The 230686-nt window shown below is 60.7% G+C and carries 205 protein-coding genes, 2 tRNA genes and 9 pseudogenes (1 of these 216 only partly in view); 83 read left to right on the top strand and 133 right to left on the bottom strand.

Annotated features, from left to right (window positions below; translation table 11 throughout):
- Nucleotides 1-48: 48 nt before the first annotated feature.
- The 6 genes from ACVWYP_RS13305 (at nt 49) to ACVWYP_RS13280 (ending at nt 5029) form a co-directional block, all read left to right on the top strand.
- Nucleotides 49-282, top strand: a complete 234-nt coding sequence (locus ACVWYP_RS13305) for a hypothetical protein (RefSeq protein ID WP_075968406.1) — start codon at nt 49-51, stop codon at nt 280-282.
- Nucleotides 283-398: 116 nt separating this feature from the next.
- The gene (locus tag ACVWYP_RS13300; RefSeq protein ID WP_026192316.1) at nt 399-1289 is read left to right on the top strand and encodes a SctD/MshK family protein; all 891 of its coding nucleotides are present in this window, start codon (nt 399-401) and stop codon (nt 1287-1289) included.
- Between the two features lie 33 nt (nt 1290-1322).
- Nucleotides 1323-1859 (top strand): hypothetical protein, encoded by a 537-nt coding sequence (locus ACVWYP_RS13295; RefSeq protein WP_016847917.1) that lies wholly within the window; start codon nt 1323-1325, stop codon nt 1857-1859.
- A 2-nt stretch (nt 1860-1861) separates the two neighbouring features.
- Nucleotides 1862-2287 (top strand): type III secretion apparatus assembly chaperone SctY, encoded by a 426-nt coding sequence (gene sctY / locus ACVWYP_RS13290; RefSeq protein ID WP_050994308.1) that lies wholly within the window; start codon nt 1862-1864, stop codon nt 2285-2287.
- An 8-nt stretch (nt 2288-2295) separates the two neighbouring features.
- Nucleotides 2296-4419 carry a type III secretion system export apparatus subunit SctV gene (sctV, locus tag ACVWYP_RS13285; RefSeq protein ID WP_028343136.1) on the top strand — a complete coding sequence of 708 codons (2124 nt, stop codon included), beginning with the start codon at nt 2296-2298 and terminating at the stop codon, nt 4417-4419.
- 208 nt (nt 4420-4627) lie between these two features.
- Complete coding sequence (locus ACVWYP_RS13280) at nt 4628-5029, top strand: tetratricopeptide repeat protein (RefSeq protein WP_225161263.1); 402 nt, start codon at nt 4628-4630, stop codon at nt 5027-5029.
- A gap of 200 nt (nt 5030-5229) precedes the next feature.
- On the opposite strand, the gene ACVWYP_RS13275 is transcribed toward ACVWYP_RS13280, so the two are convergent.
- Nucleotides 5230-5550, bottom strand: a complete 321-nt coding sequence (locus ACVWYP_RS13275; protein WP_018269940.1) for a hypothetical protein — start codon at nt 5548-5550, stop codon at nt 5230-5232.
- A gap of 746 nt (nt 5551-6296) precedes the next feature.
- Here ACVWYP_RS13275 and ACVWYP_RS13270 point away from each other — a divergent pair.
- Nucleotides 6297-7007, top strand: coding sequence for a hypothetical protein (locus ACVWYP_RS13270; RefSeq protein ID WP_240537185.1), 711 nt, complete (start codon nt 6297-6299; stop codon nt 7005-7007).
- Nucleotides 7008-7066: 59 nt separating this feature from the next.
- Here the strand turns inward: ACVWYP_RS13270 and ACVWYP_RS13265 are convergent, their stop codons facing one another.
- Nucleotides 7067-7231 (bottom strand): hypothetical protein, encoded by a 165-nt coding sequence (locus ACVWYP_RS13265; RefSeq protein WP_016847912.1) that lies wholly within the window; start codon nt 7229-7231, stop codon nt 7067-7069.
- Nucleotides 7232-7519: 288 nt separating this feature from the next.
- Between ACVWYP_RS13265 and ACVWYP_RS13260 the strand changes: the two genes are divergently transcribed.
- The 4 genes from ACVWYP_RS13260 to ACVWYP_RS13245 all read left to right on the top strand — a co-directional run bounded on the left by ACVWYP_RS13260 (nt 7520) and on the right by ACVWYP_RS13245 (nt 13154).
- Complete coding sequence (locus ACVWYP_RS13260; protein WP_018269939.1) at nt 7520-8788, top strand: M16 family metallopeptidase; 1269 nt, start codon at nt 7520-7522, stop codon at nt 8786-8788.
- Nucleotides 8785-10230 (top strand): M16 family metallopeptidase, encoded by a 1446-nt coding sequence (locus ACVWYP_RS13255; RefSeq protein WP_050994307.1) that lies wholly within the window; start codon nt 8785-8787, stop codon nt 10228-10230. Before ACVWYP_RS13260 ends, ACVWYP_RS13255 begins: the two co-directional genes overlap by 4 nt.
- 1358 nt (nt 10231-11588) lie before the next feature.
- A complete protein-coding gene (locus tag ACVWYP_RS13250; RefSeq protein WP_018269936.1) occupies nt 11589-12338 on the top strand; it encodes a P-loop NTPase family protein in 750 nt (249 codons plus the stop codon).
- Between the two features lie 60 nt (nt 12339-12398).
- Entirely contained in the window at nt 12399-13154 is a 756-nt protein-coding gene (locus tag ACVWYP_RS13245; RefSeq protein WP_018269935.1) for a hypothetical protein, read from the top strand.
- Nucleotides 13155-13357: 203 nt separating this feature from the next.
- Here the strand turns inward: ACVWYP_RS13245 and ACVWYP_RS13240 are convergent.
- The 5 genes and pseudogenes from ACVWYP_RS13240 to ACVWYP_RS13220 all read right to left on the bottom strand — a co-directional run.
- A pseudogene (locus ACVWYP_RS13240) lies at nt 13358-14359 on the bottom strand (NEL-type E3 ubiquitin ligase domain-containing protein); the annotation flags it as partial.
- Nucleotides 14360-14363: 4 nt separating this feature from the next.
- Complete coding sequence (locus tag ACVWYP_RS13235) at nt 14364-15446, bottom strand: hypothetical protein (RefSeq protein ID WP_456684109.1); 1083 nt, start codon at nt 15444-15446, stop codon at nt 14364-14366.
- 830 nt (nt 15447-16276) lie between these two features.
- A complete protein-coding gene (locus tag ACVWYP_RS13230) occupies nt 16277-16522 on the bottom strand; it encodes a hypothetical protein (RefSeq protein ID WP_225161260.1) in 246 nt (81 codons plus the stop codon).
- A gap of 124 nt (nt 16523-16646) precedes the next feature.
- Entirely contained in the window at nt 16647-18308 is a 1662-nt protein-coding gene (locus ACVWYP_RS13225) for a hypothetical protein (protein ID WP_018269934.1), read from the bottom strand.
- An 867-nt stretch (nt 18309-19175) separates the two neighbouring features.
- Nucleotides 19176-19598, bottom strand: a complete 423-nt coding sequence (locus tag ACVWYP_RS13220; RefSeq protein ID WP_155258682.1) for a hypothetical protein — start codon at nt 19596-19598, stop codon at nt 19176-19178.
- Nucleotides 19599-20699: 1101 nt separating this feature from the next.
- On the opposite strand from ACVWYP_RS13220, the gene ACVWYP_RS13215 reads away from it, so the two are divergent.
- The 3 genes from ACVWYP_RS13215 to ACVWYP_RS13205 all read left to right on the top strand — a co-directional run bounded on the left by ACVWYP_RS13215 (nt 20700) and on the right by ACVWYP_RS13205 (nt 23589).
- The gene (locus ACVWYP_RS13215) at nt 20700-21788 is read left to right on the top strand and encodes an IS5 family transposase (protein WP_026192311.1); all 1089 of its coding nucleotides are present in this window, start codon (nt 20700-20702) and stop codon (nt 21786-21788) included.
- Nucleotides 21788-22132 carry a hypothetical protein gene (locus ACVWYP_RS13210; protein WP_016848197.1) on the top strand — a complete coding sequence of 115 codons (345 nt, stop codon included), beginning with the start codon at nt 21788-21790 and terminating at the stop codon, nt 22130-22132. Before ACVWYP_RS13215 ends, ACVWYP_RS13210 begins: the two co-directional genes overlap by 1 nt.
- A 314-nt stretch (nt 22133-22446) precedes the next feature.
- On the top strand, nt 22447-23589 hold the full coding sequence (locus ACVWYP_RS13205) for a cytochrome-c peroxidase (RefSeq protein WP_016848196.1): 1143 nt from the start codon (nt 22447-22449) through the stop codon (nt 23587-23589).
- A gap of 432 nt (nt 23590-24021) precedes the next feature.
- On the opposite strand, the gene ACVWYP_RS13200 is transcribed toward ACVWYP_RS13205, so the two are convergent.
- The gene (locus ACVWYP_RS13200) at nt 24022-26358 is read right to left on the bottom strand and encodes a S9 family peptidase (RefSeq protein WP_038386971.1); all 2337 of its coding nucleotides are present in this window, start codon (nt 26356-26358) and stop codon (nt 24022-24024) included.
- A gap of 1821 nt (nt 26359-28179) precedes the next feature.
- On the opposite strand from ACVWYP_RS13200, the gene ACVWYP_RS13195 reads away from it, so the two are divergent.
- The 5 genes from ACVWYP_RS13195 to ACVWYP_RS13175 all read left to right on the top strand — a co-directional run bounded on the left by ACVWYP_RS13195 (nt 28180) and on the right by ACVWYP_RS13175 (nt 32028).
- Complete coding sequence (locus tag ACVWYP_RS13195; protein WP_244435924.1) at nt 28180-28662, top strand: hypothetical protein; 483 nt, start codon at nt 28180-28182, stop codon at nt 28660-28662.
- 28 nt (nt 28663-28690) lie between these two features.
- Nucleotides 28691-29887, top strand: coding sequence for a molybdenum ABC transporter ATP-binding protein (modC, locus tag ACVWYP_RS13190; protein ID WP_080583487.1), 1197 nt, complete (start codon nt 28691-28693; stop codon nt 29885-29887).
- Nucleotides 29871-30548, top strand: coding sequence for a DUF2478 domain-containing protein (locus ACVWYP_RS13185; protein WP_063607112.1), 678 nt, complete (start codon nt 29871-29873; stop codon nt 30546-30548). The genes modC and ACVWYP_RS13185 overlap by 17 nt, the downstream gene beginning before the upstream one ends.
- Nucleotides 30549-30918: 370 nt before the next feature.
- Nucleotides 30919-31473 (top strand): peroxiredoxin, encoded by a 555-nt coding sequence (locus ACVWYP_RS13180; protein ID WP_026192308.1) that lies wholly within the window; start codon nt 30919-30921, stop codon nt 31471-31473.
- A 6-nt stretch (nt 31474-31479) separates the two neighbouring features.
- Nucleotides 31480-32028 carry a carboxymuconolactone decarboxylase family protein gene (locus tag ACVWYP_RS13175; protein ID WP_016848189.1) on the top strand — a complete coding sequence of 183 codons (549 nt, stop codon included), beginning with the start codon at nt 31480-31482 and terminating at the stop codon, nt 32026-32028.
- Nucleotides 32029-32261: 233 nt separating this feature from the next.
- On the opposite strand, the gene ACVWYP_RS13170 is transcribed toward ACVWYP_RS13175, so the two are convergent.
- The 7 genes from ACVWYP_RS13170 to nifH form a co-directional block, all read right to left on the bottom strand.
- Nucleotides 32262-32558 carry a ferredoxin family protein gene (locus ACVWYP_RS13170; protein WP_016848188.1) on the bottom strand — a complete coding sequence of 99 codons (297 nt, stop codon included), beginning with the start codon at nt 32556-32558 and terminating at the stop codon, nt 32262-32264.
- Between the two features lie 39 nt (nt 32559-32597).
- Nucleotides 32598-33905, bottom strand: coding sequence for an FAD-dependent oxidoreductase (locus tag ACVWYP_RS13165; RefSeq protein ID WP_028343133.1), 1308 nt, complete (start codon nt 33903-33905; stop codon nt 32598-32600).
- 13 nt (nt 33906-33918) lie between these two features.
- Nucleotides 33919-35025, bottom strand: coding sequence for an electron transfer flavoprotein subunit alpha/FixB family protein (locus ACVWYP_RS13160; protein WP_016848186.1), 1107 nt, complete (start codon nt 35023-35025; stop codon nt 33919-33921).
- 986 nt (nt 35026-36011) lie between these two features.
- Nucleotides 36012-36353, bottom strand: coding sequence for a nitrogenase stabilizing/protective protein NifW (nifW, locus tag ACVWYP_RS13155; RefSeq protein ID WP_016848185.1), 342 nt, complete (start codon nt 36351-36353; stop codon nt 36012-36014).
- A 191-nt stretch (nt 36354-36544) separates the two neighbouring features.
- On the bottom strand, nt 36545-37732 hold the full coding sequence (gene nifV / locus ACVWYP_RS13150; protein ID WP_016848184.1) for a homocitrate synthase: 1188 nt from the start codon (nt 37730-37732) through the stop codon (nt 36545-36547).
- 377 nt (nt 37733-38109) lie between these two features.
- Nucleotides 38110-38823, bottom strand: coding sequence for a nitrogen fixation protein NifQ (locus tag ACVWYP_RS13145; protein WP_244435925.1), 714 nt, complete (start codon nt 38821-38823; stop codon nt 38110-38112).
- A 136-nt stretch (nt 38824-38959) separates the two neighbouring features.
- The gene (nifH, locus tag ACVWYP_RS13140; RefSeq protein WP_026192307.1) at nt 38960-39844 is read right to left on the bottom strand and encodes a nitrogenase iron protein; all 885 of its coding nucleotides are present in this window, start codon (nt 39842-39844) and stop codon (nt 38960-38962) included.
- Between the two features lie 798 nt (nt 39845-40642).
- Here nifH and ACVWYP_RS13135 point away from each other — a divergent pair.
- Entirely contained in the window at nt 40643-41065 is a 423-nt protein-coding gene (locus tag ACVWYP_RS13135) for an ArsC/Spx/MgsR family protein (RefSeq protein WP_304498896.1), read from the top strand.
- 8 nt (nt 41066-41073) lie between these two features.
- Here the strand turns inward: ACVWYP_RS13135 and ACVWYP_RS13130 are convergent, their stop codons facing one another.
- Complete coding sequence (locus ACVWYP_RS13130; protein ID WP_304498895.1) at nt 41074-41388, bottom strand: hypothetical protein; 315 nt, start codon at nt 41386-41388, stop codon at nt 41074-41076.
- 151 nt (nt 41389-41539) lie between these two features.
- Here ACVWYP_RS13130 and ACVWYP_RS13125 point away from each other — a divergent pair, with 151 nt between their 5' ends.
- Nucleotides 41540-42271 carry an OmpW/AlkL family protein gene (locus ACVWYP_RS13125; RefSeq protein ID WP_304498894.1) on the top strand — a complete coding sequence of 244 codons (732 nt, stop codon included), beginning with the start codon at nt 41540-41542 and terminating at the stop codon, nt 42269-42271.
- A gap of 550 nt (nt 42272-42821) precedes the next feature.
- Here the strand turns inward: ACVWYP_RS13125 and ACVWYP_RS13120 are convergent.
- From ACVWYP_RS13120 to ACVWYP_RS13050, 15 genes are all read right to left on the bottom strand, one after another.
- Nucleotides 42822-43169: a (2Fe-2S) ferredoxin domain-containing protein gene (locus tag ACVWYP_RS13120; protein WP_304498893.1), complete on the bottom strand. Its 348-nt coding sequence runs from the start codon at nt 43167-43169 to the stop codon at nt 42822-42824.
- 957 nt (nt 43170-44126) lie between these two features.
- Complete coding sequence (locus ACVWYP_RS13115) at nt 44127-44585, bottom strand: Rieske (2Fe-2S) protein (RefSeq protein WP_016848177.1); 459 nt, start codon at nt 44583-44585, stop codon at nt 44127-44129.
- 475 nt (nt 44586-45060) lie between these two features.
- Nucleotides 45061-46215, bottom strand: coding sequence for a DegT/DnrJ/EryC1/StrS family aminotransferase (locus tag ACVWYP_RS13110; RefSeq protein ID WP_016848175.1), 1155 nt, complete (start codon nt 46213-46215; stop codon nt 45061-45063).
- A 44-nt stretch (nt 46216-46259) separates the two neighbouring features.
- Complete coding sequence (locus ACVWYP_RS13105; protein ID WP_016848174.1) at nt 46260-46529, bottom strand: hypothetical protein; 270 nt, start codon at nt 46527-46529, stop codon at nt 46260-46262.
- 35 nt (nt 46530-46564) lie between these two features.
- Nucleotides 46565-46924 carry a DUF3024 domain-containing protein gene (locus ACVWYP_RS13100; protein WP_016848173.1) on the bottom strand — a complete coding sequence of 120 codons (360 nt, stop codon included), beginning with the start codon at nt 46922-46924 and terminating at the stop codon, nt 46565-46567.
- Nucleotides 46925-46939: 15 nt separating this feature from the next.
- Entirely contained in the window at nt 46940-47179 is a 240-nt protein-coding gene (locus tag ACVWYP_RS13095; protein WP_016848172.1) for a nitrogen fixation protein NifZ, read from the bottom strand.
- The gene (locus ACVWYP_RS13090; RefSeq protein ID WP_016848171.1) at nt 47176-47496 is read right to left on the bottom strand and encodes a nitrogen fixation protein NifZ; all 321 of its coding nucleotides are present in this window, start codon (nt 47494-47496) and stop codon (nt 47176-47178) included. Before ACVWYP_RS13090 ends, ACVWYP_RS13095 begins: the two co-directional genes overlap by 4 nt.
- On the bottom strand, nt 47493-47846 hold the full coding sequence (locus ACVWYP_RS13085; protein WP_028343130.1) for a hypothetical protein: 354 nt from the start codon (nt 47844-47846) through the stop codon (nt 47493-47495). The genes ACVWYP_RS13090 and ACVWYP_RS13085 overlap by 4 nt, the downstream gene beginning before the upstream one ends.
- 166 nt (nt 47847-48012) lie before the next feature.
- Entirely contained in the window at nt 48013-48237 is a 225-nt protein-coding gene (locus ACVWYP_RS13080) for a 4Fe-4S binding protein (protein WP_075968411.1), read from the bottom strand.
- An 8-nt stretch (nt 48238-48245) separates the two neighbouring features.
- The gene (gene nifB, locus ACVWYP_RS13075; protein ID WP_016848169.1) at nt 48246-49802 is read right to left on the bottom strand and encodes a nitrogenase cofactor biosynthesis protein NifB; all 1557 of its coding nucleotides are present in this window, start codon (nt 49800-49802) and stop codon (nt 48246-48248) included.
- Between the two features lie 340 nt (nt 49803-50142).
- Nucleotides 50143-51006, bottom strand: a complete 864-nt coding sequence (locus ACVWYP_RS13070; protein ID WP_038386972.1) for an SIR2 family NAD-dependent protein deacylase — start codon at nt 51004-51006, stop codon at nt 50143-50145.
- Nucleotides 51003-51227 (bottom strand): putative nitrogen fixation protein NifT, encoded by a 225-nt coding sequence (gene nifT, locus ACVWYP_RS13065; RefSeq protein ID WP_016848167.1) that lies wholly within the window; start codon nt 51225-51227, stop codon nt 51003-51005. The genes ACVWYP_RS13070 and nifT overlap by 4 nt, the downstream gene beginning before the upstream one ends.
- Nucleotides 51224-52417 carry a cysteine desulfurase NifS gene (nifS, locus tag ACVWYP_RS13060; RefSeq protein ID WP_028343128.1) on the bottom strand — a complete coding sequence of 398 codons (1194 nt, stop codon included), beginning with the start codon at nt 52415-52417 and terminating at the stop codon, nt 51224-51226. Before nifS ends, nifT begins: the two co-directional genes overlap by 4 nt.
- An 18-nt stretch (nt 52418-52435) precedes the next feature.
- The gene (locus ACVWYP_RS13055; protein ID WP_016848165.1) at nt 52436-52714 is read right to left on the bottom strand and encodes a hypothetical protein; all 279 of its coding nucleotides are present in this window, start codon (nt 52712-52714) and stop codon (nt 52436-52438) included.
- Between the two features lie 19 nt (nt 52715-52733).
- A complete protein-coding gene (locus ACVWYP_RS13050; protein ID WP_028343127.1) occupies nt 52734-53054 on the bottom strand; it encodes a HesB/IscA family protein in 321 nt (106 codons plus the stop codon).
- A gap of 276 nt (nt 53055-53330) precedes the next feature.
- Between ACVWYP_RS13050 and ACVWYP_RS13045 the strand changes: the two genes are divergently transcribed.
- On the top strand, nt 53331-53921 hold the full coding sequence (locus ACVWYP_RS13045; protein ID WP_016848163.1) for a hypothetical protein: 591 nt from the start codon (nt 53331-53333) through the stop codon (nt 53919-53921).
- Between the two features lie 9 nt (nt 53922-53930).
- On the opposite strand, the gene ACVWYP_RS13040 is transcribed toward ACVWYP_RS13045, so the two are convergent.
- The 31 genes from ACVWYP_RS13040 to ACVWYP_RS12890 form a co-directional block, all read right to left on the bottom strand.
- Nucleotides 53931-54311, bottom strand: a complete 381-nt coding sequence (locus ACVWYP_RS13040; protein ID WP_028343126.1) for a Rieske (2Fe-2S) protein — start codon at nt 54309-54311, stop codon at nt 53931-53933.
- A gap of 664 nt (nt 54312-54975) precedes the next feature.
- Nucleotides 54976-55827, bottom strand: a complete 852-nt coding sequence (locus tag ACVWYP_RS13035; RefSeq protein WP_016848161.1) for a hypothetical protein — start codon at nt 55825-55827, stop codon at nt 54976-54978.
- 595 nt (nt 55828-56422) lie between these two features.
- Entirely contained in the window at nt 56423-56728 is a 306-nt protein-coding gene (gene fdxB / locus ACVWYP_RS13030) for a ferredoxin III, nif-specific (protein ID WP_016848160.1), read from the bottom strand.
- 13 nt (nt 56729-56741) lie between these two features.
- Nucleotides 56742-56942: a CCE_0567 family metalloprotein gene (locus tag ACVWYP_RS13025; protein WP_016848159.1), complete on the bottom strand. Its 201-nt coding sequence runs from the start codon at nt 56940-56942 to the stop codon at nt 56742-56744.
- Between the two features lie 8 nt (nt 56943-56950).
- On the bottom strand, nt 56951-57421 hold the full coding sequence (locus tag ACVWYP_RS13020; RefSeq protein ID WP_016848158.1) for a NifX-associated nitrogen fixation protein: 471 nt from the start codon (nt 57419-57421) through the stop codon (nt 56951-56953).
- A 6-nt stretch (nt 57422-57427) separates the two neighbouring features.
- A complete protein-coding gene (gene nifX / locus ACVWYP_RS13015; protein ID WP_016848157.1) occupies nt 57428-57823 on the bottom strand; it encodes a nitrogen fixation protein NifX in 396 nt (131 codons plus the stop codon).
- Complete coding sequence (nifN, locus tag ACVWYP_RS13010; protein ID WP_026192299.1) at nt 57820-59220, bottom strand: nitrogenase iron-molybdenum cofactor biosynthesis protein NifN; 1401 nt, start codon at nt 59218-59220, stop codon at nt 57820-57822. The genes nifX and nifN overlap by 4 nt, the downstream gene beginning before the upstream one ends.
- Nucleotides 59221-59229: 9 nt before the next feature.
- Nucleotides 59230-60876: a nitrogenase iron-molybdenum cofactor biosynthesis protein NifE gene (nifE, locus tag ACVWYP_RS13005; RefSeq protein ID WP_028343125.1), complete on the bottom strand. Its 1647-nt coding sequence runs from the start codon at nt 60874-60876 to the stop codon at nt 59230-59232.
- 96 nt (nt 60877-60972) lie between these two features.
- Nucleotides 60973-62529, bottom strand: coding sequence for a nitrogenase molybdenum-iron protein subunit beta (gene nifK / locus ACVWYP_RS13000; RefSeq protein ID WP_253592555.1), 1557 nt, complete (start codon nt 62527-62529; stop codon nt 60973-60975).
- Nucleotides 62530-62616: 87 nt separating this feature from the next.
- Nucleotides 62617-64119, bottom strand: coding sequence for a nitrogenase molybdenum-iron protein alpha chain (gene nifD / locus ACVWYP_RS12995; RefSeq protein ID WP_026192298.1), 1503 nt, complete (start codon nt 64117-64119; stop codon nt 62617-62619).
- A gap of 476 nt (nt 64120-64595) precedes the next feature.
- A complete protein-coding gene (locus ACVWYP_RS12990; protein ID WP_016848150.1) occupies nt 64596-65843 on the bottom strand; it encodes a cysteine desulfurase in 1248 nt (415 codons plus the stop codon).
- Entirely contained in the window at nt 65840-67159 is a 1320-nt protein-coding gene (gene sufD, locus ACVWYP_RS12985) for a Fe-S cluster assembly protein SufD (protein ID WP_016848149.1), read from the bottom strand. Before sufD ends, ACVWYP_RS12990 begins: the two co-directional genes overlap by 4 nt.
- A 19-nt stretch (nt 67160-67178) precedes the next feature.
- On the bottom strand, nt 67179-67931 hold the full coding sequence (gene sufC / locus ACVWYP_RS12980; RefSeq protein WP_028343124.1) for a Fe-S cluster assembly ATPase SufC: 753 nt from the start codon (nt 67929-67931) through the stop codon (nt 67179-67181).
- A 69-nt stretch (nt 67932-68000) separates the two neighbouring features.
- Complete coding sequence (gene sufB / locus ACVWYP_RS12975; protein WP_194483392.1) at nt 68001-69497, bottom strand: Fe-S cluster assembly protein SufB; 1497 nt, start codon at nt 69495-69497, stop codon at nt 68001-68003.
- A 187-nt stretch (nt 69498-69684) separates the two neighbouring features.
- Entirely contained in the window at nt 69685-69879 is a 195-nt protein-coding gene (locus tag ACVWYP_RS12970; protein ID WP_075968854.1) for a 4Fe-4S binding protein, read from the bottom strand.
- 558 nt (nt 69880-70437) lie between these two features.
- A complete protein-coding gene (ald, locus tag ACVWYP_RS12965) occupies nt 70438-71550 on the bottom strand; it encodes an alanine dehydrogenase (protein WP_028344285.1) in 1113 nt (370 codons plus the stop codon).
- A gap of 205 nt (nt 71551-71755) precedes the next feature.
- Nucleotides 71756-72802, bottom strand: a complete 1047-nt coding sequence (gene hypE, locus ACVWYP_RS12960; RefSeq protein ID WP_016846853.1) for a hydrogenase expression/formation protein HypE — start codon at nt 72800-72802, stop codon at nt 71756-71758.
- A complete protein-coding gene (hypD, locus tag ACVWYP_RS12955; RefSeq protein ID WP_016846852.1) occupies nt 72799-73941 on the bottom strand; it encodes a hydrogenase formation protein HypD in 1143 nt (380 codons plus the stop codon). Before hypD ends, hypE begins: the two co-directional genes overlap by 4 nt.
- Nucleotides 73938-74174, bottom strand: coding sequence for a HypC/HybG/HupF family hydrogenase formation chaperone (locus ACVWYP_RS12950; protein WP_075968855.1), 237 nt, complete (start codon nt 74172-74174; stop codon nt 73938-73940). The genes hypD and ACVWYP_RS12950 overlap by 4 nt, the downstream gene beginning before the upstream one ends.
- Before the next feature lies 1 nt (nt 74175).
- Nucleotides 74176-76434 carry a carbamoyltransferase HypF gene (gene hypF / locus ACVWYP_RS12945; protein ID WP_253592556.1) on the bottom strand — a complete coding sequence of 753 codons (2259 nt, stop codon included), beginning with the start codon at nt 76432-76434 and terminating at the stop codon, nt 74176-74178.
- Entirely contained in the window at nt 76431-77390 is a 960-nt protein-coding gene (gene hypB, locus ACVWYP_RS12940; protein WP_038376412.1) for a hydrogenase nickel incorporation protein HypB, read from the bottom strand. The genes hypF and hypB overlap by 4 nt, the downstream gene beginning before the upstream one ends.
- Nucleotides 77390-77731 (bottom strand): hydrogenase maturation nickel metallochaperone HypA, encoded by a 342-nt coding sequence (gene hypA, locus ACVWYP_RS12935; protein WP_016846846.1) that lies wholly within the window; start codon nt 77729-77731, stop codon nt 77390-77392. The genes hypB and hypA overlap by 1 nt, the downstream gene beginning before the upstream one ends.
- Nucleotides 77724-78815, bottom strand: coding sequence for a nickel-dependent hydrogenase large subunit (locus tag ACVWYP_RS12930; protein WP_016846845.1), 1092 nt, complete (start codon nt 78813-78815; stop codon nt 77724-77726). Before ACVWYP_RS12930 ends, hypA begins: the two co-directional genes overlap by 8 nt.
- Nucleotides 78812-79207: a [NiFe]-hydrogenase assembly chaperone HybE gene (gene hybE, locus ACVWYP_RS12925; RefSeq protein ID WP_075968856.1), complete on the bottom strand. Its 396-nt coding sequence runs from the start codon at nt 79205-79207 to the stop codon at nt 78812-78814. The genes ACVWYP_RS12930 and hybE overlap by 4 nt, the downstream gene beginning before the upstream one ends.
- Before the next feature lie 328 nt (nt 79208-79535).
- The gene (locus tag ACVWYP_RS12920; protein ID WP_016846843.1) at nt 79536-80399 is read right to left on the bottom strand and encodes a hydrogenase expression/formation protein; all 864 of its coding nucleotides are present in this window, start codon (nt 80397-80399) and stop codon (nt 79536-79538) included.
- Nucleotides 80396-80842 carry a hypothetical protein gene (locus ACVWYP_RS12915; RefSeq protein WP_016846842.1) on the bottom strand — a complete coding sequence of 149 codons (447 nt, stop codon included), beginning with the start codon at nt 80840-80842 and terminating at the stop codon, nt 80396-80398. The genes ACVWYP_RS12920 and ACVWYP_RS12915 overlap by 4 nt, the downstream gene beginning before the upstream one ends.
- 199 nt (nt 80843-81041) lie before the next feature.
- On the bottom strand, nt 81042-81332 hold the full coding sequence (locus ACVWYP_RS12910) for a HypC/HybG/HupF family hydrogenase formation chaperone (protein ID WP_026192295.1): 291 nt from the start codon (nt 81330-81332) through the stop codon (nt 81042-81044).
- A 16-nt stretch (nt 81333-81348) separates the two neighbouring features.
- Nucleotides 81349-81930, bottom strand: coding sequence for a HyaD/HybD family hydrogenase maturation endopeptidase (locus ACVWYP_RS12905; RefSeq protein ID WP_016846840.1), 582 nt, complete (start codon nt 81928-81930; stop codon nt 81349-81351).
- Nucleotides 81931-81941: 11 nt separating this feature from the next.
- On the bottom strand, nt 81942-82661 hold the full coding sequence (cybH, locus tag ACVWYP_RS12900; protein ID WP_016846839.1) for a Ni/Fe-hydrogenase, b-type cytochrome subunit: 720 nt from the start codon (nt 82659-82661) through the stop codon (nt 81942-81944).
- 4 nt (nt 82662-82665) lie between these two features.
- Nucleotides 82666-84456 carry a nickel-dependent hydrogenase large subunit gene (locus tag ACVWYP_RS12895; protein WP_028344288.1) on the bottom strand — a complete coding sequence of 597 codons (1791 nt, stop codon included), beginning with the start codon at nt 84454-84456 and terminating at the stop codon, nt 82666-82668.
- An 11-nt stretch (nt 84457-84467) separates the two neighbouring features.
- Nucleotides 84468-85568, bottom strand: a complete 1101-nt coding sequence (locus tag ACVWYP_RS12890) for a hydrogenase small subunit (RefSeq protein ID WP_028344289.1) — start codon at nt 85566-85568, stop codon at nt 84468-84470.
- Between the two features lie 793 nt (nt 85569-86361).
- Here ACVWYP_RS12890 and istA point away from each other — a divergent pair.
- Nucleotides 86362-87615, top strand: a pseudogene (gene istA / locus ACVWYP_RS12885) (IS21-like element ISBj11 family transposase); the annotation flags it as partial.
- An 11-nt stretch (nt 87616-87626) separates the two neighbouring features.
- Here the strand turns inward: istA and ACVWYP_RS12880 are convergent.
- Nucleotides 87627-89060 carry an IS4 family transposase gene (locus tag ACVWYP_RS12880; RefSeq protein ID WP_304497169.1) on the bottom strand — a complete coding sequence of 478 codons (1434 nt, stop codon included), beginning with the start codon at nt 89058-89060 and terminating at the stop codon, nt 87627-87629.
- 120 nt (nt 89061-89180) lie between these two features.
- Between ACVWYP_RS12880 and ACVWYP_RS12875 the strand changes: the two are divergent.
- Nucleotides 89181-89441: pseudogene (locus ACVWYP_RS12875) on the top strand (IS21 family transposase); the annotation flags it as partial.
- Complete coding sequence (istB, locus tag ACVWYP_RS12870; protein ID WP_016842034.1) at nt 89438-90247, top strand: IS21-like element ISBj11 family helper ATPase IstB; 810 nt, start codon at nt 89438-89440, stop codon at nt 90245-90247. The pseudogene ACVWYP_RS12875 and the gene istB, both read left to right, overlap by 4 nt.
- A 387-nt stretch (nt 90248-90634) precedes the next feature.
- Here the strand turns inward: istB and ACVWYP_RS12865 are convergent.
- From ACVWYP_RS12865 to ACVWYP_RS12840, 6 genes and pseudogenes are all read right to left on the bottom strand, one after another.
- Nucleotides 90635-91896: pseudogene (locus tag ACVWYP_RS12865) on the bottom strand (serine hydrolase domain-containing protein).
- A 114-nt stretch (nt 91897-92010) separates the two neighbouring features.
- A complete protein-coding gene (locus ACVWYP_RS12860; RefSeq protein ID WP_016846835.1) occupies nt 92011-92697 on the bottom strand; it encodes a molybdate ABC transporter permease subunit in 687 nt (228 codons plus the stop codon).
- A gap of 646 nt (nt 92698-93343) precedes the next feature.
- Nucleotides 93344-94324, bottom strand: coding sequence for a PDR/VanB family oxidoreductase (locus tag ACVWYP_RS12855; RefSeq protein ID WP_028344265.1), 981 nt, complete (start codon nt 94322-94324; stop codon nt 93344-93346).
- Between the two features lie 11 nt (nt 94325-94335).
- Nucleotides 94336-95088, bottom strand: coding sequence for a GntR family transcriptional regulator (locus tag ACVWYP_RS12850; protein ID WP_253592557.1), 753 nt, complete (start codon nt 95086-95088; stop codon nt 94336-94338).
- Between the two features lie 3 nt (nt 95089-95091).
- Nucleotides 95092-96141 (bottom strand): aromatic ring-hydroxylating dioxygenase subunit alpha, encoded by a 1050-nt coding sequence (locus ACVWYP_RS12845; protein WP_016839802.1) that lies wholly within the window; start codon nt 96139-96141, stop codon nt 95092-95094.
- Nucleotides 96142-96379: 238 nt separating this feature from the next.
- Nucleotides 96380-96651: pseudogene (locus tag ACVWYP_RS12840) on the bottom strand (helix-turn-helix transcriptional regulator).
- A 955-nt stretch (nt 96652-97606) separates the two neighbouring features.
- Between ACVWYP_RS12840 and ACVWYP_RS12835 the strand changes: the two are divergent.
- Entirely contained in the window at nt 97607-98923 is a 1317-nt protein-coding gene (locus tag ACVWYP_RS12835; protein WP_016839801.1) for a dicarboxylate/amino acid:cation symporter, read from the top strand.
- 195 nt (nt 98924-99118) lie between these two features.
- Here the strand turns inward: ACVWYP_RS12835 and ACVWYP_RS12830 are convergent, their stop codons facing one another.
- The gene (locus tag ACVWYP_RS12830; RefSeq protein WP_125459344.1) at nt 99119-99364 is read right to left on the bottom strand and encodes a hypothetical protein; all 246 of its coding nucleotides are present in this window, start codon (nt 99362-99364) and stop codon (nt 99119-99121) included.
- A 346-nt stretch (nt 99365-99710) separates the two neighbouring features.
- Here ACVWYP_RS12830 and ACVWYP_RS12825 point away from each other — a divergent pair, with 346 nt between their 5' ends.
- The 3 genes from ACVWYP_RS12825 to ACVWYP_RS12815 are packed head-to-tail and all read left to right on the top strand — an operon-like array spanning nt 99711 to nt 103538.
- Nucleotides 99711-102383, top strand: a complete 2673-nt coding sequence (locus tag ACVWYP_RS12825; protein WP_016839799.1) for a PAS domain S-box protein — start codon at nt 99711-99713, stop codon at nt 102381-102383.
- Nucleotides 102380-103057, top strand: coding sequence for a response regulator transcription factor (locus ACVWYP_RS12820; protein ID WP_018269894.1), 678 nt, complete (start codon nt 102380-102382; stop codon nt 103055-103057). The genes ACVWYP_RS12825 and ACVWYP_RS12820 overlap by 4 nt, the downstream gene beginning before the upstream one ends.
- A 46-nt stretch (nt 103058-103103) precedes the next feature.
- A complete protein-coding gene (locus ACVWYP_RS12815; RefSeq protein ID WP_050999497.1) occupies nt 103104-103538 on the top strand; it encodes a response regulator transcription factor in 435 nt (144 codons plus the stop codon).
- A gap of 150 nt (nt 103539-103688) precedes the next feature.
- On the opposite strand, the gene glmS is transcribed toward ACVWYP_RS12815, so the two are convergent.
- On the bottom strand, nt 103689-105515 hold the full coding sequence (glmS, locus tag ACVWYP_RS12810) for a glutamine--fructose-6-phosphate transaminase (isomerizing) (protein ID WP_028344267.1): 1827 nt from the start codon (nt 105513-105515) through the stop codon (nt 103689-103691).
- Between the two features lie 1424 nt (nt 105516-106939).
- Here glmS and gmd point away from each other — a divergent pair.
- Entirely contained in the window at nt 106940-108025 is a 1086-nt protein-coding gene (gene gmd / locus ACVWYP_RS12805; protein WP_038380137.1) for a GDP-mannose 4,6-dehydratase, read from the top strand.
- On the top strand, nt 108006-109049 hold the full coding sequence (gene fcl, locus ACVWYP_RS12800; RefSeq protein ID WP_129964833.1) for a GDP-L-fucose synthase: 1044 nt from the start codon (nt 108006-108008) through the stop codon (nt 109047-109049). Before gmd ends, fcl begins: the two co-directional genes overlap by 20 nt.
- A gap of 250 nt (nt 109050-109299) precedes the next feature.
- Here the strand turns inward: fcl and ACVWYP_RS12795 are convergent, their stop codons facing one another.
- Complete coding sequence (locus tag ACVWYP_RS12795; protein ID WP_028343461.1) at nt 109300-110439, bottom strand: MFS transporter; 1140 nt, start codon at nt 110437-110439, stop codon at nt 109300-109302.
- A gap of 280 nt (nt 110440-110719) precedes the next feature.
- Between ACVWYP_RS12795 and ACVWYP_RS12790 the strand changes: the two genes are divergently transcribed.
- Nucleotides 110720-111784 (top strand): IS630 family transposase, encoded by a 1065-nt coding sequence (locus ACVWYP_RS12790; protein ID WP_038380919.1) that lies wholly within the window; start codon nt 110720-110722, stop codon nt 111782-111784.
- Between the two features lie 511 nt (nt 111785-112295).
- Here the strand turns inward: ACVWYP_RS12790 and ACVWYP_RS12785 are convergent.
- The 4 genes from ACVWYP_RS12785 to ACVWYP_RS12770 form a co-directional block, all read right to left on the bottom strand.
- Nucleotides 112296-113249: a sulfite exporter TauE/SafE family protein gene (locus ACVWYP_RS12785; protein WP_456684108.1), complete on the bottom strand. Its 954-nt coding sequence runs from the start codon at nt 113247-113249 to the stop codon at nt 112296-112298.
- 722 nt (nt 113250-113971) lie between these two features.
- Nucleotides 113972-117076 carry an efflux RND transporter permease subunit gene (locus ACVWYP_RS12780; protein ID WP_304498889.1) on the bottom strand — a complete coding sequence of 1035 codons (3105 nt, stop codon included), beginning with the start codon at nt 117074-117076 and terminating at the stop codon, nt 113972-113974.
- 641 nt (nt 117077-117717) lie between these two features.
- Nucleotides 117718-118062, bottom strand: coding sequence for a hypothetical protein (locus ACVWYP_RS12775; RefSeq protein ID WP_018268887.1), 345 nt, complete (start codon nt 118060-118062; stop codon nt 117718-117720).
- Nucleotides 118062-119153: an IS5 family transposase gene (locus ACVWYP_RS12770; RefSeq protein WP_038387925.1), complete on the bottom strand. Its 1092-nt coding sequence runs from the start codon at nt 119151-119153 to the stop codon at nt 118062-118064. Before ACVWYP_RS12770 ends, ACVWYP_RS12775 begins: the two co-directional genes overlap by 1 nt.
- Before the next feature lie 215 nt (nt 119154-119368).
- Here ACVWYP_RS12770 and ACVWYP_RS12765 point away from each other — a divergent pair, with 215 nt between their 5' ends.
- The 4 genes and pseudogenes from ACVWYP_RS12765 to ACVWYP_RS12750 form a co-directional block, all read left to right on the top strand.
- On the top strand, nt 119369-119590 hold the full coding sequence (locus tag ACVWYP_RS12765; RefSeq protein ID WP_304498888.1) for an ATP dependent DNA ligase: 222 nt from the start codon (nt 119369-119371) through the stop codon (nt 119588-119590).
- A 924-nt stretch (nt 119591-120514) separates the two neighbouring features.
- Nucleotides 120515-121069: a hypothetical protein gene (locus ACVWYP_RS12760; protein WP_137482155.1), complete on the top strand. Its 555-nt coding sequence runs from the start codon at nt 120515-120517 to the stop codon at nt 121067-121069.
- Between the two features lie 1029 nt (nt 121070-122098).
- Nucleotides 122099-122473: an NUDIX hydrolase gene (locus ACVWYP_RS12755; protein ID WP_304498887.1), complete on the top strand. Its 375-nt coding sequence runs from the start codon at nt 122099-122101 to the stop codon at nt 122471-122473.
- Nucleotides 122474-123506: 1033 nt separating this feature from the next.
- Nucleotides 123507-124100, top strand: a pseudogene (locus ACVWYP_RS12750) (reverse transcriptase domain-containing protein); the annotation flags it as partial.
- On the opposite strand, the gene ACVWYP_RS12745 reads toward ACVWYP_RS12750, so the two are convergent.
- On the bottom strand, nt 124032-125810 hold the full coding sequence (locus ACVWYP_RS12745; protein ID WP_304498886.1) for a recombinase family protein: 1779 nt from the start codon (nt 125808-125810) through the stop codon (nt 124032-124034). The pseudogene ACVWYP_RS12750 and the gene ACVWYP_RS12745 overlap by 69 nt on opposite strands.
- 140 nt (nt 125811-125950) lie before the next feature.
- Entirely contained in the window at nt 125951-126226 is a 276-nt protein-coding gene (locus ACVWYP_RS12740) for a ribbon-helix-helix protein, CopG family (protein ID WP_304498885.1), read from the bottom strand.
- A gap of 62 nt (nt 126227-126288) precedes the next feature.
- On the opposite strand from ACVWYP_RS12740, the gene ACVWYP_RS12735 reads away from it, so the two are divergent.
- Nucleotides 126289-127605: a group II intron reverse transcriptase/maturase gene (locus ACVWYP_RS12735; RefSeq protein ID WP_453946154.1), complete on the top strand. Its 1317-nt coding sequence runs from the start codon at nt 126289-126291 to the stop codon at nt 127603-127605.
- A gap of 303 nt (nt 127606-127908) precedes the next feature.
- Nucleotides 127909-128187: a hypothetical protein gene (locus ACVWYP_RS12730; RefSeq protein ID WP_304498883.1), complete on the top strand. Its 279-nt coding sequence runs from the start codon at nt 127909-127911 to the stop codon at nt 128185-128187.
- Nucleotides 128188-128213: 26 nt separating this feature from the next.
- On the opposite strand, the gene ACVWYP_RS12725 is transcribed toward ACVWYP_RS12730, so the two are convergent.
- Entirely contained in the window at nt 128214-128402 is a 189-nt protein-coding gene (locus tag ACVWYP_RS12725) for a DUF3606 domain-containing protein (protein ID WP_304498882.1), read from the bottom strand.
- Nucleotides 128403-128507: 105 nt separating this feature from the next.
- On the opposite strand from ACVWYP_RS12725, the pseudogene ligD (ACVWYP_RS12720) reads away from it, so the two are divergent.
- Nucleotides 128508-129427 (top strand): annotated as a pseudogene (gene ligD / locus ACVWYP_RS12720) (non-homologous end-joining DNA ligase).
- On the top strand, nt 129427-129594 hold the full coding sequence (locus tag ACVWYP_RS12715; RefSeq protein WP_304498881.1) for a hypothetical protein: 168 nt from the start codon (nt 129427-129429) through the stop codon (nt 129592-129594). Before ligD (ACVWYP_RS12720) ends, ACVWYP_RS12715 begins: the two are co-directional and overlap by 1 nt.
- A 48-nt stretch (nt 129595-129642) precedes the next feature.
- Here the strand turns inward: ACVWYP_RS12715 and ACVWYP_RS12710 are convergent, their stop codons facing one another.
- Nucleotides 129643-130260 (bottom strand): cell envelope biogenesis protein TolA, encoded by a 618-nt coding sequence (locus ACVWYP_RS12710; protein ID WP_304498880.1) that lies wholly within the window; start codon nt 130258-130260, stop codon nt 129643-129645.
- A gap of 140 nt (nt 130261-130400) precedes the next feature.
- Between ACVWYP_RS12710 and ligD (ACVWYP_RS12705) the strand changes: the two genes are divergently transcribed.
- Entirely contained in the window at nt 130401-131348 is a 948-nt protein-coding gene (gene ligD, locus ACVWYP_RS12705; RefSeq protein ID WP_304498879.1) for a non-homologous end-joining DNA ligase, read from the top strand.
- Between the two features lie 30 nt (nt 131349-131378).
- On the opposite strand, the gene ACVWYP_RS12700 is transcribed toward ligD (ACVWYP_RS12705), so the two are convergent.
- The 4 genes from ACVWYP_RS12700 to ku form a co-directional block, all read right to left on the bottom strand.
- Nucleotides 131379-132203: a ribonuclease HII gene (locus ACVWYP_RS12700; protein ID WP_304498878.1), complete on the bottom strand. Its 825-nt coding sequence runs from the start codon at nt 132201-132203 to the stop codon at nt 131379-131381.
- Nucleotides 132204-132540: 337 nt separating this feature from the next.
- Nucleotides 132541-132957 carry a hypothetical protein gene (locus ACVWYP_RS12695; protein ID WP_304498877.1) on the bottom strand — a complete coding sequence of 139 codons (417 nt, stop codon included), beginning with the start codon at nt 132955-132957 and terminating at the stop codon, nt 132541-132543.
- Between the two features lie 15 nt (nt 132958-132972).
- Entirely contained in the window at nt 132973-133173 is a 201-nt protein-coding gene (locus ACVWYP_RS12690; protein WP_304498876.1) for a hypothetical protein, read from the bottom strand.
- A 452-nt stretch (nt 133174-133625) separates the two neighbouring features.
- Complete coding sequence (gene ku, locus ACVWYP_RS12685; RefSeq protein WP_304498875.1) at nt 133626-134558, bottom strand: non-homologous end joining protein Ku; 933 nt, start codon at nt 134556-134558, stop codon at nt 133626-133628.
- Between the two features lie 146 nt (nt 134559-134704).
- On the opposite strand from ku, the gene ACVWYP_RS12680 reads away from it, so the two are divergent.
- The 3 genes from ACVWYP_RS12680 to ACVWYP_RS12670 are packed head-to-tail and all read left to right on the top strand — an operon-like array spanning nt 134705 to nt 136325.
- Nucleotides 134705-135100, top strand: coding sequence for a hypothetical protein (locus tag ACVWYP_RS12680; protein ID WP_304498874.1), 396 nt, complete (start codon nt 134705-134707; stop codon nt 135098-135100).
- A gap of 46 nt (nt 135101-135146) precedes the next feature.
- Nucleotides 135147-135596 (top strand): hypothetical protein, encoded by a 450-nt coding sequence (locus ACVWYP_RS12675; protein WP_304498873.1) that lies wholly within the window; start codon nt 135147-135149, stop codon nt 135594-135596.
- Nucleotides 135597-135599: 3 nt separating this feature from the next.
- Nucleotides 135600-136325: an SOS response-associated peptidase gene (locus ACVWYP_RS12670; RefSeq protein ID WP_304498872.1), complete on the top strand. Its 726-nt coding sequence runs from the start codon at nt 135600-135602 to the stop codon at nt 136323-136325.
- 251 nt (nt 136326-136576) lie between these two features.
- On the opposite strand, the gene ACVWYP_RS12665 is transcribed toward ACVWYP_RS12670, so the two are convergent.
- The 3 genes from ACVWYP_RS12665 to ACVWYP_RS12655 form a co-directional block, all read right to left on the bottom strand.
- Complete coding sequence (locus ACVWYP_RS12665; RefSeq protein ID WP_304498871.1) at nt 136577-136969, bottom strand: hypothetical protein; 393 nt, start codon at nt 136967-136969, stop codon at nt 136577-136579.
- 109 nt (nt 136970-137078) lie between these two features.
- Nucleotides 137079-137738: a Fic family protein gene (locus tag ACVWYP_RS12660; RefSeq protein ID WP_369525558.1), complete on the bottom strand. Its 660-nt coding sequence runs from the start codon at nt 137736-137738 to the stop codon at nt 137079-137081.
- Nucleotides 137720-138283, bottom strand: a complete 564-nt coding sequence (locus ACVWYP_RS12655; RefSeq protein ID WP_369525557.1) for a Fic family protein — start codon at nt 138281-138283, stop codon at nt 137720-137722. The genes ACVWYP_RS12660 and ACVWYP_RS12655 overlap by 19 nt, the downstream gene beginning before the upstream one ends.
- Before the next feature lie 268 nt (nt 138284-138551).
- On the opposite strand from ACVWYP_RS12655, the gene ACVWYP_RS12650 reads away from it, so the two are divergent.
- From ACVWYP_RS12650 to ACVWYP_RS12615, 8 genes are all read left to right on the top strand, one after another.
- Entirely contained in the window at nt 138552-139115 is a 564-nt protein-coding gene (locus tag ACVWYP_RS12650) for a hypothetical protein (RefSeq protein WP_304498870.1), read from the top strand.
- Nucleotides 139115-139462: a hypothetical protein gene (locus tag ACVWYP_RS12645; protein ID WP_304498869.1), complete on the top strand. Its 348-nt coding sequence runs from the start codon at nt 139115-139117 to the stop codon at nt 139460-139462. The genes ACVWYP_RS12650 and ACVWYP_RS12645 overlap by 1 nt, the downstream gene beginning before the upstream one ends.
- Nucleotides 139459-140595: a hypothetical protein gene (locus ACVWYP_RS12640; RefSeq protein ID WP_304498868.1), complete on the top strand. Its 1137-nt coding sequence runs from the start codon at nt 139459-139461 to the stop codon at nt 140593-140595. The genes ACVWYP_RS12645 and ACVWYP_RS12640 overlap by 4 nt, the downstream gene beginning before the upstream one ends.
- A 6-nt stretch (nt 140596-140601) precedes the next feature.
- A complete protein-coding gene (locus ACVWYP_RS12635) occupies nt 140602-141411 on the top strand; it encodes a hypothetical protein (protein ID WP_304498867.1) in 810 nt (269 codons plus the stop codon).
- A gap of 246 nt (nt 141412-141657) precedes the next feature.
- Nucleotides 141658-142458 (top strand): hypothetical protein, encoded by an 801-nt coding sequence (locus ACVWYP_RS12630; RefSeq protein ID WP_304498866.1) that lies wholly within the window; start codon nt 141658-141660, stop codon nt 142456-142458.
- Nucleotides 142451-145222: a DEAD/DEAH box helicase gene (locus ACVWYP_RS12625; protein ID WP_304498865.1), complete on the top strand. Its 2772-nt coding sequence runs from the start codon at nt 142451-142453 to the stop codon at nt 145220-145222. The genes ACVWYP_RS12630 and ACVWYP_RS12625 overlap by 8 nt, the downstream gene beginning before the upstream one ends.
- Before the next feature lie 32 nt (nt 145223-145254).
- Nucleotides 145255-146444 (top strand): IS3 family transposase gene (locus ACVWYP_RS12620; protein ID WP_168859417.1). Its coding sequence is split into 2 segments (ribosomal slippage): nt 145255-145504 and nt 145504-146444, totalling 1191 coding nucleotides; the frame shifts between segments, so codons are not numbered across the junction.
- Nucleotides 146445-146471: 27 nt separating this feature from the next.
- Nucleotides 146472-147014, top strand: coding sequence for a hypothetical protein (locus tag ACVWYP_RS12615; protein ID WP_456684107.1), 543 nt, complete (start codon nt 146472-146474; stop codon nt 147012-147014).
- Between the two features lie 77 nt (nt 147015-147091).
- On the opposite strand, the gene ACVWYP_RS12610 is transcribed toward ACVWYP_RS12615, so the two are convergent.
- From ACVWYP_RS12610 to ACVWYP_RS12600, 3 genes are all read right to left on the bottom strand, one after another.
- Nucleotides 147092-147631, bottom strand: coding sequence for a hypothetical protein (locus ACVWYP_RS12610; RefSeq protein WP_304498863.1), 540 nt, complete (start codon nt 147629-147631; stop codon nt 147092-147094).
- 57 nt (nt 147632-147688) lie between these two features.
- A complete protein-coding gene (locus tag ACVWYP_RS12605; protein ID WP_304498862.1) occupies nt 147689-148183 on the bottom strand; it encodes a hypothetical protein in 495 nt (164 codons plus the stop codon).
- A 48-nt stretch (nt 148184-148231) separates the two neighbouring features.
- Nucleotides 148232-148306 (bottom strand) — tRNA-Glu (locus tag ACVWYP_RS12600).
- A gap of 599 nt (nt 148307-148905) precedes the next feature.
- Between ACVWYP_RS12600 and ACVWYP_RS12595 the strand changes: the two genes are divergently transcribed.
- The 3 genes from ACVWYP_RS12595 to ACVWYP_RS12585 all read left to right on the top strand — a co-directional run bounded on the left by ACVWYP_RS12595 (nt 148906) and on the right by ACVWYP_RS12585 (nt 152009).
- A complete protein-coding gene (locus tag ACVWYP_RS12595) occupies nt 148906-149358 on the top strand; it encodes a (2Fe-2S)-binding protein (RefSeq protein ID WP_028333166.1) in 453 nt (150 codons plus the stop codon).
- 1 nt (nt 149359) lies between these two features.
- On the top strand, nt 149360-151675 hold the full coding sequence (locus ACVWYP_RS12590) for a xanthine dehydrogenase family protein molybdopterin-binding subunit (protein WP_304498861.1): 2316 nt from the start codon (nt 149360-149362) through the stop codon (nt 151673-151675).
- Nucleotides 151676-151736: 61 nt separating this feature from the next.
- On the top strand, nt 151737-152009 hold the full coding sequence (locus ACVWYP_RS12585) for a hypothetical protein (protein WP_304498860.1): 273 nt from the start codon (nt 151737-151739) through the stop codon (nt 152007-152009).
- A 131-nt stretch (nt 152010-152140) separates the two neighbouring features.
- Here ACVWYP_RS12585 and ACVWYP_RS12580 read toward each other — a convergent pair whose 3' ends face one another.
- The 3 genes from ACVWYP_RS12580 to ACVWYP_RS12570 form a co-directional block, all read right to left on the bottom strand.
- The gene (locus tag ACVWYP_RS12580) at nt 152141-153871 is read right to left on the bottom strand and encodes a methanol/ethanol family PQQ-dependent dehydrogenase (RefSeq protein WP_028343438.1); all 1731 of its coding nucleotides are present in this window, start codon (nt 153869-153871) and stop codon (nt 152141-152143) included.
- Nucleotides 153872-153938: 67 nt separating this feature from the next.
- Nucleotides 153939-154586, bottom strand: a complete 648-nt coding sequence (locus ACVWYP_RS12575; RefSeq protein ID WP_304498859.1) for a QcrA and Rieske domain-containing protein — start codon at nt 154584-154586, stop codon at nt 153939-153941.
- A gap of 126 nt (nt 154587-154712) precedes the next feature.
- Nucleotides 154713-155048, bottom strand: a complete 336-nt coding sequence (locus ACVWYP_RS12570; RefSeq protein WP_018269854.1) for a hypothetical protein — start codon at nt 155046-155048, stop codon at nt 154713-154715.
- Between the two features lie 21 nt (nt 155049-155069).
- Here ACVWYP_RS12570 and ACVWYP_RS12565 point away from each other — a divergent pair, with 21 nt between their 5' ends.
- Both ACVWYP_RS12565 and rpoH read left to right on the top strand, forming a co-directional pair.
- The gene (locus tag ACVWYP_RS12565) at nt 155070-156089 is read left to right on the top strand and encodes an RluA family pseudouridine synthase (protein WP_304498858.1); all 1020 of its coding nucleotides are present in this window, start codon (nt 155070-155072) and stop codon (nt 156087-156089) included.
- Nucleotides 156090-156305: 216 nt separating this feature from the next.
- A complete protein-coding gene (gene rpoH / locus ACVWYP_RS12560) occupies nt 156306-157205 on the top strand; it encodes an RNA polymerase sigma factor RpoH (RefSeq protein ID WP_304498857.1) in 900 nt (299 codons plus the stop codon).
- A gap of 220 nt (nt 157206-157425) precedes the next feature.
- Here the strand turns inward: rpoH and ACVWYP_RS12555 are convergent, their stop codons facing one another.
- The 4 genes from ACVWYP_RS12555 to ACVWYP_RS12540 form a co-directional block, all read right to left on the bottom strand.
- Entirely contained in the window at nt 157426-158457 is a 1032-nt protein-coding gene (locus ACVWYP_RS12555) for an HAD family hydrolase (RefSeq protein WP_304498856.1), read from the bottom strand.
- 163 nt (nt 158458-158620) lie between these two features.
- Nucleotides 158621-160252, bottom strand: coding sequence for an arylsulfatase (locus ACVWYP_RS12550; RefSeq protein ID WP_304498855.1), 1632 nt, complete (start codon nt 160250-160252; stop codon nt 158621-158623).
- Nucleotides 160253-160268: 16 nt separating this feature from the next.
- Complete coding sequence (locus ACVWYP_RS12545) at nt 160269-161945, bottom strand: arylsulfatase (protein ID WP_370143915.1); 1677 nt, start codon at nt 161943-161945, stop codon at nt 160269-160271.
- Nucleotides 161946-162069: 124 nt separating this feature from the next.
- Nucleotides 162070-162996 (bottom strand): formylglycine-generating enzyme family protein, encoded by a 927-nt coding sequence (locus tag ACVWYP_RS12540; protein ID WP_304500226.1) that lies wholly within the window; start codon nt 162994-162996, stop codon nt 162070-162072.
- A 644-nt stretch (nt 162997-163640) separates the two neighbouring features.
- Here ACVWYP_RS12540 and ACVWYP_RS12535 point away from each other — a divergent pair.
- Nucleotides 163641-164048: a hypothetical protein gene (locus ACVWYP_RS12535; RefSeq protein WP_304498854.1), complete on the top strand. Its 408-nt coding sequence runs from the start codon at nt 163641-163643 to the stop codon at nt 164046-164048.
- A 306-nt stretch (nt 164049-164354) separates the two neighbouring features.
- On the opposite strand, the gene ACVWYP_RS12530 is transcribed toward ACVWYP_RS12535, so the two are convergent.
- From ACVWYP_RS12530 to ACVWYP_RS12510, 5 genes are all read right to left on the bottom strand, one after another.
- Nucleotides 164355-164768 (bottom strand): GFA family protein, encoded by a 414-nt coding sequence (locus ACVWYP_RS12530; RefSeq protein WP_369525580.1) that lies wholly within the window; start codon nt 164766-164768, stop codon nt 164355-164357.
- Nucleotides 164769-166093: 1325 nt separating this feature from the next.
- Nucleotides 166094-166288 (bottom strand): hypothetical protein, encoded by a 195-nt coding sequence (locus ACVWYP_RS12525; RefSeq protein WP_304498852.1) that lies wholly within the window; start codon nt 166286-166288, stop codon nt 166094-166096.
- A 98-nt stretch (nt 166289-166386) separates the two neighbouring features.
- Entirely contained in the window at nt 166387-166557 is a 171-nt protein-coding gene (locus ACVWYP_RS12520; protein WP_304498851.1) for a hypothetical protein, read from the bottom strand.
- Nucleotides 166558-167266: 709 nt separating this feature from the next.
- Nucleotides 167267-168142 carry a L,D-transpeptidase gene (locus ACVWYP_RS12515; protein ID WP_304498850.1) on the bottom strand — a complete coding sequence of 292 codons (876 nt, stop codon included), beginning with the start codon at nt 168140-168142 and terminating at the stop codon, nt 167267-167269.
- A 210-nt stretch (nt 168143-168352) separates the two neighbouring features.
- Nucleotides 168353-169906 (bottom strand): winged helix-turn-helix domain-containing tetratricopeptide repeat protein, encoded by a 1554-nt coding sequence (locus tag ACVWYP_RS12510; RefSeq protein WP_304498849.1) that lies wholly within the window; start codon nt 169904-169906, stop codon nt 168353-168355.
- A 234-nt stretch (nt 169907-170140) separates the two neighbouring features.
- On the opposite strand from ACVWYP_RS12510, the gene ACVWYP_RS12505 reads away from it, so the two are divergent.
- Nucleotides 170141-170392 carry a DUF1127 domain-containing protein gene (locus ACVWYP_RS12505; protein ID WP_304498848.1) on the top strand — a complete coding sequence of 84 codons (252 nt, stop codon included), beginning with the start codon at nt 170141-170143 and terminating at the stop codon, nt 170390-170392.
- A 132-nt stretch (nt 170393-170524) separates the two neighbouring features.
- On the opposite strand, the gene ACVWYP_RS12500 is transcribed toward ACVWYP_RS12505, so the two are convergent.
- The 4 genes from ACVWYP_RS12500 to ACVWYP_RS12485 all read right to left on the bottom strand — a co-directional run bounded on the left by ACVWYP_RS12500 (nt 170525) and on the right by ACVWYP_RS12485 (nt 174213).
- Nucleotides 170525-171145 carry a peptidoglycan recognition protein family protein gene (locus ACVWYP_RS12500; protein ID WP_304498847.1) on the bottom strand — a complete coding sequence of 207 codons (621 nt, stop codon included), beginning with the start codon at nt 171143-171145 and terminating at the stop codon, nt 170525-170527.
- A gap of 40 nt (nt 171146-171185) precedes the next feature.
- Nucleotides 171186-172400 carry a GGDEF domain-containing protein gene (locus ACVWYP_RS12495; protein ID WP_304498846.1) on the bottom strand — a complete coding sequence of 405 codons (1215 nt, stop codon included), beginning with the start codon at nt 172398-172400 and terminating at the stop codon, nt 171186-171188.
- 680 nt (nt 172401-173080) lie between these two features.
- Entirely contained in the window at nt 173081-173692 is a 612-nt protein-coding gene (locus ACVWYP_RS12490; protein ID WP_304498845.1) for a LysE family translocator, read from the bottom strand.
- Between the two features lie 116 nt (nt 173693-173808).
- Entirely contained in the window at nt 173809-174213 is a 405-nt protein-coding gene (locus tag ACVWYP_RS12485; RefSeq protein ID WP_304498844.1) for a response regulator, read from the bottom strand.
- A gap of 158 nt (nt 174214-174371) precedes the next feature.
- Here ACVWYP_RS12485 and ACVWYP_RS12480 point away from each other — a divergent pair, with 158 nt between their 5' ends.
- Together ACVWYP_RS12480 and ACVWYP_RS12475 are read left to right on the top strand one after the other, a co-directional pair.
- Nucleotides 174372-175241: an SDR family NAD(P)-dependent oxidoreductase gene (locus ACVWYP_RS12480; RefSeq protein WP_304498843.1), complete on the top strand. Its 870-nt coding sequence runs from the start codon at nt 174372-174374 to the stop codon at nt 175239-175241.
- A gap of 299 nt (nt 175242-175540) precedes the next feature.
- A complete protein-coding gene (locus tag ACVWYP_RS12475) occupies nt 175541-176482 on the top strand; it encodes an IS110 family RNA-guided transposase (RefSeq protein WP_304498443.1) in 942 nt (313 codons plus the stop codon).
- Nucleotides 176483-176787: 305 nt separating this feature from the next.
- On the opposite strand, the gene ACVWYP_RS12470 is transcribed toward ACVWYP_RS12475, so the two are convergent.
- Nucleotides 176788-177636 (bottom strand): FRG domain-containing protein, encoded by an 849-nt coding sequence (locus ACVWYP_RS12470; protein WP_304498842.1) that lies wholly within the window; start codon nt 177634-177636, stop codon nt 176788-176790.
- 226 nt (nt 177637-177862) lie between these two features.
- Nucleotides 177863-178684, bottom strand: a complete 822-nt coding sequence (locus ACVWYP_RS12465) for a lytic murein transglycosylase (RefSeq protein ID WP_304498841.1) — start codon at nt 178682-178684, stop codon at nt 177863-177865.
- 692 nt (nt 178685-179376) lie between these two features.
- Between ACVWYP_RS12465 and ACVWYP_RS12460 the strand changes: the two genes are divergently transcribed.
- Both ACVWYP_RS12460 and ACVWYP_RS12455 read left to right on the top strand, forming a co-directional pair.
- Entirely contained in the window at nt 179377-182181 is a 2805-nt protein-coding gene (locus ACVWYP_RS12460) for a CHAT domain-containing protein (protein ID WP_304498840.1), read from the top strand.
- A gap of 170 nt (nt 182182-182351) precedes the next feature.
- Nucleotides 182352-182588 (top strand): hypothetical protein, encoded by a 237-nt coding sequence (locus ACVWYP_RS12455; protein WP_028343418.1) that lies wholly within the window; start codon nt 182352-182354, stop codon nt 182586-182588.
- A gap of 334 nt (nt 182589-182922) precedes the next feature.
- Here the strand turns inward: ACVWYP_RS12455 and ACVWYP_RS12450 are convergent, their stop codons facing one another.
- From ACVWYP_RS12450 to dnaG, 3 genes are all read right to left on the bottom strand, one after another.
- Nucleotides 182923-183300: a VOC family protein gene (locus tag ACVWYP_RS12450; protein ID WP_304498839.1), complete on the bottom strand. Its 378-nt coding sequence runs from the start codon at nt 183298-183300 to the stop codon at nt 182923-182925.
- Between the two features lie 133 nt (nt 183301-183433).
- Nucleotides 183434-185566: an RNA polymerase sigma factor RpoD gene (gene rpoD, locus ACVWYP_RS12445; RefSeq protein ID WP_304498838.1), complete on the bottom strand. Its 2133-nt coding sequence runs from the start codon at nt 185564-185566 to the stop codon at nt 183434-183436.
- A 366-nt stretch (nt 185567-185932) separates the two neighbouring features.
- A complete protein-coding gene (gene dnaG, locus ACVWYP_RS12440) occupies nt 185933-187966 on the bottom strand; it encodes a DNA primase (RefSeq protein WP_453946164.1) in 2034 nt (677 codons plus the stop codon).
- Between the two features lie 210 nt (nt 187967-188176).
- Between dnaG and ACVWYP_RS12435 the strand changes: the two genes are divergently transcribed.
- On the top strand, nt 188177-188731 hold the full coding sequence (locus ACVWYP_RS12435; protein ID WP_304498837.1) for a chlorite dismutase family protein: 555 nt from the start codon (nt 188177-188179) through the stop codon (nt 188729-188731).
- A gap of 5 nt (nt 188732-188736) precedes the next feature.
- On the opposite strand, the gene ACVWYP_RS12430 is transcribed toward ACVWYP_RS12435, so the two are convergent.
- The 3 genes from ACVWYP_RS12430 to ACVWYP_RS12420 all read right to left on the bottom strand — a co-directional run bounded on the left by ACVWYP_RS12430 (nt 188737) and on the right by ACVWYP_RS12420 (nt 190958).
- Complete coding sequence (locus ACVWYP_RS12430) at nt 188737-189135, bottom strand: gamma-glutamylcyclotransferase family protein (RefSeq protein WP_304500225.1); 399 nt, start codon at nt 189133-189135, stop codon at nt 188737-188739.
- A gap of 108 nt (nt 189136-189243) precedes the next feature.
- The gene (locus ACVWYP_RS12425) at nt 189244-190056 is read right to left on the bottom strand and encodes a transglutaminase-like domain-containing protein (protein WP_304498836.1); all 813 of its coding nucleotides are present in this window, start codon (nt 190054-190056) and stop codon (nt 189244-189246) included.
- A gap of 2 nt (nt 190057-190058) precedes the next feature.
- The gene (locus ACVWYP_RS12420; RefSeq protein ID WP_304498835.1) at nt 190059-190958 is read right to left on the bottom strand and encodes a transglutaminase family protein; all 900 of its coding nucleotides are present in this window, start codon (nt 190956-190958) and stop codon (nt 190059-190061) included.
- Nucleotides 190959-191062: 104 nt separating this feature from the next.
- On the opposite strand from ACVWYP_RS12420, the gene ACVWYP_RS12415 reads away from it, so the two are divergent.
- Together ACVWYP_RS12415 and ACVWYP_RS12410 are read left to right on the top strand one after the other, a co-directional pair.
- Nucleotides 191063-191860, top strand: a complete 798-nt coding sequence (locus tag ACVWYP_RS12415) for an N-formylglutamate amidohydrolase (protein WP_304498834.1) — start codon at nt 191063-191065, stop codon at nt 191858-191860.
- A gap of 128 nt (nt 191861-191988) precedes the next feature.
- The gene (locus ACVWYP_RS12410) at nt 191989-193728 is read left to right on the top strand and encodes an adenylate/guanylate cyclase domain-containing protein (RefSeq protein WP_304498833.1); all 1740 of its coding nucleotides are present in this window, start codon (nt 191989-191991) and stop codon (nt 193726-193728) included.
- 197 nt (nt 193729-193925) lie between these two features.
- Here ACVWYP_RS12410 and ACVWYP_RS12405 read toward each other — a convergent pair whose 3' ends face one another.
- The 6 genes from ACVWYP_RS12405 to ACVWYP_RS12380 all read right to left on the bottom strand — a co-directional run bounded on the left by ACVWYP_RS12405 (nt 193926) and on the right by ACVWYP_RS12380 (nt 200783).
- A complete protein-coding gene (locus tag ACVWYP_RS12405; RefSeq protein ID WP_439711161.1) occupies nt 193926-194090 on the bottom strand; it encodes a hypothetical protein in 165 nt (54 codons plus the stop codon).
- Nucleotides 194091-194115: 25 nt separating this feature from the next.
- Nucleotides 194116-195258: a PepSY-associated TM helix domain-containing protein gene (locus tag ACVWYP_RS12400; RefSeq protein ID WP_453946233.1), complete on the bottom strand. Its 1143-nt coding sequence runs from the start codon at nt 195256-195258 to the stop codon at nt 194116-194118.
- Nucleotides 195259-195389: 131 nt separating this feature from the next.
- Complete coding sequence (locus ACVWYP_RS12395; protein WP_304498831.1) at nt 195390-197657, bottom strand: TonB-dependent siderophore receptor; 2268 nt, start codon at nt 197655-197657, stop codon at nt 195390-195392.
- Nucleotides 197658-198057: 400 nt separating this feature from the next.
- Nucleotides 198058-199263, bottom strand: a complete 1206-nt coding sequence (locus ACVWYP_RS12390) for an NAD(P)/FAD-dependent oxidoreductase (protein WP_304498830.1) — start codon at nt 199261-199263, stop codon at nt 198058-198060.
- 104 nt (nt 199264-199367) lie between these two features.
- Nucleotides 199368-199700 (bottom strand): hypothetical protein, encoded by a 333-nt coding sequence (locus ACVWYP_RS12385; protein WP_304498829.1) that lies wholly within the window; start codon nt 199698-199700, stop codon nt 199368-199370.
- A gap of 132 nt (nt 199701-199832) precedes the next feature.
- Complete coding sequence (locus ACVWYP_RS12380; protein ID WP_304500224.1) at nt 199833-200783, bottom strand: helix-turn-helix transcriptional regulator; 951 nt, start codon at nt 200781-200783, stop codon at nt 199833-199835.
- 368 nt (nt 200784-201151) lie between these two features.
- On the opposite strand from ACVWYP_RS12380, the gene ACVWYP_RS12375 reads away from it, so the two are divergent.
- Nucleotides 201152-202084 carry a helix-turn-helix domain-containing protein gene (locus ACVWYP_RS12375; RefSeq protein ID WP_304498828.1) on the top strand — a complete coding sequence of 311 codons (933 nt, stop codon included), beginning with the start codon at nt 201152-201154 and terminating at the stop codon, nt 202082-202084.
- A 12-nt stretch (nt 202085-202096) separates the two neighbouring features.
- On the opposite strand, the gene ACVWYP_RS12370 is transcribed toward ACVWYP_RS12375, so the two are convergent.
- A complete protein-coding gene (locus ACVWYP_RS12370) occupies nt 202097-202276 on the bottom strand; it encodes a hypothetical protein (protein WP_304498827.1) in 180 nt (59 codons plus the stop codon).
- A 9-nt stretch (nt 202277-202285) separates the two neighbouring features.
- Complete coding sequence (locus ACVWYP_RS12365; protein ID WP_304498826.1) at nt 202286-202519, bottom strand: DUF6894 family protein; 234 nt, start codon at nt 202517-202519, stop codon at nt 202286-202288.
- A 193-nt stretch (nt 202520-202712) separates the two neighbouring features.
- Between ACVWYP_RS12365 and ACVWYP_RS12360 the strand changes: the two genes are divergently transcribed.
- From ACVWYP_RS12360 to ACVWYP_RS12350, 3 genes are read left to right on the top strand one after another with little or no spacing between them, the layout of a single operon-like run.
- The gene (locus ACVWYP_RS12360; RefSeq protein WP_304498825.1) at nt 202713-203387 is read left to right on the top strand and encodes a TetR/AcrR family transcriptional regulator; all 675 of its coding nucleotides are present in this window, start codon (nt 202713-202715) and stop codon (nt 203385-203387) included.
- On the top strand, nt 203384-206065 hold the full coding sequence (locus ACVWYP_RS12355) for a molybdopterin-dependent oxidoreductase (RefSeq protein ID WP_304498824.1): 2682 nt from the start codon (nt 203384-203386) through the stop codon (nt 206063-206065). Before ACVWYP_RS12360 ends, ACVWYP_RS12355 begins: the two co-directional genes overlap by 4 nt.
- A complete protein-coding gene (locus ACVWYP_RS12350; protein WP_304498823.1) occupies nt 206062-206985 on the top strand; it encodes an FAD binding domain-containing protein in 924 nt (307 codons plus the stop codon). The genes ACVWYP_RS12355 and ACVWYP_RS12350 overlap by 4 nt, the downstream gene beginning before the upstream one ends.
- 65 nt (nt 206986-207050) lie before the next feature.
- Here ACVWYP_RS12350 and ACVWYP_RS12345 read toward each other — a convergent pair whose 3' ends face one another.
- The 5 genes and pseudogenes from ACVWYP_RS12345 to ACVWYP_RS12325 all read right to left on the bottom strand — a co-directional run bounded on the left by ACVWYP_RS12345 (nt 207051) and on the right by ACVWYP_RS12325 (nt 211795).
- Nucleotides 207051-208205, bottom strand: coding sequence for a tetratricopeptide repeat protein (locus ACVWYP_RS12345; protein ID WP_456684319.1), 1155 nt, complete (start codon nt 208203-208205; stop codon nt 207051-207053).
- Nucleotides 208206-208415: 210 nt separating this feature from the next.
- Nucleotides 208416-208766 (bottom strand): annotated as a pseudogene (locus ACVWYP_RS12340) (adenylate/guanylate cyclase domain-containing protein); the annotation flags it as partial.
- 220 nt (nt 208767-208986) lie between these two features.
- Nucleotides 208987-209604: a LysE family translocator gene (locus ACVWYP_RS12335; RefSeq protein ID WP_018269825.1), complete on the bottom strand. Its 618-nt coding sequence runs from the start codon at nt 209602-209604 to the stop codon at nt 208987-208989.
- A 203-nt stretch (nt 209605-209807) separates the two neighbouring features.
- A complete protein-coding gene (locus ACVWYP_RS12330) occupies nt 209808-210347 on the bottom strand; it encodes a hypothetical protein (RefSeq protein WP_304498822.1) in 540 nt (179 codons plus the stop codon).
- 7 nt (nt 210348-210354) lie between these two features.
- Nucleotides 210355-211795, bottom strand: a pseudogene (locus ACVWYP_RS12325) (LVIVD repeat-containing protein).
- A gap of 120 nt (nt 211796-211915) precedes the next feature.
- On the opposite strand from ACVWYP_RS12325, the gene ACVWYP_RS12320 reads away from it, so the two are divergent.
- The 4 genes from ACVWYP_RS12320 to ACVWYP_RS12305 are packed head-to-tail and all read left to right on the top strand — an operon-like array spanning nt 211916 to nt 213692.
- Complete coding sequence (locus ACVWYP_RS12320; RefSeq protein ID WP_028343393.1) at nt 211916-212230, top strand: ArsR/SmtB family transcription factor; 315 nt, start codon at nt 211916-211918, stop codon at nt 212228-212230.
- Nucleotides 212223-212687: an SRPBCC family protein gene (locus ACVWYP_RS12315; RefSeq protein ID WP_304498820.1), complete on the top strand. Its 465-nt coding sequence runs from the start codon at nt 212223-212225 to the stop codon at nt 212685-212687. The genes ACVWYP_RS12320 and ACVWYP_RS12315 overlap by 8 nt, the downstream gene beginning before the upstream one ends.
- Nucleotides 212680-213147, top strand: coding sequence for an SRPBCC family protein (locus tag ACVWYP_RS12310; RefSeq protein ID WP_304498819.1), 468 nt, complete (start codon nt 212680-212682; stop codon nt 213145-213147). Before ACVWYP_RS12315 ends, ACVWYP_RS12310 begins: the two co-directional genes overlap by 8 nt.
- A 32-nt stretch (nt 213148-213179) precedes the next feature.
- Nucleotides 213180-213692, top strand: coding sequence for an SRPBCC family protein (locus ACVWYP_RS12305; RefSeq protein WP_304498818.1), 513 nt, complete (start codon nt 213180-213182; stop codon nt 213690-213692).
- A 152-nt stretch (nt 213693-213844) separates the two neighbouring features.
- Here the strand turns inward: ACVWYP_RS12305 and ACVWYP_RS12300 are convergent, their stop codons facing one another.
- The 5 genes from ACVWYP_RS12300 to ACVWYP_RS12280 form a co-directional block, all read right to left on the bottom strand.
- Nucleotides 213845-215455, bottom strand: coding sequence for an acyl-CoA synthetase (locus ACVWYP_RS12300; RefSeq protein ID WP_304498817.1), 1611 nt, complete (start codon nt 215453-215455; stop codon nt 213845-213847).
- 281 nt (nt 215456-215736) lie between these two features.
- Complete coding sequence (locus tag ACVWYP_RS12295; RefSeq protein ID WP_304498816.1) at nt 215737-217257, bottom strand: FAD-dependent oxidoreductase; 1521 nt, start codon at nt 217255-217257, stop codon at nt 215737-215739.
- Nucleotides 217258-217284: 27 nt separating this feature from the next.
- Entirely contained in the window at nt 217285-217902 is a 618-nt protein-coding gene (gene folE / locus ACVWYP_RS12290; protein WP_304498815.1) for a GTP cyclohydrolase I FolE, read from the bottom strand.
- A gap of 119 nt (nt 217903-218021) precedes the next feature.
- Complete coding sequence (locus ACVWYP_RS12285; protein WP_028344077.1) at nt 218022-218477, bottom strand: GatB/YqeY domain-containing protein; 456 nt, start codon at nt 218475-218477, stop codon at nt 218022-218024.
- A 58-nt stretch (nt 218478-218535) separates the two neighbouring features.
- Entirely contained in the window at nt 218536-219237 is a 702-nt protein-coding gene (locus ACVWYP_RS12280; protein ID WP_304498814.1) for an alpha/beta fold hydrolase, read from the bottom strand.
- A 160-nt stretch (nt 219238-219397) separates the two neighbouring features.
- On the opposite strand from ACVWYP_RS12280, the gene carA reads away from it, so the two are divergent.
- The 5 genes from carA (at nt 219398) to ACVWYP_RS12255 (ending at nt 225011) form a co-directional block, all read left to right on the top strand.
- Complete coding sequence (gene carA, locus ACVWYP_RS12275) at nt 219398-220591, top strand: glutamine-hydrolyzing carbamoyl-phosphate synthase small subunit (protein WP_304498813.1); 1194 nt, start codon at nt 219398-219400, stop codon at nt 220589-220591.
- 105 nt (nt 220592-220696) lie between these two features.
- Nucleotides 220697-221194, top strand: coding sequence for a PaaI family thioesterase (locus ACVWYP_RS12270; protein ID WP_304498812.1), 498 nt, complete (start codon nt 220697-220699; stop codon nt 221192-221194).
- Between the two features lie 150 nt (nt 221195-221344).
- Nucleotides 221345-222445, top strand: coding sequence for a mandelate racemase/muconate lactonizing enzyme family protein (locus ACVWYP_RS12265; RefSeq protein ID WP_304498811.1), 1101 nt, complete (start codon nt 221345-221347; stop codon nt 222443-222445).
- 71 nt (nt 222446-222516) lie between these two features.
- A complete protein-coding gene (locus ACVWYP_RS12260; RefSeq protein ID WP_028344082.1) occupies nt 222517-223038 on the top strand; it encodes a hypothetical protein in 522 nt (173 codons plus the stop codon).
- Nucleotides 223039-223547: 509 nt separating this feature from the next.
- Nucleotides 223548-225011, top strand: a complete 1464-nt coding sequence (locus ACVWYP_RS12255) for a DUF1254 domain-containing protein (RefSeq protein WP_028344083.1) — start codon at nt 223548-223550, stop codon at nt 225009-225011.
- Nucleotides 225012-225117: 106 nt separating this feature from the next.
- Here the strand turns inward: ACVWYP_RS12255 and ACVWYP_RS12250 are convergent, their stop codons facing one another.
- Nucleotides 225118-225645: a Dps family protein gene (locus tag ACVWYP_RS12250; RefSeq protein WP_304498810.1), complete on the bottom strand. Its 528-nt coding sequence runs from the start codon at nt 225643-225645 to the stop codon at nt 225118-225120.
- Between the two features lie 123 nt (nt 225646-225768).
- Here ACVWYP_RS12250 and ACVWYP_RS12245 point away from each other — a divergent pair, with 123 nt between their 5' ends.
- The 4 genes from ACVWYP_RS12245 to greA form a co-directional block, all read left to right on the top strand.
- Complete coding sequence (locus ACVWYP_RS12245; protein ID WP_304498809.1) at nt 225769-226458, top strand: class I SAM-dependent methyltransferase; 690 nt, start codon at nt 225769-225771, stop codon at nt 226456-226458.
- 77 nt (nt 226459-226535) lie between these two features.
- Nucleotides 226536-226611, top strand: a tRNA-OTHER gene (locus ACVWYP_RS12240).
- A gap of 320 nt (nt 226612-226931) precedes the next feature.
- Nucleotides 226932-230396, top strand: coding sequence for a carbamoyl-phosphate synthase large subunit (gene carB, locus ACVWYP_RS12235; RefSeq protein ID WP_304498808.1), 3465 nt, complete (start codon nt 226932-226934; stop codon nt 230394-230396).
- A gap of 197 nt (nt 230397-230593) precedes the next feature.
- Nucleotides 230594-230686, top strand: the 5' end (the start) of a protein-coding gene (gene greA, locus ACVWYP_RS12230; protein WP_018269816.1) for a transcription elongation factor GreA. 381 nt of this gene lie beyond the right edge of the window; only the first 93 of its 474 coding nucleotides appear in the window; the start codon lies at nt 230594-230596; the stop codon falls past the right edge of the window.

The following is a 230686-nucleotide window of genomic DNA, read 5'->3' as shown; positions in this document are numbered from 1 at the left end:
ATCGGAGCCGCAAGGCGCGGCAATCTTCAAATAAACAGGAGAGACAATATGGCTGATAAGGTTGGTGCTTCTCATTCCTCGACGGCGGGTGGCGCAGCTGGTACTGCTACTGCAGCCGCGGGTTCCGCCGCAGCTGAAGCTGCGGGAGAAGCGGCATTCAACAGGCAGCTCGCCGCCCTGACTGCCAGCAGCACGAAGGCTGCTGAAAGGGATGTAGAACTTCGCGTCGTCTCGACAGAACTCTCGACCGTCAAGAAAGTGGCCGACGAGCGGGTGCAGTAACGGATGAAGCGGGACGAAATTATATCCTCCCGCTTTTGCCGGCCGCATGATCTGTGAAGTCGCAACAGACCGTACGGCTTTGCCGTACGGTCTCGTTCTTCATTCAGGAGACGATCGTGAATGAACCAGCTTCCCCGCTATTCGAAGTGTTGTCGGGGTGTTATTCCGGGTTGACCGGCAAAGCGGGGAGCGGCTCCTGCTTGATTGGCAGCAGCCTCGATGCTGATTTGGTCTTCATCGAGCAAGGCCTCGAACCGCACCATCTTCGCGTCAGCTGGCATATCAGCTCGATCGAGATCGAGGCCCTTGCCGCGGACGTCGCGATCGAGGGTCGCGGCCCTATTTCGCCAAATGAGACCGTTGTTGTCCCTCTTCCTGCCGTCATCCATATGGGCGCGATGTCCATTCGCTGCTCGACCGAAGGCACTCAGCAAGCCGGCTCTACCGGGCGCTGGCATGTACCGATTATCCCGCTTGCCTTGGTCCTCATCAGCTCTGCCGCAGTTGGCACCCTTTCAACGAGATTTGTCCAGTTCGACAGCGCCGCAGCGCTGAGCACCTCGTCCTCCGCCACGGACATTGCCCCCAAAATCGCGCTCGCGACCCCTGATGTTCCGGCCACCGACGCAGCGGCTCAACGGCTGCAAGGGGAAGTTGACGCGGCGGGCCTGCTCGGCATCAAAGTCAGTTCCGGGCCGGGCGTTGTGACCGCCGATGGCACTATTACGCCTGCCTCGCTCGCTAAATGGCGGGAAGTCCAGCAGCGGTTCGATGTCCAAAGCAATGGTGCTTATACGCTCGTCAGTGCGGTCGCCATCAAGGAGGAGAAGGCGCCCCCCGCAATTGCCGTCCAGGCAGTTTGGCGCGGAAGCGCCCCTTATCTGGTCATTGCTGGTCAAAAGTACTTCGCGGGTGCACTCCTGAGCAATGGATGGACCGTAAAGGAGATCGAGGACGGACGTGTGCTGCTGACACGCAATGGCCAGCTTGCTGCTTTGTCTTATTAGAGTTTTAGCCCGCGGCCAACGAAGGAACGTTTCATGACTAGGCTGCCGCAGCGGTCCGTAGAGCCTGGCATCGCCTTTCAGGGAATTAACAACGAGCATCATGCACCTGTTATCGCCCCGGCCACACCTCAGGCCAGCAGCGTCGGCATCGACAAGGTCCATGGAAACGGCAAGGGTCACACGTCAGTTGTCCAACAGCGCGAAGCGCAGGAGCGGTTGGCTGCCAGCACGATCGATAACGCGCTCGAACTCAAGTCAATCGATCCAATCTCGCGGATCAATCCCACCGATGCCACCGAGCACGCAGGTAAGATCGAAACGAGTTCGGAACTTGCCTGCCTGAAGGGCCCCAATCTCGCGCATAGCCTGCTCTCCTTCGTCACGCCCCGCCTGCGTCATTCGCATGTAGTACGTCCGGAGCAACACGGCCTTCTCCTCGAGCGTCTGGCCGATGCGCTGTCAGCCGCGCCAGAGGGCTCGGTGGCAGGCGAAGGGGCTGCGCTTCTGCGGCTGGAGCTGCGGCGTTTAATCCTGCTCCGGCAGAATCACAACAGCTTGATCCAAGGCTAGCAATGCCAGATCCGCACGAAGTGCAGCACTTCACACCTACCCGGTCGTCGAATGTTTCCAAAGCCGATCGGGCAGTTCCGATCTCTGGGCCCGAGCGCGATTTGCTCTGCACGCTTTCCTATGTCCACCTTGCGTGCGGGCAGAGCGCACACAGTCTGGCGCTCTTGCGGCTCGTCGTTCACGAACATTCTCAAGACGTCGAGCTGCTTCGCATCCTCGCCTATGCCCTCATCTCGGAGCGCCTCGGCGAGGAAGCGCTATCGGTATTGGACAGGCTGGACATGCTTGATGATCAGCCATCGTCGCGTCTGCCATTGCTGCTGCTGCGCAGCCATGCTCTGCGTCAGGCTGGCCGCATGGCCGAGGCGCAGGCCACCTTCAAGCGCTATGTTTCCTTGCGGGGCAACCCGGCTCCGGTCAAACAATAAGGCTTTGCATGGCCAGTCACCTACGAAATCTCGTCGCCCGCGCACCGGCCCATCCGGATATCATGGTCGCACTGATGCTGCTTCTGGCGATCGGCATGATGATCATGCCGATCCCGATCATCGTGATTGACATGCTTATCGGCTTCAACCTCGGCTTTGCCATATTGCTGCTGATGGTTGCCCTCTATCTCAGCACGCCGCTTGATTTTTCGTCGCTGCCGGGCGTCATTCTGATTTCGACGGTTTTTCGTCTGGCGCTGACCATCGCAACAACACGCCTGATTCTTGCGGAGGGCGACGCCGGCAGCATCATCCGCACCTTTGGCGACTTCGTCATTTCGGGGAATATCGCTGTCGGAATCGTCATATTCCTGATCGTGACCATGGTGCAGTTCATGGTCCTTGCCAAAGGCGCCGAGCGCGTCGCAGAGGTGTCAGCGCGATTCACGCTCGATGCACTTCCGGGCAAGCAGATGGCGATCGATGCGGAGCTGCGCAACAACCATATCGATCAACACGAAGCACGTCGCCGGCGCGCGGCACTTGAGCAAGAAAGCCAACTTCATGGTGCAATGGATGGCGCCATGAAATTCGTGAAAGGCGACGCGATCGCCGGGTTGATCGTCATCTGCATCAATATGCTGGGCGGAATCAGCATCGGCCTGCTCTCCAAGGATATGTCGCTCGATGCCGCGATGCATCACTATACGCTGCTGACGATAGGTGATGCGCTCATTTCACAGATTCCCGCACTGTTGCTGTCGATTACGGCCGCGACCATCGTCACACGGGTCAACGGGCCTTCCAAGCTCAAGCTTGGGGCCGATATTGTCAGCCAACTTACGGCGAGCACACAAGCGCTTCGGCTGGCGGCCTGCGTCTTATTGTTAATGGGATTCGTTCCTGGCTTCCCCTTGCCCCCGTTCGTCATCTTGGCCGTCCTCTTCGCTGCCGCAAGCTATGTCAAGGTCGGCGCGAAAGGCGACGAGCCTGCCGCGAAGACAGGCGCAAACGTCACTGCTTCGGCACCGGCTCCAGCACAGGCACAGGCACAGAAGCAAGCCGCTCATGCGGAAGCACTTCCGATTGCGTTATTCCTTGCGCCGAACCTGACACATTCAATCGACAAAGACGAGTTGGAACAAAGCATCGCGCGCGTTTCCACGTCGGTATCGGCAGACCTTGGAATCACGGTTCCGCGTATCCCGGCCCGGATTGACCAGAACCTGTCCAAGTCGCAGTTCAGGATAGATGTCGATAGCGTGCCGGTTGAACGGGATGTGATCGATCCGACGCAACTCGTTCTCAACGATGATATTGCGAACATTGAACTAAGCGGCATCCCATTTCGGCAAGATCCGGAGACGGCTCGCGTATGGATCGAAGAACGCCATGCAGCTGCGCTCAAAGCCGCCGGGATCGGACACCACCGTCCGGTCGAAATTCTTGCTTTACGTCTCCATTCCACATTGACACGCTACGCACAGCGCCTGGTAGGCATTCAAGAGACACGTCAACTGCTTGCCCGAATGGAGCAGGAGTACGCCGATCTGGTGAAGGAAGTGCTTCGTACGGCGACCATTCCTCGGATCGCAGAGGTCCTGCGCCGTCTGCTCGACGAGGGGATACCCATTCGCAACACTCGCCTCCTCCTGGAGGCCCTTGCAGAATGGAGTGAACGCGAGCAGAACGCCGTCCTGCTCACTGAATATGTTCGTGCCGCCCTGAAGCGGCAGATCTGCTTTCGCTATGCCAATGCCCACCGCGTTGTGGCCGCCTTTATCATCGAGCGTGAGACTGAAGAGATAGTGCGCGTTTCGGTGCGCGAAACCGCTGTCGGACCATATCTCGTTCTGGACGATTGGCAGAGCGAGAAGCTGCTTTCACAATTCCGTCAGATCCATTCGACCATCGCACAAAGCCAAAGCCAGCCCGTCATTCTCGGCTCGATGGATATCCGGCGCTTCGTACGCGGCTTTCTCACCCGCAACGGGCTCGATCTGCCCGTTCTGTCTTATCAGGATCTCGCCTCGGAGTTCACAGTCCAGCCGATTGGGTCCGTGAAACTTCCGGCTACCAAGGAAAGGGTTCCTTCCTCGGAGCGTGGCGGGCTGCTTCCAGCCGCAAGTTAACAGAGCACAGCAGCTCGTCGTGAGATAGCCTATGAATTCCTATGAGATAAGCCTCTGGCGACGCGCATGCTTCCTTCGCTCAGCCTTGTGCTCAAGCTCGCTCGCTCTTGTTCTGCTCGCAGGCTGCGCTAACCCGGATAGGTCGGCCCTTTCATCGCGGCAGACGCCCTCGTCAGACCTAGCTGACGCCAAGGCGATCGATCCTGGCGTGCGCGAACGAATTCCATACAGCCTCGGTCGGGATGCTGATGAGCAAACTCTGCGCGATACGTTGAAGCAACAACCAAACAATGTCGATGCGGCGATCTCTCTTGCGCGGGTCCTGCTGGCCCGCAAATCGCCCGATCAAGCCCTTGAGGTTCTCGATAATGTCCTCTTGGCGGCTCCCGGCGATCTGCGCACACTGAACGCCAAGGGCGTTGTCCTCGATCAGAAGGGCCGCCATCAAGAGGCGCAAGGGCTATACCGCAAAGCTCTCGAAAGAGAACCCTCAAATGCGATGTTGCACAACAATCTCAAACTGTCGCTTGCGCTAGAAAGTAAGACGGAGACCGAGGATGCCGGGTCACAACCGCGGATGGATGACGCCTTGGCGCGCAGCGAACAATAGCGTGCAAAAGCTTGACGCTTGAGTGGCCGGCTTGCCGATAACTAGGCTCCCCTTAATCGGCCGCACTATACGCCGCCGCAAAACCTCAAAAGTAATTAGAGATGCGATCGATAATTGTATCGCCACGTGTAGTAACATTGCAATTCATCCGTTACTTACCTTGCATATGACACCGCCACCTTGCGCCGGCAGAGACCAAATTAAGCCTGCAGTCCGACATTCGTGAGAGCTTTCGCGGCTTCGATAGAATAGACAACATCCTCCGTGAACCGCTGCTTGGCGCCTTTCATCCACCCCTGAAGAATGCCGATCTGGTCGGGCGCTGAAGACGTCGAGGAGACATGCTTGAAGAACTCTGTCAACTGCGTCGCTTCGATTTGAATGCGCTCCTGCCAGTGCCAATAGGCCTCTGAGTACTTTTTCACAAACTCGCTTTGCGCTCCGATGGCTCGCTTCGTGAAGTCCTGAAATGCGCCGGCTGCAATGCCGATGTCATCGTTGATCCCGGTTTCTTTCGTCATCGCCATCTCCTGTATGGTTGTATATGGACGAGACGACGCCTGAGCAGCGCTCCCGCATGTCTCCCATGATCACTAATTGACGCGCCCACACACCATCTCATGATTGTGAGGCCACTATTGTCACTTCTCGACCGAGCAAGCGACGTGCCACAAACGATCGTGAGGGCTTGCCGTCCACGAACAGGAAAAACATGTACTTGATACAGCGCTCCCGCAGCCCTGATCCGCAGCGTCGGACTCTGGACATAATAAGTATCACACCGGACAGGGCAGAGTGCGACAGGAATAAGGGCAATGGCAGTTCGTACTAAACAGCGACGAAGGTGGATCGGGGAGCATTGCCAACGCTTCAATGCTCCGAGCCTGCTCAGCGCGCATTCTCGCACAGACCGTTGCTTGGTGCATGTCCCATCGCTCGAACTCCGCGCCAGAATATAGTGACGGCAAAGGCGTCGTGCAGTCCGAGCAACCGGCCGATGGTAGACTGACGATGCTATGCGTGTCGATCAGTACGACGAAACCAGTCGGCTGGTAAACGCGCGTATTCCACTTCTTCTTGGCTTGCTTCTCACCGCGATGAACTTTCGCTGGCCATTGACCGCAACCTTGGATGGGCCGAGAACAGTACGACCCGGACTTGCCCCACCAAAACTGAGAGGCGACGGCCGTTTCGTATGCAGCTAATATTTGCCAGGGTTCGGAAAGACAAAAACGTTCGCTTAAGCGCTCGCGGCTAGGGGACAGGGATGATCACGCCGGTTCGACGGGACTGGAATCCAAGCGAATTGTTCAGCGCTCTTACACCTGCGATGTTCAGCGCCGAACCATCAGCCATACGCGCACGTTGGGATAAATTGTGGCCTGATTTATACACGGAATATGACGCCCGGCATTTGAAACAAGAACTTGCCGCCAGAAATCTCATCGCGACCGATGAAGCTGCAGCATTTCTCAGCGCCTGGGTGATTGATGAAGAGCGCCACACCAATGGCTTCATCCGGATCATTGAACTTGTCGCGAACGGATCCGAAAAGCATCTTCGCGAGAGGTTGGGCGCTCGATCGCATGATTTTGGTCCGATTACCGATTACCTGAAGGACGAATTCTCCTTGTTAGTTATGATTGCGTTTGACGAAATGTGCACTTGCCGCGCCTACGCGGCAGAAAAGCCGTTTTACGACGCTCTTGGGAACAACACGTTTCATCATTGGCTGCGAGAGATAATTGCCGACGAGGCGGTTCATTCGATGAACGCTGTTAATGTCATTCGCGCGCGCTATCGCGACCGCATTGGGCAAGTCGGCGCAATACTCGATAGCCTCATCCGCGCGTGCGATAATCTACGCTATTCTGGCACCTTCGTCCTCGACTACTTCGGCACAGCGTACTCCAAGGAGCTTCTCGCCAACTCTCGCCTCGCCACCATGAGAAACATCGTCAAGCCACTCCCGGCGTAGAACGAGACAGCAACAGGCGACAGGGATTTGATCCGGAGTCATATCGCGGTTCAATTTGTCTATCCCCGCTGCCATTCTACGGTTTGCGCCAGATTGTCGTGTGCTTTCTTGCGCAATGTCGTGTTCACGACCTGCCGGCCGTTGACCTTTGACCAGAACACGCGCGCCGGATCGGTCTTGCGTCCGGTTGGCGCGCCGTGCGGCCCGTGCCGCACATCGGGCATTTGGCCCGACCTTTGCTCCTTGCCAAACCGTGTACAGCCTCCTGTTTTGTCGGTCTATCTGCCACAAAACATGGATCTCTATGGAGCGAAGGCAAGGCCATGAAGAACCGGAGTACCGTCAACGCCATGGCGTCGAGCATCGCTACTGGCGCTATCGATTCAGTGACACCCACCTCCCCGGCGGTCGAGCACAGGACGGCTGATAGCACCAATCGTAACCTATACTCTTCTGCGGAGGAGAGCATCTTTGCTGAGGACAAGGCCAGATCGGATCGACCGGCTACCCTCATGCTTCCAAACGGCCTGCAAGTGGTGATGATTCCGGATCATCGCGCACCCGTTGTGACTCAGATGATCTGGTATAAGGTTGGCTCCGCCGATGAGCCGGCGGGCAAATCGGGGCTAGCGCATTTCCTTGAACACCTGATGTTCAAGGGCACAACCAAACATCAGGCGGACGAATTCTCCCAGACCGTGCTGCGCGTCGGCGGCAATCAGAACGCCTTCACGGGAAGGGACTATACCAGTTATTTCCAGCACGTGCCGCGCGAACAGCTCGGCAAGATGATGGAATTTGAAGCCGACCGCATGACCGGTCTTATTCTCAAGGACCGGGACGTATTGTCAGAGCGCGACGTCGTGCTGGAGGAATATAATATGCGCGTCGCCAACAGGCCGGATGCGCGGCTTGTCGAGCAGATGATGGCGGCGCTCTACCTCAACCATCCCTACGGTCACCCTGTGATCGGCTGGCGGCAGGAGATCGAAAATCTCGACCGCGAAGACGCGCTCGCTTTCTACAAGCGTTTCTACGCGCCGAACAACGCCATCCTGATCATCGCGGGTGACGTCAAGGTCAGCGAGGTCCGCCCGATGGTGGAAAGGAATTTTGGCGGCATTCCCCCGCAGCCATCGATTCCTGCGGAACGCCTGCGACCGCAGGAGCCAACGCCGGCCGCGCCGCGCACCGTGACGTTGGCAGATCCCCGCGTCGAGCAGCCAGCCTTGCGCCGTCTCTATCTCGTACCCTCGGCTCGCACCGCGACCGCCGGGGAGAGTCCAGCGCTTGAGGTGCTCTGCAAATTGATGGGTGGTGGCATCAACTCATATCTCTATCGCGCGCTGGTAATCGACAGGCGGCTCGCGATCAGCGCCTGGACGCGCTACAGCGCTACTGCGATCGATCTCTCGCAATTCGAGATTTCTGCCACGCCGAAACCGGGCGTCGAGCTCGGGCAGCTCGACTGCGCCATTGACGAGACGGTCGCCGATATTGCGCACAATTCCCCGCAGGCAGAGGATTTCGAGCGGGTCAAGACACAGCTGATCGCGCAAGCAATCTATGCCCACGACAACTTGGAAGAGCTCGCGACCTGGTATGGCGGCGGACTGACGACCGGATTGAGCATCGACGACGTCCGAGGCTGGTCGGACAGCATCCGCGCCGTACGGGCGGAGCAGGTACTCGAGGCCTCGCGCAAATGGCTCGACAAGAAGCGCTCGGTGACCGGCTATCTCACCAAAGCGACGTCAAAGCACACGGAGAAACGATCATGACCTGTTCCTTTACACGGCGTTCCGTCCTCATCGGCGGAGCTTCATTGTCAATTGGAATGCTTGTTTCGCCAGATTCGCTCGGCGCCGCCAAGAGCGTTGCCGCGGCCAAGATCCAGCGCCTGGTCTCGCCCTGTGGGGTAGAAGCCTGGTTCGTCAAAGACGCAACTGTCCCGTTTATTGCGATGGAATTCGCTTTCAACGGCGGCGCGACACAGGACCCCGCCGACAAAGCCGGCGTCGGCCACATGGTCGCTGACTTGCTCGATGAAGGCTCCGGCGATCTCGACTCCAAGAGCTTTCACGAGCGGCTCGACCGTCGCGCCATTGAGCTGAGTTTTGGATCGACGCGCGATCAGTTCCGCGGTGCCTTACGCACGCTCGAGGAAAACGCGGATGAGGCCTTCGACCTTTTACGGATGGCACTAACCTTACCCCGTTTCGACGCGGCCGATGTCGAACGGATCCGTGCCAGCCTGCTCGCGAATCTTAGGAATGATTCAAACAATCCTTCATCGCTCGCCAATCGCAAGTTCCTCGAAGTCGCCTTTAACGATCATCCCTATGCTCGGCCAGCCGGAGGCACGCTCGAGAGCGTCCCGAAGATTGGCGTCACCGATCTCAAGGGCTATGTCCGGCGCGTGATCGCAAAAGACACCCTCAAGATCGCTGTGGTCGGTGACATTCAGCCAGACGTCCTCTGCGGACTGCTCGACAAGGCGTTTGGCGGCCTGCCGGCCAAGGCGGACTCGGTGCCGATTCGCGACGTCGTCGCAGCAAAGCCGCCGCAGCGCGTCTTCATTCCGCTCGATGTGGCCCAGACGGCTGTGACTTTCGGTGGTCCCGGCGTCCGCCGCAGTAAGCCCGATTTCATGGCCGCCAATATCGTCAACCACGTTCTCGGCGGCGACGGTCTGTCGTCACGGCTGTTTCGCGAAGTTCGCGAAAAGCGCGGGCTGGCCTATTCCGTCCGTCAGCAGCTGGTCTGGATGAATCATTCCGCCGTGTTCGTAGGCAACAGCGGCACCCGCGCCAATCGTGCCGGCGAGACGCTTGAAGAGATTGAGAAGCAGGTCCGCCGTATCGCCGACGAGGGCCCGACCCGACAAGAACTCGACGATGCAAAATCTTACCTGAAGGGCTCGAAGATGCTGGCTCTCAATTCTTCATCAAAGCTAGCGCGAACGCTGCTGCAGCATCAGCTTGACAAGCTACCTATCGACTATATCGAAAACTACAATACCATCGTCGATGCGGTGACGTTGGAAGACGCCAGGAAGGTCGCGCAGCGGCTGTGGGGCCAGGGTCTGCTCACCGTTATCGTCGGCCGCTCCCCACCGGTCGCGGCCGAGTCGGCACCTGTTCCCTCCGCCACGACGACCCCGTCACACGCCGAGCAGCTAGGCGCCACACCATCACCCGCTTTACCGAGGAAACCCAATTAACTCTCAGGCAACCTCAGCGCCGCAGGCACGAGACTCGCTCTCCACGTCCTCCGGTAAAGAACCGGCAGTTTGCTGCGGCGGAGCAAAAAAATTGCGCTCAAATTCTCGCACTAGCGGCGTAATCACACATTAACCGCTTGCCGATCGTTGCTAATCTCTCACTGCTGGCCCAAGCGGAATTCTTGGCCCTGGGGCCTTCGCAGAGCTAGAGTTTGCTCCTGTCGGCGGACTCCGGGGCAGAGAAGCAGGAGCTATGAAGTCGACGCTTCTTGTTTCCGCTCCTTACCCGATTTGCTAGCAAATATGTGCTTTTAGCTGCCTTGCGCTTTACAGGTGTGCTCAGTTACTGCGACCCTGGCGAACTGGCGTTATGTTCTGTGGTGTCACGCGGCCCGATCCTGAATACCTGTGACGATGATCAGCAGCGGCCCATCGTGGCAGCGGCAGCCCCACAATAACGGCGGGTTCCCTCGACGGCGCCGCCTGGGATGCCACCTGATCGGCCGCATTGTGGCGGACCTGATTATATGCACGAGAAAATTATCGCTTTCGACATGTCGCGGAACGGGCGACTCTCCGAGCGACCAACCTCCGTGTCGCTAGATGCAAGTATGGGGGATGGTCGGTGACGCTCATGCCCAAAGTGAAGATCCCTAATTGAGATGGTCATCAGGCTCGCCGATCAAGCAACTGCAGAAGGGCCCGTCGGATACCGCTTCCCGCCGTCGAACAGGTCCACAGAGCCGAGGTCCCGGGCCGAGCTCTCAACTCGGCGCTCTGACATTCGAATGTGCAACGAGGCTTTAAACAGGCCGCTGCTCGATAGTTTTCTTGTTGTGTTCGCTCGTCACGTTGCCTGCCGGATGAGACGGCCGCCATGATTGTCGAGTTAGATGTCTGACGATCAACCGGATCAGCACGGCCGTGCGACCCAACGCGCCGAAAGCGTCTTAAGCACCGGGGCGGAACACCCCGGTCATGCCCACGCCAAAGCCCAACTTTCCTGACGTACGTGAGACTCTCGAATTGTTTGCGCTGATCAACGATCAAATTGAATTAGCATGATGGTGATCGCGATCATCAGCGCGCATGGTCGACTGCTCGAATAATTTGTCCTTTCAGCTCACCACAAACCTCACGTGAAACGCGATCACGAGAGATTAGTTATTGTCATCGAATTGCATCGTCGTCGCAATCAAAGAGCTCCGATGGCTCGGCACTGGAAAACCTCATCAATCGGGCCGCACCCGCGTCGAAGATTCAATAGCCCCTTCTTTCTGCCATGTTCGCATCCAAAGCAAAGACACGCCGATTGCGCACGTCGCGCGCGGCAATAGCGAGTGTCTCAGGAGAATTCCATGGTGAAGCCGGTTGTGATTGTGGTGGGCGCGGACAAAGGAGGCGTCGGCAAGACGACCGTATCACGAACGCTTCTGGACTACTTCAACGTCAATAACGTGCAAACACGCGCATTCGACACGGAGTCGCCGCGGGGAACGTTGAAGCGATTCTATCCCGCAATCACCGAGATCGTCGATATGGCGACGACGGCGGACCAGATGAAGATCTTCGATACCCTGAACTCAGGGCTATCCGTCACCGTTATCGATGCTCGCGCCGGCTTACTATCCACAGCACTGGCCTCCTTGCGCGACATCGGCTTTTTGGATTCGGCGCGATCCGGCCAGATCACTTTTGCCGTATTCCATATTCTGGGATCATCCATCGCTTCGCTGGACGAGATCGCCGAGACCGCGACCTACATGGCCGGCGCAAAGTACTATCTGGTGAAGAACTTCATCAACGATACTCAATTCTTCCAGTGGGACCAGTCGACCTATAATTCTTATTTTCACCGCATCAAGCATGCGACCGAGTTGACCATCCCGAAGCTCAACGAGATGGCCTACGAGCAGGTCGAAGTCGCTTCTGTCCCATTCGTCGATTTTGTCGCAAACAAGGGCCGGAACGATGAGCCGGCGAACAATTCCTTCGTTCTGCGCGGCTATGTACGGCACTGGCTGGCAAATGTCTGGAGCGAGTTTGATCGCATCAACTTGACGGAATTGGCCGGCGCCAAGTCAGCGACTCGGAGCGACGATAAGTAGTCGCATTATCGGCGAGCGACGGGTTGAGCCCAGGGACGAAGTGAGATTGATCTGCTGGCTATGTTAGCGACTCCTATCTACATCATCTGCTCTCCTAGCCCGCAGGTCGGCAAAACTCTCGTCGCTCGCCTCGTGAGCGAGTACTTGCTGCTGAAAAATGGTACGGCGCTCTCCTTCGATGTAAATCTCAAGGAACCGTCATTGCTCGATTATCTCCCCAACATCACGGAGACCGCAGATGTAATTGACACTTACGGTAAGATGCAACTGATGGACCCACTGATCATACACGATCGGGTAGCCAAGGTGATCGACCTCGGCTTCCACGCCTTCGACGAGTTCTTCAAGATGTGCGAGGAGATCGGCTTCATCAAGGAAACAGCACGCTGCTGTGTCGCGCCTGTCATCCTCTTCGTCGCGGGCGCTGACCGCCATTCCTTCCGTGGTTATCAAATGCTGCGGCGGCAGATTCCACCGGCGGCGCTGGTCACCGTCCACAATGAATTCGTGCTGCGCGAAGGACTACCTGACGCGATGGATTGTGAGCGAGTGCTCCGGATTTCCGCGCTCCCGTTGTTTCTAAAGAGATATATCGATCGGCTGAGTTTTTCCTTCACCGGGTATCTGCGCGACGAAAAGGACTGGACCACCGAACTGCATCAGTGGATCCGGCGAAACTACACCATGCTTCGTGATTTGGAGTCGAGCGTGATGCAGCGAGGGTCCTATCGATCTCGCGCAACGAATATCGAGAGCCTACGAGGCACAAGGGCGACTGTGGGACCGGTTCACTATCCATTTCGCTATCAGAGATGAACGAGTGATATTCGACAGAGTGCTCGCCTGGTCGAGTAGTCGATAGAACGATTTCTCTTGATCGTCCGCACAACCTAGCGACCGAGACCTGCCGGCAACTCATTCGCTCGACGAAACTTCTCCATTCGTTCCTCGATAAGGATCGATAGCCGCCTGAGATTGCGCGCAGCTGGCCGGATCGACGGCTCCCGCTCGAGGGCGCTTCAAAGCTCAAGTCCGAATCTCTCGAGGACCTGATGCATGACCGGGCCTTTGATCTCGAGGGCGATCTCTTTGCGAATCTGGGCGCCAAGCACTCGCTCTGCATCGGCATCGCCCGTCAGACCATTCTCGGCCAGTCGCCGATCCAAGCGGGCTTGGAATTCATCGCCCATCGCGTCGACGAGCCGCCTCTCCATTGCAACATGGTCTTCGGGTGCGATGCGCCTCAACACGCTTTCCCATGGGTGCCAGCGCGTTGCCAGGTAGTCCGGAAATTCCGCTGCCTCCTGATTGCGCACCGACGCCTCGGCTCTGACAATATCGTCCTCGGTCACGTTAGAGACATTCAAGAAGCGCATATCCGGAGCGATGTGCAGCAGCTGCAGCGGGTTGCGCAGCTGGGTCTGGTAGGCAAGGTAGACCTCGATCTCGTCGACGTCGGCGTCAGGATCGGCACGACGAAGGGAATTGACCGTCTCGCGTGCGATCCTGTCCAGCGCCTCCAGACGAAACAGGACCCGGCCCTGCTGGAGCAGCTCGGTTAACCGGCCGTCATAGACGCCGTCTTCAACGTCAGCGTTCAGCCGTGCGCTCTGCATGCCGTTCCAGGTCAAGGTAACCCGATCTTCGCAGCGCTCGCTCGCTCCCGAGGCCAGTTGGAAAAACTGTTCACGCAAACGCGGCCTGACGGCTGCTTGCCGCAGATCCTCGACGACCGCCTGCCGGAACGCTTCGTTGCCATAGTTCACGGTACCCCCGAGCCGGTCGAGGAAGCGTGCATAGTCTTGCGCACCCGGTTCTTGGGCGAAGCGCTGCCAAGTGGCCATTACCGACGGCTCGGCCTCGAGCCAGTGCGCCACAACCTCTTGCAGCGAGCGCGGCTGGACTTCCAGCGCGCCTTCGGCCGTCGATAAAAAGACCTGCGGGCCTGCATAGCCCGCTGCATGTATCGTTGCCGTCAGGCCAGCCTGCACCAAATCGGGGAGCGGATTATTCTCCAGATTAACGCTAGAATAACCGCTTAGCTGTGTCAGCAGGGTCTTGCGCACCCGGTTCTTGGGCGAAGCGCTGCCAAGTGGCCATTACCGACGGCTCGGCCTCGAGCCAGTGCGCCACAACCTCTTGCAGCGAGCGCGGCTGGACTTCCAGCGCGCCTTCGGCCGTCGATAAAAAGACCTGCGGGCCTGCATAGCCCGCTGCATGTATCGTTGCCGTCAGGCCAGCCTGCACCAAATCGGGGAGCGGATTATTCTCCAGATTAACGCTAGAATAACCGCTTAGCTGTGTCAGCAGGGTCTCGGGTACGCTGGTCAGCTGGTTGTTGCTGGCGCCGAGCCAAATTAGGTCGGGAAGCGCCGTTTCGGGCAGACTGGTCAGTTCGTTGTGGCTAGCGCTGAGCCATTGGAGCCCGCCCGGAAGAGGCTCGGGCAAGTCCGTCAGCTGATTGTGGTCGACGTTGAGGCGCTGGAGCCGGGATGGAAGGTCGGGCAGATTGGTCAAGCGGTTGCCGCTGGCGTCCAGTTCCTCAAGCGTCGCCGGAAGGCGATCAGGCAGACTGGTTAGCTGATTGTTATCGACCCTCAGCCGCAGCAACCCGGGCGGTAGCTGTGCGGGCAGGTTGGTGAGCCCGTTGCTGATGACATCGAGCTGCAGCAGGCCATTTGGAAGCTCGGGCAGGCCGGTCAGCCGATTATTGCTGGCAGAGAGCCACTGGAGACTGACCGGAAGGTTCCCAGGAAGGCTGTTCAGCTGATTGTCGTCGACATTCAGGCGACGCAGCCCGGCCAGGGTCGACGCAGGCAAGCCGGTCAGGGACAGGGACGACAAATCTAGGGCCTCATTAACATCGCCTCTGTCCTGCCAAGCCCTCGTACGACTTACCGCTTCTCGACGGTCCTCGTGTTGCCCCTGCCCGCCTTCGGCGGCCCAGGTCGACAAGACCTCGAGCTGCGAGCTGGACGCCTCGCCAGCGGACGCCAGCGCATCCGTCAGGGCTTCGCCCCACTGCGTGGCAGCCGGAGATGCCGGCTCGGAGGTTTCCGAATCGGAAGTTCCCGAAGGAGTGCCTGAGCCAAGCTGCTCTGTATTCATCGCCGTCTCTCCGTATCCAAACCAAGCGCGTCCGCAGCCGCACCTTTAAGCCGTCAGCCTCACCAGGGTTGGCGCGCTGATCGGCTGATGACAAAGCTGGCGGTCATACGGCGCAATCACCGCCCACGGCTGGCGCGCACACCTGCCGGCCTGCAGGCGAGCAACTGCAGCTCACCGCAGCACAGCCAAAGCCTCGGCGGTAAATCCCTTGATGGATACCATCCAATTCTCTTGCCAGATCTGAGAACGTCAAGCCGGACCAGCCAGTAAAGATGTTCCTGCTACGAGACGTAGCTGTCGATAAGCTGACGGGCTTCAGAGCGACGAACAATGGGCGGACGGCTGGCCATCAGCCTCTCCCGAAGCTTAGGCGTAGATAGCGGACCGACGAAAAGCAGACGAGGATCAACCGAGTTTTAAGCTTGGCAAAATGCTCGCTGTTTACGGCGCCTCGGCGGCGCGGCGCTGATAGCCGGCGAGTTGCGGCTCCTACTCCCGAGGCAACAAACCGCCCCCTGCTCATTCAGATGGCCACGTTGGGACGCTAGCTTGAAAGCCCGCGATCCCATGTAGCACCGCTCACGCTTCACTGCGAGGCGGTACGCCCCGGCGCAATCGGCAAAGGCTGGCTGATAACCTCCTAGATGGCGAGTCCCCACCTATTCTGACATCGGCGGCAAGGATCGATCTTGCCAGATCGGTTCAGACTGCCGCAGGTTTCGGCCAGCAAAAGCGGACGACTCGGCCCTTGCCGGGGCGCTTTCTCAGTCGAACAACGCGCGCCCGGCTGCATCTGACACTGATTCGATGGAAGTTTCTTAACTTCGAGATCAATGCATTAGATCCGCCCCGCGTCCGATAAACTCGAGCACCGACTGCGCCTCGTTGATTTCGCTTGAAACGCGCTTCAATATCCGAACTGCCACCTCTTCCGTCGCGATCAGCCCCGCTCTTTCGCAGGCTAATCCGAAATGATGCATCACCTGTTCGTAGGAGGGCGCAACACGATTCTGCAACAAGCTGATCGCCAATGATGAGAGCATCTGCTCGACGACATCCTTCTCAGCCTGGATCAACAACTACGTCCTTCCGATTGTTTACTCAATTCTGTGGCTGTGCACGCCTCCGACTGCATCCCAAGAGGGTCGCTGCGTGGGATTGTCGTGTTGTGACCTCGCCGCATACTACGCATGAACACCGCTAGGAAGAGGCTTCTTTGGCCGATTGCCTTGTTTGGTGGGACCACTTCTCCCCTGACCGGAGCTGAGTGGCTTCACTTTGTATCAGTTGCAGCTCCTCGATGATCTTCGCTATCGCCTCATGCCCTGCTTCGCCTTGCGGCCACCTATTGAAGCCATCCATCAGACTCTCCGATTCCGGTTTGGTAAAGTCAAAGAACCGGATACCGCGGCCTAGGACCTCATTGACGATCGCGATCGTGGCTTGGCGAGCGGCGCTCTGCAGCGGCCATCTATTGAAACCGATCACCAGGCCCCTGAGATCCTGGGCAGTGAAGTCTGAGAGTCCCGTCCTGCGGCCGGCACGGCGAAGGACCTCGTCCGCGAGCACAACGGTCACTTGACCACACGGCAGCTCCTCCGGCCAATTGCTGAAGCCGTTCACTAGGTTCGCGAGCCCCTGCTGTGAAAAATCGTAGAGCTGAGTGGCGCGGCGCAGAACCTCACGAGCGAGTGCGACGGCTGCTCGGCGAAACGCCGGCTCTTCCGGCCACTTGCTGAAGCCGTTCACCAGGTTCGCCAGGCCCTGTTGGGTAAGATCGGGGAGCTGGACAGCACGCCAAAGTACCTCACCAGCGATCGCAATTGCAGCTTTACGACAGGTCGCATCTTCAGGCCATTTGCAAAACCCGTTCACCAAGTTTGCCAGTCCTTGTTGGCTATAGTGAGGAAGTTGGTCAGCACGGTGCAGGAGCTCACTTGCGATCGCGATTGTGGCTTGACGAGAGACTGCCTCATCCGGCCATTTACTAAAGCCATTCACCAAATTTGCCAGATCCTGCTCGCCAAACTCATGAAACCGGGCGACCCGACGAAGAACTTCGCCTGCGATCGCAATCGTGACTTGACCACACGCCAGCTCTTCCGGCCACTTGCTGAAACCGTTCACCAGGATGGCCAATCCCTGCTGAGGAAACTCGCAGAGCCTGCCGGAACGATGCAGAATTTCGAGTGCAAGCGTGGCTGCTGCTTGGCGCGAAGCCGCCTCATCCGGCCACTTGCTGAATCCGTTGACCAGGCTCACCAATCCTTGCTGTGTAAAGTCGGAGAGTTGGTGATGGCGGCCTGCGCGCCGAATGACATCGCCCGCAATTGCAACCGCCGCCTGGCGAAAGTCTGCTTCTTCCGGCCATTTGCTGAAGCCGTTTATCAGCGCCGCCAGGCTCAGATTGTTCAACTCTTGAAGCGGCCTGCTTTCCTCGCGACAAAACTTCGCTATTCTGATCGCCCCTTTGCGACATTCTGCTCTGTTGGAATGCCGACCGAATGATGCGGCGAATATGGAAAGGGCTCTTATCCCGATTTTTCCAATCAGCGCATGGTCAAGCAGCGACACGCGAGAAGCTATTCTTTCGCAAACGTCCCGGCCGACCTGACCTCCGGCCTTCCGGCTCACCGCATTGCATGTCGTGGCATATCCCCACGATCTCCCGGCACGGATGCTTTCCTCGAAATTCGGCAGGAATCTAGACTGAAACTCAAGCGCAGCCTTTTGCAGAAAGACCGGATGGTCCGCCTTGCGCAGCTGCTTGTCGCGCGCAACCACCACAGTTGAGAATTCAACGATGTCGCGAGCACAATCGATCTCGCTTAGCGCCGTCGTCAGATTGGCTTGAGTAGACATGGGATCTTCCGAGCTTTCACCGCGGCGCCTTGTCCAGCCACAAGCTCAATGCGACTAGTCACCGCTTATGGCTGAATGTTTACCGCCTACGCAGTTGAAGCATCTCTTGCGAGGGCCGGCTGTTCACTCGGCGGGCCCTCACTGCACAGCGAGGAAACGTGATTAAAGCAGTTGTCAGAGACATCCTGCTGCGCGCATCACTCCATCACCTCATGACATATCACGGCTCCGGTTGTTGCAGCGCGATTGACAACGGCCAGCACAGCAGCCCCCTCCCCGCCGATGGACCCAAGGTCCTGCCCATGGCCCGCAAGCGACAATGTCGGCAATTAGGAAGCCATCCCTGTCCGATCATGCTGAACCATTCGACGCCCGTCCTGCCTGCGTTTGTCTTTGCGAGACTACAACCTGACGCAGCGTGGGGTTCAAGCTACTAAATTGGTATCGAAGCGTGGCGTTGCCCAGCCGACTATCGCAGCGGCTAGCAATGGGGCGTCCATTCAGTTCGACACGATTTCGAGTGACATTCACCCAGTGAGGTCCTGCGCTCGCTCCCGCGCTTCGTTCTATCGGGGCGCGCCCCGGATATCGCGGTAACGCTCGTTTTATCTATGGAAGAAAACATTGCCGCCATGCCCTTTCCGGGATGTTGGTGAGCGCGCGCACCTTACCCATAGACATGCTCGTTGGGAAACGCTTGTAATGGTGCGACGGCCAACGACACTGACCAGTCAAGGAAACCGCGAGAGTGCAATGACGCTGCACACGCCGCTGGGGGGCAACATCGATCGCCCCTGGAACGCAGGAATTCCTCAACCCGGACGATCGTAGCGCCGAAAACCCGCAGCAATCCGCAGCAAATTCCGGTCACGCCCCCAGCGTAAGGTGATATCGGTTGATAACAGTCTTGAATACATCGAACCGCTCGCCACATCCGCCAAGCAATGGCGACGAATCGCACAGGTACAACTCCGTCGGCATGAATGCCGACGGAGCGACTACGCAGTGCTGACGCGTACGCGTTGTACCTTCAATGCCCAAGTGAACTGCATCTGTGATGACTTCGATTGATGATAGATTAAGTGAAATCAGATGGGTACGAAACGAGATCTGGCGCTGTCGTAGATTGCTTAAGACGGAACTGCCTCGCGAGGAGAGTGCTGCCGTTGAGAAGCGTCTGCTTGAGCAGCTTTCCGCCTTTGAACGGCTCTTGACGACCGCATTTCCTCTGGTCTTGAGCCCTTCAGTGAACTCAACCAAAAGCAGTCCCATCAGTTCAAGTGAATCCACTGAAACGCTCGTTGAGAACGCCGCAACGGCATCAACCGATTCCTTCCGGATCTCGATCGGCAGTTAATGCGAGCATTTTGGAGAAACACCCCCGCTCCGATGCCTCACTCTCGATGCAGGATCGGAACGTTGTTGACGCCTCGTTTTTTCGGCCCAACGTTTCTCTCCGCCGCGGTTGGCATCACGCGGCGACATTCGACACGCAAGCCTTTGAAATTGTCCCTAAGACAAAACATGGCCGCGTCCATATCGCTACGCCCCGTAAAACGGTCACAGAATCGCATCACGTCTGGTCTGCAAGACGTCAAGATCTCTTCCAATCTTCGTTCTCGCGCGCTAGCGTATCCCGTGACCCACGTGGCTGCGATCGCAACAAGGGCGGTGGCATGGCGAGGCGCGCGGTAAGCCCAACCCGTTCGTCGCTTTTGGCTCAACAGAACTCTCTTAAGCTGCATAACCTTCAGTATTGTTCTTTGCCTCGCAAGTATTGTCTGTTTAGGAAAGTAGGTCGCCCGCATCGACACGAGCGGCCGGCGTCATTTGCGGGACTTCCGACTCATCGTTGCATCGGGTGTCAGGCCTTGCTGCCACGATCAAAACGCAACGCAGGCTGGCTGCATTTGCAGCGGACGGAGCCCAATTTAGGTATTGTGTTTAAGCTTGTGACATTCGCGACGTAGTCCCCAACATGACATTTCTGCAAAGGCGGCAGATCCTGCTTGGCACTGCCTACAACCTGACGCTACGGTCGATTCAAGCACTTTGATCGTCGAACAAGTGTCAATACGCAGCAAAACAGCACATCCATATCTTGGCGGGAGCTCGCAAGGAGAGTTCCTCGGCAATTGCACGCTTCACTGGACGCAGCGTATACGAAGCCTTATCCAACGACGGCCGATAACTGCTCGGCCACGCTGGAACGCAACGCATAGTTGATGGATTCGCAAGGTCACACGATTTCGTCGCGTCAAATGACGCGACGAATTGCGTCGATGCTCCGCGTTTTTGCTCAGCGTCCGATCTAGCAGGCTGTTGAAAAAGGTACTCGCCGCCAACCGGCGAGCGTGATTCATTGGCTCCGACGAGATTCGGAGACGGGGCGTGCGCGGTGGCGATAATCGAACGGGCGAGTTGTTCAGCTACGTCGACCTGGAGGCACGGGTACGGCGTGATCATCCGCTGCGAGCGATCCGGAGGATTGTGAACGAGGCGCTGTCAGAGCTGGAGCGCGAGTTTGCCGCGCTCTATTCGCCGATTGGGAGGCCGTCGATCCCGCCGGAGAAGCTGCTGCGGGCGATGCTGTTGCAGGCGTTTTATTCGATCCGCTCGGAGCGGCTTCTGATGGAGCGGCTGGAATACGACCTGCTGTTCCGCTGGTTCGTCGGCATCGGCGTCGATGACGCAGCCTGGGACCATTCGGTGTTCTCGAAGAACCGCGACCGGCTGCTGGAAGGCGACATCGCGGCGAAGTTCCTGGCGGCGGTGCTGGCGCAGCCCAGGGTGAAGAAGCTGCTGTCGAGTGATCACTTCTCGGTCGATGGCACGCTGATCGAGGCCTGGGCCTCGATGAAGAGTGTCAAGCCGAAGGACGGCTCCGGCGAGCCGCCGGCGCAAGGCGGCCGCAATGCTGATGCGGACTTCCACGGCCAGAAACGCTCGAATGACACCCATGCTTCGACCACCGATCCAGACGCCAGGCTGTATCGCAAGGGCAAAGGCAAGGAGACGAAGCTGTGCTTCATCGGGCACGGGCTGATGGAGAACCGCCACGGTCTGCTGGTCGATGCCTGCCTGACGCAGGCCGATGGGCATGCCGAGCGGGTGGCCGCGCTGCACATGATCGAGCCTCGTGCTGACCGGCCGACAGCGATCACGCTTGGCGCCGACAAAGCCTACGACGTGGAAGACTTCGTCAACGAACTGCGCTCGATGAACGTGACGCCGCATGTGACACAGAACACCAGCGGCCGCCGCTCTACGATTGACGGGCGAACAACCCGGCACGGCGGCTATGCGGTCAGCCAGCGCATCCGCAAGCGGATCGAGGAGGCATTCGGCTGGATCAAGACGATCGCGGGGCAAGAGAAGACCCGCTTCCGTGGCCGTGATCGGGTCGCATGGGCCTTTACCTTCGCTGCCACCGCCTACAATCTGGTGCGGCTGCCCAAGCTGATCGCGGAGACCGGCTGATGGCCAAGGTGCCCGGTCTCGCCAAGGCCTTTGCAGGCCGCTGGCGCATCGTCGAGATGGACGTCTGGGATAGCGACTTCCTCGATCTTGTCGAGGAGGCGCATCTCACCTTCCAGGGCAAGTCCGATGGCGAAATCGCCTTTGGGGCTCTCAAGGGGTTCCTGGACGTGCGCTACGGCACCCGCGACGGATCGGCGTGCGCGGAGTTCTCATGGGAAGGGCACGATGAGAACGATCCGTCCTGCGGTCGCGGATGGGCTATGGTCGGCACTGCAGACAGGCTCGTCGGCCACTTCTACATCCACAACGGCGACGATTCAGCCTTCGTTTGCGAACGCGGCTGAGTTCTTCAACAGCCTGCTAGTTGTAAGCCTACGCGTCTAAAATCGCGCAACCGACAGCTTTATGGCTTGCCTATCGGTTGAGATAGTAGGCCGAAATATACTTCGTCAGCATGGCCATCGTCGCGTGTGGAACGCCGGTTGATCCCAAAGGTTCGAGCCGACTGCTGGCATTCCTGCAATTGTTCAAGACCAAATCAACGGCCCCCCTTGACCTCCATTGGCACGGCGGTTGCTACTACGCAGCAACAGCGGATCAGACTTGGATGAGTACCCCAATGGATGTCGCTCGTCTTTGATCGCTGGGAGTCATTTCGATGATAGGCAGGCTAGCTGCGACCCGCACCCTGCTCGCGACTTCCACGAATTACGACAAAGGCAGGCTTGGGATGAGGAAATCAGCGGCACGAACGCTTTACATCGCAGCCAAGCTGTGCGTTCTGGCCGCTGGGATTCTGGCATCGTCAACGGCAGGCGCCGATGATGATTTGATGAGTGCGGCGAGGCAGATTTTCAAGCCGATCCCCTCTATTGTTCCTGCGGTCAAGAACAACCCTATTACCCACGAAAAGGTTGCACTCGGCAAGATCCTGTTCTTCGATCCGAGGCTATCGGCGAGCGGGGTCATCAGCTGCAATACATGTCACAATCTTGGGACCGGCGGAGCAGATGCCGGCCCGAGGTCGCTTGGTCATCGCTGGCAGCTAGGTTCACGTCGAGCGCCAACGGTCTATAACGCGGTCTTCAATGTGGCACAGTTCTGGGACGGACGCGCGGCTGACCTCAAGGCACAAGCCGTAGGCCCTGTCCAGGCCAGTGCGGAAATGAATGCAACGCCTGCTCGCCTTCTTAATACGTTGAATTCAATGACTGATTATATTGTCATGTTCAGCAAGGCGTTCCCGAACGACGCGACGCCCATTACCTTTGACAATTTCGCCAAGGCCATCGAGGCATTCGAGGCGACCTTGATCACGCCCGCCGCTCCCTTCGATCAATACCTCGAGGGCGATGCGTATGCTCTCAGTACTCAGCAGAAAGCAGGATTAAAGCTGTTCATAGAAAAGGGATGCTCGTCATGCCACAATGGTATCAACGTCGGCGGCCAGGACTACTTCCCGTTCGGCGTGACGGAACGGCCAACCGCAAGCCTGCTGCCGAGGGACGACAAGGGCCGTTTCGCCGTCACCAAGGTCCCCAGCGACGAGTATGTTTTTCGCTCCGCGCCGTTGCGCAATGTCGCATTGCGTCCTCCCTACTTCCATTCGGGCCAAGTTTGGAGCCTCAAGCAAGCTGTTGGCGTGATGAGTGAAATACAACTCGGCGCGAAGCTCAACGATAGAGAAACAGACGACATCGTCGCGTTTCTAAATTCACTTACCGGGCAGTTGCCTAAGATCGATTATCCGATATTACCCGCGCGCACCGACACAACGCCAAAGCCCTCTATGGAACAATAGGGCAAATAGGCTGTCGGCTTACAGAGCCAGGCTCGTCAAACTTGCCAAGGGAGGAAGGTGCGGGCACCCAAGCTTCCCGCAGCGACGTCAAAGAGCACCGTGTCGAGCCGGAGCTCACAATCAAACGAATTCGGCGCTGAGTTCTTCCGGCTTGCCTGAGCGCCCCCGGCTTCTCGACTCTCATTTGGAGCGAGGACCGGGCGCGACGTCGCGGGGTTCGCAGCCGACCGCCGCGCGCAGCGTTCGCGCCCTGATTTGCGGCGAATTGATGAGGCCGTTGTAGGCATCAGCAGCTGCGTGCGCCGATCAGGATGGAGGTACGCATGACAGCATGTGCGAGAGACCTCGTAGTAGATCGCAACGAGCGTTTCTCAATTTCGAGAACGCGATCGTGGCGCCCCACGCATCGAGGCCTGGATCCTCGATGGATGGTCAGCCATCATGGCCTGATTTGCTCTTCGGCAGTTCAATCGAGCCCGTGTTCCAGTTTGGCGCTGTTTGCTCGAGAATGTTACGGACCAAGAACTCCAGGAGTTTGAGCTGGGCATAACTGCCCGGCGTTCCGTGGTCTGCGCCTGGCACATACAGCATGTCGAAGTATTTTCCCGCCTTGATAAGCCGATCGGCAAGCTGGAACGTGGCGGAAGGATCGACGTTGCGGTCCATTTCGCCGACTATGAGAAGCAATCTACCTTGCAGTTTGGCGGCATTGTCGATGGCGGAGGATTGCGAATATTCGATGCCGACGGGCCACCCCATCCACTGTTCGTTCCACCAGATCTTGTCCAGCCGGTTGTCGTAGCAGCCACTGTTCGCGACCGCGACCTTATAGAAATCGGGATGGAAAAGTAACGCGCTCACCGCGTTTTGCCCACCGGCGGAAGCGCCAAAAATGCCGACGTTGGATATATCATACCAGGAATACTTCGCACTCGCCGCCTTGTGCCATAGGATCCGGTCCGCAAAGCCAGCGTCCTTCAGATTTTTCCAGGCAACGTCGTGGAACGCGCGCGAGCGATGGTTGGTACCCATTCCATCAATCTGAACAACGATAAAGCCGAGTTGTGTGAGCGGCTCGATTGAAGCTGAGAAGGACTTGGGAACGAAGGAACCGGTGGGGCCTGCATAGATGTGCTCCACCACCGGATATCTCTTGCGCTGATCGAAATTGGTCGGCAAGTGAATAACGCCCCATATGTCCGTCTTGCCGTCGCGTCCCTTGGCGTTGAAGCTGAGCGGCGGCTGCCAGCCAGCGGCTATGAGCTCGGAGATCTCCGCGCTCTCAACCTGCATCAGTTCGGCATTATCACTGGCGCGATACAGCACCATGCGAGGCGGAACGCCGATGCGTGACCACAGGTCGACATAGTAGCGACCGCTAGGCGAGAACTCGATGTGATGATTGGCTGGCTCGGGCGTCAGCGGCGTGAGTCCTTTTCCATCAAAGCCAATGCGATAGGCATGGACGAAATAGGGATCCTCATCAGGGTTCATTCCGCTGGCGCCAAACCAAATCTCACGCTTCACTGGATCGACACAATACACCGCACGGACCACCCAATCTCCTTTGGTGATCTGGTTCTTGAGCTCGCCTGTTCGGCCGTCGAACAAATAGAGGTGCTCGTAACCATCGCGCTCCGAGGCCCAGATGATCTCCTTTCCATCATCGACGTCATAGCGAAACGTTTTTCCACTATTCAGCTGCTTCATCACCAATGGCTGGTAATCGACAAAGGTCTTGCTTGCCTCATCAATCAACGCGCGCGCTTGGCCCGTGGCGGCATCGACCGCCACCAGGCGATAGAGCTGGTGGCCACGCTGATTGTATTCGAAGGTGAAGCCCCGCCCGTCCTTCCACCACTGGATCGCCGAAAGGCCGTAAGGATTCTGGAACGCGGCATTATCGATTGTTACCGCGCGTCGGCTGCTGACTTCAAACAGCACGGGCTGGAGCAATGCCAAGGCATCACCCGGTTTTGGATACACCAAGGTGAAATGTCTGGGTTGACGCTCGTGCGCCGGCGACGATTCGAGGTAATGGACTTCCCGTTGGTGGGCTGGACGGATCCGGTAGACGGCGAGGTGCGTTGAGGCTGGAGACCATCTTAGTGTCGAGAGAGCATAATAGTCACTCTCAGCTCCGTCCCAGGTCAACTGGATGTCCTGCAAACCGTCTTGGCTACGCAGGAAGAGATTGTAGTTTCGAATGTAGGCCAGCCATGTGCCATCAGGTGATGCGCTTGTCTTGTTTGGATCGTTGTCTGCCGGCGGCGTGTCGTCATAGGGGCTCTGCTGATTGGCGCCCGAGTGCGTTGCATTGGCGGTGCAGGTATAGCTTGCAAGCTCGCAGCTCCAACGCGTATTCTCGAGGTCGAAGCTCATCCTGCCACCCTTGTCGGTCAGCTCGAAATGGTCGAAGGGAAGATCCTCGGGCTGATAGTTCTGGTGGCTCGCTCTGTTCAGCGCGGCCGCGAGTCTAGCTTGATCAAAAGCGGGCTCCTTTACGCCTTTCTCGGCATCAACCAGGATAAACTGGTGTCTGCCATGGGTCGTCCGCCGATAGACGAACGCCTCGCGCTCGCCCAGCCAAAACGGCACGTCTGGGACATTCACAATAAGCCGGCCATATCGGTCTGCGGTCGTCAGTGCACGCTCGTAATCCGACCGCGCGAGGGGCGCATTCCCGACATCCTCCGCCGCGTTCGCCTGCGCGGCTTTGCACTCCTGCTGAGCCAACAGCGCTAGCATCAAGGCAACCAATCTGTACATTATGATTCACCTCTCCTCCTAGTGCGTGGACCCCGATGCGAGGTCACTTCGCGATTGATGCGCGGCTTTTCGGTGCGGCTGGCCTTCCTGCACTTTAAGCGACATGCCCCTTCGGCTCAGCCTTGGCGGACTCGTACCTGACGAACATTCGGTTTGGCGGCTCGCCAGCAGCCGCAAGTGCCTCCAACAATCCTCACACAGCAACATGAGAAAACGCCGCGCGCCATTTACAACGAACGCTGCAGCGCCGACATTCTCGCATTACTTCAGTGCTGCTTATGCTGAGCAGAATCTATGCCAACTGATGTATATCGCTGCGGCTTCCTCCGCGCAGACTCGCTGATTGTTCCGAAACGAGGTGGGCGTTTGAGGCCGAGTACAACACGCATCTGCGCATGGTCACCTCTGGCGAATGACGTCGAGGAATGCCATTGCGTTCGGAGCTATTTGTCCCGCCTATTGGCAAACCGCTCGAATAAGTAGCCTCTGGAACTTCGGACAATGCGGGCCGTGCCGAGTTATAGATCGACGCTGGGTCAATCTGACGACAACTCACGCGATAAGCCGTGGAGACATTCGCGGCAATCCATCGCAGATCATCCTCGACACCTTGGCCGCCGACCGCCGGCGAAATGAACGCGCTGGGAGCTTATGGCATGTGGCGATATCGTAGGATATATCGCAGGCTTTCGATGCTGTTTCTGACGAACTAACGCGCGCACTTGGAACGGCCCGAAGCAAATCTGGCGCTTGTCGGCGTCAGGCGCGAGGATTTTTCTGAACGCCTCTAAGCCCGCGTCGCTGCTCGCGAGCCAGTCCGCCAGCGAGTACAGCGAGTTCAAAATGAATGTGCCGTACGACCTAACAACGCGACGCTCGCCGCTTCCTTCGCCACAAGCGCCGGTGTAGCCGCAATTCATTAGATACCCGAGCAGCTCTGCCTCGCCAGATCGCGTGCTCCGATCTCAACGGCTATCGAGGCTAGGCGGTTGGTGTGTCGCCGATCAGACGGATCACTTCACCTCCGTTGGCACTTCGTTGACCATCGCGGCAGCCCGCCGCAATTGGTGGGCTTCCAACGATCAACCCAGAGTCGGCATCAGTACAGACGACCGTAATGGGCGTCGTCGGGTCCGTCTCCAGGACTACGATTCGCAAACTCGATACGGTGACAGCGGAGCGCTAATGCGAAGTCGGGCGATAGTCATGGCTTCTTGCGTTCTCCTATGCGCCCGCTAGGACGCGAGAGCGGTCCAGGCAGCGAGCGCAAGCGATTGTTCGCAGACGAAACCACCTGCGTGCTGGTGATGAGATCAGGAGATCATTCGTGAGTTCGCGGGTGAGCGTCGTCTGAGGGTTGCAAGGGCGATCGCGCTAGGGGTGGACGAGGGCTGGATCGTGATGCTGGTGAGCTCAGGGTAAGGCGGATTTTCGAAATGTCTCCAAGATATCACTAAACTTCCTGCTAAATGGTTCAAATGCAGCCGATGAGCACCCCTTTGTCGGCGCAGATCAGACGGACGACAAATTGTAGCGACGCCTGCAACATCGTTCTCGACGCCAGAGCCGACGGCATCATCTTCAGGTATCTATCTCATGCGTCCTGCGTGGCCGATTGGCGACGCAAACGTCCGAAACCGGACGAGACGATGAGGCCATTCCACACGCTGGGTGGGACATATAAGAGTTTCACATGAGCCAAGCGGGCCGTGCGCCATTTTTTCGAACCGGCACGCAGATTGCTGGGTGAGCAGCAAGGAGCTACCGCGACGAAAGCAGTCGTGGCGATCCATCTTCAGGGCCCCAATAAGGTTTATCCGGTTGATCCTATTCGATCTGGCTTTGATGCTGCTTGCGCCTGACGTTGCGGAAGCCATGAATGAGGGCACCGGCGCACACTTCATATTGGTCACCAAAGCTCTGGCGACTTTCAAGCCGATTGCTGGCCCCGAGGCGGCATCAAGCTCTGGCGGTAGCCGACACCTCTACAGCCAAACGACGCAAGCCTTGCCAGTTCAGCCAGCGGACAATCGGCGTCCAGCCAAGCCGCCTGAGGATTCCGCGGTATTGGATTCCCGCCTTGCGTGTGTGATTGGTATGCGCGCCCGGCAGCGTTCGATTGCCACGATCCTCAATGGCACGGAGACGCACAAGATGCCGGCTGTCGTAACACCGTCGATCTGCAATGCTGCCCCCGCGCCTTTTGGCTTCCTCGGGGTGGAGACGCCGCGCTGGAGCCAAGCAGAATGGATTGTCGGCGGCATGGTGATCATCGCCTTTGCGGCCATTCTCCTCATGATTTGATGGAAAGATACAGCATAGGCGCGGGCAGGTGAGAGAAGCAAGGCCGGGTTATATCGAAGTCGCCTTCAACGGTGCTCCCGCAAGCATCCCGCTGGATGCGCAATTCATCGTACCGGCCAAAGGTGTCACGGCGATTTTCGGTCCTCCGGGGTGCGGCAAGACCACACTCGCGCGTTGCATCGCCGGCATCCAGCCTCTACCGAGTGGATTCTGCGGCGTTGATGGTGAAATTTGGCAGAACGAGACGACGTTTCGACCGCCTCATCTGCGCCCTGTCGCATATGTATTTCAGCGACCCATTCTTTTTTCTCATTTGTCTGTCAAGCGCACCCTTCTGTACAATGCATCGAAATCGAGGGCGACACTGATCGACTTTGATGGTGTGGTTAAGTTGCTCGACTTGGCGTCACTGCTTGACTGTTCTCCGTCACATCTTTCTGGCGCCGAGCGACAGCGACTTGCCCTAGGCAGCGCGCTACTAGCCCAACCGCGGCTACTTTTGCTGGACGACCCGCTCATTGTGCTCGACCGTGCCGCCAAGCGGGAGATTCTGCCATTTATCGAGCGCATGCGTGAAGAGCTCAGGTTGCCGATGATCTATATCTGCCATGACATGGCTGACATCGAGCGCTTCGCCGATCATCTCGTCATGATGAAAGATGGCATGGTGACTGCGGCCGGACCGCTTCAAGTCGTTCAGAGTGGCCCAGTGCTTGCCGCGCGTGGCGAAGCGGCGGTTTGCGTTGATACTGTGGTCGGCGGCTACGACGGGCGCTATGGACTCATCATCGTCCGCCTCAGAGGCGCGCGTCTGCTAATACCTGGGCCGCCGCTCAGACCTGGTGCGCAGCTACGGCTGCGCATCGCAGCTGCCGATGTCAGCATCGTGCGCGAGGTTCCACGCGCGAGCTCGTTCCTGAATGTCTTTCCGGCACGCATCAAAGCCTCCCTTCCGTTCGACGAATCGGAGATCACGTTGGTTCTAGCGCTCGAAACTGGCCGTTCGGGCGTGCCGCTTTTGGCCCGCATCACACGCCGCTCCTTTGATGCGCTAGGGCTCAGCAACGGAATGGACGTATTCGCCGAGGTCGCGCGAGCCCTGCCGGTCTCAACTCCCGAGCGGTTGCTCATAACGCCTGCGACACCACTTGGAGATGCTCTACAGCAGAGCGCCGACACCCGAAATGAACAGAAATCGGATCACGGCCATGATCGACAACTTTGACAACATCGATCCGACAGCTTTGGCGGCGATTGTCTACCAGCCAGAGGACGACGCCGATAGGCTGCTTGCCAATTTCGTCCAGGATCTCGCGCAGCATAACGTACGCGTCGGCGGCATCGTCCAGCGACACTTTAGAAATGCAAACGGTACGCACGTTATGTTCGCCGTCGACGTTGCGACAGGGCGAGAGATCTCGATTTCCCAGCTACTCGGCAGCGGGGCAGCGTCCTGTACGCTCGATACAAACGGACTAGCTGAGGCCGCAGTTGTCGTTTCCCAAGCGCTTCGCGACAAAGTCGATCTCCTCGTGATCAGCAAATTCGCCAAACAAGAAGCGGTTGGCCGCGGCCTGCGAGCTGAATTTGTTGACGCGATCACTCGGGGTGTGCCGCTCCTGACAGCTGTTCCAAGAAATTCCCTTGTCGATTGGAGCGCTTTTACGGGTGATGTTGGCATGCTGCTCCCTTGCGATCGTCAAGCCGTAGAGGAATGGTGGCGCGACGTCGCCACGCGCCCGGCGCGACGCCGCGCTTTCAATCCCAGCTGGAGCTATTTGGGGACTATGATACCGGACAGCTTGATGACGGTTGCGAGAATAATGCCAAGATCGGCTCCGGAATCGCCGGTTGCGCTCCTTCACGGCTTACAAAAACAACCCTAGCTTCGCAGCCGTTTCACACCGTGAGATATCCGGATGCTGTGCCGCCAGCGCCGAGGATCCATTCCCGGTCGGCAAGTAGCGTTTCGACCAGCGGTTCAATCGCTGGTCGAGGAATCTGGCTGCGACTTTTTAACTGCGGTACCCCACTCGTGATATACGCACGCGCTCACCGACGGTTCCAAGCGATCGAGCATCGCGTTTCCACGCGGCGCAATGGAGGCGGATGTGAGAGCCATCGGACCTCACGATCAGATGCCTGCGCCCGGGCCGCTGGTTAGCTTCGTTGCGACAATCCGATCTTGAGAACGGATGGCATATAGCTTGCTTCACCAGTGATGGCACAAACGCAAAGCAAACTTGTGAGGTCAGCATGCTCGGAATTGGAAGTCAGTTGCCGCCGTTCGAAATCACTGGCGTGAAGCCCGGCTTTCAGGCGCATGAAGAAGAAGGACACAGCGCGTTCGAGACGCTGACCGAAACGAGCTTCCCCGAAAAATGGAAGATCATCTTTTTCTATCCCAAAGATTTCACGTTCGTCTGTCCGACCGAGATCGCCGAGTTCGGCCGGCTATCCAAGGAATTCGCCGATCGCGATGCTGTCGTAATGGGTGGTTCGACTGACAATGAGTTCTGCAAGCTTGCCTGGCGGCGCTCGCATGCAGACCTGCACAATTTACCGATTTGGCAGTTTGCCGACACAAAAGGGACCTTAGTCGATGGCCTTGGCGTGCGTTCGCCCGAGGGCGTCGCCTATCGCTACACCTTTATCGTCGATCCCGAGAACACAATCCAACACATCTATGCGACCAATCTCAATGTCGGGCGTAGCCCCAAGGACACGCTCCGCGTTCTGGACGCGCTACAAACCGACGAACTTTGTCCCTGTAACCGCGAAGTCGGCGGCGAAACACTGAAGGTTGCGTGAGGCGGCATGTCGTCGATTGAGCAGTTGAATGAGACGATTCCCAATTTCGCCAAGGACGTCAGGCTTAACCTTGCGTCATTGCTGGCCGATGATACGCTGTCGCCGCAGCGACAATACGGCCTGCTGCTGGCGAGCGCCATTGCCACTCGCAATGCAGCCCTGATTACCGCGATTGAAGCGGCAGCCACCGCCGTGATGACGCCTGCGGCGATCGCCGCAGCGAAATCTGCAGCCTCTGTGATGGCGATGAACAACGTCTACTACCGATTCGTTCATCTCGTATCCAATCCGGAATACAAGACCATGCCGCCACGGCTGCGCATGAACGTGATCGGCAATCCCGGCGTGGATAAGTCCGATTTCGAGCTGTGGTCGCTAGCAGTCTCGGCCATAAACGGCTGCGGTGCCTGTGTCGACGCTCACGAGAAGACGCTGCGGGCTGAGGGCGTCAGTTCCGGAGTGATCCAGACTGCCGTGCGCTTTGCTGCGATTGTGCAATCAGTGGCGGTTGCGATCGAGGCCGCCGGCCCGGCTCCTTCCACGGCGATGGGCTGAATATCCTTTGCGCCGTCGAATCGACTCCGTTTGTGGCACCACTCAATGGTGCCACAACCAGTCCTTCGCCGGTCCAGAGCGGGTGTAATATCCTCAAGCTGTGCCTCGCCGGGCGTCCCCCACGGCTGCGCGCCTCGTTCGAATCCACCTGCAGTGCAGATGAGCCAGAATGCCCGCAAAGGCGGTGAAATCCCCCGTCTCATGGCGATCACATCGCGGCCCTTTGTTGCACTTCACCCAAACTTGAACAGCACGCCGTAACCGCCGCGCGGATAACTCCACTTGATGTCACCGGTGGGTTCGGCGATCACACGGCAGGTGCCGCACTCAATGCAGCCGTCGACGGTTATCTCAACTTGGCCGTTGTCGTTGAGTTCGTAGCATCGCGCGGGACAGGCGCTCAAAAGCGCAAGTAGCTGTGGCGACGGCGTCGTGTGCGCGCGCACCGTGACGTGAGGGCGACCGACGTCGACAAGATAGCGGTTGTAGTACAGCTTGTCTTCGACGCGTACTGTAGGCTCGACATTCATGCTTTGATCTTCCATTGCTGGACTTCACACTGTTGCCGGTCAGCGCCAGGCCCGGGTAAAACGACACGCATCGCCGAACAGACCTGTCCATGACCGCGCCTTGACGAAGGATTTCAAGGTCGCCTTCTCCTTCTCAACCTTCGGCGTGCCATCGACACGTACAAAGTTCTGCAGCGCCTTGGAAATAAGCTGCGGATAGGTAAGGAAGAAGTTTTGCGAATGGGTGTGCATCAGCATCGGCATATCCTTGTACTTCTTTAGATCTTTGATGACAAAGGACTCGTCGAGCATCTTCTTGTAGAGCGACAGATTTGTCGCGGTCATCGGCTCGCGGCGCGATTTTACCTGGGCGATCGCTTCGGCCGCGATGCGGCCTGAAGTCATCGCAAGATTGGAACCTTCGCGATGAATGGCATTGTTGAGCTGCGCCGCGTCCCCGACCACCACCCAGCCCTCGCCGTAGAGCTGCGGGATTGCCTTGTAGCCGCCTTCAGGAATGAGATGCGCCGCGTATTCCTTGACTTCGGAACCTGCGATGAGCGGCGCCACGGACGGATGCTGCTTGAAATGATCGAGCATGCCGTAGGGCGTCTGGGCGGTGCGCTGGAAATCAGCGACGAGACAGCCGATGCCGAGCGAAATGCACTCCTTGTTGGCATAGATGAAACCCATTCCGGTCATGCCGCGAGAAATGGTACCGGCCGCCTCGATCACAACGCCTTCGTCGCCCTTGAGATTGAAACGGGCCTCGATAGTCTCGCGAGGCAAAAAGTGCATTTCCTTCACCGCGAGTGCCACATTATCGGGTTTCGGCCGCGACCGCAGGCCCGCGCGCGTCCCGAGCAGGCCATTGACACCCTCGGCCAGCACGACGACGTCGGCGTGTATTTCGCCGTCGCGGCGATCAGTACGAACCCCGACGATCCTCTCGCGGTCGTCCCGTACGAGCTCGGTGACTGTCGTCTCGCACAGCACGGTCGCGCCGGCCTCCCGCACCTTCGAGGAGAACCATTTGTCAAACTGCGCGCGTATGATCGTGTATCTGTTCGGCCGCTCCTCGTTGAAGTCATCCGAGCGGTAGTGCATGCCAACATGCGAGCGATCGTCCATCATCCAGAACCGCTGTTCGACCAGATGGCGCTCGAGCGGCGCCTCCTGGCGAAACTCGGGAATCAGCTTTTCCATCATGTCGGCATAGAGAATTGCGCCCTGCACATTCTTCGATCCCGGATATTCGCCTCGCTCGAGCTGCAGCACCTTCATGCCGCGCTTGGCCATGGTCAACGCCGCTGCGTTTCCAGCCATACCGGCTCCGACCACGATCGCATCAAACCTCTCTTCGATCATCACGGCATCTCCTCTAGACCGCGAGCCGGGCGCGCGAATCCGGCAAAAGCCTGGCGCGAAATGCGGCCGTCAGCGACGGGAGCAACTGCATGGCGTCGCTGATGATCGCGACATGGGCGAAGTCGAAGATCGGCGCGTTTTTGTCGGTATTGATGGCGACGATCAGGTCCGCCCCCTCCACGCCGACCCTGTGCTGGATCGCGCCGGAAATGCCGGCCGCAATATAGAGCTTTGGCCGAATGGTCTTGCCGGTCTGGCCGATCTGCCGGTCAGACGTCACCCATCCCTTCTGCACCAGAGGACGCGAGCAGCCATACTCGGCGCCAAGCAGAGTTGCTAGCTCGCGCACCAGCCGAAAATTCTCGAGCGATCCCAGTCCTAGGCCGCCGGCGACGACAACATCGGCATAGGCTAGATTTGACGTTTCGGAATCCCGGTCGGGAATGAACGTCAGCACCTTCGTGACGATATCGTCTTCAACAAGGCCAAGCGGATGGATGATGATACGAGCGGCATCGCGTACGACGCGCTCCGGCATCGGCATGACGCGCGGGCGGACGGTTGCCATCTGTGGACGATAGTTCAAGGTATAAATCGTGCACAGCAGCGAGCCGCCAAAGGTCGGACGCGTCGCCGCAAGCGAACCGTCGGCGTCGACGTCGAGCGCAGTACAGTCGGCTGTGAGTCCCGTCGACAAGGTGGTCGCCACCGAACCTGCAAGATCGCGACCGAGTGTCGTCGCGCCTAACAACAGGATCTCAGGCTTGTAGGTGTTGACGAGTTCGGTTAGCGCTTTAGTGTATGATTCGTTGCGGTAATCCGACAATACATTGTCGCTCACGAGATAGGCCAGATCGGCGCCATAGCAAAATGACTCCAGCGCGGCGTTGCGCGTCGGCTGCCCCTCCGGACCGATAACGACCGCGGCGAGATTCACCTTCAGCCTGTCGGCAAGCCTGCGCCCCGCTCCCATGAGCTCCCAGGAAACCGGATGCACCTGGCCACGCTCCTGCTCGACAAAAACCCAGACATGCTTGTAGGCCTTGAAGTGCTCCGGAAGTTCCTTTTTGGCCGCCGCGCGGCCGGCCGCCGGCGCGGCCGTTTTGGTGACATTGCTCATGCTTTAAATTCCCCTCAAAATGCGCGCGCCCGCGCCACAGGATTGGTTTCTACTTCGGCTGGCTGGAGATCACTTTTGATCAGCAGATGGCTTGCTGCTCGTTGTTTCCGCTTGCTCGGCGCGGCCCGACCGCGCAACGAGAGGCGTCGCACGGGGTGAACGTACCTGGCTGGCCAAGTTCCGAGATGGCCCCAAGACAGGTTCATTGCGCGCTCTATTCGACAAGCGCCAGCAAGGCGGCCTGGCCACTGCGGTCACTCTAATTGACTCTCTCCATGGCTGATTACGCCGGTCCGCTTGCTGCGCAATAGCTGCACCTTGCTTTCGGCCTAGCGCTCCGCATCGGCCGTGACGACTCGGTCGATGCCACCGCACTTTCATGCGATGAGTGCTCGGCCGCCAGCGCCGCCGACTCGCAGGGGAGGTTTGGCTCTTTTCCTGGCGCATGTTGCTATCGGCTCTGAGGTAGCTGTGGATCTGCGCGCAAGTGGGCACCCGCCTGATTTGGACGATGATATGCATACGTTTCCGAGGTGTGGCGCTGACGGGCGAGTTACCCATTGCCTCCCATCGCGGGCTCGATGGCAGTTTCAATTGCGTCAAAAGCCATTTGGGGTGCCACTGCGCGAGCGTGAACCACGAGATGATGCCGCACAACTCGGCCGGCAGTAGACGTAACGTGAAAGGTCTTCCTTCAAATCTCATCTCGAACGGCTACCATTTGTCTGCATCGATGACCGGATCGACTCGACAACAGCAAGTGTCGTACCAGTTGCAAAACTCGGGGAAGATTAGGCGAACGCAATGACTTAGGGGACACTTGGAAGGGCTGCTAATCCCCAGGACACGACCACTCCGAACATGGGTCGGGAATACGACAGCGCCGCGCGAGCCATGGCTGCGGAGAGTCGATCCGGAAGAAGACGAAGGTTGCACGAGGGATCATCACCACGCCACACTTGGTGACAAACCTTGAAAGCGCGAGATCACTTCAGCTCGCTCAATGGGACAAAGGCCATCGGCTTGTCATGGTCTGCAACAGCATCCTTCAAAACCTTGAACACCCGCTGGTCGATTGGCGACGATGCCACGAAGTCGGCATAGGCCTGTTCCAGCATCGCTTTGCAACGAGCTCTGATGTCCGGTTCTGCGGCACCAGCGAATTGCTCCTTGGCAAGATATTGTCCCATGCGCTTTAGGATGTGAAGGCGCGCGACATTGACGATTCCGGGGTCGTATTCGACGCCTAGCAGTGAAAAAAACTCTTCCGCGGACGAGGCTTTGTTGAGCCGATCCAGGATACCGGCTGATGGGTGCGAGTTACTCATCGAAAACTCCCTTTGAATTGGCACGTGGACGATCGGCGACAGCGCGGCACCGCCTGGTGATCCTGCTGCAGCCAACCTCGCGCGACCATGCTGAGGCAGGCCGTCGTGGCCGTCGATTAACGATGCCCGATACCGTCCTCGCGGCGCTTGGTTTTCGAATAGCCTGTCCAGATCTTGCTGGGTACGCCTCTTCAGGCCGGGTGGGGCGACAAGTATCCGCACACATCGCGCCAGATCGCTGCTACTGTTTCGCGCTCGACCGGCACCTTGTGCTTTATGGCATGCTTGCGGACTTGCGTCAGGATCTGTCTGGCTTGGTCGGCGCTGGCGACGAGCTGTAATTCATTGAGCAACGCGGTGATCGCCGACAGCCCGGAATGCTTACCGATCACAAAACTGTTGCGGCGCCCAAGCAGAACCGGATCAAGCGACTGGTAGGTACGTTGATCTTTTAAAAGGCCATCCACGTGAATGCCCGATTCATGCGTAAAAATATGCTCTCCGACGATGGCTTTGTTCAGAGGAATCGCACGTGCGGCTGCCGCTGCAACCACTGCGGCGACCTTCTCGAGTTCCGGAAGTATGATGCCGGTCTCGCGCCTGTAGAGCTGCTTGAGCGCGACCGCGACTTCCTCGAGCGGTGCATTTCCAGCCCGTTCGCCGAGGCCGATAACGGTTACCGAGGCGTGGCTCGCGCCGGCCTTGATGGCGGAGAGCGTGTTGGCGGTTGCGAGGCCGAGATCGTCGTGACCATGAAACTCAAGTTCGAGATCGGTGGTCGCCCGCAAATTTCCGACCAGAGCGGAGGTTGTGTCCGGGTCGAGCACACTGAGCGTATCGGCAATACGAAAGCGACGCGCTCCCGCCGATTTTGCCGCGGCTATCAGTCTGATGAGAAAGTCGATGTCGGCGCGGGAGGAGTCCTCGCCGCCGACGGCAACCTCAAGTCCCCGCTCACGTGCATAACCTACGACTCGCTTCACTTGTTCCAGCGCCAGGTCGCGACGACCGCCAAGCTTGGCCGCGATCTGGATATCGGAACTCGGGATCGACACATTGACCATGGACACCTTCGCTTCGATCGCCGCGTCGATGTCGGCTTCGCGCATCCGGCACCAGCCTATGGTGGTCAGCGGAAGCTCTGCTTCGACGATTGCGTGGATGGCGGTGATCTCCTCGTTGCCCATCGCGGGCGTTCCCGCCTCGATCTCCGTCACGCCGGCCCGCGCCAGCGCCTGCGCGATCGCCAGCTTTTCCTCTGTGGTGAACGCAACGCCAGGCGCCTGCTCGCCGTCGCGTAATGTCGTGTCGTTGAGCACGGTCGGCTTGGCGCTCGCCTGCTCGGGCCAAGCCGGCTTGGCGGTCTTGGTAGCGGCCATCACGAAAGGGCTCCTCATTGCTTTTGACCCACAGGCGCTTCAGCAACCCCCATGCCAGCCCGCCACGCTTTTTAACCCGTTGAAAACAATATGCTTACTTCAGCGGCTAGCTTGCCTTCGCTAATTGATTGTCGCAAACGCGACAGGCTTATGAAGCGGACGGCTCATCCTGCCTCTCGCAACACCGAGCTCGAATGTTAACGCGATTGCGACACGCCGGTAGGCACGAATGTCGCGGAGTATTTGTGGCCCGCCCGCCTTAGACCCATGGTCGCGCGCGCATCGAAACGGCGTTAGCCGCGCCCTCCAGCTCCTGCTGAACTGGCCAAAGCGCGCGCGGGTTCTAGCTGACTTGGGCGATCGAGCCTTGCAACAGCTTAAATGGGCCAGTCGACGCCGATGACCGGGCGAGCCGCCTGCAACAGAACGTCGCGCCGACGTTCTGCCATCCGGCTCTCGCCGCTTTCTTCGCCGAAGCAGAGATTGAAATCGCTACATTGCGTGCAAACGGGCGTTGTACACATGACGAGGCCTTCATCCTCGCACAGCGAGCGGTAGAAGAAGCGCTTCCAGCGCATATTGTTGTTATTGCGCGCGGCGAGCGGCGCGAAGTGGCGGCTTAGCAGCCGAGAGAGTTCGCCACGACTGCGTAATCCGAGATCTTCCCACAAGTGGTTTGGCTCTATGGCGCGGCGTGCAATCATCGCGGCTAGCCACCCCCCGATACGTCCTTCCGTTGAGCGTTGCTTGAGCAAGAGATCGCGCACCATTGCGATTTCGTCGTTCTCATCGCAGTTGAAAGCCAGGAGCTGCTCCGAAACCTTGACCCCGACCGATGGAAAATGGTGGTCCAGCAGGGCCGCCAGCTCGTGGCCGGACAGGCCGGCCTTCTCGGGAAGCGGGCCACCATCCATCGAGGCGGCCGCCAGAATTGACGCCAGGACATGGCAATCGAAATTGCTGTCGGTCGCAATGTCGGCCTCTTCGGGAGGCACACCAGTGAGCGCTCGATAGGTCGCAATTCCTCTTTGCACCTCGCTGCCCGCGTCGGCGCAAACAGCTGCAAACGGATGGAAGTTCGCTTTGGGCATGAATCTTTTACAGCGTCACGTTTGCCCCGTCCCATTCTAGCTGGCCGGGTGATCGTCAGAATGCCGGTCTCCCCGGATGGGGGGTGAGGGAGACCGGCATCCGTCGCGCGCCTTCACAAGGCCGCGACCCGCGACCTTACGAGGCCGCGAGCTCGGCGGCGGTCTTGCCGACGATGGATTCGTCGACGGGCTTCATTATGCCATGCTCCATCAGCATGTCCTCGAGCTCGTCCATGGAGATCGGGGTCGGAATGATGCCCTTGCCGCCATTGTTGTGAACCTTGGTCGCAAGATTGCGATAGTGATCGGCCTGCTTCGACTCGGGCGCATACTCCAGCACCGTCATGCGGCGCAACTCGGCATGTTGCACCACATTGTCGCGCGGCACAAAGTAGATCAGCTGGGTGCCCAACTTCTTGGCCAGCGCCTCCGCCAGTTCCAGCTCTTTGTCGGTCTGCCGCTCGTTGCAGATCAGGCCGCCCAGCCGCACGCCGCCAGAGTTGGCGTATTTCAGGATGCCTTTGGAGATATTGTTTGCGGCATACATTGCCATCATTTCTCCGGACATGACGATATAGATCTCCTGCGCCTTGTTTTCACGGATCGGCATCGCAAAGCCACCACAAACCACGTCGCCGAGCACGTCGTAGGACACATAGTCAATGTCTTCATAGGCGCCGTTTTCCTCCAGGAAATTGATCGAGGTGATGACGCCGCGGCCGGCGCAGCCGACACCCGGCTCAGGACCGCCGGACTCCACGCAGCGAATGTCCTTGTAGCCGACCTTCATCACGTCCTCGAGTTCGAGGTCCTCCACGCTGCCGGCGCTCGCTGCAAGGCTCAAAATCGTGTCCTGCGCCTTGGCATGCAGGATCAGGCGGGTCGAGTCCGCCTTAGGATCGCATCCCACGATCAGGATTTTCTGACCCATCTCGGCCAGTGCCGCCAACGTATTCTGGGAAGTGGTCGACTTGCCGATGCCGCCCTTTCCGTAGAACGCGATTTGTCTCAGTGAAGACATGTTGTTCTCCATCAACCGATTTGCCAAAAGTTGCGCGCTTCCTACACGCGAGCTTGTTTCTCTCTCAGAAACGAGGCACACGGGTTCAAGGGAAGGAGCGCATCGCTCGCCTTACGCGTCGGCGTGCACTCAGCCCTCACTCAGTGTTGCTGCCGCTTAATAGCAACCGTCATGCCAACACTGTCCGCGCTCATTAAGCTTCTGATTGCATTCTAAAAAGCCAACGAGCTGTTGAATAACCCCGGAGTGTTTTGCACCGGACAGGATCCGCTCGGCTGTCAGAAAACGAACACCGGCCCTACCCATCATGCTGGAAAACGGCAGCTTGGCATGACCAGATCCAATGCTCTCAAATGGAACGGGACTTGCTCCTCTTCTTGCAAGCCAGTGGTCGGCAATTTGGGCAGAGCGAGATGCAGGTCGAGGTTGGCATCTCTAAGGCATGTGACCGGCGATGAGGTTCGTGGTCGATGATGCGAGGTAAATTGTGCGGCTCACCTACCAATTGATCCAACTGATCAGAACGACGCGCCTGAGCCTGAAGGCAGCAAGAAGCGCCTCACAAGGGTGCCTCGGATCGAAACTAGCCGCCGCCCTGCTACGCGCTTCGTTTGCGAGACATGAAAGGCCAATTCTCATTGATGAATTAGTGGTCCAACGAAGGCGTTAAGGCGGGCGCAAGCACGGTACGGTGCTTAAACCGCTTATGTGTGATCGTTTGCGAGCGTCAAATGCGCTCTCCCACATAGCGGAACCCGCCGCCGATCGTTCAGCTCCGCGCACCCAGATAGGCATACCATGGCGACAATCGTCTTTTATCAAAAACCAGGCTGCGTCACCAATGCACGTCAGATGCTGGCGCTGAAAGCCGCTGGCCATGACGTGATAGCCAAGGATATCAAGGATATATTGAAGAAGCCGTGGGCTGCGGAGGAATTGCGACACTTCTTCGGCAGGACGCCGATTGCATCCTGGTTCAACCGAACCGCGCCTCGTATCAGGTCAGGCGAAGTTAATCCTGACGCAATCGACGCAGCGAGTGCACTGGCGTTAATGCTGGCAGATCCGCTCCTGATCAGACGCCCGCTAATCGACGTCGATGGTGCAAGATGCGCCGGATTCGATCATGAAGCCGTGCTGTCGTTGCTTGGCCGGAACATGCAAGATGACCTTGAGGCATGCTCCCACGAACAACAGGGCACGCACTGCCCGCAGATGTGAGGATACGATCAATCATACGACTGCCCGCCAACCAATGCGAACAACGATCTTCCCTTACCGGCTTTGTCAAGGCTGGCCGGCTGCATGTTCGGCGAGAACGCCGACGTGCGTGGCAGTTCGTAACCAGCGGCGCTCAGATTGCTCGGTTTGAATAAGACATGTTCGTCGCCTGCGGTGTGGGAAACCACCGCAGTTCGATCGCGTTTATCGCGCAAGATTCCTGCAGTCTGGATTTGATCAGAGCTTTGAGCCGAGACACGGTTATTGAATAGATTCGGCTCAGACGGAACATTGAACTGAATAAGCGATCCGGACAGAACCACGGCGCTTCGCGGTCGTGATCCTTATGCAACGTGGCTGCATAATCGCGCTACGTGCGCCACCATTTTGATCAGCATCAAATCAATCGCCGTCTCCCATGTGTGACAGAGATCTCGCGCGACTCTTCGCGCGGACTTTGGAATGGAGAATTCGATGAGGATCAAAACAATTCTGACGACGACATCGTTGCTCGCGCTCGCGAGCTCGTTGGCCAGCATGTCGGTTCAGGCCGCCGATCTGGCGCAGGCCCCTATCTACTACAAAGCCCCCCCAATCGAACCCTTCAATCCGTGGATGATCCGCCTGCGCGTTCTCGGCGTTTTACCTGATACCGCAGGCAGCTCCGTCAATGTCGCCGGGGCGTCGCCGCTATCCTCGCCAGCTTCCGGACTATCGATCAGCGACCAAGCGGTACCGGAGCTCGATATCACCTATTTCTTCACAAGAAACGTTGCCGCCGAACTCATTCTCGGTGTGAGCCGCCATCACATCAGCGGCACAGGTACGCTAAATGGACTAGATATCGGCAAGGCTTGGCTGTTGCCGCCAACGCTGACTCTGCAATATCACTTCACCGATTTTGGCCCGCTTAAGCCTTACATCGGCGCGGGCATCAACTACACCGTATTCTTCAACCAATCGGCTGCCAATACGTCGCTCGCCGGCCTTGCCGTGACGGATTTGCACATCGCCAACCAGTTCGGCGCCGCGGTCCAATTCGGCTTCGATTATATGCTTGACCGCCATTGGGGCCTCAACTTCGACGTGAAGAAGTTGTGGTTGCGGCCGGATTATTCGGCGACCGTGAACAATGCGATTGCCGTCACTGGTCGCGCCAATATCGACCCATGGCTCGTCAGCGGTGGCATCACCTACAAGTTCTGAGGCTGGAAACACGCTTCAGTGAACTTCCCGGACGCGCCGGGTCGCCGGACGCGTCTCTCCGTTATAATACAGTGCAAACGCCAGCGAGATGATGCGTAAAGACACGTCGTCTCGCCGGTGACCAGGAGCCACTCCCAGCATTGCTCTCGCTGTGCGTCACGGATGTGTCGGTAAGTGGTGGAAAACAAGCAAATCGAGCCACTAGCGATAGGCTCCTGCTCGTGTTTCCTGGCATTAACAGAAGCGGCCGCCTGCTTATCGGCGCTGAGAATTCAAGGCGCTCGCCCCCTGCGAGAGAACGACCGCACTTGCAAGGGACGTGAGCTCAGGGCTCTTCGGCCCCGATCATGAGTAGAATCCAATCAAGGCTTACCTTGTAGCGCATGTTCTTGAAACCAAAGCCATAGCGACAAGTAAGCAGTCCCGTGTTGGGCACGTACTGGAAGCGTTAGGGCATCCGATCACTGTCAAACGTTCCAAGATGCCAGCTATTGGGCGGATACGCCCGCGATGTTTGATACAAAGGGCGAGCGTCGCTCAAGCGACGCCTTTAGCTTCGCCTCAGTACCATCACGAGGCGATCGACACGTTTGCCCTGCTTGAGATGAGAGTCTATGATTTCATCAACGTCCTCAGGCGTGGTGGCGCGATACCAGATTCCGTCTGGATAGACGACCATCAAAGGACCGGAGTTACAAAAGCCAAGGCAGCCCGTCACCGTGAAGCCGACATCAGTGAGGCCTTGCGCTTCGATAGCCTTGCCCATCCGATCCCAGAGGGCCTGCGCCCCAGAAGCGCCGCAACTGCCGTGCGGATGATTCGGCGGACGCTGCGTGTTGCAGGCAAAGACGTGATGCCTATAAAGTTGAGGAAGCTCGAATTCGGTTTCTGCGTTCATGCGCCTATCCTGAAATCAACGGCCTCCATCATCTGAACAGAGACAAGATCCGAGCGCATCCGCCCGAACAACCTGCTCCTCAGTCGAACGCCGCATCGACCAATTGATCCTACTAATTCCCACTCCAGCTTGCGGAAAGCGGGCGGCATGCCGATGATGGTCGCTGACGATCAGCGATACTCGACATCTAGAATATCCTCCTTGATCAGTTTCAACCGGTGTCTCCCTCCGCATTACTTACGCAACGATCCAACTTCTCCAAGCAAGTTCTGCACCAGATGCGCAGCGCTCATTTTTTCAGCGATCTCATTCTCTGCTCCGGCGCGACTGACGATTATCCGGCGCGACTGACAATTATGCCGAGGTTGCAACATTGTCGCCCTCCCTTGTTCCATGCATGACATATGGCACATCGCGTTTGATACGCTCCCGCTTCAGCATTTCGCGTTGCGCACAGTTCGCACGCACAATAGCCGGACCTCGCCAACGCGCCCGTTCGTGCATTCGACGTTGGCCGCCGCCATCGGCTGACTATGGTGCGGCACTCGCTAAGGGCATCGCATGAACGAAAGCTTGGCATTGCAATTGCTACGCCCGCTTCGGCGGTCGTCCAAGAATTGTACACAGGATCGTCATTCCTCCAGACCAAACGGTCCTGTCAGTCTGGGTCCCCCCATTTCAACCAGCCCAGACGGTGCCCTCGGCGTAACCGCCGAGGGCATTTCCTTCTCAAAGACATCGTATCCAGCGGCGGCAATGGCCTGCTGGCTCGATTTGGTGCGCTAGCGCCAAAGCACCTCCTAGGTGCCGCGAAGGTCGCGGTCGCACGAGGTTCGGCTGTTCGCCTCTCAACGCCAAAGCATTGACGCGCGTCCGCGCCCAGCACTCGCTGGTACGATGGCATTATTCGGCGACAACGCCCCGGAGACGTGTTGAGCAACAGCCAAGTGACGCCTGCTAATCGGGATGGATCGTTATATCCATGGTTTCGTCGCTGTCCTCGAACGGCTCGGAAAACCGATCATCCTCAAGTAGCTTGATGCCACACAGGCAGACGTCACCTTCGATGACGGCGAGTGCGATCGGCTCAAGTGTTTGTCCAGTGCAGGGACCATCGATGCACAGCCCGGTGTCGATCTCAAATTTCGCACCGTGCCGTGCGCATCTGAGAAAGGAGCGATCGGAGGAGAAGAACTCGCCGGAGCCGATGTTGAGCCATAAGCTGTCATGCGGACAACGATTGACGTAGCCTAGATAGTCATCGTCAAAAGTGCGAACCACAACAATTGGAAACGGCCGGCTCTCGCCGCTGTCGTCTACCTGCGACAAGCTAAAGGCCTTGGCGCCACACCGCTCGATGGCATCGACCGGACAGACGGCGAACACCTCGATCTGATCACACATCGGGCCGATCATCCCTTTGCTTATCCAGGCCTCGCAGTTTCCTGCTTGAAAGCTTCGACTGCAGCCCGGGCCAGCCGAAAAACGCCGCGGCCACGAGCGAGCGGCCGATAGGTCGAGCCGGCACGGGTATTGAGGACATCAAACCATTGGTTCGGCGTGAGCTTCGCCGGGCGCTCGCTGATTTGGATCACTCTCCCGTTTGGAGCGAAGCGGACGTGAATGATGACCTGTTGAGAAGTCATGGCAACCCCTATTTGGCCGACTTTAAAGACCCGAGCCGAAACTGACGATCTCTGTTGCGACGTGCTCCGTTTCCGGCAGCTTGCGTGGCCTCCAGCCGCGGCTTGGAGACCGCGCCTCGCTACTTTCGAGCAGGTCTTCTTCGTGCCCACGGCCCCCCTCGGTCGCCCCGCTCATCTCGCGCGACGTTGCAAGTGGGATCATCGCATTCAATCGTGGTCCTTCGATGTGGTGGATGACGCGCATCTCAGTAGATCGCTGCCCCTGCGCCCACGTTGATCGAGGCATCCTTTACGGCTTCGACAATGAACTCGATCCTGTCGTTCGTGAGATGGGTGTGAAACGGCAGCGCCAGGGCGCGATCGGCGATCTTTTCGGCAACAAGGAAATCGCCACGTCGATAGCCGAGTTCGAAGTAGTGGCGTTGCAAGTGCAGCGGATGGCTATAAGCGACGGCTTCAATTTGGGCGACTCGCAGATCATCGACGATGGCATCGCGACCGGATCGCGTGAAGCGTGTTCCAAGATGGACGAGATAGAGCAACCAATTCACCTCGGTCACATGGGGACCAACGTAAGGCGGCTTGATGCCCTCAAATGATTGCATATGCGCGTTGTAGAGCTGCTCCACCAGCCGACGACGCTCCAGGATTTCATCGAGACGCTTGAGCTGCGCCAGACCCAAGGCTGCCGTGAGATCGCTCATGCCGGCTTGGTATGGTGCTGCGGCACCGACGATCACGGAGGAGCGTTCGTCCAGGCGGTGGGCGCGATAGCGACGCAAGCCAACCGCGATGTCGATATCGTCCGTTACCACCATTGCGCCTTCGCCACAACTTAGGGCCAAGGGCTGGGCAAAGTCGAAGACCGCCAGGTCGCCAAACCGGCCGACGAGTTCGCCCTTGTAGCGCGATCCGATTGCTTCGGTGGAATCCTCTAGAAGCGCCAGATGGTGGCGCTGCGCGATCGCCCGCAATTCCGACCACGGCGCGGGATGGCCGTTGGGATTGCCGGCGACAATCGCCCGCGTGTGGGCCGTGATGCGCTCTTCGGCTTTATCTGGGACCAATGTTCCCGACCAATAGTCGATGTCGGCAAATACCGCCCGCGCGCCTGCAAGACCGATCGCATGGACGGTCTCGCGGAGTGAATAGGGCGAAGCGATGACTTCCTGCCCTGGCCCGATGCCGACCGCCTTGAGCGCAAGCACGAGCCCAATGGTGCCGCTCGAGACCGCAACGGCATATTTGCGGCCAAGATAGGCTGCAAAAGCGTGCTCGAACGCCTCAGTGACCGACCCATTGGAGATCTGCGGCGAGCACAGAATCGTTTCCACGGCGGAGAGCTCGGCGAAGGTGATATCGGGATCGGACAATGGAATGAAGGACGTATTTGCCTCCATCCTGTCCGCACCATCAAGCCGATGCGCTGCCAGTTCAATCCCGCTCACCGCGCAACATTCCTTCTTGCCAACACGATGCCGGTCGCCCGCTTCGGATCGGCCGTAATCTGCACGCAGTGATCCGACCCGTCGAGCAAATGCAGATCGAAACGAGGGAACCGCCGGAACGGCTGATCCGTCACATCCGACGCATCGCAGCGAACGCATGCAAGCTGCGGAAAGCGGCGCCGCAGCTCGACAAGGGGGCCCATGTCCGCGCCGTCGACAGCAAGCAGCCCTTCGATTTCAATCAATTCCTCCGCAGTAAGCGCCATCGTGGCTCCTCTAGGACTCCCTAAGGTGGTCGTCGTCATTGCCAGAACAGGCGCTCCGGATCCGCGTTCAACTCATCGATTGCTGAAGTCAAGTGGTGGTAAAGGCTGTAAAATTCCCAGATCCCTTGCGCGTGGTTCTTGCAAAACAGCTTCCAGATCCCACTGACGGTGTCGTAAAGAATCAGCGCGACATCAATGAGACCACCATCCTGGTCGATATTGCGCGAGCAACAGGGACTCTCGATCAGATAACCACCCCTCACTGGCGTCACGTTCGGCGAGACATACAGATAGCGCTTGCGCGAGCTCAAGCCGCGCTCGATCCGCATGCGATCGAGCTCGTTTGGGTGAGGAACCAACCCGGTTTTTACCTTCCTCATCAGCGCGGCAGTCATCGCGAAAGCCCCCCTTCAGAGCACCGTGATTTCTTCTTCAAAACAGCCAATGAGCCGTTGCACACCAAAATCGACAGTATAGATCGGCACGTCGGCTTCGGTATGGATAGCGACTCTGACGATCTCGCCGGTTGCTCCGGCGCCGAGCACGATCCCGTCGGGTTCCGTATTGGGAAAAGAGCCATCGTTGATGAGGTCGACCGCCGCTTTAACGCGTTGGCCCCGCCGATATTTCGGAAAGCGGTCCTCAGTCATGACACAGCCTCTTCCGGCAATGGCAAATCATCGATCTCCTCGCACGCGTCCACCGACTCAAGCTCCTTGCGCTTCATGCCAACGCGGTAGCCACGTTCGAGAAACTCGACGCCGTAGATGTAGAATTGCTGCAGGAACGTTCCGATCGAAACGACGTAACCCACCTCTCCCTTCTTGACCAACACCTCGCCAATCTCTTTGCCGCGAAAGGTGCCATCATTACGGATGGTGCGATTGGCCCGTACCTTTTCGCTAAAGCTGAAGACAGGCGGCCCGCTGAGCTCGACGACGTCGCTATCGCGAACGATTTTATTCATGCAGCGCTCCTCATGGACACGCAGGGCCGCCGCCATACCAGCGCAAGCGAGGCCTGCATCGATTTGTCCTCATTCTCGAAGACATCCCGCGATTCACCAGCGGCAATGCCGCACGCCATTTCAAGGCGGAGATACCGGTCAGGACCGTGCTGCGGTGCAGTTCGCACCCTCGGCAACAGTCCCTGCATATTCTCGAATCGCACGGAGGCGTTCGGGTCGTTCGCCATGGCTAACGGCCACTCATCGCGGACAACCCATGCCAGAGAGTGGCGGCACTCGACCTCCGCATGACTCATCAATCGGTAGAACAGCTGCAGCGATGCGGCGCGCAACGGCGCGATCAACTTCATTGTGCTGGCCGGCCAGCATCGGCGCCATTCCTCGCACATCAAGCGAAGATCCGGGCCAGACGGCGAGGCTGCGATGGGGCTCGCTTCGCAGGAGCAGGCGCATGGGCTCATTCCTGGGCACGGTTCGCATCATCAAGCGGCGGCAATCCGTTCACTGGGCTCACCTTTAGGCTGGCGCCTGGTATCGCGCCAAGGATGTGTCAACAACGCAGGTATTGTCGACTGGACAGGCGGCGACGCATTGCGGCTCGTCGAAATAGCCAATGCATTCGGTACATTTTGCCGGTTCAATGACGAAGCTCCCCGCCTTCTCAGAGATTGCAACGTTCGGGCACAAGGGTTCGCAGGCTGAGCAGCTCGTACACTGCGAAGCAATGATCTTGAATGGCACATCCCCCCCTACGCCGCAGAGATCACGGCTTTCTGCCGAATCGACGCGTCGCCGCGCTTCACGTGCTGGATCTCACCGCTTTTCACCCGGTCGAGATAAGATCGGAACCAGGAGATCGCCGACTTCTCAAACAACTCATGCGCGTATTGATCAACCGGCTCGATTCCGGCCTTGATCAGGTTGCTTTTCGGGCTGCCGCCGATTTTGGCCACGAACACCGCGTGGCAGTCATTGATGCCGCGAATGATAGTCGAAAGCCTATCCTTCTCCCCATCACCGCCTTGGCAGTAGACGTCTACGCGGCGGTGGCCGACGAATTTAGTGCCGGATGTGGAAAGTTCGTAGACTTGGAATTCCCTCGCATGTCCAAAGTGCTCGTTGATCAGGCCGGAGCCTTTGGTTGCGACTGCCACCAGAAGCGAGATCTCGCTCGCCGCTCCGGCCAATTCCCCGAGCTCTTCTTTGCTGGCCGCGGCCTTGGCAGCACGCTCATCCTCTACCCGGTCTTGGTAAGCCTTGCGCATCTCGAGATCGTATTTGACGTCCATCTTCATGACTCGGTCGGTCGTAAACTCTGCGCTGCGATCTTCTCCGAGTAGACCCACAGCATCGGCACGGCACTGACGGCAGTGACGCATCATGTTCATCTCCCCTTCGCAAGCATTTTGCAGCGCCTTCAATTCCTGCGCTGTCGGCCCGCGTTGACCGTTGAGGCCAAACACCGTGCCGTACTCGGGTGCGGAGATCAGCGGCATGATATTGTGGAGGAAGGCGCCGCGCGACTTCACCGCCTTGTTCACTTCGACCAAGTGACCGTCGTTGATATGCGGGATCATCACAGAGTTGACCTTACACAGGATCCCCCGTTCGCTAAGCATCTCCAAGCCTAGCAGCTGGCGATCGGCAAGTACCCTTGCCGCGTCGAGGCCGGTGTAGCGCCTGTGGTTGAAGAAGATCCAAGGATAGATCTTGGCGCCGATTTCGGGGTCGATCATGTTGATGGTGATCGTGACATGGTCAACCTTGGACTTGGCGATGACGTCAACATAATCTGGCAGGCTCAGCCCATTGGTTGATAGACACAGCTTGATGTCCGGAGCCGCTTTGGCGACGAGTTCGAACGTCTTGAACGTCTTTTCTGGATTGGCCAGCGGATCGCCGGGACCGGCGATGCCAAGCACGGTCATCTGGGGAATAGTGGCCGCGACCGCAAGCGCTTTCTTTACCGCCTGCTCCGGCGTGAGCTTCTCGCTCACCACGCCCGGACGTGATTCGTTGGCGCAGTCGTATTTGCGGTTGCAGTAGTTGCACTGGATGTTGCAGGCTGGCGCTACTGCGACGTGCATGCGCGCGTAATGATGATGCGCCTCTTCGCTGTAGCAGGGATGGCTCTTCACTTTTTCCCAGATCTCGGTCGGCAGATCGCCTTGCCCTGCCCGCGAGCCGCAACTCGCCTGCCCGGAGTTGGACGAGGTGCGGCAGCCCTTATGCTCGGCGGCCTGCACCATCTTGCTGGCACCTACCGCAGCTTTGGCACATTTTCCGCGCCCGACGACCGCGTTCATTTTCCATGTCTCCCTGCAGGCAATCTTCGGCTTCTCAGGACCAGCCCCGAGAGCCTCAGCAAGAGCAGTAGCAACTCATATGCCATGGTAGAGTCGATGCGATTGTAGCCATACGCCAAACAGTTAGCTGGAACAGCAACGCAACCGAATGCAAGAACAGCAACCATGCGCGTGTTTGAAAGCCAACAAGCACGTCGTATTCCTGCCGCCGAGCTCCACGGCGGGTGCATTCATTCAAACGCCAAGCATGCGCGATCCCGGCTCCTTCCCCGTTGGCCCTGATGCGATGCGGCATCTCACAATAGTCCGATGAGAGCTGGCGATCCGACTTCGCAACGCACTAATGGGTGAGCAGTATCTCGACTGCGCGAGGCAATCCAATCGCAAGCGGCGTCAGGCCCTGCTCGCGCAGAAAGCGGAGCTCATTGCGTGAGAGCGCATCCAGATCAACGATCGCATAGTGGGTTTTGGCCGAACGCTTGATGATTTGCCGGGCATAGCTACGCAACAGCTGGTCGTTGAACCGACAGCCGATGAAGAGAAAGCTCTGTCCGATCCGCCTTTCCTTGATGATGTCCGGAATCGGTGTCTGGATGTCGATTTCGGTCAGCGCCTCGACATAGTCAGCGTCGGAGATCAGGAAGTTCTTTGCCGGCTGCACACCGCCATGCGGCTTGTACAGCACCGTCGCCCAGCCATCCGCCACGACACCGTCGACCTCTTGGCCAACCTGGTCATAAAAGCGATACCAACGATTCTCGCCAATGCTGGCGCGGGTGATACCCTGCACTTCGCCCCATCCATCGCGCTTATCCAACGCCCCGCGCATCGCGCCATCATACCATACGTCGACTATGATGGGCAGCGACAGAGACGCAAGATGATCGTGCAAGGCGGTCGGCTCGACCGGCCGAGCAAAGGCCTGCGCCATCAATGCCGTCACGGTGGAGCGATGTTTGTTGATTTCGATGTGCTGCGCCGCGGCCCATGCATTGCTCTTGGCCCGTCGCGGCAACGCGACCTTGCTGGCGAAGAAAGCAGATAACGCCTCAGGCGTCGTCGGCACATCGGGTCTGGACAGTTCGGCAAGGCCAGGACCGATATAGGGAACAATGCTCGCGGCCCTCAGCCCGGCAGCAACGTCCGCGAGAATGGCCTTAGCATCGGTTGCGTTGACAAAATCGATTTGCACGGGCGCATTCACGGATCGTCACCGTTTTCACCTCGTTTCTTGGCGTTGATCGTCACCGGCAAGCGCGTATCGCTAGCCATCTGCGGTAAATCGAGCACCCAGCCATTGGCTATTTTGATCCAGCCGCCCCATAGCGTCTCGTGCTCGGATTCCACGATCGACTCTTCGAGATCCTTTTTCGGCACGTAGATCGACAGGCCCGAGTCCGGAGCGCGGCGAATCATGATCTTCACGAGCTCAACTCCCTCGACTGCCGCGCATAGCTGGGCAGACTGGCCGATCCCCGCAAATTGGCGCGCAGGCGAGCCACGATGTCGGATAGTACGCACACGACCTCATCGACCTCCGCAACAGAGGTTTCACGCGACAGAGAAAAGCGCACCGCGCCGCGCATACTCCGCTCCGGCACCCGCATGGCGCGCAGAACATGCGATGGCTCCATTGAGCCGGACTTGCAGGCTGCTCCCAGCGACACTGCAATGCCCGCACGATTGAGATGATGGACGATTGCTTCGCTTTCAAGATCATCGAACGCGATATTGGCCGTGTTGGTTAGCCGATTGCTAGCATCGCCGAGCACCGCGCACTCGCCGCTGTGCAAAATCCCCTGCTCCAGGCGGTCGCGCAACGCACCAATGCGAACACGCTCCGGCTCGAGCCGCTCCACCGCCAGCTCCGCAGCTTTTCCAAGACCAACGATGCCGGGGATATTCTCAGTACCGCCGCGGCGCCGACGTTCCTGCGATCCACCCCAGATCAGCGGCCGGAATTTTGTCCCTTTGCGCAGATAGAGCGCGCCAATCCCTTTTGGGCCATGCAGCTTGTGCGCCGAAAGCGACAGCATGTCGATCGCACTGTCCTTCAGGTCGACGCGTTCCTTACCGACGGCCTGGACCGCATCGGTGTGAAACAGCGCGCCTGCCTCACGGGTCAACCCGGCCAGAAACTCCACGGGAAAAATCGTACCGGTCTCGTTATTGGCCCACATGGTCGAGACGATCGCCGTGCGGGGCCCGAGCGCGCAGCGAAACGCCTCGATGTCGAGCCGGCCGCGGGAATCTACCGGTATGATATGTGTCTTGACGCCTTTCGGCGCCAATTGCTCGACCAGCGAAAGGATGGCGGAGTGCTCAACCGAGGTGGTAACGATCTCGTCACGGCCTTCCTGGCTCGCAAGCGCCGAGAGGATGGCAGCATTATTTGCCTCGGTCCCACCTGAGGTAAAAATGATCTCATGATCGTCGGCATTCCCCAACAGATCCTGCAAGCTACGGCGCGCCTGCTTCAGCGCGGTTGCGGCCTCGCCGCCAAAGGCGTGGCTGGATGAGGCATTGCCGAATCGCTCGGTGAAGTAAGGCAACATGGCTTGCACGACGGACGGATCAGTCCGCGTCGTCGCGTTGTTATCGAGATAAATCGGCACCTGATCCCCCACTCAATCTCACGCCTTGGCTGCTGCAGCAACCGGGATGAAACGGACGAATTCGCCGAGTCTCTCGACAAGCCGCGCCTGCATGCCTTCCAACGATCCGCTCAAAAGCTCGCAAAACGCGCTGCCACCAACGCTGACCACGTTCCTGCTGCCACCGATCCGGATCACTCGACTGCCGTCACCCCGTTGCAGAATGGGTCGGATCTCCTCGAGTACGGCGCGAATGCGCGGTTTTCGGCCGTTCACGGCGGCCTGCAATTGCCTGAGTTGCTCTGATTCGGCCAGCATGCTTGATGTCTCTTTCATATCAGCTGAACGATTTTCCGCAGGAGCAGCTCGAGGTGGCGTTCGGGTTGTGAAAGGTGAAGCCTGAGCTCTCCAGCGCCATCACGAAGTCGATGGTTGTTCCGACCAGATGTTGATGGCTCTTGTCGTCGACAAACACCTTCAGGTCACCGCACTCAATCACTTTGTCGTCGGGCTTCGGTTCCTCAACCAGACCCATCGTGTATTTGAACCCGTTGCAGCCGCCTGCCTCGACCATAATGCGCAGGCCGCCAGCTGGCTGTGTCGATGATGAAATCGCACTCTTGACCGCATTCACCGCGCTATCCGTCAGGTTGATCATGGCTTATCCTTCATCTGCTTAGGACTGCGTGCTCTTGGCAAGTCATGTGCCAGCGTGCAGACATTTGATGATGCTTGCCTTTTCGGCCCACGCCTGTTGACTTTGGTACTCGTGTCGAATTTCGGACAAGGCTGCTTCAGGCTGTCGGTGCCCATTTCACGCCTTTTCCTTCCCGGCTATGCCGCAGACCGCTGCACATGGGCGGCAAGCAATTTGCATTGCATCTCGCACCGACGCCGAAGCGTTGGTGAAACGCTTAGATCGAGGAACGTTCTAATGACTGCAATCGAGAACACCGCACTCGGCAGACTTGAGAAGGAGGGTCGCCTGCTCAATGCCGTATTCAAAGGCGGGACCATTAAGCCTGGGCGGTTCGGCTTTCGCGGTGACGTCGCACTGAAATTCCAAACCCAGGTCGCGGACGAGAAGCGGCCGCCGGACTATTCGATCGAACAAGTTTTGACCATCGCCCATGATGGAGAGCGAACCATTCCGGTGCTAGCCGGCTATCTGCATTCCTTCGCCTATCTTGCCGACGTTGCAGGCGTGCTGGACGGCGCGTTAAGCCCCGACGGCAGCTACTTCATGTTCTGCAACAACATAGATCTGCTGGCGAAATACCGAGTCAGGCTTGGCGATGCCACTTTCCACGTCCTTCCGTGCGACGAGTCCACAGTTTGGAAGGAGATGATGGACCTGGTCGGAATCAACAAGGACGACATCAAGAAGCTCGATTCAGGTGGCAAGCTGGATTACCTGCTCGATGCGGCAAAGAATCTGGATCTGTCCTGTGATGAGATCTCGTACGAAGATGGGCTGAAGAGGATGGAACCCGTGAAGAATCGAAACGAAAATCGGCCGGTCTGAGCGCTGGCTTCATTCATCAAAAGGCGTATCGTCTTCGACAAGACGCACGCCGACGACACAGATATCACCATCCAGAACTGTCAAGGCGATCGGCGTGAGCGCTCTGCCCTTGCACGGACCTTCGACGCACCGGCCAGTGCCAAGTTCGAAGGTCGATCCGTGTTTACCGCACATCAGCCGGACGCCGTATGGATCGAGGAACTCGTTCCGCTCCCAGTCCAAATTAACGCCGTTGTGCGGGCATCTATTGAGATAACCGAGCACCGTCTTGCCCCAGCGCACCACAACGATAGACCACGGCCGCTGATTGCCGTCGTGATCGACGATCATAAGACGGAATCCCATGGCCCGGCGGCTTGGAATGTCGCTAAGACCGCAAATCGCGTAAATGGCGTCTGACTGCGTTCATTGCTCGTCGATTACGACGACACGCTTCATATCACCTGTATCAACAATGCGACAACCGTAGGAGCGCGCCAGATTGGCTCCGCATTGTAGCACTCGAGACGTACAAGCTCGCCTGTACAACAACTCACTCGCGTTGGTGCATGATGAGACGAATCCCGCGCAAGCATTGATCTTCTAGCCTTTCGAAGGTTCCGCTTTCGTCCACAGTCAGGCGAGTCGCATCGCACTGCGGAATGGTGCGGCTGTCTACGGCATGTGACGAAGCACACCGTCTCTTTGTATTCTCGATCTTCGCATGTGCATAGATGTGCTCGCGTTTGCGGGCCCGCGCAGCTTGACTGATGAGAATGATGCATTTCAACCAAGACCGTCGAAAATGCAGGGACTGCTGAATGCTCCGCAGACGCCGCATTGACCGCCAGCTAACAACGCCGCACGCGTCGTTGCTGCAGTCGATCTAATAGCTGGCAGCGAGGCACGCCTTAAAGTCGGCGTGCCCGCTGTTGGCGGTAACCGCGGTCACCGCCAAAATCATCCTTGGGCGCACACCGGGAGCGTGCGCCTCATCAGGCCATAGCCTTCGCTGGCGCGCGCAATCCACGAAACGCCAGCCATTTCCTGCCGGCTCCCGCGACTTACAGCTGCTCTACTCTGTGTGCAGCCCCGCAAGGGCGCGCTCCAAGTAGTAGTATTCTGTCGAATCATCTTCGTCAGAAGAGTCAAACTGGCGAGGCGCTTGGGTCGCGCTATCACCATCCCCTGCCTTGGCGAGGTACTTTGTAGGCTTGCCTACTCGCTGCCACTCATCGTTCTCATTCTTGGTCCACACTTCCGGATGCTGGTGAGGATCAAGCACCCAGTGGTTTCGCCCCACGTGAACAAAACCCATTTCCGCCAGGCGGGGTTCCATCCCGCCTAAGGCTGGTTTTGACAAGATCAGCGGCTCAGCGCCGTTGCGCGCATCAATTCTCAGTTGATGTTCCAGCAGAATATCGCCCGCATTCTCGACCAGGGGATGTGTCACCCGAAGGTCTACCACAGACGTCAGATCGTTGCGGCCAAACTGGTTCCGGAAGGCGTCTCCTTTGATCCGAACCGGACCTCCCACTCTTAAGAGGCCGACCGTTTCGTCACCCAATTTATAGCTGAAAAATTTCGCTGGCCTGGACAGATCATCGTAGGTGTGGAGATAGCTTCCAGCGACCGTTGCTGCGCGCTCAGCTTTCTTGGATACGAAATCCGAGTACTCTTCCCGGCTACTTGCGATGCTCTGGATATCAGAACCCAGAAATCTCCACAGTCCGTCATTGAAGGAAGAGCGATCGATCTCGGAAATGGGCGGATTGGATTCCAGAGAGTATCGCGCCGGCGACGCCCCACTTGAACCGACGCCTGCAACCATTTCCGTAAAATGCGAGCTGTCCCCCGCCTCTCCCGCTTCATCAGCTTGGCTGGCGCCTGTGGACGGGCTCGATGAGCCAACGATTCTGCCATACATCAGATCGCTCTCCTATCGGCAAATTTCCACGCTGTTGAGCTCGTGCCGCGCAAGCTCTGCCGACTAGAATACACAGCCTAGCTTACCGCAAGCTGACCCAGATAGCGCAAAGCCTCTGTCCGCCTCGCACGCTACGACCAGGCGCTCCGCGCGCATTCGCCGCACGCGCAACTCATCGAATTGCATTCGGTGAGTGCACATTACGTCATATGACGATGGTCCATCCCTCAAGGACTGGCCACTCATCGCCACACGCGCGATCGCCTTTCATTAGAGCACTTGCAGGCTGGGGGTTTGATCAGATACTTGAACAAATGCACACGTCTATCGAGGACCGGCCCGCCCTTACGCTCTCGTTTTCCAGTTCTGTGCGTTTTAGTCGTGTGCTGCCGATATCGACCATTTCGTGACGCGCTGTTGCGCTGTCCCCGCCGTTCGGTGCAGCGGCATCGTCGGGCCGCGGCAGGTCGTCTAGACCATCGAGACTATCAGCGCAGGCCGGCCTGATCTTCACGCCCGTGTTGCACGCGACCAGCAATGGCTCTCGCCCGCTACATGCCGCACGCCTGCCGTAGGGACAGACCCGGCCTTCGGCTTACGCAGCTTCGGTTGCGGCTGATCCGTGGGTCTGACAACTGGCCGGGCAAACTCTGGCGCAGGCTCCGCAGCCGATGCAGGCGCCCTGATCATTCAAAACCATGATCTTCTTTTCAATTTCGTCGTCATCGTCATCGTCATTGTCGAGGTCGACAAGTTCGCCACTTTCGTTGATCCCCCTCAACGTCATGACATCTCGACCGCACACCTTGAAACACCGGCCACAGCCGATGCACTTGTTGGCATCTATCGAGATCAAGTAGTCCGGCGTCCAGTCGCGGCCATCACGCGTTGCAAATGACATGAATCGGCCTCCTCTAGTTAACTTCCAGCGCCTTCAAATCATGGCTCTTGCGTTCGAGTTCGGCATAGGCATCATGCGCCTTCTGCGCCACCACCATGATCGATGTCCAGTTGATGGGAAGTTCTTCCGAGAGGTCGTGCAGATCCATTTTGGCCTGGAGCGCTTTGGCCGAAAGTTTCTTTAGCTCCGCCTTCAGTAGTTCACGATCGCTCATGAATGCCCTCAATAGTTTGCCACGTCCGGAAATTTCCGAATCAAGTCGATTCCGCCCCTGACATATTTGTCACCCTCCTGCGCGAGCTTTGCGAGGTTATCGAAGCCGAAGCGATGCATATCGCGCAGCTGCCTGTTCACGGCGATCAGCCGCCCCCCGATCAGCACCATGCGGCCAAAACCTTCATGATGCATCTTCAGCATCGGCTGGATCATCACGCCGGTAGCCCTCTCGATCGAGAGTGCGACTGCATTGAAGAACAGCTCCAGCCGCCACAGCGTGTCGGGATCAGGATCGCCGACAATCGGCAGTGCCCGTCGCTTCTCCTTGTCCAAGATATAGGGTTCAAGCAGCTCGAAATCGCTCTTGGCCTCCCAGGCTTCGTAGGTATCCTGAGCGCGCCATATCTTGACCAGTTCCTTGAGGAACGGGGAATCGAGGGCGTCGCCCTGCTGCGCCATTTCTGTGGCCTCGGTCATCTCACCTCATTCGTCGAACTCGAATGTGCGCCGTTGGTCCTTCGCCAAGGCCTTGCGTAGCCACGGCGGCGGCGTGCCGTTCAATACGCGCTCGAGCTTTTCGAGCAGCGCTAGGATGTTTTCTGGCTTGTTCACCTTGATAGGATGGATGTTGTTGGCCACGACCCGCGCAGCACCGGCACCGCCGATGGCGGCAACGTACAGGATCGCGCAATCTTTGATCGCCTCGATCTTCGGCGCCAGCTTGTCGTCGTTGCCGTCTTCCTTGAGATCTCCTTCGAACTCAACCGCTTTGAGAAACACGTGCCCGTTTGGCGCGACATCGTAGATAGCGATATTCTTTGCCCACCCAAAATGGGCATCGACGCGTCTTAGGTCTTGCGTGGCGAATGCGACCTTCATGCAGTCGACCTCTCAGCTGCGCTGCGGTGGCCCGACGTTAGCGGCAGTGCCGCCAAAGGCCTCCATCTATCGGGCGTCGGCTGATGATTCTCCTCGCGGTCCGCGATCACAAGATTGGCGATATCAAAGATCAGAGCGCGCGTACCACGATAACCGACGGATAGCTGGTGCCCTGCACCAAGCCGATCGAACATCGGAAAACCGGCTCGATAGAACGGGATTTTCAGCCGAGCCGCCGCTTGCCTGCCATGCGAATGCGTGATCAGCAGGTCGCAATGCTTTGTTCTGGCTAGCTCTTCCAGATCCTCAAGATCGCCGATCAGCACCTCCTTGGTCTTGATCCGCTCGATCACCGCCGACTGCGTGGTCGTCACCGCCGCGCTCACCTGCGCGCCCATCTCGTGCAGCATACTGGACAGGTCGAACAGCAGGTCTGGCTCGGCCGCGATTGCAAGTTTGCGACCACCAATATGGAAGTGCGCGTCCAGCATTGCGTCAGTGAGCTGGCCGCGCTGGCGCCGATATTTCGATGGCACGGGGCGGCCGCTGATCTCGCTCAGAAAAGTCACGAATTCGTCGTTCGGACCGAGACCGCATAACCGTTCGAACAGGCGAAATGGCACGCCGGTCCTGGCCTGCATGACCTCTGCTGCTCGCCGCATCTGCCCGCCTATCGCGATAGTCCACCCTGCGCGGCCCATGCTCGCGATTTCGTCCACGCCGATGCCGCCGATGGTCGTTGGGGTAAAGTCATCAGGGATATGCCCGTCGAGCGACCCCGCCAGATCAGGCAGGAAGGACGGCCGCAACCCAAAATCCTCCAGGATGGCACGAAGTTCATCAAGATCACCCGGCGTGAGGTGGCATCCTGGAAGAACATTCACCCTCGATGGATCGCGCAGGCCATTGACGTTTGGCCCTTCCACCAGCAACTCCACAATGCTCGCCACGGCCTTCTCCCAGCCGTCCTGGAACGCCCCCTTGAAATCAGGCGTCGAGACATAAACCAGCGGTAATTTCGCAAGCTGCGGATGCTTGTCCCGGATCAGCTTGAGGTAGGCATCGACATCGTCTCCATTGGTCTCGGTGACACCGGTCGAGCAGATTCCGATGATCTTTGGCTTGGTACGATTGTAGATATTGAGTATCGCCTGCTCGAGATTCTCATAGCCGCCGAGCACGGTCGCGACCTCGCTCATCGCAGTGGTCTGCAGCGGTACAGCCTCCTTGAAATGCCGCACAAAGAGGGTGAGCCCGAAGGAGGTGCAACCTTGTGAGCCGTGCAAAAGCGGCATCGCCCCGCTTAGCCCCATGAACGCAAATGCGCCGCCGATCGGCTGGCTCATCTTCAACGGGTTAACCGCGCATGCTTTTGTCGGCAACGTCGCGATGGCCATGACACCTTCCTATTCGGCGGCCTGCAGCCCGGCGGGCGGCGCGGACGCCAGGACGTCCTCGATGCGTCGCTTGCAGCAGCCACCGACGGCATTGGTGTGATTTCTGACTGCCTCGACGCTCCTCAGGCCATGCGCGTAGATCGCATCTTCGATCGTGCCGAGATCGACCGTGTTACAGGAGCAGATCTTTCTCGCTCGCCGCGCCGCTTCGGCGAGCGCCGGATCGCGCGCGATCGCCGCCACCGGCGATTGCATCTGCAACATCGCGTTGGCCAAAGCCTCCCATGGCGCCGGTCGACGTAGCTGGTCCCACATCGGGTTAGAGAGCGACTTAGCGATCTCCTCCACCAGCTTGACCATTCCGACATAACCCATATAGGCGTGGCAACGCTCCTGGTTGACATCGAGCCAAGGCATCGCCGCCTTCAATGCAACGAACTGCGATTTGCCGCCCGAGAGCATGATGTCCGCCTTGGCGTCCTTCAGCATTCTGTACATTTCGCGCGGCGTCATATCCTCGATCATGTGGGCATCTTGCCCCATGAGCAGCTTGATGCGTTCCTTGTCCTCCCTCGTCGACTTCTTCACACTGGTTCCGACCATTTCAAGGCCGGCTTCCTGTAGCGCCGCAACGACCGACCATGACTTGACGCCGCCGGTAATCAATAAAGCCTTCTTGCCTTTGAATCGTGGCTTGTACGGCTCGATCGCAGCCCACGCTCTCGCCTCCTCGCGTGCGATCACCGCTTCGGTGCGCCCGAGCAGCTCTTGCGGCGCGCCACGTTCAACCAATAAGCGGGCAATCTGGCGCAGCGAATAGCTCGAATCCTGAATACCGTAGAATGACCCTTCGAAGAACGGGATCCCGTAGCGTTCCTCCATCTTGCGTGCGACGTTGACCATGGCCTTCGAGCACACCAGCATCGCTGCCCGTGCGCGATGGGATGAAGCGACTTCGCGATATTTGCCATCGCCCGAGATGCAAGACAGAATCCGGATGCCAAGCTCTTCGAACAACGGCTTTACCTGCCAGAGCTCTCCCGAGAGATTAAATTCTCCGATCAGGTTTACATCGTACGGCGTGGCGTAGTCCGGCTCCTGCGTTCCGATTACATAGTCGAGCAAGGCCTCGCCGGCGAGCTTGTTACCGAGGTTCTTGGAACCAACGAACCCCGGGGAATTGATCGGAATCACCGGCTTGCCGAACCTTTGAGACGCCGCCTTGCAGACCGCGTTGATATCGTCGCCGATCATGGCCGGGATGCAGGTCTGATAGACGAAGATTGCGGGCGGGTCGCGCTTGTCGATGATCTCTTTGATCGCTTTGCAGAGCCGCTTCTCGCCCCCAAATACGATATCGGTTTCGCTCATATCGGTTGTGAATGCCGTGCGCCACAGACTAGAGCCGGAGGACGCCGCGCCGCGATTGTCCCAAGAATTGCCTTCGCATGCGATCGGACCATGCACGAGGTGAGCGACGTCGGTAAAGGGCTGCAGCGCAATCTTGGCGCCGTCGAAGGCACACCCGCCCGCAGCGCCGCCCGGCTGCAGTTGCTTGGTGCAACCCTTCTTGCGCTCAGCCTCCGACTTATTGCCATTCTTGGCGCAGCCCGGCTCGCTGAAGATATCCTGGACCGTGGCCGCTAGCGAACTCATCAGCTTTTTCCTCTCTGCGAAAGCAACTCTCTGCCGACCATCTTGCACGCGCGCCATCGGCGAGTGTTCCGGCGATGGCACGCGCACTCTCCGCCATCAACGAATGATGTCGAAGCTATAGTCAGTCTTGCCAAGAACATTGGTCTTCTTGTCGATTTCGTCGAAGATCTTGTCGAGGATCTTCACCAGTACATTCAGGCCGCCCTGATAGCCCCACACGGGGGAGCGGTGATGGTGATGCCGATCAAAAATTGGAAACCCGATGCGGATTAGTGGCGTTCCCGTGTCCCGTTCCAGGTACTTGCCGTGTGTATTGCCAATCAGAAAGTCAACCGGCTCCGTGAACAAGAGCGAGCGCATGTGCCAGAGGTCCCGCCCCGGATAGGCTTGGCAGGCCTGACCAAATGGCGAGCTTGCAAACAGCGCCTGCATTTTTTCCTGCCACGCCTTGTTGCCATTGGTGGACAGCACATGGGTCGGTTCGGCGCCGAGTTCGAGCAGAAAGGCAGCCAACCCATAGCAGAGATCAGGATCGCCATAGATCGCGAACTTCTTGCCATGGATATGCGCGCTGGAGTCCGCGATGGCATCAACCAAGCGGCCACGCTCTCGCGCGAGCTCCTCCGGAATCTCCTTGCCGCTGATGCGTGATAACGCCACGAGAAAATCATCTGTTGCGGACACACCGACCGGGTAATTGAAAGACACGACGTCCTGGCCATGCTCGGACACGAACGGCAGCGTTTTTTCCGTACACCATTGCTGCATGGAGATTGTCGCCTTGGCGTGAATCGCGTTCGCCGCGTCTTCCAGCGTGGTGCCGCCGTCATACATCCGGAACTCGCCGTCGGTCGGGGTATCGAAGACTTCAGAGTTATCGGCGAGAATCGTATGTTCGATGCCCATCAATGCCAAGATTCGCTTGATCTCGCGAAGATTTCCAACGGTATTGCCATCAAAGCCGCCGATGATGTTGATTGCCTCATTTGGCTTGCGCTCCAGCTTCGGCGCCGTTCCGGCCTTGCCGTCCCAAAAATGCTCGAGAATGCCCTTGAGTGCGTTGTCGTAGCCCGTGACGTGGCTGCCGACGAACGCCGGCGTATGTGCGAACGGCACGTCGAACTCTGCCGGAACCGAGCCTTTTTCCTTCGACGTCTTGATGAAGGCGTTGAGGTCATCGCCGATTACCTCAGCCATGCAGGTCGTCGAGACCGCAATCATCTTGGGTTTGTACATGTTATAGCTGTTGGCGAGGCCGTCGATCATATTGTTCAGCCCCCCGAACACAGCGGCGTCTTCCGTCATCGACGAAGACACGCAGGAGCTCGGCTCCTTAAAGTGCCGCGACAGATGGCTGCGGTAATAGGCCACGCAGCCTTGCGAGCCATGGACGAAGGGCAGCGAGCCCTCAAAACCGACTGAGACGAAAACGGCGCCAAGCGGCTGGCAGGCTTTGGCCGGATTTACCGCAAGCGCCTCCCGCGCGAAATTCTTTTCGCGATATTCGGGGGTTTTCGTCCATTCCTTGATACGTTCGACCTCGGCAGGATCGCGGGGATTTTCGAACAACTTCTTGTCGGCCAGCATTTGTTGGTATTCTGGACCGCGGAACAGTTCGAGATGATCGAGCACATGTTCTGCACTCTGCGCCATGTTAGGATCCTTCACTATCGAAATTGATATCGCCCAACTCTCCGCAGAGAGCGGGATCGGTTGCTCTATTGTGAAACCAAGTGCTTGTTACTCTGCAGCCAAGAGCTTGGCTTTCGAGGCTTCCTTCCAAGGTGCCTTCATCTTCTTCCAGATCGGCGAGTTGACAGCCATGTCCATGTCGCGCGCAAAGATCGCAAAGCCGTCATAGCCGTGATATGGGCCCGAATAGTCCCAGGAATGCATCTGCCGGAACGGCACACCCATCTTTTGGAAAACGTACTTTTCCTTGATGCCCGAGCCGACCAGATCAGGCTGGAGCTTTTCCACGAAGCGCTCGAACTCATAGCCGTTGACATCGTCGTAGATGAGCGTGCTGTCCTTTACATAATGCTGTGCGGTGCGCTGATAGTCGTCGTTATGACCGAACTCGTATCCGGTTCCCACGACTTCCATGCCGAGGTCCTCGTAGGCGCCAATCACATGACGCGGACGAAGCCCGCCGACGTACAGCATCACCGTCTTGCCCTGCAGGCGCGGGCGATATTTTGCGATCACGGCGTTCACCAGCGGCTGGTACTTTTCGATCACCCGCTCGGCACCCTCCTTGATCTTGTCGTCGAAATAGCCGGCAATCTTGCGCAGCGATTCTGCGATCTTTGAAGGTCCGAAGAAGTTGTACTCGCACCAGGGGATACCGAACTTCTCCTCCATATGACGCGAGATGTAGTTCATCGAACGGTAGCAATGCAGAATGTTGAGCTTCGCCTTCGGCGTTGCTTCGAGCTCGGCGAGTGAACCGTCGCCGGACCACTGTGCAATCACCCGCAGGCCCATTTCCTCCAGCAGAATTCGCGATGACCAGGCGTCGCCGCCGATATTGTAGTCACCAATGATCGCAACATCGTAGGGCGTCGGCTCGAACTTTGGTTTGCCGTCGGGGTCGAGCTTGTCGAAAATCCAATCGCGCACCGCGTCGTTGGCGATGTGGTGGCCAAGCGACTGCGACACGCCGCGAAAGCCCTCACAGCGGACAGGCACGATGGTCTTGCCACCATATTCCTTGGATTTCGACCTTGACACGGCCTCGATGTCGTCCCCGATCAATCCGATCGGGCATTCCGATTGGATGGTGATGCCGTGGTTGAGCGGGAAAAGCTCCTGGATTTCGTCAAGGACTTTGACCAGCTTCTTGTCGCCACCGAATACGATGTCCTTCTCCTGGAAATCGGAGGTGAATTGCAGGGTTACAAAACTATCGATGCCCGTTGTGCCAACGTAATAGTTACGACGCGAGCCCCACGAATACTGGCCGCAGCCAACCGGGCCGTGGCTGATATGGACCATGTCCTTGATCGGCCCCCAGACCACCCCCTTGGATCCTGCATAGGCGCAGCCTCTGATTGTCATCACACCAGGTATGGATTTTATGTTGGACTTGACTCCGCAATCGGACTTCCCGGACTGGTGAACGTTGAGATGCTTGGCACGCCGCTTCGCGGTCTTCTCTGGATAGACCTTCAGCACCTCGTCGATCAGCTGTTTGTTACGAGCCCTGATTTCTGCAATGCTCTGGGTCGTGGCGAGACTCATGCTGATGTCCTTCAAGGGTTAGCGGTTGGAAGTGCTTCTTGCTGACCAAGACTTTTGCAACGAGCATGCCAGTCCGTCGGGAGCGCAAAAACCAGAACAAATAGACACAGTTAGCGCGGCCCGTCCGATGAGGCTGGTTGTTGTTGCGAACGCGACATCGCGCTTTGCGCGGAGACTTCTTCGTTGACCCTGTTCGAAATGGAACAAGTGCCGGCTATGCGCCAAGTTGCGCCGCGCAGTTCTCGAAGACGCGCAGTTGCCGCCGATTGCAAGATTTTGCGATCGCGCGCGGCGGGACGGCCGCTAACATGGACGAGTGGGTGGCTCGCGGCTCCGGCTTGCCAATACCATCTATGCTGCCGGGCACGACGGATGCTTACCTTCAGCGAAGACGATGATGGTCTTGTGCATGACGTCATCGCCCGCCGAGTTCGATGCAAGCTCCCTAGCCACTTAGACGTGGCCCACTCGCCGTCTCACGAGAACAGCTGCCGCGCCTTGATGAGCGCACCGACGAGCGTATCAATCTCTTCACGTGTGTTGTAGAGGCCGAAGGACGCACGGCATGTCGCCAGAACACCGAAGCGCTTGAGCAGCGGCATCGCGCAATGGGCCCCTGCCCGCACCGCCACACCTGCGCGGTCGATGACGGTGGCAATATCATGCGCATGCGCACCCTTCATATCAAAGGAGATGATCGGCCCCTTCTCGGCTGGTGTGCCGATCAAGCGCACGGAGTTGATGTCCGCCAGCTGCTGCTGAGCGTAAGCAAGCAGTGCGCTTTCGTGCTCGCGGATCTGCTTCTTGCCTATTGAATTGATGTAGTCCACAGCCGCCCCCAGACCGACCGCCTCGACGATCGGTGGCGTACCCGCCTCGAAGCGGTGCGGCGGATCACCATAGATGACGCCGGTACGTGAGACCTCACGGATCATTTCGCCCCCGCCATTGAAGGGTGGCATCAACGCCAGATGCTCAGATTTGCCGTAGAGCACGCCGATGCCGGTCGGACCATAGAGTTTGTGGCCCGTCATCACGTAGAAATCGCAATCGATGTCGCAGACGTCGGCGTTCAGATGGACGCATCCTTGCGAACCATCGATCAGCACCGGGATACCGCGAGCATGAGCGATCCTCACCACCTCCTTTACCGGTAAGACGGTCCCCAGAGCATTCGACATTTGTGTGATCGCAACCATCTTGGTGCGCCGGGTCAGGAGCTGCTCAAAGGCATCCAGCAGGAAGTTGCCGTCATCATCCACTGGTGCCCATTTGATCACCGCGCCGTGGCGCTCTCTGAGAAAATGCCACGGCACGATGTTGGAATGATGTTCCATCATCGAGAGAACGATCTCATCCCCCGGGGTGACGCGTTCACGGCCGAAGGTCTGGGCGACCAGATTGATTGCCTCGGTGGCGCTGCGGGTGAAGATGATCTCTTCGTTTAGACGGGCGTTCACAAATTGCGCCAGCTTGGCACGCGCGCCTTCATACGCCTCGGTCGCAGCGTTAGCGAGGTAGTGCAAACCGCGATGAACGTTGGCATATTCGCTTGAGTAGACCTGCATCATGCGGTCAAGTACCGCCTTCGGCTTCTGAGCCGAGGCGGCATTGTCGAGATAGACCAGCGGCCTGCCATAAACCGTCATGCTCAGCGCAGGAAAGTCCGCACGCAGACGGTTGACCTCGTACCTGCCATTGCTCATCGCGGGATGCACGCTCATCTCCGCGCCTGCATCCAGTGTTCAGTTTGCGCGGTCACAAAATCGCGCAGGCTCTCGGGGACGATTTCCTCAATCGCCTCGCCCAGGAATGCTCCAATCAGCAACGCCTGCGCGTCCTTTTCGGATAGACCGCGAGCACGCAGATAAAATACGAGTGCACCGTCCAGCGCACCTGACGTCGATCCGTGGCCGCAAGTCACGTCGTCGGCCAAGATTTCGAGTTCGGGCTTGTTGTCGGCCCGGGCCTCGTCGGACAGAAGCAGCGCCCGCGTCGTCAGCGTGGCGTCCGTCTTCTGCGCGCCAGGACGAACGACAATCCGGCCTTGGAGCACCGAACGGCCGCATTCGTCGATCACCGCACGGAACTTCTCCCGACTGGTGCAATGTGGCACGGCGTGATCGACGACCATTGTCGTGTCGACATGCTGCTTGTGCCTGATGAGATTGACGGCGTTCGCCGAGAGCTTGGATCCCTCGCCAGTCAGCGTGACGAATCCCTGGTAGCGACTGACGGAGCCGCTACAAGTCATGCTGAAGAAATCGAGCTTCGCTTTTGCGCCGACCGCGATGATGCTTGATGAGATATGCACGGCGTCAGCGGCGTCGGCCGCCAGTCGGATATGCGACAGGTTCGCCTCGTCACCAACCAGGGCAATTGTCGCATCGTTGGTCTGATAGCCGCTCGCGCCTTCAGCCGAGACGAAACTCTCCACTAAGGCCGCATGCGCGCCTTGGCCAAGTTGCAGATAGGAACGCGTGAAGTTGGACACCAACGATCCGGTCGTGACGTGAACGATCTGAATCGGACGCTTCACCGCTTCGCCGTCAGCGATCGTAATCACGAAGCCATCGGTCGCCATTGCCGCATTGAGCGAGATCACCGCATCAGTCGTCGTCGACAGCACCAGGCCGGCCATCGCACTGTCGGTCGTATCTTCCAGGACCTCTCGGAGCGACCGCACAGCGACCCCGTCTTCCAGACTGTCCACATCAGAAAGCTCCGGTACGAATACACCATCCACCAAGACGAGTTTGACCGCCCGATCGACTGCTGTTTGCTTAACCGACGCCGCTGCGCGCACCAGCGCAGCCGCATCGGGTCGCGGAGCGAGCGGCAGGACCGCGCCCATCAGCGCGCGCAGATCGGTGTATTTCCAGGCCTCGATGCGTTGCGGGAGGCCGGCACGCTCGTAGGCTTCGAACGCCCTCGCACGGATATGAGCGACGAGCCCGGAGCCAGGCAACCGTCCATGCGCCGCGGCAAAGACATTGTCCGTTGCGCGCCCGGCGGCGGTTTTGGTCACAACCTGCTTCATCGGGAAATCTCGTGCGCGGTCACGCCGCGTCTTCGAATTGTGCGTAGCCACAAGCCTCAAGCTCCAGCGCGAGTTCTTTTCCGCCGCTCTTTCTTATCTGCCCTTTCGACATCACGTGGATAACGTCCGGCACGATGTAGTCGAGAAGCCGCCGATAGTGGCTGATTACAATCATCGCGCGCTCCGACGAACGCAGAGCGTTGATGCCACCCGCGACAATCCGCAGCGCGTCAATGTCGAGACCGGAATCTATCTCGTCCAGGATGCACAGGCTCGGTTCGAGCAGCGCCATCTGCAGAATCTCGTTGCGTTTCTTCTCGCCGCCGGAAAATCCGACATTGAGGCCGCGCTTGAGCATGCCTTGCGGTATATTGAGCGAATTAGCAACCTCGCGAACGCGTTTTATAAAATCGGGGGTGGAGAATTCCGTTTGTGCTCGCGCCTTGCGCTGGGCGTTCAGCGCCGCGCGCAGGAAGTTCATGGTGGTCGCCCCGGGAATTTCCACCGGATATTGGAAGGCAAGAAATACGCCCCTAGTCGCGCGCTCGCTTGCCTCCATCGCGAGCAGGTCCTCACCGTTGAATAGGATTTGGCCAGCGCTAACTTGATAGCCGGGCTTGCCGGAGATAACGTGACTGAGTGTGGACTTTCCGGAGCCGTTCGGCCCCATGATTGCATGCACCTCACCCGCATTGACCGCAAGATCGAGGCCGCGAAGAATTTCGCAGCCCTCGATACCAACATGCAAATCTCGGACTTCGAGTAGCGCCATTTAACCTGCCCCTGAAATGCGTCATCCAGAACGCAAGCCGCAATCGCAAGGGCTCGCGGAAACGTTTAGTTACCCGACGGATCCCTCGAGCGAGATAGAGATCAACTTCTGCGCCTCCACCGCAAATTCCATCGGCAACTTTTGCAGCACGTCTTTCGCGAAACCGTTGACGACGAGGCCAGTGGCCTGTTGCTCGCTCAAGCCTCTCTGCACGCAGTAGAACAGCACGTCCTCGGAAATCTTCGACGTCGTCGCTTCATGCTCGAACGTCGCCGAGGAATTCTTGGCCTCGACATAGGGCACGGTGTGCGCGCCGCATTCGTCGCCGATCAGAAGCGAGTCGCAGGCGGTGTAGTTGCGCGCGCCGGTTGCCTTGCGATGGGCGCTGACCAGGCCGCGATAAGTGTTCTGCGACTTCCCGGCGGCGATGCCCTTGGAGATGATCCGGCTCGACGTGTTCTTGCCGAGGTGGATCATCTTGGTGCCGCTGTCGACCTGCTGGAAACCGTTCGAGATCGCGATCGAGTAGAACTCGCCGCTCGAATTGTCGCCGCGCAGGATGCAGCTCGGATATTTCCAGGTGATCGCCGAACCGGTCTCGACCTGGGTCCAGGAGATCTTCGAATTGCGACCACGGCAGTCGCCACGCTTGGTGACGAAATTGTAGATGCCGCCCTTGCCTTCCGAATTGCCCGGGTACCAGTTCTGCACCGTCGAATACTTGATCTCGGCATCGTCGAGCGTGACGAGCTCGACCACGGCGGCGTGCAGCTGGTTCTCGTCGCGCTGCGGCGCGGTGCAGCCCTCGAGATAGGAGACGTAGGAGCCCTTGTCGGCGATGATCAGCGTGCGCTCGAACTGGCCGGTGTTGCGCTCGTTGATGCGGAAATAGGTCGACAACTCCATCGGGCAGCGCACGCCCGGCGGCACGTAGACGAACGAGCCGTCGGAGAACACAGCCGAATTCAATGTCGCGAAGTAATTGTCCGAGGTCGGCACCACGGTGCCGAGATATTTCTGCACCAGCTCGGGATGCTCGCGGATCGCCTCCGAGATCGGCATGAAGATCACGCCGGCCGCCTTCAGCTCCTTCTGGAAGGTGGTCGCAACCGAGACCGAATCGAACACGGCGTCGACCGCGATCTTGCGGTTCGGCGTCTGCTCACCACCAGGCGGCGGCTCGACGCCCTCGAGGATCGCGACCTCGCGCAGGGGGATGCCGAGCTTCTCGTAGGTCTTGAGGATTTCCGGATCGATCTCGTCGATCGAGGACAGCGTCTTCTTCGGCTTCGGCGCCGCGTAGTAGTAGATGTCCTGGTAGTCGATCTTCGGATAGTCGACGCGCGCCCAGGTCGGCTCGGTCATGGTCAGCCAGCGGCGATACGCCTCCAGGCGCCATTCCAGCATCCAGGCCGGTTCATTCTTCTTTGCGGAGATGAAGCGGACGGTGTCTTCCGACAGCCCCTTCGGGGCCTTGTCGGACTCGATCAGCGTCTCAAACCCATATCGATACTGGTCGACGTCGATGCGCCGGACGCGCTCGACCGTCTCTTGTACAGCTACCATTGTCTACTCCGCTCCCACACGGAAAACTCTAGCCGACGACGATTGCCCAGCGCGACCCTCCAAGCTGATCGTGCAAGTCATGGCCAACGCGGGATCAGCGGGTGAGAGAATCAGGTCCCCAACCCAGAGAGCCGTCGCTAGAGTCTTCATCCTGCTTTGCGCCGGAGTTCCCCTCATCGGCGACCTCTTATGCCGGCACGCAGGTGTCGGGCACTGGGCAAACGACAGCGCATTGCGGCGCGTCAAAATGACCCTCACATTGAGTGCACTTGGCTGGATTGATCACATATATATCGTTCTTCAGGCTGATCGCCGCGTTGGGACATTCGAACTCACACGCGCCACAGACGGTGCACTGGGACGCGATTATCTTGTAGGCCATTACTGCGATTCCATAAGCAAAGTGCGGACCGCTTCTTGCTTTCAAGTCTTATGCCAAAGAGCTTGGGCTTGATTTGTCTCGGCTATTTTCCAAGGCATGTCGCCGCCTCAACGATTGTCGCAAATGCTACAATCGGCCTCACGGCAGCTTGATCGCGACGCATAGTTGGAGCGCAGGGTCGATCCGGCGGCGGTCGGCCGATCAGGCCACGTTCGTCAGCCCGGCTCGCCTCTCCACAGCACAGCCAAAAAACGTCGTGCCCGATCGCGCAGATAAAGGTCGCTTCGATGATCGCGGTCCTTCTGGGCGAGCCGCGGCAGGCAATGTTAATCCCCGCGGATTACCGGAAAATCTGCTTTCCCTGTAGAGGACGGAACTACTTCGGCTGGCATCACGGGGACGACCGAAAGCCAAGCGCGATCGTCTGATGCCCCCTCGGCTTCGGTCCGTACTCCGAAGAGACGCCAGCGGGGCTCGGCAGATCGAAATTGCCGAAAAAAAGCCACCCCGAAGGGTGGCCCAAGTCAGGGAGGAAACGCCCGTGTGGGCCTCTGGGAATCAGGCCGCAGCCTGTTCGATCGGAGAGAAGGGGAGCCCGAGACTCTCGGCAACCGCCTTGTAAGTCAGCCGGCCCCGATGGACATTGAGGCCCGCGCGCAGGTGCGGATTATCGAGCACGGCGGAAAAGCCCTTGTTGGCCAGAGCCAAACCAAACGGCAGCGTGGCGTTGTTCAGTGCCTGGCTCGAGGTTAGCGGCACAGCGCCGGGCATATTCGCGACGCAGTAGTGAATGATGCCATCCACTTCGTAAGTTGGATCAGCGTGAGTGGTTGGGTGCGATGTCTCAAAGCAGCCGCCTTGATCGATAGCGACATCGACGATGACCGCCCTTTTGCGCATTGAGCTCAGCATGCTCCGGCGGACCAGCTTCGGCGCGCTCGCTCCTGGAACGAGCACCGCACCAATGACCACATCGGCCGCAAATACCTCCTCCTCCAAGGATTCGATGGTGGAAAATCTGGTACGAACGCGCCCTTCGAATAGCTCGTCCAACTCGCGGAGCCGGGGTATCGAACGGTCGATGATGGTGACCTCCGCGCCCAAACCGACCGCCATGCGTGTGGCGTGCGTGCCGACGACGCCGCCTCCGATCACCACGATCCGAGCCGGCTGAACACCGGGCACTCCACCGATCAACAGCCCTCGTCCGCCTGCACTGCGCTTCAGCGCACTACCCGCAGCTTCGATCGCAAGCCTACCCGCGACCTCGCTCATCGGCGCCAGCAGTGGAAGACCACCATGGGCATCAGTTACGGTCTCATAAGCGATCGCGGTGCACCCAGATTTCAGGAGCCCCTTGGCCTGCTCCGGGTCCGGCGCCAGATGCAGGTAAGTGAAGAGGATCTGGCTCTCCCGCAGCTGGCTCCATTCGGACGGTTGAGGCTCCTTAACCTTTACGATCATCTCGCTCGATGCAAATACCTCGCCTGCGGAATCGAGAATCGTTGCGCCGGCGGCGCGATAATCGTCATCGGTTGCACCAATGCCGGCGCCGGCATTGGCCTCGATCATCACGCGGTGGCCCGCTGCCACATATTCGCGGACGGCTCCAGGGGTAAGGCCCACGCGATATTCGTGCGCCTTGATTTCCTTGGGGACTCCGACCTTCATTTGAAAACTCCCTGCCTAGAGGGGTTTTTTAATCGCAAGAGCGCAACGATATTGCGAGGCTGGCGCCTAAATGGCGCAGGAATTCAGCGATCTTGGACTAGCTACGCAGGATTTCAAACAAGCAGATGCGAAGCGTATTGAGACGAGCATGCTCGCTGAGCTAATCATCGTTCCCTCATGCTCCCCGCAAATGCGCGTGGCGTGTTCAACAGATCCGAGGCAATTGTTCGCCTGACAACCAATCGACAATTCTTCCGCCGCCAAAACTGGTCGCCACTTGCACAAATTTGTGATCGTCAGCTACGGCCTCGCCAATATCGGCTGCATCGCATCCGAGCGGATGCCCCTTCATGGCCGCAAGCACGGCATCAGCTACACCAGGCGCGACGATCGCAACGAGCTTGCCCTCATTAGCGACATGGATCGGATCAAGCCCAAGGAGTTCGCAGGTTGCCGCAACAGCGGGCTTTACCGGAATGGCCGCTTCCTGCAGACGGAACCCGAGGCCAGATTGATGCGCAATCTCGTTGAGGGTGGCGGCAAGACCGCCGCGCGTGGGGTCACGCATCACGTGGATGCCGCGCCCGCCAGCCGCCACCATGACGGCCACCAAGTCATGCAGCGATGCGGAATCCGAGACGATCTCAACTTGAAGAGCGGCGTTCTGGCGCGTTGACATGATCGCCACCCCATGATCGCCAAGGCTGCCCGACACCAGCACACGGTCCCCGATCCTTGCTTTGTCGGCGGACAGATCGAGCCCATCGGCCAGAACCCCGATCCCGGTCGTAGAGATGAACAACCCATCCGCCTTGCCGCGCTCGACGACCTTGGTATCCCCAGTGATGATGTAAACGCCGGCACCGCGCGCCGCCGCGCCCATCGACTGCGCAATCGTCCTTAGATCCGAAAACCGAAAACCCTCCTCGATGATGAAGCTAGCTGACAGATAGAGCGGACGCGCGCCGGCCATCACGACATCATTGATCGTGCCGTGCACAGCCAATGACCCGATATTGCCGCCAGGAAAAAACAGTGGCGAGACCACATAGCCGTCGGTCGTCATCACCATCCTGCCTGCCGCAACCTCAAACGCCGACTGATCATTGCAGCGGGCGAGCCATTCATTACCGAAGGCTTGGTGAAAAAGGCCGGAGATCAATTGTGCCATGGCGCGCCCCCCAGATCCGTGGGAAAGATCAACACGTCCGTTCTCGACGTCGAGCTTGCCATGATAATCCTTGACGCTCATGACAACCGCCTCACCTGATCATCGCGAACTCGGCCGTAGGTCCAATACGCAGCACAGGCGCCTTCCGAGGAAACCATGCAGGACCCAACGGGTGTTTCCGGCGTGCAGACGGTTCCAAACAGCTTGCAGTCAACCGGCCGCTTGGCGCCGCGCAGGATCGCGCAGCACTCGCATGCCGGATTGTCGGCGACACGCAGTTCGTGCATCGCAAAGCGCGCCTCGGCATCAAATCCGGCATAAGCCCGCTTCAGCTTCAGTCCGCTGTTGGGGACGAGCCCAAGCCCTCGCCACTCGAACTGTTCACGCAGTTCGAATACCTGCGAGACCTCGTCCTTGGCGCGACGATTGCCTTGGCGCGTCACCGCACGGCTGTATTGGTTCTCCACCTCGTAGCGGCCTTCGTTCACCTGCCGCACCAGCATCAGGATTGCCTGCATCACGTCGAGCGGTTCAAATCCCGCGATGACGATCGGCTTACCGAATTGTTCCACTAGGGGCTCGTAAGGCTGCGTACCGATGATCGTACTGACATGTGCAGGACCGACGAAGCCATCGATTGCGACCCCACCGATGTTGCGCATCTTCGGGTTCTCGAGAATGCTGTGCATCGCAGAGGGCGTAAGCACGTGGTTGCAGAACACGCTGAGGCCCCTCAGCCGCTTCTTTTCGGCAATCCGGACCATCACCGCCGTCGGGGGCGTCGTGGTCTCAAATCCGATGGCAAAGAAGACCACCTCCCTGGTTGGCACCTGTTCGGCGAGCCGGATAGCGTCGAGCGTCGAATAGACCATCCGAATGTCTGCGCCGAGCGCTTTGGCGCGCATCAGGGACTGCCCCTGCGACCCGGGCGCGCGCATCAGGTCGCCATACACGCACAGAGTGACCTCCGGACGCTCGGCGAGCCGGACCGCCATGTCGATCCGGCTCGCGGGCAGAACGCAGACTGGACAACCGGGCCCGTGGATCATGCGAACATTCGCAGGCAACAAATCCTCGAGGCCGTAGCGGGAGATCGCATGAGTGTGCCCGCCGCAGAATTCCATGAACCGGTAAGCCCGTCGCGGACCGGCTTCGGCGCCAATCGCCCGCGCGAGCCCCTGTGCGATGGTCTTGTCACGAAATTCATCGGCATATTTCATGATCGGGGTTCCCGCCCTGCACTGCCTAGTTCCTGCAGGAGCTCCAACGTGCGCTTGGCTTCTGTCGGGTCGATCTTGGATAGCGCGTAGCCGACATGGACAAGAACGTTGTCGCCGACATCGAGCTCCTCGACGAGAGCGATCGATATTTCCAAGCTAACCCCATCGATGGACACGATCGCCATATCGTCGGGAAGAATTTTCGAAATCTTTGCCGGGACCGAAAGACACATATCAGGTTGCTCCTTCCAGGGCTGACGACTGTTCGGCAGTCTGCAGAGCGGCAACCCAGGCCTGACCAAGGCTCAAACCACCATCGTTGGGCGGCAGTTTCCGTGGCACCAGCGGGTTGAGGCCTGCGCTGCAGCAACCGCGCTCAATTTCATCCGCCAGCACCGCGTTCAGAAAACAGCCGCCGCTTAGAACGATGGTATTGACGCCGGTTCTCCGCGCAGCGCGCCTGACCCAGTCGATGCAGGCGACGGCAAAGGTGCCATGAAACAGCCCGGCTCCGTCCGCGGTGTCGATGTTGTCTGCAATCAACCGCGAAAACAGCGGGCGAAGCGACAGCACGTCGCGGTCGATGGTCCAGCCCGCTTCGAGAATTGCAGTCCGCCGTACCAACGCCTCGAGCTTCATCGCGGCCTCGCCCTCATAACTCTGCAAACTTGCAACCCCCAGCAGCGCCGCCGCGGCATCGAATAACCGGCCCGCGCTGGTCGTCGTGGCTCCGCCCGCTTGATCGAGCAATGCTGACACACGCCCAGCCTGCCGCTGCGCAGCAAAGCGAGGCGCGATTTCATGACCCCGGCCGAGCGCCTGCAATACTGCGCTTGCCATACGCCACGGCTCGCGGGCTGCGCGATCGCCGCCAGGCATTTGCAGGGGCGCGAGATGCCCGATGCGTCGAAACCTCGTTCCTTCGCACAATAATAGCTCGCCACCCCAGTTACCGCCGTCGGAACCGAAGCCATGGCCGTCGAGCACCAAGGCAAGCGCAGGTCCGGCGTGCCCGTGCTCAGCGATGACAGCGGCAGCGTGGGCGTGGTGATGCTGGACGGCGACAAGCGCCCGGCCGCTTGCTTGCGCAAACCGGGTCGACGCCATATCGGGATGCATATCATGGGCAATGACGACAGGCTCCACATCAAGGGTCGATGTGAGGTGGTGGATCGTCTGCTCGAACACACAGATCCCTTCGGCCGTATCAAGATCGCCAATATGCTGGGAGACGAAGGCTTCGTTGCCCCGCGTGATGGTGACGGTTGACTTCAGGGCGCCGCCGACGGCGAGCACGACCGGCACAGACCTCGCAAGCCGGATCGGTTCGGGAACATAGCCACGTGCCCGGCGAACGAACTGAGGCCGGCTGGCCACCACCGACAGCACGGTGTCATCGGCGCGCGTCAGGATATCTCGATCATGGGTCACGACAAGGTCGGCAATCCCCTTGAGCCGCCGCAGCGCCTGCGCGTTGTCGATCACGAGCGGTTCGCCGCAAGAATTGGCGCTGGTTGCGACGATGACCGGGGCTGAACCCGCAAGCCATGTTCCTGTCGAGTGAAGCGCATGAAAGATGAGGTGATGCAGTGGCGCTACCGGCAACATGACACCTACGCGCGATAAGCCAGGAGCCGTCGCGGGCGCCAAATCATTGCGCGAAGTTAAAAGCACGATGGGACGTGCTACGGATTCGAGCAGCGCAAGCTCTGCCGCGTTCGCTTCCGCGATTTCGTTGACACGCTCTATGGAACCGACCATGACCGCGAACGGCTTCTGGGGGCGCTGCTTTCTGCTGCGCAAACGCTGCACGGCGTCCTGGTTGCGCGCATCGCAAAGCAGCTGATACCCGCCGAGCCCCTTTATTGCCACGATTTGGCCGCCGGCAATCGCCGCAGCAATGGCGTTGACCCCATGGCTAAGCCGAGGACCGCATATCGGACACGCGATCGCCTCCGCGCGAAACCTGCGGCTCGCTGGATCGGCATATTCGGCCGCGCAGGCGGCACACAGCCTGAAAGCCTTCATGACCGTGTTGCGGCGATCATACGGAAGCTGTTCGGCGATCGTGTAGCGCGGGCCGCAATGGGAGCAGCTGACGAAGGGATAAAGGTAATGGCGATTTTCTGGATCGAATAGCTCGCCCAGGCATTGCCGGCAGGTCGCGGCATCGGCAACGATCCGAGTTGACAACCTGCCGCCTTCGCTCGTGTGAATCGAAAAATCTTGTGCCGCGAGCGCCCCGGTCCGCTGAACGCAGATGTGGTCGATACGTGCAAGTGGAGGCGGCTCGAGCGGCAAAGCAGCGACAAACTCGGACGCCCGGTTACCCTCGACTTCGATTGTGACGCCCTCGGGGCCATTGACGACGAATCCCGCCAATCCGTATCGCCTGGCAAGGCCATAGACGTAGGGGCGAAAGCCGACTCCTTGCACGGCCCCGCTCACGCGCACGCGCAGCCGTGTTCGGTCGCAGATGGCGGCGGCGCTCATCGCCTGGTGTCCTCCAAGGCGCGCCTTTGATGCGCTACCTGCTCATCGATCCAACCGTAGAGTGAGCCAAAACCCTCGCCGGTCCGCGCCGAGACCGTGAGCACTTCGATCTTGGGATTGACGCGTCTTGCGTATTCGACGGTCCTGCCCAAATCGAACTCAAGCAGCGATGCCAGATCAATCTTGTTGATCAGCATGAGCGAAGAAGCGGCAAACATATCCGGATATTTGAGCGGCTTGTCTTCGCCTTCGGTGGTCGACAACACCACGATCTTGCAGGCCTCGCCTAGATCGAAGGCAGCGGGACAGACCAGATTGCCGACGTTCTCGATGAAGAGAATACCGCGCGTGAGCGGCGGCAAGCGGCGATAGGCCTCACCAATCATGGCAGCATCGAGATGACAACACTTGCCGGTATTGACTTGAATAGCTGGCACGCCGGCCGAGCGAATGCGTTCGGCATCGTTCGAGGTCTGCTGATCGCCCTCGATGACCCCGATCGTCCAGCTGCGCTTGAGCTCGGACACGGCGCGGACCAACAGCGAGGTCTTGCCTGCACCAGGACTGGACATAAGATTAAATACGAGCAGTTCGTGGGCCATGAAGAGGGCGCGGTTTTCCGCCGCGATCCTGTTATTCTTGCCAAGGATGTCGCGCCCGACCTGAATGATATGCTCGCAGCTCTTACCCGCGACCTTCAATGCAGCCGGGTCGGCGCCGCGGCTCACAAACGCCTGCCCATCATGCGCCTGATGATGGCCAAGATGATGAGGGTGATCATGGCCATGGCCGGCATGGTGTGAATGCTGCAGGCCCTGGTCGCCATGCAGATGCACCTCATGGCGATCGCAATTGTCCTGCACATCGGGACGGCCGCGAACGCGACCTTGCGCATCATGCACTTCGGCGCGTTCAGTTGAAGACGCCTGTCCGCTGCAGCCGCATACGCTACACATCAATCGATCTCCAGCTCTTTCACTCGCATCTCCTCGCCTGCTGTTACCTGCAACTGATAGCTGCCGCAGCATGGACAGCACTCATCGCGCCGTGCAATCTCGATGCTCTTCGAACAGGTCATGCACCAGGCCACGCCGGGACATTCGATGATTCTAACAGCCGCGCCCTCGGCAATGGTCCGCGTTGCAACGACAGCAAAGCAGAACCTGATCGCTTCAGGCGCAACATGGCTCAACGCCCCGATCTCCAGACAGACGCTCCGCACCTGGGAAAACGATCGGCGATGCGCCTCCTCCTCGACGATTTCGACGATGCTTTGACAAAGCGCCATTTCATGCATCGTCAACTTTGCGAAACTTGAGTGTGAATCCGACGCAGGGATCAAGCGATTCAATCACCGCACGAACCGCTTTCTGATGTCGTCTCGTCGTCAGCCCCGCGCCCTGCAGATTCCGGACAAGTGGTCCGCGCCAATGGAAATTCCATTCCGTCGGCGCAAGACATTCGAAGCGGGATATCTGGCCCTGAGGATCAAGCTCGACCGCGTGATAGAGCCGGCCCCTGGCGCATTCGATCGCGGCCGCTCCTCGTCCAGGACCTAACCTGTAGCTTTCGATGATCCCAGGCTCGGCCGATTCGATATGAGCACCGGACTTGAGCCAATCGCATAGCTGCCGGATTTCTGCAATTCTGGCCTTCAGCCGCGCGACCGCACCCGACCGACCCAGCCAGAGCCGATCACGCGTCATTTGGCGCGCCCATGGACCCGTCTCGGGCGCATGCCCACCAAGATCGGGACAATGGCAAAATGTCGGGTCATCGCCGAGCAGCCGTTCAGTGATGTTGCGGTCGTCGGCAACGGACAGGAACGAGTGCGCGATCGAGATGGACCTCAGGTCGACTTCGTCAAGCGCTGCAATGCAAAGCGCGAACGGGCTACCGGGCCTCGGCGCGCCATCTTCATCCGGCATGCCGAGTGCCGCGAGCGAAGCCACAATCTGCGCTATAGCCTCACGCCGAATAGAGCCGCGTGCTGGCCGTGCGCCGCCCACAAGCATTGACAGTCCTCGTATGAGGGACCGGATCGCCGCCGCACTGACATTCGGCGTAGGAAACCCGACCAAGAGGCCCCGCAGCAATTCTGAGATGCGCTCGGCAACGACCAAGAGCATACGACGCTGTGTCGTCGCGAGGATGATCTTTTCGTCACGTGCCGCCTCGATCGCGGACAGCAATGCGGTTTGTTGCGCAGCGGCACATACTGGGAAGAGATGCGGCAGCGCCTTGAGCAACGCCGAGGCCGGTTTGCCGGCGAACAGCCGTGCCAGTGGCGGCCGGGCTCGCGGCAGGATCTCGACCGCGGCGATGACGTCGGCAGCAAGCGATATGGTGACATCGATTTTGTTGCGAGCGACGAGGCTCATGCGCACCGCTCCGTCATCATCTCGCGCAAGAAATGCCGGCGGTCGATCGGACAGAGACGTGGCGCTTCGGTATGATTTAGCGCTCGGCGGTTGGGCGGCCACATCGTGGCAAGGACCGCTGCTTCGGCGCGGGCGCCACCCATGTCGTTGCGTGAGATCGCCGAAAGCAGGGAGCAACAGGCAATCGAGCCCAATGATGCGATTTCGCTGCCACCAAGCTCAATGTTGCGGAATCGAACTCGCAAGCGCAGGTTCGATTTCGGTCCAGCATGCCGTTGGCGGTTGCTCTTGCGCAAGAAGGCGACCAACTTCATGGCCCAAGGCGCGCCCATCATGCTAACGGGCCCTGCCCTCTGCACGTGCGAAACCCCGATCGCTTGGACCCTGAACACGGATCGTTCAAGGTCGGTCGCGTGCGCACGGCTCGACCGGCGATATCGCAGTCGGCTGCTACGAGCATCTCCTCAGGTGCCGACACATCGGGGTTCTTGCTCCTGCGAAGGTCCTGTTCGCGCTCAAGCATCATTTTCAACCGACCCGAAGCCGGACATCGACGTGCGAAAGCCGAAGACGCTTTCAGTTTTTGGAACGCAACGCACTCGCGCAGAAGTCTGTGTCGCCATCGCTCTCTTGTCAGTTGTACACGATCCAGCCAATGCCACGTTGGACGCGGGCGCCATCCGTGAGAGCCAGCCGAATGCCAGATATTCTCCAAGTTCTTCACGTGACGTAAGCCTTCATGATTTCCTGCAGGCGTTCGGCGGAATCCTCGAAATCCTCGTCGGCAGCCAACGCAACAATCGGCACGCCGCCGATCTCAAGCGTATCCAGGATGATGTTGTCGATAGAATTGAAGAACTGCACCGACCACACATTCCGTATCGCAGTCGCCTGCACTCGGCATGCGCCGTAGCCGCGAAAGATGAGCTGGACCGGACCATTGCCCACGCTCTGCTGGAGAAACGCCAGGTCGATGTCGTTCATCGGCAAAAGCGTGAGATTGATGACATGCGTGCGCATGCCAGGCCGCCAGGCGCGGGCCCGCTCGCGTGTTTCGGCGAGCACCGGCAGCACGTTCATCGCCCCATCCGGCGCGGTGCCGATCGCCAGATCGGTCGACGCCAGGTCCGTTGCGGCGCGCTGCACGATCTGCGGGATCGCCCCGACTTCAACATATTCGTGTGCCGGATCCGTCCCGATGCGCACGCGCCAGATTCCCGCAAGTACGGACTCCTGGATTCCCGCCTGAGAGCCATCTGGCAGCGCAACGACGCCGGCGACCTCGCCTTCCCCAAGCACTTCGGCAATCAGGTTGCGCTCGAGATCACTGAGATTCGAAAGCCTGTACAGTTGCGTGCGTGCGCTACTCTTCTGGCCACGAGCGGCGGCAGCTGTGTTCGATAGCAGCGTGATGGCATTCGGACAGTTTTTTGCAAGCTCGTCGGCATCGCGCCAAGCGCGCCTGGCCAGCGTCGCCACAGCCGTTGGCTCGCTATGGACGATGTCGCGACTATCCGCATTCACGGGAAACCCGCCCACCGCCGCAGCGGCGGCTTCGTATCGAATACGCGCCGCCGTTTTCATGATGCGAAGTTCCGTGGGGCTCGCCGAGAGGCAATGCTATCGGCGGTGCAGTCGCCGCCGGCGTGTGGTCCGACGATCGGTGCCGAGATGCGGTCGACCTTGACCAAACGGATCTGGCTCTTGCCGACCCGGCGCAGTGTGCCGCGCTGATGGCACTCGATCTGCGTCGGCGGGCCACGCAGGCCGAGCCGCCCACCCAGCTCGCTACCGGCGCCGCGCGCGGTTGCGCCCCCTTGCATGGGCCGCCGGTGCGCCTTGATCTGTTCAGAAAGCGCGTTTGCGACGTGGTTGGCCCACAGCGAATTTACGGGACCCGCTGCCGACAGCAGCTCCACGCCCCAACTCCCGGGATCCTGCGCGGTCAGATGTGCACCGGCGTTCGCTCTCGCTACCTCGGACAGAGCGGGCCGCGCCAAATCATGCTGCGCCGGCTGGAATTTCATCAGACGCCTTTCCGATAATCTTTGGTTCTGCTCGGCGAGCTATTAGCAAGGCACATGCCAATCCATCGTCTCGCTGCAATCGCGTGCGCGCCCGGATCAGCAGGTGTAAGCGCTTGACATCTGCTGTGCATAGGTTGCCTACGATGCAGATTCGATTTGCGAGCAAGGCGCGGTAGCGCGATGTCTGTGCGCGGCGCCGCTACCGCAGGTGGTCGGGCAATTGCGGCTCACGACCGATCAAATCCGCAAAGAAGCGATCGCAGTCCTCGCCACTGAGGCCGGCCTCGAGCCCGTCGAGTGCTTCCGAGATCCGCCTTGCTTCGTCCTCCTCCAAGAGCCGCACCGCTGTGTCGATATGGACGAGGACCTTGGCGCCGACCGACGCGCCGGAGAGCAGCATGACTGAGACACGCCGCTGTTCATCGCCATACTCGCATAGCGCCGTGATGCCGTCGGTCTCAACAATCGTCATTGGTAAGCCAAGGCACATGAATAGCGGCGGGCCGCTAGATCGGCCGCTCCCTTTCATAATTGACATGGTCGATATTGTTCCCCAACAGCCGTTCTGATACAGGCAGCGGCGAAGCCCGCAGTTTCGCCGGCGAGCCCCACTGGGCCAGCAGTTTGCAAGCCAGTTCAATCGCGGGCGCGATCTGAAAGCGCACCGGTGCAGTCAGCGGACCGCCCCAACGCTCCAGGTCCAGCGGCTGACAGCCGATCAGAGCGAGCTCTCGCGGGCAGCGGTCAAGCAGGTCGGCTGCACTCAAGACCTCTTGAAAGCCGGTCTGATGCAGACTCAGCTTCTTGGCAGCGGTAAATTTCGGCACCTCGTCATTCCGCACAAGCATCAACTTCCCGGGCGAAAGTCCATAGTCGATGGCATCGAACACGATCAGGCAATCGGCCTGCTCAAGGAAGCTGACAAGGTAGAGCCCCTGCGTGCCACCATCGAGGATGGAGACGTTGTCATCGATGGTGTAGCGACGATGAAACTCCTCTACCACTCGCACGCCGAATCCCTCGTCGGCCCATAGGATATTGCCGATGCCGAGCACCAGGATCCTTTTCTTGCTCTCCGGAGTCAGCATCCGCTTCCCAGTCAATCGCGGAACTGACGCTGACCCGAAATCATCGAGGAGATGCTCCGCCCCGACATGATGTCTTCCCGGATCACCGCGTAGATGTGAACCAGCGCAAAGGTCACGACGATCCACAGCCCGAGATGATGCCACGTATGGACGTCCTGACTGTTAGGCCAGATTGCAAATACCCAGCCGAACAGCTTGTACTGCCAGCTGTCACGGCCCGCACCCTGTCCATAAAGTGCAAAGCCTGTGACGATCATGAACGTGATCGTCTGCGTGAACATAAAGAACATCGCAAGTTGAGCCAGCCGATTGTGCCCGACGCGCCTGTCGGGCTCAACTGCGAGAAACGCGTACCAGCGCATCTCATCGTACACTTCGCGCCAAATGCAGCTGCGCCAGAGCGGCACGCGAAATATTTGCATGGCATGCGGGTTTCCCATCAGGGCCCAGTAGATGCGCAGCAGGAAGCCGACGCCAAGCACATATCCCGCAGAGAAATGCGCAAAGCGGATATAGCCGAACAAGAAATTGCCGCTAGCCTCTCCCGGCGTCGCCGGTGTCCCGGTTCCAATGAGATAGCCGGTTACGCCCAGCACCAGAATGGCCGCCGCATTGACCCAATGCCACAGTCGCACCGGCGCTTCATAGACGTAAGCGGCGCCACCGCCGCCGCCGCTAACAGTTGGCGGCGCATCGACGGCGGTAGGGTTTTGCGGAGCCTTGTCGGCCATGTCCCTACCGAACATTGACTGAAGCCATTTCTTGGCCGTCAGGACTGATCACATGGGTTGAGCAGGCCAAGCACGGATCAAAGGAATGGATCGTACGCAAGATCTCCAGGGGCCGCTGCGGGTCCGCGATCGGGGTACCGATCAGCGAAGCTTCAAAGGCGCCAATATTGCCCTTGGAATCGCGAGGAGACCCGTTCCACGTGGTCGGCACGACACATTGGTAATTGTCGATCTTGGTGTCCTTGATCTTGATCCAGTGCCCGAGCGCGCCGCGCGGCGCCTCAGTGAAACCGTAGCCCTTGGCCTCGTTAGGCCAGCTTTCCGGCTTCCACTTGCTGACGTTGGCGGTCGCGCTATTGCCGGCCTTGATGTGGACGACCAGCTTGTCCTGAAAATAACGCATCTGATGTGCCGCCCACTGGCATTCGAGTGCCCGCGTCGCAGTACGGCCAAATGTCGAAAACAGCGCGCTCAGGGGAAGATTGAGCCCCTTGAGCAGTCTGTTGGTCGGCTCCTTGAATTCGGCTTTGCCTTGCGCATAACCGATGATGTATCGCGCCAATGGTCCGACCTCGACGGCGTGGCCGCGCCAGCGCGGCGCTTTGATCCAGGAATACTTGCCGCCTTCGTCGAGCTCCTTGATATCTGTTCTGCTGCCTTTGACCTTTGCCCCCAGCTCAAAGTTCGGCTCGGTGATGCCCTCCCAGGGATGCAGTCCGCTGAACTCGCTCGGGTATTTATACCATGAATGCGCGACGAATTCCTGGATCTGCTCGGGATCGCCATGGTCGATCGGCAAAATCTCCTCAAGATTGCCGCCAAGAATGACACCGCGCGGCAGCTTGAGACTTTTCGCGGAACAGTCGTTAGCGTTTTCAGGGATGTCGCCGTAGGACATCACGCTTTTGCTGGAAAGTCCGCCGCCATGCAGCCAGTCTTTATAGAACGAGCCGATCGCCGCAATGTCGGGCAGGTAGACCTGCTCGACAAACTCGATTGAACGGTCGATGACCGAGGACACCAGGTTAAGCCGCTCCATATTGATCGCACCGGCCGCACCAGTTCCATCGATATTGATCGCGCAGGCCACGCCGCCGACCAGCCAGTTCGGATGCGGGTTCTTGCCGCCATAGACTGCTTGGATCTTGACGATCTCCTTCTGGAAGTCGAGCGCCTCCAAATAATGCGCCACGGTGATCAAGTTCACCTCAGGTGGCAGCTTGTATGCCGGATGACCCCAATAGCCGTTCTTGAACGGACCGGGCTGCCCTGATCCGAAGAATTTGGTGAGCCTGATCTGCAGGTCCTTGAAATAACCAGGGGACGAAAGCGGCCAGGGCGAGATAGACTGCGCCAGCGCCGAAGTGGACTTGGGATCGGCCTTGAGCGCAGAGATGACGTCGACCCAATCCAGCGCGTGCAGATGATAAAAATGCACGAGATGATCATGCACAAGCAGGCAAAGCTGCATGATGTTGCGGATCGAGTTCGCATTTTCCGGAATGGTGATCCCTAGCGCGTTTTCAACGGCACGCACCGAGGTGAGCGCATGGGTGCCGGTGCAGACACCGCAAATCCGCTCGGTGAACGCCCAGGCGTCGCGCGGATCCCGCCCGCGCAGAATGACTTCGATTCCACGCCACATCGTCCCGCTCGAGACCGCATTGCGGACCACGTTGTCCGCATCGAGGTTGGCTTCGACGCGCAGGTGGCCCTCGATCCTGGTCAGCGGATCGATCACAATTCGCTTGCCGGAACGATCGAGGTTGAACCCATTCGGAGTCTGGACCACCACCGTCGCCCCCTTTAAGTCGGCTTATCTTTGCGAACTGCGCGATCCGGCTTGTGGGTCAATCGCTTCACGGCCGTGATCGCCGCATGTGCGGCGACGGTCAGCCCAACCGCGCCGGCAGCGGCCATGCCGATCTGATCGGCGTTCTTCTCGATGCCGAACTGCTGGATGGTCGTGAGCCGATCGTAAAACGAACCTTTGTCCCAAAAGCCGTCTTCGGAGCAGCCGAAGCAGCCGTGGCCTGATTGAATGGGGAATGAAACGCCGCCGTTCCAGCGAAGGGCAGAACAGGCATTGTAGGTGGTCGGCCCTTTGCATCCCATCTTGTACAGGCAGTAGCCCTTGCGGGCGCACTCATCGTCCCACGCCTCGACAAATTGGCCGGCGTCGAAATGCGAACGTCGATAGCACTTGTCGTGGATGCGCTCGGAATAAAACATCTTTGGGCGTCCTTGGCGATCGAGCTCAGGAAGCCTTCCGAACGTGGTGATGAAGGTCACTAGGCCGGTCATGACCTCTGCGATGGGGGGACACCCGGGAACCTTGACGATCGGCTTGTCGGTGATCACCTTATCGATCGGTACAGCGCCGGTCGGATTGGGCTTGGCCGCTTGCACGCAGCCCCAGGATGCGCAGGTCCCCCAGGCAATGACCGCCATGGATGATTCCGCCATCCACCTGAGCCTCTCGACGAACGGCTTGCCGCCGTCAATGCAGAACATGCCCCCCTCATTCAGCGGCGGGTTGCCTTCGACGGCAAGCACATATCTGCCTTTGTACCTGAGACGGGCTTCCTCGAGGATGGCTTCAGCCTGGTGACCTGCCGCGGCCATGATCATATCGTCGTAGTCGAGCGAAATCATCGACAACAGGACGTCTTTAATTAGCGGATGGGCCGAGCGGATAAAGCTTTCCGAGCAGCAGGTACACTCGAGCCCGTGCAGCCAGATGACGGGCATACGCGGTTTGGTCTCTAGGGCATTGGCAATCCTGCTTGCGGCGAGCGGGCCGAGTCCGAAGCTCGAGGCCGTCAAACTGCAAAACTTGTGGAAACTGCGACGCGTGATACCTTGGCGTCTGATCACGCTGTAGAAGGTTTCCGTTGCCCCACTCATGAACCCCTTCCAAGTTTCTCGTCGGCCCTGACGAATTGCTCACATTCAGCAGCAAAAAATGGGCCACCGCCCGGCAAACATCTGACGGTTACCAAGCCGCCACTCCGTGATTTGCAGTGGGATCGGCGAGCTAAGCGCAAGCTGCGCAACTGAGCGCGCTCACCGTGCCAATGGTGTCCGGTTTTGACCGTCGATGTCAGAACTCCAACAATGCAGCACAATGGCTCGTCCCTCGCGGCCAATGCGTTATACTCGCTCTTTAAGCACGGTCCCGACACCGGCCGACACGGCAATTGCCGCAGTTCACGCGGCACCGCACTGCTCACCGATTTCAATGGGACTTGTTCGCCATTCTCAGATGCAATGGAGGCCGCGATCGTCGCAACTGCGCAACGACACCAAAGTGGCAGTCACCAACAACCCGAACCGGCGACCAAGAACGGCGCGATAGCGAGCCCTCCGCGCCGCAGTACACCGCCTTCACCTTTCAGGGCGGATCGATCCAATCTGCCTTGGGTCAATGACGCGCGGTACCAAGCCCGCCGGGATTGCGGGCGCAAGGCTGGGCGCGTTTGAGAGCTTTCATCCAGAAACGTTTGCCGCGCGGCGAACAGGATGGAAGTGGAGCGTCGACCATGATGAGAGGGCTACGCCGGGCTCGTGACGCAGGGAGGGCGTAGCCCGACCGGAGTTACGAGCCCGGCGTCGGCGCGATCCACAGCGGACCGCGCCGACTGGTGATCGCGGCCGGCTGGTTATGCAAGTGGTTCTTCCGCCAAGAGGAATCACTCGCGTGCCAGGCCGACACATTACCGATCACCAAATGAGGCTCTACATGAAGTACCGTCAGACCGATAGCCCGCCCGTGGCCGCCGCCAAGGCGTCGTTCAGCACCTCGACCGCTTACCGGATCGAGCAGGATCGACGCCTTCCGTCGCAGAAGAAGGCTCCTCGCGGCCGTCGCCGGCCAGATCCCTTGGCCCGCGTATTTGAGACAGAGATCGTGCCGATGCTGAAGGCCGCCCCCGGTGTGCGGCCGGTCACGATCTTCGAGGAGTTGCTCCGACGCCATCCTGAGCTCGGCGCCGGCATCCGTCGCACGCTGGAGCGCCGGATCCGGGCCTGGCGGGCGATCCACGGCGAGGAGCAGGAGGTCATCTTCCGGCAGACCCACGAACCCGGTCAGCGCGGCCTGTCCGACTTCACCGACATGGGCGAATTGGGTGTCACGATCGCGGGCGTGCCGCTCGACCATCGTCTCTATCACTTCCGGCTGGCCTATTCCGGGTTTGAGCACGCCCATGTCGTGCTCGGCGGTGAGAGCTTCATCGCTCTGGCCGAAGGCCTGCAGAATGCCTTGTGGTCACTCGGTGGAGCGCCACGGGAGCATCGCACCGACAGCCTGTCGGCCGCCTTTTGCAATCTCGACCGCGACGCCAAAGACGATCTGACGCGGCGATACGAAGACCTCTGTGCCCATTACGGCATGCGCCCCTCCCGCAACAATCGTGGCATCGCCCACGAGAACGGGGCGATCGAGAGTTCGCATGGCCATCTCAAGCGGGCGGTCGGCGACGCGCTGTTGCTGCGTGGCACCGCCGACTTCGACGATCTCGCTGCCTATCGTGGCTTCATCGATGAGATCGTCAGCCGCCGCAATGCCCGCAACGCCAAGCGGATCGACAGCGAACGTACCGCACTTCAGGATCTGCCGGACCGCCGCACGTCGGACTATGAAGAGGTGATCGTCCACGTGACATCGTCCGGCGGCTTCACCTTGCGCAAGGTGTTCTACACGGTGCCGTCGCGCTTGATCGGCCATCGGCTGCGGGTGCGCCTGTATGACGATCACCTCGACGTGTTTGTCGGCGGCACGCATCTCCTCACCTTGCCGCGCGGGCGGCCGCATCCCAATGGCAAGCACGATCAGGTCGTCGATTATCGGCACGTGATCCATTCCTTGCGGCGCAAGCCGATGGCGCTCCTCAACCTGGTCTACCGCGACCAGCTGTTCCCCCGGGAAGCTTACCGCCGAGCCTTCGACGTCTTGCGCAACTTTCAATTACCCATAATTGTTGCCTCGATTGCGGCTCCAAGTTCGATGTCGTTCAGCCGCGATAGTCCGCGCCAGATCACGGTGTTTCCTGGAGGCGGATCGTTGGCTCGGGCCAAGTATCCTCCGAGCCGCGCGATCTTGACGACATAGTGCGAGAGCGTGCTTCGTCGAGAGCAATCACCACCCCTGTCTTTCACCAAATGATCAAGAAGCCTGATTTCGGGATCTGTCAGCGCCATTTGCGGTACGGCATTCGGCGAGGAGCGATTGAGCATCGTCATCCAGAAGACGCGCCAACTCACAATGCAGAAGACCGCGATCAGATTGACCAGACGCTCAGCAGTTCGCAATTTTGAGTCCTCTGCTTTGCAGCCCGATTTGAGGATCTTATGGAAGACTTCGATCTTCCATCTCAAGGCGTACCATTCGATTTTATTGATGGCGTCCTTGCGCGATTGGACCGGGAGATCGGTGAGGAGCTTCCACTCGATTTTCTTTCGCCGTTTCGGCCTTCCCCGCTCTTGGGCATGGATCACGGTCAGAGTGAGTGCGGGATATTTCGTCTGTTTGCCAATCGGCGGCAGGACTCGTATCTTGCGGTACCTGATCTCAAGAACGGCGTCGTCGGGATCGCCTTTGTCGTCCTTGACCTTGATCCGATGTAGACCCTTGATCGTAACCTCGTCCATTTCGTCGGCAATTGTATGATTGCCGTCCCCGGCGAGCCGATCAACACAGGTTCGCACCAGGAAATGTGTTCCAGCCTCCTCGGCCAGGCAAAACAGCTCATAGATGTCGCTCTCGCGATCACCAATATGAACGCATCGTCCAGGGGCAGCGAGAAGGTCGGTTGATTGCCGTAAATTCTCGAGCCAGCGGATGCTCTCCTTCTGCTCAATCGGCACCCGTGTCGGATTGATCTTTCGCTTCAGCGCCGTCGTCCCCTTGAACTTCTTGCGGGTCCAGAACTTGATTGCCGACAGTCCGAGGGGAAGCCCCTCGGTCGTCACGGCGAGACTCGAATGCATCAGGATGCCGCACTGCGTGCGTCCTGCCGTCTTGCCCGTAAAGCCGATCAGATCCGGCTTCTCGCGCTTGAAGCTGAATTCCGTCGTGTCATGGAGGATGAGGATCGGTCCCTCCGTCGCCGCTACGCGCCCGCGCGTCGCCTCGAAATGACCGCAAAGAATATCCGCCTCGTTGACCCGTTCATTGGAGAAGAAGCGATAGGCGGCCTTCGTGTTGGCCCAATCCTGACAAACCAGCGGGATGCTTTGACCCATGTCGCTCCCGATTTGTGCGAGCAATTTGCAGAACCGGCGACCAAGCCGCTCATCCTTAAACTCGCATCCCGCAACTTCCCGATCAACCCACGTCTCGATACCGGTCGTCAATCGCTGAGCACGCGCCCCCGCGCGTTCCTTCACCAAGCCCATCGAGCACCCCGCGCTTCCGAATCAGGTGCTCAACAACGAATCACAACAGATTCTACCGATTCAAGATTTCGCCCGCGGCGCCTCGCTCAAATTCGACGTCAAATGTGGGTAATTGAAAGCTTGCGCAAACGCTTACCGGACAAGAAGGCCTGCCGGATCATGGTCGATCTCCTCGCACTCGCCCATGAGCGCGGTTGCGAGGCCGAACTCGCCGATCAGCTCACGGCCGACCTGAACGACGGCCGGCTGCCCGACCTCAACCGGCTACGTACTCACTTCGCCCCGGATCCCGCCCAGATGCCGAACGTCGTGGTGCGCCTCGCACCGCTCGCCACCTATGAATGCCTCATCGGTACTGCCGAGATCGGAGGTGCCGCATGAGCACAACCAACGTAGTCGACACCGCGCGCCTCAATCTGTTGCTCAACGAGCTGCGGCTGCCCGCCATCAAGGTGCTGTGGCCGCAATTTGCCGAGCAGTCCGATAAGGAAGGCTGGCCGGCGGCGCGCTTCCTCGCCACCATTGCAGAGCACGAGATCGCTGAACGCAGCCGTCGCCGCATCGAGCGCCATCTCGTCGAGGCGCGGCTGCCCACCGGAAAGACCTTTGACAGCTTCGACTTCGAAGCCGTACCGATGATCTCCAAGGCGCAAATGACCGCGCTCGCCGCCGGCGACGGCTGGTTGAACAAGGGCGCCAATCTGCTGCTGTTTGGTCCGCCCGGTGGCGGCAAGAGTCACTTGGCAGCAGCAATCGGCTTGGCTCTCATCGAGAACGGATGGCGCGTCCTCTTCACCCGCACCACCGATCTCGTGCAGAAGCTCCAGGTGGCGCGCCGCGAACTCAACCTCGAGGGTGCCATCAACCGCCTCGATCGCTTCGATCTCGTTATCCTTGACGATCTTGCCTATGTCACCAAGGACCAGGCCGAGACCAGTGTGCTGTTCGAGCTCATCAGCGCACGCTACGAGCGACGCTCTTTGCTGATCACCGCCAATCAGCCCTTTGGAGAATGGAACAAGGTCTTTCCGGACCCAGCTATGACCCTCGCGGCGATCGATCGCCTTGTTCACCACGCCACCATCGTCGAGATGAACGTCGAGAGCTATCGCAGGCGGACTGCCCTCGAGCGAAAGCGTGGTCCAGGGCGGCCACCGGAGCACGCGACACAAAAAACGCTCGCTTGATTGACGCTCCGCGACAATCAAAGCAAACAAAACTCTTGCGCGCGACAATCATCGCGGCGATCATCATCGCGCCGCGACACTGACTCGCCATCCTGATCGCCGCGCTCTTCCGACCCAGATCGTCGCGCTATAAACGTTCATCGTTCATCGCGCGAGCCAAGCGTTAGCGAGGCGATGGCTTGGCGCATCACGAAACCACACCTTTCTCCGGTGAGCTTCGCAGCGATGGCAGAGGCGATCTCGCCGTTTCCATGTACTGGGTCCGATTCGCGCAACGCGGATAGCAGACGACGGTGTGGTATTTTTAGTTTGACGTCGATCCGCAGCAGCAAACATCACTTGCTGATCATCCAATCTGTTCATCGCGCTTTGCCGGCGGCAAGCGAGCTAGCGAACTATGCCGGCATAGACGATATTCTGGACTTGCTCGCGGTAGTACTTGCGGATCTCTCCGGGCGCAGCCGTTCCAACCACCACGACCAGGCGCTCCTTTGGATCACAGAAAAATTGTGTTCCGTAAGCGCCGGTCCAGGTGAACTCACCTGGATTGCCTGGAACGGCCGAGAGACCCTCGCTTATGCGTACAGCCACTCCGAGCCCGAACCCAAAGCCGGCACGGTGCGGCTCCACATTAGCGACCTTGTTTTTGATCTCTGGCCCAAGGTGGTTGGAGATCATGTGATGCACCGTCCTGGGACCGAGAATGCGCTGGCCATCGAGTTCCCCGCCGTTTAGCAGCATTTGCCCAAAGCGAACATAATCACCAACTGTCGCGAATGCACAGGCTCCCCCGCAGTCAAACTTCGTCGGACTTTCGAGGAGCTCGATGCCCTGTGGCTTTCCCGTCAGTGGGTCGTCTTTAAATGGACGCGCGAGCCGCTCGCGTTGCGATCCCGACAAATGGAAAGTGGCATCCAGCATTCCGATCGGCTTCCACAGGTTGCTGGAAAGATACTCGCCTAGTGGCTGCTCGCTAACCTGTTCCACGACAGCGCCAAGCACGTCGGTCGAGAAGCCGTATTCGAATTCCGTTCCCGGTTGGTGCGCCAACGGCAGCTTGGTAATGCCTTCGATGAAAGCCTTCTTATCGCCCTTGACCGGTGGCGCTGCGAAATCCGGATAGAGACGCGCCACTTGGTCTGAGCTGTCCGGCGGCGCGCCATAGGTGAGACCTGATGTGTGGCGATAAAGGTCGTGGACGTAGATCGGGGACTCTGCGCTTCGAATTTTAACGAACCGTCAGGCTGCGATACTCCCACTTTCATGTTTGCAAATTCGGGATAGTAATCCGTAAGTCTGGCCCTCAGAGGCAGGCGACCTTGTTCCATGAGGGTAAGCCCAGCAACCGCCACCATCGGTTTGGTCATAGACGCGAGCGCGAACATCGCATCGAGCCTCATCGAGGTTCCTTTTTCAGGATCGAGTTGCCCGTACGCCTTGTAGTGAATGAGCTTGCCGTCTCTGGCGATTGCAACCACTGCGCCCGGCACGCGCTTGGCTGCGATCTCGCTAGCAAAGAACTCGTCCAGTTTGGCAAGGCGCTGCTTGGAAACTCCGACGTCATCGGCCCTCGCCTCGGGCAAAGGCGCGGAGTGTGCTGAATTGAAGCTGATACCAGCGGCCGCCGCGGCTGCAACGAGCTTATTCATTGTGTCCTCGTTAAGAATGGACGGATCTGACTTGCAATACTGCTGCTCGGTTATGACCGGCCAGCTTGGCCAGTACGCCGAAGATGCTTCGATCCGGCTTAGTGCGCCTGCCCCTCACGTGCCTCTCCTGGCACATCGTTTGTCGATGAGAGTCAAAGTGAACATGACCGCAAAGGCGAACATTACCATACCGCCGGCAACCCAACCTGCCTCGCGCCAGCGCGATGCTTGGACGTAGTCAATGACATAAGCTGACAACACTTTGGTGCGCCCGGGAATGTTGCCTCCGATCATCATCACGACACCGAATGTGCCGATCGTATGAGCAAAGCCAACCAAACCAGCCTTGAGGAACTCCAGCCGTGCCAGCGGCAGGCCGACGGTAATGAAGGCGAACAACGCAGAAACGCGCTGACTCGCCACAACTTCCTGCGGGTGGTTACCCATCGCAACAAAGGCGCTACGGATAGGCTGCACCACCAAAGGGAGCGCCGAGAGGACCGATCCGACCACGATTCCCGCAAAGGTAAAGGCGAGCGTGTGCTCGCCCCAGAAAGAGGCGAGAAGCCCACCTGGTCCGTTCGGGCCGAGCAGGACGAGTACGCAGAAACCGAGCGCCGTGGGTGGCAGCACAAGCGGCAGCGCGACCATTGTCGCCACCGCCTCGCTCAAAACCGTTTTTGACCGTGCCAACCACCACGCGAGCGGCGCGCCAATCACCAGCAGGATCATTGTCGTCACGCTGGCGAGCTCGACCGTGAGCGCAACGGATTGCCAGATTTCTGGCGAAAGGGCATCCATGTGCGTCAGCCCACCGGCGAGAGCACGTCGCCATACCGGCGCAGCGATCGCGTCGTTTCTGCGAGCAAATGCAGAATCGCAAGGCTCATCGGAAACTCCTGTGACAGGGCAGCTTCGACCGGCCTGACGGCGGCCGCTTCTCAGCTCGCCATCCAGCAATCCCCGTGCCGCTTGCGAAATGTGGTGGGCTCTGTGTCCAGCGTGAGAAAAACGCGCATAACTGCCAGAGATACTGCGGGGTGAACCTAACGCGCTGTCAAGTTTCCGGCATCTTTGTTCTCAAGCAGACAGCGACGGCAGAATGAGACGGCAGAGCGGCCGCCCGAGATGCGCATCCGCAATGTCTCGATGCAAATCCTGACGTGGATGCTGCTTCGACATGTCGGTTGTTTGTTGGTGTCGCTCAAGGGCCGGCGTGTATAAGCGCAGAACTCCCGTCACAGCCCCATTGCGAGAATGGACGAGACCGGCTCTCGGAGTTCATTCCGTGCTCAACTTTCGCCTTGTCGAGGAGAAAGACGGGCCGCGGACCGCCATCCGGCAATCATGCGCCACTGTTCTGTGAACGTAACAAACCATAAGCATACGTTAGTTGCCGAGTTCTGAGGCAACGATCTGCTACCTAAAACAAGGAGTCGCAGTGAACCTATAGCGCGTCCGGTCGGTGCAGTATATCGACGGTGATCATGCCGCGGGCGCGAGAAACACATGCACAGATCTTTTCGTTCGCGTGCTTTTGCTGCTCGCTGAAGAAAACGTCGCGGTGGTCAAGCTCACCGTCGATTTTGACGAGATCGATGGCGCAGACGCCGCACTCGCCGCGCCGGCAATCCGAAATCACCTCGTAACCGGCCCCATTGAGCACGTCCAGCAACGAGCGATCGCGCGGAATCTCGATCTCAATGGCCTGATCTGCAAGGCGCACCCGAAACCCCTCGGTCGGCAGTGAGCCGCTCGAACCGAAGGTCTCGTAACGTAGGTCGGATAGTGCGCGTCCTGCACCAGTCCAGGCCCGGCGCGCGGCATCGAGCATCCGGATCGGACCGCACAAGAGGGTCAAGGCGTCGCGCGGCAGCGAAGCGAACAAGTCATCCAAATTGAGCCTGCGCCCTTCGTTGCCCGCATGGACAATAAGCCGCTTGTTCAGCAGGGGAGCGAGAACATCCAAATAGATGGCTTGCTCACGAGAAGTAACGGCATAATGCAGAGTGAAGTCGGCATCGCGGCGCGCCAACGCCAAAGCTGCCCCGATCAGTGGCGTAATGCCGATGCCGCCCGCGATTAGGCAGTAGTGCCGGCGCGCCCAGTCAATCGGCAGCAAAGAGGCCGGCAATGTAATGGTCAGTCGGGCGCCCGGCGCGAGCGACCACATGTACTGCGAGCCGCCGCGGGAGTCCTCCGCGCGCCGCACGGCGATACGATAGCCGGTTCGCTCGGGTTCGCCGACCAAGGAATAGGATCGCGTATCCGGGCGCCCATCGATAGTGACGGCGATATTGATATGGCTGCCGACCGGATAAGCCGCGCCATCAAAGTTTTCCGGTTTGATCAGGAACTCGCGGATCGAAGGTGTCAGATCGCGCGTCGCGACGAGCGTTGCGGGTGTCCAGCTTTCAATGAACCGCATGGAGATTTCCTTTAATCGCCTGCCATCCTGATGAGCGCCAGTCCTGGCAGCAGGTCAGAATGCGTCTTGTTCCTGAGCACCAGGCGCAGATAGCGCGCCGCCACTCGGGCGTGCTCGCGCATGATTGCCTCGGCCCGTGCGCCTTCGCGATTTTCGATTGCATCGATCACGACGCGATGTTGATCTTGTGCAATCAAGAGTGTGTGGCGCGCATCCGGCAGTGTCGATTGAGTCATCACAAAGCCGCTGGGCGAGGCGAATGGGAGCGCCGACGCGCGATCGACCTGCCGGATCAAGGGAGGACTGCGCGACAATTCGGTCAATAGCGCGTGAAAACGCGCATTGAGCGCGACGTAGGAGGAAAATGCCTCGACGGAGATTGGATCCTGCCGCACCAAGCCGTCGATCTCGTCAAGACATCCTTTTAGAGGCTCAAGATCGCGCGACGGAACGCCGCGCTCGGCGGCAAAGCGCGCGGCCAGCCCCTCCACCGTACCACGCAGTTCGATTGAATCCAGGACATCTCGCTCGGAGAATGCCTTCACCATGAAACCGCCAGAAGGGATCGCTTCCAGAAGTCCTTCCTCCTCCAGCCGAACCAATGCCATTCGCACCGGGGTGCGCGATGCGCCGGTCGTCTCCACAGCCTGCAACTCGGAGATCCGCTCGCCTGGCCGCAAGTCACCCGAAAGGATCAGGTCGCGCAAGCTGAGCTGGGCGCGTACTGTTTGCGAGACTGAACGATCGCTGTCGCGCTCGACCATGCTCTACTCCGCGGCCTGCTGACCTTGCGAGGGATTCTCGGCCTCGATCATGCGATCTATCAAGCGGCGAGCCCACATCGCGCCAGCATCGATGTTGAGATTATAGAAGACCCGGTCTGGATTTTCGTCGATTGCGCGCTGCTGCGCCTCGAGAATGACCTCGTCCTCGCGGAAGATGCCAGAAACGCCTTGACGGAGTTCGGTGGTCAGGCGCTGCTCGTTCAGGCGATAATTGCGCACGAAGGCCCAGAAATAATGGCAGCTCGTTTCCGTTTCGGGCGTAATGGTGTTGAGGACAATACCATTGACGCCGGCCGATCGGTTGCCTTCCGGCGCGCCTGTTCCGGCGGGCGCCACTCCGACGTCGATATTGATGGTGCACGGCGCCTCGAAACGAATGATTTGCCAGCGGTCCACCGGACCAGGTTTTTGCAATTGCTTGGCCCAGAACGGCGGGGCGCTAATCCCCTTCATCCAGCGCGTTACGGTAGCGGTCTTCTCACCATGGGTGACGTCAAACGGCGCTTCCGCGATGGCGTTATTGCCGATGCTGGCACCGTGCACAAACGTTTCATGCGTCAGGTCCATGAGGTTGTCGACAACCAGACGATAATCGCATTTCAGGTGAATGGTGTCACCGTCACCGGCCCAAGCGGAATCATCGTTCCAGTGCATATCCGGCACCAAGCGCGGGTTGGCCAGCGCCGGATCACCCATCCACAGCCAGACGAAGCGATCGCGCTCGACCACAGGATAGGCACGCACACAGGCGGAGGGGTTGATCGTCTCTTGCGAGGGCATGAAGGTGCAGCGGCCCTGCGCGTTGAATTTCAGCCCATGATAGCCGCAGACAACGCTGTCGCCCTCAAGACGCCCTTTTGAGAGCGGCACCAATCGATGCCAACAGGCGTCCTCCAGTGCCGCCACCTCCCCGTTGGCGCGCCGATACATCACAACGTGCTTGCCGCAGATCGTGCGCGGCAACAGCGCCTGCTTCACCTCTGCATCCCAAGCGGCCGCGTACCAGACATTCGTCGGAAAGCAATGGCTCATGTGCCGATTCCTCGCTTAGGGACACCGACTGTATACATAAATTTGAAAGGGGCCAAAAAAGTGACGAATATGCGGGCTTACAATGGAATTTCTGTATACAGTAATGGTCCCAAGCGGCTCGGTCGGGCTCCGCTTCGGTGAAGATTTTTTGCGACGCACCAAAACTGCTAGCGGATGAATCCAAGCTCGCCATCGTGCACACCCGCTGCATCTAGTCCCTGCACTGTCGCAGCCTCGGCTATCGGCGAGATTCCTGGCCTGCGAAGGGACGCCGGATTGGGGCTTCTTGGCCGGCAGCACAGTTCCCTTGCCGGGATCAGACGTCGACGTCTTGGTGCCGAGATCGGCCCATGCTCTCAAATCATCCAGTGCGTAGATGACGCGACCGCCGATCTTTCGATACGCTGGCCCCGTGCCATACGTGCGGTGCTTTTCGAGCGTGCGGCCGGATAGGCTAAGATAACGCGCAGCCTCCGGCGTACGCAGGAACCGGGTGGATGGATCTGACATCAAATAGGGCATTTGAGAGCTCCAGGTGAGAGGCCGGCCGCGAACGGCGGCACTATCGCGCCATCATCATGGAGAAGCGCGCTCCCTGGAGGGATACCGAATATCGATGAAGCGACTTTCGGCACCCCAAGTAGAAAGCGCTATTCGTGGTGGCAAAGCTCACTCCTATCTAGCGCTCGTCCATTATCTAGCGACCGTCCAGCCTACGACCTTGGACAATCATGGACATGGCAAGCTGATCGGGCGACCTTCACAATGCGGATGATGCGCAGAAATTCTGCCGAACCATCGGTCTTACCGGACCATACTGGAGCACATTCACCGCCATCCGATTGTCGTAACTCGATTCGAGCTCGCCCGTATATCTGCAGCAAGAATAAGTTGGTCTCGTGCTGCCTGGCAAAGAGTTCAGAGCAGAATGATCGAGTCGAGAACCCCATCGTAACGCTATCGGCTCGGCGAGCGCCGATGCCGATACGACCTCACATCGACCGGCCCTCTAGATGTCGCACGCTTCCATCGCCTGGATGCCTACGATCCAAACAATCAATTTTACCAATGTAACGTACTGTTGCATCAAGTCGCGCACTTGAAGGGTACTGATCACTCTAGGATTTCTATGCCAAGAGGTGCCTCGGGACACTTGCCAGCAAAAGGCGGCATGACGCTGAGCAACGCCTTCTCGATCGACCTCACAAATGCCGTTCGAAGATTCAAAGACCCGTCAGAAGACAGGTGCTTATCCGATGGCGACTCGATCGACTGCAGGTTGGCTCTGGTGCGGATCTTGCTTGACGAAAAACGATAACGTAACTGAACGCCTGCCTTTGGAATGACGCGCCGGCTCCCGGAATCGTCTTCAATCGGACACGGCTAAAATGACAGCCTCGAATGATGCCGTCGCCTCTGAACGACGCAGCGGCTCGCATTCGAGTGTATTCGGGAAGGAAGCGTCATGACCACCATGGCAACTGCGGCGCCCGCGCGCGCGTCGCAGACTTGGTATAAAATTCTCTACGTTCAGGTGTTGATCGCGATCGTGATTGGCGCCATCGTCGGCTGGCTATGGCCGTCGGTCGCGACCAACGACTGGGTCAAGGCGCTTGGTGATGGCTTCATCAAGCTGATCAAGATGGTGATCGCACCGATCATCTTCTGCACCGTCGCATCCGGGATCGCACATATCCAGGATGCAAAGAAAGTCGGGCGCGTCGGCGTTAAAGCGCTGGTCTATTTCGAGATCGTATCGAGCTTTGCCTTGGTGTTGGGCCTTGTCATGGGCAATCTGGTCCAAATCGGCCATGGTCTTGCGGTCAAACCGGACGCTGCGGCGGTCGCCAACTATGTCAAGCAGGCGGAAGCCTCGAAGACCGTCGATTTTTTTCTCAATATCATTCCCGATACGGTGGTCGGCGCCCTCGCCCGCGGCGATGTTCTGCAAGTGCTCCTGTTCGCGATTCTGTTTGGCTTTTCGCTGATGGCGCTGGGCGAGCGTGGAGAACGACTGCGCGGCATGATTGACGACGTCGCGCACGCAGTGTTCGGCGTGATTGCCATCATCATGAAAGCCGCCCCGATCGGCGCGTTCGGCGCGATGGCCTTCACAATCGGCAAGTTCGGGCCGGCGGCGCTCGGTAATCTGATCGGACTGATCGTACTGTTCTATGCGACGGCCGCGATATTTGTGGTCGTCGTGCTCGGCCTGATCGCGCGGATCGTCGGCTTTTCGATCTTCAAGTTCATTATCTATATTAAGGACGAGCTTCTGATCGTGCTTGGCACCTCGTCCTCGGAAAGCGCGCTGCCGCAATTGATGGAGAAGCTCGAGCGGCTGGGCTGCTCAAAGCCCGTGGTCGGCCTCGTGGTGCCAACCGGCTACTCCTTCAACCTCGACGGCACCAACATTTATATGACGCTTGCGACATTGTTCATTGCCCAGGCACTCGGGGTCGATCTGACCTTTGGCCAGCAGCTCACGATCTTGCTCGTGGCAATGCTGACCTCGAAGGGAGCAAGCGGCGTCACCGGCGCAGGCTTCATTACACTCGCCGCGACATTGTCGGTGGTCAACCCGGCATTGGTGCCGGGCATGGCGATCGTATTTTCGATCGACAAGTTCATGAGCGAGGTGCGAGCCCTTACCAACATCACTGGCAATGGCATCGCCGCTGTGTTCGTGTCCTGGTGGGAAGGCGAGCTCGACGACGCGACCCTACATGCCCGGCTCGAGCAGCCCACCGCCGGTGCCGATACACGAAGCTCAAGGATATAGGCTCCAGGTCCTGTCCGTGATTTCAAGGCACGCTCGAACTGAGCGTAGCCAACTCCGAATTTTTCGCAGTTCAAATCGGCACAGCCGAATGAACTGCGAGCCGGAGTTCTTCTCGCGGAATCTGCGGGTCGTACCACGACTCGGTGTCGTGCCCCAAAGCGATCCAGATGACGGCGTAAGGTCGGCCGGGACAGACTATACGATTCCGACCGAACCTGGCCGGGCCTGACGGGCAAAGTTACTGGATCTATCCATGAAACGGCTTGGCGCGTGGCCAGCGAACTGGCCTCGTCCACCGATGCTGCGGCAGTGATGACTCGTGAACCAGATCGGCACCTTCACCAGGTCGAGATGGATCGCATTGAGCAAACTCACGGTGCTCCACTGCTTGTCGGCGCTCTTTAGATATTCAACGACGGGCGTCTCATTGTTCAGCGTCACGTCCTGGCAGACCCGCGGCTCGCAGCTACCCCGCCGCTGGACGTGCCTTGGCCGCATACAGTTGTGCTCGGCCGCGGCCTCCACAGCCGCGCGCGCCTGCCAAAGGGCTATCGCAGTGAAAGAAAACAGACATCTGAGCCTCGATTGTACGCACGTCGGCGCGCCATTTGGAAAGGTTTAGAACAACTATACCTACGTTTGTAATGCGCGTTTCTTCGGCACGTGCTGAGTTCAGCTGTAAGCAATTTACCCGGAACCGCTCTTGAGCGTGGAGCGGAAAGAATTGCCCCATTTTTGCCTAAAATGTTATAACTCTCCCGCCGGAGAAAGGCCGGACGGTCCAAGAATGTATAACCAGATCAATAACTTCAAACGTTCTGCCACGCAGTTTACTTTCGGCAGCATAACGCTGGCGGTGGTGACGCTAGCTTCCTTGTACCTTCAAACACATTTCGCTGCGACGGCGTTCGGCTATTTGCTGGTTATATTGCTGTTTTCATTGATCGGCAGCTTTATCGCCTCATCCGCGCTTTCGGTCTTAGCTATCGCTGCTTTGGCGTATTACTTTGCACCGCCGGCGTTTAGTCTGCGGATCGATGACCCTCAAGTTCTTCTGGTGGTTGTCGCATTCTTTACCGTCTCGATTGTCGGAACACACCTGATTGGAAAAATCCGCCAGGAAAGAGAGGCTGCGCATGAGACTGCGGCCGAACTCCGGCGCAGCACGGCCGATTTGAAGGACCGTGAAAAGCGGTGGCGCGCAATCTTTGAGCACAATCCGGCCATGTACGTCATGGTCGACGAAGCCGGTACCATCCTCAACGTCAATACGTTCGGCGCGACACACCTCGGCTATGCGCGCTCCGAACTCATCGGTCAATCCGTTCTGAGGCTCTTTCTGGAGGAGGATCGCGAGTTCGCACGCACATGCATTCGCAGATGCCTTGAAGATATCGGTCAATCGCAAACCTGGGACGCCCAAAAAGTCAGAAAAGACGGCGTGGTCCTGTGGGTGCGAGAAAATGCCAAAGCCATGCTTTGGGCCGATGACAAGCCGGTTGTCCTGATATCCTGCGAAGATATCACCGAAAAACGGCAGACGGAGCTTGCCCTACAGCGCAGCGAAGCCCATTTGGCTCAAGCGCAGGAGTTGAGCCACACAGGCAGCTTCGGCTGGAACTTCGCCACTGGCGAGGTTTTTTGGTCAAAAGAGCTTTTTCGAATTTTCCAGTTGGATCCGAAGACGATACCGAGCCCGCAACTCGTCGTCGAGCGCACGCACCCGGAAGATCGAGCTTCCGTCCAACAGACGATCGATCGAGCGATGCAAGACCCGCAGGAGTTCGAGCATGAATACCGATTGCTGCTACCGGACGGCTCGGTGAAGCACATCCGCGCGCGGGCGCGAGCGACGACAACCGCCTCTGGCGAAATCGAGTTTGTCGGGGCAGCGACGGATATCACAGTTACAAAGCAAGTAGAGCAGCAGCTACGCCGCAGCGAGGCCTATCTGGCCGAAGCCCAGCATCTCAGTCATACTGGCAGTTGGTCATGGGACGTCCACGGAGTCGATTTTGTGTATCGCTCCGCCGAAGTGAATCGTCTCTTCGGCTTCGACCCGCAAGAGACCGTGTCCATAGAGACTATTCGTTCGCGGATACATCCGGACGACCTGCCGCGGCTTCAGGACGTGCAGCGACTTGCGAGAGACGGCAAGCAAAACCGCTTCGAATATGATTTTCGAATTTTGCTCCCGGATGGCTCGATGAGGCACATACATTCTGTGGCCCATGTCGTGGTTGGCAGCGACGGCAATATCGGCGAGCTCATTGGGACACATATGGATGTCACTGAGCAATACGCGGCCAGAGAACGCCTGGAAAGCACACTTGCTGCGCTGCGCGAAAGCGAGCAGCGCTTTCGCGACTACGCTGAAACAGCTTCCGACTGGCTCTGGGAGACCGGGCCAGACCATAAAGTCACTCACTTATCGGAACATACCAGCGCTGCGGGAATCCTTGCCACAGGCCTCCTGGGTCTGCCGCGTTGGGACATTGCTTGCGACTTGGAAGACGAACCTGAGAAATGGCGGCAACATCGTGCAAGGCTAGAGGCACATCTGCCATTTCGTGATTTGGTCTATCGCACTGTCAACCGGATGGGATGTCCGATCTACGTCCGGACGAGCGGTAAGCCATTTTTTGACGTAAGCGGCAATTTTCTTGGCTACCGTGGCGTCAGCACCGACATCACCGCTATTATCCGCGCAGACCAGGCTGAACAAGAGCTGCGGAAGGCACAGGCGGAGCTCGCGCATGTGACGCGCGTGACGACGTTAGGAGAGCTGACCACCTCCATCGCCCACGAAATCAACCAGCCACTCGCCGCGATTATCAGCAACGCCGACGCGTGCCTAGGTTGGATGGGCCGCAAAACTCCTGATCTTTCCGCTGCGCGCTCATCCGTTGAATGGATAATCGAAGACGCAATCCGGGCAAGCGAGGTGATCCGTCGCGTTCGCGCGCTTGCGAAGAAGGGCGAGATCGAAATGCTTCCGCTCGACATCAATGACGTCGTTAAGGATGTCATTGCGCTGGTGAATCGTGAGCTGGTTAGCCACCAAGTGACACTGAAAACCGAGCTGACGGCAGCGCTGCCGGCGGTTCTGGGCGACCGGATTCAGCTGCAGCAGGTGATGATCAATCTGGTGATGAACGGGATCGAAGCTATGGACGCAGTTACGGACAGGACGCGCGAACTGGTGATCCAGTCATCTAGGGACGATATGGAACACGTGCGGCTTGCGGTGACTGATAATGGCGTCGGCATCTCGGAGAATGACGCCGATCGGGTGTTAGACCCCTTCTTCACGACAAAATCGAGCGGCCTTGGCATGGGCCTTTCGATCTGCCGCTCGATTGTGGAAGCTCACGGAGGGCGTCTTTCAATCGTCCACAGGCAGGGACCCGGAGCGAGCTTTCGGTTTGACCTGCCGTTGCACAAGGAGGTGGTGTCGTGAACGAACGCTCAAACTCCCAGCGCGAAGGCAGCAGAGCCGAGGCATCGGCAAATGCGATTGTCTTCATTGTCGAAGATGATGTCTCGATGCGTCGGTCGCTTACAAACCTTTTTCAATCCGTCGGCCTGGACGTCGTTGCATTCGGATCGGCCCGAGAAATGCTGCAGAGCAAACTTCCGGACGTCGTTAGCTGCCTGGTTCTTGATGTCCGGCTGCCCGGCTTGAGCGGCCTTGAGTTCCAGACTGAGCTAGCCAAGTCGAACATTCATATTCCCATCATCTTCATTACAGGCCATGGCGACATTCCCATGAGCGTCAGGGCCATGAAGGGTGGAGCGGTCGATTTTCTCACAAAACCGTTTCGCGATCAGGAACTACTGGACGCTGTGATCGCGGCGACCGAACGCGATCGCAAAAGACGGGCAGCCGAGCAGACCGTCGTGAATCTCAAGTCCCTATTTGAGACCCTCAGCCCGCGCGAGCAGGCGGTTATGAAACTAGTCGCTACCGGCTTGATGAACAAGCAGATAGCTGCCGAGCTGGGGCTCGCCGAGATTACGGTCAAGATCTATCGGGGACACGTGATGAAAAAGATGCGGGCCCGGTCGCTGGCGGATTTGATCAGGATGACTGAGACGCTGGGACTCCGTGCTAACCGTCCCGAACAAACCTAAGTATGATTTTACAATTTAACCGCGCAAGCCCACTTTTCGCCCAGGGATGGCTAATGCCTCGGCAGTCGCTAGTCCCGCGCCAGGAGGGCCTGTCTTGTCCACGCCTTTGATTTCTGTCGTTGATGACGACGCATCGGTCCGTGCGGCGACAGAGAACCTTTTGAAATCGCGTGGCTACGTCGTTCAAACGTTTGTGTCCGCCGAGGAGTTCTTGAGGTCGCCGCGGTTGAACGAAACCTCTTGTGTAATCACGGATGTGCAGATGCCGGTTATGAGCGGCTTGGACTTGCTCGCGGAAATGCGGACCCGTGGCTACGGTGTGCCATTCATTTTCATTACTGCCTTCCCCAACGACCGCGTGCGCGCCTCAGCCCTGAGCGCAGGAGCGGCTGGCTTTTTGGCCAAGCCCTTCGCCGGACATACGCTGATCGAGTATCTCGATGCCGCACTGGAGGAGAACGGCGGCGGCGGAGACACATGACGCGATCAGCCTGGCGCCGGACCGGAGCCATACCCAGATCGCAGTCTCCATAATCTCCGGCAGAACGCGGCGGCGAGCCAGACTATTATCTGTCATGTTCTTGTATCCGCAGAACTTCCGCGGGAGAGCACGTCGACGTTGCTGCGACGTCTATTCGACAGTGACCGATTTTGCAAGATTACGCGGCTGATCCACGTCCGTCCCCATAACCACGGCCGTATGATAGGCTAGCAGTTGCACCGCGATGGCATAAACCATGGGCGTAAAGCTTACAGCCATGTTTGGCAACACAATGGTCATGAGCGTATCCACCGTCGCGTCCGAAGCGCCCTTCGCATCGGTGATCAAAATAATGTTGCCGCCTCGAGCGGCGACTTCTTGCATGTTCGAGACCGTTTTCTCGAAGACGTCGTCGTAAGGCGCGATCACCACCACGGGCATAGTCTCATCGATTAATGCGATTGGTCCGTGCTTGAGCTCGCCGGCGGCATAACCTTCCGAGTGGATATAGGAGATTTCCTTCAACTTGAGCGCGCCTTCTAACGCCAGGGGCGCCGATGTGCCTCGGCCGAGATAGAGCACGTCGCTCGACTTTGCGATATCACGCGCGAGCTTCTCGATCTGTGGTTCGACCAACAGCGCCGCAGCAATCAGCCGCGGCACTTCGATAAGCTCGCGTACGAGCTTCGATTCATCGATCTCGGACAGCATGCCGCGCTCCTTGCCTGCTGCGACGGCAAGCGCCGCCATCACCGCCAGCTGGCAGACGAATGCCTTGGTGGAGGCGACGCCGATTTCTGGACCAGCCAGTGTCGGCAGCACGGATTCGCTCTCGCGTGCGATCGTTGACGTCGGGACGTTGACCACGGATATCGTGTGCAGGCCCTGGCTCTTGGCATAGCGCAACGCAGCCAGCGTGTCGGCGGTTTCCCCCGACTGCGAGATAACGATCGCGAGATCACCGTGGCGCAGAGGCGCCTCCCTGTAGCGGAACTCGGACGCAACATCGATTTCGACAGGCAGGCGCGCCAGCCGCTCGAACCAGTATTTGGCGATATAACCGGCATAACTTGCCGTGCCGCACGCCGTAATTGAGATGCGCTGAATGAAATTAAAGTCGAACGGTAGTGTGAGCGGCAGGGCTATGCGCTCGGCTGCCATATCGAGATAATGCGCCAATGTCTGCCCGACTGCTGTCGGCTGCTCGTGGATTTCCTTGGCCATGAAGTGGCGATAGTTCGCCTTGTCCACCAGGAGTGACGACACGCCAGACTTTGATGTTTCCCGATGCACGACAGCCCCGTCTTCGCCATAGATCATGCAGATCGTACGGGTAAGCACGGCCCAGTCGCCGTCTTCAAGATAGGTGATGGCATCAGTCAAGGGCGCGAGTGCGATCGCGTCCGATCCCAGATAAACTTCGCCGGTACCATGTCCGATCGCAAGGGGCGACCCCTTGCGCGCCCCGATCAAAAGATCCTCATGGCCTTTGAACAGGAATGCCAGAGCGAAAGCTCCGCGCAGTCGTGGCAGCGAGGCTTGTACCGCATCCCGCGGCGAGTAACCATTCTTGAGATACGATTCGACGAGATGCGCCACCACCTCGGTGTCGGTCTCTGAGCTGAAATGAGCTCCATTCCGCTCCAGTTCGGCCCGCAGTTCGCGGAAATTCTCAATGATCCCGTTATGAACGACCGCGACATTTTCCGTTGCGTGCGGGTGAGCATTGCTCTCGGTCGGTTTTCCATGCGTCGCCCAGCGAGTGTGACCAATACCGCTATGACCCGACGGCGGATAATCGCGCAGCCGCTCCTCAAGGTTTCTCAGCTTACCTTCAGCGCGCCGGCGCTCGATACGGAGACCTTCGAGCGTCGCGACGCCCGCGGAGTCATAGCCACGATATTCCAATCGTCTGAGCGAAGCGACCAATTGCCCAGCGACCGGACCACGTCCCAAGATGCCGACTATTCCACACATATCGATCAATGCAGCCCACGTTCAAGAAGCCAAATGTCCCCTAAAGGAGCATTTTCACGAATTTCGCGCGCCCGGTTGGGAATGGGTATCAAGTTCTGAATTTGATGCAGTTGCCTGTCACCGTCGCATTCACAGGCGTGAGTTCTATGTCTTTCAACCATCATCGCCTCGCCCAGCCACGCTCCGCCTCTGGTTGTCCGCTATCAAGTACAAACTGCGATGCGGCCGCGAATGGCGTGACTGCTTCGAGGTGGGCTCTATATGCAGGCGCGCTTGCGCGGCTTGGTGCGGCATCTAACCCCGGCACAAACAGATCCGTTGCTCGATGGCGACGATAACAACCGGCGTCGCAACAACCCCAATGCGAGGATATATCGCGCAGGGCGTCAGGCTTCATAGATTGAGGACATTTGAACCAGATCGACAGACCCGTTGTCTCACAGTAAAACGTCATGTCTTATTTGGCTCATCGTCGCTAATGAGCCATTCACGGCTCTTCAGCTCAAACTCCCGATGAACGCGCGGCGACGCGGCCGATCCGGTTAGCAGCTGGTGTGGGGGCACTGAGTCCCCGCACCTCACCGAGGGTATCCACGAGAGGCTTGCACCGGCCGAGCTCCATTGGACAGAAGGATGCAGCCTCACGGCACTCTCCACATGGCCGGGTGTCGGCGTGTTTACGCAGCCGCTCTAGGACGGCTTAAGACGCTCATCATACTCGGATGTAAGCTATACGATTGGCATCGAACACTCTATTGTACGGACGTAAGCTTTCGATATCGAAACGTTCGAAGAACTATACCGACGTTTGCTACTCTTCCTCATTTTGTCTTGCGTCTACCGTCCACTTCCTACGCGAGCTGCACTATTGGCAGAAGCGCAGAGGTAGATGCCCCTAGCGCCCAGATCGCGTGCTCTATTCGGAGGTGGGGCCGCTTTGTAGAATACGATATTGGTGTGCAGCTTCACTGTGTGCCGGCTTGCACGCCGTCATTCCCCATAAATGCGTCGACAACCGCACCTCAGCACATCGCTCTATTCGGCCGTGGCCGACCCACGCAAATGGATACAGCATGTACCTGGAGACGGATAAGGAACACAGACCGTCGGCATCCATCTCATAGGAAACATCGCTGGATCAGCGCGTCTAGCTGGGTCTGCGTGTACGGCGTTTCGTCCAGCTCGTTTGCGCGGGTGTCAAGTGGGTCGCGCGTGTTAGCTGACGTTCCTTTTTGACTCTGAATGGTACGGTCGAGAATAAATCAATGTATATAGTGCGCATTTCTATGTGAGGTGTATGACTAGAGTAACGATCGCTTTCCTTTTATTGCGGGTGGTGCGCGCTTGCGCATCTAGATCGTGAAAGGGCCCCGCAAATCGCGTTTCGAAAGGGCGCCCTCGTTCCGGCGGAACTAAGAGAAACAATGGCGGCTCAGGACTCAAAGCGGCGCGTTGCGCTGATCACCGGCGTGACCGGGCAGGACGGCGCGTATCTCGCCGAATATCTGCTCGGTCTCGGCTACACCGTGCACGGGATCAAGCGGCGGTCGTCCTCGTTCAACACCGCGCGCGTCGACCATCTCTACCAGGATCCGCATGCCGGCAACGTGCCGTTCCTGATGCACTATGGCGACATGACGGATTCGACCAATCTGATCCGCCTGGTGCAGCAGATCCGGCCGACCGAGATCTACAACCTCGCCGCCCAGAGCCACGTCCAGGTCAGTTTCGAGAGCCCGGAATACACCGCCAACGCCGACGCGATCGGCGTGCTGCGGCTCTTGGAGGCGATTCGCATCCTCGGCATGGAAAAGGAAACGCGGTTCTACCAGGCTTCGACCTCGGAGCTTTACGGGCTCGTGCAGGAGGTGCCGCAAAAGGAGACCACGCCGTTCTATCCGCGCTCGCCCTATGGCGTCGCCAAGCTCTACGGCTACTGGATCACGGTGAACTACCGTGAGGCCTATGGCATGTTCGCCAGCAACGGCATCCTGTTCAACCATGAGAGCCCGATCCGCGGCGAGACCTTCGTGACGCGCAAGATCACCCGCGCCGTTGCCCGAATCGAGGTCGGCCTCGAGAACAAGCTCTATCTCGGCAATCTCGACGCCAAGCGCGACTGGGGCCACGCCCGCGACTATGTCGAGGGCATGCACAGGATCCTGCAAGTCGACGAGCCCGGCGACTTCGTGCTCGCGACCGGCGAGACGCGGTCGGTCCGCGAGTTCGTCGAGCTGGCGTTTGCCGAGGTCGGCCGCAGCATCGAATGGCGCGGCAAGGGCGTCGAGGAGGTCGGTGTCGACAAGGCGTCCGGCAACACCCTGGTGCAGATCGATCCGACCTATTTCCGCCCGACCGAGGTCGATCTTCTGATCGGCGACGCCAGCAAGGCGCGCGCCAAGCTCGGCTGGACGCCGAAGACGCCGTTCGCGCAGCTGGTGAAGGAAATGGTCGCCAGCGATCTCGTCGAGGCCAGGCAGGACGCGGCCAATGGCAAGCACGGCGTTTGAGCTGAAGGGCAAGACGGTCTTCGTTGCCGGCCATCGCGGCATGGTCGGCTCGGCGCTGATGCGCCGGCTGGCGCGCGAGGAGGCCGATCTCCTGACGGTGTCGCGCAGCGAGGTCGATTTGCGCGACCAAGCCGCGGTCAACGCCTGGTTTGCCGCCAAGCGGCCGCAGGCCGTGTTCCTCGCTGCCGCCAAGGTCGGCGGCATCGTCGCCAACAACACGCTGCGGGCTGAATTTCTCTACGACAATCTGGCGATCTCGAGCAACGTGATCCAGGCGGCGCACGCCAATGGCTGCGAGAAGCTGATGTTCTTCGGCTCGTCCTGCATCTATCCGCGCCTGGCGCCGCAGCCGCTGCGCGAGGATTCGATGCTGACCGGCCCGCTGGAGCCGACCAACGAGCCCTATGCCATCGCCAAGATCGCCGGCATCAAGATGGCCGAGGCCTATCGCAGCCAGTACGGCGCCGATTTCATCAGCGTGATGCCGACCAATCTCTACGGCCCCGGCGACAATTATCACCCCGAATACAGCCACGTCGTCGCCGCGCTGATCCGCCGCTTCCACGAGGCCAAGGTTTCGGGCGCCGGCAACGTCGCGGTGTGGGGCACCGGCACGCCGCGCCGCGAATTCCTCTATGTCGACGATCTCGCCGACGCCTGCATCCATCTGATGAAGACCTATTCATCGCCCGAACTGGTCAATATCGGCACCGGCGAGGACATCACCATCGCCGAGTTCGCACTCATGGTCGCGGCCGCCGTCGGTTTTCGCGGTGAGATCAGCTTCGACACGTCGCGCCCGGACGGCACGCCGCGCAAGCTGCTCGACATCAGTCGTCTGGCCAGGCTCGGCTGGCATGCCCAGACCGCGCTGGAAGATGGCATTCAGCTAGCGTATCGGGCATATCTCGCCGACAGCAAATGGACGGCACTGCTTGTCCCCGACAAGTGGCGTAAGCAGGCCCATCCGAGGATCCGTACACGGGTATCACCTAGCTGGCCCCGTCGCTCGCGTAACGATTAACTTTGCCGCGCGTTGCCCAACGCTCTTCGTCAGCAGCGCTCGGTTGGACGTTCGATTCATCCAAGTGACACGCACATCCCAGCTACGGTTCAGCGAGCCAACTCGCAGGAACAGAGGAATGGTTGTGATCGAGAGTGCCGTTTTACTGCTATCAGGTTGAGATCTGATCGACTCTCAGCCTTGAACGCCGGCGCCGCAGCCGATCATTGGCTCGAAACGTGCCGGTGTCCTTTTCCTCTCGATCGGCGGCCTAGCGAGGTTCGGCCATAACCATCCGCGCCGACAGCGTGACGATGCACATGAGCGCGCCTAACATGCCGAACGCAAAAGGCAAGCCGGTCATGTGTGCGACGAGCCCGATGCTGGCGGGACCCATCAGTATACCGGCGTAGCCAGCTGTCGTGATGACCGCGATTGCAACGCCCACCGGCATCACCTTCTGTTTGCCGGCGCGGCGACACAGCACAGGTACAACATTTGAAATACCCAATCCAATAAGCAGGAACCCCGCCATGGCAATCACCGCAACCGGCGCGGCGACCACAGCCAGGAAGCCTATCATGATTGGTAGAGTTCCGAGCATCAATGTGGCACGGTCGCCGATTCGCTCCACTACGGCATCTCCGCCGAGACGTCCCGCAGTCATCGCGATGGCGAAGAGCATACAGCCAAGACCTCCATGCGCCTCAGCGAGAAGATCTTGCCCAACGAGAAGCAAAGCGCTCCAATCAAGCATTGCACCTTCGACAAGAAACGTAATAGCCGCGAGCGCAGCTATTAGCACCACACTGCGATGGGGCAAGACAAACACTGGCCCCTGCTGCCTTACACTCGTCGCGGTCAACCGCGGCCAGGCCGACACAATCGCGATCATCATAAACATCGAACAGACTAACGTTGAAAAAAGCGGACCAAGCTGAAGCGAAAGGAACAAAGTCACGGCAGCAGAGCCGGTGAATTCGCCGATGCTGTAATGGGCATGGAAGCCGGACATCAATGGACGGCCGGTGGCGCGCTCCAGTTCAATCGCATAGATGTTCATGGCTACATCGATCGCCCCCAGTGAAACGCCGAACGCAAACAGCGTGGCACCGAGCGCAAGAGGTGTTCCGGCGATAGCAAGCCACGGCAGGATAAGCGCGAGGCCGAGTCCACCGACGAAGATAATGGGCTTGCTGCCGTACCGCGCATTCGACACGCTGGTCAAAAGCATAGCGAGAACGGATCCCATTCCGAGACAGAGCAGCAGAAGACCGAGCATGCGGTCATCTACCGCGAGCCGCTCCTTGGCGAGCGGCACCAAAGGCGCCCACGCCGCGAGGCCAAATCCGGCAACAAAAAACGCAAGCCGCGTCCCAAGCAGGCCGGCTGCCCAATTGGCAGATGGTATCACAGGCACTCCTGAGAGAACGGGCTGGTGAGCGCGGCGCCCCTCATCCTGTGTGCGCCGCCTGCAAGCGGTCCGATGATGGCCTCACGTTGGCATTTTTCATCCCTGCAAATGCGATGCCATCGCAAAAGCTCGAGCCACTCCCGGAGTGGCAAGCGTCAACGCGGAATGATCGTCAAGCCCCGGACACCGGTTTGGCCTATCTTTCTCGGATAGCTAGCCGTACGAAGGACACTAGTACCCACTTTTCTTGGAACGTGAGTCGTGATTCAAGGTCGGGATGATACCCGAAGCAAGAGAAGTCCGCCTTTCGAGGCAAGATCGCAAGGTGCTAGAGGCGTGTTGTCGCTCACCGATGACATTGCAGCGCGATTTGAAGCGGGCGCGGATAGTCTTGTTGGCGGCGGACGGGCGCAGCACCCGGTCGATCGCCAAGGAAGTTGGGGTCCAGCCGCGGATTGTCAGCCTTTGGCGGCATCGCTATGCCGACCATGGCCTTGAAGGGCTGCAAGACAAGCCGCGACCGGGCAAGCAGCCGATCTATACGAAGACGACCGACAAGCGGATTCTGAAGCTGTTGGATAAGCCGCCGCCGCACGGGTTTGCGCGCTGGACCGGTCCTCTGCTGGCCGGAGCGCTGGGCGATGTTGACGTCCAATATGTCTGGCGGTTCCTGCGCAGCCACAAGATTGACCTCGCGGCTCGCAAGTCCTGGTGCGAGAGCAACGACCCGAACTTTACGGCCAAGGCCGCCGATGTTGTCGGCCTCTACGTCGCCCCGCCGGCGAAGGCCATTGTGCTATGCGTGGACGAGAAGCCTTCGATCCAGGCTTTGGAGCGAGCGCAGGGTTATCTGAAGTTGCCCAATGGCCGCGCCTTGACCGGCCAGAGCCACGATTACAAGCGGCATGGCACCACAACATTGTTTGCGGCGCTCGAAGTCGCCACCGGAAAGATCATCGCAACGCATTCAAAACGCCGTCGCCGCGTCGAGTTTCTCGATTTCATGAACAGCCTCACCGCGGCCTTTCCGAGCCGCCAGCTTCACGTCATCCTCGACAACCTTAACACCCACAAGAAGAACGAGGACTGGCTCAAGGCCCACCCCAACGTGCAATTTCATTTCACGCCGACAAGTGCGTCCTGGCTCAATCAGGTCGAGGTATGGTTTTCGATCTTGCAGGGGCAGTCGCTCAGCGGCACCTCCTTCACAAGCCTCAAGCAGCTTCAGGACCACATCGATGCCTACGTCAACGCGTACAACGACAAAGCCGAGCCCTTCGTCTGGACCAAGAAAAAGGTCCGTCAACGCCGTTTCAAAGGCCGCCGTATCACTCAGCTCTGATTCCGGGTACTAGTCTTTGCTTGTTCCGACGGTTAGAGGCGCAACAGCTCGAGTTGCCTTTGTCGCAAAGCGCACAAAGCCGACGGCACCCGGACCTTGCGTTTACTTCGAGAAGAACACCACAGCTCGCGTGAACACGGCCGTCAGCTCCCCGGCAGCATTTGCTGTCAATCTGGAAGCTCTCACAAAACGCAAAGGCGCTGCGCTACGCCTGAGCTCAATACAACGAACATTCATGGAGGACCGGAGCTGACCGCGGGGAACTTCTACGCTATACCGGGGCATCGGATCGCGGCAGATCATCCGAACGTGACGGAAAATCAGAGCTGCGATTCCAAATTCCCGGTGTCGGAGCGCTGGGTTGTGATGGAGCAATCAACCAAATCCTCCCTGCCATTTATGTTGGCGCCAGAAGGGCAGCATCGGCATCGCGTGCAGTCATCAATTACCTTTGCTATCTGGTTAGGTCCAGGAAGCGCGCGTTCGATAGCGAGCTGGTCGCCGGCATCCCTCAAGCGCTTATATCCGCGGAGCGCCGCGACTGTCGTTCTGACCAGGTCGGACTGTGCGTGGTAACGAATGAGTATAGCAAGCAAAAATCGATCAGTATTGTCGCCGTCATCACGCTGTAAGCCCAGCCGTTCTGCACGAGATCGAGCTCGATCAACACCCGTGACAGACCGAATCCCACGATCCAAGCATCAAAGCTCATGCAAATGCGTCGAAACATCTCCGGATCAAGCCGCCGAATGACGTAGGATCCCAGCGGGATGCCGAGCAAAACACTGGGTATAAAGGCATAAAGCAGGCTGCCGCTTTCGGAAATGAAAAGGCCGAGCTTGTAGTAGACAAAGGCAGTTGCGCTCGATTCCACTACGCGAACCAGGGCAAGACCGGCGCGAAATTCGTTTTTGACGAGGCCCTGGTTGTTAAACAGCATGGCCAAAGGCGGGCCGGAGATAGTCGTCACCGAATAGAGGATGCCCAGCATCGACCCGAATGGCAGACCGATCAGCCAGCTCGCTTCGATAGGGCGGCGCCAGCCCGCGGCTTGCAACAAGATCAGGGGCAAAATGATCGTGTACGTGGCGAATTTGATCCAGCCCGGCTGCAGTGAGGCCAACGCATAGCCCCCGAGCGCAATGCCTGGCAAGAGCCCAAGCAAGATGGGAAACACTCGTCTCCAAACCGCCGGCACACCCTTCAGATTGATGAAGAGGACGTAAACGTTGACGAAGACTTCGATGATAACAATGGCCGGGTTGAGAATGCGATTGGGGTAGAAAACCAGCGCAAGGGGTACAGTGAGCGACGAAAAACCGTAGCCAATGGCTCCATTTACAAAGGCCGCAAAACAAGTTGTTGCCGGCCAAAAATAGCATAGCACCATCAAACTCAGGCATTTACTTAACCTTCCTAGTCCGGAGCGCGTCCGATCACACGTCAGCGAATCAGACGTGGACATTGGTCATCAGGATTGCGGCAGATTCCGCCCTCGCTTCGCAGCTCCGGCGACCTTCACATTGGTTTTTGGCCGTGGCCAAGCGCGCTAGTTTCTCTTATTATCGACTTCGGTTGTATGAAGCTGCGTTGTACTTCCCCTACCCGACCGCGATCACTCAGCTAATACGTGTCAGTCTATTTTTCGGCTTGTCGATCGCTGGTTTTCGTATCGAAGCCATGACTGCGGCGGTCGTAGATGCGAGGGGCTCCTGACGACCAGTTCCGAACGGTCCCCAGTGGACTTGAACTGTCGGCAACTAAACCCTAAGGTCGTTGCAACCCAGAGGTCGTCGTTTTCAACTAGCAATGCGAGGCGCTCAGACGGGAGTAAAGCAATTCGCTCCAGAGACGTTGGGATAATAGCAACATCACCTTTTCAGCGTTGACAAGTTCTTCGCCGGCCGCCTGACGCTCGCCAAGCTGGGCAGCATGTGGCGACGATCTCGTTACGCGAAAAGCATGAGGCCGTCCCAGGCTCTATCGCTGACCACACCGGCATCATGAAGCGGCCGCATTTTTGGCAGTGTGCAGCCCTTCTCCTCGGGCAAACGATGGGTCAAAACAGGCGCAGCAGTTGGACATCATCCTTGTACCCTCGTGAATTTCGACTCGATGAAATCACCGCGGTCGGCGAACAACGCCCTATCTGGAGTAGCAATCGAGCGAACGCGGATTGATTAATCGTTATTGTTTGGCCAGCTGGGCATCAGCAGCGCCGGTGAGTTCAACCTCGGTACCGTTCTTCGCGTGACCGGCACTCGCGTTGGCTCGGTGATCGGACGCGATCGCGACATAGACCGCCGGCAGCACGAAGAGAGTGAAGAGCGTGCCGATAGACATGCCAGCGACAAGCACCAGCCCGATCGAAAAGCGACTCGCGGCGCCAGCTCCCGTTGCGGTCAACAAGGGTATGAGGCCCGTGACCATCGCCGCCGTCGTCATCAAGATTGGACGCAACCGGACGCGCGCCGCCATCTCTATAGCCGAGCGACGGTCAAGTCGCTCCTTGAGCTGCAGTTCATTGGCGAACTCAACCATCAGGATGCCATGCTTGGAAATCAACCCGACCAGCGTCAGCAGTCCGACCTGGGTGTAGATGTTGATCGTCGCCCAGCCCAAAAATAGCGGTATCAGGGCGCCGACGATTGCCATCGGCACGCTGATCATAATAACGAGGGGATCGCGCAGACTTTCGAACTGCGCCGCAAGCACCAAGAATATGACGATAAGGGCAAACGCGAAGGTAATGGCCAGTTGGTTACCCTCGTGCACATATTGCCGGGCGTCGGCAAGGAAGTCGTGGCTGAAGCCTGCGGGCAGTTTCTTTGCCTGCGCTTCCAGGAAGTCCACGGCCTGACCGATTGTGACGCCGGGCATCGGCACGGCTTGAAAGGTCGCGCAGTTGAGCTGGTTGTAGTGCGTGAGTGCGTTCGGATCAGTCGCAGTCTCCACCGAGACTACGGTAGACAGCGGAAGCATCGAACCTTTCGCGGTCTTCACATAATAGTTTCCGATCGCTTCCGGGGCCAGGCGTTGCTCGCGGGGCACCTGCGGGATCACTTGGTATGAACGGCCTTGCAGATTGAAGTGATTGACGTAGTTTCCGCCAAGTAGGGTGGCGAGCGCGTTACCGATATTCTGCATGGTGATGCCAAGATCGTTGGCCTTCGATCGATCGACCTTGATTCGTACCACGGGCTGATTGAACTCGAGGTCAGAATCGCTGACCATGAACAGACCGCTCTTGCGCGCGGCATCCTTCAGGTTCGACATCTGCTCATAGACGGATTGGAAACCTAGCGTCGAATTGACCACCATCTGCACTGGTAGCCCGTCCGTGCCTCCCGGAAGCGACGGCAGGCTAAACGCGAATGCGTTAATACCTTCGATTTTGGACAGCTCGACCTGGACAAGGGACTTTAGCGCGATCGATGACCGCTTGCGCTCATCCCAAGGCTTGAGCAACATGCCGGCCATCCCTCCCCGCGAGCCGCTAGTGCCGTTGAGCACGAAGCTCAAATCGTTCTCGGGAAACTTCTGAAACGCCTTTTCGAGCTTGGCGCCGTAATAGTTGAGGTAGTCGATGTTGGCGTATTTCGGCGCTTTGGTTAGCGCGAATACAATCCCTTGATCTTCCTCCGGCGCGAGTTCCTTGGAAGTGTGCATATAGAGAAAACCGACGAGACCCAGCATGGTCAGGGCGAACAGCCCGGTAATCGGACGATAGTCGAGCGAGCGGTCGAGCTTGCGTCCGTACCAGCGTGTCGTGGCGCCAAACACGCGGTTCACAACTCTTGCAAACCGCCCCTCCTCAGCGCTCTTCAGGCAGACCGAGCACATCATCGGCGACAGCGTCAAAGCGATCACGCCCGACACGATCACCGCCCCCGCCAGCGTAAACGCGAACTCGCGGAACAGCGCGCCGGTGACGCCCCCGAGAAAACCGATGGGCGCGTATACGGCGGCCAACGTAATCGTCATGGAGACGACGGGGCCCACGATCTCGCGCGCGCCTCTCGCAGCAGCTTGGAGGGGCGGCGCACCTTCTTCCAGATGGCGATGAACGTTCTCCACCACGACGATCGCGTCGTCGACCACGAGACCGATCGCGAGTACCATCGCAAGGAGGGTAAGGAGATTGAATGAAAATCCCAGCGCCAGCATCATGCTGCAGACACCGACGAGCGACAACGGAATGGTAACGACGGGAATGATGACCGACCGCAGCGAGGCCAGGAATAGAAAGATGACCACCACTACTATCACCACGGTCTCAATGAGCGTCTTCTCCACTTCATCGATCGACGACTGAATGAATTTGGTGGAATCGTAGGCCACTTTCATCTTCAGTGCCGGCGGCAGGTTACGTTCCATTTCTGGAAACAGCGCCCGAACACCTCGCACTATGTTTAGCGGATTGCCCTGCGGGCTCGCCTGGACACCGATGAAGACCGCGTGCTCGCCGTTCATGGAGACGCTGACATCTGTGGTCTGCGCGGCAAGCTCGACTGCCGCAATGTCCTCCATGCGTACAAAGCCGCCGTCATTCGCTTTGACGACCATGCGCTTGAAGTCATCGACACTCCGCAGGTCGGTGTTTGTCGTGACGTCGGAGATAGTGAAATAGCCCTTGGTCTGACCGGACGCGGCCTGGAAGTTGTTGGCGGCGATTGCAGCCGAAACATCTGCCGGCGACACGCCGTGCCCCGCCATTTTCGCAGCATCGAGCCATAGCCGCATCGCAAAACTTTGGCTGCCCAGGATATCAGCCGCCGCGACGCCGTCGACGGTCGACATAACCGGTTGCACGACGCGCGAGAGATAGTCCGAGATCGCGCTGGCCGTCAGTTCCTCGCTGGAGAAGGCGATGTACATGACAGCGGTAGCCTGACCGCTTGACTTAGTGACGACCGGATCGTTCGATTCTTTCGGGATTAACGATTTGACTGAATTGACCTTAGACAGCACCTCGGTGAGTGCCTCGTTGGGATCGAAATTGAGCTTGATGTAGACTTGGATCGTCGACGCACCGAGCACAGATGAGGAAGTGACATAGTCGACGCCCTCTGCGGAAGTGACCGCCTGCTCCAGAGGAGTGGTGATGAACCCCTGGATCATGTCGGCGGAGGCGCCAGGATAGGAGGTCGTGATATTGACGACCGTGTTAGACAGTTTGGGATACTGCCGGATTGGCAGAACAGCGGCCGCGCGAAGGCCGATCAGCAAGATCAGTAGACTGACGACGATAGATAAAACCGGACGCTTGATGAAAAGCTCTGTAAATGACATCTCGACTCGCATTCAAAGAGGGTGACGCAAACTCGCTAGCGAGTCGCGCGACAGCCATCGTCATTAAAGCGGCAACTGCGGCCAGGCCCCTGCTATAAGCGAAACTAAAGTGGCCGCTCTAAAGACTCGTACGTTCCCAAGCAGAGGCTCAGCCTTCCGCTTCTTCCATCCTCGCTGCTTATGATGAACGCCGATCCCGCTTGGCTGAGTGCGATCTCGAATAGGGAGCGCCTTCGCAAGATAAGACCCAAGTCCTTTTTGCGCGTAATCAGCCTGAGGTCCGCCTCAGGATGTGGAGGTGGGCTCACGTGCTTCCATTTACTCTCGTGCTCAAGTCTGAATGGAGCGCAAAACCGTCTAGGTGAATCGCGTCAGTTCAAGGCTTCGACCCGTTCGATCGAATGATTCAGCTTTGAAAATCGAAAGTATGGACAACCTGGCAGATGCTCAACTCTACAAAGGTAAGCGGGTGATATCGCATGGGCTGCAAAGTCTATACCAAGGTTTGTTCTCGGTCCGACTCAAACTTCCACAGTATTCCCTCAGGCGGGTCGGGCGACGGTCCCGTCTTGTACGCGGCTTCGTGCCACTCAAGCTTCTTCTTGGGCTTTCTCATCATCCCTAGCAGGCTGTTGAAGAACTCAGCCGCGTTCGCAAACGAAGGCTGAATCGTCGCCATTGTGTATGTAGAAGTGACCGACGAGCCTGCCCGCCGTGCCGATCATAGCCCATCCGCGACCGCAGGCGGGGTCATTCTCATCGTGCCCTTCCCATGAGAACTCCGCGCAGGCCGAACCGTCTCGCGCGCCGTAGCGGACATCGAGGAAGCCGTTTAGCGCACCGAAGGCAATTTCACCGTCGGACTTGCCCTTGAAGGTGAGATGCGCCTCGTCGACGAGGTCGAGGAAGTCGCCGTCCCAGTTGTCCATTTCGACGATGCGCCAGCGGCCAGCAAAGGCCTTGGCGAAGCCGGGCACCTTGGCCATCAGCCGGCCTCCGCGATCAGCTTGGGCAGCCGCACCAGATTGTAGGCGGCGGCAGCGAAGGTAAAGGCCCATCCGACGCGTTCACGGCCACGGAAGCGGGTCTTCTCTTGCCCGGCGACCGTCTTGATCCAGCCGAATGCCTCCTCGATGCGCTTGCGGATGCGCTGGCTGACGGCATAGCCGCCGTGCCGGGTCGTTCGCCCGTCGATCGCAGAGCTGCGGCCGCTGGTGTTCTGCGCAACATGCGGCGTCACGTTCATCGAGCGCAGCTCGTTGACGAAGTCTTCGGCGTCGTAGGCTTTGTCGGCGCCAAGCGTGATCGCTGTCGGCCGGTCGGCACGCGGTTCGATCATGTGCAGCGCGGCCACCCGTTCGGCATGCCCGTCGGCCCGCGTCAGGCAGGCGTCGACCAGCAGGCCGTGGCGGTTCTCCATCAGCCCATGCCCGATGAAGCACAGCTTCGTCTCCTTGCCTTTGCCCTTGCGGTAGAGCCTGGCATCCGGATCGGTGGTCGAAGCATGGGTGTCGTTTGAGCGTTTCTGGCCATGGAAGTCCGCTTCGGCATTGCGCCCGCCGCCTGGCGCCGGCGGCTCGCCAGAGCCATCCTTCGGCTTCACGCTCTTCATCGAGGCCCAGGCCTCGATCAGCGTGCCATCGACCGAGAAGTGATCGCTCGACAGCAGCTTCTTCACCTTGGGCTGCGCCAGCACCGCCGCCAGGAACTTGGCCGCGATGTCGCCTTCCAGCAACCGGTCGCGATTCTTCGAGAACACCGAATGGTCCCAGGCTGCGTCGTCGACGCCAATTCCGACGAACCAGCGGAACAGCAGGTCGTATTCCAGCCGCTCCATCAAGAGCCGCTCCGAGCGGATCGAATAAAACGCTTGCAACAGCATCGCCCGCAGCAGCTTCTCCGGCGGGATCGACGGCCGCCCAATCGGCGAATAGAGCGCGGCAAACTCGCGCTCCAGCGTCGACAGCGCCTCGTTCACGATCGTCCGGATCGCTCGCAGCGGATGGTCACGCCGCACCCGCGCCTCCAGATCGACGTAGCTGAACAGCTCGCCCATTCGATTGTCGCCGCCGCGCACGCCCCATCTCCGAATCTCGTCGGAGCCAATGAATCACGGTCGCTGGTCGGCGGCGAGCACCTTTTTCAACAGCCTGCTAGGTCGGCTCGGAAGCGATCGACTGCGCCACTCGTTTTGCTCGAGGCGGGATGCAAATCTCATCTCGAAGGACCTAATCCGCCCACACGATCGGGTTGTAAAAGCCGACATGCACAGAATTGACTCAGAGAGTCCGCGTGCAGGCGATATGCTCTCGCATCATTGAGAGCTTTGCGCTGGACGGCGATGAATGTGGCGACATTTATGTTGGCCGGCGTACGGGTCACGAGATGATCTACGCCGGCAAGGTCGACCACGGCTTCGACAAGGCCTCGGCCACCGATCTCCACAAACTACTGACGCCGCTGATCCGCAAGACCCAGGCCCACACCAAACGCATCGAGCATAAGGCGATCTAGGTTGCGCCGAAGCTGTTCGTCGAAATCGAGTAATCTTGTCAACTGCCGAAGGTAAGGGGCGGCATTCGCTCTTTCATGGTGTCGGGGAGGATCCATCATTACCTCACCGCGCTGCAGCTTCTGCAATGATACCCGCTGGCTCTGGGAGGTGAATCCGGCTCAGCCATACAAAGACCACACGCCTGCATGCGCGGCGCACTGTCAGGATGCCGCGTCCGGTCTGTTGCAAACCCGACGATCACGGCTTTGTCCCGCCCTCGCCGCAAGAATTCAAGCCGGATTTGTATCGGCGCTAGGGCGCCTACTCATAATTCGCCGTGTTCGCTTTACCACTAAAACCAGTCATCGCCGGGCGACCAGGGCATGTCGGTGATGGGCGATGAGGCGACATCGCGAGCTATTTTTGATTTTGACGCGACGAACTCCTTCGAATTTCTTTAAACATGCGTATTCAGATTGGTACGTTGCTTGCTTTGTTCAGGACCTCATCACCCACGATTATCTTCTGAGCGGACCTGCGTCGCTGCAAATGCAAAGTCCGCCCGGAGATCGCCGTGCGGCGAAACTATGGAACCGGTGTAGACCGGGGTATCGGTCTAAATAGCAGACTGCAGCGCAAAGGTGGCGATGCTGAACTGGCCAGTCGAGGGGAGCGGTTGCAAAGGCCGTCGTGACTTCTGGTAAGACCATCGTTGTACACGATAACGCCATTGACCCCGTCATTTCACGCGCACGACCGCATTAAACTTCACGTCTGATTCTGATCTAGAATGATGAGGTAGAACATGCAAAGGCGTGGCGCGGTGGTCGACCAGCCACTGAAATGAAATCAGGTCGTTCTTTAGTGCGTCAGAAGGGACCTAATTCGTTCTCACGATGAACCGTAGTTTGCTTCCGGACCGTAGCTGAGGAGATTGGGGCGCAATGACGTGTATTGTTGGACTGGTTAATAAAGGCACTGTTTACATCGGTGGCGATAGCGCCGGTTTGGACTCGAACTATTCTCTCGTCGTCCGCAACGACAGGAAGGTATTCCGGAGCGGTGATTTCGTCATGGGCTTTACCAGCTCATTCCGGATGGGACAGCTTTTGGCGTTTGGCTTTCATCCTAACAGGCCGCGCGTGGGTGTCGATGTGATGACTTACATGGTCACCGACTTCATCGACGCCGTGAGAGCTCGAATGAAGTATGGCGGCTTTGCTAGGACGAGGGATTCTGCTGAATACGGCGGGAGGTTCCTTGTCGGCTACGCCGCCCGGCTGTTCCATATCTCGGACGATTACCAGGTTGGAGAATCGGTCCATGGGTTCGATGCGTGCGGATGCGGTAATGCGATAGCGCTCGGCTCGCTGAGATCAACACGCGACTGGAATGACCCCAAAGCACGCCTCCTTGAAGCTTTGGGCGCCGCCGAGACGTTCAGCGCGGGTGTCCGCGGGCCGTTCTATTTAGAGCAGACGGACTGCACAAATAATTGAACGATCCTTATCGTCCTCAGTCTATCCGACGACGTCATACGTGCCAGCCTGAACCTGTGTGCAGTTGAATTTGCTTGAGTGAAGGTGTTCCTGGGCAGTCGTTCAGTTTAATTGCGGGTGATCTCCGCATTGTTGGACCGACCTGCATCTTAGCCAGAAAGTCCCTTGAGCATCGAAGTCCATGTGTTTGACTCAAAGTCGTGTCTTTGTCTCATCGTCTATGAGGGACAGTTACCGTCATCAGACCTTGTTCGGAGCAGGGCCCATTACGACACCGGCTGGGGCTCGAAATGAGACGTTTTCACAAATCCGATATATGCCGTGATGACCACCATGAACAGCATCGCCGCGCGGCTGCGCGGTAAGCAGATCCGCGTAACCGCGGCGACCTTCGCTGTACCGGAGCCAAACCGGAAAAGATAAGTGTAAGGAGAGCAGCCCGAACCAAGGCGACCTTACCTGGGTTTGCATATGATTCCGTGTCCGTCGTTTATCGTTAATTCGCCGTAGCAAGCAATGTGATACTTGCGTCCCACAATAGGCATCTCGTCTGCTTGAGAGAATGAAGGCACGTTAATCGAGAGCTTCTTTACGAGAACTTCCTCGTATCCACCATCTCTCTCCAAGATCACGCGCCATTTCCACTCCCCGCCCGGGCTTTCGTCTGCCATTGTGTTGTAGCGGAGTCGGATCAAATTGCTCATCGAGAGTACCTGAAGACCATGTCCGATACGAGAGATAGAGAAAATCTATCGCCATCGCCGAATGAGAGGCGAGCGGCTTGCCCAACCGAGAACGCCTCGCCGATGCCAGCTTGCTCTTCCTTGAAGCAGTTCAAAACTTAACTGCTCAAAGATCTTTCTCCAAGACATACGAACGTTTGCGCGATAGATCGCTCAGGATCATGCAAGCTCGGCCCCACATCGTGATAGTCCTTTTGTGAAGAGAAGGAACGCGGTCCGCGTCACTGCTCTTAGCGGCCCAAGCGGCCTAAACAGATCTCGGATTGTGAAACCGATTTGAGGGGTTATGGCGAAATCCTCAAAGCTTGTCGTTGCGAAGAACGGGCGTGCGCTTCTTGTCAGACGCCGTCGCGACGGGCTCTGGATGTTTCCGGGCGGCCGCAAGCGTGCCGGTGAGAGTGACAGGGCGTGCCTTCGTCGAGAGGTTGCGGAAGAACTTCCGAAAATCACACTCGGGCCGTTGAAGCTCTGGAAGGAAGTGAAGGGCACAAACCGCCGATCTGGGCGCAAGATGAGCGATGCTGTTTTCGTGGCTAAGAAAGCGTCCGGCCAATTGAAGATTGGTGACACAAAGGAGATCGACAAGGCGGTCTGGCGCAAGCCGCGACGGATCAGGCTAACGCCGACGTCCCGCTACATTCGGGACAAGCTGTTTCCCTAGTGAACAATAGCCGGTTACTTGCACGTTGATTTCCGCTCAAGGCAACAAACTTCGCCGCATCGCATATTGGCTCTTACCATCGGACGGGATTACCTTCTATCTCTTTGTGAACTTGATCTCGATGCGCGACGAGACTCGCTCTTAGAGCTCGGTCATAGGGCCGCAGGCCCGACCAGGCGTGCGCCAGGGCGCATCGCCTTAAAGAGAAATGGCACCCGCAGGAGCGTGAGCATAGCGACGCCGAAGGCGGCACGCGGGACCGAGTGCAGCGACGAGACCGGTTAAAAGGGCACCCGGGAACGGGGCAGTGATAGCGACGCCGGCATACTTCATGACGGCGGGCCCCTTTCTCGAGTGCCCCCGGCGAGGAGCACCGAAGCTCTGGCGCGAGGGATCGAAGCCGCACGGCGTGCGCCGTTGTGGCGTGAAGAAGAAGGGAGTGTTCGAAAGAATGGAGCCTACTGGTTGGGCTCTTACTTGCCCGGCTTACCGGTGTCGGAAACGACTGAACCTCGAAAGAGGAACGGGACCAGAGCATGCCGGGAAACGTCTCGAAATCGCGCGCCGCAGCCCGGTGGAGAGCACAAAGTAAGGTGTGCATGGTGAAAGCTGTATTGCCTGAATCCCAGTTTCCAGTCGCCAAAGGGCTGGCAGTAGCGAACGCGGCTGACACGCTACGCCACGCGGGGCCGATCGCACCGGCCAGTGCGAACTGCCACCAGTCCGCGTGGGACGACCACCATCCGTGGGTCAAGGAGACGAATAGGACGCCTAAACACACCGCAACTCCCCGCACACGTAACTACGGGATCGCCTGTAACAGGTTCTTGCGAGGACCTGTATGGCGACGGAGCCGTCATAGTACCCAAATGCCCGGCGTAATGGCCGGGACAGCCGCCGCGAGGCAGACGATCATGCGTATAGGGCCGGGCGACCGGACCGAAAGCGCCTCCGATCGGGGGAAGGACGATGCCACCAATAACGGCATGTGCAGTATGCGTAGAAGAGATTCTTCGACGGAAAGGTTCTGCTGATGCAGGCCGTTACCATCCAGAGAAGAATTGAATCACTGCCGACTTTGTCGTGGTCGGGTAAGCGCGTAAATGGCCTTCACCGCCTGATGAGATCTCCGCGTCTCTTCGAGTGGGCCTACGAAAAGGTCTCCCGCAACAAGGGAGCCCTGACGCCCGGTGTAGACGGCAAGACCTTCGACGGCATGTCGTTGGAGAAGCTCGCCGACATCGCCAGGCGCGTGGCAGATGGCACTTATCGCTTCCGGCCGGTCCGGCGGGTTTATATCCCGAAGGACAACGGCAAGACACGACCGCTGGGTATCCCCACGGTGGAAGACCGGCTCGTTCAGGAGGCGGTCAGGATTTTGCTCGAAGCGATCTATGAACCTGTGTTCCTCAATGAATCACATGGGTTCCGCCCGGGGCGATCCTGTCATACCGCACTCAAGCTCATCAAGAAGAGTTGGACGGGCTGCAAGTGGCTGGTCGAAGTTGATGTGCGTGGATTCTTCGACAACATCGACCATGACATCCTGCTTGGGCTTCTAAGGAAGCGGATCGATGACGATAAGTTCATTGGTCTGATCGAAGGAATGCTCAAAGCAGGCTACATGGAAGATTGGGTCTACGGACGCACTTACAGTGGCACGCCACAGGGCGGCGTTCTGGCTCCCTGAACGCAAAAGATAACTTTGCGGTGGAGTAGCGGTCACGGAACTATCGGTGGCGCCGGGCGCCTTTCCGCCCGGAGGGGTGGGTGGGAGGGGGATGGAGTGGCGGATGACGATCTTGTCGTCGCCGACGAGGACTTCCTTCACGAGAAGACGCAGCACGCGTCGGCGTTCGATTATATCGAGCGCGTCGACGGACGAGCGCAGGCGGTCGAGGAAGCTCGTCACGGATTCGGCGAGACGCAGACAAACTTCCTGCTCCTTCGATTGATCTTCGATCGCTTGCAGCTCCAACAGGCAAGCCTGTTCGCGGCTGCGCAAATCGGGCATGCGACTGCGCAGCTCTTCAAGTGAGAGGAGGCTCTCCTGATAGGCCGTGAGTAGACGTTCGATGCTTTTCCGGGAGCGCGCAAGATCGCGGCGAAGCGTTTCCTCCCGGCGCTGTGTGGGATCGGCATTGCGCGCCGCCTTGAGCCGGCGCTCAAGTTCCTCTTCGATGAGGTGTCGGTCTTCAAGCAAACGCGCGATCTCTTTCCATACTACCTCGTCCAGCAAATCCTGGCGCATCGGGCGACTGTCGCAGACCGGCCCGCCGAGCCGGCGCCAGCCATCCGAGCCCAAGCAGCGGTAGTAATGGATGGGTCGAGCGCTCGACCTGGTGGAGGTGCGATAGAGCCCATAGCCGCATTTGGCGCAGCTCAACAATCCTTGCAGGGCGCTCGGCGTGATCGTGCGTCGCGGGGCATGCTTCTTGTTGGCTTCCAAAAGCTCGTTCGCCAATGCGAAGGTCTCTTCGCTGATGATGGTCGGCACAGGGATTTCGATCCACTCTGTGCGAGGAAGTTCATGATTGGCGCTGTTGCGAGGCGCGACGCCGCCGCGCAATCGCAACGGCCGCGTCACACGCATGCGCGGCGCGATCCGCGTCTTGCCAAAGCAGGCCGTTCCTTTATACGCGGGATTGCGCAACATTGCCCAGACCGTCGAGCGCTCCCAGCGGCCTGTTTCTTTGGCTGTCGGAATCTGGCGCTCATTGAGCAAGCGCGTGATGGCGCCGATGCTGTGGTTTTTTGCGGTGTAAAGCTCGTAGACCCAGCGCACGACACCGGCCTGTCGCTCGTCGATCTCATAATAGGCGGCAGAGTGATCGGTCTTGCGCTTATAGCGATAGCCAAACGGAGCGCCAGAAAGCACGCTCACTTGGCCTTGAAGGGCGCGATGGCGCTTCCCTCGCCGCGACCGCTCCAGGATTTGCGCGCGTTCATACTCGGCGATCATGCCCTGAAACTGCAGCAGGAGTTCGTCTTCCGGCGTCGCCGCCCGTCTCGAGCGAATGAACAGGACCTCGACGCCGGCGCGCGCGAACTCTTCGATAAGAAGGATTTGATGCGCATAGCGCCGGCTCAGCCGATCGGGAGCGTAGACGAGCACGGCTTGGATCCGCCCTTCTGCGGCGAGATCGCGCAGTCGTTCAAGCCCAGGGCGCAACAAGCTTGCGCCGCTATAGCCGTCGTCTTCGATCACCCATTCCGCCGGCACGTCGCAGTCCTGCTCGCGCGCGAAAGCGATCAGCGCGCTCGTCTGACTGGCGATCGTGTTCTCCTCCTTCTGTCTGTCCGACGACACTCTGGCGTAAATCGCGGCGGTTTTCATCTTCGCCTCCCGTCACATCGGCGCCGGCGCGCGCGAAGCGCACCTGATCTGCAACGAGAATTTCGTAGACCTGTTCAAGTTTGACGGCGACGAGGCGATCGAACGCAAATTCGAGTCGAACGTCGCGCTTTTTTCGCCGCTCAGCCATCTTCGCGGACAGACGCGAGATAAGCGGCCACCGCTCGGCGCATCACCTCGCTCACCGAAAGCCTGGAAGCCGCCGCATGCGCCTGGAGTTTTTGGGCGAGATCGGCCGGCATCTTCAGGGAGAGCGTCACAGACGGCTGCGGCGCGGAAAGGAGCGGCTCCTTCCTTTTGGCCACTTCGAGATAGCGATAGGCTTGCCGCAGCGACAAGCCGCTTTCGCGCGACAGCGCCAAGGCCGCCTCCGCCATGCCGATCTTCTTCGCGAGCAAGCGTCGCGCCGCCCTCAGCCGTTCGGCTTTCTGCGCTTGCGTCGATCGAATCATATGACATAATGGTATTACCTTTTGCGTCTCAAATCAACAACGGCTCCATCGCGCCAGCCGGTGATGACGCGTTCAAAGCGGAAGTTATCTTTTGCGTTCAGGGAGCCGTCTCGCCCTTGCTCGCCAACATCTATCTGCACGAGCTGGACCAGCACATGCAGATGATGAAGGCGGACTTCGACAAAGGCCGTGAGCGACGTCCATTCCCGCGCTACGTGGCGTTGGAACGGCGCGTCCTCAGTCTTCGCCGGAAGATTGAACGGCTCCGTGCCGAAGGCGCGGATCGGGACGAGATCGATGCTGCATTTGCGGAGATCAAAGCCATCAATAAGGAGAGACGGAAAGTGCCTTCCGTCGATCCAATGGACCCCAACTTCAAAAGGCTCCGCTACTGCCGCTATGCCGACGACTTCCTCATCGGCGTGATCGGGAGCAAGCGGGAAGCGTGTGAGATCATGGCCTGCGTCGAACGATTCCTGACGGAGACCTTGAAGCTCACCGTTTCGCCCGAGAAAAGTGGGGTCTACGCCGCTTCAAAGGGAGTGACCTTCTTGAGCTATCGCGTCTCGACATACACATCCTACGGGGCTGGACGAAAATCCAGCCGCAAGGGACCGGCTGGACGGACATGGCGCGTGATGCGTCGGCCGACCACCGGCAATGTCAGCCTGCGGGTGCCGCGCAAGGAAGTCACCAAGTTCTGCAAGCAACACGGCTATGGCGATCTCGCCAAGAAGACCGGCAGTCCGCGCGAGCAGTTCCTGGTAACCAGCGACGTTGCAACCGTCCTCGCCTATAACTCAGAGTTCCGTGGTTTTGCGAACTACCATTCGTTTGCCGACGACATCAAGAGCGCCTTGGGATTGCTGGAGCTTGTCGTGTTCCGCAGTCTTGTGAAGACGCTGGCGATGCGACATCGGACGACGAGAGCAAAAACCATGGCGCGTCTGTGGAAAGGCACGGACTACGAGGTTAGCTCCGTGGTCCGTGGTAAGCTTCGCAGCATCAAGCTGTGGAGACTGAAGCATCTCACCCGAGCCTACTGGACAAGTCCGACTATCGACAACGTCACGGCAGGTGCGTGGTGGGTCAAAAGCCCAAATGATCTCATCGATCGACTTAACGCTCGCAAATGCGAAGCGTGCAGCGATACGACGGGACCATTCGAGATGCATCATCTCCGCCGCCTAGGTGACCTGCGAAGCGGATCGTTGGCGGTCTGGAAACGGTCCGGCTGGCGGCGCAAGACCATTGTCCTGTGCCCGTCATGCCGTGCAGCCGTCTCCGGTCGAGCGCATGCGCGTACGGAAAGCCGTGTGCATTGAAAGGTGCCCGCACGGTTTGGGGGGAGGCGTAGGGATATCCTCTTCGGAGGTGTCGCGCGCCTACCCTACCGAGACGCTGCGCGGCTCGGTTCACGAGAGCCCGGTGCGGCTCCGGCCGCACGCGCAGACACTGAAAGACCTGAGTGCACGTGATGCAGGCAACCCTGCGAGAACCGCCTCGCATTTTCACGTAGTCTCAGAACGGGGAAAACGTTGTCCCTCTGGTGACTGTGAATCCCAGCCTTGCTAGCAGCCGGAACAAACGACGGGCCACAGGATTCGTCGTATTCGGAGTCTATTTCAATGCTGATGACCATTGAGCGAAGGCCGACAACACGGACGCTGTGGGGATGGGCGATTCAAATGCTCCAGGAAGCGGGCGCCATCCGCGAGTGCGAGGAGCACGGTTGGATGCAGGACCGCGCCGATCCGCATGCACGAGAGCGCGCCTTCGATATCGCCCGTCAGGACCCGCCACCGGACGTCACCCCTAACGCAGCGGAGGCCGCAATTCGCGACGTGCTGGACTCGATTGGTGATACCTGCCCAGAATGCCCCCCTGACGAGGAGGACCGACGCTAAACATCGACGCCAGCCCGTCTCCGACCTCAGCGGCCGAGCCGTTTCTCCACGCGCTTGCGCGCGTTGCCGACCTTTTTGACAGCCTTCTTCACCGCCGGCGCCGACTTTCCCGTCTTCTTCGCCTCGTGCTGCACTTCGTAGTCCTGCCCGCCGGCCACCCGTGCCCGGTCCTGCTTTCGCCCGCGCGCCGCCTTCGACTTCTTCGTTGCCGCCATGGATACCTCCTGTTCGTGGCGTCGAGGCAACGCAACAAGGATTCCGCGGTTCCGGAACGATTCGAACTGTGCCAATTTGAATCGGCTGTAGCGTGGAGTTCTTCAGTGGCGTTTCAGCGTCAAAAACCGGCGGCTATCGGCGTCAAGGCGCCTTCCCCGGCTTTATCGAACCGGCCCTGGCCACCTCGACCGAGAAGGTGCCATCCGGAGAGCGCTGGATTCACGAAATCAAGTTCGACGGCTACCGTGTTCAGGTCCAACTGGCTAACGAGACGGCGAAGATCTTCACCCGGCGCGGCCACGATTGGACGCATCGCTTCAAGAAGATCGCTCATGATGCCTGGTGGATCAAGGCGAACTCGGCGGTGGTGGACGGCGAGATCGTGGTACCGGCCGCCGACGGCACGACCGACTTCTCGGTTCTGCAGAACGAGCTCAAGGGCAAGTCGAAGAGCATCGTGCTCGTCGCGTTCGATCTGCTCTATCTGAACGGCCGAGATATCCGGAAGCTACCGCTCCTTCAGCGCAAGGCCGAACTCAAGAAGATCTTAGGCGGTACCGACATCCAGTTCAGCGAAAGCTTCGAGATAGATGGCCGCGAGATGTTCGCGCACGCCTGCAAGCTCGGCCTCGAAGGCGTCGTCTCGAAGGTCCGCGGCAGCGCCTATCCGAACGGGCGCACGAATGACTGGGTCAAGAAGACCTGCGTCCAGCGTGAGACGCTGACCATCGCCGGCTATGCCCTCGATGAAGGCAAGTGGGACGGCATCTACGTCGGCCGTCGCAAGGGCGACGATCTGGTCTACGCCGGCAAAGTCGACCACGGCTTCGACAAGATCTCGGCCGCCGATCTGCAGAAACGGCTTAAACCCCTCATTCGAAAGACCCAACCATATACCAAGCGCATCGGTCACAAGGGCATCTGGGTCGAACCCAGGCTTCTGGCCGAGATCGAGTATCGCGCGAAGTCGGCCGAGGGAAAGGTTCGCCACCCCTTCTTCCGGGGCCTGCGGGAGGACCTGTGATGGATGCGTTCGATCGCTTCTGGCAGTGGACGAACAAGCCCCCCGAAAGTCCGCTGACGATTCCGGCCGAGCTGCATCAAGCGGTCATGGAGCTCGCTCCCGAGGACCGAGGGGACCGCACCACGGTGAACCGAGCCGCAGCGCGCGCACCAGACCCCGAACGATGATCGCTTGACGGCAACCCTTTGCCTTCACTCGGTGCCGCCGAGCAGAAACTAACTCCGCGCACGCTGCAGCGCAGCTTCCAATCGCTCCATCTCCTTATTCCAGCGATCGTCTTCCGTTTGCGATCTCTTCGCGAGAGCCTCAACCTCGACCTGGATGGCGGCGGCCCGCTTCGCGTGTTCCTGCTCCGCCTTGTTGAGCGCAGCCTGCGCCTTGTCGACCGCCTGCTGACGGCGCTCACGCTCTTGCTGCCTGGCGGCCTCTTCCCTCGCCCGCTCATTTTCCCGGCGCCTCTCCTCCCGTTCGTAGGCAAGCGCGGCCTTTCGCTCCGCCGTCTTGTCGACGGGACGCGAGGAAGGCTTCTTCGCCACAGGACCTTTCGATTTGCGCGGCGCGGTCGTCGATCTTCTGTCCCCGCCGAGATTGGAGGGCAGTTCGGATTGCTCGCTGAAGGATCGGTTGGATCCGACCGGGCGCCTGAGAACGACACCCGGCTTCTTCATGGCCGCAGCGATGACGTCCGGATCGTCGCTTTCCTTCGCCGCGCCTTGGTGGAACAGATTGCTGTTGGCGCCCCAGGCTTCGAGGGCCGCTTTCATGGAAGGAGCGGCGATCGCCAGATCGAAGAAGCCCAGCGAAGTCTGCAAGGTTTTCAGTTTTCTCGCCATCGGTCTGATCCGCCCTCCTTAATCGAGCGTCAACGTTGCATGCCACGGAGCCTGCGGAACACGACGCGGGCCCGAAGCGTTCCCTAATCCTTGAAGGACGTCCATGGATTTCGCAACGTGCTCTTAAGGATTGGCCTCGAATGAGCCGGACGTCGACCCTGCCCAAGCGCCTGCAGCCGATGCTCGCTACGCTCACCGACGCGCCGTTCGACGATCCCGGCTGGGTTTTCGAGGACAAGTATGACGGCTTCCGGATGATCGCGGAAATCCGGCGAGGCAAGGTTGCGCTCTACAGCCGAAATGGCAAGATCATCAGCCGCAGCTATATCGAGGTCGCCAAAGCGCTGGAGGGCGTGAAGGGCGATGCCGTGATCGACGGGGAGCTCGTCGCAATCGGAAAGGACGGCGTCTCGCATTTCCAGTTGCTTCAAAACGCGCTGCGCCATGAGGCGAAGCTCCTGTATTGCGCCTTCGACCTCATGTTCGCGGACGGTGAGGACCTGCGTGCGCTGCCGCTCCTCGAGCGCAAGAAGCGGCTCAAGGCCATCCTTCCGCGCCACAAGCTCGTCGCGTTCAGCAGCCACCGCAAAGGCAGGGGAACGAAGTTCTTCGCACAAGCCGAGCGGAGACATCTCGAAGGCATCATGGCCAAGCGCGCCGATAGCCCGTACGCGTCCGGACGCCGGACCGCCGACTGGCTGAAGGTGAAGACCGCGCAGCGGCAAGAGGTCGTGATCGCCGGCTTCACGGCGCCGAGGCGAACCCGGCCTTTCTTCGGCGCTCTCGTCCTCGCGGTACGCGAAGGGGATGCATGGCGGTACATAGGCCACGTTGGCACCGGCTTCAGCCACCAAGTTCTCGAAGAGCTTCACGGCAAGCTCATGAAGCTCAAAACCGCCGAGTCACCGTTCCCTGCCAAGGTGAAGGATGAGCAGGTCACGACCTGGGTGCGTCCTGCGTTGGTCGCAGAAGTGAAGTTCGCGGAGTGGACCAGCAACGGCGAGCTGCGCCAGCCGGTCTATCTCGGGCTGCGGTCCGACAAAAACGCGAAGGACGTCGTACGCGAAAAGAGCTGGTCGCGAAAATAAGGCCGTCGAGATGAGCCGTACGACACGAAGTCAACCGGCGTCGCGCTCCGATGCCGAAGGCCACGGCGGCAGGGGCGGTAACCCGAGAGCCTTGCGTACGGGTCCAAACGACCGCCGGTGAGCTGCGCATGCACCGAGCCCGGCGAGCGCTTCATAATGAGCCGGCACCGGGTAGCCCTTGTGATCTGCGAAGCCATAGCCGGGGTGTCGCACGTCGAGCGTCCGCATGACGGCGTCGCGCTCGACTTTCGCGAGGATGGAGGCGGCCGCGATGCTGGCGGACTTGGCGTCGCCTTTGATGATGGCCTGCTGAGGAATATCGATTTCCTTCAACCGCTTCGCATCGATCAGCAAGTGCTGCGGCGTCAAGCCTAGCCCCCGGACCGCACGCTGCATGGCCTGAATGCCCGCCCAATAGATGTTGATCGCGTCGATCTCCTCGACCTCGACGAACGCCACAGACCAACACTCCGCCTTTTCCTTGATTTCCTTCGCGAGTTCTTCGCGAGCCGCGGCATCGAGTTTTTTCGAGTCATCGATGCCAACGATTCGGGTGCCTGGTTTCAGGATCACGGCACCGGCGGAGACCGGCCCGGCGAGAGGGCTCATTCCGGCCTCGTCCACACCTGCCACGGCAAAGTGGCCATTCTCCCAGAGAGAGGCCTCGAAGCGGAACATCTTGCGGAGACGCTGCCCTTCGGACCTATTTTCGAAGCGGCGTTTATCGATTGAAGCCAGAATGGCACGCGCTCCGGCGCGAGTGTCGGCCCGCAAGATCTGCTCGACGCTGGCCTCGAGCGGTCTTTTCTCGACGACATAGCGCTGACGCAATACATCGAGTGAGTACTGGGACATTACGGCCTTCGTGAAGATTGACTGTGGGGGAGCATGTCAGTGAACTTTATGGCGATTGTCTGAAGTAGCTATCCAGCCTCACCGACCGCGCAACGCCCTCTCAAAAGGAACCCGGCCAGCTCTCCCGCGCGGGTTCGGCCTCCATTTCCTCGCTATATTGTCGCTCGCCGGCTCGGTAGAAGGAGCCGCACTCAGTCATCGTCCCGAGTAGATCGGGACCGGCATGGCCGCAAACAAGGTAACGACGCTACGCTTGGGGCTGAGGAGGCAAATCGACAGTCCGGGATTATCAAACGCTGCTTCCATTTGGCGGATTTTTCTTCCCTCAGGCGCGACCTCAAGAGGCGTTTGCTCTTGCCCGTTCGCGCGCCTCGCGCCGACGTTCACGTCTTTCGCGCCGTCGCTTGGCACGTTCGGCGGGCTGCCGCAGCGGAGGAACAGGCGCCGACGAAGTCTCACTCGTCTCCAGAACTGGAGGCGCCTCGGCCCTTTCCAAGGCCGTTGGCCGCGCTTCCATCAATTCGAGCAACGCCCGTCCTTTGGACGTGATCTTCCATCCTCCGCTTATCCTTTCGACCAATCCTTGTGAGAAGATGTCGAGGTCGGGCACTCTCGCCGCGAGGCGCCTGGTCCGGTCCGCCCAGTCGCGGCCACTCGTTGCCAGGATGGCCATATCCCTCTTGAGGTCCTCCATCACTGCAAAGCCGTCCGGATAAGCTACCAAAATCTTCAGGACGGTGACCTGGAAGTTCACGCCGGCCCCCCGCGATCAGCGCGACATCGTCGGCGCATGCGAGAGGGCGTCGCGACCAATCTGTTTGAGACCTTCGGGAGAAATCTCGCCTTGCGTCGCAGCCTCTAGGATTTTCGACGCGACGTGAGTACGTGCCCCGATCTCGGGGTGCGAAACGCCTTCACAGACTTCATCGAGAACCGCGCGCAAAAGCGCGGTGGTTGCCGTGTCCAACATAAGCTGCCCCCCTGAGGGAAAATCTAATCCTAGCGCGGTTTCGCACGCTTGAGGATTCAAAAATGTTAAGCTTGCCGGTGGTGCGCTGCACCCATGATTGCGTACCGAGCCGATGGATTGCCTCTGCAGGTCGAGGCCTGCAAAATCGAACTGATTGGGCTGAAGGCGATGCTACCAAACACTCCCAAGGGAAAATCACGCAAATTGATAAATTTCCAAGCGGCGCGCAAAGCGCACAAGCCGCTATTTCAAATCGCGAGGTCGACGGCTCTACGCGCGGTTGCTTCGGCCTCGCGGTCCGCCGCCGTTCTGGCGTTGCGCAGCGACCGGGCCGCCATTAGGCGGCTGCGAGATGACTCGTATAACGTCGTCGAGATGGGAATCGCCATTCGCCGGGGCTGCCGCGGACGGCGAAGTGGTGGCCTTCGGCATCACCGGATGCTTCAGGACTCCTAAGCCGACTTCCGCTGCGGCCTGGCCGCCGGCTTCTTCGCCGCGGTCTCCTTCGCCGGCTTCTTGCCTGCAATCGGCATCAGCATTTCCTTCTGCCCGGCCGCCGCCTTGCGCGGCTTCTTGCCTGGTTTCTTCGGCGCCTCTGTCGGGCCCGTCACCTCTCGTCCGATGCTCTTGCGCAGCGCGTCCATCAGGTCCACGACGTTCTCACCGCGAGGACGCGCTTTCGCGGTGATGGGTTTGCCGGCGCGCTTCTGATTGATGAGATCGATGAGGGCTGTTTCGTACTGGTCTTCGAACTTGTCCGGCTCGAAATGGCCCGCCTTCTGATTGACGATGTGCTTGGCGAGATCAAGCATGTCCTTGGTAACTTTGACATCCTGGATATCGTCGAAATACTCATCCGCGGAACGGACTTCGTAAGGATATCGCAGCAGCGTGCCCATCAGTCCCTTATCGAGCGGCTCGAGCGCGATGATGTGCTCGCGATTGGTCAGCACCACGCGGCCGATTGCGACCTTGTTCATCTCGCGGATGGTTTCCCGAATGACGGCGAAGGCATCGTGCCCGACTTTACCGTCGGGACGCAGGTAGTAGGGGCGAATGAGATATCGCGGATCGATTTCGCTGCGGTCGACGAACTCGTCGATTTCGATGGTTCGCGTCGATTCCAGCGCGACGTTCTCAAGCTCCTCCTTGGTCACCTCGATGAAGGTGTCGGTATCGACCTTGTAGCCCTTGACGATATCCTCGTTGTCGACCTCCTCGCCGGTGTCGGCGTCCAGCTTGGCGTACTTGATCCGATGGCCGGTCTTTCGGTTCAGCTGGTTGAACGAGACCTTTTCGGATTCCGAGGTAGCCGGATAGAGCGCGACCGGACAGGTGACGAGGGAAAGACGCAGAAAGCCTTTCCAGTTGGCGCGAGGGGCCATCGCGGGGGAACTCCATTACTGATGCCGGATTCAAGACGAACCAACCGGCTTGGTTCCGACATCGCGGCCCGTCCCATAGGAGGATTCTTCTCAGCAGCTGCCCTCGTCGGACTCGACATTCGTTCTTGTTATGTTCTAATTCGGGCATGACCGACCGACCCGCGAGCTGGCGCATGCCGACCCCGATGCAAATGGAAATGCTGGCTGCCGAAGCCGCCCGTAGGCCGGGCCCTTCGACTCCGGCTCCGGATTCGCAGCTTCCGGCCGAATACTGGGAATCAGTCCTCAAAGACCCTCGCGCCGGGACGACAGGGGCCGAAACGCGGCAGCGACGTCTTTCCGAAATTCAGCGCCACGTGCTCCGCGTCTCCTGCCGCCGCTGCGAGCGAACCGTGGAAATCCAGACCGCCGATGCCGTCCGCTTGTATGGCGCCAACGCCGTCTGGAAGGACGTGGCGCAGCGGTTGCTCGACAACACCTGCCAGCAGCGCACCGGCAGGCATGAAGAAGACGGGTGCTGGCCCGCGTTCGAGACACCGTAGTCGCTCAGGATTTGCCGATCCGATCTCTTTGCGCCTGGATGTCCGGATGGCCCTGAAGTATCACCCTGCGCCCCTGTCAGGCGGCGATCGCAAGGCTCTGGCAAAAGAGCTCGGCAAGGCACGCGCGATGGCCAACATCCTGGCTACCCAATCGGCGGAGATGCGGGCCAAAGGTGAGGCGATGATCCAGCAAGCCGATAAGTTGCTTTGCGAAAGCTGGAACGAGCGGATGTGGAGTGACGGCGAACCGATCGATCCGTCACCGACCATCGATCAGGCCGTGAACGGAGGCTTCCCCTGGCTGGAGATCCAGTGTGCGCGCTGCAAGACGCCGAGCGACGTGGACCTCGCGGCGATGAAGCACCCGCCGACCACCTTCGTGCACGATCTCGCCAGCCGGCTGCGCTGCCGCAAATGCGCCAAGGCTGGCCGGCGTCCATCCGCGACTCTGCTAGAGTTGACGTGGCAGCCGCGCCACCCTCGAACCGAATCCTGACCGATGTGTAACCTTTATTCGATCACGACCAACCAAGCCGCGATCAGCGCGCTGTTTCGCGTCGTGAATCGCTACGTTGGTAATCTGGCGCCGATGCCGGGAGTTTTTCCGGACTACCAGGCACCGATCGTGCGCAACGGGCCTGAGGGCCGAGAACTTGCTACGGCGCGGTGGGGAATGCCATCGTCGTCAAAAGCGCTAATGGATGCCACGAAGAAGCGAGCGGAAAAGCTGCAGGCCAAAGGCAAGGCAGTGGATTTCAAGGAACTGCTGCGGATGGAGCCGGACAGCGGCACAACCAACATCCGCAATGTGACGAGCAAGCACTGGACGCGATGGCTGGGGACCGAAAATCGCTGCATAGTGCCGTTCAATTCCTTCAGTGAGTTCAACAAGGCCGAGGGCGGCGATATCTGGTTCGCACTCGATGAGACTCGTCCCCTGGCCTGCTTCGCCGGCATCTGGACCAACTGGACGTCGGTCCGGAAGGTCAAGGAAGGCGAGACGACCAACGACCTTTACGCGTTCCTTACCACAGAGCCAAACGCCGAGGTCGGCACCATCCACCCGAAGGCCATGCCGGTGATCGTGACGACGCCGGATGAGGTCGAGACCTGGATGACAGCTCCACGAGACGAGGCGCTGAAACTACAGCGGCCGCTTGCCGACGGAACGCTCCAGATCGTCGCCCGCGGCCTCAAGGAAGATACAGCTCGGCCAGCGACGTGATTGTCGAGGACAATGATGACCCTGAGGCTTCCCCGGTCAGAGGCTCAGGTTATGAGACGGGAGGCCGATCACATAAGTGACTGAATTTACCTCAATAAATGTCAATAAAGATATTTGTGTGCTAAATTCTGTGCTAAAAACAGCTAAGCGCCCGGCGAACGAATCGCCGAACCCTTGCAGACAAGGATAATACCGCCTGCTCACTTATCAAAGCGTTTCCTTCCTGCACGACTGGAAGACACCGGACGTCGCTAGCCGCTGGATTCATCTCGTTTTGCCATCCCAAGCAGCGCTCGTAACCTCTCCGGAGAAAGCTTGTCCTCGTATGGCAGCTTCATCGTGTGAGCGCCAAACCGCGCGGAAACTTCGCGGGAAATTGCGTCCAGGTGTTCGGCGGGTATTGGCGTATCGTCACCTATCACACCGTAACGTGCACAGGCGCTATTCACGATACGCCCTATCTCGGCCTCGCGTGACACATCCACATGCCGCGCGAGCATCTTGTTAGAACGCTCCCTTGCGCGGGTAAATCTGTCTGTGTCATCGACGGTGTCGAGCCAGCCAAACGGAACAGCGAGGCTGTCCGCAAGGCTCCCGCTCCAGTTCGCCGGATTGAGCGGATTAGATGCGAGCGCAATCTTCACATTCTCGGGCCCACCGCGTTCAGCTAGGACGATTTGCCAGCCGACGACATTGTAGAGCGTGAAATGACCTATAACGCGTCCATCCTTGTCACTTCGAACGTGAATGAGATTAAAGAATGGGGTCGAGGGCTACACGCGTTTTGTAGAAGTCCTCTGAACCATTGAAAACAAAAATTCCGCGCAGCCTCGAAGACTTCCGTCCTGAGCTGCGATGTCCCGACTTTGGTGGAGAGCAAAACCAAACACGCTTTCGCAACCGAGCGTAGGGCTTCTTCGCCACCAAGGGCAAGATTGTGATGCACCGTATCGGGGCGCATTTCCACCAGCGTGGCAGATCCGGTCTCCATCTGCTGCTTGAGCTGATCGAGTGACATTCCGAGCTTTGCGGCGAGATATCTCGCTGCCGCTCGTTAGTTTTGACGTTGGCGATCTTCTTCCAAAAGTCCGCCTTAACAAGAACTGCGGCGAGTATCGTTTCAGCCCCGGCGAACGCTCTATCAAGGCATCCCAAAAACCATTCAAGCCACGGCGTGATGTCGAGGTCACCCTTCTGGGTGCTTTCCAGCATGTCGTAATAATTCTTGCGTTCGACGCGGATTTGCGCGGACATGCTGTAAAAGCGCTGAGGGCTATTCTCCGACCTTGCTAGCGACATATCAGCGACAGCGCGCGCAATACGTCCGTTGCCATCCTCGAAGGGGTGGATGGTTACAAACCAAAGATGAGCTATCGCTGCTTTGATGATGGGGTCTATTTTTTCTTGTACCAATCAAGAAAAGCTTTCATCTCGGCATCGAGCTTTTCAGCCGTCGGCGCTTCGTAGTGAACGTGCTCACGACCAAAATCACCGGACACGACCTGCATGGGGCCAGCCGACGCATCGCGCCACGCGCCGACGATAATTTTTTTCATGTTGCTGCGCCCGGTTGGGAAGAGCGAAGCGTGCCAGCCGTAGAGCCTCTCGGCTGTTAGGGGCTGTTTAAAGTTCTGAGTCGCGTCGAGCATCATCTCGACGACGCCTTCGACGTTGCGGTCGGCAGACGGCAACGCACCGGCATCCATGCCGAGACGGCGGGCCAGCGAGGAGCGGACAGCGCTCTTGTCTAGCTTCTCCCCCTCGATTTCACTGGATTTGAGAACTTCCTCGGTCAGGGTAGTCAGAACGGCTTCTTCTTGCTGCGGAAAGCCTAATCCCTGCATTCGGCCAATGAGTTGCCCTTGCCGAAGATGTACGGCTGCAAGTTGCTTAGCGAGGGCATCGGAATCCCATCTAAAGCCGGGCCAGTCTCGCAGTTGGTGTATGTAGGTCGCCAATCTCCGCACTCCTTGCGGAGATTATGAGGTCTATTCTCCGCATAAGTCAATTTTATTCTCCGCAAACAATGCGGAGATTCGCGGCGCTATTCTCCGCATCCATTTTCGCGAGCTGCGCCACTTAAAAAGATTTACCAAGAAAATATTGAAAAATAAGTAGTTTATAAGATTTTTCTCGCCAGCCCCTTGTCTTGTCCTTGACGAGCGAGGCTTAAATCATATATCTCATGTCTTAGAGGTGAGATAGATGAGATATCCATATATCGACATGAACGAGCTGACCGGCCTCGACGTGCTCTCTGGAGCATCCGATGGAAAGGTCAGCTTCAACGCAATGCTTGGGAAGATCATCCAGATGGAGCCGGTCGAACCGACGCCGCTCGTGATCGATTTCGGACGCATCACCGTCGCTACGGCCAGCTATTTGCGCGAGGCCATCTTTAACCTGAAAGCCTACCTGCGCACCTCGAACTCGAAATTGTATCCAGTCGCTGCGAATGCGAAGCGCGCAGTTCTCGAAGAGCTTGCGGTTATCGCGGAAGCGAGAAACGAAAACCTGTTGGTTGCCGACATTTCCGCTGACGGAAAGGTGGAAAATCAGCAGGTCATCGGCCAACTTGACCCTAAGCAGGCATCTACCTTTGAACGCGTTACCAGCCGTGGCCGTACGACGGCTGGCGAATTGAATAAATTGTTTGGTGAGATTGACGGTGTCTCGGCTCCCACCGCCTGGAATAATCGCCTTGCGTCGCTAGCCGCCGCTGGCCTTCTTCTTGAGTTTACGCAGGGCCGCGCGAAGTTTTATCAACCTTTGTTCACGGAGGCCAGTTAATGGGAGCCGAAGAACTTAAGAAGCGTCGCCGCTCGCACGACAAATACATCGACCGCCAGCGCGTAGCGCTTGCCACGCCTGACCTCTTTACGCGCATACCGCAAGATCAGCCCCGCTCCTGCATTGCCGTTATGGCTGACGGCATTCCGGCTCGGGTTGGCGACGACTTCATCCTGCAAGCGGATAAAGGCAAGCTTGTCGGATGCCGCGGCAATTCGGTGCACTTGTATTCTACGACCGCGCCGCCCGACATCCTGCAAGCTGTAAGCAGCGGCGCCGGTACTGCCGTCGGCGAGATCGTCCGTATCAACCGAATTTCACGTACCGTCGAGGTGAAGATTAAATGATCTCGCTTCACTTCGACGCACGCTCCGACGAAACCGTCATCAATGCGCTAACCCACGACCCGAAGGCATATCCTGTAGCTCTTGGCTGCTCGTCCTGCCCGCACATCGCGCAATGCGGCGGCCTTTGTGTCAAGGCTCCGATCTTCGATTGCCTCGACATGTGCTGCAATGCGCCCGAAGCATGCACTCGCGTCTGCAGGAAGGCTCCGAGTGCCCGCTTTGTCGATCAAATGCGCGAAATCGGCGGATTTGACCTCGACACTGCCCCCCATGCGCCAACCGTCAGCCATAAGATGCAAAGCGACATCGTGCCGTTGGTCTATCACAGCAGCGGGCGCGTCAATAATCTCGCTGGCGATGCCTTTGCTTTGCGGCTTCCGGACATCGTCAATTTTCGAACGCAGAAGCTGAAGTTTTACGATCGCGCATCGCTCTGCGCGGCTTATCGGATTCCGGAGGATGCTCAGCTTGTCCTGAGCGGCGTGAACCAAGACCATCGCATTGAGCCGTGGTGGAGACTCGGCGACGCCCGCAAGGGCATCATCGAGCAAATGCGCCTGATCGGCATCGATTTGGTGACGACACCTAACTTCAGCGTCGTGCTCGACCAACCGCGTACCGACGATCTTCATGCAATGAAGAGAATTCTCATCGTGTTCGCAGAATTTGCACAAGGGGGAATTCCTTGCGCGCTTCACCCGAACGGTCGAACTGAGCGTGATTTCGAGCGCTGGGCTGCCGAACTAGCCGTGCGCACCGAGATTGAGATTTTGTCATACGAATTCACGACCGGTCCGGGACGCCGCGCTCGCAGGAACTGGCATCTCAACCAGTTAGCAGGTCTTGCCGCTGCCGCGGGCCGCGATCTCGATATCGCCGTGCGCGGCGACCCGGAAGTGATACCCTTTCTGCGACGCCACTTCCGCAAGGTCATCTATCTCGAAGGCAGCGCCTATATGAAAACGCTGAAGCGCCAGCGCGCTGAACGCGTTGGCAACGACCGCCTGAAGTGGATGTTGAGCCGAACGGAGCCCGGAGAACCCCTTGACGCTCTCTTCGCTCACAATCTGCAAGAGCGCTTCTCCCTCCTGCGCTCGGTGCACTACGCTGAACAGTCTGAATTGCCTGGGTGAGGGAGCGTGATCGAAGAACTTTCATTTGAATTATTGGACGATGTTGCATTAGCGGCTGCTTTAGGGACGATAACGCCAGCGGAATTGCCCAAGACCCTCGCGACCGATCTCGGCCCGCTCGTGGAATTCGTTCATGCCGGTCTCGCCCATAGATTGAACGGATGGCTCGATCTCGGTCGACATAAAGATCTGACGAGGGCCATCTTGGCTGGCCGGAAGTGGTTTTCCGATTCCGGGGCGCAGGGTTTTGTCTCGATGTCTGAAATCACCGACCGGTACAGCGATTGGACCGATTTCGCGATGCGGGCAAAGCGCGCCGCTACCGGCGTCGGATTTGCGCTGGATGATGCGGGGCAGCTAGTTGCGGCCATCGGCGAATTGCGCGGCAATGTCGAGGAGCACAGTGAAGACCCTGACACGGGTTACTTTGCATATGACGCTACCCCTGGCAGGTTTGAGTTTGTAGCCGCCGACTCCGGCATCGGGGTGCTTAGAAGCCTACGTACTCATCCCCATTACGCGGACGTGCAAGACGCAGGAACGGCGCTCAATCTCGCTCTAAGCGAAGGAGTCTCACGCCACTATGATGATAAAGGTCGGGGTAGAGGATTCCGGCCAATCTTTATCGGTCTTGCAAATGCAAGCGAGCATTTGCGTTTTCGTTCCGGTGATCACACCCGCGAAATGGCCCGTGATAAGGAGGGGAGGCTTGTTGCGAGCACGCGCCAGAAAGCAGATTTACCGGGGTTCTTCTGCTCGGTCAGATGCGCAGCCGATATCCGCCATTCTGGGAATCGCCTCCGATCCAAAAGGTGATCGTATGCCCTAGCCCAGAGCGCAATCGCGCATCGTACAATGTTTTTCGAAGCATGAGACATGGGGGTACACGGCTGATCGCTTTAGCTGGGGAGGTAGTGCGCCTTTACGGTAGGGAAGCCTTCATCACTTCAGTCGGAATATCACGCAGCGCGCTAAAACGAATTTGCAACCAGTTATCGAAACAGTGACATACACAACTGTGGTGCTACCCTGCACCCAGGGTTCGGGAGGTTTCTAAGGAGAATGACGCTTACGCTTTCTCAGATCGACCACGGCGATTTATGCCATGGCTGGTCTTGGGTGGTTCAAGACGAAGAAAAGCTAGCTCAGCAGGTTGCTCGAGTAGCACTTGGTCAATTCCGACACGTTAGTAAGATTTTGGCCGGAGTCCAATCCGCCGATCCGGCTACGACCCATGACCATACAGCGGATGCGATTGACCTTCTCACCGTTCCGGACGGTGAAGACCCTTGGCATCGAGACGGTTGGATATTCCAGACGATTTCTTGGATTGCTGCGCATCAGCAAAGCCACGGCGCAGTCACACGGCCTCCGCATATTATCAAAGCGCACAAAGGATTCGATGGTCTGCAGTTGCAATTGACCGAAGACGGTAAGTCGGTCGTCGCGGTCATTATCTTCGAAGACAAGGCCACGGACAATCCGCGTGAAACAATCCGCAAGGATGTGTGGCCAGGAATAACGGCGCTTGAATCAGGAAAGCGCGTGAACCAGCTCACGCACGATGTCAGCGCCGCCCTCGAAACTCAAAAGCACCTTGATCCCGAGCTCGACATTGATGCTGCGATCAGCAACATTCTTTGGAAGCACGCGAGGCGCTATCGCGTAAGCATCACAGTTGGTGAAACGCACAACGGCCAACAGGGACGGAAGCGGCTTTTCAAAGGCTTTGACGAATCAGCGCCTGGCGGTGTTGAGCGACGCCGAGCCGAAACCATTCATATCCCCGAACTGCGCCAATGGATGCAGAAGTTTGCCGATCGCGCAATCGCGCACGTAAAAGCGACGGTAACCAATGTTTGATCCCATTACGACGGCATTGATTCAGAGCGCTCCCGCGTTTGATGGCCTCGACATAGAAGGCTTGCCCAAGAGGCTGACCAACGCATTTGCTGATATTGTCTCAGCCCGCATTCGCCTTCGGGCGGCCTCAGAGACCGGCGAACGCGAAGAGTTAACAGAGACTCTGGGAGAATTACGTCGCGTTGCGGCTGCCCATGAAGCCTACGTCACTTTGCTGCCGGAGCGCGACAATCGTGCAGCGGCGGCCTTTGTTGCTGCATCAGCGCACCAAGCATGCATGTTGGGCGGGCTAGCAGAACGGACCGGAAGCCATGTCGATGCGGCTGCGCTGTCTCCGGAAATTTGCTCGACGCTCCTATTTTTGGTAGCGGAGGCTCATGCGGATGCAGCTGAAGCCGCAAAACGCATAATCTCCGATGCCAACGGCGCCAACCCCGTCGAATTGGCATTGCTGCAAGCAATCAAAAATCTTGCACAAGGCAACCTGATCGCGGTTGTTAGACCAGAGACGCCGCTGTTGTCAGAACCCGACATAAGTGCGCGCGCACTTCAAGCGTTACAACTACTCCTACTTCGCGGAGTTCGACGATTAGCGGCGCAGCTGCGTTCTCGCGTGGATCTCTCACCTGAGGAGGGCGACGCGGAAACAGCAGCGTCGATCTTCCGGCGTTGTAAGTCGCTCTGCTCTGAACGTATCGATGGTATACTTGACTCTGGCGACACTGTCGTCAGCCTCTATCCTGGCCCACTCCATCTCGCGAACCTTCTCCTCGCGGTGGAACGCGACCTTCTTGAAACCGCGCTAACACGTATCCCTACACCGCCCGGAGTGCCAGAGGACGGGTGGTGGCGCATTATCAGGCGAATGGCTCGCCAACGTCCGTTCTTGTGGCGGAATCACCGCGAAGCTGTTCAGAAAGGATACCTTGCGGAAGGCGTATCGTCAGCGATCAGTTTTCCTACCGGCGGCGGCAAATCGACTCTGGCCGAGCTCAAAATCGCAAGCGCTCTTCTTCGCCAGGGAAAAGTTGTCTTTCTGGCGCCCACGCATGCCTTGGTCGGGCAAACCACCCGTGCACTCAAGCGCACCTTTCAAACCTTTGACGTTCTCGGTGATATTGACGAGGATCTAACGTTCGCGGCCGCTATCGAGCTTCCGGAGGTCACTGTTACGACGCCCGAACGTTGCTTGATGCTGCTATCCATCCAGCCTGACGCGTTTGCCGATCTCAAGCTTATTGTATTTGACGAATGTCATCTCCTACATCCACGAGAGGAAGATCGCAGCCGACGCGGGCTCGATGCTATGCTGACGCTGTTGAACCTTACAAAGATCGCGCCTGGCGCTGACCTGCTCTTGCTCTCAGCCATGATGAAAAACACTGCCGAGATCGCGGGCTGGATCGCATCTCTTACCGGAAGGCATTGTCTTCCACTTGATTTGGCATGGAAACCTACAAGGCAGGTTAGAGGTTGCGTTGTTTACCCCGCCGACCAAATCGAGGTGTTGAACGCTAAATTGCTTCAGGCTCGGCGTGAGCGGCCAAAACAGAAATCCGTACCCGCCGGGGTCAAGCGCGAGCTGCTCGCCCACCCCTTCGGGCTTTTTGGATTGCTGCAAACGTGGAGCACGACGAACCGCGAAGATTATTCACTTCTCCCCTTGCTGCCCGATCCTCAATTGCTTTCTACCAACACTGGAACGCGCTGGTATCTCACACCGAACGGAAATCAAGTAAGCGGCGCTATTGCCGCGGCATCCGTTTCGGCTGGTATGAAAACACTTGTCTTCGTGCAGACGACCGTGTTCTGCGAAAGCTGCGTCAACAACTTTCCCGAAAGATTTTCAGCCCGTCCGGTTACTCTGAACGAGGAAGAGGCTGCTTGGCGTGCATTGGCCGTCGAAGAAATGGGCGGCGCTGAATACTGTTACGTCCAGCTGGATACGGACGGCCTGCTGAAGACAGGCGCTGCAAGCCACCATTCTTTGCTGTTAAGAGAAGAGCGGGATTTACATGAATCGCTTTTTAAACGGCGCGACGGCATCGACGTTCTTTTCGCAACCTCGACTTTGGCGCAGGGCATGAATCTCCCTAGCGAAGTCGTCATCATATCCGGGGATAGTCGGTTCGATCCAGGCGCCGACAAGATGAAAAAGCTTGAGGCGCACGAACTGCTCAATGCCGCGGGCCGCGCCGGTCGAGCTGGGGAAGGCGCCCAGGGGTTTGTGCTCCTTGTGCCCAGCAGGGTAATCGAGTTCGACGACAAGGAAGGTAAGATCAACAGCCATTGGATGGAGTTACAGGCCATCTTCGAACAGGCAGACCAATGCTTGGTCATCGACGACCCTCTAACAGACGTTCTGGATCAGATTCACAATGGAGTAACGAAAACCGGCACCCCCGCGTACTTTCTGGGAAAACTACCTATGTCCATTGGTACGGCCGACGACCCGGCAGTGTCTGTGCTCAATCGGTCCTTTGCGGTTTTTCGAGCCAAAGCCGCAGGTGATCAGGCTTGGGTGCAAAGCAGGGTAACGGCCGCACTCGCGGCTCGAACGAAAGTTGACCTTCCGGAGGAGGGAAAATGGATCGAGCAAGTTGGAGGAGCAACAGGTCTGTCCGTGGAGATCCTGCAGCAGATTCTCGACCTTGCAGATAAGGGGCAGCTCGACGGCACATCTGCAGATGTCATGACCGCGCTGCTTGGCTGGTTGACCGCCAGGCCCATTGTGACCTTGCCCCACGGGCTTAATCCAGCTTGAAGTTCGTTCTGGCCCACAACAAGGACCAGAGCATGAAGCGCAGCCGCTTTTCGGAAGAGCAGATCATCGGGATTTTAAAGGAGCACGAGGCCGGCGTTTCGGTCGCCGATCTGTGCCGTAAGCACGGCGTCAGTGACGCCAGTATCTACAAATGGAAAGCCAAGTTTGGCGGGATGGACGTCTCCGAGGCAAAGCGGCTGAGGACGCTGGAGGACGAGAACACGCGGCTGAAGCGGCTGTTGGCCGACGCCATGCTGGACAACGCGGCCTTGAAGGACCTCGTGGGAAAGAAATGGTGACGCCCGCGGCCAAGCGGAAAGCTGTCGCCCATCTCCGAGGCGCCTTCGGGATGAGCGAACGGCGGGCGTGTAAAGCCATCGGCTGCTGCCGCATGACCATGAGATACCAAACGACCCGGGCCGACGAAGCCGGCCTTCGCCAGCGGATGCGGGCAATCGCCCAGGAGCGTCGTCGTTTCGGCTATCGACGCCTGCATGTGCTGCTCAAGCGGGAGGGCTATCTGGTCAACCACAAGAAGCTGTTCCGGCTCTACCGGGAAGAGAGGCTCGCGGTGCGCCGCCGTGGCGGCCGCAAGCGGGCGATCGGGGCCCGGGCGCCGATGACCGTGCCGATGGTGCCGAACGACCGCTGGTCGCTCGACTTCGTGTCGGATCAGCTCACTGACGGCCGCCGCTTCCGTATCCTCACCGTTGTCGATGATTGCACTCGCGAGTGCCTGGCGCTGGTGGCCGATACCTCGCTCTCCGGCACCCGTGTAGCGCGGGAGCTGGACCGGCTGGTGATCGAGCGCGGCAAGCCGAAGATGGTGGTCAGCGACAACGGCAGCGAGCTGACCAGCAACGCCATCCTGACATGGGCTGATCAGAACCGCGTCGCTTGGCACTACATCGCGCCAGGCAAGCCCATGCAGAATGCCTTCATCGAGAGCTTCAACGGCCGGCTTCGGGACGAAATGTTGAACGAGACGCTGTTCACGTCGCTGGCCCAGGCCCGCGTCGCGCTCGGATGCTGGCGGGCCGATTACAACGATGCACGCCCACACTCGCGGCTTGGATGGAAGACGCCGTCCGAGTTCGCCGTCACCTGCCATCCGCGACGGGATCTGGCGCTGCGCTATGCCGAGGGCTCCGCGCCAGCTCCCGCCGCTACCACCGCCCAACCGGGCAAATCCAATGGCCGGAGCGAACTCAGGATTGGATAAAACTTGGGGGCAAGGTCAATTGTTCTGATGGATATGGTCCGGCCTGAAAGTCTCGAAGGCCTATTTGGTGAGAAATATAAAGCGCTTCCTAACGACGAGCAGCGAGCGGCCCAAGCATTGCCAGCTATCAAGAAGCTATTGCCGCTGTGGATGGCAGGCGCCCCGCTTTGCCAAATAGAAGCGGCTCACCTTGATAAGCCTGACGGTCTCGGCAAATGCGAATATGCACGCCATTTCGCCTCGCGCGTCGTCCCTGACCTCGCATTTCTCGCAGGCTTACCGACGCAGCTGCTGACGGCGCGCGCGAAAAGCGGTGGGGGCGCATCACAACCGCTGCGCACGGTCTTGGCCACGTTAGGCGGTACAATCAGAGAAGGCTGCGATAGCCCCGAGGCGTTGGCGACCAGGATCAACAACGGGAGAACTGTTTCGCGCGTTGAGGCGCGTAAGATTTACGACAAGATCAAAGCCCATATACCTCCAGGAGCTCCGCATGAAGACTTCGAAATTACGCGCCAGCGGATACGAGCAGCAGAAGCCGTACTAAGCTTCATGTCGACCGGTTTTTAAGGCGCTCGCAGACAACTCTACGCACGCTTGTCCGGACTACTGCATTGGCTGCGAAAGCAGCGACGACCCACCGCTGACTAGAGGCCGTACAAGACCACTGGCTCGTTGCTTGGCCGTACATAGTTAGGATGCTCAGTCAGAAACTTGAATTCCTGCTCTGCCGCGTCTCGCACCGAAATATTCCCCGTCCGTAGCAGTTTGTAATATTCGTTACGTTCGCTGTATCCGGTCGCTGAGTCCGGTACTACCGAATAGTTAAGGCCTTTCCGGTCTTTCAAGTCATCCCACTTGGACTGAACAATCATTCCCTTGTTGACTTGATAGTTCGGGGCATCCACGACGAGGGAAATGTAAACATCCGCGCCCGACTTTTTCTCCCAGCTTCCACGTCCCTTGTCCGGGAAATCCTGTGCGTGGACTTTGACGTGTATTCCCTGCACCTCCATGTCGTGGAGTTCGCGTTCGATGAGCGCCGTAATCTTGCTCGTGAATTGGTGCTCTTGCGTCGGCGCCAGGTAGTGTCTCGCACAGGTCTGAGCGACAATTCCGTCGATGATTTCGCCGATGAGGCGATAGGCTCGCTCTTGCCGCTCCTCGTCTTCCTCCTTTGTAGCCACCGTTCCCCCTTATCAGACTTGGTGGTCTGCTTCTCGACCGCCCGGCGTAGGCGAGGCTTATTTGGAAGCCTCGCCTGCCTTCTTCGCGATGAAGTCATTGATGCATTTCGCAAGGGCGATCCGGCGCGCCTTCAAGAATGCCTTGTAATTCTCTAGCTTGAGGAGCGCCGGAACGAGCTGCGCATCAAGCGACTCCTGCCCTTGCTTGGCAACAATGCCGGGGAGGTAAGCTGTCGGTTCCTTGTTGCTTAAGCGGCGATTGGTCTGTCCGGTAATAAAGGCCATATTGGCAATCTCGTTGATCTCGCCGGTCTCATATTGCCGATCTTTAAGAAGGGACTTTGGAAAACTGTGGTGCCACTGAATGAAGTGCAATTTTCCTTGGTGCGTTAGCGAGAGGCCGAGGCCGCTGACCGATTGCATATCGTTGCGGCTATCACTCTCGCTCGGATTGCCAACGGAGCTACCGGATCTACGCGCGCGAACCTGCGCGTGGCCGGATCCCTGAATCAATGTGTTGGGGTTCGCCAACGTCCGCCGACGCTTATTCAACGGATATTCAACGACTTTTCCGTCGCGTCTCTAAGTTGTTGAATTCTCTGGCGCTCCCTAGGGGAATCGAACCCCTGTTTCAGCCTTGAGAGGGCCGCGTCCTAACCGCTAGACGAAGGGAGCGTTGAGAGGGAAGGCAATAGCCTCGAAATCCGGCGGCCGCAAGATGCCTTGTGCGTTGCGGCGGGGATTTTGTCGGCCATGCTTTACGAACGCCCCCGGGGCATCCGGCGCCATACCTCCGGATTCCGGGTTCATCGCTGCGCGATGCTCCCAGGCGCGCAATTGCGCACAGGGGAATGACGGTGTCAGACGAGACGGTGCCGGGCGAGATGCCGCGCTCGCTTGCCCGAGCGCATCGCACCTGCACGCTACAGTGGCACCGCCCTCGCGATTGCATGATGGCCACCCTGAGCTGTCATGTCTTGATCGTGCACGGCCCTGCTTTCGCCAAATGGCAATGCAAAACACCTGTCTGTGAAGTCATCCGACGCCGAGCTCTGCTAACATCGCAGCCCTTCACCATGCTGCGCCCCGCACGGCGCCGGACAAGCAAGAGGAGTGCTTGGAACAAAGCGCAAGCGCTTGACGGCCTTGGCGCACGGCAAATTTGGCTCACGAATATCTTGGCACAACAAACATCAGCGCGGTCGCAGGCGATGGAAGACGTTCCACACCTCGCGCCGCACAGGTCAATAGCTTAGGCAGAGCGAGGACAGACCATGATCAAACTAAAAATCAACGGCCAGGAACAGAATTGGGACGGCGACCCGGATCTTTCGCTGCTCTGGTATCTCCGTGACGAAGCAGGCCTCACGGGTACCAAGTTCGGCTGCGGCCAGGCGCTGTGCGGCGCCTGCACCGTGATCGTCGACAAGGAGGCGGTCCGCGCCTGCATCACCTCGGTGTCCGACGTCGTCGGCCGCGAGGTCACCACCATCGAGGGGCTGCATCCGACCGGCGACCACCCGGTGCAGAAGGCTTGGCGCCAGGTCAACGTGCCGCAGTGCGGCTACTGCCAGGCCGGCCAGATCATGCAGGCCGCGGCGCTGCTGGACCAGAACCCGAAGCCCAGCCACGACCAGATCCGCGAAGCCATGGCGGGCAATATCTGCCGCTGCGGCTGCTACCAGCGGATCGAGAATGCCGTCCATCTCGCATCGACGGGGGTGTGACATGAATATCCGCACCAATCCCAGCAAACTTCGCGGCTTCGAGAAGCATGTGAAGGTCGAGAACGTTTCGCGCCGCAGCATCCTCAAGGGGCTGGGCATCGCCGGCTCTTTCGTGCTCGCCGCGCCCGTGATGACGCGCCAGGCGTTCGCCTATGAGACCGGCGCCGGCAAGATGCCGCACGGCGTGGTGGTCGATCCGCGCGTGTTCGTCGCGATCGCCCCCGACGGCATCGTCACCATCCTGGCGCACCGCTCCGAGATGGGCACCGGCGTGCGCACCAGCCTGCCCTTGATCGTCGCCGAGGAAATGGAGGCCGACTGGTCGCGCGTCCATGTCCAGCAGGCGCATGGCGACGAGGTCAAGTTCGGCAACCAGGACACCGACGGCTCCCGCAGCACGCGGCATTATCTGATCCCGATGCGCCAGATCGGCGCCTCGGCGCGCTCGATGCTGGAAGCCGCCGCCGCCAAGAAATGGGGCGTGCCGGTGACCGAGGTGAAGGCGCAGAACCACGAGGTGGTGCACAGCGCGAGCGGCCGCAAGATAGGCTTCGGCGAACTCGCGGCCGACGCCGCGAAAGAATCGGTGCCGAGCGTCGAGGGCCTCAGGCTGAAGGACCCCAAGGACTTCCGCTATCTCGGCAAGGGCCAGGTCTCGATCGTCGACCTGCACGACATCACCACCGGCAAGGCGCATTACGGCGCCGATGTCCGCCTGCCCGGCCTGAAATACGCCGTCATCGCGCGTCCGCCGGTCACCGGCGGCAAGCTCAAGTCGTTCGACGACAGCGCGGCGAAGAAGGTGCCGGGCGTCGAGAAGGTGATGGAGGTCAAGGGCTGGCCGTGGCCGTCCAAGTTCCAGCCGCTCGGCGGCGTCGCCGTGATTGCGCGCAACACCGGCGCCGCGATCAAGGGCCGCGACGCGCTGAAGATCGTCTGGGACGACGGCGCCAACGCCAAATACGACTCCGTCACCTATCGTGCCTCGCTCGAGGAAGCCGCGCGCAAGCCCGGCCTCGTGGTGCGCAAGGAAGGCGACGCCGATGCGGCCCTGAAGAGCGCCGACAAGGTGATAACCGGCGAATATTATCTGCCGCATCTCGCCCATGTCAGCATGGAGCCGCCGGTCGCGGTTGCCGACGTCAAGGGCGACAAGGCCACGATCTGGGCGCCGGTGCAGAGCCCCGGCGGCACCCGCGAGGATGTCGCCAAGACGCTCGGCATCCCCGAGGACAATGTCACCGTCAACGTGACGCTGCTCGGCGGCGGCTTCGGCCGCAAGTCGAAATGCGACTTCGCGCTCGAGGCGGCATTGCTGTCGAAGGAGCTCGGCGCGCCGGTCAAGGTGCAGTGGACCCGCGAGGACGACGTGCATCACGACTTCCTGCACACGGTCTCGGTGGAGCGGATCGAGGCCGGTCTCGACAAGAGCGGCAAGGTGATTGCGTGGCGGCACCGCAGCGTGGCGCCAACGATCGCCTCGACCTTCGCCGCCGGCGCCAATCACGAGGCGCCGTTCGAGCTCGGCATGGGCCTGATCGACAACCCGTTCGAGATCGCCAATTTGCAGTGCGAGAACCCGGAAGCGGCCGCGTTCACGCGGATCGGCTGGTTCCGCTCGGTCTCCAACATCCCGCGCGCCTTCGCGGTGCAATCCATGGTCGGGGAAATCGCGCATGCAACGGGCCGCGACCAGAAGGAGATGCTGCTGGAGCTGATCGGAAGCCCGCGGATCGTCAACCTGTCCTCGGTGAAGGATCCCTGGAACTACGGCGAGCCCTATGACAGCTACCCGATCGACACCGCGCGCTTACGCAAGGTGGTCGAGCTGGTCGCCGAAAAGGGCGAGTGGGGCCGAAAGGTGCCGAAGGGCCACGGCCTCGGCATCGCGGTGCATCGCTCCTTCGTCAGCTACATCGCGACCATCGTCGAGGTGGCGGTCGACGACAAGGGCAAGTTCTCGGTGCCGCGGGTCGATACCGCTATCGATTGCGGCACTTACGTCAATCCGGAGCGGATCCACTCGCAGATCGAAGGCGCTGCGATCATGGGGCTGAGTCTCGCCAAATACGGCGAGATCAGCTTCAAGGACGGCAAGGTGCAGCAGGGCAATTTCGACGACTTCCCGGTGATCCGGATGGACGAGTCGCCCATAATCACCAACGTCTACATCGTGGCGCCCGGCGCCGACACCCCGCCGAGCGGCGTCGGCGAGCCCGGCGTGCCGCCGTTTGCGCCGGCATTGATCAACGCGATCTTTGCCGCGACCGGAAAGCGCATCCGCGCCCTTCCGATCGGCAAGCAGCTGGAGACGTGAGGCTGGAACGTTAGGCGAGACGGGCCGTTCTCATCGATCGCGCTTTAGAGAGAGCAGATCGATGAGAACCCCGCCTCAGACATTCGGGACGCTCGCGGCCGCCTTGTCCGCGGGCGTCTTTCTTTTTGCGACACAGGCTGCGCTCGCACAAACCGCCTCGCCGCCAAGCGCAACGGCGACGCGTCCGGCGCGGGTGCTGCCCGACCAGAGCTCGGTTCCGAGCAGCGGCCCGCCGTCGACCACCGGTCAGACCACCGGCGAAGCCAGCCGCGACCCCACGATCAGGCAGATGAACGACGACGAGAAGCGCAAGGTCGACACCAAGGGCAAGTAAAGCAAGCGCAGACCGGGAAGCGGCGGTCTCCCCATCCGCCGCTTCCCGATCGCATCGCCCCCTGTCGCTGAGTCCGACAAAAGCTTGGGAGCATGATCCGATTCAATCGGATCACGCTCCTGACTGCGCGCTTACTTCTTGTCGAGCGCGAACACCCAGATCACGCCGCCTTGCGGGACGTTGTTCTCGAAGCCCTTGACCTTGCCGGCCAGTGCATCCTGGATGCGTTGCGCGTCGACGCCCCAGCCCGACTGGACCGCGATGTATTGCGTTCCGTCGACCTCATAGGACATCGGCATCGCCATGATGCCGGAATTGGTCTTCTGCTCCCACAACAGCTCGCCGGTCTTGGCGTTGAAGATGCGGAACATCCGGTCGTTGGTGCCGCCGGCGAGAACCAGGTCGCCCGCGGTCGCCGTCACCGAGCCGAACAGCTGCGAGGTCTTGAAGTCGTGCTGCCAGACCTTCTTGCCGGTTGCCGGGTCCCACGCCTGCAACTCGCCGAAATGATCGGCGTTCGGTGCCGGCGTCAGTCCGATGTCCTCCGGCTTGGTGCCGAGCCAGAGCTGGCCGGGTACCAGCGGCTGCTTCTCGCCCGTGAAGCCGCCGCAGAAATTCTCGTTGGCGGGAACGTAGACGAGCTTGGTGCTCTGGCTGTACGCCGCCGACGGCCAATCCTTGCCGCCCCACAGCGACGGGCAGAACTCGACCCGCTTGCCGATCACCGGCTTATGCTCGGGATCGACGATCGGCCGGCCGGTCTCGGCCTCGATGCCCTTCCAGACATTGGTCTTCACGAACGGCCAGCCGGACACGTAGTTGATCTTGTCGGGCTTGTTCTCGAGCACCCAGAAGATCGCGTCGCGTCCCGGGTGGATCAGGCTCTTGAACGTACGTCCGTCGCGCTGCAGGTCGACCAGCATCGGCGCGTCGACCTCGTCCCAGTCCCAGGAATCGTTCTGGTGATACTGGAAGTGCTTCTTGATCTTGCCCGTCTCGGGATCGAGGCCGATCACCGAGCTGGTGTAGAGGTTGTCGCCGGCGTGGGCCGAGCCCGGCCACGGCGCAGCGTTGCCGACGCCCCAGAGGATCGTCTTGTTGTCCTTGTCGTAGGTGCCGGTCATCCAGGCCGATCCGCCGCCCGACTTCCAGTCGTCGCCGCTCCAGGTCTCGTGCCCGGGCTCGCCTTCGCCGGGGATGGTGAAGGTGCGCCAGAGCTCCTTGCCGCTCTCGGCATCGTAGGCGACGACATAGCCGCGCACGCCGAACTCGCCGCCGGAGCCGCCGACGATCACCTTGCCGTCGATCACCAGCGGCATCAGCGTCAGATATTGGCCCTTCTTGTAATCCTGGACCTTGGTGTCCCAGACCACCTTGCCGGTCTTGGCGTCGAGCGCGACGACATGGTCGTCGGTGGTGGCGAAGTAGACCTTGTCCTGCCACAGGCCGACGCCACGGCTGGTCGGATGCAGCTGGAACAGATCGTCGGGAAGCTGCCGCTTGTAGCGCCAATATTCCTCGCCGGTCTTGGCGTTGAGCGCGATCACCTGCCCCATCGGGGTCGCGGCGAACATCACGCCGTTGTTGACGATCGGCGGCGCCTCATGGCCCTCGATGACGCCGGTCGAGAAAGTCCAGACCGGCTTGAGGTCCTTGACGTTGGAGGTGTTGATCTGGTTGAGCGGACTGTACCCCTGTCCGTCATAGGTCCGGCGATACAGCATCCAGTTGCCGGGTTCGGGATTTTCGAGACGCGCCGAGGTCACCGAACTGTAGTTTTCGATCGGCCCCGCGACGGCATAGGTCGAAATGAGGCACGTGAATGCGACACAACTCGACAGTAACCACTGCTTGCTTGTCATGAGATGCTACCTCCCTGCTCTGTTTTGATTTTTTCAGTTTAGGTCATGCAGAAATCCCGATGTGGCCTCATCCTCCTTGCTGAGCACCCACCTTTCCGACGAATGGCGCTGCGACCGTGATCGCGCCGTCGGCAACCGTCAGCGGCAATGCCGCGAGGCGACGTGGCGCCGGCCCGAACACGACCTGCGCATTCTGCCGCGGATCGTATTCGGAGTTGTGACAGAGGCATTTCAGGACGTTCTTGTCGCCCTGCTCTTCCTTCAACCAAGCGGTGATCGGACATCCGGCATGCGTGCAGACGACCGAGTAGCAGACGATGCCGTCAGGGGCGCGGGCGCGCGTCGCATCGTCGAGCTCGCTCGGATCGAGCTTGACGAGCACGACCTCGTTCAGCCGCGAGCCCTTGCGGACGACCGAGGTGTTCGGGTCCTGCGGCCAGGCGCGAATGGGCGGGCCGCCCAAGGTGAGATCTTCCGGCTTGATGACCTGGCCCGCCTTGTCGCCTTCGGCGCGCACGAGCCGATCGGCTTTTTGCGGCCGCTCATTGGCGCCGGGCTGTTCGTCATCGTCGGCGGCCGCAGGCTCGATCGCGGCGAGGCAGGCGCAGCTCGCGAGCGCGGTCAACACCGCGCGGCGCGTCGGGTCGGCGCACGAGCCCGACGCATCGGACTCACCAGACTGTTCGATGGAAGCGCTCGGGTTGGATCGCGACATGGCGCAAGCTGAACGTGCAACTCGGCCGAAAAGATGGCGGCACACCTTCTCGATGCACGAACGCATGCGCAAAAAATACGCTGCAGCTTTTGGTTGATCGACGGCGCGGCTTCGCGATTGCTGCGATCAGGGTTCGTTGACGAAGCTCAGCCTGCCGACAGGTTTCAGCGTCTTTGCATCAAATGTGCGAATCTCTGTTGCACCGCCCACATCAAGCGTGAGGATCAATCGCTCGCCGGCGACCCCGGTGGCGACGATGCGCGCGCCTTTCGGCAGCGCAGCAGTGACGTCAGAAACGGAAACGGGGCTTCCCTCGCTGCGATAAAGGCGGTAGCCGATGGCAATCAATACGACGGCCACGGCCAGTGCCGAGGTCAGGCCCGCGATCAGCATCATGCGCCGCACCCGCGCGATCAGCGCGGCCTGGTCGGGGGTCGGTTCGGTCACAGCGGTGTCGGTCATCACAAGGCTCTATCTTTGCAAGTGTCTTCGCAACAAGTCTCTTCGAATGGCGGTCGGAAGCTGGAGGTCGTCGTCGCCGGCGACGAGGGCTCGGCCAGGCTTGACCGCGTGCTCGCGCAGCGCAGTCCCGAGCTGTCGCGGTCCCGGCTGAAGGCGCTGATCCTCGCCGGTTCCGTGACCGTCAAGGACGCCGTCGTCCGCGACCCCGCTTATCATGTCGCCAAGGGCGATACGATCATAATCGACGTGCCGGAGGCCGCGCCCGCCGAGCCGCAGGGCGAAGACATCGCGCTCGATATCGTGTTCGAGGACGACGACATCATCGTCATCGACAAGCCGAGGGGCCTCGTCGTGCATCCCGCCGCCGGCCACGCCAGCGGCACGCTGGTCAACGCGCTGATCGCGCATTGCGGCTCGAGCCTGTCCGGCATCGGCGGGGTCAAGCGGCCGGGCATCGTGCACCGCCTCGACAAGGACACCACGGGACTGATGGTGGTCGCCAAGAACGACCACGCCCACCAGTCGCTGACCGCGCAGTTCGCCGACCATGGCCGCACCGGCCCGATGGAGCGCGGCTACATGGCGTTCGTCTGGGGCGTCCCGAACCGGCCCCACGGCACGATCGACGCGCCGATCGACCGCCACCCGCACGCCCGCGAGAAGATGGCGGTGCGCCAGGGCGGCCGCGAGGCGATCACCCATTTCGAAGTGCTCTCGAGCTTTGCCGGCCGCGACGGCAAGCCGGTCGCCTCCCTGCTCGCGTGCCGGCTCGAGACCGGGCGGACCCATCAGATCCGGGTGCACCTCGCCCATCTCGGCCATCCCCTGCTCGGCGACAGCGTCTACGGCGCCCACTTCAAGACCAAGGCCGGGCAGCTCGGCGCGGAAGGTAAGGACGCACTCACCGCGCTCGGCCGGCAGGCCCTGCACGCCTATCTGCTGGCATTGGAGCACCCCCGGACCGGAGAACTTTTGCACTGGGAGGCGCCTTTGCCGGAGGATTTGCTTCTTCTGCAACGGGCGCTGGAAGCGGCGGTATGACGCACCCCTCCCGGAAAAGCCGCGTTATGACAACAGGTTATACCTGCCACACGGGGACGTGACGTCAGCAATCCTTCCCTATCACGGACAGTTTGGTGTATGTTGCACCTGCGCTGAATATCCAGCGCGGAACATCGCAGCATGGCCGGCTTTAACCCAGCGGCCACCTGCCGGGCCCGCCGCTATCGGGGGCCTGAACCACTGGAGGGCGCTCAAATGGCCCGTACAGCTTCGTTGCCGGTCCTCAATGGAGAATCCGGCCTCTCTCGATACCTCGCCGAGATCCGCAAGTTCCCGATGCTGGAACCCCAGCAGGAGTACATGCTCGCCAAGCGTTGGCGCGAGCATGACGATCGCGACGCGGCGCATAAGCTCGTCACCAGCCATCTCAGGCTCGTGGCCAAGATCGCCATGGGCTATCGCGGCTACGGCTTGCCGATCTCCGAGGTCGTCTCGGAAGGCAATGTCGGCCTGATGCAGGCGGTTAAGCGATTCGAGCCCGAGAAGGGCTTCCGTCTCGCCACTTACGCCATGTGGTGGATCAAGGCGTCAATACAAGAGTACATTCTGCGTTCCTGGTCGCTCGTGAAGATGGGCACCACCGCGAACCAGAAGAAGCTCTTCTTCAATCTGCGCAAGGCGAAGAGCAAGATCTCCGCCCTGGAAGAGGGTGATCTTCACCCCGACCAGGTGAAGCTGATTGCCAAGCGCCTCGGCGTGACCGATCAGGACGTGATCGACATGAACCGCCGCCTCGGCGGTGACGCGTCGCTCAACGCCCCGATCCGCGACGACGGCGAAGCCGGCGAATGGCAGGACTGGCTGGTCGACAACTCGCCCAACGCCGAAGCCCTGATGGCCGAGAGCGAGGAGTTCGATCATCGCCGCCAGGCCCTGAACGGTGCGATCGGCGTGCTCAACCCGCGCGAACGCCGCATCTTCGAGGCGCGGCGTCTGGCGGACGAGCCGATGACGCTGGAAGACCTCGCCGCCGAGTTCGGCGTGTCGCGCGAGCGCGTGCGGCAGATCGAGGTCCGCGCGTTCGAGAAGGTGCAGTCGGCCGTCAAGGGCACGATCGCCCGGCAGGAAGCCGCCGCTCTCGAAGCCGCGCACTGATCGCGCAGCAGTGAGCCAACAGACACGAAAGCCGGCGGCAACGCCGGCTTTTTTGTTGTTTGCAAAGTGGGGCTCGGCACGCGCCTCGATCCGGGGCGTGTAACCATCAATCCGCCTGCCGACGAATGTCCGCATCAGCCTCGGGAGGACTGCGAGTCAACTTCGGGCCCGGCCCCGAAACTCCGCTGAGTACAGGGCCAAGGTCAGCCGGTGACCTCACCTATTCGAATGCAAAGATCCGCTTCCAATCCTTCTTCATGTCGACCACGGTCCACCTGTTCACCGCCGCGGCGTCGAGCGCTACCTCGAGTTTCCCAAAATGTGACTGGCGGTCGTAGGCGTATTCGCGCTCGGCGTCGGTATGATGAACGATCAGACCAAACCGTGCGCCGCTGGAGCCGAGCGTCGCCCATTGCAACATTTCGAGATCGCCGTCGGAGTTTCCAAATGCTGCGATTGGACGCCGACCGATGTGCTCGTTGATACCGATCGGCTTTCCTGCTTTGTCATCGATGAAGTTGACTTCGGGCAGCCGGAAAAGCGTTGGCGCGCCGTCTTTGATCTCAAACCGGGTCTTGATCGACGACCCAATGACATGCTCCGGCGGCACTCCGTAAATCCTCTCAGTCCACGGGCGCATGAACTCGATGCCGCCGCCTGACGCGATGAAGGTCTTGAAGCCGTTGGACCGAAGGTAGGCCAGCAATTCCAGCATCGGCTGGTAGATCAGTTCAGTATAAGGCCGCTTGAAGCGCTGATCTCGCGCGGTCGCGAGCCAATCGATGACGATCTTCTCGAATTCTGCCGTTGTCATGCCGGCATGCGTTACGGCGATGATTTCGACCAACCCTTTTTCGCCGGAAGCCGCCAACGCCTTCACGTCACCGTCCAGCACCGCTGCGAACGGCTGCTTGGTCTTCCAGTCCGGATGCATTGGCGCCAGCGCCTTCACTCGGTCGAGGGCGAAGGCCAATTGCACATACATCGGCTGCTCGACCCAAAGGGTGCCGTCGTTATCGAAGGTCGCGATGCGCTGCTCGACAGGAACGAAGAAGGGTCCGCCTTGCGTCGTGACGCGGGTGACAAAATCGAGGATCGAAGCCTTGGTCGCGCCCTCGTTCCATGACGGCAATGGATCGCGCTGCGCTTGCGCCACCGCGGGCGCGGAACGGAGTAGAGCAGAGAGCAAGGGGACGGTCGCCAGCGAGGAGAGGAGGACGCGGCGGTCCATGTGAGGAAACTGCGGATTCATGATCGCCTCCCCGGATAGTGCCGCTCAGTGCCACGGTTGAAGGCGCTGATGTTGCAGCAGCCGATGTCGCCGCCAATGATGGCGAGAATGCTGGGCCAAGTGTTCGGGGTCGTACTCATCCTCGATCTCCATGGCGTTGAATTGCGTTGCTGCATGTCGCTGTTCAAAAGCGAGTCATGTTCGCGGCCGGCGGGTTCGGCGATTTCACGAGGCTTGCCTTGTATTCCTCGACCGTCTTCAGTGCCGGGCCGATCACCCATTCGTACATCTCTCCGATGTTGTGTTCTTCGTGGGGGTCCGCTTCGATATTGAACACCTTGGGATAGCCGTTCATCGGCGCTGCGCTGGCGCCGACTCCTCCCAATAGGGTCGCGCCGCCGGCGCCGCTGCGGCCTGGCGCCACGTCGACAAAATAGATGCGGAACTGCTTCCAGCGCACCGCAACGAGAGACGGGCCGACGAAAGTTAGGAGATGTTCGCGACGCCCGTTGTCGTTCCCGCCAAGCAGCAGGTCGGTCTGGTCGACACCGTCGATCGGGCGATCATCCGGCACCTTGCCGCCGGCAATCCGCGCGAAGGTCGGGAAGAAATCCATGATCGAAAACATCGCGTTGGACGATCGAGGCCTTACTCGCTCCGGCCAGCGAATGATGGCGGCGGTGCGGATCGCCCCTTCACTTATGTCACCCAGCGCCCCGCGCCACGGCCCGGACGAGCCCATGTCCGGCATGTCGCCGCCGAATGGGCGCGAGACGGGACCGTCAGGGCCATTGTCGGACGCGAACACCACGATGGTGTCGCGCGCGAGACCGAGCTGATCGAGTGCATCGAGCATTCTGCCGACGATGGCATCGCCTTCCATCAGGGAATCACCGAACTGGCCGACGCGGGACCGGCCCTCGAACCGCTTTGACGGCAGGTTCGGAAAGTGCGTCCGCGATATCGGCAGATAGAGGAAGAACGGTTTGCCGACGGCCTTCTGGCGCCGCATGAAATCGACGCCGCGCTCCGCCAGCTCCCAGTCGATCTCGCGCCGCACGTCCGCCGTGTAGGGTTTCACCGCTTTGAGCGGCTCCCCACGCGCGGCCTCCACGATCTGTGGCCCCTTATCGATCGTGATATCGAGCGTCTTGGTTTGCCGAGCCTGCTCGATCATGAGGAAGGCATCCCAGGTGTCGCCGGGTGGGATGCCGTAGAATTCGTCGAAGCCCTTGTTCTGCGGCTGGCTGTAAGGCTGGGCACCGAGATGCCATTTGCCAAAGATCGCCGTGGCGTAGCCTGCCTCGCGTAGCATTCCACCCATGGTGATTTCTGTTGCCGGCAGCGAGATTGGAGTCCCCTCGACAGCAACCAGCGACAGACCGGAGCGAATGGAATAGCGTCCGGTCATCAAGGCGGCGCGCGACGGGGTACAGGACGGCTCGACCAGAAACTGCGTCAGCCGCAAGCCTTCGGCGGCAAGCCGGTCGATGCGCGGCGTCGGCGCCCCGCGCAGTTCGCCGCCGCCGTAAGCTCCGATGTCGCCATAGCCGATGTTGTCGGCGAGAATGAGGAGAATGTTCGGCTTTTGCTGTTGTGCTGACGCGGGAGCGACCATCATGGCGACGAACGATGCCACCATGCCGAAACAGATGTGTCTGCGTCGATTCATCCTCGATCTCCGGCGGTCGCAGTCAGAGAGAGCTTCGCCCAATCTTCGTTGAGAGCCCATCTTGCGTTTCTCGTGGAGTTTCTGGATGCCCGGGGACAGGCGGCCGGCGCTTTCGCGCCGGCCGCTTCTGTTGTTCTCAATCACGACCTGATGTTTGTCATTAGTCGCTTCGGCCGGCCGTCTTCATGTCCTTCACTCGCTGCATGACCTGTTCCAGGTTGTAGCTGGCCGGGTCCTGCAGCGGCGGGAATTTGATGAAGGTCTCCAGGTGCCTCAGCCACAGCTGCTGGCCGATCGGCAGCATGTTCCAATCATAGACGTAGGCAGTAGACGGAGAAGCAATAGCCCCGGCCATGCCGAACAACGTCTTCAGCTGTGTACCAACGGAGGTTTCGAAAGGATCGCGCTTGATGTTGACGACCTGGGTCCAGGAGTAGGGCTGCACACCGGCAATGAAGCCAGCTGGTGAGTCCGACACCATCGCGAAGTACATCTTCCAGTTCTTGTAGCGGACCGCCGACGGCTCCTTGCCGGAGTAATACAGGAAGTGGTCGCGGGCCGACTTGTCGGACTTGCCGCTCAGATAGTCGATCTGATTAACACCGTCGAGGGTGGTCTTGACCATATTAGGATAGCCGGCCTCGACCTGTTGCTTCAGTGCGTCGCCCTTGGGTCCGCCGGCGATCTCGACGAGGGTCGGGAGCCAGTCGAGGGCGGAAAACATTTCGTTCTTGACCGTGCCGGGCTTGATGACGCCGGGCCAGCGAATCACCATCGGAGCGCGCATGCCGCCCTCCCAGGTGCTCAGCTTGCCGCCCTTGAACGGTGTGACGCCACCGTCCGGGAAGGTAATTGTCTCGGCGCCGTTGTCGGTGGTGAAGACGACGATCGTGTTGTCGAGTTGGCCCATGTCTTCGAGCTTCTTCAGTACCACGCCGATGTTGTCATCCATCTGCTTCATGCCGGCTTCGTTGACGCCCCAATCCTTGCCGCCAGGCTCGCCCACCATGTTCAGATACTTGTCCGGCAGCACGGTCGTGATGTGCATGCGCGCCGGGTTGTACCAGGCGAAGAACGGCTTGTTCGTCTTCTTCGGGTCGTTGCGATCGAGGAAGTCAACGACCTTGGCCGAGATTTCTTCGTCCACGGTCTTGGATCGCTCGAGAGTCAGCGGGCCCTCGTCCTTGCAGGTCATGTTCTTTGCGGTGCCGTCCGAGGACTTGCAGGCGAGCATCGGGCGCGGCGGCGTCAGGCAAACCGTGGTCCTGGGATCTACAGCGCCGGGGACCTCAGCCACGCCGGGGATCGGCGTGTTCTTGCATGGCGGCGCAAGGGTCTGCTGGGTCGCGGTCTTGTTGATGTCGGGGAAGCTCACCCCTTGCATGGCGTCGAGGTGATAGAGATAGCCCCAGTATTCCTGGAAGCCTTGCGCAGCCGGCAGCGACTCGGTGTGGTCGCCGAGATGGTTCTTGCCGAACTCGCCGGTGGTGTAGCCGAGATCGAGCAGGAACTTGGCAAGCGTCGGCGTCCCCGTCCGCAGATAGGATGGGCTACCGGGAATTTCCGGCAAGACCATGCCGACGCGAACGGGCTGCATGCCGGTTAAGAAGGCCGTACGCCCGGCCGTGCAGCTCTGCTCGGCGTAATAGTGCGTGAACATCGCGCCTTCGTTGCCGATGCGATCGATGTTGGGCGTCTCCCCGACCATCAATCCGCGATGGTAGATGCTCGGCTGCATCCAGCCGATGTCGTCACCCATGATAAAGAGAATGTTTGGCTTTTGCTGGTTTTGCGCCAAGGCCGGCGTACTGACCGGCCCGGACAACGCCATCAGCATCGTCGTGCTGAGCAGCGAGGCACAGGTCCCCTTGAGCCAGCCAGATGTCTTGCGGGGCGGCGTTCCAGTAGGGGGCGACGGCTCGTCGGGCAATATTGAACTCAACATGGCTACGCTCTCCTGTTTATGATGCATTGGGAACTCCCCGACTGATGCATCGAAAGCCAAGATGACTCGTGGAAGTATCAACCGGCTCCGCGTGACGCGCTGCCGGCCGGTAGCGTCGGCAGTAATTCGGTGCGCACAAATGCGAGCCGCCTTTGATGACCTTCCGTGGAATCTTCACGTTGGTTGTTCTTGGGTCGTAGCTGTCGGTCTCACGCCCGCCGCGCGGATTCTCCGGGATGCAGCAGGCCTTCGTCACATCCGCCTCGTGCCTGGGGGAATACCAGTCGGCTGTCCATTCCCAGACGTTGCCGATCATGTCGTAAAGGCCGTAGCCGTTCGGCGGGAATGCGGTGACTGGCGAGGTGCGTTCGAAACCGTCGGCATTGGTGTTTTGGTGCGGAAAATCACCCTGCCAGGTGTTAGCCATGTGATGGCCGCGCGGCATGAATTCGTCACCCCACGCATATTCGGCGTCATCGAGCCCGCCGCGTGCCGCAATCTCCCACTCCGCTTCGGTCGGCAGTTCCTTGCCAGCCCATTGCGCGTAGGCAAGCGCGTCGTTGAAAGCCACGTGCACGACGGGATGATGATCGAGCGCATCGATGTTGCTATTCGGTCCGTAGGGATGCCGCCAGTCAGCCCCCCTGGCGAAGGTCCACCACTGGCTGAAATCGCGCAGGCCGACCGGGTGCCGTGGCGGCAAGAACATCAAGGAGCCCGCATAAATCATGTGCGGCAGAATCCCGGGATAGTCTCTCGGGTCGGGCGCAATCTCGGCCACGGTAACGTGACCTGTAGCCTTGACGAACTTTCCGAACTGCTTGTTTGTGACAGGATGGCGATCCATCCAGAAGCCATCGACACTCACCCGATGTGCCGGCGCCTCCTCCGGATAATGCTTGTCCGATCCCATGCGGAATGTCCCGCCGGGTATGCAGATCATCTGGTCGATATCTGACGGACCATCGCAAATGGCGATATCGCGCGCGCGCCTGGACTTCGCTCGCAAGGCGTCACCTCCCAGCCGATCTTTTCCACGCTACGAGGCAAAACCCCCGCGTGATATCGGACCGTGGTCCAATATCCGAATCTGCGCGCGCGGCCTCTGTTCGACCCACGGATGCCGCAGTGCCGCAATGGCCGCCCTGAAGTTGATACAGATGACACTCACTCGATTAAGGCGATCTTGATCTAGATCAAAGCGGGACTGCCTTCGGGAGCAGCATTCCGGGAAGCACTGGACGTATGCCCTTAGATCCGCCTGCCTACGAATGTCCGCATCAGCCTCGGACAAGCGAGGCGCGCTTGGTTCAAGCCGGATAAGGGCCAATTTCGGACATTTCCGACAGGCCGCAGTGTCTTCGTGCAACGCCACCTGTTCCCCGGATGCGTCAGGTGGCGTAGAATGTCACGGCCCTTGAAACGGGACGCGCCGAAATCACCGTCCGGGCAAACGAGCAGCACTGGTGCTATCGGCAGGCACGCTCTCTTAGAGGCCGTTCTTTTTTCGGTTTCGCACCACCGTTCACCACGAACTTTGCGCGCTGCATTTGCGGCGGCTCGTTCGGTAACGTCGGGAGAAAAGCGATGAGGAAGGTCGATCGAAGGTCCGCACTGGGAATCGCGTTGGCAGCGGTTTCGACTGCCATGATCAAGCCCGCCGAGGCTCAAGCCACGGGCTACAAGGATACGGCACCCTGGCCAGGTGTCGTGGTGCGTGAATATGAAGGCGAGACACCATCCCTGATCCCGGGATTCAAGACGGTCTCGATGCGCGATGTCATTATGCAGCCGGGATCGAAGACCATGGGTCCCCCGATGATGAATGCCATGATCTGCCATATCACCGAAGGGGAGCTTCGGCTTGATCAGGAGGGAAAGACCTTTACGGGCAAGAAGAATTTTGTCTGGACCTGTAACAAGGAAACAAAAGAACAGGCGTACAATGATGGGAACGTGGTCGCGATCATGCGGATCACGGACCTGAAGGCCTAAGGCTCTTTTCTTCGCAAGAGATTGATTGCAGGAGCGGATGGCGCACGCGACGACGCGCCATCCGCATGCAGGACCGCTTCGGGTCAGAGGGCGTAACGCGCGCAGCACAAGGTCGATGGGTATCGCTTCGCGCCACCCATCCTACGAAGCTGGATTTGGCACGCTGCTTCGGCACGCACCTCGATCCAGGACGGATGCCCGTAGAGAATGTCCGCATCAGCCTCGGGCGCGGACAAACGAGGCGCTCCTGGTCACGTCGGCTAAGGGCCAGGAGCGGTAGCAGCCGATCCGAAAGTGCCACGACACCTAGCGCGTATCCATTGGTTGGGTCTGATCCCTCAGCAAGAGAAGTCCATCAGGAAAACGAACCCATTCAAGCTTTGACTCGCACCAGGCAGCTACCTTGGGCGCAGGGAAAGCGGGATCGGCGAAGCATCCAACCGGAATGCCGATGACGTCGGGCAAAAGTTCAAGACTTGTGCTCACTGTCGAACCACATACGGGACAAAACACGAATAGGACGTTCCCGCCTGACGCACCCTTGCGACTATAAGTTAGGCCCTTGCCCGAACGATCCCTCACCTGGTTAGAGTTCCACCGGGACGAAAGTGCGAATGCAGATCCCGAACGCTTCTGACATCGCGTGCAGTTACAGGCTGAAACCAAGGCGGGTTCGCCTTCAACCGTGAGACTTAGCTGTCCGCACTGGCAGCTCGCCATACGCGTCATGTTGTCCCCCTCTGCGATTAGAGATGATACGACATTTCGTCCTGTCACAACCTTAGATTACTATTGGGTCGATTCCATTGCGAACGCGTTTAATTTGTTGCCGTCCAAATCGCGGAAATAGAAGGCCGCGGCTCTCGGCAAATCGTTAGTCCCCAGCGTCACATAGCCAATCATTCATTATTCCTCCGGCTGTGGCTGCGACAATTCGATGCCCCCTTCGAGTATACTTAAACTTATGGTTGCGTCTAGAATCTGACGAATCTTCGACAACACGGGTTTAGGCTCGCAAGGTTGTAATCGGCGCGGATCGGAAGCTGCGCAACAGGCCCTGAGATGGTGCATTCAACCCAGGTCATCAAAGCTGGGCTGCCTATTATGGGTGAGGGCCAATGTCTCTTGCGGGTCACAAGCCGACCATGGCGGCCCGCTTGGCCTCGGTCGGCTTGCCTCCCGAAAGCGGATATTGCTGCCTTCCGAGCAAAGGTCGGCTAAGGGCTAGAAGCGGATAAGGCCGTTTTGACTGGACGATCGAAATGATGCGTTCGATATCCATCGGGCCATGCAGCGTGCTCAAGTGCACGAGCACTGGCTCAACCATGGGCCTGAATTACTGCTGGTTCGGCTGAATGAAAGACACCACCAGTTAAAGCAGCTCTAAACAAGAACCGGCCCACCGCCAACCGCGCGATCGACGATGGGCCGTTCCGGGTGGATGGCACGAACTTGGTGTTTCAAAGCGTCGCACCACAGACCCTATTCTCAATATCTGTACTTGGAGGTGGTTCCTACGGATTGGGCTGGCGGCCTTGCTCTTTAGTCTAGGGCCCGGCTTTTCGTCCTGCTCAACCTCTTGCAGCACTCTATCAACAACGGCTTGAGTGCGTGTGTCATGCAGCTCTTCGGCGTCCGCCGAAGCTGCCTCTAAGTGAAAGCGCATTTGAGTGCGCAACGCTTGTTCGGAACCGGCCATGCCATAGGATCGCAGGATCGGTCGATAAATCCATTCACATAGGTAAGAAAGCCAAGGTGTGAGGTGCCCTTATTAGACTCTGACATTCAAGCGCACAGCGCGACCAAGCTGTATAAGACTTGGCGGCGCTGGCACTCAAACTGGAAAATGCAATCCTCCAGCAGGAGAGATACGGCTGAGCGAGCGGAAGGTTGCTAAGGCCGGCGGTCCAGCTCCGCTATTTGCTCTTCGATGTCCTTGATTATGTCCATGAGCAAAAACCGCAGAGCGTCATCGGCGAAACGCTCCGAAAGCCCACGATAGCCGCGCAGCTTCTGTTCGAGTTCTTGCTTAGCCTCCTCTCGATTCACGTCGGCCCGGGAGAGCGTAGCCACTCGCTCACGTGTGCGCCGGTCTCGGCTTGCCTGGCGCGCTTCAACAGCGCCTCCTTCTCAACACCTGGCGGCATCGACTTGGCCCGTTCGCGCATCTCTTCGGCCTGGCCGGCAAGCCGCTGTTCCAGCGTCTCAGTTTGAATGCTCCGGCGTCTAATTGGTCCCATGCGAATTTCCTCATTGGGTTCCTGCCCGGAACGAGGGACTCAAGTCGGGAAGCCGCGCAACGTTCCTCGGGCTCGCCAACTGAGGCGGCCGACGAGGTTCATTGCGACGCCGCTCCCTTTTCCTCAAACAGGATAATGCTGACCTCTCCGCACGCCTCGCAGCGTTGCGTCAGGAAGCGCGTTCCAGTCTGCGTGTCGGGAAAGCTGCGGAGGTTGGTCAGCTCTCGGCCGCACTTGCAGCGACGGATAGCTTCTTCTGCTTTGAGCATCGCATGATCTCCACCGATCATGCTGACCCAACAGACCGGAGTTAAGTCCGTTCCGGACTTAATTAGGGAAACTCGGTTCACCCATGGAAACCCGTGGTAACACCCCTGCGCCGCGACGAGAGAATAGTTGGCGGACGACAGCATTTGCTATGGGTTAATTCAGAACAGGCCACTCGGAAACTCGAACCAAGCTCCGACAAATTAGGACGGAGGGTGAAACACCAGAGAGACAGGCCTGTCATGATCTGCAATTCTCCAGAGACGGCGCGGTGAGGCGGCCCCAGTGTTCGTTCCAACGCGCTGGGGCCGTTTCTTGCCACCGTGCTTCTACGGAATCTGCTTTGAAGCAGAAGAGGCCTAGGGTCCTAATACCGGGCTATTTCATAAAGATCATTTTTTTGGTTATCCGGCAGGGGTCGCTTACGTTGGCGGCCCCTATTTTATGTGAGTTGCGCCTGCGCCGGGTGCCTAAGACGGACAGCACTCCACCGTCCTGTCAGAACGGATGGTGATACCAGACCAATTCGGGAACATGGCAGTTGGCCGGGAGTCCGCTGCGGGTCAAAAGCCGCCCGTGGTGGCTAAACCGGGCGGCAATAGAAACTCGTATATTAGTGCCGCAACTGTCACATTCCGCATTATCGACTTCGAAGCCTACGGCTCAGACTCGAAGCGATCATCGAACGACCCACGCAAGTCCTGCCTTGAGCTACTGGGCGTCGGCCATCTTCGGTCGAGATGACTGCGGTTGCGCGTTGGCTGCCGAGGGCCGGTTCGACGGTGACGCCGATTCCTGCGATGAGGAGGCGGCGTCGGGCGGCGCACCCGGGGATGGTCGATGCGCAGCTTGTGCCGGAAGCACGATCACTTTCGCTCCGACCTTCACCCGCTCATAAAGGTCCGTGACGTCGTCATTGGTCAGCCGGATGCAGCCGGACGAAACCCGCTTCCCGATCGTATCGGGCTTGTTGGTGCCGTGAATGCGATATTCGGTATCGCCCAGATAAATCGCCCGGGCACCGAGCGGATTGCCGGGACCGCCTGCCATAAACCGCGGCAGATAAGGCTGGCGCGTAAGCATCTCTGCCGGCGGACGCCAATCCGGCCATTCTGTCTTGCGGGCCACGACCTGTTCACCGGACCATGTGAAGCCTTCGCGGCCGACACCGATGCCGTAGCGCATCGCCTGCCCGCCGTTCAGAACGAGATAGAGGAATGTGTTTCCGGTATCGATGACGACGGTGCCCGGCGGCTGGTGACTGACGTAGTCAACCACCTGCCGAACAAGTCGTCCGGGAGCATCAGCGGCTTTTGGTGTTTCGATCCGGGGTGCGGGGACCGGGATTGGAACCGGAGCTGGCGCTGGAGCCTGAACCGGCGCCGCTACGTGAATGGGAGTCGACGGCGGCGGACTAGATGGCGCCGGCACCTGGTGCGCGGCTTGCTTCCGTATCGATTGAACGCTCGCCGGCCGCCACAGCAAGCTGTACCCCAATGCGGCAGCGGCCACGACGCCAACTACAACTCTTCCGGCGACCGGCAGGGTGAGCGTTTCGATCTTTCCACGTTTGGCCCGCTTCCCCATACCTCTCCCCCGATCCCAAGCCCGGAAGAGGTACCCGGCAAATTTTAACAAGCCTCGAAGCGATTTCGCTCAGGGGGGAAATCGCCAAGCGTCGTTAACGCCGGCCTTTGTCCTGCAACACCCGTCGTCCACATTCGATCGCCGGTTCCGGAAATGCCCCGCGGAAAATCGGGCCCGATAGATCAGCCTGTCGATGCGGACGAGCGCGGCTCATTCGGGCAATCCCGCTTTGCGAAAACCCTCGATCATCAGCTTCGCATTTATTGAAAGCCGGCTCCGAGCGATCCACGCCGATATTGTGAAAGTGGGGTCGAGCTCAAGCACACCGGCTGCCGCTTCACGGGCCTCAGCGTCCCGTCCGAGATGGGCGAAAGCGGACGCGAGGCAGCGGTATGCGCCTGGATAGGAAGGGTTCTGACGCAGGGCTTTCCTCCCTGCAACGATGGCCTCGTCGAAGCGACGAAGCTCGATAAGGGCAAATCCCATACCGGTTAACGCTGTGAATTGGAGCGGGTCCACCGGGCTCATTCGCATGGCGCGTTCGAGGCTCCGGATCGCCTCCTCCGGCTGCCCCGCAATCTTATAGACCCAGCCTCTGCGGTTCCATGTGTTATATGAATTCGGGTTGAGCGCGACCGCCCGATCGGCCATCTCAATCTCAGCCTCACAGTCGCCGACCAAAAGAGCCGAGATCAATGCAGCAGTTGCCAACGTGCCTGGATCATGATCGTCGAGGCTCAATGCCAGGCGCATAAACCGAAGCGCCGCCTTGCGTTCGAATTGTTGGTCGATCGCATAGCTCCTGAGCACGTTTTCCAAATGACAGGCACCTGCCAAAGCTGCCGCAGCAGCAAACCCAGGGTCAAGCTCCAGGGCGCGCTGCACCAGTCGGAGTGCCTCGGCCAGACTTTCGCGGGTCGATCGGACGGCTTGCTGTGTTGCCCGGAGATAAAGATCATATGCGGTGAGGTCTTCCGGTCGCCGCCGCGACGCCATTGCGATTTCTGCTTGAAACAACTCTGGCTGAACAGCCGAGACAACAGCGAGCGTGATGTCGTCCTGCAGCGCGAAAACGTCCGTCAGGTCGCGCTCGAACCTGTCCGCCCAAATATGTGCGCCCGTGGCCGCTTCAATCAACTGGCACGTGATGCGAACTTTCCCCGACGCCTTGCGCACGGCTCCCTCGAGGACATAGCGGACTCCAAGCCTGCGCCCGACTTCCTTGATGTCGACGGCTTTGCCCTTGAAGGTGAAACTCGAATTGCGAGCGATCACGAACAGCCATTTGAACCGCGAAAGCGCGGTCGTGATCTCCTCAACCATCCCGTCCGCGAAATATTCCTGCTCGGGGTCGCCAGACATGTTCGCGAACGGCAGCACGGCGATGGAGGGCTTGTCGGGTACCGCAGGGGCGCTCTCGGGCGTATCGGCGGGATCTGGACCTGCAACCTCTCGCGCCTCCTGCACCTGTCCGACGAAACGGAATCCCTTGCGTGGTAACGTCTTGATCAGTCGCTGTTCCTCCCCGGAATCGCCGATTGCGCTTCGGGCGACATTCAGCCGGGTCGTCAGTGCTGCATCCGAAACGCTGCGCCCATTCCAAACGGCATTGATGAGGTCGTCCTTGCTGACGACGCGCTCCCTGTTGCGGATCAGATAATCGAGCAGATCGAACACCTGCGGGGCGATGCGGACGACGTCCGCCCCGCGATACAACTCGCGCCGGTCAAGGTCGAATGCGAAATCCTCGAAGAGATAGCGCAAGATGCGAATCCCCCTGGAATCCCCTTGGATGAAGCCCCCGATAATCGGGTAGCGCCTTGGGCCGGCTGGAAATCGCAAGAATAAGCTGCAGGTGAGGAAAATGTAAGCCGCCGGTCAAGCCTACCCGCCGCTCTCGCGGCATCCTCGTGCCGGCTATGACGGCTCCTGACACCACGGTGGCAACAGGGGAGCGCTAAAGCCGTGGAAGAAACACCATCCCATGGAGACTGCGCGATGAGCTCGACGCACGGCACAACGCGGCTGGAACGGACATCCGTATCGACCCGGCATGTCTCCAGCTTCATCTGGAAATATTGGGATGCCTTTCGGGAGCGCCGCGAACGCCAGGAATTGCGCGCCACCTTGTCCAACCTAAGCGACGCGGAGCTGATGGACATCGGCACCACGCGCGGAGAGATCGACTACGTCGCCTCGCACCGAGACATTGACCCGAGAGGCATCCGATCCGGCGAATGGCTCCGATAACTGTCAGCGGTAGACGGCCGGGTTGGGCCCACCGACTTCCGATGAGGGGCAGAAGGCGATATCCTGAGGCCGGATCGGGTTTCCGCTTCGTCCGCGCAAGCGGGCGTCCCGGATTCTAATGGAGTACGCGCCCTACTCGCCCCACTGCCGCGCCATTGTGGCGAGCGCGCAGCCCTCGCAGTAGCGGGCGTCCTTGAAGTCGATCCAGTTGTGCGCGTAGACGCGCTCCGCCGGAATGCCGTAACGCGCGCGCAGCACCTTCACCAGCACCCGCCAGGCCGCGACCTGCGCGTCGGTCGGGCCGGTCGTGACGTCGGGGTAATTGCCGGCGAACTCGACGCCGATCGACGTGTCCTTGTTCACCTGGCGATAGGTCTTGCTGTTGTCGATGTATTTGTTGTCGTTGCGATCGGCGCCGTCGGTGTGGGTCGGCACGAGGTTGTCGGCGACCGACCAGTAAACCGTGCCGTCGGTTTCGACCCAGACCATGACGCCGCGCCGGGTCGGGTTCTTGTGCTGCGCCTCGGCGCCGTATCGCGCCGAGCCCTGCGGCCCCTCGGTTTGGTGCACGATGATGTTGCGCCAGGGATGCGATTTGGCAACGTCGCCCCAGGGCGTCAGCCAGACCATCTTCAAGCCGGGAATCTCGGGCGTGCCTTGCGATCGCGCGATGGCCGCGAGATCGGGGGTTTGGGCTGATACGGCGGAGGACAGGACCAGCGCAAGGAGTGCGGTGAGCAGGCGAAGCATCATTGGGGAATATCCGGTGTCGCTCGGTCCCTCGTTAGCACGCTCAGGCGCGCTTGCGCAGGGTCGCCTCCAGCGGATCGACCATCTCGGGCGGCGCCTTCGGCTCGTAGGTCGCGTAGCCGTTCTTGCCGCCCTTCTTGGCGTCGTAGAGCGCGTGGTCGGCGACGGCGACCAGGCGGTCAGGATGCAGGCCGATCTCGCGGGTCCATTGCGCGACACCGATCGAGACCGCGATCGGGATGTCCTTGCCGGTGCACTGCTCGGCATCGGCGCGGCAGACCTCGAGCACGCGGCGCGCGATCATCGCGCCCTCGCGCAGCGTCGAGGACGGCAGCACGATGCAGAACTCGTCGCCGCCGGTGCGGGCCAGCATGTCGCCCGGACGGAGCCGCGTCTGCGCCATCAGCGTGAAATGCTGCAGGCAGGCGTCGCCGGCGGCGTGGCCGTGGGTGTCGTTGATGCCCTTGAAGCCGTCGAGGTCGATCACCAGCAGCGCGAACGCCTCGCCGTTGCGGTCGGAGCGCGCGCATTCCTCGGTCAGCCGCTGCAAGAGATGACGGCGGTTGCCGACGCCGGTGAGATCGTCGAGCAGCGCGAGGTCGGCGACCTCGTTGCGCAGCCGGTCGATCGCCATCAGCAGGAAGCCGAAATTGAGCGCCATCGACAGGAACACCATCAGCAGGATCACCAGCGACTGGCCCGCGGAGAAGCGGACGAAGGAGAACTCGCCGGGCTGCAGCAGCGCGCCGACCGCGCGCAGCGCGTAGATGCCGATCAGCACGGAGGCGACGATGCCGGCGAGCCGGGCACCGGGGCTGACGCGGCCGTTCTCGGACGACAGCAACAGCTTCAGCGTCAGCGCGAACGGCGTGACCTGGGCGACGGTGTAGACCAGGATGCGCATCGGCATGCTGTCATAGGCGAAGATGAAGGTGCCGAGACCGGCGAAAGCCAGCGCCGTGGTCAGCAGGGTGGCGCGCCAGGTCGCGGGCTTGTCGTAGAACCGCTCGATGCCCATCGCGGCAAGGCCGGCGGCGAACACCATCAAGGTCCCCGCCGCGAGCAGCGGCAGCAGCGAGTCCGTCAGCATCACGCGAAGCATCGCGCAGGTGGCGCCGGCGGAGGCGACGAGCGCCGATGCGGTCCATAACCGCGCCGCGCCGAAAGCAGGATAGCTGCGCGCGACATAGGCCCAGATCAGCCCGAGCGCGAGAAAATTGATAATGAATACCGTCCAAAGCGTCGGAACGCTCAACATCGCCCCTGTTCGAGACCCGTATCGGCCTCGCCTCTCCTGAAATGACCGTCCGCCCCCCGGGCGCTTCCTCAAATGACAATCCCCGTTGTCTTACGGAAGAGCATGCGGCCGCGCCGCTTAACGGAGCGTCACCCGCGACGTGGCAATCCGTGCTGTGGTTTTGAATTGATGAAGATCTGCGCATCCGCCGTTTGCGCATCGTTAAGCATGACGGATGCGACGACGCGGCGACGCGCGACATGCCCGCGCTTTGCGAAAAAACTGGCGAAAACACGTAACAGCTGTGGATAACACGATGACGGCGCCGTGACAGCACGCGGCAGCAGCCTCCGAATCTGCTGAGTTTGATATCGAGGATGTTGCGAGGCTGGCCCTCCGCCAAGCATGCCTCGGAGTCGCGTTCAATCCATGAAACCCTGAGAGGATACTATGGCTAAGAAAGCGAAGAAGGCGAAGAAGGCGAAGGCGAAAAAGGCCACCAAGAAGAAGGCCGCCAAGAAGTAACGAATTCCAGCCCGGGTAGCGGCTCTTGCCCTGCCCGGGCACCCGGACCGGGACAGCCGGTCGCAGCGACAGCAACCTCGAATTCACCAGCCCTATATCGATCGGCCCCGAACCGACGGGGCGCAAGGCAGCAGGCGCAACGCCTGCTTTTTTATTGCCTGCGTCAGGGCGCGACGTCAGCGCTCCGCGAAGGCGAGCCTGGCGCCGAGCAGGGCAAAGCCCGCGGCAAAGCTCCGCCGCAACCAGGCCATCACCTTCGGCCGGGTGATGACGCGGTCGCGCACCGAGGCGGCGAACAGCCCGTAGACCGCGAACACCGCAAAGGTCATCGCCATGAACACACCGCTGAGCTCGGCCATCCGCGCCAGCGGGTGCGGCTCGTCGACCGCGATGAACTGCGGCAGGAAGGCCAGGAAGAAGATCGACAGCTTCGGGTTGAGGATGTTGATCAGGATGGCGGTCACGATCACCCGCCGGCGCGAGCGCGGCTTGATCTCGGTGTCGACGGCGAGCGCGCCGCGCTCGCGCAGCGCCTGCCAGGCCATGTAGAGCAGATAGACGACGCCGCCCCATTTCAGTGCCGCGAACGCCACGGCGCTGGTGTGCAGAATGGCGGCAAGCCCGAGCATCGCCGCGATCATCTGCGGCACGATCCCGAGCGTGCAGCCGAACGCCGCCGCGACGCTCGCCCGCGCTCCCCGGGTCAGCGCCACCGCCAGCGTATAGAGCACGCCGGTGCCGGGCGAGGCCACCACGATCAGCGTCGTCAGCAGGAACGACCAGGTCACTTCAAATCCGTCACTTCACATCCTCGGCGGGCGGGACATCGTCCGCCAATATCACGGCGACGGGGACGGCGGAAGCGGCTGCCGGGCCTCCGCCCGGCGCCCGCGCCGACACCCCGCTATGACGACCTGCGCCATCCGCGATGCGAAAGCTCCGACGCCTTCATCTCGGCGACCCGGATCACGTCCAGCGGCGCCCAAGGCTTGGCCCAGAACAACGCCCCGTCCGGCAGGCGCTGCCGCAGCGGCTTGCCCGAGGTGACGATCACGTCGAGATCGGGTCTGTATTTCTTCGCGGCATGGGCGAGCTCGACGCCGGTCATGTGTCCGGCCAATTCGACGTCGGTCATCATCAGCACGACGTTCTCGCCGTTGCCCTGCAACACCAGTTCGGCGGCCTCGGCGCTCTCGCAGGCGATGACGTCGAACTCGCTTTCCTCCAGCAGCAGCCCGATCATCTCGCGCTGCATCGGATCGTCCTCAACCACCAGGGCCTTCGCACGATAGGGCTTGGACTGTCCCATGGGTGGCTCCCTTGGTTTGAATGCTTCGGTTCGAGCACGTAACATAGGTTAAATGCCTAAAATCACTGGATGGTTCAGTTCCAATTTGAGAAAAGTGTGGAAACGCCGTGTTCCCCGCTTGGCAACCACCACCCCCGTTGAGATGGAGCTCACCTGACATGACCGCGATCTCTGGATCCGCCGCTGCCGTGACCGGAGCCGCCAGCGGCATCGGCCGCGCGCTCGCGCATGAACTGGCGCTGCGCGGCTGCGATCTGGCGATCGCCGACCGCGACGAGGCCGGCCTGCACGCCGCCGCCGCGGAGATCGCGAAAGCGAGCCCGCGCAAGGTCACCGTGCACCGCCTCGACGTCAGCGAGCCGGACCAGATCACGGCGTTCGCGGAGGCCGCCGTTACAGCGCATCCCTCGCTCAACATCCTCGTCAACAATGCCGGCGTTGCGCTGCTCGGCGAGTTCGGCGAGTTCGATCAGGCGCAGATGGAGTGGCTGTTCAACATCAATTTCTGGGGCGTGGTGCACGGCACCCGCGCCTTCCTGCCGCAGCTTTCGCGGCAGCGCGAGGCGCATATCGTCAACATCTCCTCGATCTTCGGCATCATCGCCCCACCCGGCCAGAGCGCCTATTGCGCGGCCAAGTTCGCGGTGCGCGGCTTCTCGGAAAGCCTGCGCCACGAGCTTGCGGTGGCGAACAGCCCGGTGCGTCTGTCCGTCGTGCATCCCGGCGGCGTCGCCACCAACATCGCGCGCAGCTCGCGCGCCGGCACCGGCGTCACCGACAATGCCCGTCGCGCCCAATCGATCGAGCGCTTCGACGCGCTGGCCAGGACCACGCCGACCGCGGCCGCGCAGCGCATCATCGCCGGCATCGAGAAGAACCAGCCGCGCATCCTGATCGGCAAGGACGCATACTTCATGGATTTGCTGCAACGCTTCCGCCCGGCGACATACTGGAAGACGATGCAACGGATGATGGAGAAGACGGCGGCCAGGCGGATGGCCCGCGATGCCGCGAGGGCGAGTCAGTAGCGCGATGGCGCGGCGTAACTCGCGCACCTCGACCGGCGTCGTCCCGGCGAAAGCCGGGACCCATCACCACAAGATTGAGTTGGCGCGCACGCCGGGGCCGCAGCGTCGTGCAACACGGACATTTGTGGTTATGGGTCCCTGTGTCTTGGAAGTCTGTCAGGATGAGGGTGGGCGGGAAGCCGTTGGGTCCTTGGCGCTTGACGCCGTGAGCCGGCTCGGTCTCCCGCCCGTTCCATCTATCAACCTGAACAGTTGCACGAGGCTGCGCCAACAGACCTCGCATCACAGGGACAGGCACCGTGATCATAGCTCTTCGTTACGTCGGAATCGACATCTCCAAAGACCACCTCGACATCTTTGATGAGGCTGACGGCGTGCCGAGGCGCATTGCCAACGCGCCACAGGCCATCACACAGCAGGTGGCGCGTTGGCAATGCGATGCGCTGGTGGTCTTCGAGGCGACGGGTATCTATGACCTCGCGCTTCGCGAGGCGCTGCGTCAGGCCGGGATCCAGTTCGCACGGATCAACCCGGCCCGTGCCCGCGACTTTGCACGGGCCAGCGGCCTACTCGCCAAGACCGATCCGATCGATGCGCGGATGCTGGCGGCCTTTGCGCGGGCCATGCAACCCGCCCCCGAGCAGGTCGCCGATCCTGCACGGGGCGCCTTGGCGAGGCTTGCAAAACGGCGGGATCAGCTGGTCCTCATGCGCGCCCAGGAGAAGAACCGGCGCAGCGAGGCCGACGATCGCGCCATGGCCGAACGCATCGGCCGCCTCATCGAGGTCCTCGACAGCGAGATCGCCGAGATCGAGGCCGACATCAGCGCATTGATTAAAGCCGAAGCGGAGATCGCGGACGATGCGAAGTTAATGCGTTCGCTGCCCGGCGTGGGTCCCGTGGCCTGCATGCAGCTCATCGCGCAGATGCCGGAACTCGGGCGGGTCGGACCGAAACAACTCGCAGCGCTCGCTGGCCTTGCTCCCTTCAACGTCGACAGCGGCGCCTTCCGCGGCAAGCGCAAGATTGCGGGCGGCCGAAAGCGCGTTCGTGACGCCCTCTATATGGCGGCCCTCAACGCAGTTCGCAGAGCAGATCCGTTCAAGGCCTTCTATGCACGACTGCGACAGGCGGGAAAACCAGCCAAACTCGCCCTCATCGCCGTCGCCAGGAAGCTGCTCACGGTCCTCAATGCCATGATGCGAGACCGAAAGCCGTACCTGCAGACCAAACCAACATAACAGTTGCCGGGTCAAGCCCGGGACGACACCGAGGATGTTGCACGAGCACAGTGAGCGAATGCACGACGCCGCGACGTGAGGCCCTGTGGCGCAGACGCGCATACACCCGTCGTCCCGGCGAAAGCCGGGACCCATAACCACAGGATCGCGTTGGTGCGACACGCTGGGGCCGCAGCGTCGTGCAACAACCGACATTTGTGGTTATGGGTCCCGAGTCAAGCCCGGGACGACACCGAGGATGTTGCAAGGCCCGCGGGTCATCCATATGCCTGCGAGTCACACCTGCGCGTCATCGCGACACGAGATTACCCGCCGAGCTGCCTCTTCACCCCGAGCGCCAGCCGGAACAGCGGATCGCTTTTCTCCGACGGATAGAGCGCACTCTTCGCCACCTGCGGGAAATTGTCGTTCTTCCAGAACGACGCCGGCGCGAACGAGAATTTTGCGACCAGCCGCCGGCCGAAATCCATCTCGTAGGGAAAGTAGTTCTCCTTCTGCTCGGTGCCGGACATCTCCGGATACTCGCCGAGCAGATAGCCCTCCTGGATATGCGGGCGCACCGCCGACGGCGGGCAGACGCTGGCGAGCCGCACGATCTGCAGGCCGGCCTCGGCGCTCGCGGTGATCGCGCCGCTCAGATTCGGTACGCCGAGCACATAGAGGAAGGCGGTGCCGGTCTCCGCCAGCGAGGCAAAGGAGGCGGCGATCCGGATCGAATGGGTGACGTCGAGCAGCGGCGTGGTGCAGACCTCGTAATGCTGCAGGATCGACCAGCGCAGGATGCGATGCCGCTTCAACCGCTCGAGCCCGAGCAGCTTTTCCCTGGCGTATTCGGCGATCAGGATCCGCTCGGCGCGTTGCAGCGCATCGAACCGCCCGGCCAGCGTCGCCTGATCGGGATTGCCGCGGCCGCCGCGAAACAGCGTCGGCTTCAGCGACGAGTTGCGCTTGATGTTCCTGTAGTCGGCGCCCTGGCCGCGAAACAGCAGCACATGATCGCGGTTGAGGAATTGCAGCTCGGCGATCTTGGTGGCGAGCTCGAGATAGGAGCCGACGCGATGGCCCGGCCCCTCCCGCACCGCCGCGTTCTTCGCGACCTGGCATCCGCGGCGGTCGAAGAACGACCAGATCTTTTGGCTGCCGATGGTTTCCATGGGACATTACTCATTCCGTCACTCCGGGGCTCGCGAAGCGAGGGCCCGGAATCCATTTCTCTATGCGTGATGCGGCCCGATGGAAATAATCGTCATTGCGAGGAGCTCGGCGACAAAATTGCGAAGCAATTTTGCGCTGAAGCGACGAAGCAATCCATCGTCCCGCATGTACCGAAAGATGGATTGCTTCGCTCCGCTCGCAATGATGGACAAGGCCGCCGCGCCCTCACCGCCCCACGAGCTGATCGGCAAAATACCCGATGGTCTTGCGATAGATCACCGCCCTGTTCCACTCGCGCATCGCCTCGAAATTCGCGGTGCCCTCGCCATAGGGCGCGCCCATCTTGAAGCCGCTGGTGTGCAGGAGGTTCGCGGTCGAGGCCAGCACGTCGGCGACCGAGTGGCGCAGGTCGACATGGCCGTCGCCGTCGAAATCGACGCCGTACTTGATGTAGGACGACGGCAGGAACTGCGTCTGGCCGATCTCGCCGGCATAGGCGCCGATCATGTCGTTGAGACGGAGGTCGCCGCGCTGCACGATCTTGAGCGCGGCGAGCAGTTCGCCCTGGAACAGGTCGGTGCGGCGGCAATCATGCGCCAGCGTGGCGAGCACGCGGAACACCGGCAGCTTACCCATGTCGCCCTTGCCGAAATCGGTCTCCAGCCCCCAGATCGCGACCAGGATCTGGCGCGGCACACCATACTGCTGCTCGATCTTCGAGAGCAGCGCGGCGTGACGCTGCAGCATCGCGCGGCCGCCATTGATGCGCCCGGGCCCGACCCGGGTTGCGACATACTGCTCAAACGTCTTGTTGAAGGTGTAGCGCTGCCGCCGGTCGAACGCGAGCACCCCGCCATCCTGCTGCACCCCGCCGAGCGCCGCGGAGATCACGTCCTGCTGGATGCCGGCGCTCGCCGCCTCCTGCGAGAAGGACTGGACGAAGCCGGGAAAACTACCGCCGCAGCGGGCGGCGTATGAGGGGGTGGCGATGAACTGGGTTGGCAGTGACAAAAGACAGCAGGCAACCAAACGAATGGTCCCACGCATACTCCAGTTCAATCGTGTAGCCTCATAAGAACGTTGATTCGCTTCGAACCTTAAATTCAAATACATCCTTCGCTCCCACTGATTCCAGCAGTCTTATCGGAATCCCATCAAATTGCTACTTAACCTGGTCACGGCGTCGTAATGCGCGAGCACGAGCGCCTTGTTGGCGTCGATTGTGGCGTTGGACATCGGCGATCGGTTCTCGAAGGAAAGGTTGTAGAAAGAGAAGAATGCGCCTCATACGCGAATCGCACGGGATGGCGCAAGTGACGATGGTCAGAAAAAGCTCAGCTTTCGGCCGTCGTTCGTTTGCACGCCGATGCGAAAGACGGCTGCCGGGAAAGTGCGCCGGCGTACGCGGCTCCGCCACCCATTCCCTCGCCTCCGCGAACGGCAGGCCGGCCTACCGGCGGTAACATCATCCGATGGCTTGACCGGCGGTGGCTTGCAAGCGGCGGCCCGGCGGCCGCGAGCGACCCGCCGCACGGCAGCGAGGACGCGACGCATGAACGCCGAAGCCGCCCGCCGCGACCAAGAAGCACGGGCTGGGCAAGCCGCTTCCGCCACGCGGCCGGCCGCGCTGTCTTGTTCATGCAAAGCCGCGCCGCTAAAGCCAGGCACGCCGGCTGCAAAGCCGCCGTCATTTGGGGACGCCATCCGATGACGCGTTTGGGGATGAGGATGTGCTGCCGATGACGATCGCCGGGGGTTTCGCACGCGCGCGCAGGGCCGCCGCATCGATCGGTGTCGTGCTCGCGCTCGGCGCTGTTTTGAGCGCGACGTTCGACACCGCCGCCGCGCAGAACGCCCCCGCCAGGCGTGCGCCGGCGCAAGGCGGCGGCAGCACGCAGGCGATCGCCGCGCAGATCAAGAACGCCGTCGCGCTGACGCGCGGCGGCAAGATCGACGCCGGCTATGCACAGCTGCTTGCGGCACTGGATGCCGCAGACAAGCTCGACGACGCCCAGTTCGTCATGGAGCAGTATTTCGACGCGACCGCGACGCTGCGCGCGGTCAAGCGCGACGATCTCGCCGAAAAACTGTTCGTGCGCGCGTTCCAGAGCAAGGCGGCGGCGCAGAGGCCGCCCGGCAATGCCGACGTGCTGCTGATGTACGCGATCCTGCTGTCCGACCACGCCAGGATCGCCGAAGCCGTTCCGCTCTACATGCAGGCGATCGCGGCGTTCAACGCCTATTGGGGCGAAGGTTCCGAGGAATCGCTGATCGCGAACGACAAGCTCGCGGTCGCGCTGTCCGCAAACGGCTCGGCGGCGTCGGCGACGAATTTGGGCTGGCACAATTTCGAGCGCGCGGAGAAGGCGCTGGGGCCCGACCATCGCACCACCTGGAAGCTCGCCAACAATTATGCCGACATGCTGCGCGAGATCGGCGCGCCCGCGAAGGCGCTCGAGCTCGATCTGTTCGCGATCGAGAAGCGCGCCAAACATTATGGCGAGAACCATCTCAACACGCTGGTGACGGTCAACAACGCCGGCCAGGATTTCCTCAATCTCGGCCGCTTCGACGACGCCCGCCGCTACTTCCGCCGCCACCGCGCGATCGCGGCCGCGATGGCGCCGAAGGATCCGAGCTTTGCCGGACAGGCCGACGCCTGGCTGTTCTACACCGACATGCTCGCGGCCGGCGACGCCGCGATCGCGCCGGCCGACCTGGTGCGGCTGGAGACGATCGTCGCCAATGAGGCGAATTTTGCGGATTTCCTGCGCATCAAATCCGCGATGCTGGCTGCCGGCCAACGCGAGCAGCGCGGCGAGCGGGACAAGGGGATGCGGCTGCGCGAGACCGCGCTGGCGATCTCGAGCCGCGCCTTCACGGCGCAGCATCCGATCAGCTTCGAGATCAAGCTCGGCATCGCGACCGCGCTGATCGCAACCGATCCGACCCGCGCGGTGCAGGTCTTCGCCGCGCTCGACCGCGAGATGTTCGACTGGATGAAGCGCGAGGTCGGCACATCGGGCGATCGCGCCGTCGCCGAAGCGATCCGCGCCCATGCCGACCATCTCTTGTTCGCGTTCGGCCGCCTTGCCACCGGCGCCAGCTCCGCCGTGGCGCAGCCGGCCTTTGCCGCCGCCGTGCTGCGCTGGAAGACGCTCGGCGGCGCCGAGGCCACGGCGCTGCGCCAGCTCGAGACAGCGGTCGCCGGCAAGGACGAGGAGACCGCGACGCTGCTGCGCACCGCGCTCCGGCTCAACGGCGAGAAGCAGGAGCTGTTCTCGTCGGGCAATATCGACGATTGGGCGAGGTCGGTGTGGGGGCGGCAGGACACGGCCGAGAAGGCGCTTCAGAAGCGGCTCGATGCGATCGGCATGAAGCTGCCGCAAGATCCGATCCGTCCGTCACAGCTGCTCGCGGCGCAAGAAGCCGTCGTCAACTATTTCATCACGCGGCAATGGAAGGCGGATCGCCAGTCCAACGCGCCGCTGGCGGCGACCGTGCTCTACGCCATCGTCGAGACCGCAACGAGCGAGCCGCGCGTGGTCGATCTCGGCGATCCCGGCCGGATGATCGACACCGGCGTGCGCACCGAGATCGCGCGGCTGCGCGCGACGCCGGCCACCCTGCCTGATCCCGACGCGCACGCGCCCGACGTCAAGGGCCGCTTCCAGAACCTCCGGGCGCGGCTATTCGCGCCGCTGGAGCCGCTGCTGAAGGACAAGACCACGCTCTATGTCGTGCCCGACGGCTTCCTGTTTGCCGTGCCGTTCGCGCTGCTGCCCGGCAGTGGCGGCAGCCTGCTGGAGGACAAGTTCACGATCCGGATGCTGACCAGCCCCGACGCGCTGATCGCGATCCATGCGCGCGAGACGCTCGATCAGCGGGGCGCGATGCTGCTCGCCGGCGGCATCGAATATGGCGAGCCGGGGCCGATGCCGCTGCCCGCAACCCGGACCGAGATCGAGGCGATCGCAAAACTTGCCCGCGCGCGCGGCGCGCCGGTCGAGATGTTGACCGGGCGCGGCGTCAGCGAAGGCACGCTACGCGCGGCGATCGGCAAGGCGCGCATCGCGCATCTGGCGACGCACGGCTTCTATCGCGACGGCACGGCATCCGGCCTCGATACGCTGTGGCAGAGCGGCATCGTGCTGTCGGGTGCCGGCGACAGCCGATTTCCGCTGCGCGACGAAAACGACGGCTATCTCTATGCCTTCGAATTGATGGACTGGGACCTGTCCGGGCTCGATCTTTTGGTGCTGTCGGCCTGCGAGACCGGCCGCGGCGACGAGAGCTTCGTCAGCGGCCTGCGCGGCCTGCCGACCGCGCTCGGCATCGCCGGCGCGCGGCGCGCGCTGCTGACGCTGTGGCCGGTCGCCGACGAGGGCACCGCGAACTTCACCGTGCGGTTCTACGAGCACCTGGCGGAGGGGCTGACCTATTCGGATGCGCTGCGCCAGACGAGGCGCGATGCGCGTGACGGCAAGGTCGCGGGCGCGGGCGACGCGAGCGTGTGGGCGGCGTTCGTGCTGTTCGAGGGCTGAGGCATATATGTCGTTGATGTGACCGGACGGGCGCCGCGAGCGCATGCCGGGCCGAACTGCGCCCGACGTTGCGCAAGGGCCGCACGCAACCCCATCGCGCAGGGCAGACCGGCGCGCGGGCGCGGGCGATTTGCTTTGACAGCGGCGGCCCGATCGAGGACAAGCCGCCCATGCCGAAAAAACCCGGGACCAATCCCAAAGGCGAATTCGCCTTCTTCAACGTCTTCTATGAAGACGGCTCGCAGCGCTCCAACCGCCGCGTGCCGTCGGAGCTCATTGGCGGGCTCGACGGCGACGAGCCGGTGCGCGCCTTCCTGCGCGAGCAGGACCGCGAGATCGCCGAAAAGGGCGGCCGCGCCCCGCTCGAGATCAAGTCCATCGAGCGCGTAGGCGCGAAGAAGAAGTAGCGCGCGCGACCTGGTCGCTGCGTCAGAACTGCGTCAGACAGGCGTATCCGCTGAACGTACTGTCTCGGCACTCGATCAGCATCGGAGCAAGCGGTACCCCTCTCCCCGCCCCTGCCCCCGCAAGGGGGGAGGGAGCCCTTCCGCCAGTGCGTCCCTCACGTTTGCAACCACCGTGCGGCGCGCAGCAGCGTGCAGCACGCGTTGTGGCACGACGTACAAAGGCCACGAGCAAAGTCAGGCGAGCACATTATTCAGGCTCCCTCCCCCCTTGCGGGGGAGGGTTGGGGAGAGGGGTGGCCGCGGGCGCTGGCGCGCGAATTTTGCAACGGACGAATTATTGCGCCCCGGCGCGGAGACGGGTTGGCCAACCGACACGGACCAACGTTTCATCCGGGTCAGAGATCGCAAATTCGTACATCCCCCACGGCTTGTCTTCGGGTGATTGCTGAAATTCGCGCGCTGCGGCATCAACGCTCTCGAGGTAGAGATAAAGCCCAAAAGGGTTTCTGCCCGGCGTGAGCCACCCCTCGACCGCGTCCGTCAGATGGAGATATCCGCCCTTCCCGTTCGACAGCATGCGATAGGTGTCGGGCTCTCCAGGAGCAGCCCTTTCGCTGTCCGGGCGCGCAAAGCCCAGCCGATTGTAGAACCGCTCCGACGCATCAAGGTCATTACACGGCAGGATCGCGATCAAAGCTCCGGAAGGGCTCATTCGTGCACTCCAACGTCATGCAACAATTTTCGTCCGCTCTTCTCAATGTCTGAAAATTTGTCGCCTTTAAGGTGGGAAAATGAAAACGGCGGGCTCAGGCCCGCCGTTCTCGTTTCGATGGATACCGATAGAATTAGTTATCCAGGAAGCTCCGCAGCTTCCGGGACCGCGACGGGTGCTTCAGCTTGCGCAGCGCCTTGGCTTCGATCTGGCGGATGCGTTCGCGGGTGACCGAGAACTGCTGGCCGACTTCTTCCAGCGTGTGGTCGGTGTTCATGCCGATGCCGAAGCGCATGCGCAGCACGCGCTCCTCGCGCGGGGTGAGCGAGGCCAGGACACGCGTCGTGGTCTCGCGCAGGTTGGACTGGATCGCAGCATCAATCGGCAGGATCGCGTTCTTGTCCTCGATGAAATCGCCGAGATGCGAATCCTCTTCGTCACCGACCGGCGTTTCGAGCGACAGCGGCTCCTTGGCGATCTTGAGGACCTTGCGGACCTTCTCAAGGGGCATGCCGAGCTTCTCGGCGAGCTCTTCCGGGGTCGGCTCGCGGCCGATCTCGTTCAGCATCTGGCGCGAGGTGCGGACGATCTTGTTGATCGTCTCGATCATGTGCACGGGGATGCGGATGGTGCGGGCCTGGTCGGCGATCGAACGGGTGATCGCCTGCCGGATCCACCAGGTGGCGTAGGTCGAGAACTTGTAGCCGCGGCGATATTCGAACTTATCGACCGCCTTCATCAGGCCGATATTGCCTTCCTGGATCAGGTCGAGGAATTGCAGGCCGCGGTTGGTGTACTTCTTGGCGATCGAGATCACGAGACGGAGGTTGGCTTCCACCATCTCCTTCTTGGCCTGACGGGCCTCGCGCTCGCCCTTCTGCACGCCGTGCACGATCTTGCGGAATTCGCCGATCTCGAGCCCGGTGAGCGCCGCCAGCGACTGGATCTCGTGGCGCAGGTCCTTGATGCGGTCCTTCTCGTGATGGACGAAGTTCTTCCAGCCCTTGGCCGACAGCTTGGAGACGCGGTTGAGCCAGCGCGGATCGAGCTCGGAGCCCTGGTAGTTGCGCAGGAAGTCCTCGCGCGCGACGCCGTGGCTGTCGCCGAGGCGCAGCAGACGGCCCTCGAACGAGACCAGCTTCTTGTTGATGTCGTAGAGCTGCTCGACCAGCGAATCGATGCGGGCCTGGTTGAGGCGCAGCGACTTCACCTCGACGATGATCTCGTCCTTCAGCTTCTTGTACTTGCGCTCCTGCGAGGGCGACAGCGACTCGCTCTGCAGCTGGTTGGCGATGTCCTGCTCCTGCAGGCGGCGCAGCTTCTTGTACTCGGACGCGATCTTGTCGAAGGTCTCGACCACCTTCGGCTTCAGCTCGGCCTCGATCGCGGCGAGCGACATCTGGTTCTCGAACTCGTCGTCGTCCATATCGCCTTCGGCGGCGGCCTCGGCGGGATCCTTCTCCTCGGTGGCGGCTTCGCCGCCGGCGGGCGCGGCGCGGAACGGGGTCGGCGACGGCGGCGCGGCCGGCGGCGCGACATGGGCCGGCGCTGCGCCTTGCGCATCGCCGCCATTGCTTTCAGCGGCGGCGCCCTCGGCGCCGTTGTTGCCGATCAGGTTCGGATTGATGCCGCCCTTGGACTCGGGGCCGGCATAGGTGGCTTCGAGATCGATGATGTCGCGAAGGAAGATCTTTCCTTCGTTGAGCTCGTCGCGCCAGATGATTATGGCCTGGAAGGTCAGCGGGCTTTCGCAGAGGCCCGCGATCATCGCCTCGCGGCCGGCCTCGATGCGCTTGGCAATGGCGATTTCGCCCTCGCGCGACAGCAGCTCGACGGTGCCCATCTCGCGCAGATACATGCGCACGGGATCGTCGGTGCGCTCGCCGGGCTCCGACTTCTTGACCTCGGTGACGGCCTTCTGCGTGACCTCGACGAGCTCGTTGTCGGTCTCGTCGTCGCCGTCGTCCTTCTCGTCCTCGCCTTCGCTATCGTCGGCCTCGGTGACGTTGATGCCCATGTCTGACAGCATCGACATGATGTCTTCGATCTGTTCGGGCGAGGTCGTGTCGGAAGGCAGCACTTCGTTGAGCTGATCGAAGGTCACGAAGCCGCGCTTCTTGGCCTGCTTGATCATCTTCTTCACCGCGGCATCCGACAGGTCGAGCAACGGCGACGGGGCGTCAGCGGCATCCTTCTCAGGAGCATCCGCTGCCTTGTCGTCTTTTTCCTTGTCCTTAACCTGCAGCGTCTTTGCCTTGGTGGCCATTCACTAAGCTCCCGAAACGCGGTCATGCAAAATGGCGCCACGCACGCGCATCCGCACGAAATCTAGATTTACTCTCTCGACGCACAAAGGGCGGCGCAATATCTCGCCACCCCTGTCATCCGTCTCGACGGTTTCCAATCTGCAATAGCCCGTCGCGTCTTCCGTAAAAGTGGACACCGGTTTTACGATCGGAAGACGCGACAGATCTAGATCTGACGCATTTTCTGACGGCGAACCGGGAACCACTTCGCCTGAAAATGCTACGGCAGCTATTAAGTTTCGCTTAACCCTGTTTTTGCAGCCAAACCATGGATTTGGCGAGTCTTTTTGCGGGTGCGGCCAGCGCCGTCCGCAGCATTTTTGTTATCAGACATTACGCTGGAACCGGCCCGATAATTCGCCGAACCCTTCAATCAGGGCTTCGGTCCCGTCGGCTTCTGCCATCCGGGCCTGGATATCCTGCAACCATGCCAGATTGGCCTCGCTGGAGTCTTCAGCCAAAGCCGCTTCCGCATCTTTTCTTTCCCTAAGTAAGGCGTGGGTTTTCTGATGCAAGGCAACGAGTTGACGCCAGGTTGATAAAACATCCTCGCGCGCCGCGCCGATCTGCGCACCCCACACCGCCTGGGTTGTGATCGCCCGCTCAACCCTTTGAAGAATCGAGGATAATCCGCCCGCTTCCAGGTCGGCCCGCATCTTCTCGGCCTGCTCCTCGGCATCAGGGGAGTGGTGATGGTCGTGGGCAAAGGCGGCGATGATGGCGGCCCTGAGCTTGTGGGCCTCGGGATGGGCGAGCTCCAGCGCCGCCACCTCCTCGAGATGGTCGTGCAGCAGCCAGGGGTGGTTGATCAGGGATTGCAGGATCAGGGCCTCGCGGCGGGAGATCGCGCTGCGCTGGCCGCGCATGATCGGGCTGTTGGCCAATTGGGGGCTGGCGGCCTGGTAGGGACCCCGTGAAATCCCGGGGGTGGCGCCGGCCTTGGCACCGAACCAGCCGCCTTGCAGGCCTCCTTGTCGGCCGTTTTGGGCGGGTCCCCGGGGGGCAAACTGGCGGGGTGATTCGCCGCCGCGGCCGCCGCCGAAATTGCCCCGTCCGTAGCCGCCGCGGCCATAACCGCCGCGTCCGCCCTCGGGCGCAAAATTGCGCTGCAGCCGCTCCTGCAGGTCCTGCCGGTAATAGCGGCGCACCACCTCGTCGCGGATGCCATTGGTGAGCTCGCCGATCCGCGCCTCCAGCGCGGCGCGGCGCTCGGGCGTATCGAAATTGCCGCCCTCGATCTCGCGCGACCAGATCATGTCGGCGAGCGGACGCGCGGCCGAGATTACGTCCTCGATCGCACCGCGGCCGCCGGAGCGGGCGAGATCGTCGGGGTCCTGCCCTTCCGGCAGCAGCGCAATCCGCAGGCTCTTGCCGGGCTTGAGCTGTGGCAAGGCGATGTCGGCCGCACGGTACGCCGCCTTCTGTCCGGCGCGGTCGCCGTCGAAGCAGAGGATCGGCTCGTCGACCATCTTCCAGAGCAGGCCGAGCTGGTTCTCGGTCAGCGCGGTGCCGAGCGGTGCGACGGCGCCGGGAAAGCCCGACGTGACCATGGCGATGACGTCGACATAGCCCTCGACGACGATCAGCTGCGCGCCGTCATGCGCGGCCTGCCGCGCGGTGAACAAATTGTAGAGATTGTCGCCCTTGTGAAACAGCGTGGTTTCCGGCGAATTCAGGTATTTCGCCGGAACGTCCTTCTCCAGCGCACGCCCGCCGAACGCGATGACGCGGCCGCGGGCATCCGTGATCGGAAACATCACGCGGTCGCGGAAGCGATCGAACGGCACCGGCTTGTCCTCGCCGGCTACCAGAAGCCCGGCCTCCACCATGTCCTCGGTGGAGATCCCTAACGCGCCGAGATGCTCTTTCAGCGCGAACCGATCCGGCGGCGCATAGCCCATCCGGAACTGAAGCTGGGTCGCCGGCGAGATGGCGCGGTCGGCGAGATAGCCGCGCGCCTTGGCGCCGCCCCGCGAGGCCAGCGTGTCGGCGAAGAACTTTGTCGCCAGTTCCATCACGTCGTGCAGGGTGCGGCGATGCTGCTCGTGTCGCGCCGCATCGGGCGTTACGGCCGGCAGCGGAACTCCCGCCATCGCGGCGAGGCGTTCCACTGCTTCGGGGAAGGTCACGCCCTCGGTCTTCATCAGGAAGTCGAAGATGTTGCCGTTCAGCCCGGACGAGAAGTCGAACCAGGCCTGCTTCTGGTCGTTGACGAAGAAGGACGGCGTCTTCTCCTGCTGGAACGGCGACAGCCCCTTCCACTCCCGCCCGGCCTTCTTGAGCTTGACGCGCCTGCCCACGACTTCCGAGACAGGAAGCCGGGCGCGCAGCTCTTCGAGGAATTCGGGCGTGAAACGCATCAGTCAGGATTTTGGGCTCGGGCGGCGAATCGCGGACAACCGGTTAGCCATATAGCGGCACGACCCGCCATGCCGAACAATGTGGGGCTTTTCCGGGCTATTCACAGGTCTGGCCTGTCACGGCTCCGTCGAGCGGGCTACCCCCAAATCCACGGTGGAGAGCCTGTGTGGCGAGCTTGCCCCCTCCCCGCTTCCGGGATTGGATAAGCCATGTTCACGACATTCAGAGGCGGGCAGAGCGGCGGCTGGCAGGTCACCTCCATCACGCGGGTGAAGGGCGAGACGCTGCCGAAGGTCGCGGCGCTGTCGATCGTTGCGAGCGAGTCGATCGCGCTGCCGCTGCTGCCGTCGCAGAACGCATGGCGACTTGCCGGCGTCACCAGCCATCTGCGCTACACCGAGAAGGAGGAGCGGGAGAAGCTCTTAGCCGTGCAGGCCGGGCTCGGCCGCAGCGAGGCAACCCACGCGGCGCTGATCCCGATCAGGAAATCCGCGGCGTGGTGGGAGCTCACCCAGGAGGAGCGCCGCCAGATCTTCGAGGACAAGTCGCATCACATCGCCGGCACCCTGAAATTCCTCCCCGCAATCGCCCGCCAGCTGTTTCATTCGCGCGACCTCGGCATGCCCTTCGACTTCCTGACCTGGTTCGAGTTCGCGCCCGACCATGTCACCCTGTTCGACGAAATGGTCGGCATGCTGCGCGCGACCGAGGAATGGAATTTTGTCGAGCGCGAGGTCGATATCCGCGTGATGCGGGAGAACTGAAGCAGCTAATGCTCCAGGAATTTTCCTGACGCGATTCGCGGCAGCTCCGCGACCGGCCAGTTGTAGAGATAGGTCCACGCCTCACGCGCGCTGCCGTCGGCGAGCGTGACCTCGAGCATCTCGCGGACATATTCGGTCGGCGGCGGAAAGCCTTCGCCGCAGGCCTCGTACATGTCGAATTCACGCAGCATGGCCTCGCGCTCACGCAAGCGGAACAGTTCGCCATGCACGATGTCGGCCGGATCGTCCGACACGACCAGGCCCGGATAATGCTTCACCAGATAGAGCCGGCCACGGCACTGCGCCGGCCCGAGGAATTCGGCATTGCCCGCGAGCAGCTTCGCCATCGGATGGTCGAAGCCGCGCATCAGCGTGCCGTAGACGAAGAGAAGGTCGGAGGTCATGGGTTCAGTTGTCATTCCGGGATGGTCCGAAGGACCAGACCCGGAATCTCGAGATTCCGGGTTCGATGCTGCGCATCGCCCCGGAATGACAGAAAATGGCTGAAGAGGCTAGGCCGCCGCCACCTCGTCGGTCACCACGACGAACTTCGTCAGCGTCATGCGGCCGAAGCTCGTGGTGAGGGCGACGTCGGCGGCGTCGCGGCCGGTCGCCATCAGGATGCGGCCGATCCGCGGCGTGTTGTGGCGGGCATCGAAGGTGTACCACTGGCCCGACAGATAGACCTCGAACCAGCCGGAGAAATCCATCGGCGCGGGGTCCGTCGGCACGCCGATGTCGCCGAGATAACCGGTGCAGTAGCGCGCCGGAATGCCCATGCAGCGGCAGAAGGTGAGCGCCAGATGCGCGAAGTCGCGGCAGACGCCGGCGCGGCTTTCATAGACGTCGTGCGCCGACTTCATGTGATGGGCGTGCTCGTAGCCGAACGTCACGTGGTTGTGCACGAAACCGGTGATCGCCTGCACCCGCGCCCAGCCCTGCTGTGTGTTGCCGAACAGCGACCAGGCGATGTCGGTCAGCTTGTCGGTCTCGCAATAGCGGCTCGGCATCAGATAGAGCAGCATATCGTCGGGCAATTGCTCGATCGGCAGCTGCTGCGCAGCCGGATTGACGATGTCAGGCAGTCCGGAATCCCGCACCACCGCGCTGCCGCGGAAGGTGACGTCACCGCCTGGGGCGACCAGGCGCCCACACACATTGCCAAAGCCGTCGCGATAGAGGCCGATCGGCACGTCCGGTTCGGTCGAAAGATGCTCGGTGCCGACGATGTCGGCGTAGCGCGACGGATGGATCGACAGCATGATCACCATCGGGGTCGGTTGCGCCGCCGTGTAGGTGATCTCGAAGCCGACCTTGATCTGCATCGTCAGGCCGTCTCCTGCTCCGCATTCTCGCCGACCGAGACCACCTTGATGTCGACATCCATGCCGAGAAAGGCATCCGCCGCGCCGAGATAGACGCCGTGCAGCGGGATCGCCTGGCGCGGATCGCGCGCCACCGCGACGCGGATCAGATCGCGCGTGCCGACGATGCCGTTGGTCGGATCGAACTCGATCCAGCCCGCGCTCGGCAGATAGACCTGCACCCAGGCATGGGTCGAGCCGCCGCCGACATAGCCGTGCGCGCTGCCGGGCGGCATGGCGAGATAGCCGGAGACGAAGCGCGCGGCGATGCCGAGCCGGCGCAGCGCCTCGATCATGAACAGCGCATAGTCGCGGCAGGTGCCGGACTGCGTGCGCAGCGTCTCGAGCGGATGCTGGGTGCCCTGCTCATGGCGCTTGCGATAGCTGAACGCCTCGCGGATGCCATGCGTCATGCCGCTCAGTATCTTGAAAGTCGGCGTCGGCGCCTCGACATCGAGGAAGCGCCGCGCCCAGGCCGACAGCTCGCCGTTCGGGTCGCCATATTGCGGCGTGATGAACTGCTGCAGATCGGGGAATTCCTCATCGTCGTAGAGGAACGGATAGAAATAGGCGGGATCGTCCGGCGTCAGCGCAAACGTATCGGCCGGATTGTGCTCCACCGTCGCGGTCGAGACAAAGGACAGCGTGTCTGCGCGCTCGTCGAAGGCTGCGATCGCCATGCTGTTGCCGAACACGTCGTGGATCCAACGCAGCGACATCGGCTGTGGATCGATCACAAGTGCGCTGTCGAGCACACGCAGATCATGGCCGTCACGGGGGCGCAGCATGATGCGGTGTTCGCCGAACGCCACCGGGCGCGCGTAGCGATAAACGGTCTTGTGATGAATGGTCAGCAGCGGCATCTTCAAACAATCATCGTGATTTCGGGCCGCATAATCTATAGAGAAAGCTGCCCGATTCCAGACCAGCATGCCGCCTGAATAGGCAAAGTTGAGGAAAAAAGCCCTTGAATTACGGAGGTGGTCCATCGTTCCTGCTCGCGAGCACCGACGCTTCACCGGTTCTTGAACACAATGCCGGCGGCCGCTCACCGTTCCTGTTCACCTGCGACCACTACGGCAGGCTGATTCCCTCTCCGCTCGGTGACCTCGGCCTGCCCGAAGATGAGCTGGTGCGGCACATCGCCTGGGACATCGGCATCGCCGGCGTCGCAACCCGGCTCTCGGAGCGGCTTGACGCGCATTTGATCGCGCAGCGCTATTCGCGGCTCGTGATCGACTGCAACCGGCCGCCGCATGTCGCAAGCTCGATCCCGCTGATCAGCGAGGCCACCACCGTGCCGGGCAATGAAGGCCTGTCGCGCGAGGCCGCCGAGATGCGCCGTGCGCAGATCTTCGAACCCTATCACAAACGCATCGACGAGATCATCGACGCGCGTGCGCGTCAGGGCCTGTCGACGGTGCTGGTGTCGCTGCACAGCTTCACGCCGGTCTACGCCGGCATCGCACGCCCCTGGCACATCGGCGCGCTCTATCACCGCGACACGGTGCTGCCGCCGCTGCTGCTGAAGCGTCTGCGCGCCGAGGGCGATCTCGTGGTCGGCGACAACGAGCCCTATGCGGTCAGCGACGAGACCGACTACACGATCCCCGTGCATGGGGAGACGCGCGGCCTGATGAACTCGGGCATCGAGATCCGCCAGGACCTGATCTCCGACCAGGCCGGCGAGACGGCATGGGCCGAACGGATGGCGCGCATCCTCGGCGAGATCGAGGCGACGCTGCGCACGGAAGCGCTGATCTAGCGACTAACGATCAGCCAGGGTGTGGCCTCTAGCCCGAAGGCAGCTCGACGTGCTTTAATTGGCTGGGTTGAACTTCCAAGTTAGGGTAGTCCGTGGCGCCCGAGCGAGTGGAAAGGCGACTGGCAGCAGTGCTGGCGGCAGATGTCGCCGGCTACAGTCGCCTGATGGGAACGGACGAGGAAGGCACGCTCGCGCGGCTTAAGGCGGCCAGAAAGAATCTCATCGATCCAACGATCGCCGCTCATCGAGGCCGCATCGTCAAAACAACCGGCGACGGCATGCTTGTCGAGTTCGGCAGCGCCGTCGATGCAGTGCGCAGCTCTGTAGAGGTTCAGAGCAGGATGGCGGAGCTCAACGCATCCGCGCCGCAGCAGCAGCGGATCGAATTTCGCATCGGCATTCACGTCGGCGACATCATCATCGACAACGACGACATCTTCGGCGACGGCGTCAACATCGCCGCGCGACTGGAAAACATCGCGGACCCGGGCGGCATATGCCTGTCTGACGACGCCTACCGGCAGATCCGGAGCAAGGTCGATGCAGCCTTCGAAGACATGGGCCAACAGAATCTGAAAAACATCACTGAACCGATCCGCGCCTGGCGAATGAAGATTGGCGCCAGAACTTCGCCTGAGCGCCATCCAACTCCCGCCGAATCGCATCACATGCGCCCGTTTTCGGGAAAGCCCTCCATCGCGGTGCTGCCGTTTCAGAACATGAGCGGCGACAGCGAGCAGGAGTATTTCGCGGACGGGATCGCGGAAGACGTCCTTACGACCCTGTCAAAGATTCAGGAATTGATGGTGATAGCTCGCAACTCGAGCTTCGCGTTCAAGGGACAGAACCGGGACATTCGCGAAATCGGGCAGATCCTCGGTGCTCGCTATCTGCTGGAAGGGAGCGTTCGAAAGATCGGCAATCGCATCAGGTTGACGGCGCAGTTGATTGATGGTCGAGACGGCGGCCATCTCTGGGCGGATCGCTTTGACGGAGGCCTGGACGACGTGTTCGATCTCCAGGACCGAATTACGCAAGAGATCGTCGAAGCGCTTGAAGTCCAGTTGACCGTCGGCGAACGCGCAAGGGTGTGGAGAAAACGCTCGGGCAGTCCGCTGGCTTATGAGTATGTTTTAAAGGGACGCGCCCTGTACGTTAATTTCGCAAGGCAAACCCATGCACAGGCCCGGAAGCTTTTTGAACAAGCGCTGGAGATCAATGCCTCGTTTATGCCGGCGCTCTATTTGTTGGGTCTTACCCTGACAGACCAGGCGCGCTTCGGTTGGATCAAGGATGAAAATGAAGCGTATCAAGCCGCTCTGGGCTGCGCTGATCGGGCTCTCGTCGCCGACCCGAGCTTCGGGGAAGCATACCTGGTGATCGGCTATGTTCGTACCTATCAACGTCGTCATGATGAGGCTGTGGCGGCAGGAGAAACGGCGATCAGCCTCGCTCCCAGCAGTTCCGACGCCCATCACATGGCGGGCATGTACCACGGCTATGCCGGCAACTTCCGAAAAGCCGTCCTCTACGAGGAACACGCCCAACGGCTCAGTCCGATTGAGCGCAACGAATCCATGGTGGACGAAGCGCGCGCAAGATTTCATCTCGGAGATTTCGCGGCGGCGCACGATATAGCCTCCCGCGTGCTGAGGCAGCGGCCGCTCTGGCTGACCGCGCAGTCGACGCTCATAGCGGCGCTCTGGAATCTCGGCCGGCAAGATGACGCGCGCTTGATCTCAACCGACTTGCTGGCCGGCCACCCCAACTTCAGCCTGGCCCGCTGGGCCAGGCTGCTGCCGTATCGCCGACAAGGCGACCTGGACGCATTGGTCAACCCGCTACGCTTGGCGGGGCTCCCGGAGTGAAACCTGTCATCTTACAATGCCGTCGAGAGCGCGATGCCGCACGCCAGGTACCTGCGCGGCCGCGACTGCTTGTTCGATTGCCGGTTCGGCTTCTTGCGCATCTCCGCGGATGAGACACCGCAGGGATCGGCATATTCCGATTGGATCGGCTTTGCTGATTGCCCGGCCCGTTCGCGAACGCGATCAAGCGAACCCAATCAATTCGGCTGGCGCCGCCAGATGAACACCAGATAGAGCAGCACCGGCAGGCCGAGCCCGGCCCATGAGACTGCATCCCACCAGCCGTCGCCGACCAGCGCGCTGATCAATCCGACCGTGCTCACGATCGCGATGACGAGCGGAGCGCCAAAGATCTGGGTCAATGAACGATGCGAGACCATGCTGACGTCACGACGATAATGCGGGTTTGTCGATGGAGGCGGCGTTGGCGATCGCGCGCTCCTGGCTCACACCGGCCTTGCGGCGGCGCATCCACAGATACACGCCGGTCACGAGAATGAAGATGGTCAAGATGTCGAGCAGCGCCCAGACGATCTTGAGCGGCATGCCGCCATAGTCGCCGAAATGCAGCGGCTGCGAGACGAACAGGGTCGTCACATACCAGGGCATATCCCTTGTATCGGTCAGCTTGCCGGTTTCCGCGTCGATCAGCGCCGGCTTCAGCAGCCGCGAGGTCAGCGGCGTATCGCCATGCAGGAATACGGCGTAGTGGCTCTTGCTGCTGAACAGGGTTCCCGGGAACGCGACGAAGCTCGGTGTCATGCCGGGCACCGCATGGGTGGCCACTTCGACCGCCGCATTCAGCGAGGTCAGCTTCGACGGCACCGGCCGATCCTTGTACTGCGCGGTCATCTCGGCGAGCTGACCGAACTGCCACATCTTGAGCACGAGATCGGCCCAAGTGTTGATGACCCCGGTGAAGCCGACGACCAGCGTCCAGGCGACGAGCAGGATGCCCGCGAGATTATGGACGTCGAGCCAGCGCACGACGCGGGTCCGCTGCGCGCGGTAGGCGCCGAAGCGCAGCTTCCGCATCGACGGCGCATAGACGACGATGCCGGAGATGATCGCGACGCAGAACAGGATCCCCATCAATCCGAGGAACAGCTTGCCGGGCAGGCCCGCGAACATGTCGGTGTGCAGCTTCAGCATGATGTAGGTGAAGCGGCCGGTCACATCGGGCGCATCGAGATAGGCGCCGGTGTGCGTATCCATCCGGATCAGCAAATTGTTGGTCGGATCGGCATCGATGGTCGGGCCGACGCTGACGAACATCGCGCTCGGATCATCGCGATCCCAGATCAGGAAGTGAGGCACCTTTCCCGGCGCCTGCCCCAGCGCGTTGCCGAGCAGGCGGTCCAGATTGGCCGGCGGCGTGCCTGGCGGCACGTCGGCCGGCTTGACCTGACTGTGCAGGAGATCATCGATCTGCTCGTGGAAGATCAGCGGCAGGCCGGTGATGCAGAGCAGCAGCATGAACAACGTGCAGATGAGGCTGGTCCATTTATGGACAGCGCCCCATCGCCGCAGGGATCTGGTCGTCGCAGTCAATGTCGTTACCTAAAGCGCGATGAGATCCGGTTGGATCGTCATCGAGCTTTAGCCTCTTGTTGAAGCATGATCTGTTCGGAAAACCGCCTCGCACTTTTCGGGATCATGCTTTAGTTCCAGGTGTACTTCATCGTGCCCAGCACCGTGCGGCCATTGCCGAGGCCGCAATAGGGAAGCCCGGTCAGGCAGGATGCAACGTAGAAGTGGTCGGTCAGATTGGTCACGTTGACCTGTGCCTTCCATCCCTTCAGGTCCGGCCGCAGATAGGCGAAGTCGTAGCTGACCGACGCATCGAGCAAGGCATAGGAGGGAATGACAAAGGTATTGAAGTTGTCGCCGTAGGTCTCGCCGACATAGCGCACGCCGAGGCCGAGCCCAAGGCCCGCGAGCGCGCCGTCATACCAGGTATACTTGCCCCAGACCGCGCCCTGGTCCTGCGCCGTGTTCATCATGTACTTGCCGGCATAGCCGGCGATGCTCGTCGTCACCCGCGGATCGAGGTGGGTGTATCCCGCCGTGATCTCGAACTCGCGCGTCAGGTTGCCCTTCAGCTCGAGCTCGAGGCCGCGGACGCGCACGGCATCGGTCTGCACGTTGAAGAGCGGATTGATGGGATCGGCGGTCAGCACGTCCTGCTGACGGATATCGAACGCCGCCGCCGTCACCATGAAGTTCGAGCCGTTCGGCTTGAACTTGACACCGACCTCCGCGCCCTCGCCTGTCGTCGGCCTGAACGACCGGCCGGCGCTGTCGGCGCCGAGGTTCGGCGTGAACGAGGTCGCGTAGCTGACATAGGGCGCCAGGCCGATATCGAACAGGTAGCTCAGGCCGATGCGCCCGGTTTGCGCCGAGTCATCGCGCGAATAGTGGCCGGCGGGCGGATAGAACGCCATGCTGGTGAAGCCGGAGCTGACCCAGTCCTGGCGCCCGCTCATGGTCAACGTCCAGCGATCGAGCTTGATCTGATCCTGCAGATAGGCGCCGAGCTGCGACTGCCTGTCGTCGCGCAGAATGAACGGCGCCAGCGAGCTGGCTGACGGAACGGCCGTGCCGTAGACCGGACTATAGGCATCGATCGGCGCGATCGGCGTCGTGCGATAATCCGTGTTCGCCCACAGATCGAAGTAGTCGACGCCGGCCAGCACCTTGTGGACCAGCGGCCCGGTCGCGAAATCCGCCTGCAGCTGATTGTCGAGCGCGACATTGGCGGCATTGGCCTTGACGTAGTTGTAAGTGCGCGCGACCAGACGATCCGTCACCATACCCTCGGTCCGCACCGATGCGAGGTCGTTGCTGACCTGGGTGTAGCGGAGGTTTTGCCGGAACTGGAAGATGTTGTCGAAGCGATGCTCGAACGCGTAGCCGACCGCGAACTGCTCGAGATGATAGCCGTCCAGCCCGGGCTCGCCGAGGTAACGACTGTAGGGAATATGTCCGTTGGGGTTTGGCAGGAAGGACACCTGTCCCGGGACGTATTGCTGGTAACCCTTGTTGTCGACCTTCTGGTACTGCGAGAGCACGGTGAAGCTGATGTCGTAGGTCGGGCGCCAGGTGAAGCTCGGCGCGATGAACAGCTTGTTGTCCTGAACGAAGTCGGTCTGGCTGTTGCTGTCGCGGCCAAGGCCGACGATGCGGTAAAGGAACCGGCCGTCCTTGTCGGCGGGACCGCCGATATCGAAGGCGCCCTGGAAGCGATCGAATGAGCCGAACGCCCCCTCGATCTCGTAGTGCGGCGTCTCGGTGGGCCGCTTGCTGACCAGGTTCAACAGGCCGCCCGGATCGGATTGTCCATACAGGCCGGATGACGGCCCCTTCAGGACCTCGATGCGCTCGAGACCGTAGGTCTCGATGCGCGGGACCGCGAAGGTCGTGGTGTCGGTCGGCAGCCGCAGCCCGTCGAGATAACGCGGCGCGGTGAAGCCCCGCAGCTTGAACTCGTCGAAGAACGCGTTGGCGCCAAAACTTTCGATCGTCACGCCGGGCGTGTAGCGCAGCGCTTCGGTGATGTTCTGCGCACCCTGTGCCTGGATCTGATCCTGGGTGACGATCGAGATCGACTGCGGCGTCGTGAGCACCGGGGTGTCGGTCTTGGTTGCGGTGACGCTCTGGCTGGCGAGATAGCCGGTGACCGGCCCGTTGCCGCGCTCTCCGCCGCCACCCGACCCCGGTGCTGGAACGTTCTGCGCTTGCGCGGGCGCCCGGTTCGCGATCGATCGCGGCGTCGTGCGCGCAGCACGCGCCGCGCGTCGCGCCGGCTGCGTTCGCCGCGCCTGCTGCTGATGTTTCGGCGCTTCGACCGTCACCGGCGGCAGCGCCGATTGCGCAACGCTTTCACGCGGCATCACCACACTCAGCACGAACAAACCGCTGCCGGCCATGTACCTGGCCGCCAACGCAGTGCGACGAAACATCCGCCCCCCGTCAACTCACATCGCCTTCATCTTCGCCGTCACTAACACGATGAAAGACGTACGCAGCCGATCGGTGATTAGAACACGTCCAGTGTCGGGCTTATCGCCGATGGTGTTGCGAGCTCGCAACGTGAACGCAGCGAAACTGCGTCAATGCGCCTCAGATTTTTCGAGCGCTTCTAAGGACGATTCTAAACTGCGTTTCGCTCCGCGATACTTCGAGTCAGTTCCGCGCACAGCGATCGAACGACGCCGTGCGCGGAAGCGATGATGAGACCGATCGCGCAGCGCGCGCGATCGCAGTTGCAGTGCGGTCCGGCCACCATCGAGCGAGGTCGCCGTTGCCGTGCTCCCGTCGAGCCGAGCCTCAGACTTCGGTGACGTGCTCCGGATCGGCGGATGCGAGCGCCGCGGCACGCTCGGCGCGCGGCGGATAGATCCAGACGGTGTTGATCTCCCGCTTGGTCTTCTTGGCCACGTCGCCGACCATCTCGACCTTGCGCTCCCAGCCGCGGGTGAACAGCGCACCGGCCTCGCCGAGGTCGAGGCAGGTGACATAGGCCTTCTGGTGATACGGCTTGGTCGGGACGCCAAGCAACTCGGCCGCGGCGTTGTTGCCGGCGAACGCGCCCATCCGCGTCGCATGCTGGCACGACATCAGCGCGTAATTGCCGACATCGTCGCATGCGGCGCGCGCCGCATCACCGGTGGCGAACACGCCCGCGACCAACGGCACGCGCAGATCGCGATCAACCAGCAGCCGGCCGAAATTGTCGCGTTCCGCCGGGATCTGCGTGGTCAGCGGCGCGGCGCGAATGCCCGCCGCCCAGACCACGGTCGCAGCCTCGATATGCTCGCCGCTGGAGAGCGTGACGCCGGACTTGCTGACCTCGGCGACGCCGGCACCGAAGCGGCCTTCGACGCCGAGCTTGCGCATCGCGTCCTTGATGATCGGGCGCGGGCCCTCACCCATGTCGGGCGCGATCGCCGCGTTGCGATCGACGATGATGACGCGCGGTTTGGCGTCGCTGCCGAGAATGTCCCGGAGCCGCGCCGGCATCTCGGTCGCCGCTTCGATGCCGGTGAAGCCGCCGCCGGCAACGACCACGGTGTCGCGGGCCCCTGATGCCGGCTGTTTGGCGAGGCCATGCAGATGGCGGTCGAGCGCGATCGCGTCCGCAAGGTTGTCGACGCTGAAGCCATGTTCGGCGAGGCCGGGCACGTTCGGACGGAACAGCCGGCTGCCGGTCGCCACCACAAGGCGATCATAAGGCAGCGTCTTGCGCGCGTCCTTGGCGGTGACGATCTGCACGGTGCGGGCCTTGGTGTCGACGGCTTCGGCGCTGCCCTGCACATAGACGACGTCGATCGCGTTGAAGACGTCGAGCAGCGGCGCGGTCAGCGTCTCCGGCTTCGGCTCGTAGAGCCGCGGGCGCACCACCAGGGTCGGCTCCGGCGCGACCAGCGCGATCTCGAGCTCCTCGGGCGAGACGCCCTTGATGTCGCGCAGGCGGGCTGCGGAGAGCGCGGCGTACATGCCGGCAAAGCCGGCGCCAATGATGACAATTCGCATGTTATGACTCCTCTGGGTTGACAGTCTCTGATGTCCGCGCGTTGCCGCCGCGTGCGGCGAAGCCTGTCGCGATCGGCGACGCGAAGAGGTGAAAGGGCGAGCGCCTATTGCCGGGCGCAGCTCGACAGGAACGGCGTGCGCGCCGCAGGCATGCACGCTGCGCGGCAGCCTCTCGCGCCCGAGAGCGGTCCATGCTGGAGGCCGATCGGCAGCGCGGCCCCCGGGAGCCAGTCGCGGTACAGCGCTTGGGCGGCGTCGCTGATCGTCACCGACGTCATGGCATCGGCGCCCTGAACGGCCTGCGCCGGCGGATCGGCATCCTCACCTGTTGCCGACGTGAAGCGGACGGTGAGCGTAAGTCCGTACATCAGTGCAGTCGCGAGGACCCGGCGTCGTCGCGTGACTGCAAGGGAGCTACCGAAATCCTTCCAGGCCATCGCTTGTCTCCGTTGTTGGCATGGGCGCCACGGTGATCTAGCGAATTGGCCGGATGAGTGCCCCAGAGCGATTGCCCGACCTGAAGAGCGATTGCGGCTGGAGCATTTTCGGTTCTGCGCTCGAAAACGCTTCTACCGCAGGCGCCGCCGCCAATCGCTCGGGGTTTCGCCGGTCAGCTTCCTGAACGCGGCCGCGAACGCGGTCTGCGAACTGTAGCCGAGCGCCGCCGCGATCGAGACCACGGAAGCGCCGGTGTCGCGCAGCATGTTCATGGCCTGCTCGAGCCGGTGCTGGCGCAGCCAGGCATGCGGCGAGAGCCCGGTGCTTTCCTTGAAGGCGCGGCAGAAGTGAAAGCGCGACAGGCCGGCCTCCGCCGCCAACGCCGCGAGCGAGACGTCCGCATCGCTGTCCGAGCGCAGCCGCTCAATGGCGCGGCGCAGCGCCGTCGGCGCCAGACCGCCCACGGTCGCCTGAACCGTGGCAGGCACGCCGGCATGCGCCGACAGCAGGCGCGTGGCCAAGAGATCCGTCAGTTGCTGGCGGAATAGCGCATCCAGCGCGGCGCTGCCCTCGAGCGCATCAGCGGCGCTCAGCAGCAACCGCGATGTAATCGGATCGGGGTGCCCGGTGCGCTCCAGCAGATCGCCGGGAGCGGCGGTGTCGGCCTCGCCGGCGACGCGCGCCAGCGTCGCATGCGGAAGGTAGAGCTGAACGACATGCACCGACTGGTGAATATCCCAGCGCGAGCTCGAGCCGGCAGGAATGATCGTCACGACCCCGGACCGCGCCGTTCCGATCGAAGCCACCCTGCCGGTGCGCCGCTCCAGCCGCTGCGAGCCGGCGGGATAGCTCATGACGACATGGTCGACCATCGGCCTGACCACATCGTGCAGGGCGTCATGCTTCCAATAGGCGATCGCGCCGCTCGAGGGGTCGGCCGCCATGCGAAGCGGCTGCGTCTTGAGCACACGGGCCATTTCCTGACCGGCCGGGCAGCGCGGGCCGGCCGGTGCCTCGGCCGGCCGCGCATCGGATGCGGCGGGCAAATCCCGCAGAGGATCTTGCAGGATCGGCTTACTCATCACCTGTGCTCGCGTTTGAAGGCTCATGCGCTCCCTCCTTGCGGGCCGGTCTGTGGGACCGATGAGGCGCGGAACTGCCCGCCGGACCTAAGCGCCGTGCAGTTCGGCTGTCTTTCCTGAAACGGCCATGCTTTGCCCAATTCTGCGCCAAGCGCAGCGCTGCGACATTTCTGCGTCGGGTACGGCCGATCGAACCAAGGCAATTGAAATCGTTCTGGAATCGCTTGGCCGCGATCGACCGGCAGGTCGTTCATGATTGCGTGAGCAAACTGGACTGCGCCGCAGCGATCCCGGATAATGAGTGACGGCTTCGCAGGATGACTGACAGGTCCCTGCCCGGCTGCGCAGCAATGATGGACTCAACGCACATGACACAGGCGGGCGCCTACGGGCAGCGGCTCGGGCAATTCCTACGCCTGAAGGATACGCCGCCGGCGCTGATCACGCGCACGCTGCGCAGCGCCGAACTCGCGGTCACCGAAACCCGGGACGACAACCCGGTGCCCGGGCTGTCCGGATCGCTCACCGCCGAGGATGCCTTTCTCGTCAGCCTGAAGCTGCACGATTATCCGGACTGCGAATTGTGGGAGGGCGGCAAGTGCCTCATGAAGCGGGATATCCCGGCGGGCGCGACCTATCTCTACGATCTCAAACGCGACCCGCGCTACGTGATCGACAAGCCGTTCCACTCGCTGTTCTTCTATCTGCCGCGCTCGGCGCTCACTGATTTCGCCGAACAGACTGGCTCGCCGCGCATCGGCGAACTGGCCTGCGAAATCGGCGCCGGTCACGACGACGGCGTCATTCGCCATGTCGGGGCGCTGCTGCGCGAGGGACTGCGCCGGCCGGACGAGACCAACCAGCTGTTCATCGATCACATGATGCTGGCGCTGACCGCACACGTCACCCGCACCTATGGCGGAATACAACACCCGACCGGACCGAGCCGCGGCGGCCTCGCCGCCTGGCAGATCAACCGCGCCTGCGAAAAGCTCGAGTCCGACCTCAGCGGGAAGATTTCGCTGAAGCAGATCGCGGCCGAGCTCGATCTTTCGGTCGGCCATTTTTCGCGCGCCTTCCGCATCTCCACCGGCCTGCCGCCGCACCAATGGCTGCTTCAGCGGCGCCTGAAGGTGGCCAAGCAGCTGATGGCGGCGCGCGACCTGTCGCTGTGCGAGATCGCGATTTTGGCCGGCTTTGCCAATCAAAGCCACTTCACGCGGGTGTTTTCCGCCGTGGTCGGCGTCAGCCCGGCGGCGTGGCGGCGCGAGATGCATCGCCCTGCGAAAAGCGAGAGCTGAACAGGGCCGCGTTCAACCGGGCGCCGCGGCTCGCACGGCATGCTTGGCATGCCATTTGGGGCCCGGTCCGCGCATGTAGTGCAGCTCGGGCCGGTAGGGATCGCGAATTCGCGCGATCAGATTCTGCAAGCCTGTCGTGATCGCGTTCCAGCTGTCGCGCAGAGGGAGCAATGATGCGTGCGGTGACAGCATGGCGCCCTCTCAGTGCGGCTTGCCGAGCACGGATGCGAAGGACAGGATCACGATCTCCTCGCCGGTCTCGTCGCTGACATGCACGACCCAGTCGCGCCAGTCTTCCAGGCTGACCGTTGCGACCAGCGATCGCATCATGCGCGTCGCCGCCTCGCAGGCCTCCGAGAGGCTGGTCACCGAGGTGCCGCGGCGATCCATCAGCACCCCGTGCGTGGTCGAGCAATGGAAAAAGACCTGGGTCATGTGCGTATCCTCGCAAGCTCCGGACGAGAAGGTCATCTTTGGAGCTCCACGTTTCTTCGACGCGACCATTCGCAAGGCGGTTCACACCGGCGCGGGCCGCGCGGCGGCCTCGCGGAATGGTGATCAAGCTCCAGCATCGCCTCCTCACCAAATCGCGATTTGACAGTTCTTCTATATTTGTCAAAATCGTCAAATGGGACCGAAAACCCGCATCCTCGATGCCACCATGCTGGTGTTCCGCCGGCACGGCTTTCGCCGCTCCTCGATCGAGCAGGTCGCCGAGGCCGCCGGCCTGACGCGGCAGGCGCTCTATCACCACTTCGAATCCAAGGAAGCGCTGTTCCGCGCGGTGATCGAGCGCGTGCATGAGAGCGCGATCGCAGCCGAGGAGACCGCCGTTGCCGCGGCAGAGACCGCGGGCGGCGATCTCGGCGACATCCTCGCAGCGGGCATGACCGCGCGGATGTCGACCATGATCGGGTCGCTGGACGGCTCGCCACATCTCGAGGAATTGTATTCCGAGCACCTCGTGCACGCGCGCGACCTCTACCAGACCTACGCCGCGCGCTATGCGGAGCGCATGGTCGCGACGATCTCGCGGGTCGTGCGCAAGCAGCAGCTCGCGCTGCCGCAGGACCTGACGCCGGCCGAATTCGCGCGGCTGGTCGAGATGGCGATGTACGCAGCGAAGTCGCAGTATCCGGCGATGCAGCCGTCGGACGCGTTTTTGAAGGACATGGCGATCATGGTGCGGACGCTCTGCGCCGGCGCGCTACCGAAATCCAATCCGAAATCGCAGAAGCCGCCCGTCAAGAAGGCGGCAATCCCCAAAAGGCCGACACGCAGGACAAGCGGAGGACATCCATGAGCACGACGACCGTCAATGGCCGCGTCGAATCCCTGCCCGATGATCGCGATGCGCTCTTGATCGACATCGTGCGCGACCAGCTCAAGCTCACCGGCACAAAGCTCGTGTGCGGCGCCGGCGTCTGCGGCGCCTGCACCGTGCTGGTCGACGGCGCGCCGGTCGCAAGCTGCCTGATGCCGGCGTACGCTGCCGCCGGCAAATCGGTGACGACGGTGGAAGCCATCGGCGCGTCCGGGCTGCATCCGGTGCAGAAGGCGTTCATGGCGCATGACGCCCTGCAATGCGGCTTCTGCACGCCCGGCTTCATCGTGGAAGCGACCGCGTTCTGCGACTACTGGCGCGCGACCAGGGGAACGGCGGTGCCGTCGCGCGAGGAGATCGGCGCGGCGCTGTCCGGCCATCTCTGCCGCTGCGGCGCCTATGACGGGATTTTCCGTGCGGTGGCGGATGCCTGTGCCGGCCGCTTCGACGGCGATCATGTGACGGCGCCCCGCATCGAGGCGCGCGACAAGGTGACGGGCGCGGCGAAATACACCGTCGACATCCATCATGACGGCCAGCTCGAAGGCCTGATCCTGCGCTCGCGCGAGGCGCATGCGCGCATCACCACGCTCGATCTCGCGCCGGCGCGCGCGCTCCCCGGCGTTACCGCGGTGTCGCTGCTCGGCGACGACCGGATCGTGCGCTATGTCGGCGAGCCGATTGCCGCGGTCGCCGCAAAGGACCGCAAGAGCGCGCTGGCCGCGCTGGCCGCGATCAGGTTGATCAGCGAACGCCTGCCCGCCGTGGTCGGCCTCGACGCCGGACGCAAGGACGACGCGCCCGTGGTGTTCGACAAGGCGAGCCGCAAGCGGGCCGGCAACGTCTCGGAAGCGGCCGGCGGGCCGGCGCCCTGGAAGCAGAATATCCGCGGTCCGACCGCGGTGTTCTCGACCCGCGCCAAGAAGGCCCGCAACTGGGTGGACGAGGCGCGCCAGGCCAACAACAAGCTGCTCGTCGAAGCGACCTTCCGCACCGCGACGCAGCAGCATGCCTGTCTCGAGCCCCACGCCGCGGTGGCGCGCTTCGACGGCGACCGGCTGACCCTGCACGCCTCGACCCAGCAGGTGTTTCACCTGAAGGAGCAGATCGCCAAGCGCTACAAGCTCGATCACGACAAGGTCCGCGTGATCGCCGACCACGTCGGCGGCGGCTTCGGGTCGAAGGCGAGCCTCGGCACCGAGGCGATCGCCGCGATCGAGCTCGCCCGCGCGGCGAAAGCGCCGGTGCGGGTCGCCTATGATCGCCAGGAAGAACTCTCGGTCGCCGGCTATCGGCCGGCTGCGGAGTTGAAGGTCGCGCTGCTGCCTTCCGACCAGGGCGGCCTGAAGGCGCTCTCGGTCACCGCGCACGCCGATACCGGGGCCGCGACCAACTCGACCATCGCGGGCCTGGCGCGGCTGATCTACCCGGCCGAGGCGAAGGATCTTTCGGATTTCGACGTCATCAGCAATCTGCCGCCCGGCGCCGCCTTCCGCGGCCCCGGCGGTCCGCCGATGGCATTCGCCGTGGAGCAATCGATCGACGAGGCCGCGCTGCGGCTCAACGTCGATCCGATCGCCTTGCGCAAGAAGTGGGATCCCGATCCCAACCGGCAGCGGCTCTACGATTGGGCATCCGGGCTCGAGATCTGGCGCAACCGCAAACCGGCGCAGAACGGGCGCTACCGCCGCGGCATCGGGGTCGCGACGGGCTACTGGCTCTATCTCTGGCAGCCCAAGGTGAAGGTCGAGGTCGCGGTCAAGGGCGGCCGCATCGTTGCCAGCACGGCGACGCAGGACATCGGCACCGGCACCCGCAGCGTGCTTGCTGACGCGATCGCGCGCGAGTTCGATCTCGAACCCGGCGAGATCGAGGTGCGGATCGGCGATTCCTCGCTGCCCGAAGGCCCCGGCTCCGGCGGCAGCCGCGTCACCGCCTCGGTGATGCCGCCGACATTGCTGGCGGTGCGGAAGCTGAAGGCCGCGATGCTCGAACAGGCCACGCGAAAGCCGGCGCCCGGCTCGAACGCGCCCTGGCGCGAGCTGATCGCGCGCTCGCCCGACATCGCGGTGGTGGAGACGCGCGGCGAGGACGGCAAGAACACCGCGCCCGGCATCCGCTCGCCGCTGCGCGAAGTCGGCCTGATGGGCATGGTGTTCGGCTGGATGATGCGCCGCTTCTCGAACATCGCGGTCGGCGCCGGCGTGCCGAGCTCTGTGCAGGTGATCGAGGTCGAGGTCGACACCTGGCTCGGCCATGTCCGCGTGCTCAACGTGCAGACCGGCATCGCGGTCGGCAGGATCGCTTCCCCCGCGCTGGCGCGCAGCCAGGCCTGCGGCGCGGTGATCCAGGGCCTCGGTTACGCGCTCTACGAGGCGCGCGAGCTTGATCCGAAGACCGGCGACGTCCTGACCGCGGGAATGGAGGATTATCGCATCCCTGGGATCGCCGACACGCCGGAGATCGACGTCCATTTCGACGAAGCCGGCTTCGACCATGTGCTCGGCAACAGCGTCGGCATCGGCGAGGCGGCGACGGTGCCGACCTCGGCCGCTGTCGCCAACGCGATCCACAACGCGATCGGCGTCCGCCTCACCGAGATTCCGATCCGGCCCGATCGCATCGTCGCCGCGCTGAAAGGGAGAGATGCCGCATGAGTGTCGCAACTGCAGACGTCATATCCGCGTCCGAATTCCGCGCCGCCGGCACCGACCTGTCGGAACGTCGCCGCAGCGGCCTGTCGTGCGGCGCGATCATCGATCTCGCCGCCAGTCCCGACACGCTCGGTGTTACGTGGAATGCGGACGGCTCGGCCCGCATCGGTGCCCTGACCACGATCGCTGCGATCGCATCCGATCCGCGGCTCGCCGAGGCTTACCCCGGCATCGCCGCCGCCGCGCAGGGCCTCGCCACGCCGCAGATCCGGCACCTGGCAACGCTCGGCGGCAACCTCGCCCAGCGCTCGCGCTGCTGGTATTTCCGCAATCCGCAGATCGCCTGTCTCAAGAAGGGCGGCGCCGACTGTCCGGCGCGATCCGGCAATCACCTCTATCACGTCGCATTCGATCTCGGCCCATGCGTCGCGCCGCATCCGTCGACGATGGCGATGGCGCTGCTCGCCTATGATGCGAAGGTCACCACCGACCGGCGCAGCCAATTGTCGATCTCCGACCTGCTCGGCGACGGCAGCAACGGCGCGGCCGACAATCTGCTTGCACCGGGTGAACGGATCGAGCGGATCGAGCTTCCCGTCCCGCTGGCCGGCGAGCGCGCGCTGTACAAGCGCGCCATCAGCCGGACGCATGCGGAATGGCCGCTGGTCGAGATCTGCGTGCGGGCGGTGATATCCGGCGGCGCGTTCCAGCAGGTCCACATCACCGCTGGCGGCATCGCTCCGGTCCCGCTGCGGCTTACCGCGTCCGCGGCGGCGCTGCAGGGCAAGCAGATTAACGCGGCGACCATCGCGCAGGCCGCCGAACTGGCGACCTCGGGAGCCAGGCCGCTGCCGATGACCGGATACAAGCTCGAGCTGCTGACGGGCCTGGTGCGCGACGTCGTCGAGCGGATCGTGGCGTAGGATCAAGTGCCCATTCGCGGCCCCGAGGCAACGTCGCGTCTGGAATGCAATAGATCCAGGAATTCCTACGCCGGAATGCCGGCCTCACACAGCACGGCCACCATGCGGTCGCCCCATTCGGCGGTCCTGGTCGGAAAATTCTGCCGCGCGTAGGAAGCGCGGAAATCGGGCCGCAGTTTGAGCAGGCGGCCGGCGATGACACGCGCCTCGTCGAGGCGCCCCGAGCCGACTTCGTTCATGATCAACGCGCTGAGCGTGTGTGCGTCTTCGCCGATCACCAGCGCCTTGGCGGCCGCCGCGCGGCCCTGCTCATACTGACCGAGCATGAAATGCGCGAAGCTGATTCCGTTCCACATCGACGCCCGCCCGGGATCGATCGGGCTGAGCTGCAGCCTACGCTCAAAACTCTCGATCGCGCGTGCCGGCTGGACGCACATGAGCGAAATCCAGCCGCGATATCCCCACGCCGCAGCATCGTTCGAATTGAGCGAGATCGCCTCTTCGATCATCGTCTCAGCGCGATCGTAGTCGTGGCCGAGATAAGCAAACATGTGAGCCGCACGCGTCAGCACGAACGGATCGTCGCTGGCCAGCGCGCAGGCGAGTTCGGCGATCCGCAGCGCCTCTGCCAACTCCTCCGCGCCGGGGGGTGTGCCGCGCGTGGTCTGCTTCAGCAGTGACGAATAGGCCAGCATGATCTGAGCGGCCGCATAGCTGGGATCAAGCGCGCAGGCCTTGTTGAACCACTCGCCCAGTTCGGCGTCGCCCCACTTGGAGCGGTCTGCATAGGCCGCAATGCCCCTCAGAAAGAGATCGTAGCTGTCGAGACGGTCAGTCGGCTTGGTTCGGGTTCGTTCGATCTCGCTCTGCTGGATTTTTGGCGCTATAACGCTGACAACATTTGCGGTGACCTGGTCCTGCAGGTCGAACACGTCCTTCAGCTCACCGTCGAACCTGTCTGCCCAGAGATGCGCACCGCTGCCGGCCTCGATCAGTTGCGCGGTGATCCGAACGCGGCCGCTCGACTTACGCACCGAACCTTCGAGCACGTATCGCACACCGAGTTCGCGCCCGACCTGCTTGATGTCGACGGGCTTTCCCTTGTAGGTGAAGCTTGAATTGCGCGCGATCACGAACAACGATCTGAAGCGCGATAGCGCCGTGATGATGTCCTCGACGACGCCGTCGGCAAAGTATTCCTGCTCCGGATCGCCGCTCATATTCTGGAACGGCAGCACCGCGATGGAGGCCTTCTCGGCAAGCGCGGGCGGGGAGGCCGGAGCGGTGAAAGCGGCTTTCGCGACCGTGGCCGCTGCGCAGGCGTCGCCAACGCGAAGCCTCCAAGCACGAATTGGCTCCGCAATATTCTTCAGAAGCTGCGGCCCCAAGTCCTCGAAGGTCGCATCGACCTTGCCGCGAACTTGCCGTTGCGCGTCGTCGGAAATGCAAACGCCACCCGGTTCGGCAATCCCCTCCAGGCGCGCTGCGATGTTGACGCCGTCGCCAAAGATATCGTTGTCATCAAAAATGATGTCGCCGACGTGGATTCCGATTCGGAATTCGAGACGCTGTTCCGTTGGTACGGCAGCATTCTGATCGGCCATTCGACGCTGAACTTCAACGGCGCTGCGCACCGCATCGACGGCGCTGGCGAATTCAACGAGTATTCCGTCGCCGGTCGTTTTGACGACGCGGCCGCGATGCGCAGCCAGCGTCGGATCCAGCAACAATCTCCTGACCGATTTCAGCCTGGCCAGGGTGCCTTCCTCGTCGATTCCCATCAGCCGGCTGTAGCCGGCGACATCCGCCGCCAGAACCGCTGCCAGACGCCGATCCACGCTATCGGTGGTCAAGGCCCTACTCCCAGACGATGGGTAAGCTTTCGTCGCGGATCAAAGCATGGCCGACGGCCTCCGGGCTAGAGCAAACGTCTGCGAAGTTTGCCGACGCCGGGAATCGTGGCCTTGTCGGCGACGATTCTGAGCCTATCGCCCGGCGGCTTCAGCGTGCCCGGGTCAGCGCCAGCCAGATGCCGCCGCCGATCATGAAGCCGCCTGATATGCGCGACATCAGCCGGGTCCGCTCCCTGGAGAAGAACTTGCGGGCGCGGCCGGCCGCCAACGCGTAGGCGGCGTCGGTCAGCACGGCGGTCGCCATGAAGGTGAGGCCGAGCAGCGCCACCTGCGGGACGTGCGGCTTGTCCATGTCCATGAACTGCGGGATGAAGGCGCCGAAGAACACCAGCACCTTCGGGTTCGAGAGCAGCACCAGAAAGCCCTGCAGGAAGAAGCCGCCGCGCGGCGGCGGCGGCGTGTCGTCGGTGCTGACGCCCTCGACCGGCGAGCGGATCAGCTTGAAGCCGAGCCAGACCAGATAGGCGGCACCGGCAAAGCGCACCCAGTCGAACCAGTAGCCCATCGTCGCCATCAGCGAGGTCAGCCCGACCGCGACGGTGCCAATCACGATCGCAAGTCCGACCTGTGCGCCCAGCACGTTGGTGAGCGCGGCGCGCGTGCCGTAGCGCAGCCCGTTGGCGATCACCATCGTGACGATCGGACCGGGCAGCAGCGCCAGCGCGATGCAGGCGGCGACGAAGGCGAAATAGGCTTGCAGGGACATGGGGAGCTCACTGACGGTGAAGCTGAATTATGCACATAGGACAGGCGAAGAGGAAGCGGCTCCTGCTCATCTCTGTCATACCCCGCGAAAGCGGGGTATCCAGTACGCCGCGGCCCATCAGCTAAGCATCAGCGTCTCTGGAACACTGGGTCACCCGCTTTCGCGGGTGACGACACCATTTTCGCATGCGAGAGACGGGTTCCTCAATGTCCCTCCATTGCCGTAATCATCCATGCTCTGATCTCTCGCGACTCCAGAAACTTCAACGTCGCCCGCTGCACCCCTGCGGCATCTCCCCTGCCCTGCGCCGCGACCGCCATCAGGTCGCAGCGATGCGACACCGCGATGCCGATCGCAGTGTGCTTCTCCTCGGGCATCTCGAGATCATAGACCCTGATCCGCCCCGGCATGTCGGCGACAGCAACGACATCGCCCGCCTTCAGCGGCGCAAAGCGCGGGCTGATCATGTCGACGTCGGCAACGCGGTCGACCTCGTCGTCATCGGCGACGCCGCTGTCGCAATTGCAGAAGCCGAGTTTCGGCCTGAGATAAACCTCGACGTCACCGCACTCCGCCGCGCCGCAGCGGAAGGCGCGGCCAGCGGGCCAACCGTCGCGCGGGAACGGCCAGCCGATTTCACGCCACGCGGCCGCGCCCGCCGGCGCCATCTCGTAGCCGGCGACGGCGGAGAGCCCGCCGAGCGCCAGGAACATCGCCGCGATGACCGGCCATGAGCGCATCATCGCGCGCTCACGGCAGACCGGCGATGGCGCGCGCCGCGCCGGTCAGTTCGAGGATGTGGAGGCCGGTGTTGGCGCGGTCGACCGCATAGATGTAGCCGCGCTCGTCGGTCTCGACATTGTTGGTCTGGATCGCGTACCTTGCAGCGGTCCTTGCCGTCGATCGTGACGCAGCGCTTGTCGGTCGCCGCCGTGATGGAGGGAATGAAGTAGCCCACTTCCTTCGGGTGGTAGGGATCGCGGATGTCGAGCGCGCGGACGCCGGCGTTGAAGAAGGCGATGAAGGCTAGCTTCTTGTAGTAGACCGGCGCCATGCTCTCGTTCGACGAATGCGAGCCGAACCGGCCGCCGCGCTCGCAGAACGTGCCGGAGGCCTCGGGCACCGTGTAGCTCGAGATCAGCATCGGCCGCGCCTCGGTGGTGACGTCGGCGAACCACACCATCTGCCGCGCCTCACCGCATTCGTTCTGGATCGCCTCGTCGACGATCATCACGATGTCCCGGCTCTTGCCGTCCTTGTCATGGGCGAATTCGGCGATAGGCATGCCGGGCATCGGAAACACCGTATGCGCGCCGTTCATCGCCGACAGCGGCATCCGCGCGATCTCCGGGAATTTCAGATTGTCCGGCGTCGGCTGCTTCGGCCCGTTCAACAGCTTGTCGCGATCGACAATCTGCAGGAAGCCGCCCTTGTTGGTGCCGTAGCCGAAATAGACGCGATTGCCCTGCGGCCCGGTCGAGATCGGCCCGTGCAGTTCGGTCGGCACCGCGCCGGTCGCACCCGGCTCCTGCCCGGGCAGGCCGAAATCCCTGATCTTCTTTGGCTGCGCGGGATCGGAGAGATCATAGACCTGCGTCATGCGCCGCGTGCGCCAGTCCGGCGCGCCCGACACCAGGAAGGCGATGCCGGTGCCGCATTCCCAAAAACTCTTGTGCGTGTCCTTCAGCCCGCCGATCCGGGTGACCAGCACCGGATTGGCGGGATCGGCGACGTTCCAGATTTCATGCGCCTCGCTGCCGAAGGTGCGCAGCATGTAGACCGCGCTGCGATCGCCCTTCGGCAGATCCTTGCCGTCGCAGATCCGCACCATCTGCGCGCCGCCGGATTCATACTTGCCTTCCTGTCCGGGAATGTGCCGCAGATATCTCGGATGTGCGGGATCGGTGACGTCGACGATCGAGGTGCCGTTCGGCTCGGCCTTGCCGGTCGTCGGGTTGACGGGATCGGGAATGTCGTCGGTGCCGCCGTGATGGCCGATATAGGCGATCCATTTGTCGCCCTGATGATGAATGGTCGGCTGATAGGCGCTGCGGGCCTGCAAATCGCTGGTTCCAACCAGCCTCATGTTGGAGGCTTCGGGCGGGTCGCCGATCTTCTGCTGGGCGCTCGCACCATTCGCGAACAGGACAAGAAAGAACGTGCAGCAAACTGCCGTAACGCGACCGCCCATGCGCACCACCCAATGTTCCACACCAATCTGCGTTGGCTGCCGCCAAGGCTAGCACGGCGCTGCCGGCCTCCAAACACACGCTCTTGACATGCAACCATTTGGTTGCCTATTATCCGGCCCATGGATGAAGTCTTCAAAGCCCTCGCGGATGCCTCACGGCGAACGCTGCTTGACCGGCTTCACGATCAGAACGGGCAGACGCTCGGTGAGCTCTGCGACGGCCTCGACATGACGCGTCAGGCCGTCACCAAGCACCTTGTGATTCTCGAGGAGGCCAACCTCGTCACCACGATCAAGCATGGCCGCGAGAAGCTGCACTATCTCAACCCGGTTCCGATCCATCAGATCGGCGAGCGGTGGATCAGGAAGTTCGAGCGCGGGAAACTCGCCGCGCTGAGCGAGTTGAAAAGACAATTGGAGAAGCGTGATGAGTAAACCGGACTACGTCTACGTCACCTATATCGAGACCACCGCCGACAAGCTGTGGCACGCGTTGACATCGAGCGAATTCACCGAACGCTTCTGGTTCGGCTATCGCGTCAGCTCCGACTGGAAGATCGGCTCCCCCTACCACCTCACCAAGGACGGCCGCCGCAGCGTGCAGGGCGAGGTGCTGATCGCCGATCCCTCGAAAAAGCTCGCCTACAGCTGGGATGTGGTGAAGGAAGGCGTCGAGCGCGAACAGGTCTCGCGCGTGACCTTCGACATCGAACCCCACGGCGGAGTGGTCAAGCTGACCGTGACGCATGATAATCTGGGTCCGAAGACGCTGCGCGACATCTCCGGCGGCTGGCCGATGGTGATCGCAAGCCTGAAGAGCTTCCTCGAGACCGGGCGCGAACTGCCGGCCGACCTGCTCACCAGCAGCGCCAGGGAGGCCTACCATGCCTAAGCCCGAATTCGCCTACGTCACCTACATCGAGACCACCCCGGACAAGCTGTGGGACGCGCTGACCAAGAGCACGTTCACGCGGCAATACTGGTTCGACACCGAGCTGCAATCGGACTGGAAGGTCGGCTCGCCGCTCGCGCTGGTGATGGGCGGCAAGACAACCGACACCGGCGAGATTCTCGAGGCCGACCGGCCGCGGCGCCTCGCCTACACCTTCAAGCACGTGCTCGACGAGGACATGCGCAAGGAGCCGGCAACCAAGGTGGTCTTCACGCTCGAAGCCCATGGCAAGATCGTGAAGCTGACCGTGACCCACGAGGGCTTCGGCGCGGGCAGCAAGCTGCTCGACGGCATTTCCAAGGGCTGGCCGGCGATCCTGTCGGGGCTCAAGAGCCTGCTTGAGACCGGCAAGGCGGTCACGATCCCGCCGGCCGCGCTCGGCATCGACGGCTTCGAATGACAATGAAAATCTATCGACGGGTGCGGACGGACATGAACATCGAGAAATTCAAACCGGCGATCGTCTACGCGATCTACATCGCCGCCACGCCCGAGAAGGTGTGGCAGGCTTTGACCACTGCCGAACTCAGCCGGCAGTATTTCTCCGGCAACGCGGTCGAGGTCGATCTTCGCCTCGGCGGAGCCTACGTCGTGCGCACGCCGGACGGCGTGCTGCACATCTCCGGCGAGGTGATCGAGTGCGATCCCCTCAAGCGGCTGACCGTGACCTTCAACGTCAACTGGCCGCAGCTGGTCGAAAAGCTCGGACCGACGCTCGTCACCTGGGAGATCGAGCCGGCCGGCGACGGCGTGAAGCTGACGCTGCTGCAATCGCATGACCGTCCGATCAGCGACGACATCCTGTCGGGCGGCCGCACCGGCTGGCCGGCGATCCTCTCCAGCCTGAAGAGCCTCGTGGAGACCGGCAAGGCCATGGTGATCCCGATGCAGCCGCCAGCGCGCATGATGGCCGCGCTGAAGGAATTGGGAATCCCGATGCCGTAAACATATCCCACCGTCGTCCCGGCGAAAGCCGGGACCCATAACCACCGCTTTGCGTGTGGGCCTCGCGCGGCCACAGCGTCGCACAACAACCTTACCCTATGGTTATGGGTCCCGGGTCGCGCTGCGCTTGCCCGGGACGACGGTGGAGAAAACTACCCCAGCGCCCTCAACTCGCGCCGCAGCACCTTGCCCGTCGCCGTCATCGGCAGGCTGTCGGCGAACTGCACGAAGCGCGGATATTCGTGGGCGGCGAGCTGGACCTTGACGAATTCCTGGATCTCGCGCGCCAGCGCATCGCCCGGCGCGTAGCCCGGCCGCAGCACGATCCAGGCCTTGATCGATTCGGTGCGGATCGGATCGGGGATGCCGACCACCGCCGACATCGCGACCGCCGGATGCTTCATCAGCGTGTGCTCGATCTCGGACGGGCCGACCCGATAGCCGGCCGTGGTGATGACATCATCCTCGCGGCTGACGTACCAGAAATAGCCGTCCTCGTCCTGCACGCCGAGATCGCCGGTCAGCAGGAATTCGCCGGCATATTTCTTCGCGGTCGCTTCCGGATTGCGCCAGTACTCGATCATGGTGCAGGGGCACGGCTGGCGCACGCCGATGATGCCGCGCTGGCCCCGCGGCAGCTCCTCGCCCTTCTCGTTGACGATGCGGACGTCGAAGCCGGGCGTGGCGCGGCCCATCGAGCCCGGACGGATCGGAAACAGGTTGGAATTGCTGCCGATCACGAGATTGCATTCGGTCTGCCCGAACACCTCATGGGCGTCGATGCCGAAGGTGTCGCGCACCCAGTCGAGCAATTCGCCGCCGAGCGACTCGCCGCCGGTAAAGATGCTGCGCAGCCTGACGCCGGAGTTCTTCACATCGGCCTGCCGCATCAGCTTCAGCGCGGTCGGCGGCAGGAACACGTTGCGGATGCCGAGCTCGGCCATCATCTGCATCGCCGCCTGCGGCTCGAACTTGCGGGCGCGGTGCCCGACCATCGGAATGCCGTGGTACCAGAATGCGAACAGGCCGTTGATCAGGCCGCCGATCCAGGCCCAGTCGGCCGGCGTCCACATCAGGTCGCCCGACCGTGGCAGGAAGTTGTGGCACATCTCGACATTGGGCAGATGGCCGAGCACGACGCGATGCGCATGCAGCGCGCCCTTCGGATTGCCCGTGGTGCCTGACGTGTAGATGATCAGCGCGGGATCGTCGGCCGAGGTGTCGACGGTCGCAAACTCAGGCGACGCCAACTTGATCGCGCTCCAGAACGGTTTCGTCCCCGCCGGCGTCTTTTCGCCGACGATATAGACGTTCTTCAGCTCGGGCAGACGATCGCGGATTTTCGCGATCTTCTCCCAGCCAGCCTCATCGGTGATCACAGCCTTGGCCGCAGAATTCGACAGGCGGAATTCGAGCGCGTCCTCGCCGAACAGCGCGAACAGCGGGATTGAGATCATCGCGGCGCGAAACGCCGCGAGATGCGCGACCGGCAGTTCGAGCGATTGCGACAGGAACACCGCGACACGGTCGCCGCGCACCAGGCCGTCGGCGGTCAGCACATTGGCGAAGCGACGCGAGGCGTCCGCCACCTCGTCAAACGAGGTTCGCGTGGTGCCGCCATCCTCGTCGACATAGACCAGCGCGAGCCGCCCGGTGCCGTCGGCATGGCGGTCGCAGCACGCGGTCGCCATGTTGAAGCGCGCGGGAACGTCCCAGCGGAAGTTGCGATAGAGCTCGTCGTAGGTAGCGGCTTCCTTGAGCATGGTGTGTGTTGCTTCCGTCCCTCGTCATGGCCGGGCATTCCCCTGCCATCCGCGTTTTGCTGTGGCAGATTGTAAAGACGTCGATGCCCGGGACAAGCCCGGGCTGACGAAGAATGTGATGCCCGGATGAAGAATGCGCAGCCCGGATGGAGCCGACGGGTCGCGCGAACGCGCGCCCGATGAGAGGCTCCGCGCAATCCGGGGTTCTCATCGAGTGGACAGACTCACCCGGATTTCGCTTCGCTCCATCCGGGTTACGAACATCCTTGAGGAGAAAGCGGTCAGGCGGCCGCCCGCTCCATTGCCACCTCGGCCTTGAGGCTATCGAGGTCGCGATAGATCGATGCGACCGCGAGCACGCGCCCGGCGCGCTTGTAGCGCAGCACGCAATCCCTGCCGACGATGCTGCCATCCACCGCGATCTCGTCCCACTGCTCAGCATGGCCGACATAGTTGATCGGCACGTCGTAGTGCTGGCTCCAGAAGAACGGCACCGCGTCGAACACCTCGCGCTGCCCGAGCATATTCCGCGCGGCGGTCTGGCCCTGGCGCTCCGCCACCACCCAGTGCTCGACCCGGATCGTCTCGCCGCTGTGCGGATCGGGCCAGCGCGCGATATCGCCGGCCGCGTAGATGCCGGGAGCGCTGGTTTCGAGATAGGCGTCGACCTTCACGCCGCGATCGATCGCGAGCCCGGCCGCTTCCGCCAGCGCCAGCCGCGGCTTCACGCCGACACCGACCACGACGAGATCGGCCTCGAGCACGGGCCCGCTCTTCAGGTGCGCACGCTTGGCCTCGATCGCGGTCACGGTGTCGCCGAGGTGGAACACGACGCCATGCTCTTCGTGCAGCGCGCGGACGAAATCGCCCATCTCAGGCCCGAGCACGCGCTCCATCGGCCGCTGTTCCAACCCGACCACGTGCACCTCGATCTGGCGCGCGCGCAACGAGGCCGCCACCTCGAGGCCGATGAAGCTTGCACCGATCACAACCGCGCGGCGCGCTCCGCTGGCCGAGGCGATGATCGCCCGGCAATCGTCGACGGTGCGCAACACATGAACGTGGGGCTGGTCCGCGCCCGGGATCGGCAGCCGCACCGGCTCCGCGCCGGTCGCCAGCAGCAGCCGGTCATACGGAATCGTTTCGCCGCCGGCGAGCACGACATTGCGGCGGCCGGTATCGATCGACTTGACCTCGGTCCTGAGTCTCAGATCGATCGCCGCGTCACGATAGAAATCGTCCGGCTTCAGCGGCAGCCAGTCTTCCGGCGCGCTCCCGGCGAGGAAATCCTTGGACAGGTTCGGCCGATCCACCGGCGGCGTGGCCTCGCCGCTCAGCATGACGATGCTGCCGCGATAGTCCTGCCGCCGCAGCATCTCGGCGGCGGCAAACCCTGCCCCGCCGCCGCCGACAATCACGATGCTGCCGGGCGCATCGACCGGACCCTTGACGCGGAATTTCGGCTGCGCGCGCTTCTCGCGCACGATGATGCGATCACCGTCGCGCTCGACCTTCCAGACCGCGAGCGCGTTGAAGGCGGGCGCGGCGGTCGCTTCACCGGTGCGAATATCGAAACAGGCATGATGCCACGGGCAATGGACGGTCTCGCCCTCAAGGAGGCCTTCGGCGAGCGGGCCGTGGTAATGGCTGCAATGCGCGTCGATGGCGAAGATGTCCGTCGCCGAACGCACCAGCAGCACGTCCTCGTCGCCGACATGGCCGAGCAGCATCGCGCCCGGGAAGTCGGAGAGTGCCACGCCCTGTGTCAGATCCGGACCGGAAGGAGCTTGCTGATCGGCCATATCGTTCCTCCATTGCCCTGTGACGCTCTAAACCGCTATCCCGAGAAATTCCTGGCGGGTTAGCGCATTGTCGCGAAAGCAACCCAGCATGCGGCTGGTCACGAGATCGCTATCCGGCTTGTGCACGCCACGGGTCGTCATGCAGTGATGCGACGCCTTGATGATGACGCCCACGCCCTGAGGCTTCAAGACGTCGTTGATGGTGTTGGCGATCTGCGCCGTCATCTTCTCCTGGATCTGCAAGCGCCTTGCATAGATGTCGACCACCCGTGCGAGCTTGCTGATGCCGACCACGCGGCCGTTCGGGATGTAGGCAACCCAGGCCTGACCAACGATCGGCGCCATGTGATGCTCGCAATGGCTCTCGAAGCGGATGCCCCGCAGGGCAATCATTTCGTCGTAGCCTTCGATCTCCTCGAAGGTCTTTTCCAGGATCTCCGCGGGACGTTGGTCGTATCCCGCAAAGAACTCCTCGAACGAACGCGTCACGCGCGCCGGAGTTTCAAGCAGACCATCCCGCTCGGGATCGTCACCGGTCCAGCGGATGATGGTGCGGACTGCGGCCTCGACTTCGGCCCGGGTCGGCTTGTCGGATTCGGTTTGAGCGGCTCTTGCACGATCCAGCGCATGCACAATCGGGTTCATCGGGGCCTTTCCTTTGCGGCGTCATCACGAGATCATGCCCGTCAGATGCTCCGTCAGCAGAAAGGTTCCCGCAATTCGGCCCGCGGCACATTGCGCCGCAAGCCACCCGGGACGAACGGCTAGCCCGTCAGCGCCGCCTTGACCAGGCCGCTGGCCTTGCCGAAATCCATCTGGCCGGCGTATTTCGCCTTCAGCGCGCCGATCACCTTGCCCATGTCCTTGATGCCGGCTGCGTTGGTCTCGGCGATGATCGCCGAGATCGCGGCCTTCACGTCGTCATCGGACATCTGCTTCGGCAGGTACGCCGAGATCACGGCGATCTCCTCGCGCTCCTGGGCCGCGAGCTCGGCGCGGCCGCCCTTGTCGTAGAGCTCGACCGACTCCTGGCGCTGCTTGATCATCTTCTGCAGCAGGCCGAGCAGGTCGGCATCGGAGAGTGGCGGCTTGCCCTGCCCGCGCGCGTCGATGTCGGCGTTCTTGATGGTCGAATTAACCATGCGCAGCGTGGAGAGCTTGCGCTCGTCCTTCGCCTTCATCGCTTCCTTGACCGCAGTATTGATGTCGTCGCGCAGCATTTCGTTGTCCTTGAACCAGCAATCCCCTCATCTAGGCAGTTTGCACCGGCAGAACAACCTAGTTCCTCAGCCATTCGACCAGCGCATCGGCGCAGGCTCGCGGCTGTTCCAGCTGCGGCAGGTGACCGCAATTGGCCAGCACCACGAGCCTGGCACCGGGAATGCCGTTGGCCATCTCGTCCGACAGCGAATTCGGAACGGTGTTGTCGGTATCCGACGTCAGCACCAGTGTCGGGCACTTGATCCAGGCCATGCTCGGCCGCGAATCCGGCCGGCTGAGCACCGCGTTTTGCTGGCGGATGAAGGCCTCGGCGCCGACGTCCTCGCTCATGTCGTCGACGATCTGGCGCAAACTTGCATCGCCCTGCCGCGACGGGTGCACGAAGCCCGGAAACAGCTCGTCGACCACGCTGCGATATTGGCCGCTTCTGGCACGCTCGATCATGCCGCGGCGGCGTGCGGTCGCTTCCGGCGTGTCGGCCCGCGCCTGGGTGCTCATCAGCGCCAGCTTCGCAACCCGCTCCGGCGCCTGCCGCATGATCTCGAAGGCGATGTAGCCGCCCATCGAGTGCCCGGCGAGCGCAAAGCGCGGCGGCGCCTCGGCCAGGATCCGGCGGGCGATCGCCCCCATATTGTCGTCCCTGACATGGTTGGCGACCGTCACCGGCCCGCATCGCCACAGCGCCGGGATGACCGGGGCGAAAATCCGCGGCGAGCAGATGAGGCCCGGGACGAGCAGGATCGGCATCGTATTATCCATGCGGGAGCTCCGGACGGGTCATTTTCGGCAAGCAAACGGCCGTTACAAGGAACTTTAGATTAAAAGGCCGTTCCGGCCTGTCAAATCGGGGGACATTGCCGTGTGAATCCGCGCCCTTTCGCTTTGACGCCGCAGGGTGTGGCGACTATTTAAAGGGCTCATGACAACCCCCGAAAACGCTCCCGCCTGGCCGGACCACAAACCGACCGCGCTCCTTGTGCTCGCCGATGGTACCGTGCTGGAAGGCTTCGGTCTCGGCGCGGAAGGCCACGCCGTCGGCGAGGTCTGCTTCAACACCGCGATGACCGGCTATGAGGAGATCCTCACCGATCCGTCCTATGCCGGCCAGATCATCACCTTCACCTTCCCGCATATCGGCAATGTCGGTACCAACGAGGAAGACATCGAGACGGTGAACATGGCGGCGACGCCCGGCGCGCGCGGCGTGATCCTGCGCTCGGCGATCACGGATCCCTCGAATTACCGCGCCACCCGCCATCTCGACCTGTGGTTGAAGACGCGCGGCATCATCGGCCTCTCCGGCATCGACACCCGCGCGCTGACCGCGCTGATCCGCTCCAAGGGCATGCCCAATGCGGTGATCGCGCACGCCAGGAACGGCGAGTTCGACCTGCACGGCCTGAAGGAAGAGGCCCGCGAATGGCCCGGCCTCGAGGGCATGGACCTGGTGCCGATGGTCACCTCGGGCCAGCGCTTCACCTGGGATGAGACGCCCTGGGCGTGGGGCAACGGTTTCGGCCGGCAGACCGCGCCGGAATTCAACGTGGTCGCGATCGACTACGGCATCAAGCGCAACATCCTGCGCCTGCTCGCCGGCGTCGGCGCCAAGGTGACCGTGGTGCCGGCGACGACCGCCGCCGAGGACATCCTGGCGATGAAGCCGGACGGCGTGTTCCTGTCGAACGGCCCCGGCGATCCCGCCGCGACCGGCAAATATGCCGTGCCCGTCATCCAGAAGGTGATCGCTTCGGGGACGCCGACCTTCGGCATCTGCCTCGGCCACCAGATGCTTGGCCTTGCCGTCGGGGCCAAGACCATGAAGATGCATCAGGGCCATCACGGCGCCAACCATCCGGTCAAGGACGAGACCACCGGCAAGGTCGAGATCACCTCGATGAACCACGGCTTTGCCGTGGACCAGGCGACGCTGCCGAAAGGTGCGACCCAGACCCATATCTCGCTGTTCGACGGCTCCAATTGCGGCATCGCGCTCGAGGGCAAGCCGGTGTTCTCGGTGCAGTACCACCCGGAAGCCTCGCCCGGCCCGCGCGACTCGCACTACCTGTTCCAGCGCTTTGCCGATCTGATGCGGAAGAACAAGCGCGCGGCCTAGACCGCATTCGTCATTGCGAGGATCGAAGCGACGAAGCAATCCATCCATCCCCGCGTTGAGCGATGGATTGCTTCGCTCCGCTCGCAATGACGGAGATTTTTTCCAATGACCGACAGCGCGCCCCCGAAGCCCCTCTACGGCGTCTCCTCGATGGCGGTGATGGCCTCGATGCCGGGGCTCGACTTCGTGCGCGGCATCTTCGCCCGAACCCTGCCGGAGCCGCCGATCATGGAGAATGTCGAGCCGTTCGACTGCTCCGCCGAGATCGGCCATGTGGTGATCCATAGCATCCCGGGCCTGCGCCACTACAACCCGATCGGCTCGGTGCATGGCGGCTACGCTGCGATCCTGCTGGATTCCGCGATGGGGCTTGCGGTGCAGACCACGCTGCCGCAGGGCTTTGGCTATACCACGCTGGAGTTCAAGATCTCCTTCGTCCGCGGCATGAGCCAGGACACCGGCAAAATCCGCACCGAGGGTCATGTGCTCAACGCCGGGCGCCGTGTTGCGACCGCGGAAGCGCGGATTACCGACGACAAGGGCAAGCTGCTCGCGCACGCCACCACGACCTGCCTGGTGTTCGAGCTGCCCAAGACGACCTGAGGGCAATCGCGTCTTGGCGCCAGATCTTGGCGCCAGATCTTGGCGCATTGGAGCCATGACGAAGCGCGCTGGATCGCGGCCTGCGCTCTGTGATTGAGTTTCCCTGTCCGAGATCAAGCAAACATGATCCGGCCTGGAAAGGGAACGCCGATGATTTCAGCCCATTCAGACATGACCATCCGCGACATCCGCGTGACGATGCTGCGGCTGCCCTGGGCCGACGATCCCTGGCTGAAAGGCGCGGCGCTCGGCGCAACGCGCGACATTCTGATCTGCGACGTCGAGACGTCCGGCGGTGTCACCGGCATGGGCTATCTGTTCGTGTTCAAGCCGGCGATGAAGTCGATCGCGGCCTGTCTCGACGAGTGCATCATCCCGCGCGTCATCGGCAAGGACGCCACCGCGATCGAGGCGATCTGGCGCGATCTGTGGACGGCGACGATGACCTATGGCCGTGGCGGCATCGCCGCGATGGCGATGTCGGCGCTCGACATCGCGCTGTGGGACGCGGTGGGGAAACGCGCCGGCCTGCCGCTGCACCGGCTGTGGGGGCACTATCGCTCGGAAATCCCGATCTATGGTTCCGGCTGCTTCCGCGGCGCCGGCGGCGACGGAATGATCGAGAAAGCGCTGCATTTCGTGAAGCAGGGCTACAAGGCGATCAAGATGCAGGTCGCGCATGTTCACACGCCCGCGCAGGACCTCGACAATGTGCGCCGCATGCGCGAGGCGCTCGGGCCCGACATCGACATCATGATCGACGTCAACATGGGCTGGAGCGCCGATGTCGCCATCGAGATGGGACGCAAGTTCGAGAAGTACGACATCTACTGGCTCGAGGAGCCGGTGCCTGCCGATGACTTCGCCGGCTACCAGCGCATCGCGGCGGCGCTGGACTTGCGCGTCGTCGGCGGCGAGACGCATTTCACGCGCTACGATCTGCGGCCGTTCTTTCTCAATCCCTGCCTGCCGATCCTGCAACCCGACCCGATGCGCGGCGGCATGACCGACCTGCGCAAGATCGCGGCGCTCGCGGACACGTTCGGCATCACCATCGCGCCGCATCTGTTTCCCGAGCTCAATGTGCACCTCTTGGCTTCGATTCCGAACGGCATCTGGTGCGAGAACATGGCACTGATCGACGATCTCTGGGTCGACCCGCCCGAGATCGCCAACGGCATGGTCACCGCGCCGGAGCGGCCCGGGCACGGGCTCAGGTTCAAGGAAGACGTGTTGAAGTTCAAGATCTAGCTGGAACGGTTTGCGGACCGACGGTTTGTTGGTCTGGAGACCACCGCACCTCGCAACGCTGGAGAGCCACCATGTCGGTCGTCCGTGCCGATATCGAGCCCCTGACCATCGTCTTCCAGGACGACGGTCTGGTGCCGAACAACCCGATGCCGTTCCTGGTCTACAAGGCCGCCGTCGACGTCAGCAAGAATCCCGAGGCCAGCATCGAGCAGCTGTTCGGCAAGAACGGCTGGGGCGCGATGTGGCGCAACGGCGTCTACGACTTCGCGCATTACCACGCCACCGTGCACGAGGTGCTGGGCGTCGCCCGCGGCCGCGCGCGCGTGCAGTTCGGCGGCGACCACGGGCGGGCGCTGGAGATCGCAGCAGGCGACGTTGCGATCCTGCCCGCCGGCACCGGGCATCAATGCCTGTCGGCGAGTGACGATTTCTGCGTCATCGGCGCCTATCCGCCGGGCCCGCCGATGGATCTGCAGCGGCCGACGCCCGAGAACCGCGCCAGGGCGCTGAAGACGATCCCGCTGGTCGCGCCCCCCGCGACCGATCCGGTGATCGGCAAGGACGGGCCGCTGGTGCGGCTGTGGAAGCGCTAGGATTCAAGATTGTCGAACGGGCTGTGCTTCGTTCTCCCCCTTGGGGAAGGTGACGGGATACAGGCAACCTAAATTGATTATCGGAATTACGTAGCCCAATCGTTATGCGTGCGGCTCTTTTTGCGCGCTCAACGGATTCCCTAAACTATGCGGGCAGAGAATGCCCGTGGGGCCGTTGACGATTCGGCCTGTCGCCATATTGAGCGCTACTCGCTCCCGCTTCCTGCCCGTGCTAGAGTGCCACGCGTGGAGGTAGTGCAGCCCTTTTCAACGTTAAGCCTGCCGGCATCACTTTTCAAAGAACCTTGATTTAAGTCAGCATCGCTGCGGCGATTTATGCCGCCAATGACACCTTAAGGCACGCGATTCATCTGCGGGAGTGACAGAGCTCCCGCGTCCGCTGCTGCTTTTTTGCATGAGCAATGGAGGTCATACACATCACCTGACGGCATCAGATGCTCCGCGCTTCCCAAGCAACCGCAACACATATCAGAAGAGGAGAATTCGACATGTTTCGAGGAATTCTGACGCTGACATTGTCTCTATGCATCGGCGCGGCTGCCGCGCCTGCAGCGCTGGCTCAGACGGCCCCGGCAATCAACGAGCAGGAGGCGCACGCGATCGCGGTGGACGCCTATATTTACTTCTACCCGCTCCTGACGATGGACATCACGCGAAAGCAGTTCACCAACGTCGAGCCCGGCAAAGAGAACTTCAAGGGCCCGATGAACACCTTCGTCAACATCCCCGAATACCCACCGGCGAATTTCAAGGGCGTGGTGCGGTCCAACTTCGATACGCTCTATTCCGTTTCATGGCTGGACATGACCAAGGAGCCGGTTGTCGTCTCCGTTCCCGATACCGATGGACGCTTCTATTTGCTGCCCATGCTGGACATGTGGTCGGATGTGTTTGCCTCGCCCGGCTGGCGCACCACGGGTACCAAAGCGGGGACCTTTCTGGTGACGGCCCCGGGATGGCGGCCTGATCTGCGCGACAGGTTTGCGGAGGAGTTCAAGCTTCCGAAGGATACCCAGCGCATCGACGCGCCGACGCCTTACGTCTGGGTCATCGGCCGCACCAAGACGGACGGCCCGCCGGACTATGATGCGGTCCACAAGATCCAGGCCGGCTACAAGGTCACGCTGCTGTCCGAGTTCGGCAAGACGCCGAAGCCGACCGAGGTCAGGATCGATCCCGGCATCGACATGAAGACGGCGCCGAAGGTGCAGGTCGATACCATGTCGGCCGGTGTCTACTTTGCGCAAGCCGCAGAGCTACTCAAGCTTCACCCGCCGCACATCACCGATGAGCCGATCATCGCGCAGATGAAGAAGATAGGCATCGAGCCTGGCAAGAGCTTTGAAATCAGCAAGCTCGACCCGGTCCTGCAACGGGCACTGGAGACAGCGCCGCAGGACGGGCAGAAGCTGATGGCGTGGAAGGTGCCGACGCTGGCGCGCGTTGTGAATGGCTGGTCGATGAACACCGACACGATGGGCGTTTACGGCAACTACTATTTGAAGCGTGCTATTGTCGCGCAGGTCGGGCTTGGCGCCAACCTGCCGGAGGACGCCATTTATCCGCTCAATCTCGCCGACAGTACCGGCAAACCGCTCGACGGCGCTAACAAGTATACGATCACGTTCGACAAGGGCGCCACCCCACCGGTTAATGCTTTCTGGTCGATCACGCTCTACGACCAGGAAGGATTCCAGGTCGGTAACGTGCTGAACCGCTTCGCTGTGTCCAGCTGGATGCCGTTCAAATACAACCCGGACGGCTCACTCGATCTCTACTTCCAGAACGAGAATCCAGGCAAGGACAAGGAAGCCAACTGGCTTCCGGCGCCGAAGGGAGCCTTCAACCTGACCATGCGCCTCTACGGTCCGAAATCGGAGGCGCTGACCGGAAAGTGGAATCCTCCGCCGATCGAGAGATCGCAGACGACGGTGGGTTTCTCGGCTCAGTAAGCTTCAACCGCACTGACCGCTGCCGAGCGGCCAGACAGCGACCCTGGCAAAGCAATCCGGAGCAAAACAGCTCTGGATTGCTTCCTCGCGGGTGCGGGCGCGCAGCTTACGCCGCGTTGCTGCCTTCCTGGCGGCTGGCCTCGAACAGGAACCAGGTGCGGCGCTCGGTTTCGTCGATGAAGGTTTCGAGCAGGCCTGCGGTGCCGGAGTCGTCCTGGTCGTCGGCCAGCTTGTGCGCCTTGCGCATCGCGGCCGCCATGTGCTTGTTGTCTTCCATCAACTCGCGCAGCATTTCGCGCGGCGGCACATAATCGTCGTCATTGTCCTTGATGGTCTGATGCCTGGCGATATCGCCGATCGACTTCAGCGTCGCGCCGCCGAGCTTGCGCACCCGCTCGGCGAGCTGGTCGGTGGTCGCGAAGATCGCCTCCGACTGCTCGTCCAGCAACAAATGGTAATCATGGAAATGCCGGCCGCTGACGTGCCAATGGAAATTCTTGGTCTTCAAATAGAGCGCGAAGGCATCGGCCAGAAGCGTGTTGAGCGAGGCCGAGATCGTGTCCACCGCTGCCTGTGGCAGGTCGCTCGGCGTGTCGAGATCGGGCGAGATCTTGTCAGTCTTGGCTTTGCTCACGTTGGACCTTCCTGTTAGGAACCCGTATTTCGGCGCATTGAACATTGGCCGCCGGACCGCTAACGCATCATCAGCCCACCCGTTCCTGAGGCCAGGAACCCGTTCTGCCGGATACCAAACGCGATGGATGAATGGATCGATTATTACGATTCCACGCATACGATCTATGCGAGCCGACTGCACCGTGACCTGCATTTCCAGATCATCGCGAACGACATTATCGGCTACATCGCTTCGCCGGATGCCGTGGTGCTCGATTATGCCTGCGGCGAGGCGCTGTCGGCGGCGAAGGTCGCCAATGCCTGCGCCCAGCTCTATCTGGCGGAGCCGGCGCCCGGCGTACGCGGCCGTCTGGTCGCGCGCTTTGCGCCCGACACCCGAATCCGTGTCCGCTCGCTCGATGATCTGAAGCACATGGACGCGGACTCGATCGACCTCGTGGTGATGAACTCGGTGGCGCAATACATGACGCCGCAGGAGCTCGATTCCGCGTTCGACGTGATCCACCGCGTGCTGAAGCCCTCCGGCCGGTTCGTGCTCGGCGATATCCTGCGGCCCGAAGTCGGCATGGCGAGGGATGTCGTGGCACTGCTGCGCTTTGCGGCGACCCACGGCTTCCTGCGCGATGCGCTGGTCGGGCTGGCTTCAACCGCACTGTCCGACTACCGCCAGCTGCGCACCAGGATCGGACTGCAGCGCTATCGCGAGGACGAGATGATCGCGAAGCTCGGCGCCGCGGGGTTCAGCGCCAGGCGCGCGCCGCGCAACATCGGGCACAATCCGTGGCGGATGACGTTCGTGGCGCACCACTGATCCAGGGTTGCACGACGCGTTAACGTTACCCAGAAGGAAACATAGCGGCGGCTGAAATAATCAGCAATGATCCGCTCGGCCCGGTGGCGGAAGCGTCGACGCGGCAGTGGTGCAACACTGTTTATCCTGGTTCAAATCCAGGCCGGGCCTCCAGCCTTCGCTGCTGACGCAGCTTCGGCTCGGCAAGCCTTCTCGTGGCGAAGGCTGCCGCGGCGTAGCCCGCAGGGCGAAGCCGGGCCGTAGCCCCCTCCCACATCCCTCGCCCCAGCCGGCCATGCGTCGAACGAGGAATTTCCCCCAGAATCGCGGTTGATGGGGCGCTTTTGGGGGTTTCGCGGGTGCGGAAACTGGTCTAAAGACCACCCGCGCGCGAAGGATCGCGCTTCCGGCGCTACAAGATGTAGCGCATGGCTCGAGGGACGCGCGGGAAGCGCGCCCTTTTTTTGTGCCCGAATTCCAGTCCGCGAGAGCTGATGCCCAAAAGAACCGACATCTCCACCATCCTGATCATCGGCGCCGGTCCCATCGTGATCGGCCAGGCCTGCGAGTTCGACTATTCCGGCACGCAGGCCTGCAAGACGCTCAAGGAAGAGGGCTATCGGATCGTCCTGGTCAATTCCAACCCGGCCACGATCATGACCGACCCGGAGCTGGCGGACGCGACCTATATCGAGCCGATCACGCCCGAAATCGTCGCCAAGATCATCGAAAAGGAACGCTACGTCCTGCCCGGCGGCTTCGCGCTGCTGCCGACCATGGGCGGCCAGACCGCGCTGAACTGTGCGCTGTCGCTGCGCAAGCAGGGTACGCTGGAGAAGTTCGACGTCGAGATGATCGGCGCCACCGCCGACGCCATCGACAAGGCGGAAGACCGCCAGCTGTTCCGCGACGCCATGGAGAAGATCGGGCTGCAGACGCCGAGGTCGCGGCTCGCCAATGCGTCGGCGCTGAAGAAGTCCGACCGCGACAAGTACCTCGCCGATCAGGCCAAGCTGTCCGGCCCTGAGCTCGAAGCCTTCGAACGGCAGTGGGAAGGCGGCGAGAACGAGCGGCGCAAGCGCTACCAGCAGCAGGCCCTGGCCGAAGCGCTGATGGCGCTGTCCGACATCGGCCTGCCCGCGATCATCCGCCCCTCCTTCACGCTCGGCGGCACCGGCGGCGGCATCGCCTACAACAAGGAAGAATATCTCGACATCATCGAGCGCGGCCTCGACGCCTCGCCGACCAACGAGGTGCTGATCGAGGAATCCGTTCTCGGCTGGAAAGAGTTCGAGATGGAGGTGGTGCGCGACAAGAAGGACAATTGCATCATCATCTGCTCGATCGAGAACGTCGATCCGATGGGCGTGCACACCGGCGATTCCATCACGGTGGCGCCGGCGCTGACGCTCACCGACAAGGAATACCAGATCATGCGCGACGCATCGATTGCGGTGCTGCGCGAGATCGGGGTCGAGACCGGCGGCTCCAACGTGCAGTTCGGCATCAATCCGGACGACGGCCGCATGGTCGTGATCGAGATGAATCCCCGCGTGTCGCGCTCGTCGGCGCTGGCCTCGAAGGCCACCGGCTTCCCGATCGCCAAGGTCGCGGCCAAGCTTGCGATCGGCTACACGCTCGACGAGATCGCCAACGACATCACCGGCGGCGCGACGCCGGCCTCGTTCGAGCCGACGATCGACTACGTCGTCACCAAAATTCCGCGCTTTGCGTTCGAGAAATTCCCCGGCGCCTCCTCCACGCTGACCACCTCGATGAAGTCGGTCGGCGAGGTGATGGCGATCGGCCGCACCTTCCAGGAGAGCCTGCAGAAGGCCCTGCGCGGGCTCGAGACCGGGCTGACCGGCCTCGACGAGATCGACATCGAGGGCCTCGGCCGCAGCGACGACAAGAACGCGATCCGCGCAGCCCTCGGCACGCCGACGCCGAACCGCCTGCTGCAGGTCGCGCAGGCGATGCGGCTCGGCTGGTCGAACGAGGATATCTTCAATTCCTGCAAGATCGATCCCTGGTTCCTCGCCGAACTGCGCGCCATCGTCGAGATGGAAGGCAAGATCCGCAGCAGCGGCCTGCCGACCAATGCGTTCGCGATGCGGATGCTGAAGGCGATGGGGTTCTCCGACGCGCGGCTCGCCGTGCTCACGGAGACCACCGAGGCCGACGTCACCGCCAAGCGCCACGCGCTCGGGGTGCGCCCGGTGTTCAAGCGCATCGACACCTGCGCGGCGGAGTTCGCTTCGCCGACCGCCTACATGTATTCGACCTATGAGCGGCCGTTCGCCGGCGAATTTGCCGACGAGAGCGCGCCGTCGGATCGCAAGAAGGTGATCATCCTCGGCGGCGGGCCGAACCGCATCGGCCAGGGCATCGAGTTCGACTATTGCTGCTGTCACGCCTGCTTCGCGCTCGAGGACGCCGGTTACGAGACCATCATGGTCAACTGCAACCCGGAAACGGTGTCGACCGACTACGACACCGCGGACCGGCTGTATTTCGAGCCGCTCACCGCCGAAGACGTGCTGGAGATCATCGCAACCGAGCGCAAGAACGGCACGCTGCACGGCGTGATCGTGCAGTTCGGCGGCCAGACCCCGCTGAAGCTTGCCCGCGCGCTCGAAGCCGCCGAAGTGCCGATCCTCGGCACCTCGCCCGACGCGATCGACCTCGCCGAGGACCGCGACCGCTTCAAGCGCGTGCTCGACAAGCTGCGTCTCAAGCAGCCGAAGAACGGCATCGCCTATTCGGTCGAGCAGGCGCGCCTGGTCGCCGCCGATCTCGACCTGCCGCTGGTGGTGCGTCCGTCCTACGTGCTCGGCGGCCGCGCGATGCAGATCATCCGCGAGGAGAACCAGCTCAACGACTACCTGCTGGGAACGCTGCCTGAGCTGGTGCCCGCCGACGTCAAGGCGCGCTACCCGAACGACAAGACCGGACAGATCAACACCGTGCTCGGCAAGAACCCGCTGCTGTTCGATCGCTATCTGTCCGACGCGACCGAAGTCGACGTCGACTGCCTCTGCGACGGCAAGGACACCTTCATCGTCGGCATCATGGAGCACATCGAGGAAGCCGGCATCCATTCCGGCGACTCCGCCTGCTCGCTGCCGCCGCATTCGCTCGACGCCAAGACCATCGAGGAGCTGGAGCGGCAGACCCGCGAGCTCGCGCTCGGCCTCGACGTGGTCGGCCTGATGAACGTGCAATACGCCATCAAGGACGGCGAGATCTACGTGCTCGAGGTCAACCCGCGCGCATCCCGCACCGTGCCGTTCGTCGCCAAGGTGATCGGCACGCCGGTCGCCAAGATCGCGGCACGGATCATGGCCGGCGAGAAGCTCGCCGACTTCAAGCTGAAGAAGAAGAAGCTCGGCCATGTCGGCGTGAAGGAATCGGTATTCCCGTTCGCGCGCTTCCCCGGCGTCGACACCGTGCTCGGACCGGAGATGCGTTCGACCGGCGAAGTGATGGGCATCGACCGCTCCTTCGAGGTCGCGTTCGCGAAGAGCCAGCTCGGCGGCGGCACGCGCGTGCCGCGGCAGGGTACGGTGTTCGTCTCGGTGCGCGGCGACGACAAGATGCGCATCGCGGATGCGGTGCGGCTGTTGCACTCGCTCGGCTTCAAGGTGATGGCAACCTCGGGCACGCAGCGCTATCTCAGCGACAACGGCGTGCCGACGGAAAAGGTGAACAAGGTGCTCGAAGGCCGTCCGCACATCGTCGACGCCATCACCAATGGCGACGTCCAGCTGGTCTTCAATACCACCGAAGGTCCGCAGGCGCTGGCCGACAGCCGCTCGCTGCGGCGGGCTGCCCTCTTGCATAAAGTGCCATATTACACCACTCTTTCGGGCGCGGTGGCGGCCGCACGGGGAATCCGGGCCTATCGGGCCGGGGACCTTGAGGTCCGCACGCTTCAGAGTTACTTTTCCGAAAGCTGACCGCTGCCCGGGCTGAAGGCCCGAAGCGGTCAATTAGCCGAATGGCTGGAACTCACCGCGCGATTGGATGTTGTCACGGCCCTTAGCGGGGCCGAAAATCACTGGGCTTCCGGGCGCGTTGGCGCCCTGATTCCTGCGTTAGCTGAACTGGATATTCGTGCACGGCCGCCGGGCGCGCGCGATGAAGGACGAAGATGATGGATAAGGTTCCGATGACCGCGGGCGGATACGCCGCGCTGACGGACGAGTTGAAGCATCGCCAATCGGTGGATCGTCCGCGCATCATCGAA

This window comes from Bradyrhizobium sp. USDA 3262 (genome assembly GCF_054060035.1).
This window is presented reverse-complemented; position numbering and strand designations above follow the sequence as displayed.

Bases quoted from the DNA above. Each gene is read 5' to 3' on its own strand.
- ACVWYP_RS13305 (WP_075968406.1), top strand. From the start codon at position 49: ATGGCTGATAAGGTTGGTGCTTCTCATTCCTCGACGGCGGGTGGCGCA.
- ACVWYP_RS13295 (WP_016847917.1), top strand. From the start codon at position 1,323: ATGACTAGGCTGCCGCAGCGGTCCGTAGAGCCTGGCATCGCCTTTCAG.
- sctY (WP_050994308.1), top strand. From the start codon at position 1,862: ATGCCAGATCCGCACGAAGTGCAGCACTTCACACCTACCCGGTCGTCG.
- sctV (WP_028343136.1), top strand. From the start codon at position 2,296: ATGGCCAGTCACCTACGAAATCTCGTCGCCCGCGCACCGGCCCATCCG.
- ACVWYP_RS13275 (WP_018269940.1), bottom strand. From the start codon at position 5,550: ATGACGAAAGAAACCGGGATCAACGATGACATCGGCATTGCAGCCGGC.
- ACVWYP_RS13270 (WP_240537185.1), top strand. From the start codon at position 6,297: ATGATCACGCCGGTTCGACGGGACTGGAATCCAAGCGAATTGTTCAGC.
- ACVWYP_RS13265 (WP_016847912.1), bottom strand. From the start codon at position 7,231: ATGCCCGATGTGCGGCACGGGCCGCACGGCGCGCCAACCGGACGCAAG.
- ACVWYP_RS13260 (WP_018269939.1), top strand. From the start codon at position 7,520: ATGCTTCCAAACGGCCTGCAAGTGGTGATGATTCCGGATCATCGCGCA.
- ACVWYP_RS13255 (WP_050994307.1), top strand. From the start codon at position 8,785: ATGACCTGTTCCTTTACACGGCGTTCCGTCCTCATCGGCGGAGCTTCA.
- ACVWYP_RS13250 (WP_018269936.1), top strand. From the start codon at position 11,589: ATGGTGAAGCCGGTTGTGATTGTGGTGGGCGCGGACAAAGGAGGCGTC.
- ACVWYP_RS13245 (WP_018269935.1), top strand. From the start codon at position 12,399: ATGTTAGCGACTCCTATCTACATCATCTGCTCTCCTAGCCCGCAGGTC.
- ACVWYP_RS13235 (WP_456684109.1), bottom strand. From the start codon at position 15,446: ATGAATACAGAGCAGCTTGGCTCAGGCACTCCTTCGGGAACTTCCGAT.
- ACVWYP_RS13225 (WP_018269934.1), bottom strand. From the start codon at position 18,308: ATGTCTACTCAAGCCAATCTGACGACGGCGCTAAGCGAGATCGATTGT.
- ACVWYP_RS13210 (WP_016848197.1), top strand. From the start codon at position 21,788: ATGGCCAAGGTGCCCGGTCTCGCCAAGGCCTTTGCAGGCCGCTGGCGC.
- ACVWYP_RS13205 (WP_016848196.1), top strand. From the start codon at position 22,447: ATGATAGGCAGGCTAGCTGCGACCCGCACCCTGCTCGCGACTTCCACG.
- ACVWYP_RS13200 (WP_038386971.1), bottom strand. From the start codon at position 26,358: ATGTACAGATTGGTTGCCTTGATGCTAGCGCTGTTGGCTCAGCAGGAG.
- ACVWYP_RS13185 (WP_063607112.1), top strand. From the start codon at position 29,871: ATGATCGACAACTTTGACAACATCGATCCGACAGCTTTGGCGGCGATT.
- ACVWYP_RS13180 (WP_026192308.1), top strand. From the start codon at position 30,919: ATGCTCGGAATTGGAAGTCAGTTGCCGCCGTTCGAAATCACTGGCGTG.
- ACVWYP_RS13175 (WP_016848189.1), top strand. From the start codon at position 31,480: ATGTCGTCGATTGAGCAGTTGAATGAGACGATTCCCAATTTCGCCAAG.
- ACVWYP_RS13170 (WP_016848188.1), bottom strand. From the start codon at position 32,558: ATGAATGTCGAGCCTACAGTACGCGTCGAAGACAAGCTGTACTACAAC.
- ACVWYP_RS13165 (WP_028343133.1), bottom strand. From the start codon at position 33,905: ATGATCGAAGAGAGGTTTGATGCGATCGTGGTCGGAGCCGGTATGGCT.
- ACVWYP_RS13160 (WP_016848186.1), bottom strand. From the start codon at position 35,025: ATGAGCAATGTCACCAAAACGGCCGCGCCGGCGGCCGGCCGCGCGGCG.
- nifW (WP_016848185.1), bottom strand. From the start codon at position 36,353: ATGAGTAACTCGCACCCATCAGCCGGTATCCTGGATCGGCTCAACAAA.
- nifV (WP_016848184.1), bottom strand. From the start codon at position 37,732: ATGGCCGCTACCAAGACCGCCAAGCCGGCTTGGCCCGAGCAGGCGAGC.
- ACVWYP_RS13145 (WP_244435925.1), bottom strand. From the start codon at position 38,823: ATGCCCAAAGCGAACTTCCATCCGTTTGCAGCTGTTTGCGCCGACGCG.
- nifH (WP_026192307.1), bottom strand. From the start codon at position 39,844: ATGTCTTCACTGAGACAAATCGCGTTCTACGGAAAGGGCGGCATCGGC.
- ACVWYP_RS13135 (WP_304498896.1), top strand. From the start codon at position 40,643: ATGGCGACAATCGTCTTTTATCAAAAACCAGGCTGCGTCACCAATGCA.
- ACVWYP_RS13125 (WP_304498894.1), top strand. From the start codon at position 41,540: ATGAGGATCAAAACAATTCTGACGACGACATCGTTGCTCGCGCTCGCG.
- ACVWYP_RS13120 (WP_304498893.1), bottom strand. From the start codon at position 43,169: ATGAACGCAGAAACCGAATTCGAGCTTCCTCAACTTTATAGGCATCAC.
- ACVWYP_RS13115 (WP_016848177.1), bottom strand. From the start codon at position 44,585: ATGATCGGCCCGATGTGTGATCAGATCGAGGTGTTCGCCGTCTGTCCG.
- ACVWYP_RS13110 (WP_016848175.1), bottom strand. From the start codon at position 46,215: ATGGAGGCAAATACGTCCTTCATTCCATTGTCCGATCCCGATATCACC.
- ACVWYP_RS13105 (WP_016848174.1), bottom strand. From the start codon at position 46,529: ATGGCGCTTACTGCGGAGGAATTGATTGAAATCGAAGGGCTGCTTGCT.
- ACVWYP_RS13100 (WP_016848173.1), bottom strand. From the start codon at position 46,924: ATGACTGCCGCGCTGATGAGGAAGGTAAAAACCGGGTTGGTTCCTCAC.
- ACVWYP_RS13095 (WP_016848172.1), bottom strand. From the start codon at position 47,179: ATGACTGAGGACCGCTTTCCGAAATATCGGCGGGGCCAACGCGTTAAA.
- ACVWYP_RS13090 (WP_016848171.1), bottom strand. From the start codon at position 47,496: ATGAATAAAATCGTTCGCGATAGCGACGTCGTCGAGCTCAGCGGGCCG.
- ACVWYP_RS13085 (WP_028343130.1), bottom strand. From the start codon at position 47,846: ATGAAGTTGATCGCGCCGTTGCGCGCCGCATCGCTGCAGCTGTTCTAC.
- nifB (WP_016848169.1), bottom strand. From the start codon at position 49,802: ATGAACGCGGTCGTCGGGCGCGGAAAATGTGCCAAAGCTGCGGTAGGT.
- ACVWYP_RS13055 (WP_016848165.1), bottom strand. From the start codon at position 52,714: ATGCTGGCCGAATCAGAGCAACTCAGGCAATTGCAGGCCGCCGTGAAC.
- ACVWYP_RS13050 (WP_028343127.1), bottom strand. From the start codon at position 53,054: ATGATCAACCTGACGGATAGCGCGGTGAATGCGGTCAAGAGTGCGATT.
- ACVWYP_RS13045 (WP_016848163.1), top strand. From the start codon at position 53,331: ATGACTGCAATCGAGAACACCGCACTCGGCAGACTTGAGAAGGAGGGT.
- ACVWYP_RS13035 (WP_016848161.1), bottom strand. From the start codon at position 55,827: ATGTATGGCAGAATCGTTGGCTCATCGAGCCCGTCCACAGGCGCCAGC.
- fdxB (WP_016848160.1), bottom strand. From the start codon at position 56,728: ATGTCATTTGCAACGCGTGATGGCCGCGACTGGACGCCGGACTACTTG.
- ACVWYP_RS13025 (WP_016848159.1), bottom strand. From the start codon at position 56,942: ATGAGCGATCGTGAACTACTGAAGGCGGAGCTAAAGAAACTTTCGGCC.
- ACVWYP_RS13020 (WP_016848158.1), bottom strand. From the start codon at position 57,421: ATGACCGAGGCCACAGAAATGGCGCAGCAGGGCGACGCCCTCGATTCC.
- nifX (WP_016848157.1), bottom strand. From the start codon at position 57,823: ATGAAGGTCGCATTCGCCACGCAAGACCTAAGACGCGTCGATGCCCAT.
- nifN (WP_026192299.1), bottom strand. From the start codon at position 59,220: ATGGCCATCGCGACGTTGCCGACAAAAGCATGCGCGGTTAACCCGTTG.
- nifE (WP_028343125.1), bottom strand. From the start codon at position 60,876: ATGAGTTCGCTAGCGGCCACGGTCCAGGATATCTTCAGCGAGCCGGGC.
- nifK (WP_253592555.1), bottom strand. From the start codon at position 62,529: ATGGCGCAGAGTGCAGAACATGTGCTCGATCATCTCGAACTGTTCCGC.
- nifD (WP_026192298.1), bottom strand. From the start codon at position 64,119: ATGAGTCTCGCCACGACCCAGAGCATTGCAGAAATCAGGGCTCGTAAC.
- ACVWYP_RS12990 (WP_016848150.1), bottom strand. From the start codon at position 65,843: ATGAGCGTGCATCCCGCGATGAGCAATGGCAGGTACGAGGTCAACCGT.
- sufD (WP_016848149.1), bottom strand. From the start codon at position 67,159: ATGAAGCAGGTTGTGACCAAAACCGCCGCCGGGCGCGCAACGGACAAT.
- sufC (WP_028343124.1), bottom strand. From the start codon at position 67,931: ATGGCGCTACTCGAAGTCCGAGATTTGCATGTTGGTATCGAGGGCTGC.
- sufB (WP_194483392.1), bottom strand. From the start codon at position 69,497: ATGGTAGCTGTACAAGAGACGGTCGAGCGCGTCCGGCGCATCGACGTC.
- ACVWYP_RS12970 (WP_075968854.1), bottom strand. From the start codon at position 69,879: ATGGCCTACAAGATAATCGCGTCCCAGTGCACCGTCTGTGGCGCGTGT.
- ald (WP_028344285.1), bottom strand. From the start codon at position 71,550: ATGAAGGTCGGAGTCCCCAAGGAAATCAAGGCGCACGAATATCGCGTG.
- hypE (WP_016846853.1), bottom strand. From the start codon at position 72,802: ATGAGCGTCAAGGATTATCATGGCAAGCTCGACGTCGAGAACGGACGT.
- hypD (WP_016846852.1), bottom strand. From the start codon at position 73,941: ATGAAATATGCCGATGAATTTCGTGACAAGACCATCGCACAGGGGCTC.
- ACVWYP_RS12950 (WP_075968855.1), bottom strand. From the start codon at position 74,174: ATGTGTCTTTCGGTCCCGGCAAAGATTTCGAAAATTCTTCCCGACGAT.
- hypF (WP_253592556.1), bottom strand. From the start codon at position 76,434: ATGAGCGCCGCCGCCATCTGCGACCGAACACGGCTGCGCGTGCGCGTG.
- hypB (WP_038376412.1), bottom strand. From the start codon at position 77,390: ATGTGTAGCGTATGCGGCTGCAGCGGACAGGCGTCTTCAACTGAACGC.
- hypA (WP_016846846.1), bottom strand. From the start codon at position 77,731: ATGCATGAAATGGCGCTTTGTCAAAGCATCGTCGAAATCGTCGAGGAG.
- ACVWYP_RS12930 (WP_016846845.1), bottom strand. From the start codon at position 78,815: ATGAGCCTCGTCGCTCGCAACAAAATCGATGTCACCATATCGCTTGCT.
- ACVWYP_RS12920 (WP_016846843.1), bottom strand. From the start codon at position 80,399: ATGAAAACGGCGGCGCGTATTCGATACGAAGCCGCCGCTGCGGCGGTG.
- ACVWYP_RS12915 (WP_016846842.1), bottom strand. From the start codon at position 80,842: ATGAAATTCCAGCCGGCGCAGCATGATTTGGCGCGGCCCGCTCTGTCC.
- ACVWYP_RS12910 (WP_026192295.1), bottom strand. From the start codon at position 81,332: ATGTGCCTTGGCTTACCAATGACGATTGTTGAGACCGACGGCATCACG.
- ACVWYP_RS12905 (WP_016846840.1), bottom strand. From the start codon at position 81,930: ATGCTGACTCCGGAGAGCAAGAAAAGGATCCTGGTGCTCGGCATCGGC.
- cybH (WP_016846839.1), bottom strand. From the start codon at position 82,661: ATGGCCGACAAGGCTCCGCAAAACCCTACCGCCGTCGATGCGCCGCCA.
- ACVWYP_RS12890 (WP_028344289.1), bottom strand. From the start codon at position 85,568: ATGAGTGGGGCAACGGAAACCTTCTACAGCGTGATCAGACGCCAAGGT.
- ACVWYP_RS12880 (WP_304497169.1), bottom strand. From the start codon at position 89,060: ATGGGCTTGGTGAAGGAACGCGCGGGGGCGCGTGCTCAGCGATTGACG.
- istB (WP_016842034.1), top strand. From the start codon at position 89,438: ATGAGCACAACCAACGTAGTCGACACCGCGCGCCTCAATCTGTTGCTC.
- ACVWYP_RS12860 (WP_016846835.1), bottom strand. From the start codon at position 92,697: ATGGATGCCCTTTCGCCAGAAATCTGGCAATCCGTTGCGCTCACGGTC.
- ACVWYP_RS12855 (WP_028344265.1), bottom strand. From the start codon at position 94,324: ATGCGGTTCATTGAAAGCTGGACACCCGCAACGCTCGTCGCGACGCGC.
- ACVWYP_RS12850 (WP_253592557.1), bottom strand. From the start codon at position 95,088: ATGGTCGAGCGCGACAGCGATCGTTCAGTCTCGCAAACAGTACGCGCC.
- ACVWYP_RS12845 (WP_016839802.1), bottom strand. From the start codon at position 96,141: ATGAGCCATTGCTTTCCGACGAATGTCTGGTACGCGGCCGCTTGGGAT.
- ACVWYP_RS12835 (WP_016839801.1), top strand. From the start codon at position 97,607: ATGACCACCATGGCAACTGCGGCGCCCGCGCGCGCGTCGCAGACTTGG.
- ACVWYP_RS12825 (WP_016839799.1), top strand. From the start codon at position 99,711: ATGTATAACCAGATCAATAACTTCAAACGTTCTGCCACGCAGTTTACT.
- ACVWYP_RS12815 (WP_050999497.1), top strand. From the start codon at position 103,104: ATGGCTAATGCCTCGGCAGTCGCTAGTCCCGCGCCAGGAGGGCCTGTC.
- glmS (WP_028344267.1), bottom strand. From the start codon at position 105,515: ATGTGTGGAATAGTCGGCATCTTGGGACGTGGTCCGGTCGCTGGGCAA.
- gmd (WP_038380137.1), top strand. From the start codon at position 106,940: ATGGCGGCTCAGGACTCAAAGCGGCGCGTTGCGCTGATCACCGGCGTG.
- fcl (WP_129964833.1), top strand. From the start codon at position 108,006: ATGGCAAGCACGGCGTTTGAGCTGAAGGGCAAGACGGTCTTCGTTGCC.
- ACVWYP_RS12790 (WP_038380919.1), top strand. From the start codon at position 110,720: ATGATACCCGAAGCAAGAGAAGTCCGCCTTTCGAGGCAAGATCGCAAG.
- ACVWYP_RS12785 (WP_456684108.1), bottom strand. From the start codon at position 113,249: ATGTCCACGTCTGATTCGCTGACGTGTGATCGGACGCGCTCCGGACTA.
- ACVWYP_RS12780 (WP_304498889.1), bottom strand. From the start codon at position 117,076: ATGTCATTTACAGAGCTTTTCATCAAGCGTCCGGTTTTATCTATCGTC.
- ACVWYP_RS12775 (WP_018268887.1), bottom strand. From the start codon at position 118,062: ATGGCCAAGGTGCCCGGCTTCGCCAAGGCCTTTGCTGGCCGCTGGCGC.
- ACVWYP_RS12760 (WP_137482155.1), top strand. From the start codon at position 120,515: ATGACGTGTATTGTTGGACTGGTTAATAAAGGCACTGTTTACATCGGT.
- ACVWYP_RS12755 (WP_304498887.1), top strand. From the start codon at position 122,099: ATGGCGAAATCCTCAAAGCTTGTCGTTGCGAAGAACGGGCGTGCGCTT.
- ACVWYP_RS12745 (WP_304498886.1), bottom strand. From the start codon at position 125,810: ATGAAAACCGCCGCGATTTACGCCAGAGTGTCGTCGGACAGACAGAAG.
- ACVWYP_RS12735 (WP_453946154.1), top strand. From the start codon at position 126,289: ATGGTATTACCTTTTGCGTCTCAAATCAACAACGGCTCCATCGCGCCA.
- ACVWYP_RS12730 (WP_304498883.1), top strand. From the start codon at position 127,909: ATGCTGATGACCATTGAGCGAAGGCCGACAACACGGACGCTGTGGGGA.
- ACVWYP_RS12725 (WP_304498882.1), bottom strand. From the start codon at position 128,402: ATGGCGGCAACGAAGAAGTCGAAGGCGGCGCGCGGGCGAAAGCAGGAC.
- ACVWYP_RS12715 (WP_304498881.1), top strand. From the start codon at position 129,427: ATGGATGCGTTCGATCGCTTCTGGCAGTGGACGAACAAGCCCCCCGAA.
- ACVWYP_RS12710 (WP_304498880.1), bottom strand. From the start codon at position 130,260: ATGGCGAGAAAACTGAAAACCTTGCAGACTTCGCTGGGCTTCTTCGAT.
- ligD (WP_304498879.1), top strand. From the start codon at position 130,401: ATGAGCCGGACGTCGACCCTGCCCAAGCGCCTGCAGCCGATGCTCGCT.
- ACVWYP_RS12700 (WP_304498878.1), bottom strand. From the start codon at position 132,203: ATGTCCCAGTACTCACTCGATGTATTGCGTCAGCGCTATGTCGTCGAG.
- ACVWYP_RS12690 (WP_304498876.1), bottom strand. From the start codon at position 133,173: ATGTTGGACACGGCAACCACCGCGCTTTTGCGCGCGGTTCTCGATGAA.
- ku (WP_304498875.1), bottom strand. From the start codon at position 134,558: ATGGCCCCTCGCGCCAACTGGAAAGGCTTTCTGCGTCTTTCCCTCGTC.
- ACVWYP_RS12680 (WP_304498874.1), top strand. From the start codon at position 134,705: ATGACCGACCGACCCGCGAGCTGGCGCATGCCGACCCCGATGCAAATG.
- ACVWYP_RS12675 (WP_304498873.1), top strand. From the start codon at position 135,147: ATGGCCCTGAAGTATCACCCTGCGCCCCTGTCAGGCGGCGATCGCAAG.
- ACVWYP_RS12670 (WP_304498872.1), top strand. From the start codon at position 135,600: ATGTGTAACCTTTATTCGATCACGACCAACCAAGCCGCGATCAGCGCG.
- ACVWYP_RS12650 (WP_304498870.1), top strand. From the start codon at position 138,552: ATGAACGAGCTGACCGGCCTCGACGTGCTCTCTGGAGCATCCGATGGA.
- ACVWYP_RS12645 (WP_304498869.1), top strand. From the start codon at position 139,115: ATGGGAGCCGAAGAACTTAAGAAGCGTCGCCGCTCGCACGACAAATAC.
- ACVWYP_RS12640 (WP_304498868.1), top strand. From the start codon at position 139,459: ATGATCTCGCTTCACTTCGACGCACGCTCCGACGAAACCGTCATCAAT.
- ACVWYP_RS12630 (WP_304498866.1), top strand. From the start codon at position 141,658: ATGACGCTTACGCTTTCTCAGATCGACCACGGCGATTTATGCCATGGC.
- ACVWYP_RS12625 (WP_304498865.1), top strand. From the start codon at position 142,451: ATGTTTGATCCCATTACGACGGCATTGATTCAGAGCGCTCCCGCGTTT.
- ACVWYP_RS12615 (WP_456684107.1), top strand. From the start codon at position 146,472: ATGGATATGGTCCGGCCTGAAAGTCTCGAAGGCCTATTTGGTGAGAAA.
- ACVWYP_RS12595 (WP_028333166.1), top strand. From the start codon at position 148,906: ATGATCAAACTAAAAATCAACGGCCAGGAACAGAATTGGGACGGCGAC.
- ACVWYP_RS12590 (WP_304498861.1), top strand. From the start codon at position 149,360: ATGAATATCCGCACCAATCCCAGCAAACTTCGCGGCTTCGAGAAGCAT.
- ACVWYP_RS12585 (WP_304498860.1), top strand. From the start codon at position 151,737: ATGAGAACCCCGCCTCAGACATTCGGGACGCTCGCGGCCGCCTTGTCC.
- ACVWYP_RS12580 (WP_028343438.1), bottom strand. From the start codon at position 153,871: ATGACAAGCAAGCAGTGGTTACTGTCGAGTTGTGTCGCATTCACGTGC.
- ACVWYP_RS12575 (WP_304498859.1), bottom strand. From the start codon at position 154,586: ATGTCGCGATCCAACCCGAGCGCTTCCATCGAACAGTCTGGTGAGTCC.
- ACVWYP_RS12570 (WP_018269854.1), bottom strand. From the start codon at position 155,048: ATGACCGACACCGCTGTGACCGAACCGACCCCCGACCAGGCCGCGCTG.
- rpoH (WP_304498857.1), top strand. From the start codon at position 156,306: ATGGCCCGTACAGCTTCGTTGCCGGTCCTCAATGGAGAATCCGGCCTC.
- ACVWYP_RS12555 (WP_304498856.1), bottom strand. From the start codon at position 158,457: ATGAATCCGCAGTTTCCTCACATGGACCGCCGCGTCCTCCTCTCCTCG.
- ACVWYP_RS12545 (WP_370143915.1), bottom strand. From the start codon at position 161,945: ATGCTGATGGCGTTGTCCGGGCCGGTCAGTACGCCGGCCTTGGCGCAA.
- ACVWYP_RS12540 (WP_304500226.1), bottom strand. From the start codon at position 162,996: ATGATCTGCATACCCGGCGGGACATTCCGCATGGGATCGGACAAGCAT.
- ACVWYP_RS12535 (WP_304498854.1), top strand. From the start codon at position 163,641: ATGAGGAAGGTCGATCGAAGGTCCGCACTGGGAATCGCGTTGGCAGCG.
- ACVWYP_RS12530 (WP_369525580.1), bottom strand. From the start codon at position 164,768: ATGGCGAGCTGCCAGTGCGGACAGCTAAGTCTCACGGTTGAAGGCGAA.
- ACVWYP_RS12525 (WP_304498852.1), bottom strand. From the start codon at position 166,288: ATGGGACCAATTAGACGCCGGAGCATTCAAACTGAGACGCTGGAACAG.
- ACVWYP_RS12520 (WP_304498851.1), bottom strand. From the start codon at position 166,557: ATGCTCAAAGCAGAAGAAGCTATCCGTCGCTGCAAGTGCGGCCGAGAG.
- ACVWYP_RS12515 (WP_304498850.1), bottom strand. From the start codon at position 168,142: ATGGGGAAGCGGGCCAAACGTGGAAAGATCGAAACGCTCACCCTGCCG.
- ACVWYP_RS12505 (WP_304498848.1), top strand. From the start codon at position 170,141: ATGAGCTCGACGCACGGCACAACGCGGCTGGAACGGACATCCGTATCG.
- ACVWYP_RS12500 (WP_304498847.1), bottom strand. From the start codon at position 171,145: ATGATGCTTCGCCTGCTCACCGCACTCCTTGCGCTGGTCCTGTCCTCC.
- ACVWYP_RS12495 (WP_304498846.1), bottom strand. From the start codon at position 172,400: ATGTTGAGCGTTCCGACGCTTTGGACGGTATTCATTATCAATTTTCTC.
- ACVWYP_RS12485 (WP_304498844.1), bottom strand. From the start codon at position 174,213: ATGGGACAGTCCAAGCCCTATCGTGCGAAGGCCCTGGTGGTTGAGGAC.
- ACVWYP_RS12480 (WP_304498843.1), top strand. From the start codon at position 174,372: ATGACCGCGATCTCTGGATCCGCCGCTGCCGTGACCGGAGCCGCCAGC.
- ACVWYP_RS12470 (WP_304498842.1), bottom strand. From the start codon at position 177,636: ATGGAAACCATCGGCAGCCAAAAGATCTGGTCGTTCTTCGACCGCCGC.
- ACVWYP_RS12465 (WP_304498841.1), bottom strand. From the start codon at position 178,684: ATGCGTGGGACCATTCGTTTGGTTGCCTGCTGTCTTTTGTCACTGCCA.
- ACVWYP_RS12460 (WP_304498840.1), top strand. From the start codon at position 179,377: ATGACGATCGCCGGGGGTTTCGCACGCGCGCGCAGGGCCGCCGCATCG.
- ACVWYP_RS12455 (WP_028343418.1), top strand. From the start codon at position 182,352: ATGCCGAAAAAACCCGGGACCAATCCCAAAGGCGAATTCGCCTTCTTC.
- ACVWYP_RS12450 (WP_304498839.1), bottom strand. From the start codon at position 183,300: ATGAGCCCTTCCGGAGCTTTGATCGCGATCCTGCCGTGTAATGACCTT.
- rpoD (WP_304498838.1), bottom strand. From the start codon at position 185,566: ATGGCCACCAAGGCAAAGACGCTGCAGGTTAAGGACAAGGAAAAAGAC.
- dnaG (WP_453946164.1), bottom strand. From the start codon at position 187,966: ATGCGTTTCACGCCCGAATTCCTCGAAGAGCTGCGCGCCCGGCTTCCT.
- ACVWYP_RS12435 (WP_304498837.1), top strand. From the start codon at position 188,177: ATGTTCACGACATTCAGAGGCGGGCAGAGCGGCGGCTGGCAGGTCACC.
- ACVWYP_RS12430 (WP_304500225.1), bottom strand. From the start codon at position 189,135: ATGACCTCCGACCTTCTCTTCGTCTACGGCACGCTGATGCGCGGCTTC.
- ACVWYP_RS12425 (WP_304498836.1), bottom strand. From the start codon at position 190,056: ATGCAGATCAAGGTCGGCTTCGAGATCACCTACACGGCGGCGCAACCG.
- ACVWYP_RS12420 (WP_304498835.1), bottom strand. From the start codon at position 190,958: ATGCCGCTGCTGACCATTCATCACAAGACCGTTTATCGCTACGCGCGC.
- ACVWYP_RS12395 (WP_304498831.1), bottom strand. From the start codon at position 197,657: ATGGCCGGCAGCGGTTTGTTCGTGCTGAGTGTGGTGATGCCGCGTGAA.
- ACVWYP_RS12390 (WP_304498830.1), bottom strand. From the start codon at position 199,263: ATGCGAATTGTCATCATTGGCGCCGGCTTTGCCGGCATGTACGCCGCG.
- ACVWYP_RS12385 (WP_304498829.1), bottom strand. From the start codon at position 199,700: ATGGCCTGGAAGGATTTCGGTAGCTCCCTTGCAGTCACGCGACGACGC.
- ACVWYP_RS12380 (WP_304500224.1), bottom strand. From the start codon at position 200,783: ATGAGTAAGCCGATCCTGCAAGATCCTCTGCGGGATTTGCCCGCCGCA.
- ACVWYP_RS12375 (WP_304498828.1), top strand. From the start codon at position 201,152: ATGACACAGGCGGGCGCCTACGGGCAGCGGCTCGGGCAATTCCTACGC.
- ACVWYP_RS12370 (WP_304498827.1), bottom strand. From the start codon at position 202,276: ATGCTGTCACCGCACGCATCATTGCTCCCTCTGCGCGACAGCTGGAAC.
- ACVWYP_RS12365 (WP_304498826.1), bottom strand. From the start codon at position 202,519: ATGACCCAGGTCTTTTTCCATTGCTCGACCACGCACGGGGTGCTGATG.
- ACVWYP_RS12360 (WP_304498825.1), top strand. From the start codon at position 202,713: ATGGGACCGAAAACCCGCATCCTCGATGCCACCATGCTGGTGTTCCGC.
- ACVWYP_RS12355 (WP_304498824.1), top strand. From the start codon at position 203,384: ATGAGCACGACGACCGTCAATGGCCGCGTCGAATCCCTGCCCGATGAT.
- ACVWYP_RS12350 (WP_304498823.1), top strand. From the start codon at position 206,062: ATGAGTGTCGCAACTGCAGACGTCATATCCGCGTCCGAATTCCGCGCC.
- ACVWYP_RS12345 (WP_456684319.1), bottom strand. From the start codon at position 208,205: ATGAGCGGCGATCCGGAGCAGGAATACTTTGCCGACGGCGTCGTCGAG.
- ACVWYP_RS12335 (WP_018269825.1), bottom strand. From the start codon at position 209,604: ATGTCCCTGCAAGCCTATTTCGCCTTCGTCGCCGCCTGCATCGCGCTG.
- ACVWYP_RS12330 (WP_304498822.1), bottom strand. From the start codon at position 210,347: ATGATGCGCTCATGGCCGGTCATCGCGGCGATGTTCCTGGCGCTCGGC.
- ACVWYP_RS12320 (WP_028343393.1), top strand. From the start codon at position 211,916: ATGGATGAAGTCTTCAAAGCCCTCGCGGATGCCTCACGGCGAACGCTG.
- ACVWYP_RS12315 (WP_304498820.1), top strand. From the start codon at position 212,223: ATGAGTAAACCGGACTACGTCTACGTCACCTATATCGAGACCACCGCC.
- ACVWYP_RS12310 (WP_304498819.1), top strand. From the start codon at position 212,680: ATGCCTAAGCCCGAATTCGCCTACGTCACCTACATCGAGACCACCCCG.
- ACVWYP_RS12305 (WP_304498818.1), top strand. From the start codon at position 213,180: ATGAACATCGAGAAATTCAAACCGGCGATCGTCTACGCGATCTACATC.
- ACVWYP_RS12300 (WP_304498817.1), bottom strand. From the start codon at position 215,455: ATGCTCAAGGAAGCCGCTACCTACGACGAGCTCTATCGCAACTTCCGC.
- ACVWYP_RS12295 (WP_304498816.1), bottom strand. From the start codon at position 217,257: ATGGCCGATCAGCAAGCTCCTTCCGGTCCGGATCTGACACAGGGCGTG.
- folE (WP_304498815.1), bottom strand. From the start codon at position 217,902: ATGAACCCGATTGTGCATGCGCTGGATCGTGCAAGAGCCGCTCAAACC.
- ACVWYP_RS12285 (WP_028344077.1), bottom strand. From the start codon at position 218,477: ATGCTGCGCGACGACATCAATACTGCGGTCAAGGAAGCGATGAAGGCG.
- ACVWYP_RS12280 (WP_304498814.1), bottom strand. From the start codon at position 219,237: ATGGATAATACGATGCCGATCCTGCTCGTCCCGGGCCTCATCTGCTCG.
- carA (WP_304498813.1), top strand. From the start codon at position 219,398: ATGACAACCCCCGAAAACGCTCCCGCCTGGCCGGACCACAAACCGACC.
- ACVWYP_RS12270 (WP_304498812.1), top strand. From the start codon at position 220,697: ATGACCGACAGCGCGCCCCCGAAGCCCCTCTACGGCGTCTCCTCGATG.
- ACVWYP_RS12265 (WP_304498811.1), top strand. From the start codon at position 221,345: ATGATTTCAGCCCATTCAGACATGACCATCCGCGACATCCGCGTGACG.
- ACVWYP_RS12260 (WP_028344082.1), top strand. From the start codon at position 222,517: ATGTCGGTCGTCCGTGCCGATATCGAGCCCCTGACCATCGTCTTCCAG.
- ACVWYP_RS12255 (WP_028344083.1), top strand. From the start codon at position 223,548: ATGTTTCGAGGAATTCTGACGCTGACATTGTCTCTATGCATCGGCGCG.
- ACVWYP_RS12245 (WP_304498809.1), top strand. From the start codon at position 225,769: ATGGATGAATGGATCGATTATTACGATTCCACGCATACGATCTATGCG.
- carB (WP_304498808.1), top strand. From the start codon at position 226,932: ATGCCCAAAAGAACCGACATCTCCACCATCCTGATCATCGGCGCCGGT.